Annotated in this window: 159 protein-coding genes, 1 tRNA gene, 5 pseudogenes and 1 riboswitch; of the genes and pseudogenes, 85 read left to right on the top strand and 80 right to left on the bottom strand. The window is 47.7% G+C overall.

Annotated elements, in window-relative coordinates:
• The first annotated feature begins 161 nt into the window (after nt 1–161).
• Entirely contained in the window at nt 162–1694 is a 1533-nt protein-coding gene (locus tag ACOMG9_RS01750) for a PhoPQ-activated pathogenicity-related family protein (protein WP_448215543.1), read from the top strand.
• Here the strand turns inward: ACOMG9_RS01750 and ACOMG9_RS01745 are convergent.
• From ACOMG9_RS01745 to ACOMG9_RS01725, 5 genes are all read right to left on the bottom strand, one after another.
• Entirely contained in the window at nt 1679–2263 is a 585-nt protein-coding gene (locus tag ACOMG9_RS01745) for a disulfide bond formation protein B (RefSeq protein ID WP_448215542.1), read from the bottom strand. The genes ACOMG9_RS01750 and ACOMG9_RS01745 overlap by 16 nt on opposite strands.
• Before the next feature lie 20 nt (nt 2264–2283).
• A complete protein-coding gene (locus ACOMG9_RS01740) occupies nt 2284–2442 on the bottom strand; it encodes a DUF5993 family protein (protein WP_448218600.1) in 159 nt (52 codons plus the stop codon).
• 241 nt (nt 2443–2683) lie between these two features.
• Nucleotides 2684–3694, bottom strand: coding sequence for a tryptophan--tRNA ligase (locus ACOMG9_RS01735; RefSeq protein WP_448215541.1), 1011 nt, complete (start codon nt 3692–3694; stop codon nt 2684–2686).
• Between the two features lie 181 nt (nt 3695–3875).
• Nucleotides 3876–4859 carry a hypothetical protein gene (locus tag ACOMG9_RS01730; protein WP_494529689.1) on the bottom strand — a complete coding sequence of 328 codons (984 nt, stop codon included), beginning with the start codon at nt 4857–4859 and terminating at the stop codon, nt 3876–3878.
• A gap of 468 nt (nt 4860–5327) precedes the next feature.
• Complete coding sequence (locus tag ACOMG9_RS01725) at nt 5328–6701, bottom strand: MATE family efflux transporter (RefSeq protein WP_494529688.1); 1374 nt, start codon at nt 6699–6701, stop codon at nt 5328–5330.
• Between the two features lie 191 nt (nt 6702–6892).
• Between ACOMG9_RS01725 and mutM the strand changes: the two genes are divergently transcribed.
• The 5 genes from mutM to ACOMG9_RS01700 all read left to right on the top strand — a co-directional run bounded on the left by mutM (nt 6893) and on the right by ACOMG9_RS01700 (nt 11297).
• On the top strand, nt 6893–7708 hold the full coding sequence (gene mutM / locus ACOMG9_RS01720; RefSeq protein WP_494529687.1) for a bifunctional DNA-formamidopyrimidine glycosylase/DNA-(apurinic or apyrimidinic site) lyase: 816 nt from the start codon (nt 6893–6895) through the stop codon (nt 7706–7708).
• Nucleotides 7709–7772: 64 nt separating this feature from the next.
• Nucleotides 7773–7875, top strand: a riboswitch (TPP riboswitch).
• A gap of 80 nt (nt 7876–7955) precedes the next feature.
• The gene (thiD, locus tag ACOMG9_RS01715; protein WP_448215538.1) at nt 7956–8774 is read left to right on the top strand and encodes a bifunctional hydroxymethylpyrimidine kinase/phosphomethylpyrimidine kinase; all 819 of its coding nucleotides are present in this window, start codon (nt 7956–7958) and stop codon (nt 8772–8774) included.
• Nucleotides 8775–8784: 10 nt separating this feature from the next.
• Complete coding sequence (locus tag ACOMG9_RS01710; protein ID WP_448215537.1) at nt 8785–9570, top strand: ABC transporter ATP-binding protein; 786 nt, start codon at nt 8785–8787, stop codon at nt 9568–9570.
• Complete coding sequence (locus tag ACOMG9_RS01705) at nt 9567–10319, top strand: ABC transporter permease (protein WP_422136633.1); 753 nt, start codon at nt 9567–9569, stop codon at nt 10317–10319. The genes ACOMG9_RS01710 and ACOMG9_RS01705 overlap by 4 nt, the downstream gene beginning before the upstream one ends.
• A gap of 21 nt (nt 10320–10340) precedes the next feature.
• Nucleotides 10341–11297 (top strand): ABC transporter substrate-binding protein, encoded by a 957-nt coding sequence (locus ACOMG9_RS01700; protein WP_448215536.1) that lies wholly within the window; start codon nt 10341–10343, stop codon nt 11295–11297.
• A 62-nt stretch (nt 11298–11359) separates the two neighbouring features.
• On the opposite strand, the gene ACOMG9_RS01695 is transcribed toward ACOMG9_RS01700, so the two are convergent.
• From ACOMG9_RS01695 to xerC, 4 genes are all read right to left on the bottom strand, one after another.
• Nucleotides 11360–11956, bottom strand: a complete 597-nt coding sequence (locus ACOMG9_RS01695; protein WP_448215535.1) for a PX domain-containing protein — start codon at nt 11954–11956, stop codon at nt 11360–11362.
• Between the two features lie 102 nt (nt 11957–12058).
• Nucleotides 12059–12676: a hypothetical protein gene (locus tag ACOMG9_RS01690; RefSeq protein ID WP_448215534.1), complete on the bottom strand. Its 618-nt coding sequence runs from the start codon at nt 12674–12676 to the stop codon at nt 12059–12061.
• Nucleotides 12677–12831: 155 nt separating this feature from the next.
• The gene (locus tag ACOMG9_RS01685) at nt 12832–13539 is read right to left on the bottom strand and encodes an HAD family hydrolase (protein WP_448215533.1); all 708 of its coding nucleotides are present in this window, start codon (nt 13537–13539) and stop codon (nt 12832–12834) included.
• Nucleotides 13539–14552, bottom strand: coding sequence for a tyrosine recombinase XerC (xerC, locus tag ACOMG9_RS01680; protein WP_448215532.1), 1014 nt, complete (start codon nt 14550–14552; stop codon nt 13539–13541). Before xerC ends, ACOMG9_RS01685 begins: the two co-directional genes overlap by 1 nt.
• A 159-nt stretch (nt 14553–14711) precedes the next feature.
• Between xerC and ACOMG9_RS01675 the strand changes: the two are divergent.
• The 11 genes and pseudogenes from ACOMG9_RS01675 to ACOMG9_RS01625 all read left to right on the top strand — a co-directional run.
• A pseudogene (locus ACOMG9_RS01675) lies at nt 14712–14849 on the top strand (RING finger domain-containing protein); the annotation flags it as partial.
• Between the two features lie 3 nt (nt 14850–14852).
• On the top strand, nt 14853–15278 hold the full coding sequence (locus ACOMG9_RS01670) for a hypothetical protein (RefSeq protein ID WP_448218677.1): 426 nt from the start codon (nt 14853–14855) through the stop codon (nt 15276–15278).
• A 292-nt stretch (nt 15279–15570) separates the two neighbouring features.
• Entirely contained in the window at nt 15571–17502 is a 1932-nt protein-coding gene (locus tag ACOMG9_RS01665) for a CHY zinc finger protein (RefSeq protein ID WP_448215531.1), read from the top strand.
• A gap of 232 nt (nt 17503–17734) precedes the next feature.
• Entirely contained in the window at nt 17735–20599 is a 2865-nt protein-coding gene (locus ACOMG9_RS01660) for a CHY zinc finger protein (RefSeq protein WP_448215530.1), read from the top strand.
• Nucleotides 20600–20929: 330 nt separating this feature from the next.
• Nucleotides 20930–24133 carry a CHY zinc finger protein gene (locus tag ACOMG9_RS01655; RefSeq protein ID WP_448215529.1) on the top strand — a complete coding sequence of 1068 codons (3204 nt, stop codon included), beginning with the start codon at nt 20930–20932 and terminating at the stop codon, nt 24131–24133.
• 271 nt (nt 24134–24404) lie between these two features.
• Nucleotides 24405–27629, top strand: coding sequence for an RING finger domain-containing protein (locus ACOMG9_RS01650; protein ID WP_494529686.1), 3225 nt, complete (start codon nt 24405–24407; stop codon nt 27627–27629).
• Nucleotides 27630–27948: 319 nt separating this feature from the next.
• Nucleotides 27949–31239 (top strand): RING finger domain-containing protein, encoded by a 3291-nt coding sequence (locus ACOMG9_RS01645; RefSeq protein ID WP_448215527.1) that lies wholly within the window; start codon nt 27949–27951, stop codon nt 31237–31239.
• A gap of 264 nt (nt 31240–31503) precedes the next feature.
• Complete coding sequence (locus ACOMG9_RS01640) at nt 31504–34305, top strand: hypothetical protein (protein ID WP_448215526.1); 2802 nt, start codon at nt 31504–31506, stop codon at nt 34303–34305.
• Between the two features lie 371 nt (nt 34306–34676).
• Entirely contained in the window at nt 34677–37532 is a 2856-nt protein-coding gene (locus ACOMG9_RS01635) for a CHY zinc finger protein (RefSeq protein ID WP_494529685.1), read from the top strand.
• A 315-nt stretch (nt 37533–37847) separates the two neighbouring features.
• Nucleotides 37848–41528, top strand: a complete 3681-nt coding sequence (locus ACOMG9_RS01630) for an RING finger domain-containing protein (RefSeq protein ID WP_494529684.1) — start codon at nt 37848–37850, stop codon at nt 41526–41528.
• Nucleotides 41529–41769: 241 nt separating this feature from the next.
• On the top strand, nt 41770–45063 hold the full coding sequence (locus tag ACOMG9_RS01625) for an RING finger domain-containing protein (protein WP_448215523.1): 3294 nt from the start codon (nt 41770–41772) through the stop codon (nt 45061–45063).
• Nucleotides 45064–45151: 88 nt separating this feature from the next.
• On the opposite strand, the gene ACOMG9_RS01620 is transcribed toward ACOMG9_RS01625, so the two are convergent.
• Nucleotides 45152–46255, bottom strand: coding sequence for an RNA-guided endonuclease InsQ/TnpB family protein (locus tag ACOMG9_RS01620; protein ID WP_494529281.1), 1104 nt, complete (start codon nt 46253–46255; stop codon nt 45152–45154).
• Nucleotides 46256–46277: 22 nt separating this feature from the next.
• Entirely contained in the window at nt 46278–46862 is a 585-nt protein-coding gene (locus ACOMG9_RS01615) for an IS607 family transposase (RefSeq protein ID WP_494529683.1), read from the bottom strand.
• Between the two features lie 316 nt (nt 46863–47178).
• Here ACOMG9_RS01615 and ACOMG9_RS01610 point away from each other — a divergent pair, with 316 nt between their 5' ends.
• The 4 genes and pseudogenes from ACOMG9_RS01610 to ACOMG9_RS01595 all read left to right on the top strand — a co-directional run bounded on the left by ACOMG9_RS01610 (nt 47179) and on the right by ACOMG9_RS01595 (nt 54885).
• Nucleotides 47179–49434 (top strand): hypothetical protein, encoded by a 2256-nt coding sequence (locus tag ACOMG9_RS01610; RefSeq protein WP_448215521.1) that lies wholly within the window; start codon nt 47179–47181, stop codon nt 49432–49434.
• 277 nt (nt 49435–49711) lie between these two features.
• Nucleotides 49712–50083, top strand: a pseudogene (locus tag ACOMG9_RS01605) (CHY zinc finger protein); the annotation flags it as partial.
• A complete protein-coding gene (locus ACOMG9_RS01600; RefSeq protein WP_448218598.1) occupies nt 50084–50434 on the top strand; it encodes an RING finger domain-containing protein in 351 nt (116 codons plus the stop codon).
• Nucleotides 50435–50748: 314 nt separating this feature from the next.
• Nucleotides 50749–54885 (top strand): CHY zinc finger protein, encoded by a 4137-nt coding sequence (locus ACOMG9_RS01595; protein ID WP_494529682.1) that lies wholly within the window; start codon nt 50749–50751, stop codon nt 54883–54885.
• A gap of 45 nt (nt 54886–54930) precedes the next feature.
• Here the strand turns inward: ACOMG9_RS01595 and ACOMG9_RS01590 are convergent, their stop codons facing one another.
• The 4 genes from ACOMG9_RS01590 to lptM all read right to left on the bottom strand — a co-directional run bounded on the left by ACOMG9_RS01590 (nt 54931) and on the right by lptM (nt 58026).
• The gene (locus ACOMG9_RS01590) at nt 54931–55674 is read right to left on the bottom strand and encodes a DUF484 family protein (protein WP_422136615.1); all 744 of its coding nucleotides are present in this window, start codon (nt 55672–55674) and stop codon (nt 54931–54933) included.
• Nucleotides 55671–56501 (bottom strand): diaminopimelate epimerase, encoded by an 831-nt coding sequence (dapF, locus tag ACOMG9_RS01585; protein WP_494529681.1) that lies wholly within the window; start codon nt 56499–56501, stop codon nt 55671–55673. Before dapF ends, ACOMG9_RS01590 begins: the two co-directional genes overlap by 4 nt.
• 10 nt (nt 56502–56511) lie before the next feature.
• Nucleotides 56512–57780, bottom strand: a complete 1269-nt coding sequence (gene lysA, locus ACOMG9_RS01580; protein ID WP_448215518.1) for a diaminopimelate decarboxylase — start codon at nt 57778–57780, stop codon at nt 56512–56514.
• Between the two features lie 123 nt (nt 57781–57903).
• Nucleotides 57904–58026 carry an LPS translocon maturation chaperone LptM gene (lptM, locus tag ACOMG9_RS01575; protein ID WP_422136612.1) on the bottom strand — a complete coding sequence of 41 codons (123 nt, stop codon included), beginning with the start codon at nt 58024–58026 and terminating at the stop codon, nt 57904–57906.
• A 168-nt stretch (nt 58027–58194) separates the two neighbouring features.
• On the opposite strand from lptM, the gene cyaY reads away from it, so the two are divergent.
• Complete coding sequence (gene cyaY / locus ACOMG9_RS01570; protein ID WP_448215517.1) at nt 58195–58518, top strand: iron donor protein CyaY; 324 nt, start codon at nt 58195–58197, stop codon at nt 58516–58518.
• A gap of 152 nt (nt 58519–58670) precedes the next feature.
• Here cyaY and ACOMG9_RS01565 read toward each other — a convergent pair whose 3' ends face one another.
• Complete coding sequence (locus ACOMG9_RS01565) at nt 58671–59789, bottom strand: porin (RefSeq protein ID WP_448215516.1); 1119 nt, start codon at nt 59787–59789, stop codon at nt 58671–58673.
• Between the two features lie 585 nt (nt 59790–60374).
• Nucleotides 60375–61061, bottom strand: a complete 687-nt coding sequence (tenA, locus tag ACOMG9_RS01560) for a thiaminase II (RefSeq protein WP_448215515.1) — start codon at nt 61059–61061, stop codon at nt 60375–60377.
• Between the two features lie 248 nt (nt 61062–61309).
• Between tenA and tnpA the strand changes: the two genes are divergently transcribed.
• The 6 genes from tnpA to ACOMG9_RS01530 all read left to right on the top strand — a co-directional run bounded on the left by tnpA (nt 61310) and on the right by ACOMG9_RS01530 (nt 66703).
• The gene (gene tnpA, locus ACOMG9_RS01555) at nt 61310–61636 is read left to right on the top strand and encodes an IS66 family insertion sequence element accessory protein TnpA (protein ID WP_448215653.1); all 327 of its coding nucleotides are present in this window, start codon (nt 61310–61312) and stop codon (nt 61634–61636) included.
• On the top strand, nt 61633–62001 hold the full coding sequence (gene tnpB, locus ACOMG9_RS01550) for an IS66 family insertion sequence element accessory protein TnpB (protein WP_448215654.1): 369 nt from the start codon (nt 61633–61635) through the stop codon (nt 61999–62001). The genes tnpA and tnpB overlap by 4 nt, the downstream gene beginning before the upstream one ends.
• A gap of 36 nt (nt 62002–62037) precedes the next feature.
• Nucleotides 62038–63753 carry an IS66 family transposase gene (gene tnpC, locus ACOMG9_RS01545; protein ID WP_448215655.1) on the top strand — a complete coding sequence of 572 codons (1716 nt, stop codon included), beginning with the start codon at nt 62038–62040 and terminating at the stop codon, nt 63751–63753.
• Nucleotides 63731–64261, top strand: coding sequence for a non-heme ferritin (ftnA, locus tag ACOMG9_RS01540; RefSeq protein WP_494529680.1), 531 nt, complete (start codon nt 63731–63733; stop codon nt 64259–64261). The genes tnpC and ftnA overlap by 23 nt, the downstream gene beginning before the upstream one ends.
• A gap of 358 nt (nt 64262–64619) precedes the next feature.
• Entirely contained in the window at nt 64620–66122 is a 1503-nt protein-coding gene (locus tag ACOMG9_RS01535) for a catalase (RefSeq protein ID WP_448215514.1), read from the top strand.
• Between the two features lie 59 nt (nt 66123–66181).
• Nucleotides 66182–66703 carry an ankyrin repeat domain-containing protein gene (locus tag ACOMG9_RS01530; protein WP_494529679.1) on the top strand — a complete coding sequence of 174 codons (522 nt, stop codon included), beginning with the start codon at nt 66182–66184 and terminating at the stop codon, nt 66701–66703.
• Nucleotides 66704–66839: 136 nt separating this feature from the next.
• Here ACOMG9_RS01530 and ACOMG9_RS01525 read toward each other — a convergent pair whose 3' ends face one another.
• Nucleotides 66840–67592, bottom strand: a complete 753-nt coding sequence (locus ACOMG9_RS01525) for an RING finger domain-containing protein (protein WP_448215509.1) — start codon at nt 67590–67592, stop codon at nt 66840–66842.
• 50 nt (nt 67593–67642) lie between these two features.
• Nucleotides 67643–68296 carry an isoprenoid biosynthesis glyoxalase ElbB gene (gene elbB / locus ACOMG9_RS01520; protein WP_448215508.1) on the bottom strand — a complete coding sequence of 218 codons (654 nt, stop codon included), beginning with the start codon at nt 68294–68296 and terminating at the stop codon, nt 67643–67645.
• Between the two features lie 208 nt (nt 68297–68504).
• On the opposite strand from elbB, the gene ACOMG9_RS01515 reads away from it, so the two are divergent.
• The 7 genes from ACOMG9_RS01515 to pgi all read left to right on the top strand — a co-directional run bounded on the left by ACOMG9_RS01515 (nt 68505) and on the right by pgi (nt 76746).
• On the top strand, nt 68505–69686 hold the full coding sequence (locus ACOMG9_RS01515; protein WP_448215507.1) for a retroviral-like aspartic protease family protein: 1182 nt from the start codon (nt 68505–68507) through the stop codon (nt 69684–69686).
• A 549-nt stretch (nt 69687–70235) separates the two neighbouring features.
• Nucleotides 70236–71717, top strand: a complete 1482-nt coding sequence (pcnB, locus tag ACOMG9_RS01510; protein ID WP_448215506.1) for a polynucleotide adenylyltransferase PcnB — start codon at nt 70236–70238, stop codon at nt 71715–71717.
• Between the two features lie 20 nt (nt 71718–71737).
• Entirely contained in the window at nt 71738–72235 is a 498-nt protein-coding gene (gene folK, locus ACOMG9_RS01505; protein ID WP_422136598.1) for a 2-amino-4-hydroxy-6-hydroxymethyldihydropteridine diphosphokinase, read from the top strand.
• 207 nt (nt 72236–72442) lie between these two features.
• Complete coding sequence (gene panB / locus ACOMG9_RS01500; RefSeq protein WP_448215505.1) at nt 72443–73237, top strand: 3-methyl-2-oxobutanoate hydroxymethyltransferase; 795 nt, start codon at nt 72443–72445, stop codon at nt 73235–73237.
• Nucleotides 73238–73359: 122 nt separating this feature from the next.
• A complete protein-coding gene (gene panC, locus ACOMG9_RS01495; protein ID WP_448215504.1) occupies nt 73360–74220 on the top strand; it encodes a pantoate--beta-alanine ligase in 861 nt (286 codons plus the stop codon).
• A 134-nt stretch (nt 74221–74354) separates the two neighbouring features.
• Nucleotides 74355–74816, top strand: coding sequence for a hypothetical protein (locus tag ACOMG9_RS01490; RefSeq protein WP_448215503.1), 462 nt, complete (start codon nt 74355–74357; stop codon nt 74814–74816).
• A 286-nt stretch (nt 74817–75102) separates the two neighbouring features.
• Entirely contained in the window at nt 75103–76746 is a 1644-nt protein-coding gene (pgi, locus tag ACOMG9_RS01485) for a glucose-6-phosphate isomerase (protein ID WP_448215502.1), read from the top strand.
• Nucleotides 76747–76928: 182 nt separating this feature from the next.
• Here pgi and ACOMG9_RS01480 read toward each other — a convergent pair whose 3' ends face one another.
• On the bottom strand, nt 76929–78614 hold the full coding sequence (locus ACOMG9_RS01480) for a serpin family protein (protein WP_494529678.1): 1686 nt from the start codon (nt 78612–78614) through the stop codon (nt 76929–76931).
• A 305-nt stretch (nt 78615–78919) separates the two neighbouring features.
• Here ACOMG9_RS01480 and ACOMG9_RS01475 point away from each other — a divergent pair, with 305 nt between their 5' ends.
• Entirely contained in the window at nt 78920–80734 is a 1815-nt protein-coding gene (locus ACOMG9_RS01475) for an F-box/WD repeat-containing protein (protein ID WP_448215500.1), read from the top strand.
• Nucleotides 80735–80910: 176 nt separating this feature from the next.
• Here the strand turns inward: ACOMG9_RS01475 and ACOMG9_RS01470 are convergent, their stop codons facing one another.
• The 8 genes from ACOMG9_RS01470 to ACOMG9_RS01435 form a co-directional block, all read right to left on the bottom strand.
• The gene (locus tag ACOMG9_RS01470) at nt 80911–84531 is read right to left on the bottom strand and encodes a coiled-coil domain-containing protein (protein WP_448215499.1); all 3621 of its coding nucleotides are present in this window, start codon (nt 84529–84531) and stop codon (nt 80911–80913) included.
• A 61-nt stretch (nt 84532–84592) separates the two neighbouring features.
• Nucleotides 84593–86341: a coiled-coil domain-containing protein gene (locus ACOMG9_RS01465; protein ID WP_448215498.1), complete on the bottom strand. Its 1749-nt coding sequence runs from the start codon at nt 86339–86341 to the stop codon at nt 84593–84595.
• Nucleotides 86342–86389: 48 nt separating this feature from the next.
• A complete protein-coding gene (locus ACOMG9_RS01460) occupies nt 86390–87667 on the bottom strand; it encodes a coiled-coil domain-containing protein (RefSeq protein ID WP_448215497.1) in 1278 nt (425 codons plus the stop codon).
• A 41-nt stretch (nt 87668–87708) separates the two neighbouring features.
• Nucleotides 87709–89292, bottom strand: a complete 1584-nt coding sequence (locus tag ACOMG9_RS01455) for a coiled-coil domain-containing protein (RefSeq protein ID WP_448215496.1) — start codon at nt 89290–89292, stop codon at nt 87709–87711.
• Nucleotides 89293–89340: 48 nt separating this feature from the next.
• Complete coding sequence (locus tag ACOMG9_RS01450) at nt 89341–90756, bottom strand: coiled-coil domain-containing protein (RefSeq protein WP_448215495.1); 1416 nt, start codon at nt 90754–90756, stop codon at nt 89341–89343.
• 48 nt (nt 90757–90804) lie between these two features.
• The gene (locus ACOMG9_RS01445) at nt 90805–91668 is read right to left on the bottom strand and encodes a hypothetical protein (RefSeq protein ID WP_448215494.1); all 864 of its coding nucleotides are present in this window, start codon (nt 91666–91668) and stop codon (nt 90805–90807) included.
• Between the two features lie 47 nt (nt 91669–91715).
• Nucleotides 91716–92774 carry a coiled-coil domain-containing protein gene (locus ACOMG9_RS01440; RefSeq protein ID WP_448215493.1) on the bottom strand — a complete coding sequence of 353 codons (1059 nt, stop codon included), beginning with the start codon at nt 92772–92774 and terminating at the stop codon, nt 91716–91718.
• A 46-nt stretch (nt 92775–92820) separates the two neighbouring features.
• On the bottom strand, nt 92821–93813 hold the full coding sequence (locus ACOMG9_RS01435) for a hypothetical protein (protein WP_448215492.1): 993 nt from the start codon (nt 93811–93813) through the stop codon (nt 92821–92823).
• A 263-nt stretch (nt 93814–94076) separates the two neighbouring features.
• Between ACOMG9_RS01435 and add the strand changes: the two genes are divergently transcribed.
• Nucleotides 94077–95072: an adenosine deaminase gene (gene add, locus ACOMG9_RS01430; protein WP_448215491.1), complete on the top strand. Its 996-nt coding sequence runs from the start codon at nt 94077–94079 to the stop codon at nt 95070–95072.
• A gap of 30 nt (nt 95073–95102) precedes the next feature.
• Here the strand turns inward: add and ACOMG9_RS01425 are convergent, their stop codons facing one another.
• Nucleotides 95103–96113, bottom strand: a complete 1011-nt coding sequence (locus ACOMG9_RS01425) for a 2-hydroxyacid dehydrogenase (protein WP_448215490.1) — start codon at nt 96111–96113, stop codon at nt 95103–95105.
• A gap of 519 nt (nt 96114–96632) precedes the next feature.
• On the opposite strand from ACOMG9_RS01425, the gene ACOMG9_RS01420 reads away from it, so the two are divergent.
• Nucleotides 96633–97346, top strand: coding sequence for a hypothetical protein (locus ACOMG9_RS01420; RefSeq protein WP_448215489.1), 714 nt, complete (start codon nt 96633–96635; stop codon nt 97344–97346).
• 257 nt (nt 97347–97603) lie between these two features.
• Here the strand turns inward: ACOMG9_RS01420 and ACOMG9_RS01415 are convergent.
• Nucleotides 97604–97795: pseudogene (locus tag ACOMG9_RS01415) on the bottom strand (2-hydroxyacid dehydrogenase); the annotation flags it as partial.
• A gap of 153 nt (nt 97796–97948) precedes the next feature.
• Here ACOMG9_RS01415 and ACOMG9_RS01410 point away from each other — a divergent pair.
• Both ACOMG9_RS01410 and ACOMG9_RS01405 read left to right on the top strand, forming a co-directional pair.
• A complete protein-coding gene (locus tag ACOMG9_RS01410) occupies nt 97949–98326 on the top strand; it encodes a CidA/LrgA family protein (protein ID WP_448215488.1) in 378 nt (125 codons plus the stop codon).
• The gene (locus ACOMG9_RS01405) at nt 98302–99045 is read left to right on the top strand and encodes an LrgB family protein (RefSeq protein WP_448215487.1); all 744 of its coding nucleotides are present in this window, start codon (nt 98302–98304) and stop codon (nt 99043–99045) included. Before ACOMG9_RS01410 ends, ACOMG9_RS01405 begins: the two co-directional genes overlap by 25 nt.
• Before the next feature lie 36 nt (nt 99046–99081).
• Here the strand turns inward: ACOMG9_RS01405 and ACOMG9_RS01400 are convergent, their stop codons facing one another.
• The 6 genes from ACOMG9_RS01400 to ACOMG9_RS01375 form a co-directional block, all read right to left on the bottom strand.
• Nucleotides 99082–101313: a TonB-dependent receptor gene (locus ACOMG9_RS01400; protein ID WP_448215486.1), complete on the bottom strand. Its 2232-nt coding sequence runs from the start codon at nt 101311–101313 to the stop codon at nt 99082–99084.
• Nucleotides 101314–101412: 99 nt separating this feature from the next.
• On the bottom strand, nt 101413–103419 hold the full coding sequence (locus tag ACOMG9_RS01395) for an iron ABC transporter permease (RefSeq protein WP_448215485.1): 2007 nt from the start codon (nt 103417–103419) through the stop codon (nt 101413–101415).
• Nucleotides 103419–104324 (bottom strand): iron-siderophore ABC transporter substrate-binding protein, encoded by a 906-nt coding sequence (locus tag ACOMG9_RS01390; RefSeq protein WP_448215484.1) that lies wholly within the window; start codon nt 104322–104324, stop codon nt 103419–103421. Before ACOMG9_RS01390 ends, ACOMG9_RS01395 begins: the two co-directional genes overlap by 1 nt.
• Nucleotides 104324–105154 (bottom strand): ABC transporter ATP-binding protein, encoded by an 831-nt coding sequence (locus ACOMG9_RS01385; protein ID WP_494529677.1) that lies wholly within the window; start codon nt 105152–105154, stop codon nt 104324–104326. Before ACOMG9_RS01385 ends, ACOMG9_RS01390 begins: the two co-directional genes overlap by 1 nt.
• Before the next feature lie 229 nt (nt 105155–105383).
• Nucleotides 105384–105770 carry a hypothetical protein gene (locus tag ACOMG9_RS01380; protein ID WP_422139699.1) on the bottom strand — a complete coding sequence of 129 codons (387 nt, stop codon included), beginning with the start codon at nt 105768–105770 and terminating at the stop codon, nt 105384–105386.
• A gap of 6 nt (nt 105771–105776) precedes the next feature.
• A complete protein-coding gene (locus tag ACOMG9_RS01375) occupies nt 105777–107024 on the bottom strand; it encodes an MFS transporter (protein WP_448215482.1) in 1248 nt (415 codons plus the stop codon).
• Between the two features lie 153 nt (nt 107025–107177).
• On the opposite strand from ACOMG9_RS01375, the gene ACOMG9_RS01370 reads away from it, so the two are divergent.
• The 4 genes from ACOMG9_RS01370 to ACOMG9_RS01355 all read left to right on the top strand — a co-directional run bounded on the left by ACOMG9_RS01370 (nt 107178) and on the right by ACOMG9_RS01355 (nt 113331).
• The gene (locus tag ACOMG9_RS01370) at nt 107178–109100 is read left to right on the top strand and encodes an IucA/IucC family protein (protein WP_494529676.1); all 1923 of its coding nucleotides are present in this window, start codon (nt 107178–107180) and stop codon (nt 109098–109100) included.
• 117 nt (nt 109101–109217) lie between these two features.
• Nucleotides 109218–110237, top strand: coding sequence for a GNAT family N-acetyltransferase (locus ACOMG9_RS01365; protein ID WP_494529675.1), 1020 nt, complete (start codon nt 109218–109220; stop codon nt 110235–110237).
• Complete coding sequence (locus ACOMG9_RS01360; protein WP_448215479.1) at nt 110234–112042, top strand: IucA/IucC family protein; 1809 nt, start codon at nt 110234–110236, stop codon at nt 112040–112042. The genes ACOMG9_RS01365 and ACOMG9_RS01360 overlap by 4 nt, the downstream gene beginning before the upstream one ends.
• A complete protein-coding gene (locus tag ACOMG9_RS01355; RefSeq protein ID WP_448215478.1) occupies nt 112039–113331 on the top strand; it encodes a lysine N(6)-hydroxylase/L-ornithine N(5)-oxygenase family protein in 1293 nt (430 codons plus the stop codon). Before ACOMG9_RS01360 ends, ACOMG9_RS01355 begins: the two co-directional genes overlap by 4 nt.
• Nucleotides 113332–113495: 164 nt before the next feature.
• On the opposite strand, the gene ACOMG9_RS01350 is transcribed toward ACOMG9_RS01355, so the two are convergent.
• From ACOMG9_RS01350 to ACOMG9_RS01340, 3 genes are all read right to left on the bottom strand, one after another.
• Nucleotides 113496–115235: a hypothetical protein gene (locus ACOMG9_RS01350; RefSeq protein ID WP_494529674.1), complete on the bottom strand. Its 1740-nt coding sequence runs from the start codon at nt 115233–115235 to the stop codon at nt 113496–113498.
• 146 nt (nt 115236–115381) lie between these two features.
• Nucleotides 115382–116260: a hypothetical protein gene (locus ACOMG9_RS01345; RefSeq protein WP_494529673.1), complete on the bottom strand. Its 879-nt coding sequence runs from the start codon at nt 116258–116260 to the stop codon at nt 115382–115384.
• A 292-nt stretch (nt 116261–116552) separates the two neighbouring features.
• A complete protein-coding gene (locus ACOMG9_RS01340; RefSeq protein ID WP_494529672.1) occupies nt 116553–117905 on the bottom strand; it encodes an aspartate/glutamate racemase family protein in 1353 nt (450 codons plus the stop codon).
• 241 nt (nt 117906–118146) lie between these two features.
• Between ACOMG9_RS01340 and ACOMG9_RS01335 the strand changes: the two genes are divergently transcribed.
• The 4 genes from ACOMG9_RS01335 (at nt 118147) to ACOMG9_RS01320 (ending at nt 123151) form a co-directional block, all read left to right on the top strand.
• Nucleotides 118147–118749, top strand: a complete 603-nt coding sequence (locus tag ACOMG9_RS01335; RefSeq protein ID WP_448215474.1) for an outer membrane protein — start codon at nt 118147–118149, stop codon at nt 118747–118749.
• Between the two features lie 420 nt (nt 118750–119169).
• On the top strand, nt 119170–121095 hold the full coding sequence (acs, locus tag ACOMG9_RS01330; RefSeq protein WP_448215473.1) for an acetate--CoA ligase: 1926 nt from the start codon (nt 119170–119172) through the stop codon (nt 121093–121095).
• 155 nt (nt 121096–121250) lie between these two features.
• Nucleotides 121251–122501, top strand: a complete 1251-nt coding sequence (locus tag ACOMG9_RS01325; protein WP_494529671.1) for an AAA family ATPase — start codon at nt 121251–121253, stop codon at nt 122499–122501.
• Between the two features lie 11 nt (nt 122502–122512).
• Nucleotides 122513–123151 (top strand): DUF4276 family protein, encoded by a 639-nt coding sequence (locus ACOMG9_RS01320; RefSeq protein WP_494529670.1) that lies wholly within the window; start codon nt 122513–122515, stop codon nt 123149–123151.
• 7 nt (nt 123152–123158) lie between these two features.
• On the opposite strand, the gene ACOMG9_RS01315 is transcribed toward ACOMG9_RS01320, so the two are convergent.
• The 4 genes from ACOMG9_RS01315 to ACOMG9_RS01300 form a co-directional block, all read right to left on the bottom strand.
• Entirely contained in the window at nt 123159–123608 is a 450-nt protein-coding gene (locus ACOMG9_RS01315; RefSeq protein WP_422136559.1) for a YaiI/YqxD family protein, read from the bottom strand.
• Between the two features lie 74 nt (nt 123609–123682).
• Nucleotides 123683–125059 (bottom strand): sodium-dependent transporter, encoded by a 1377-nt coding sequence (locus ACOMG9_RS01310; RefSeq protein WP_448215470.1) that lies wholly within the window; start codon nt 125057–125059, stop codon nt 123683–123685.
• A 314-nt stretch (nt 125060–125373) separates the two neighbouring features.
• Entirely contained in the window at nt 125374–125685 is a 312-nt protein-coding gene (gene yciH, locus ACOMG9_RS01305; protein WP_448215469.1) for a stress response translation initiation inhibitor YciH, read from the bottom strand.
• A gap of 489 nt (nt 125686–126174) precedes the next feature.
• A complete protein-coding gene (locus tag ACOMG9_RS01300; protein ID WP_448215468.1) occupies nt 126175–126588 on the bottom strand; it encodes a helix-turn-helix domain-containing protein in 414 nt (137 codons plus the stop codon).
• 97 nt (nt 126589–126685) lie between these two features.
• On the opposite strand from ACOMG9_RS01300, the gene ACOMG9_RS01295 reads away from it, so the two are divergent.
• Nucleotides 126686–126919 carry a transposase gene (locus tag ACOMG9_RS01295; protein WP_448215467.1) on the top strand — a complete coding sequence of 78 codons (234 nt, stop codon included), beginning with the start codon at nt 126686–126688 and terminating at the stop codon, nt 126917–126919.
• A 126-nt stretch (nt 126920–127045) separates the two neighbouring features.
• Here ACOMG9_RS01295 and ACOMG9_RS01290 read toward each other — a convergent pair whose 3' ends face one another.
• The gene (locus ACOMG9_RS01290) at nt 127046–128098 is read right to left on the bottom strand and encodes a DUF2333 family protein (RefSeq protein WP_448215466.1); all 1053 of its coding nucleotides are present in this window, start codon (nt 128096–128098) and stop codon (nt 127046–127048) included.
• Between the two features lie 463 nt (nt 128099–128561).
• On the opposite strand from ACOMG9_RS01290, the gene ACOMG9_RS01285 reads away from it, so the two are divergent.
• Together ACOMG9_RS01285 and ACOMG9_RS01280 are read left to right on the top strand one after the other, a co-directional pair.
• A tRNA-Ile gene (locus ACOMG9_RS01285) sits at nt 128562–128638 on the top strand.
• A 59-nt stretch (nt 128639–128697) separates the two neighbouring features.
• Nucleotides 128698–128898: a beta-sandwich lipoprotein gene (locus ACOMG9_RS01280; RefSeq protein ID WP_448215465.1), complete on the top strand. Its 201-nt coding sequence runs from the start codon at nt 128698–128700 to the stop codon at nt 128896–128898.
• Between the two features lie 106 nt (nt 128899–129004).
• Here the strand turns inward: ACOMG9_RS01280 and ACOMG9_RS01275 are convergent, their stop codons facing one another.
• The 3 genes from ACOMG9_RS01275 to ACOMG9_RS01265 all read right to left on the bottom strand — a co-directional run bounded on the left by ACOMG9_RS01275 (nt 129005) and on the right by ACOMG9_RS01265 (nt 129930).
• On the bottom strand, nt 129005–129229 hold the full coding sequence (locus ACOMG9_RS01275) for a hypothetical protein (protein WP_494529669.1): 225 nt from the start codon (nt 129227–129229) through the stop codon (nt 129005–129007).
• Nucleotides 129230–129397: 168 nt separating this feature from the next.
• Nucleotides 129398–129592: a RelB antitoxin-like protein gene (locus ACOMG9_RS01270; RefSeq protein WP_422139671.1), complete on the bottom strand. Its 195-nt coding sequence runs from the start codon at nt 129590–129592 to the stop codon at nt 129398–129400.
• A 47-nt stretch (nt 129593–129639) separates the two neighbouring features.
• Entirely contained in the window at nt 129640–129930 is a 291-nt protein-coding gene (locus ACOMG9_RS01265; RefSeq protein ID WP_494529668.1) for a hypothetical protein, read from the bottom strand.
• 14 nt (nt 129931–129944) lie between these two features.
• Between ACOMG9_RS01265 and ACOMG9_RS01260 the strand changes: the two genes are divergently transcribed.
• The 4 genes from ACOMG9_RS01260 (at nt 129945) to ACOMG9_RS01245 (ending at nt 133896) form a co-directional block, all read left to right on the top strand.
• Complete coding sequence (locus ACOMG9_RS01260) at nt 129945–130520, top strand: IS607 family transposase (protein WP_448215463.1); 576 nt, start codon at nt 129945–129947, stop codon at nt 130518–130520.
• Nucleotides 130432–131646 carry an RNA-guided endonuclease InsQ/TnpB family protein gene (locus ACOMG9_RS01255; protein WP_448218595.1) on the top strand — a complete coding sequence of 405 codons (1215 nt, stop codon included), beginning with the start codon at nt 130432–130434 and terminating at the stop codon, nt 131644–131646. The genes ACOMG9_RS01260 and ACOMG9_RS01255 overlap by 89 nt, the downstream gene beginning before the upstream one ends.
• A 362-nt stretch (nt 131647–132008) precedes the next feature.
• The gene (locus ACOMG9_RS01250; RefSeq protein WP_448215462.1) at nt 132009–133727 is read left to right on the top strand and encodes a hypothetical protein; all 1719 of its coding nucleotides are present in this window, start codon (nt 132009–132011) and stop codon (nt 133725–133727) included.
• On the top strand, nt 133696–133896 hold the full coding sequence (locus ACOMG9_RS01245) for a hypothetical protein (RefSeq protein ID WP_494529667.1): 201 nt from the start codon (nt 133696–133698) through the stop codon (nt 133894–133896). The genes ACOMG9_RS01250 and ACOMG9_RS01245 overlap by 32 nt, the downstream gene beginning before the upstream one ends.
• A 65-nt stretch (nt 133897–133961) precedes the next feature.
• Here ACOMG9_RS01245 and ACOMG9_RS01240 read toward each other — a convergent pair whose 3' ends face one another.
• Together ACOMG9_RS01240 and ACOMG9_RS01235 are read right to left on the bottom strand one after the other, a co-directional pair.
• Complete coding sequence (locus tag ACOMG9_RS01240; RefSeq protein WP_448215460.1) at nt 133962–136241, bottom strand: TonB-dependent hemoglobin/transferrin/lactoferrin family receptor; 2280 nt, start codon at nt 136239–136241, stop codon at nt 133962–133964.
• A 126-nt stretch (nt 136242–136367) separates the two neighbouring features.
• Nucleotides 136368–137411 carry an endonuclease/exonuclease/phosphatase family protein gene (locus tag ACOMG9_RS01235; protein WP_448215459.1) on the bottom strand — a complete coding sequence of 348 codons (1044 nt, stop codon included), beginning with the start codon at nt 137409–137411 and terminating at the stop codon, nt 136368–136370.
• A 313-nt stretch (nt 137412–137724) separates the two neighbouring features.
• On the opposite strand from ACOMG9_RS01235, the gene ACOMG9_RS01230 reads away from it, so the two are divergent.
• Nucleotides 137725–138810, top strand: a complete 1086-nt coding sequence (locus ACOMG9_RS01230) for an OmpA family protein (RefSeq protein WP_448215458.1) — start codon at nt 137725–137727, stop codon at nt 138808–138810.
• A gap of 48 nt (nt 138811–138858) precedes the next feature.
• On the opposite strand, the gene ACOMG9_RS01225 is transcribed toward ACOMG9_RS01230, so the two are convergent.
• Nucleotides 138859–139368, bottom strand: coding sequence for a copper resistance protein NlpE (locus ACOMG9_RS01225; protein WP_448215457.1), 510 nt, complete (start codon nt 139366–139368; stop codon nt 138859–138861).
• A gap of 781 nt (nt 139369–140149) precedes the next feature.
• Between ACOMG9_RS01225 and ACOMG9_RS01220 the strand changes: the two genes are divergently transcribed.
• The 7 genes from ACOMG9_RS01220 (at nt 140150) to ACOMG9_RS01190 (ending at nt 146916) form a co-directional block, all read left to right on the top strand.
• The gene (locus ACOMG9_RS01220) at nt 140150–142201 is read left to right on the top strand and encodes a TonB-dependent hemoglobin/transferrin/lactoferrin family receptor (protein WP_494529666.1); all 2052 of its coding nucleotides are present in this window, start codon (nt 140150–140152) and stop codon (nt 142199–142201) included.
• Nucleotides 142202–142323: 122 nt separating this feature from the next.
• Nucleotides 142324–143013, top strand: coding sequence for an energy transducer TonB (locus ACOMG9_RS01215; RefSeq protein ID WP_448215455.1), 690 nt, complete (start codon nt 142324–142326; stop codon nt 143011–143013).
• Nucleotides 143014–143070: 57 nt separating this feature from the next.
• Nucleotides 143071–143757, top strand: coding sequence for a MotA/TolQ/ExbB proton channel family protein (locus ACOMG9_RS01210; protein WP_422452054.1), 687 nt, complete (start codon nt 143071–143073; stop codon nt 143755–143757).
• Nucleotides 143754–144182 (top strand): ExbD/TolR family protein, encoded by a 429-nt coding sequence (locus tag ACOMG9_RS01205; protein ID WP_422136534.1) that lies wholly within the window; start codon nt 143754–143756, stop codon nt 144180–144182. Before ACOMG9_RS01210 ends, ACOMG9_RS01205 begins: the two co-directional genes overlap by 4 nt.
• The gene (locus ACOMG9_RS01200) at nt 144179–145072 is read left to right on the top strand and encodes a heme/hemin ABC transporter substrate-binding protein (protein ID WP_448215454.1); all 894 of its coding nucleotides are present in this window, start codon (nt 144179–144181) and stop codon (nt 145070–145072) included. The genes ACOMG9_RS01205 and ACOMG9_RS01200 overlap by 4 nt, the downstream gene beginning before the upstream one ends.
• Nucleotides 145073–145093: 21 nt before the next feature.
• Nucleotides 145094–146143: a FecCD family ABC transporter permease gene (locus tag ACOMG9_RS01195; RefSeq protein WP_448215453.1), complete on the top strand. Its 1050-nt coding sequence runs from the start codon at nt 145094–145096 to the stop codon at nt 146141–146143.
• Nucleotides 146143–146916, top strand: coding sequence for a heme ABC transporter ATP-binding protein (locus ACOMG9_RS01190; protein ID WP_448215452.1), 774 nt, complete (start codon nt 146143–146145; stop codon nt 146914–146916). Before ACOMG9_RS01195 ends, ACOMG9_RS01190 begins: the two co-directional genes overlap by 1 nt.
• A gap of 141 nt (nt 146917–147057) precedes the next feature.
• On the opposite strand, the gene ACOMG9_RS01185 is transcribed toward ACOMG9_RS01190, so the two are convergent.
• From ACOMG9_RS01185 to ACOMG9_RS01160, 6 genes are all read right to left on the bottom strand, one after another.
• Nucleotides 147058–152010 (bottom strand): SidE phosphodiesterase domain-containing protein, encoded by a 4953-nt coding sequence (locus tag ACOMG9_RS01185; RefSeq protein ID WP_494529665.1) that lies wholly within the window; start codon nt 152008–152010, stop codon nt 147058–147060.
• Nucleotides 152011–152166: 156 nt separating this feature from the next.
• The gene (locus ACOMG9_RS01180; protein ID WP_448215450.1) at nt 152167–157062 is read right to left on the bottom strand and encodes a SidE phosphodiesterase domain-containing protein; all 4896 of its coding nucleotides are present in this window, start codon (nt 157060–157062) and stop codon (nt 152167–152169) included.
• Nucleotides 157063–157374: 312 nt separating this feature from the next.
• Nucleotides 157375–162309 carry a SidE phosphodiesterase domain-containing protein gene (locus tag ACOMG9_RS01175; RefSeq protein WP_448215449.1) on the bottom strand — a complete coding sequence of 1645 codons (4935 nt, stop codon included), beginning with the start codon at nt 162307–162309 and terminating at the stop codon, nt 157375–157377.
• A 210-nt stretch (nt 162310–162519) separates the two neighbouring features.
• Nucleotides 162520–167412 (bottom strand): SidE phosphodiesterase domain-containing protein, encoded by a 4893-nt coding sequence (locus ACOMG9_RS01170; protein ID WP_448215448.1) that lies wholly within the window; start codon nt 167410–167412, stop codon nt 162520–162522.
• A 185-nt stretch (nt 167413–167597) separates the two neighbouring features.
• Nucleotides 167598–172541, bottom strand: coding sequence for a SidE phosphodiesterase domain-containing protein (locus tag ACOMG9_RS01165; protein WP_448215447.1), 4944 nt, complete (start codon nt 172539–172541; stop codon nt 167598–167600).
• Between the two features lie 211 nt (nt 172542–172752).
• On the bottom strand, nt 172753–177654 hold the full coding sequence (locus ACOMG9_RS01160) for a SidE phosphodiesterase domain-containing protein (protein WP_494529664.1): 4902 nt from the start codon (nt 177652–177654) through the stop codon (nt 172753–172755).
• 374 nt (nt 177655–178028) lie between these two features.
• Between ACOMG9_RS01160 and ACOMG9_RS01155 the strand changes: the two genes are divergently transcribed.
• Complete coding sequence (locus ACOMG9_RS01155) at nt 178029–178691, top strand: hypothetical protein (protein ID WP_448215444.1); 663 nt, start codon at nt 178029–178031, stop codon at nt 178689–178691.
• 40 nt (nt 178692–178731) lie between these two features.
• On the opposite strand, the gene ACOMG9_RS01150 is transcribed toward ACOMG9_RS01155, so the two are convergent.
• From ACOMG9_RS01150 to ACOMG9_RS01120, 7 genes are all read right to left on the bottom strand, one after another.
• Nucleotides 178732–181296, bottom strand: coding sequence for a hypothetical protein (locus tag ACOMG9_RS01150; protein WP_448215443.1), 2565 nt, complete (start codon nt 181294–181296; stop codon nt 178732–178734).
• A 667-nt stretch (nt 181297–181963) separates the two neighbouring features.
• A complete protein-coding gene (locus tag ACOMG9_RS01145; RefSeq protein ID WP_494529663.1) occupies nt 181964–184651 on the bottom strand; it encodes a hypothetical protein in 2688 nt (895 codons plus the stop codon).
• Between the two features lie 215 nt (nt 184652–184866).
• The gene (locus ACOMG9_RS01140; RefSeq protein WP_448215441.1) at nt 184867–185289 is read right to left on the bottom strand and encodes a hypothetical protein; all 423 of its coding nucleotides are present in this window, start codon (nt 185287–185289) and stop codon (nt 184867–184869) included.
• A 286-nt stretch (nt 185290–185575) separates the two neighbouring features.
• Nucleotides 185576–187537: a BCCT family transporter gene (locus tag ACOMG9_RS01135; RefSeq protein WP_448215440.1), complete on the bottom strand. Its 1962-nt coding sequence runs from the start codon at nt 187535–187537 to the stop codon at nt 185576–185578.
• 411 nt (nt 187538–187948) lie between these two features.
• Nucleotides 187949–188389: an RING-H2 finger protein gene (locus tag ACOMG9_RS01130; RefSeq protein WP_494529662.1), complete on the bottom strand. Its 441-nt coding sequence runs from the start codon at nt 188387–188389 to the stop codon at nt 187949–187951.
• Nucleotides 188390–188709: 320 nt separating this feature from the next.
• Complete coding sequence (locus tag ACOMG9_RS01125) at nt 188710–189150, bottom strand: hypothetical protein (RefSeq protein WP_494529661.1); 441 nt, start codon at nt 189148–189150, stop codon at nt 188710–188712.
• 148 nt (nt 189151–189298) lie between these two features.
• The gene (locus ACOMG9_RS01120) at nt 189299–189517 is read right to left on the bottom strand and encodes a hypothetical protein (protein WP_448215437.1); all 219 of its coding nucleotides are present in this window, start codon (nt 189515–189517) and stop codon (nt 189299–189301) included.
• 80 nt (nt 189518–189597) lie between these two features.
• Here ACOMG9_RS01120 and ACOMG9_RS01115 point away from each other — a divergent pair, with 80 nt between their 5' ends.
• On the top strand, nt 189598–190104 hold the full coding sequence (locus ACOMG9_RS01115) for a DUF29 domain-containing protein (RefSeq protein WP_448215436.1): 507 nt from the start codon (nt 189598–189600) through the stop codon (nt 190102–190104).
• A complete protein-coding gene (locus ACOMG9_RS01110) occupies nt 190097–190237 on the top strand; it encodes a hypothetical protein (RefSeq protein WP_494529660.1) in 141 nt (46 codons plus the stop codon). The genes ACOMG9_RS01115 and ACOMG9_RS01110 overlap by 8 nt, the downstream gene beginning before the upstream one ends.
• 20 nt (nt 190238–190257) lie before the next feature.
• Here ACOMG9_RS01110 and ACOMG9_RS01105 read toward each other — a convergent pair whose 3' ends face one another.
• The gene (locus ACOMG9_RS01105; protein ID WP_494529659.1) at nt 190258–191130 is read right to left on the bottom strand and encodes a hypothetical protein; all 873 of its coding nucleotides are present in this window, start codon (nt 191128–191130) and stop codon (nt 190258–190260) included.
• 176 nt (nt 191131–191306) lie between these two features.
• Between ACOMG9_RS01105 and ACOMG9_RS01100 the strand changes: the two genes are divergently transcribed.
• Nucleotides 191307–191495, top strand: coding sequence for a hypothetical protein (locus tag ACOMG9_RS01100; protein WP_448215432.1), 189 nt, complete (start codon nt 191307–191309; stop codon nt 191493–191495).
• 66 nt (nt 191496–191561) lie between these two features.
• On the opposite strand, the gene ACOMG9_RS01095 is transcribed toward ACOMG9_RS01100, so the two are convergent.
• Both ACOMG9_RS01095 and ACOMG9_RS01090 read right to left on the bottom strand, forming a co-directional pair.
• The gene (locus ACOMG9_RS01095; protein ID WP_448215431.1) at nt 191562–191903 is read right to left on the bottom strand and encodes a hypothetical protein; all 342 of its coding nucleotides are present in this window, start codon (nt 191901–191903) and stop codon (nt 191562–191564) included.
• Between the two features lie 401 nt (nt 191904–192304).
• Nucleotides 192305–192811, bottom strand: coding sequence for a hypothetical protein (locus ACOMG9_RS01090; RefSeq protein ID WP_494529658.1), 507 nt, complete (start codon nt 192809–192811; stop codon nt 192305–192307).
• A 449-nt stretch (nt 192812–193260) separates the two neighbouring features.
• On the opposite strand from ACOMG9_RS01090, the gene ACOMG9_RS01085 reads away from it, so the two are divergent.
• The 3 genes and pseudogenes from ACOMG9_RS01085 to ACOMG9_RS01075 all read left to right on the top strand — a co-directional run.
• Nucleotides 193261–193812 carry a hypothetical protein gene (locus ACOMG9_RS01085; RefSeq protein ID WP_448215429.1) on the top strand — a complete coding sequence of 184 codons (552 nt, stop codon included), beginning with the start codon at nt 193261–193263 and terminating at the stop codon, nt 193810–193812.
• 141 nt (nt 193813–193953) lie between these two features.
• Nucleotides 193954–194571 carry a hypothetical protein gene (locus ACOMG9_RS01080; protein WP_448215428.1) on the top strand — a complete coding sequence of 206 codons (618 nt, stop codon included), beginning with the start codon at nt 193954–193956 and terminating at the stop codon, nt 194569–194571.
• 90 nt (nt 194572–194661) lie between these two features.
• Nucleotides 194662–194933, top strand: a pseudogene (locus ACOMG9_RS01075) (transposase); the annotation flags it as partial.
• Between the two features lie 103 nt (nt 194934–195036).
• Here ACOMG9_RS01075 and ACOMG9_RS01070 read toward each other — a convergent pair.
• Entirely contained in the window at nt 195037–195534 is a 498-nt protein-coding gene (locus ACOMG9_RS01070; RefSeq protein ID WP_448215427.1) for a DUF29 domain-containing protein, read from the bottom strand.
• Between the two features lie 53 nt (nt 195535–195587).
• Between ACOMG9_RS01070 and ACOMG9_RS01065 the strand changes: the two genes are divergently transcribed.
• The gene (locus ACOMG9_RS01065; RefSeq protein ID WP_448215426.1) at nt 195588–196148 is read left to right on the top strand and encodes a hypothetical protein; all 561 of its coding nucleotides are present in this window, start codon (nt 195588–195590) and stop codon (nt 196146–196148) included.
• Between the two features lie 47 nt (nt 196149–196195).
• Nucleotides 196196–196609, top strand: coding sequence for a helix-turn-helix domain-containing protein (locus ACOMG9_RS01060; protein ID WP_448215425.1), 414 nt, complete (start codon nt 196196–196198; stop codon nt 196607–196609).
• Nucleotides 196610–196624: 15 nt separating this feature from the next.
• Here the strand turns inward: ACOMG9_RS01060 and ACOMG9_RS01055 are convergent, their stop codons facing one another.
• From ACOMG9_RS01055 to sfsA, 4 genes are all read right to left on the bottom strand, one after another.
• On the bottom strand, nt 196625–197812 hold the full coding sequence (locus tag ACOMG9_RS01055) for an FAD-dependent oxidoreductase (RefSeq protein ID WP_448215424.1): 1188 nt from the start codon (nt 197810–197812) through the stop codon (nt 196625–196627).
• A 26-nt stretch (nt 197813–197838) separates the two neighbouring features.
• Nucleotides 197839–198984 (bottom strand): DegT/DnrJ/EryC1/StrS family aminotransferase, encoded by a 1146-nt coding sequence (locus tag ACOMG9_RS01050; protein WP_448215423.1) that lies wholly within the window; start codon nt 198982–198984, stop codon nt 197839–197841.
• Nucleotides 198981–199919: a Gfo/Idh/MocA family protein gene (locus ACOMG9_RS01045; protein ID WP_448215422.1), complete on the bottom strand. Its 939-nt coding sequence runs from the start codon at nt 199917–199919 to the stop codon at nt 198981–198983. Before ACOMG9_RS01045 ends, ACOMG9_RS01050 begins: the two co-directional genes overlap by 4 nt.
• Before the next feature lie 153 nt (nt 199920–200072).
• Nucleotides 200073–200807, bottom strand: a complete 735-nt coding sequence (gene sfsA, locus ACOMG9_RS01040; RefSeq protein WP_448215421.1) for a DNA/RNA nuclease SfsA — start codon at nt 200805–200807, stop codon at nt 200073–200075.
• A 346-nt stretch (nt 200808–201153) separates the two neighbouring features.
• Between sfsA and dksA the strand changes: the two genes are divergently transcribed.
• From dksA to ACOMG9_RS00995, 9 genes are all read left to right on the top strand, one after another.
• Nucleotides 201154–201597 (top strand): RNA polymerase-binding protein DksA, encoded by a 444-nt coding sequence (gene dksA / locus ACOMG9_RS01035; protein ID WP_422136493.1) that lies wholly within the window; start codon nt 201154–201156, stop codon nt 201595–201597.
• Between the two features lie 134 nt (nt 201598–201731).
• A complete protein-coding gene (gluQRS, locus tag ACOMG9_RS01030) occupies nt 201732–202658 on the top strand; it encodes a tRNA glutamyl-Q(34) synthetase GluQRS (RefSeq protein WP_494529657.1) in 927 nt (308 codons plus the stop codon).
• Nucleotides 202659–202772: 114 nt separating this feature from the next.
• Nucleotides 202773–205868, top strand: a complete 3096-nt coding sequence (locus tag ACOMG9_RS01025) for a phosphatidylinositol-specific phospholipase C domain-containing protein (protein ID WP_494529656.1) — start codon at nt 202773–202775, stop codon at nt 205866–205868.
• Nucleotides 205869–205973: 105 nt separating this feature from the next.
• Entirely contained in the window at nt 205974–206747 is a 774-nt protein-coding gene (locus ACOMG9_RS01020; protein WP_422136491.1) for a hypothetical protein, read from the top strand.
• Nucleotides 206748–206858: 111 nt separating this feature from the next.
• Nucleotides 206859–207035 (top strand): hypothetical protein, encoded by a 177-nt coding sequence (locus ACOMG9_RS01015; RefSeq protein WP_317143910.1) that lies wholly within the window; start codon nt 206859–206861, stop codon nt 207033–207035.
• On the top strand, nt 207025–207510 hold the full coding sequence (locus tag ACOMG9_RS01010) for a hypothetical protein (protein WP_494529655.1): 486 nt from the start codon (nt 207025–207027) through the stop codon (nt 207508–207510). Before ACOMG9_RS01015 ends, ACOMG9_RS01010 begins: the two co-directional genes overlap by 11 nt.
• Before the next feature lie 65 nt (nt 207511–207575).
• Nucleotides 207576–210035 carry an ATP-binding protein gene (locus tag ACOMG9_RS01005; protein WP_494529654.1) on the top strand — a complete coding sequence of 820 codons (2460 nt, stop codon included), beginning with the start codon at nt 207576–207578 and terminating at the stop codon, nt 210033–210035.
• Nucleotides 210032–211414, top strand: coding sequence for a sigma-54-dependent transcriptional regulator (locus tag ACOMG9_RS01000; RefSeq protein WP_448215417.1), 1383 nt, complete (start codon nt 210032–210034; stop codon nt 211412–211414). Before ACOMG9_RS01005 ends, ACOMG9_RS01000 begins: the two co-directional genes overlap by 4 nt.
• A gap of 250 nt (nt 211415–211664) precedes the next feature.
• The gene (locus tag ACOMG9_RS00995; RefSeq protein ID WP_448215416.1) at nt 211665–212249 is read left to right on the top strand and encodes a hypothetical protein; all 585 of its coding nucleotides are present in this window, start codon (nt 211665–211667) and stop codon (nt 212247–212249) included.
• A gap of 8 nt (nt 212250–212257) precedes the next feature.
• Here the strand turns inward: ACOMG9_RS00995 and ACOMG9_RS00990 are convergent, their stop codons facing one another.
• The 3 genes and pseudogenes from ACOMG9_RS00990 to ACOMG9_RS00980 form a co-directional block, all read right to left on the bottom strand.
• A complete protein-coding gene (locus ACOMG9_RS00990; RefSeq protein ID WP_448215415.1) occupies nt 212258–212608 on the bottom strand; it encodes a hypothetical protein in 351 nt (116 codons plus the stop codon).
• An 8-nt stretch (nt 212609–212616) separates the two neighbouring features.
• Nucleotides 212617–214203: a coiled-coil domain-containing protein gene (locus ACOMG9_RS00985; RefSeq protein ID WP_448215414.1), complete on the bottom strand. Its 1587-nt coding sequence runs from the start codon at nt 214201–214203 to the stop codon at nt 212617–212619.
• A gap of 75 nt (nt 214204–214278) precedes the next feature.
• Nucleotides 214279–216446 (bottom strand): annotated as a pseudogene (locus tag ACOMG9_RS00980) (dihydrolipoyl dehydrogenase family protein).
• Nucleotides 216447–216654: 208 nt separating this feature from the next.
• Between ACOMG9_RS00980 and hemB the strand changes: the two are divergent.
• Nucleotides 216655–217653, top strand: coding sequence for a porphobilinogen synthase (gene hemB / locus ACOMG9_RS00975; protein WP_494529653.1), 999 nt, complete (start codon nt 216655–216657; stop codon nt 217651–217653).
• Between the two features lie 79 nt (nt 217654–217732).
• Nucleotides 217733–219949 (top strand): polyphosphate kinase 1, encoded by a 2217-nt coding sequence (gene ppk1, locus ACOMG9_RS00970; protein WP_494529652.1) that lies wholly within the window; start codon nt 217733–217735, stop codon nt 219947–219949.
• Nucleotides 219950–220025: 76 nt separating this feature from the next.
• Here the strand turns inward: ppk1 and ACOMG9_RS00965 are convergent, their stop codons facing one another.
• The gene (locus ACOMG9_RS00965) at nt 220026–220826 is read right to left on the bottom strand and encodes a carbon-nitrogen hydrolase family protein (protein WP_422139636.1); all 801 of its coding nucleotides are present in this window, start codon (nt 220824–220826) and stop codon (nt 220026–220028) included.
• A gap of 365 nt (nt 220827–221191) precedes the next feature.
• Between ACOMG9_RS00965 and ACOMG9_RS00960 the strand changes: the two genes are divergently transcribed.
• Nucleotides 221192–221965 (top strand): NRDE family protein, encoded by a 774-nt coding sequence (locus ACOMG9_RS00960; RefSeq protein ID WP_448215413.1) that lies wholly within the window; start codon nt 221192–221194, stop codon nt 221963–221965.
• Between the two features lie 205 nt (nt 221966–222170).
• On the top strand, nt 222171–222602 hold the full coding sequence (locus ACOMG9_RS00955) for a DUF2541 family protein (RefSeq protein ID WP_422136477.1): 432 nt from the start codon (nt 222171–222173) through the stop codon (nt 222600–222602).
• Between the two features lie 382 nt (nt 222603–222984).
• Here ACOMG9_RS00955 and ACOMG9_RS00950 read toward each other — a convergent pair whose 3' ends face one another.
• From ACOMG9_RS00950 to rppH, 5 genes are all read right to left on the bottom strand, one after another.
• Nucleotides 222985–223998 carry an IS110 family RNA-guided transposase gene (locus tag ACOMG9_RS00950; protein WP_448215063.1) on the bottom strand — a complete coding sequence of 338 codons (1014 nt, stop codon included), beginning with the start codon at nt 223996–223998 and terminating at the stop codon, nt 222985–222987.
• Between the two features lie 655 nt (nt 223999–224653).
• A complete protein-coding gene (locus tag ACOMG9_RS00945; protein WP_448215063.1) occupies nt 224654–225667 on the bottom strand; it encodes an IS110 family RNA-guided transposase in 1014 nt (337 codons plus the stop codon).
• 655 nt (nt 225668–226322) lie between these two features.
• Nucleotides 226323–227336 (bottom strand): IS110 family RNA-guided transposase, encoded by a 1014-nt coding sequence (locus ACOMG9_RS00940; RefSeq protein WP_448215063.1) that lies wholly within the window; start codon nt 227334–227336, stop codon nt 226323–226325.
• A gap of 303 nt (nt 227337–227639) precedes the next feature.
• Nucleotides 227640–229913 carry a phosphoenolpyruvate--protein phosphotransferase gene (gene ptsP, locus ACOMG9_RS00935; protein WP_448215412.1) on the bottom strand — a complete coding sequence of 758 codons (2274 nt, stop codon included), beginning with the start codon at nt 229911–229913 and terminating at the stop codon, nt 227640–227642.
• 220 nt (nt 229914–230133) lie between these two features.
• Nucleotides 230134–230634, bottom strand: a complete 501-nt coding sequence (rppH, locus tag ACOMG9_RS00930; protein ID WP_422136475.1) for an RNA pyrophosphohydrolase — start codon at nt 230632–230634, stop codon at nt 230134–230136.
• Nucleotides 230635–230686 lie beyond the last annotated feature (52 nt).

Here is a 230686-nt window from a genome sequence, read left to right as displayed (position 1 = left end):
TGTTAACAGTTTTCGTCCCCCCATTCCCTTTGTCGCTAATGCTCGGCGACAAAGGGAACGTTTACATTTCTGAAGATATAAACATTATTCAGAAAATGACATGGGATTCGATCGACCCCCCTTGCGGACGACCAGGAAACTTGCAAAACAAGAGTAACAAAATGGCAAAAGAATTCATCTCCAGATCTCGGTTCAGCTTACTGACATTGCTCTGCTTCTGTCTTCTGATTCTGAAGCATCAGGTTCATGCCAGAGATCACCTGAAAGTCTCTCCCGGAAACTGTACCCCTTCTTACCTGGGTAAGCACTTTCATGACGTGCTGCCCTGCTACCTGAAGCAGAAAGATAAGAACTATCAGTGGAGTGTTTCACCAGCAACTGAAGAGCACGTTGAGCTGGATGGAAAAGTGCTGAAGGTCAAAGTGTACCCTGTCAGTATGAAGTCTCTGCGCTGGACTGTTGGCGAGCAGGACAAAGTCTCTGACCCCGTCTGGGAGCACCGGGTCATGGTTTATGTACCGGAAAAGGTCAGCGCCGATACAGCGCTGCTCAATATCAATGGCGGCACCATCCACTGGCCTGAAGGTCAGCCCGATAATAACAAGAGGTTCACCGATGCTCTGCATTTTTCCCATATCGCTGCCAGAACACGGTCAGTCGTCGTTGACCTGAAAGATATTCCAAACCAGTTCCTGCAATTTGGAGACAAAAAACCACTGAAAGAGGATGCTCTGATTGCCTATACCTGGCAAAAATTCCTCGATAACCCGGAGAAAAACTATAACTGGCCACTCCGACTGCCCATGGTCAAAGCTTCCGTCAGAGCCATGGACACGGTTCAGGCACTGATGAAAGAGAAGCATATAAAAATTGACCGTTTTGTATTAGCCGGGGGATCAAAACGAGGCTGGACGGTCTGGCTGACAGCAGCAATGGACACAAGGGTCTCTGCCATTATACCCATGGTCATTGATGTGCTTAACGTGCAAGACAGTATGCGCCACCATTTCAATAGCTACCAGAGCTGGGCTCCGGCTATCAAAGATTATTATTCCCTGATGCACACACTCGGTACCCAACCTCTGACTCAGTTAATGGAAGTGATCGACCCCTATTCCTACCTTCCTCAGCTGGCCATGCCAAAATACATTATCAATGCCACGGGCGATGATTTTTTCTTACCCGATTCCAGCCGTTATTACTTTAATGATCTGAAAGGCGAAAAATGGTTGAGATTTCTTCCTGACCTGCGGCATTACATTCTCAGAATGGATCAAACACTGGTCAGTGAAACCATCGAATCCTTTTATGGAGCCACCATTGAAGATCGTCCCATGCCCAGGATCAACTGGGATGTCTCTAAGCAAAACCTGAAAGTGGAAGCCTCAATGCCCCCCAAAGCCATGAAACTCTGGACTGCAGAAAATCCTGAAACCAGAGATTTCCGAACCAGCCCTGACAACCCCACAGTCACCCAGTTTAAATCCGAAGCACTCAAATTTCATTGCCATAAAAGCTGTCGGGCCGATGTTGCGTTAAAAGCTCCCGAAAAAGGTTGGAAAGCCAGCTTTGTAGAACTGACCTATCCCAATCCACCTTATCGTGACCTGTCATTTACTACCCGGGTGTTTGTCACTCCGGATGTTTACCCTGAGCACAGCGGCAATGCGTCTCATGGTCAGAGCCATCCATAAAACATATAACGCAGCGGATTGTCCGGGCACGGCTCAAGCCCACACTCAAAGAAGACTGAAACGATATTGGCAACAACCAGAAACACCAGAAACGCAAAGACCAAATGGGAAAACCCACGAATTCTTGGGTCTCTCGCTTCTGAAACCTCGTTCCTGTATGCATACAATTCAAATTGTCTGGAGTAGCCTATGACCAGTGCGATGTACACGATTAAAGCAGAGCACAGAATATACAACCAGGTATACATATGCAGCCCCAGGATAGCTTCACCATATCCTTGAGGTGTTGTCACATGCAGTGCAATTTGCCTAAGAGAAATAAAGCTCGTCAAGACGGCTGCCAGCAGCGACAGACTGTAATGACCAGGTCGAATATGATACCTCATATTGAGCAGAAACCCTGAGGCAATGATTAGTATTCCCTGTCGCTGCAATATACAGAGAGGGCAGGGTAACTCCCCCATCACAAATTGAAACCAGAAAGCGACAACCAGAAGAAGGCAGGTGATTGTCAATTCAAAAACACTGGCAAATTTCACAAAATCATTGATCTCACTGCGAGAGTTCATGACCGATCTCCGACAGGTGTCTATAGATAAATTTCCAGGTGCTCGGCAATGTGATGCATAAAAATCAATGCAATCAAAACGAGAGAAATGCTGAACAAAACGATGCCCCATCTTCGATTGAACCAGGCGACAAGCATCGCAAATAATATGAAAATAAAAGACAACAAAGCGTAAGGCATTAACCGTGCTCCCCGGCCCGACGAGACTGTTTCAGAAATGCCGCGCTGCACTGATAAGGCGTTAAAAAGTGACTTCGGGCACCAATCTCGGGCAGGCTTCTGAACATGAAGGCTTCGTAAGAGCATAGCTCTGTCATTTTTTATTGTCAGATAAAAAGCGTCTGTTGAAAGGACGTTTTAAAGAAAGCAGATGTCTGGCTTGGGAAGCAGCCAGCCATTGGCTGGCTGTATACCCGAAAAATCAGGCGAAAGGCCGGATACCCACTTTATTGCGAATATCCTGCAGAAACGGCACTGCTTCAGCACGGGCTTTTTCCGCACCTTTTTTCAGCTCAGCTTCAATAAATGCCGGGTCAGCCATCAACGCGTTATAGCGCTCACGAGGCTCCCTGAGTACATTGTTGATGTATTCAAAGAGTTCATTTTTCAGGTCACCCCAGCCAGCACCGGCTTCGTACTCCTGCCGTTTTTCAGCCACCTCCTGTTCCGTCGCAAAGGCTGAAAAGATCTGAAACAGAGTGCAGGTTTGCGGGTCTTTAGGTTCACCGGGCTCCAGAGAGTTGGTTTTGATCTTGCGGATCAGTTTGAGCAGCTTTTTCTCTGGCACAAACAACGGGATGGTGTTGTCGTAGCTCTTGCTCATCTTGCGACCGTCAAGACCATTGAGAACCGCAGTGTTCTCACCCACCACGGCTTCTGGCAGCACAAACCTGGTTTTGTAGTGGTGGTTCATTCGACCGGCAATATCCCTGGCCATTTCCAGATGCTGAACCTGATCACGACCCACTGGAACACGGTTGGCATTGAACATCAGGATATCCGCCGCCATCAGGATCGGGTAATTGAACAACCCCATCAGTACGCCCTTGTCCGGGTCGGACTCGCCCGCCTCCTGATTGCTCTGGGTAGCAGCTTTATAGGCATGAGCACGATTCATCAGACCTTTGGCGGTCATGCAACCGACAATCCAGTTCAGTTCCATAATTTCCGGAATATCAGACTGACGATAAAAAGTGACACGATCGGTATCCAGACCCAAAGCCAGCCATGTCGCAGCAATTTCCAGCCCTGACTGGTGAATACGCTTGGGGTCGCGCCCCTTGATCAGGGCATGGTAGTCCGCCAGAAAAAGGTAGGACTGAATGTTTTCGTCACGGCTTTCTTCAATCGCAGGACGGATAGCACCCACATAATTGCCCAGATGCGGCGTGCCTGTGGTGGTAATACCGGTTAATACTTTGGTCTTTGTCATGGGGTCACTCATAGGCCTCACGAAGTGGCAATGGGCACTTTACTGGAAACGGGAAGGCGGCATTATAGAAGAGGCAAGGCAGGCATCTCAACCACAGGGGGCACTGCTGTCCGGTTAAACACATTCAAGCTCCATAATCAGGGGCGTCTGAAGCTTGAATATTTTTAACCGGACGAGAAGACTATTCTGATTTCTTGTGACAGCGCTTCCTACTACAAACAGGTTTTTTTGGGCAGCTCAAACCGAAGCAGAGGATATTTTCATAGAAGGTGGAACCTGAAGGGCAAGCATCCCAGGTTGTAAAAATAGAGCAACGAAAAGGATTGCAGCCATCACCATTGCATAAATGGCAAGCAGGAGAAAACTGTTCAACAGTGCATGTACATCTGGGGCAGTCACCCTGGAACGATGGGCTCTCGCATTTGGAGCAAAAATCGTCTTCATCGTTAGCTGCATAGCTAACTTCATTGCCACCCTCATTTTTACTAAGCCAACACCTTGCACAGTTTTGAGGGCTGGGCGCTGCATTGCTACCTTCATTGCTACCTTCATCACTCTCGCTCTGGTCGTTCAAAGCCGGGCGGAAGAAGGGTGAGAAATACAAGGCGCCAACAAATAACCCACATGACTTCTCACCATTATCCGATTCCGTTTCATATCCAAATTCAAATCCTTTGCCGACGGTAGACTGGACGCAGATGTCCAGGTGACCTGCGTTCTGATTTCTGTTTTTGAATACGTAATAGCTCCTGGATATGTATTGATAGCCATTGTCGTTTTTTTCAATATGGGCAAAGGAACTGAGCCAGGTGGCAAGCTGCTCATAGTTTGCATCGAGCCAATCGAAGTTGGCGGTGTACTGTGTGTCCTGGACGACAACACCAAGTAGTCGCGGGTATGCACAGACAAACGAATCAGGTTCAGTTCCGGGGATGACCTTACCAATCAGATCGCCAGCATCTGCTGGCGTGTCGGAAGGCATGCACATCAGGACATCGGGATGAGCAGCCTCAAAGATATGTGTCGTCAATTCGCCAGCATCTTTCATCATGCCAGAGCTGAAATCAGCTTGCATGTTCCTGGGACAGGTATCGGCACGAACATTGAGGGTAATTGTGGACAATAAAAACAGCGTGAAAAAAAGCCTATGCATGAGGGGTTTCATAAATAACTCTTTTTTCATTGTTTAGTAAAACGGATGCAGAGAAAGAGCAAAAAACGTCAAGCGACTTCTTTATAGAATCAAAGTACAAGTGAACAACAAAAGTCACTTTAACCATGCACTGAAAGTCTGGGGAGTAAGAGCCTTGCTCTCGTGTTTTCGATTGGATCAGAATTCGTCAGCTTGATTCTGAGCAGCCAAGACTACGCATGCACCGACTGATAATAGCAAACCCCTGATAAGTCTGCCCAAATAGAGACATTCTCAAGATGTGTCGTACTTATTCTTATTGGTTTTATCTCATCCGGCATCACACTGCCAACCCTGACAGAACAGGTGTGCACTGATTGGTAAAATTGAGACATTGTCCAGATAGCTCTCAAGACACCGGATACTGACAAGAGCCGACATTCGTCGGCCCTTTCTGACACTCAGATTGCACATTTTACAATCAATATTCATGGCAAACGATTACGTCACAATGGCTCTCTTGCTCAGCGATCTGAAACGCAGCAGCAGGAATACAGCAGAAAGCGTGAGTGCCAGCACTAATCCGATCCAGAGACCATGGGGACCCATAGGTTCATCGGCGATAAAATCCGTCAGTCCCAGCGTATAACCCAGTGGCAGAGCAATACCCCAGCAGGCAATCAGAATAATGATCATAGGTACCCGGGTGTCTTTGTAACCCCTTAATGCACCATTGGAAGCGACCTGAATACCATCGGCGTACTGGAACAGTGCAGCAAAGATCAACAGCTGGGCAGCCAAAGTTTTAACCGCAGTATCCCGGGTATAAAGCGATGTCAGAGCATCGGCAAACGCCCACATAACAGCAGCAATCAGGGTGGCTGTCAGCAGGGTCGCTACGATACCCGAATACCCCGAGAACCTTGCTGCCTCAGGGTCACCAGCCCCAAGAGCCTGACCGACCCGTATGGTGATTCCCATGGATAGACTCAACGGCACCATAAAGGCCATGCTGGCGAGATTCAATGCAATCTGGTGACCCGCGACGGTCACTGCGCCCAGTTTGCCGATAACCAGAGCGACCGCCGAAAAGATACTGGCTTCAAAAAAGATGGCCAGACCGATGGGAACGCCGAGTTTCAGGTGAGCAGCTATTCGCCCCATGTCGGGCGATTCAAAACGGTCGAACAGATTCACTTCTGTATGCTTTTGATTGAACCGGGTGTAGCAGAACATCAACAGGCACATCACCCAGAAACAGATAGCTGTTGCATAGCCACAACCTACGCTACCCATTTCCGGAAAGCCGAACTTGCCATAAATCAACACATAATTAAGCGGAATATTGATCAGCAAACCGACAAAGCTGATAAGCATGGCCGGCTTGGTAATGGAGCGCCCTTCGCAATAGCTGACCATGGTTTGATATAAACAGATCCCGGGCACACCCCAGGCCAATGCATCCAGATAAGCATCCGTCCTGGCAGCCATTTCGGCATTGACTTCCAGAACATTGAGCAATGGCATGGCATTCATCATCAACACCATACCGACCACACTTAACACCAGAGACAGCCACATAGCCTGACGAACCGGTGAAGCAATCTGGTCAATTTTTCGGGCACCAAACAGATGGGCGACAGTCGGTGTGGTCGCCATCAGGATACCTCTGATTAACAGATAAATCGGAACCCAGATACTGGAGCCAATAGCCACCGCTGCCAGATCTTCTGCAGAGTATTGACCCGCCATACTGGTATCCACAAAGCCCATACCGGTAGTTGCCAGCTGCGCACCCAGAATCGGGGCAGATAAATAAATAAGCTCTTTAAGTTCCTTGGAATATCGTTGGTATAATGTTGGGCTGGCTGTCATTTTTACTCACTGTTCTGATGTGCTTTTACCAATACTGAATCGGGGTAAAAGTTAAACCATCTTACCAGTCACATAACAACATTTGATATGGCTAATTTGCCGTGACTTTTTGGGGCCCTGCGCGGGATTTTTACCTATTTCCTTTAGCCGGTTACATCGCCTTTTGATGACATATTTGCTACTGTCGGCGGATGCCTGAATTACCTGAAGTTGAAACGACCCGAAGAGGTATTGCACCTCATATTATTGGTCACACCGTATCGGATGTTATTGTTCGCAATCCACAACTGCGCTGGCCGGTTCCGGAACATTTGCAACAGCATTTGTCCGGGCAGGTTATCCGTGCAGTCACCCGACGGGCGAAGTATCTCCTGATCAAAACCGACGCCGGAACCTTATTGGTTCACCTGGGGATGTCCGGAAGCCTGCGCATACTGAAAGAACTGCAGGAAGCCCGAAAGCATGATCATGTCGATCTGGTTTTCAGTCACGGGATAAGGCTGAGATACACCGACCCAAGAAGGTTCGGAGCGGTTCTGTGGATCGACGACGATGTTATGAAACATGACTTGTTAAGCAAACTCGGCCCGGAGCCACTCGGTGATGAATTTACAGCCCAGAGGCTTTATCTCAAATCCAGGGGGAAAAAACAGCCGGTAAAAACGTTCATCATGGACAGCCATGTTGTTGTTGGGGTCGGGAATATTTACGCCAATGAAGCCCTGTTCAAAGCAGGCATCCAGCCTGACAGGCCCTGCGGAAAAATTTCCAAAGCCCGTTACGAGCGACTGACCGAAAGCATCAAAGAGATTCTGGAAAAAGCCGTTAAACAGGGTGGCACAACACTGAGGGATTTTGTCGGAGGCGACGGCAAGCCAGGTTACTTCAAGCAGGAACTGGCTGTCTATGGACGCAAGGGTGAAGCCTGCGTGCACTGTTCAACACCTATAGTAGAGATCCGGCTGGGTAATCGCAGTACCTGTTACTGTAAAAAATGCCAGCGTTAATCTGAACCGGGATTTAACCGACCTTTTGAGGATTAGACATAGTTACAGAAACAAAATAGACTCGCACCGTTGGTTGGGGTGTTCGGAATGAATGTTTTCCGGACTGAGAGAGACCCATTGAACCTGAACCGGATTATACTGGCGTAGGAAACCGACGATTGAACGGGCTCGCTATCCCCGGGAGGATTTCCCCGGCACCGTTCTTCAGATACCTTTTCTACGTCAGTTCGAAGAAGTAAACCGAACGATGACTAATGAAACACCAATTGCCCTTACCATTGCCGGATCGGACAGTGGTGGTGGCGCCGGTATACAGGCAGACCTGAAAGCCTTTTCAGCATTGGGTGCCTACGGCTGCAATGTTATTACCGCTCTGACCGCGCAGAATACTCAGGGCGTGCAGGGTATTTTTGATGTTGAGCCTGCCTTTATCCGCCAACAACTGGATTCAGTCTTTTCCGACCTTTCTATCAAGGCCGTAAAAGTGGGCATGTTGAGCCAGCCAGACGTTATCACAACGGTAGCGGATAGTCTGGCTCACTACCGCCCGGCCTATCTTGTGCTTGACCCTGTGATGGTGGCTACCAGTGGTGACGTTCTGCTGCACCAGAGTGCTATTGAGACTCTCAGGCAATCACTGATTCCCAAAGCCAGTCTGATCACCCCCAATCTGCATGAAGCTGCGGTACTGCTTGACCGCCCGGTGCCCAGAAATCCGGACCAGATGATCGATATGATTGAGCCTCTGCTGGCGCTTGGCTCGCGGGCAGTTCTTCTTAAAGGTGGTCACCTGAGTGCTAGTAATAGTGATGATAAAGCCACTGATTTTTATCACGACGGAAGCTCTTTGCACCGACTGGAATCCGACTGGATACAAACCGGTAACACCCACGGCACAGGCTGCACACTCTCCTCAGCGATCACCGCATTGCTGGCTCGTGGCTACTCCATGAGTGAAGCCATTCCGGAGGCCAAAAAGTACATTGCCCAGGCCATTGCCCATGCCGATCAGCTGAACATCGGTCAGGGTAGCGGACCTGTTCACCACTTTTACAACATCTGGTGATCCGGTCTGAATGTTTGATGTTTTAGTAAAAAATGCTGCTCTGGCTTATGGCGAAAAAGTTATTTTTAATGGTCTTGACCTGACTCTCGCAGGAGGCGAGTGGACCTGTTTGCTCGGTGGCAGCGGGGTTGGCAAGACCAGCCTGTTGCGGTTGATTGCCGGTTTATCCACAGGCCAGCCCTCTACCCCCCAAAAAAATGTCTTAACCACAGCCGGCACTGTGCTCTGCCAGGATGGCTTTTCCCTTGAAGGTCGCATTGCCTGGATGGCCCAGCAGGATCTGCTGCTGCCCTGGTTCTCAGTCATTGACAATATTACGCTGGGTGAACGGCTCAGAGGCTCTCTCTTTAGACGAACAAAAGTCCCTGCCGAAGAAATGGCAAGAGCCAGACATATTCTCGAGCAGGTTGGCCTTGTGGATAAGTCTGACGAATTACCCCAGAACCTTTCCGGTGGACAGCGACAGCGCGTTGCCCTGGCCAGAACCCTGATGGAAAATCGCCCCCTGGTATTAATGGACGAGCCCTTCGGCGCCCTGGACGCCATCACCCGACTGAATCTTCAGGACCTTGCCTGTGAGCTACTGGCTCATCGAACGGTACTGTTGATCACCCATGACCCTCTGGAAGCCCTGAGGCTGGGCCATCGTATTTATCACCTTCAGGGACACCCCGCAAAATTAACCGAAGCCATTATGCCACCCGGTACCCCACCCAGATCATTGGCAAACAGAACCTTGCTGAGCCTGCAGGGTGAACTGCTGGAACGACTGAGACATGAGGAAGAGCATAAATGAAATTCTGGATGCCGCTGCTCAAGCCTTTTCTGGTAGTTCTCGGCCTGTTAGTCATTTGGGAAGCCATTGTCGTACTGTTTTCTATGCCGAACTATATATTACCGGGTCCGCTGGCAGTGCTGAGCAGTATGTACGACAATGCCTCTTTGCTGTGGGAACACACACTCGTCACCCTGACAGAGATGCTGCTGGGTCTGGTTCTGGGGGTTCTGTCGGGCATCCTGCTGGCTATGATTCTGGTTTATTTCGTAACACTTCGACCATGGCTTCTACCACTGCTGCTCATTACCCAGGCGGTTCCGGTCTTTGCACTGGCTCCCATACTGATGCTCTGGTTTGGCTACGGCCTGGCTTCCAAGGTAGTCATGACCATTCTGGTGATTTTCTTCCCGGTAGCCACCTGCTGCTATGACGGCTTGCGCCACACTCATCAGGGCTGGCTGGACATGGCAAAGACCATGGGCGGGAACCGTTTTTCCACACTGCGTCATATCCGCTGGCCGGCAGCCCTTCCTGCCCTCGCCTCCGGCTTGAGGGTTGCGGTTGTCGTGGCTCCCATAGGAGCTGTAGTCGGTGAATGGGTTGGCTCCAGCGCCGGGTTGGGCTACCTCATGTTGCAAGCCAATGCGCGCCTGTGGGTAGACCAGATGTTCGCAGCGCTGACGGTACTGGCTATCTGCTCTGTCGGTCTTTACTTCATGACCGATCTGGCTCTGAAAAAACTTATCCCCTGGCAACCTGCCACCTGACTCTGCTGAGGACTCATAATTTTGCTCGCACAAGAACTATTCAGAAAAGTGTCTGTTCTGCTGTCGCTTCTGTTGGCCAGCTCACTTTCATTTGCCCAACCTGTTAAAGAGCTGAACCTGATGCTGGAGTGGTTCGTCAATCCAGATCATGGGCCTATCGTGATTGCCCGGCAAAACGGCTACTTCAGGGATCAGGGGTTGAAAGTAAATATACAGGAGCCTGCTGATCCTAACCTGCCTCCCAAGCTGGTTGCCGCCGGTGATGTTGACCTCGCCGTCTATTATCAACCCAGCCTGACTCGCGGCGTCGCCAACGGCCTGCCTCTGGCCTGGGCGGGCACCCTGGTTGCGACACCTCTGGATGGACTGATTGTTCTGGAAGATGGGCCGATCCAATCCCTGAAAGACATGAAAGGGAAAACCATTGGCCTGAATATTGGCGGCAATGAGAACGCTTTTCTGGATACGCTGTTCAAACCTTACGGGTTTTCTTCAAAAGACATCAAGATGGTGAATGTTGGCTGGAACCTCTCTTCTTCCCTGATGTCAGGCCGTGTTGATGCAATTATGGGTGCCTACCGGAACTTTGAGCTGAACCAGCTGGCCATCGAAGGTCGACAGGGCAAGATGTTCTATTACGAAGAAAATGGTATCCCTCCCTACGACGAGCTGATTTTTATTGCCAACAGCAAGAAGCATGACAAGCAGGTGATCAGGAAATTCCTGCGAGCCATCGAACTGGGCACCCAGTTTATTGTCAACAATCCGCAAGCCTCCTGGGAAATTTTCAGGGATTACAGTCCCAAAAAGCTGGATAACGAGCTTAACCAACGGGCATGGTTTGATACGGTGTCACGCTTTGCTCTCAGACCCTCGGCCAGAGACACAGGGCGCTATGACCGTTTTGCCCGATTTCTCGAAGCCCATGGCGATCTGAAAAACATTCCAGAAGCTAAAGACTACATGCTGAATCTCTGATGAGCAGAGGGCAAAGCAGCTTCAGGTCAGCTGCCCTGCCTGACAGGCATCAGATAAAACAATCAAAATTCATCGTAATACCGTAATTTCCCTATCTGTTCCGGTGACTGCACCGGAACTTTAACGGCGTTGAATCTGTCGAATGCATTATTTTCTGGATTGAATGCTTCATAGACAAATTCGTTACCATCAACTTTAATAACTTTGGTAATATCCAAACCACCTTTCGGGTTAATAATATTGGCTTTCGATTTAAAGTCATTTAGATCAACGTCTTTATATTTAAAATCGAATTCCAATCTTTCCCAGGTGTCTTTGGGGGAAATGTGTCTAAGATCGAAGATCAACCTTTCCCCCGTGTCTTCAGGGGAAAACCATACACCAGAATAAGCTATTAATTTAAGATTCTGTTCCGGGATTTCTATAACCGTATCATATCTACCGTACAATATATCCTCACTGTAGTATTCACCATACCCTGTAATAATGAACTTTACCGGACCTTTATAGCGCTGAGGTGGGTGGTAAGTAATATATTCGTTAAAAGGTAAATCATCTTTAGAAAGCCAAGTACCTATTATCTCGTTTTCCACTTCTTCAGCGTGTGAATAAGTAAAAGACAGAAATAACATTATATAAGCTGCATATTTAATTTTCATTATCAGGTTTCTCCTATCCAAAAACATACAGACCAACGGAATATGGATTAAGTTCCAGAGATGCCTGAAAAACATTCCATCCACCAGAAACTGCATGCTGAATCACCGATGGGCAGAGGACGAACCGGCCCCGGACAAGTTGCTCTGCCTGTCAGGCCTCAAAAAAGTCAGTCGGATATCATCAAGATACGGTAGTTGCTTTATCTGTTCCAGTGACTGACCCGGAAGTTTAACAGTTTTGAATTTGTCAAATCCCTTGCTATCTGGATTGTATTCTTCGTAGATAAATTCGTTAGCATCAACTTGTACAACTCTGGTAAGAGATAAACCTTGAGCTGGGTCTAAAATTTCTTTTCTGACTCTATGACGATCTAAATCAACGTTTTTGCTCTTAACATCGAGAATCATTTTTTCCTGTGAGTCTCTGGGAAAAAACCATAAACCACTGAAAGCTATTGCTTTACTACTGAGCATTGGCATTTCTACAACCACATCATATCTGCCGTATAATACATCCTCGCTAAAGCATTCACCACATCCTCTAATATTGAACAATGCCGACCCTCCAAACTGACAAGGTGGATGATAAGTTATATATCTATTAAAGGGTAAATTATCTCTGATAAGCCAAGTGCCTATTATCTGCTTTTCCACTTCATCGGCGTGTAAATAAGTAAAAGACAGAAGTAGTATTATGCAAGCTGCATAGTTAAGTTTCATTATCAGGTTCCTGGTATCCAAAAAAAATACAGTTCAGTGAAATATATATTAGGAATCCATAGATACCTGACAAAAAATCCCGAAGGACAGCACTGTCGTGCTGTCCATAAATTTGTGATAGATGGAATTAATTACCTGGTCAGTCAGGCGAAGCCTTAATATTCTGGCTGAAGATCCTTGTCCAAAACCCTGAGCAGACCGGTTAGCGATCGTATCTCGTAATCAGGTCTGCGGTCGCCATTGAACGCCTTGTCAGCAGGATTAAACCAGACGGTTCCAATTCCCAGTGCTCCGGCACCAGCAACATCAGCTTTCAGGCAATCTCCCACATGAAGGGTCTCATCGGGAGTCACCCCGGCACGTTCCATGGCTTTCAGGAACAGAGTCGGCTCTGGTTTCAGACTGTTGTAATCCTCTGCCTTGAGAGCAAAGTCAAAAAACTCACTGACCGATAATTTCTCAACATCGATATTGCCATTGGTGACCGCAGCCAGCGTATAGTCTGCTGACAGATGGGAGAGGACCGGCTGAACTTCGGGAAAACACTTCACATCATGACGCCACTCCATAAACTCCCGCATCAAGTCACCGGCAATTTCTTCCGCTCTTGATTCCGGGCAATCGCAGTCTTGCAGAATCTTCTGCAGAGAAAACCGGCGCAGTTCCGTAATCTGATATTTGAGCTGCGGATGATCCTCCAGGAGTTTGACCCGATACTCAAACACTTGCTTGGGGTTCATTCTATCGTGGGTTGCTGGCCAGTATTCACAGAGTTTTTTCCAGGCTTTCTGTTCTGCCCGAATCAGCACCGGCATGTTTTCCCAAAGCGTGTCATCCAGATCGAAAGTGATCAGCTTTATCATTATTTTTTCCTTTTGGGTTCTTTTATTGCTGAAGGCTCCTGATCTTCGGTAACTCTCTCTTCCCTATCAGACGGTTCATTAACAGAGGTCGTCTTACTGACTCTCTGTGCTCTCGGATGAGCCTTATCATATACGTCGGCAAGATGTTGAAAATCAAGATGGGTATATATCTGGGTAGTGGCAATATCACTGTGCCCCAACAGCTCCTGAACCGCCCTGAGATCGCCACTGGACTCCAGCAGATGACTGGCGAAAGAGTGTCTCAGCAGGTGAGGATGCATACGCCCTGAGAGACCCCTGTCTCTGGATAGCTGACTCACACGGTTTTGCACCTGACGGGCACTGATACGATTACCCTGCTTTGAGAGAAACAGGGCCTGTGCATTTTTTTCCGGAAAAATAACTCTGACGGACAGCCATTTTTTTATAGCTTCACGCGCCTTTCGACCCACCGGCAGCCAGCGTTCTTTTTTGCCCTTGCCCAATACGATCACCTGCCTGTAATCATCCTGGAAACTATTGAGATTCAAGCCAACCAGTTCCGAGAGGCGCAGCCCCGAAGAATAGAACAGTTCCAGGATAGCCAGATCCCTGATCACTAATGGGTCATCATCCTCCTGATCGAGCAGTCTGGCGAGTTGATCGGCATCCATGGTGACAGGTAACTTTCTGCCCACCTTGGGTGCAGTGACTCTCTGGGCAGGGTTATCTGCAACCTTTCCCTGCCGGTTAAGGTAACGATAAAAACTGCGAACGGATGAAAGCAGGCGATGCAGACTCTTCTGCCCAAGGCCCTGGCCATGCAACTCTGCCAGCCATGTCCGGAGCTGGCGTTCTTCAAGCTTTTGCCACTGAGTGATTCCAAGCACTTCGGCCTGCTTCAGTAATTTACCCAAATCTCTCTGATACGCCGAGCAGGTATGAACAGAGCTATTTTTTTCAAACTTCAGATAATCGAGAAAAGCATCAATATCCTGTTGCAGGAAACCCATGACAGAACCTTTGGTAAGCACATCTGTTCATCATTCACCAAGCCCTCTATCCGTGCAATATCGATAACGATGGTTCTTTTGCATTTTTGCGGGAAATATAGCTCGCGACCAGCTTCCCGTTACCCGCAGGGAACCAAAACCAGATACAAGTGTCAAATGTTAAAACAGTGAGGTTTTCATATGAATGCTACCGAAGGTATTAGATGTGCAATATGCCACGATTCAGCAGAATGCAGTCCCTTCAAGCTAACATGCGGACATGCTTTTGGTAAATCGTGCGTACGGGTATGGCTGGAAAGTTCTGAGCACAAGAGCTGCCCGATGTGTAGAAAAGAATTAACTGATGACGAAATAACACAGATAAACGATCTCCCGTTATATGATCGAACTGTTAATGTTTTGAAAAAAGCTACCCCAATCTTTACCAAAACTGCTTCGTTTTATCTCAGGTTTTGCTGCATTTACGTTGCTGTTTCCGCAATTAAGTTAAAGTCTGAAGCTTTCTCAGTTTCATATATTACCAGTATTTTGAATCCTGCCGTGTCTATTCCAACAGGCGTTATCGGGGCTCTCGGGGCTGCTACTGGTGTCCCCAGAGTTTATTCAACTGCTGCCGGGGCTGCATTCGGGGCTAGTGTCATGGCTGTGTCTAATAATTCTTTCGTTAAAACTTTCCCTGAACGGGTTATAGTAGGGGTCATTTCTGGGGCTACAATAGCTTTTACATCATATAACAGTAGGAGGTGAGTTTCACTTTCATCCGCTTCGACCTCGCAGTGACTCGTGATTAAGGCAATGAACCGTACAATTATCCTGATTCGAGCGAGTGAGTGCGTTTAAGGCTCTGCGACTCACGGAAAGTACCCCATCTGGCAATTCTGAAGTTCTTGTCTATTCTCTGTCTGTTCTACCAGTATCAGTCAATAGCGTCCCTTTCTTTTTCCAGAGCAGAAAGTCAGCACAGGTTGTTCCGGCGTTTTCCGTCAGACAAGAAGGGGCGGGTTGGTATTATTAACACCCGTTGTTTAGAAAGATTTGAATGCGTTTTTACCGTTTCTTCCTGGCATTTGTTCTTTTACTACTGGCTCTGGCGGTCCTGCCGTTATGCTATTGTGCAACCATTATTGACCGAAACAATCACGATGGACACAGGGTTCGGATTGAAATCAATGATGGTGCAGATCCGCAGCGGGCGAGTCCTTGGCAAGTCAGTTTGCTGCTTCCGGAAGGCTTCAATAACCGAAAAAGCAGCCTTTGTTTTATGGCACCTGTGGTGCCAGCAGATTCGAACAGTATCCCGCTATTGACCTCGAACGACCCGGGTGACTATTGCTACCAGCTGACAGAGAAGCAAACACCCGTCTTTCAGGATGTCTCAAAACGTGCCTCTGAAAACAAATCCACGACGGAAGACAGACCAGAGTCGGCTTTTATCACCACCAATCAATCGCTGAAACCCCATACTACTTCTCATAGAGAGGGCTTAAAGGCAGGTAATGGTGGTGGAGAACCATCGGGCAAGGTATCAGGTAAAGCTCCAAAGGACGAAAGTAACGACCACCAAAAAGAAAAAAAAGGTGAACCTGGAGATCAGGGGAGCGACTCACCGGGAGAAAGCAATTATGGCAGCGAAGAGGGTGATAACAGAAAAGACGACGATGGAAAAGAAAGTGCAAAAAACACCAGGACTCAAGACCTTCAGCTAATTGCCAACCAACTCGTAGCCCTCATTGAAAGCGACGATCCCGATGCTGTTTTTATGCTAAGGCAAATACTGGATGAGCTGAACATGCCTCAGCGTTTGCAGGTTCTCGAAACAAAAAGCACAAACACCTGTGGTAATACAGTCACGCCTCTTGAGGCAATATTGAAACTGCAGCGTTCTTTCTATGAGAACTCAACGCGCAATCGGTTTATTGAGCAGATGATAGAAGCTACGAGTGATCAAACAAGGACTTTGGATGATTTTAACATTCCAACTGACCGGTCAATGCCCGAATCAGACGACAATAACCTGATGATTTTGTATAAGATTGTTCAGGACATCATCAACAGATTCAATCAATCTGACCAACAGCCATCAATAGGACACTTTGAAAAATCTTGCATTGCTGAGTACTTCGTTCAATTACTCCTGCTTTATTCAAACCCACTTGAATCCATTCGTGAGCTGTTAGGGGAAATATCAGATTCAGTCATCAGACACGATATTATGAATTCTGCACAATCATTAACATTCTCCACTCCTTTTCACGATATCCTTATACAACTTGAACAGCACCCATCGTTCCATGAATTAGAACGCCTCTCAAATGAACTGATAAGGCAGGCGCCTGGTTCGCACTTACATAATGAGGAGGCAACCCCGTCGGGTGCAGAATTAACGACACGGGTTCAAAAAACCCGAGAGCGATTGTGCGAACATTACAACAGGCTCTGCCGTGTGAATTTTAAGTGCTGTGGTTTGTATTTCCCCTGCCACAAATGTCATAACGAGAGCGATAAATGCAAAGTGACAGATTGCAGGGCTGTTGATGCAACATGGCTTCTATGTTCTGTATGTGGATATGAAGGGACGATTACTGAGAACTCTCAGACATGTCCAAACTGTAACGAACAAATGTCGCAATATTTCTGTGCACTATGCAAACACTTTACCGATACGGAAAAAGAACCATCCCACTGCGATAAATGCGGCCTTTGCCGAGTAGAAAAGGATATAACCTATCACTGTGATGTTTGCAATGTCTGTCTGGATATTCGCTTAAAAGGCAATCACAAATGCCGGGAAAACTCAGGCCACGATGACTGCGGCATCTGCCTGGAAGATGCCTTTCGCGGTAGCCAAATATTGCCCTGCTTCCACAAAGTTCATAGGGAGTGCGCCATTGCGATGATGCAAAACGGGATAAGAACCTGCCCTGTTTGCAGATACCCTCTTTACAGTCCGTTGGATGAAAACAATAATTAACCGTCTGACCGGATTTAATAATCACCGTCGTGATCGCTTCATTTTTATAAGCAAGTAACCCATTTAGCAATTCAGAAATTCTTGTCTATTCTCTATTTGTTCTGCGAATAATAAGATCGGTCAATAATGTTGCTCTATTTTTCAATTGCAGAAAGTCAGCACAGATTGTCCTGACTTTTTTATCAGACCAGAAAGTTGGTGTTATTAACACAAGTTATTTGGAAAGGTTTGAATGCATTTTTACCGTTTTTTCATGGCATTTGCACTTTTCCTAATGGTTATGATGACTGTGCAGTTGTGCCATTCCTCCACCATCATTGACCGACACTATCCCGATGGACGCAGGGCTCGGATTGAAATCAATAATGGCACAGATCCTCAGGGTGTGAGTCAGTGGCGAATGAATTTGCTGCTTCCGGAAGATTTCGATGACCAAAACAGCACCCTTTGCTTTAAGGCACCCCTGGTGTCAGCAGATTGGAACAGTATCGCACTATTGGTCAACAACGACTTGAGTAACTATTGCTATCAGCTGGTAATAGCCGCAAAGGAGCAAACATCCGTCTTTCAGGATGTCTCAAAACGTGCCTCTGAAAACAGCCTGCTTGTACGCTTGAAATCCAGGACGGCAGACAAACCGGAGTTGGCTTCTGTCGCCATCCACCAACTCCTGAGCGGCAAATCCCATGCTACCCCACTAACCCTTCTGGTTTACCCCGACAGGATGACTGACCCTGGGCTGGAAGTCGGCCAAACCCGAAATAGCACACTGACAATGACGGGAGACAGACTGGCTGGCAACGCAGATTTTTCCGGTGGCGGCAATGGAGGCTTCTTTTACTCGCCCCCTCCACCATGGGGAGGAGGTGGGAGACCATCAGGATTATTCGACATAGATCTGGTTGTCCTGAAACCCGTCAGCAACTGGCTAATGTCTAAGGGCAAGGACTCCAGCTCTTTTGAGAAACAGCCATACCCGGCGCGTTTGAAAATGACACGCGTTAACGCAGATGGCTCCTCCAGTGAAGCCGTTATACCCATTGGCTGGCTTGACTTCCTGAGCACTGATCAACTGACCGATGTTAATTTCTGGAACACTCTCTTCCAGCGTGCCGCCACTTCTTGCCCGGTGAGTGAGAGTCTTCAATGGCAGCTTGGCTGTTTGAAACTGTTTTTTGAACGCACTGCCCTGAAGGCAAATCATTCAGGAGGCTTGAAGGCAAGTAATGGAGATGGAGAACCATCAGGTAAGGCATCCGATAAAGCACCAAAGAACGAAAATAACGACCATCAAAAAGAAAAAAAAGGTGAACCTGAAGATGAGAAGAGCCATTCAACCAAAGAAGGCAATGATGGCAGTGAAGAGGGTAATAACAGAAAAGACGACAACGGTAAAAAAAGTGCAAAAAACACCAGGACTCAAGACCTTCAGATAATTGCCAACCAACTCATAGCACTCATTGCAAGCGACGATCCCGATGCCGTTTTTAAGCTGAGGCAAATACTGGATGAGCTGGACATGCCTCAGCGTTTGCAGGTGCTGGAAACAAAAGGCACAAACACCGAAGGCAACACTGCCACGCCTCTTGAGGCGATATTGGAACTGCAGCGTTCTTTCTATGAGAACTCAACGCGCAATCGGTTTATTGAGCAACTGATAGAAGCTACCAGCGAGCAAACAAGGACTTTGGATGATTTTAACATTCTGTCTGAACTCCAACCGATCATTTCACCTCACCAGACATTGCCCGAAGCTGTCAACAACAACCTGACGATTTTGTACAAGATTGTTCTGGATATAATCCACAGGGTCAATCAATCTGGCCAGCAGCCGCCCTTAGGACAATTTGAAAAATGTTGCTTTACCGAGTACCTGGTTCATTTGTTACTGTTCTATTCAAACCCAATTCAATCGATTCGTGACCTGTTAGAGAAAATACCAGACTCAGTCATGATCTGTGATATTATGTTTTTTGCAAAATCACTGACATTCTCCATCTCTTTTCGCAACGCTTTTTTACGACTTAAACAGCACCCATCGCGCGATGAATTAGAACGCCTTTCAAATGAGTTGATGTGGCGGGCGCTTACTGCTAACTCGCAACAAGTGCTTTCTATAAAGCCTGTAATCAATCACAGTGGTAATGGCTACTTACAGCAAGGAGCCAGCCCAAAACATCCCGCCCTTGCTGATCAGCAAAATCCCTCTTCCCAAAAGCGATTACAGACAAGACGTGCACATGATAATCATCAGACCAATGGGGCACAGGAACGATCCGATTTGGAAGTGTCGAGGAGAAATCAAAACGTCTTAAGTCCATATCCGATCAATACTTCCCGTCTCGTCGAGCTGAAAAGACACGCTGATGAAAAAAGAGAGAAAAAAAGACAACGGATAAGACAGATAGAAAGACAACAGAAGGCAGCGGCCAGCCCGGCGATGCAGAGCAATGGCAAAAAGTGCTCTGCTTCTTACCAGCAGTCGAGCAACCATAATGAGGAGACAAACCAACCGGACGGGCAGCTAAAGACATCTGTGCAAGAAAATCGAAAGCCTTTGTGCGGTCATTACCATAGGTTATGCCGTGTGAACTTTGGTTGCTGTGCCGGGTATTTCCCCTGCCAAAGGTGCCATAACATGAGTGATTATTGCGAGATTAAAGATCACCGGGCTGATAAAGCAATAAAGCTAAAGTGTTCTATCTGTAACTACGAGGGGGACATTACGGAAGACTCCCAGACGTGCCCGGGATGCGACCAGCTGATGTCGGACTATTTCTGTGCAAAATGCAAACACTTCACCAATTTAGAAAAAAAACCGTTCCACTGTGATAAATGCGGCATTTGCCGAAAATTCAAGGATAAGTGCTTTCACTGTGATGTTTGTAATGTCTGCCTGGATAGAAGGTATCAAGACAATCACAAATGCCGGAAAAACTCAGGCCACGACGAGTGCTGCATCTGCCTGGAAGATGCCTTCTCCGGCTGCGTGATACTGCATTGCTCCCACAAAGTACATCGTGATTGCGGCGATGCAATGATTAAAAGTGGGATAACAACCTGCCCTCTTTGCAGACGCTCTCTGTACAAACCGTAATAAGTACCTAACCAGTTGGTTTCGCATATTCTGGACGGCGGCTTTTTCCACCCTTCTGCGTTCCAACTCTGGTTGCGTAGCTATGGCTACGCGCCCGTCGTTGCGCCTTGAAGGATGAAAAAATCCACTCGCCAGAATATGCGAAACCAACTGGCCAGGTACTTATAGCAATTCTGACACACTTGACTATTCTCTGTTTCTACTACAAATAACGGGATTGACCAATGATGTTCCTTTATTTTTCAGAGCAGAACTGTTTTTGCCCATTCTGTCTATCAGATAAAGAGAACAAGTCGCAATTATTGACACAAGTTCTGTAGTGCAATTTGTATGCATTTTTACCGCCTTTTCACAGCATTTGTTCTTTCACTGCTGGCTATGGCGGTCGTGCCTTTATGCTATTGCTTAACCATCATTGACCGACACAATCCCAATGACAGGGTTCGGATTGAGATCAATGAGGGAACAGATTCTCAGGGTGTGAGTCAGTGGCAATTGAGTTTGCTGCTTCCGAAAGGCTTCAATGACCGAAAAAGCATCCTCTGCTTTAAAGCACCTGTGGTGCCAGCAGATTCGAGCAGTATCGCACTATTGGTCACGACCGACTTGAGTGACTATTGCTATCAGATAGTCATAGTGACAGGGGAGCAAACACGCGTCTTCCATGGTATCTCAAAACGGGCCTCTGAAAGCGGCACACGGGTTCGCTTAAAATCAACGACAGCAAACAGACCAGAGTTGACTTCTGTCACCAGCAATCAACCCGTCAAACCCCATACAGCTCCTCTTACCCTTCTAATCTATTCCGACAACATCACGGAAAGTGTGCTGGAAACAAGACAAACCCGAAATAACACACTGGCAATGAGAGGTGACAAGCTCGCTGGCAACACAGATTTTTCCGCTGGCGGTGATGAAGGCTTCTCCTATTCACCGCCTCCACCATGGGGAGGAGATGGGAGGCCATCGGGATTATTCGACATAGACCTGGTTATCCTGAAACCCGTCATCAACTGGCTGATGTCCATGGGCAAGGATTCCAGCTCATTTGAGGAACAGCCATCCCCGGCGCGTCTGAAAATGACACGCATCAATGCAGATGGTTCTTCCAGTGATGCCGTTATAACCTTGGGTTGGCTTGACTTTCTGGACATTGAACAACTGACCGATGTTAATTTCTGGAACACCCTCTTCCAGCGTGCCGCCACTTCTTGCCCGGACAGCGAAAGCCTTCAGTGGCAGCTTGGCTGTTTGAAGCGATTTCTTGAGTACACTGCCTTGAAGACAGATCATGCTGGTGGCTTAAAGGCAGGTAATGGGGATGGAAAACCATCAGGTAAGGCATCCGATAAAGCATCAAAGGAAGAAAATAACGACCATCAAAAAGAGAAAAAAGGTGAACCTGAAGATCAGCAGAACAATTCACCGGGAGAAAGCAATCATGGCAGTGAAGAGGGTGATAACAGAAAAGACGACAATGGAAAAGAAAGTGCGAGAAACGCCAGGATTCAAGACCTTCAGGTAATTGCGAACCAACTCGTTGCCCTCATTGAAAGCGACGATCCCGATGCCGTTTTTAAGCTGAGACAAATACTGGATAAGCTGGACATGCCTCAGCGTTTGCAGGTTATCGAAACAAAAAGCACAAACACCAGTGGTAATAGTGTCACGCCTCTTGAGGCAATATTGAAACTGCAGCGATCTTTCTATGAAAACTCAACGCGCAACCGGTTTATCGAGCAGCTAATCGAAGCTACGAGCGTTCAAACAAGGACTTTGGATACTGTCAACATTCTGTCTGAACGCCAACCAATGATTCCACCTGACCGGTCAATGCCCGAAGCTGGTGACAATAACCTGATGATTTTGTATAAGATTGTTCAGGACATCATCAACAGGTTCAATCAATCTGTCCAACAGCCATCATTAGGACACTTTGAAAAATCTTGCTTGACTGAGTACTTCGTTCAATTACTCCTGCTCTATTCAAACCCACTTGAATCCATTCGTGAACTGTTGGAGAAAATATCAGATTCAGTGATAAGACGCGATATTATGATTTTTGCACAATCATTTACATTCTCCATCCCTTTTCGAGAAACCCTGATACAACTTGAACAGCACCCATCGTTCCATGAGTTAGAACGCCTCTCAAATGAACTGATGAGACAGGCGCCCGCTTCCCGCATACTGCAAGAGCCCTCACTAGTTAACAGCACCGGGTCTACCGGCAGTTCCCCTGTCTTGCCAGCTTATAGATACTTACAGCAAGGGGCCAGGCCAAAGCTTTCTGACCCTGGTGATCAGCAAAATGCCTCTTCCCAAAAGCGATTTCAGACAGGGTCTTCTTATGGTAATCATCTCACCAACGGAGCACACAACCGATCCGATTTGGAGGCGTCTGGGATAAATCAAAACTTCTCAACTAAACATTCGACCGATGACTCCCTTCTCGTTGGGCTGAAAGGCCGCGCTCAGGAAAAAAAAGAAAAAAAAAGACAACAGACTAAAGAGTTAACTGAACAGGCTCAAGAATTACCATTAGAGAAGCAGTCTTTAACTGCAGAAGTTCAAGCGTTAAGAACAATGATTCAGGAGCTAACTAAGAAGATTCAAGGATTAAAACTAGAGAATCAGGAGTTAGTTGTGATGAGTGAAAACCTGGTTACAAAAAATCAGGAGCTTTATAAGTGTATGGTCAAAGCAACCACTGAAGCACTGCATTTGAAGGAACAAATCAAAAGGTTGCACGTTGATCTCAGAAGACAACAAGAATTAGTAGACCATTTGATCCATCGAGCAGATAATCAGACGGCATCGGCCAATCTGCTCCATCAGATGTTTCAGGCTAATAGTCTGGCGGTACGTAGCAATGGCACAGCGTTTTTTGTTCCTTTCCATCCGAACACCGACAATGAGAAGGCAAACCCGCCGAAAGAGCAGTTAAAGACATCTGCACAAGAAAAACGAAAGCCATTGTGCAGAGATTATCGCAGGCTCTGCTATGTAAAATTTCAGTGCTGTCAATGGTACTTCCCATGCCATAGGTGTCATAACAGAAGTGATCGATGCGAAGTTACCTCTCGAATAGCTCTTCAGGCAATGCGGCTTTTATGCTCTGTGTGTGGATTCAATGGGGAGATTACAGAAAACTCTCAGACATGCCCTAACTGCAATGAGCAAATGTCGCAATATTTCTGTGCAAAGTGCAAACACTTCACCGATAGGGAAAAAAAACCCTACCACTGCGATAAATGCGGCATGTGCCGAGTTGAAGAGGATAAAAACTTTCACTGTGATACTTGCAATGTCTGTCTGAATATAGGGTTACAAAACAATCACAAATGCCAGGAAAACTTAGGACAAAATCTCTGCTGCATCTGCCTGGAAGATACTTTCACCAGCTCCGTCAGGCTGAACTGCTCCCACATAATTCATTACGAGTGCGGCATTGCGATGATTCGTAACGGGATTAGGACCTGCCCTGTTTGCAGACATTCTCTATACGATCCGCCGGTTGAAAACAATAATTAACCATCTCACCGGATTTAATAGTCGCCGCCATCAAATAGCAGCACCGGACTGCTACCACAACCCGGTATCAAGCCCTGCAAGACACTTTCAGGTTGATACTGACGAAGGCTCTGTTGCACAAAAAAGTAACACAAATAGCAATACAGAAATTCTTGTCTACTCTCTGTTTGTCTTAGGGATAATAAAACCGGTCAATAATGTTCCTTTATTTTACCAGAGCAGAAAGTCAGCACAGGATTGTCCTGACGTTTTCTGTCAGACAGGGATTTGAATGCATTCTTACCGTTTATTCATAACATTTGTTCTTTTCCTGATGACTATGTTGGTTGTGACCTTGTGCAATTCCTCAACCATCATTGACCGACATAATCCCGGTGGGCAAAAGGTTTGGATTGAAATCAATGACGGCACAGACCCCCAGGCTGTCAGTGAGTGGCAAGTGAGTTTGCTGCTTCCGGACAATTTCAACAATCGAAACAGCACCCTTTGCTTTAAGACACCTGTCGTGTCAGCAGATCCGAACAATATTGCTATATTGATGACAAACGACCAGAGCAACTATTGCTACCAACTGTTGATACTGACAAAAGAGCAAACACCCGACTTCCAACATCTCTCTCAACATGTCTCTAAAAATGGCACACTTATTCGCTTGAAATCCACGACGGCAGACAGACCAGAATTAACTTCTGTCACCACCGATCAACTCCTTAACGACAATCCCCATACGACCCCATTAACCCTTTTGGTCTATTCCGACAACACGACCGGCAGTGAACTGGAAACCGGCCAAACCCGGAATAACACAGTGACATTGACAGGCGACAAGCTCGCTGGCATCGCTGATTTTCCCGGTGGCGGCAAGGGTGGCTTCTTCTATTCACTCCCACCCCCACCCTGGGGAGGTGGCGGAGGGAGACCATCGGGATTATTTGAAATAGATCTGGTTATGCTGAAACCCGTCATCAACTGGCTGATGTCCATTGGTAAAGATTCTATTTCGTTTCAGGAGCAAGCATTCCCGGCACGTCTGAAAATGACACGGGTTAATGCCGATGGCTCTTCCAGCGAAGCCGCTATACCTGTTGGCTGGCTTGACTTCCTCAATATTGAACAACTGAACGATGTTGATTTCTGGAACACCCTCCTCCAGCAGGCCGCCACTTCCTGCCCCGCCAGCGAAAGCCTCCAATGGCAGCTTGGCTGTTGCAAACGATTTCTTGAGCGTACTGCCTTGAAGACAAATCATGGCGGTGGCCTGATGGCAGCTAATGGGGAGGGACAGCCCTCTGGCAGCGCACCCAATTCGGGGCCAAAGAACGAAAATAACGATCACCAAAAGGAGAAAAAAGAAGAACCTGAAAATCAGGACAACCAGTCACCGGGAGAAGGCCATGATGGCAGCGGAAATGGCAACAACAGAAAAGACGACGATGGCGAAGAGAGTGGAAAAAATACTACCGCTGAAGACCTTCAGGTACTTGCGAACCGGCTCGTTGCCATCATTGAAAGTAAATACCCCGGAGCAGTCTTTAAACTGAGACAAATACTGGATAAGCTGGACATGCCTCAGCGTTTGCAGGTTATCGAAACAAAAAGCACAAACACCAGTGGTAATAGTGTCACGCCTCTTGAGGCAATATTGAAACTGCAGCGATCTTTCTATGAAAACTCAACGCGCAACCGGTTTATCGAGCAGCTAATCGAAGCTACGAGCGTTCAAACAAGAACTTTGGATACTGTCAACATTCTGTCTGAACGCCAACCAATGATTCCACCTGACCGGTCAATGCCCGAAGCTGGTGACAATAACCTGATGATTTTGTATAAGATTGTTCAGGACATCATCAACAGGTTCAATCAATCTGTCCAACAGCCATCATTAGGACACTTTGAAAAATCTTGCTTGACTGAGTACTTCGTTCAATTACTCCTGCTCTATTCAAACCCACTTGAATCCATTCGTGAACTGTTGGAGAAAATATCAGATTCAGTGATAAGACGCGATATTATGATTTTTGCACAATCATTTACATTCTCCATCCCTTTTCGAGAAACCCTGATACAACTTGAACAGCACCCATCGTTCCATGAGTTAGAACGCCTCTCAAATGAACTGATGAGACAGGCGCCCGCTTCCCGCATACTGCAAGAGCCCTCACTAGTTAACAGCACCGGGTCTACCGGCAGTTCCCCTGTCTTGCCAGCTTATAGATACTTACAGCAAGGGGCCAGGCCAAAGCTTTCTGACCCTGGTGATCAGCAAAATGCCTCTTCCCAAAAGCGATTTCAGACAGGGTCTTCTTATGGTAATCATCTCACCAACGGAGCACACAACCGATCCGATTTGGAGGCGTCTGGGATAAATCAAAACTTCTCAACTAAACATTCGACCGATGACTCCCTTCTCGTTAGGCTGAAAGGCCGCGCTCAGGAAAAAAAAGAGAAAAAAAGACAACAGACTAAAGAGTTAACTGAACAGGCTCAAGAATTACCAGTAGAGAAGCAGTCTTTAACTGCAGAAGTTCAAGCGTTAAGAACAATGATTCAGGAGCTAACTAAGAAGATTCAAGGATTAAAACTAGAGAATCAGGAGTTAGTTGTGATGAGTGAAAACCTGGTTACAAAAGATCAGGAGCTTTATAAGTGTATGGTCAAAGCAACCACTGAAGCACTGCATTTGAAGGAACAAATCAAAAAGTTGCACGTTGATCTCAGAAGACAACAAGAATTAGTAGACCATTTGATCCATCGATCAGATTATCAGACGGCATCAGCCAATCAGAGGGTACAAACCAATAATCTTGCGATGAACAGCAATGGCACAGTGTTTTTAGCTCCTTTCCATCCGTTGAACACCGACAATGAGAAAGCAAACCCGCCGAAAGAGCAGTTAAAGACATCTGCACAAGAACAACGAAAGCCATTGTGCAAAGATTACCGCAGGCTCTGCTATGTAAAATTTGAGTGCTGTCAATGGTACTTCCCTTGCCATAAATGTCATAACAAAAGTGATCGATGCGAAGTTACCTCTCGAAAAGCTGCTCACGCAACGCAGCTTTTATGCTCTGTGTGTGGATTCAATGGGGATATTACGGAAGACTCCCAGACATGCCCGGGATGCAACGAACTAATGTCGGAGTATTTCTGTGCACAATGCAAACACTTCACCGATTTAGAAAAAAAACCATACCACTGCGATAAATGCGGAATTTGTCGAACATCTAAGGATAATGCCTTTCACTGTGATGTTTGTAATGTCTGCATGAATACAAGACTTCAAGACAGTCACAAATGCCGGGAAAACTCAAGCCACGATGAGTGCTGCATCTGCCTGGAAGATACCTTCTCCGGCGGCAGGATAATGCCTTGCAGTCACAAGGTACATCGTGAGTGCGGCGCTGCAATGTTTATAAACGGGATAAGAACCTGTCCTATTTGCAGACACCCTTTAGACGCCTGGTTTGATGAAATATTCATTAAACCATCTGACTGAATTTAATAGTCGCTACCAGCGACCGCGTCTGACTTGCATAGGGAGTTAGAACGTTCGATTGGTAAAAATGAGTTTTTAAAAATAGCAGCACTGTACTGCTACCACAGCCCGGTATCAAGCCCTGCACGACACTTTCAGGTTGATAATGCCGAAGACTCTGATACACATAACGAGTCACTCAAATAGCAATTCAGGAATTCTTGTCTACTCTCTGTTTGTCTTACGGATAATAAAACCGGTCAATAATGTTCCTTTATCTTTCCAGAGCAGAAAGTCAGCACAGAATTGTCCTGACGTTTTCTGTCAGACAGGGATTTGAATGCATTCTTACCGTTTATTCATAACATTTGTTCTTTTCCTGATGACTATGTTGGTTGTGACCTTGTGCTATTCCTCAACCATCATTGACCGACATAACCCCGGTGGGCAAAAGGTTCGGATTGAAATCAATGACGACACAGACCCTCAGGCTGTCAGTCAGTGGCAAGTGAGTTTGCTGCTTCCGGACAATTTCAACAATCGAAACAGCACCCTTTGCTTTAAGACACCTGTCGTGTCAGCAAATCCGAACAATATTGCTATATTGATGACAAACGACCAGAGCAACTATTGCTACCAACTGTTGATACTGACAAAAGAGCAAACACCCGACTTCCAACATCTCTCTCAACAGGCCTCTAAAAATGGCACACTTATTCGCTTGAAATCCACGACGGCAGACAGACCAGAATTAACTTCTGTCACCACCAATCAACTCCTTAACGGCAAACCCCATACGACCCCATTAACCCTTTTGGTCTATTCCGACAACACGACCGGCAGTGAACTGGAAACCGGCCAAACCCGGAATAACACAGTGACATTGACAGGCGACAAGCTCGCTGGCATCGCTGATTTTCCCGGTGGCGGCAACGGTGGTTTCTTCTATTCACTCCCACCCCCACCCTGGGGAGGTGGCGGGGGGAGACCATCGGGATTATTTGAAATAGATCTGGTTATCCTGAAACCCGTCATCACCTGGCTGATGTCCATAGGCAAGGATTCTATTTCGTTTGAGGAGCAACCCACCCCGGCACGTCTGAAAATGACACGGGTTAATGCCGATGGCTCTTCCAGCGAAGCCGCTATACCTGTTGGCTTGCTTGACTTCCTCAATATTGAACAACTGAACGATGTTGATTTCTGGAACACCCTCCTCCAGCAGGCCGCCACTTCCTGCCCCGCCAGCGAAAGTCTCCAACGACAGCTTGGCTGTTTCAAACGATTTCTTGAGCGTAGTGCCTTGCAGACAAATCATGGCGGTGGCCTGATGGCAGCTAATGAGGAGGGGCAACCCTCTGGTAGCGCACCCAATTCGGGGCCAAAGGACGAAAATAACGATCACCAAAAAGAGAAAAAAGAAGAACCTGAAAATCAGGACAACCAGTCACCGGGAGAAGGCCATGATGGCAGCGGGAATGGCAATAACAGAAAAGACGACGATGGCGAAGAGAGTGGAAAAAATGCTACCGCTGAAGACCTTCAGGTACTTGCGAACCGGCTTGTTGCCATCATTGAAAGTAAATACCCCGGAGCAGTTTTTAGACTGAGACAAATACTGAATGAGCTGGACATGCCTCAGCGTTTGCGGGTTCTGGAAACAAAAAGTACCAACACCGCAGATACTGTCACTCCTCTTGAAGCGATACTGAAACTGCAACGTTCTTGCAACGAGAATTCATCACGCAACCTGTTTATCGAACAGCTGATAAAGGCCACTTGCAATACAAAAAAGAATTTGAGTAAATTCAACATTCTATCTACACTCCGACCGGCCATTCCACCTGATCAGGCAGTGCTCGCAGCAGGCGACAACAACCTGTTGATTTTGAATAAAATTGTTCTGGACATAATCCACAAAGCCAATCAATCTGACCAACAGCCACCTGTGGGACAATTTGAAAAGTGTTGCTTTGTTGAGTTCTTCGCTCAATTGTTCCTGATTTATTCAAACCCGGTTGAACTGATTCGTAATCTGTTGGGGAAAATATCAGATTTAGCTTTAAGGTATGATGTTATGATTAATCCACAATCATTGACATTTCCCGCCTGTTTTTTATATAACTTCACGCGATTTCACCAACACCCATCCTATCCTGAATTAAAGCGCCTCTTAAATGAGCTGATGAGGCAGGCACAAAACTCCCACTTACAACAAGTGCCTTCTATAGAGCCTTTCATCGGTAACAGCGATACTACCGCTAACGAAACAATTGCCAGCAGTGGAGATACAAGTACCATCCAGCGAGCTGTCTGCAACCAGAGAGCCTCTGGCTTTACCGGCAGCTCCCCTTGCTTACTGGCTGGTAGAAACCCAAAGCTGGAAGCAAGTTCAAATCAGCCTGCCCTTGTTCATCAGCAAAATGACGCTTCCCGGGAGCGATTACAAGCAGGACCTTCATCTGGTGATCTTCAAGCCACCGGGACACAGGAACGATCCGATTTGGCAGTGTTGAGGACAAATCAAAACCACTTAAGTAACCTCCTGATCGATGGACCCCTTCTCGAAGAGCTGGCAAAACACGCTCTGAAAAGACGGGTGAAAAAAAGACAACAGTTAAAACAGCTAGAAAGACAAATGAAAGCAAGGCGACAGATGTTGCCGGTCAGCTCTCCGTTGCCAAGTCATGTTCTCGCCGAGCTGGAAAGACACGCTGAGGCAAAACAAGAGCAAAAAAGACAACAGTTAAAACAGCTGGAAAGACAAATGATAGCAAGGCGACAGATGTTGCCGGTCAGCTCTCCGTTGCCAAGTCATGTTCTCGCCGAGCTGGAAAGACACGCTGAGGCAAAACAAGAGCAAAAAAGACAACAGTTAAAACAGCTGGAAAGACAAATGATAGCAAGGCTACAGATGATGGCGACCAACCCGACGTTGCAAAGCAATGGCGCAGAGCATTCTGCTTCTTTCCAGCAGTCGAGCACCCATAATGAGGAGGCAAACCCGTCGAATGAGCAGTTAAGGACACCTGTGGAAAAAAAACAAAGGCAACTGTGCATTCATAGCCGTAGGTTATGTCGCGTAAACTTTGGGTGCTGTGAAGGTTATTTCCCATGCAACAAATGTCATAACGATAGTAAGAAATGCGACCTTACTGATCGTAAGGTTATTCATGCAATAAGGCTTCAATGTTCTCTATGTAACTATGAGGGGGATATTACGGAAGACTCCCAGACATGCCCGGGATGCAACGAACTAATGTCCGACTATTTCTGTGCACAATGCAAACACTTCACCGATTTAGAAAAAAAACCATACCACTGCGATAAATGCGGAATTTGCCGAACAGAAAAGGAGAAGTCCTTTCACTGTGATGTTTGCAATTTCTGTATGGATAAAAGTGCACAAGGCAATCACCGATGTCGGCCAGATTCAGGCCATGATGAGTGCTGCATCTGCCTGGAAGATGTTTTCCACAATTCCGTGATATTGCCCTGCACTCACAAAGTTCACCAGGATTGCGCTACGGTGATGATTACGAACAAGATAAGAACCTGCCCTGTTTGCAGATACCCTCTATCCGCTCAGTTAATTGACAGGATTTTGACCTTAATCAATAGTCGCCGCTAGCAGACCGGTACCACAACCCGGTATCAGGCTCTGCAGGATACTTTCAGGTTGACGCTGCCGAAAGCGTTGTGGCACAGAGCAATTAACCCACATAGCAATTCAGAAATTCTTGGCTATTCTCTGTTTCTACTTCGGATAACAAGAACAACCAATGGTGTTCCTTATTTTTCCATAGCGGAAAATCAGCACAGACTGTTCTCACAGACTTCATCAGGCAAAGAGGGCCGATTGGAATTGTTGAACCAGTTATATAGCGAGATTTGAATGCTTTTTTTACGCTTATTCATAGCATTTGTTCTTCCTCTACTGGCTATGGCGGTGGTGCCTTTTTGCTATTCCTCAACCATCATTCATCGACATAATCCCGGCGGGCACAAGGTTCGGATTGAAATCAATCACGGCACAGCCCCTCAGGCTGTCAGTCAGTGGCAAGTGAGTTTGCTGCTTCCGGACAGTTTCAACAATCGAAACAGCACCTTTTGCTTTAAGACACCCGTGGTGTCAGCAGATTCCAACAGTATTGCGATATTGTTGACGAACGACCAGAGCAACTATTGCTACCAACTGTTGCTAATGACAAAAGAGCAAATACCCGGCTTCCAACACCTCTCTCAACAGGCCTCTGAAAATGGCACACTTATTCGCTTGAAATCCACGACGGCAGACAGACCAGAATTTACTTCTGTCACCACCAATCAACTCCTTAACGGCAAACCCCATACGACTCCATTAACCCTTTTGGTCTATTCCGACAACACGACCGGCAGTGAACTGGAAACCGGCCAAACCCGGAATAACACAGTGACATTGACAGGCGGCAAGCTCGCTGGCACCGCTGATTTTCCCGGTGGCGGCAACGGTGGCTTCTTCTATTTACTCCCACCCCCACCCTGGGGAGGTGGCGGGGGGAGACCATCGGGTTTATTTGAAATAGATCTGGTTATCCTGAAACCCGTCATCAACTGGCTGATGTCCATTGGTAAAGATTCTATTTCGTTTGAAGAGCAACACTCCCCGGCACGTCTGAAAATGACACGGGTTAATGCCGATGGCTCTTCCAGCGAAGCCGCTATACCTCTTGGCTGGCTTGACTTCCTCAATATTGAACAACTGAACGATGTTGATTTCTGGAACACCCTCCTCCAGCAGGCCGCCACTTCCTGCCCCGCCAGCGAAAGCCTCCAATGGCAGCTTGGCTGTTGCAAACGATTTCTTGAGCGTAGTGCCTTGCAGACAAATCATGGCGGTGGCCTGATGGCAGCTAATGGGGAGGGACAACCCTCTGGTAGCGCACCCAATTCGGGACCAAAGAACGAAAATAACGATCACCAAAAGGAGAAAAAAGAAGAACCTGAAAATCAGGACAACCAGTCACCGGGAGAAGGCCATGATGGCAGCGGGAATGGCAATAACAGAAAAGACGACGATGGCGAAGAGAGTGAAAAAAAAACTACCACTGAAGACCTCCAGGTACTTGCGAACCAGCTTGTAGCCGTCATTGAAAGTCAAGATTCCGGAGCAGTTTTTAAGCTCAAGCAAATACTGGATGAACTGGACATGCCACAGCGTTTGCGGGTTCTGGAAACAAAAAGCATCAACACCGAGGATACTGTCACTCCTCTTGAAGCCGTACTGAAACTGCAGCGTTCTTGCAACGAGAATTCACTGCGCAACCTTTTTATCGAGCAGCTGATAGAGGCCACAAGCAATACAAAACATAATTTGAATAACCTTCACACTCTGTCTCTACTTCGGCCAATCATTCCAACTGAACGGGCAATGCCCGAAGAGGGCGACAACAACCTTTTGATTTTGTATAAGATTGCTCTGGACATAATCCACAAGGTCAATCAATCTGACACAGAGCCACCTATGAGCCAGTTTGAAAGCTGTTGCTTTACTGAGTACTTCGCTCAATTGTTCCTGGCCTATTCAAACCCGGTTGAACTGATTCGTAATCTGTTGGGGAAAATATCAGATTTGTGCTTAAGGCGTGTTGTTCTGATTAATCCACAATCATTGACATTTCCCAACCGCTTTTTAAATACCTTTATACAATTTCACCAACACCCATCGATTTCTGAATTAGAACGCCTCTCAGATGAGCTGATGGGTTACGCAAAAAATTCCCACTTACAACAGGTGCCTTCTGTAGAGCCTGTCATCGATAACAGCGATACTCTCTCTGACGAAACACTTGTCAGCAATAAAGATCCAGGTACCACCCACCAGCAAGCTGATAGCCACCAAAGAGCCTCTGGCTCTTCCGGAAGTTCCCCTTGCATACTGACTGATAGATACCCAGAGGCAGAGTCAGATCAGCCTGCACTTGCCTATCAGCAAAATAACGCTTCCCAAGAGCGATTACAGGCAGGACCTTCATCCGGTGATGATCAAACCACTAGTGCACAAGACCGATCTGCTTCTGACCAGCAGTCAAGTACCCATAATGAGGAGACAAACCCGTCGAACGAGCAATTAAAGACACCTGTGCAAGAGCGAATGCCATTGTGCAATCATTCCCATAGGTTTTGTCGTGTAAACTTTGGGTGTTGCGAAGGGTATTTCCCCTGCCCTAGATGTCATAACAATAGTAAGAAATGCGACCTTACAGATCGTAAGGATTTTCATGCAAAAAGGCTTCAATGTTCTCTATGTAACTATGAGGGGGATATTACGGAAGACTCCCAGACATGCCCGGGATGCAACGAACTAATGTCGGAGTATTTCTGTGCACAATGCAAACACTTCACCGATTTAGAAAAAAAACCATACCACTGCGATAAATGTGGAATTTGCCGAACATTTAAGGATAGGGCCTTTCACTGTGATGTTTGTGATATCTGCCTGAATACAAGGTTTCAAGACAATCACAAATGCCGAGAAAACTCAAGCCACGATGAGTGCTGCATCTGCCTGGAAGATACCTTCCACGGCTGCAAGATAATGCCTTGCTACCACAAAGTACATGGTGAGTGCAGCACTGCAATGCTTAAAAACGGGATAAGAACCTGCCCTATTTGCAGAAACCCTACAGACGCCTGGTTTGTTGGAAACAATCATTAAACCATCTGACTGAATTTAATAGTCGCTACCGGTGACCGCGTCTGACTTACATAGGGAGTTAGAACGTTCGATTGGTATAAAATGAGTTTTTAAAAATAACAGCACCATACTGCTACCACAGCCCGGTATCAAGTCCTGCAAGTCACTTTCAGGTTGATACTGACGAAGGCTCTGTTGCACAAAACAAGTAACACAAATAGCAATTCAGAAATTCTTGTCTACTCTCTGTTTGTCCTACGGATAATAAAACCGGTCAATAATGTTCCTTTATTTTTCCAAAGCAGAAAGTCGGCACAGATTGTCCTGGCGTTTTCTGTCAGACAGGGAAGGCGGGTTGGTATTAATAACACATTTAGTGCAGAAAGATTTGAATGCATTCTTACCGTTTATTCATAACATTTGTTCTTTTCCTGATGACTATGTTGGTTGTGACCTTGTGCTACTCCTCAACCATCATTGACCGACATAATCCCGGCGGGCACAAGGTTCGGATTGAAATCAATCACGGCACAGCCCCTCAGGCTGTCAGTCAGTGGCAAGTGAGTTTGCTGCTTCCGGACAGTTTCAACAATCGAAACAGCACCTTTTGCTTTAAGACACCTGTTGTGTCAGCAGATTTGAACAGTATTGCGATATCAGTGACGAACGACCCGGGCAACTATTGTTATCAACTGACCATACTGACAAAAGAACAAACACCCGACTTCCAACACCTCTCTCAACATGCCTCTGAAAATGGCACACTTATTCGCTTGAAATCCACGACGGCAGACAGACCAGAATTAACTTCTGTCACCACCAATCAACTCCTTAACGGCAAACCCCATACGACTCCATTAACCCTTTTGGTCTATTCCGACAACACGACCGGCAGTGAACTGGAAACCGGCCAAACCCGGAATAACACAGTGACATTGACAGGCGGCAAGCTCGCTGGCACCGCTGATTTTCCCGGTGGCGGCAACGGTGGCTTCTTCTATTTACTCCCACCCCCACCCTGGGGAGGTGGCGGGGGGGGACCATCGGGTTTATTTGAAATAGATCTGGTTATCCTGAAACCCGTCATCAACTGGCTGATGTCCATTGGTAAAGATTCTATTTCGTTTGAAGAGCAACACTCCCCGGCACGTCTGAAAATGACACGGGTTAATGCCGATGGCTCTTCCAGCGAAGCCGCTATACCTCTTGGCTGGCTTGACTTCCTCAATATTGAACAACTGAACGATGTTGATTTCTGGAACACCCTCCTCCAGCAGGCCGCCACTTCCTGCCCCGCCAGCGAAAGCCTCCAATGGCAGCTTGGCTGTTGCAAACGATTTCTTGAGCGTAGTGCCTTGCAGACAAATCATGGCGGTGGCCTGATGGCAGCTAATGGGGAGGGACAACCCTCTGGTAGCGCACCCAATTTGGGGCCAAAGGACGAAAATAACGATCACCAAAAGGAGAAAAAAGAAGAACCTGAAAATCAGGACAACCAGTCACCGGGAGAAGGCCATGATGGCAGCGGGAATGGCAATAACAGAAAAGACGACGATGGCGAAGAGAGTGAAAAAAAAACTACCACTGAAGACCTCCAGGTACTTGCGAACCGGCTTGTAGCCATCATTGAAAGTCAAGATCCCGGAGCAGTTTTTAAGCTCAGGCAAATACTGGATGAACTGGACATGCCACAGCGTTTGCGGGTTCTGGAAACAAAAAGTACCAACACCGCAGATACTGTCACTCCTCTTGAAGCCGTACTGAAACTGCAGCGTTCTTGCAAGGAGAATTCACCGCGCAACCTTTTTATCGAGCAGCTGATAGAGGCCACAAGCAATACAAAACAGTATTTGAATAACCTTCACACTCTGTCTCTGCTTCGACCAATCATTCCACCTGCCCGGGCAATGCCCGAAGAGGGCAACAACAACCTGTTGATGTTGTATAAGATTGCTCTGGACATAATCCACAAGGTCAATCAATCTGACACAGAGCCACCTATGAGCCAGTTTGAAAGATGTTGCTTTACTGAGTACTTCGCTCAATTGTTCCTTATCTATTCAAACCCGGTTGAACTGATTCGTAATCTGTTGGGGAAAATATCAGATTTGCCCACAAGGCATGTTCTTATGATTAATCCACAATCATTGACATTTCCCAACCGCTTTTTAAATACCTTTATACAATTTCACCAACACCCATCGATTTCTGAATTAGAACGCCTCTCAGATGAGCTGATGGGTTATGCAAAAAATCCCCACTTACAACAAGTGCCTTCTATAGAGCCTGTCACCGGTAAAAGCGATACTATCTCTGACGAAACAATTGTCAGCAATAAAGATACAAGTACCATCCACCAGCAAGCTAATAGTAACAAAAGAGCTTCTGGCTCTTCCGGCAGTTCCCATTGCATAGTGACTGGTAGATACTCAGAGCTGGAGGCAGAGCCAAATCAGCCTGCCCTTGCCTATCAGCAAAATAACGTTTCCCAAGAGCGATTACAGGCAGGACCCTCATCTGTTGATCCAAGACCAGGGAGAGAAAAACAACAGAGGGTAGCGGCCAGCCCGGCGATGCAAAGCAATGGCGCAGAGCGTTCTGCTTCTGAGCAGCAGTCGAGTGCCCATAATGAGGAGGCAAACCCGTCAAACGAGCAGTTAAAGACACCTGTGCGAAAAGAACCAATGCCATTGTGCAATCATTACCATAGGTTATGTCGTGTAAACTTTGGGTGCTGTGAAGGGTATTTTCCCTGCTATAGATGTCATAACAAAAGTAAGAAATGCGACCTTACAGATCGTCAGGCTTTTCAAGCAAAAAGGCTTCAATGTTCTCTCTGTAACTATGAGGGGGATATTACGGAAGACTCCCAGGCGTGCCCGGGATGCAACGAACTCATGTCGGAGTATTTCTGTGCACAATGTAAAGAATTCGACAATATGGAACTAAAACCATTCCATTGCCATAAATGCGGAATTTGCCGAATAAACAAGGATGAGTCCTTTCACTGTGATGTTTGTAATATCTGCCTGGATATAAGGTATCAAAGTAATCACGAATGCCGGGAAAACTCAGGCCACGATAAGTGCTGCATCTGCCTGAAAGATTCCTTCGACGGCTGCTTGATAATGTACTGTTCTCACAAAGTACATGATGATTGCTACGCTGCAATGCTCCGTAAAGGGATAAGAACCTGCCCTGTTTGCAGACAACCTCTATACGTTCCGCCGGTTGAAAGAAATAATTAACCATCTGGCTCGATTTAATAGTCGCCGCCAGTGACCGCTTCAGTATTGCAACACGGAAAGAGGACAAGGCTCTGTGGCACAGAGCAATTAATCCATTTAGCAATTTTGAAATTCTTGTCTATTATCTGTTTTTTCTACGAATAATAAGACCTTCCAGTAACGTTTCTTTATTTTTCAGGGCAGAAGGCCAACACAGACCTTTCTGATTGTACTCTGTCAGGAAAACAGGACAGGTCGGGGTTGTTATCATAAGTTAGCGAGATTTGAATGCACCTTTACCGCTTATTCATAGCATTTGTTCTTTTCCTGGTGGCTATGGCAGTTTTGCCTTTATGCTATTCCTCAACCATCATTGACCGACATAATCCGGCAGGGCACAAGGTTCGGATTGAGATCAATGATGGCAAAGATCCTCAGTTTGTGAGTCAGTGGCAAATGAACTTGCTGCTACCGAAGGGTTTCGATGACCAAAACAGTATCCTTTGCTTTAAGGCGCCTGTGGTGCCAGCAGATTCCAACAGTATTGCGATATTGGTGACGAACGACCCGAGCAACTATTGTTATCAACTGATGATACTGACAAAAGAACAAACACCCGACTTCCAACATATCTCTCAACATGCGTCTAAAAATGGTACGCTTGTTCGCTTAAGATCCACGACGGCAGACAGACCGCAATTAGCTTCTGTCACTACTGATCAACTTCACAACGATAAGCCCCATACTGCCCTGTTAACCCTTCTGACCTATACCGACAACATAAACGACAGCGGGCTGAAAACCGGCCAACCCGGGAATAACACACTGACATTAGCGGGCGGCAAGCCCGTTGGCATCGGTGGTGGCGGCAACGGTGGCTTCTTCTTTTTGCCGCCACCCCCACCCTGGGGAGGTGGCGGGGGGAGACCATCGGGATTATTTGAAATAGATCTGGTTATCCTGAGACCCGTCATCAACTGGCTGATGTCCATTGGTAAAGATTCTGTTTCGTTTGAAGAGCCACCCTCCCCCGCGCATCTGAAAATGACACGGGTTAATGCCGATGGCTCTTCCAGCGAAGCTGCTATACCTGTTGGCTGGCTCGACTTCCTCACTGTTGAACAACTGACCGATGTTGATTTCTGGAACACCCTCCTGCAACATGCCGCCACTTCATGCCCCGCCAGCGAAAGTCTTCTTAGGCAGCTTGGCTGTTTCAAACTATTGCTTGAGCGAACGGCCTTGAAGAAAAATCATGCCGGTGGCCTGAAGGCCGCTAATGGAGATGGCCAACCCTCTGGTAGCGCACCAAATTCAAGATCAGAGGACAAAAATAACAGCCATCAAAAGGACAAAAATGAAGCACCTGAAGATCAGAACAACAACTCACCGGGAGAAGGCAATGATGGCAGCGGGGATGGTAATAACAGAAAAGACGACAATGGCGAGGAGAGTGAAAAAAATGCCAGGACTCAAAACCTTCAGGTACTTGCCAACCAGCTTGTAGCCATCATTGAAAGTGACGATCCTGATGCTGTTTTTAAGCTGCGGCAAATACTGGATAAGCTCAACATGCCACAGCGTTTGCAGGTTTTGGAAACGAGAAGCACAAACACCAGTGGTAATGCTGTCAGTCCTCTTGAGGCGATACTGGAACTGCAGCGTTCTTGCTATGAGAATTCATCGCGCAACCGGTTTATCGAGCAGCTGATAGAAGCCACGAGCGATAAAACACGGACTTTGAATGACCCTGACATTCTGGCTTCACTGCAACCGATAGCCCGACCACTGCCCGAAGCTGGCAACAACAACCTGATGATTTTGTACAGGATTGTTCTGGACATAATCCATAGAGTTAATCAATCTGACCAGCAACCACCAATAGGACAATTTGAAAAAAATTGTTTTATTCAGTACTTCGTTCAATTGTTTCTGTTCTATTCAAACCCACTTGAACTTATTGGTAATCTGTTAGGGCAAATATCAGATTCAGCAGTAACCCATGAGATTATAATTGCTGCACAATCATTGACATCTGCCAGTTCATTTTCAAATACCTTTGTACAATTTCACCAACACCCCTCGTTTCATGAATTACAACATTTCTTAAATGAACGGTTAAGAAACCGACAGCAGGGAGCAAGGCCAAAACGGCCCAACCTTTCTCATCAGTCAAATACGCCGCACCAAAAACGATTAAAAACAGAACGATCTTATGGGGATGATGACATGACTATCATTGCTTTTTGCGATGATGCATTGAAAGTGAATAAGGTGCAACATACACAAATTACTCGTAATAAGTGCCCAATATGTTGTGAGCGCTTTTTACGCACAGCAGGATTAGTGAAAACACCCTGTAATCACATTTTTCACGTGCTTTGCTTGAATCTGTGGCTCCAAAAAAGGCTACCTGATCTTGCAATTAAAACTTGTCCTGTATGTCGATCAGAATTAAAAAACTCAAAAGAAAAACTTAACGACCTTAACAAGCTATTGAATAAATACGGCAATTGTCATTCGTTAGACAGTGCAGATAGAGCCGTAAAGGAATGGAATAGAACAACAAGTCATGAAGCCTTATACCATTTTGTCCAACTTTGCAGACTCAACAGTCAGGCGTCAGATGATCCACGGTATGCCAATATCTTGAGAAAAATAATTTATCCCGATATAAAAGCCAACATTCGCCATGACTCTGAGATCACGTCAGCCAGCTTCAGCCCTGATAGCCACCAGGTGGTGACCGCCGGTGAAGATTGTACTGCGAAAATCTATGGCCATAAGGCCGATGGATCGTGGGAAGAAAAGGCCATTATTCGCCACAATGGTAAGGTCAAATCAGCCAGCTTCAGCCGCGATAGCTGTCGTGTAGTTACTGCCAGTGAGGATCACAAGGCGAAAATCCTGGGCCAAAAAGACGATGGATCATGGACAGAAGAGCTCACCGTTCAACATACTGGTACGGTCAACTCAGCCAGCTTCAGCGCTGATAGCCAGCGTATGGTGACTGCCAGTGACGATGGTACCGCAATAATCTTTGGCCAAAAGGACGACAGGTCATGGGAAACAGAAGCCAGCATTAGCCACGATGGTCCGATCCAATCAGCCACCTTCAGCCCCGATGATAGCCATGTGGTGACTTTCGGTAAAGATAACCTGGTGAAAATCACTGGCAGGTCGGCCAATGGAGCATGGCAAGAAAAAGCCATCATTGCCCATGATTACACGGTCAACTCAGCTACCTTCAGCACCGACAGCCGCCGTGTGGTGACCGCCAGTGGCGATGGTACGGCAATAATCTGTGCCCAACAGGACGATGGATCATGGGAAAGAGAATTGACCATTAGCCATATCGACAGCAATGGTCCGATCCAATCAGCCGAGTTCAGCCCCGATGGCCGCCATGTGATGACTGTTGCCGGGGATGACCTGGTTAAAATCTATGGCAGGCAGGACAATGGATTATGGGTAAAGAAAGCCATCATTGCCCATGAAGATCAGATCAACTCAGCCAGCTTCAGCGCCGATGGATGCCATTTGGTGACCGCCAGTTCTGATAATACGGCCAAAATCTATGGCGAAAAGACCGATGTAGCATGGGAAGAAGAAATGACTATCTGCCATAACCATAGACTCTTATCAGCCACTTTCAGCCCCGATAGCCAACATGTGGTGACTGCCAGCAGAGGCGGGACGGCAAAAATTTATAGCCACAATAATAATGGATCATGGGAAGAAAAAACCACAATCCTTCATGAAGGCTGGGTTCGTTCAGCCACCTTCAGCGCCAATAGCCGCTTTGCGGTGACCGCGAGTATCGATAGGAAGGCGAAAATCTATAGCCTGAAAGACGATGCATCATGGCAAAAAGAAATCACTATCTATCACCATGGTCCGGTATTCTTGGCCAACTTCAGCACTGATAGTCGCTTTCTGGTGAACACCAGTTGTATTTCAGATATTGGTCGCTATCAGGAGGCTGCGATGATCACTGAACTCTGGAAGGACGAATGAAAGCAAACCGCCCTTCTCTGACGTCAAGATGTTGCGGAAGACATTGTGGCACAGGACAAGTAGTCCCTATAGCGATTCAGAAATTTTTGGCTATCCTCTGTTTGTACTGCAAATGATGAGATTGGCCAATGCCGTTCCTTTATTTTTCCAGAGCAAAAAGTCAGCACCGATTGTCCCGGCATTTTCTATCAGACAAAGAGGGCGGATTGGATATTATCGACCAGGTTACAGAGAGACTTCAGTGCAGTTTTACCGCACATTTATAGCTTTCATGGCGTTTGTCCTGTCATTACCAGCTATGGTGATTGCACCGTCAGGCTACTCTTACACCCTCATTGACCAGCATAATCCAGATGGGCACGAGGTTCGGATTCTGACCCTTCTGACCTATTCCGACAACCCGGCTGACATCGGACCGAAAACCAGCCAAACCCGCAATAACACACAGACATTGTCAGGTGGCAAGCTCGCTGGCATCGACGATTTTCCCGGTAGCGGGAGTGGCGGCTTCTCCTGCCTCGCCAGCGAAAGCTTCCAATGGCAGCCTGGTTGTTTCAAACCATGGCTTGAGCGAACGGTCTTGAAGACAAATCATAACGGTGGCCTGAAGGCAGGTAACGGCGATGGGCAGCCTTCTGGCAGAGCACCCGATCCAAAGCCAAAGGACGAAAATAACCACCATCAAAAGAAAACAAGAGAAGAACCTCAAGATCAGGAAAACCAGTCACCGGGTGAAGGCCATGATGGCAGTGGGAATGGCAATAACGGAAAAGACGACGATGAATCGGTGACTAAAAATAATGACTCCACTCAAGACCTTCAGGTACTTGCAAATCAGCTTATAGCCATCATTGAAAGCGGCGATCCCAGTGCCGTTTTTAAACTCAGGAAAATATTGGATGAGCTGGACATGCCTCAGCGTTTGCAGGTTCTGGAAACAAAAGGCACAAACAGCAGGGATGAAAGTATCACTCCTCTTGAGACGGTACTGCAACTGCAGCGTTCTCTCGAACAGAATTCATTGCGCAACCCATTTATCGAGCAGCTGATAGAAGCCACAAGCGATAAAAAACAGACTTTGAATGACCTTGACACTCTGCCTGCACTCCAGACAATAATTCCACCGGACCCGGCAATACCCGAAGCTGGTGACAACAACCTGATGATTTTGTACAAGATTGTTCAGGACATAATCCAGAGAGTCAATCAGTCTGACCAGCAGCCACCTGTAGGACACTTTGAAAAACGTTGCTTTGCTGAATACTTCGTCAAGTTATTCCTGACCTACTCTAACCCGCTTGAGCTTATTCATTATCTGTCAGGACAAATATCAGATTTAGCCATAAGGATTGATATTATAACCGTTGCACAATCATTTACATTTCCTGCCTCTTTTGCAGATACCTTTGCACATTTTCATCAACACCCGGCGCTTCATGAATTACAACATTTCGTAAATGAACAGTTAATTCAGCTGCGTACCGACCCTTCACCCCATGAGCCAGTAATGACTTCTACCCCACAAGTTAATAGCTGCCAAAGTGCCTCTGGTACTGGATATTCAAAGCAGGGAGCAAGGCCAAAGCAACCCGCCCTTACTCATCAGGCAAATGGGCTGCGCCAAAAACGATTAAAGAAAAGACGATCACACGGTGGTCATTCAACTCGTCTGGCAAGTACATCATCTTTTGTCGGTGCGGATAGAGCCATGGCTGTGCCTGGCAAGAAAACAATGGATGATTATATAAATATCAATGCCTTTCGCGATAATGCATTTAAAGTGGATAAGGTGAAACATGCACAAATTACTGATAATAAGTGCCCAATATGTTGTAAGCGCTTTTCACGCACAGCAAGATTAGTGAAAACGCCATGTCATCACGTTTTTCATGTGTATTGTTTAAATCTGTGGCTGCAAAAAGGGCTACCTGACCTTTCAGTTAAAACTTGTCCTGTATGTCGATCAGAATTAAATGACTTAAGAGAAAAACTTAACGACTTTATCAGTCTAGTGAAAAAATACGGCAATTGTCATTCGTTAGACAGTGCAAATAGAGCCGTTAAGGAATGGAATATAACAGAAACATGTTATGAAGCCCTATACCATTATGTCCAACTTTGCAGGCACAACATTCAGGGTCCAGATGACTCACGGTTCGTCAATATCTTGAGGACAATAATTCATCCCGTTACAAAAGCCAACATTCCCCATGACCTTGAGATCAACTCAGCCTCCTTCAGCCCTGATAGCCGCCGGATGGTGACCGCCAGTGACGACTGTACCACGAAAATCTACGGCTATAAGGCCGACGGATCATGGGAAGAGGAGGTCACTATCCGCCACAATGGTCCGGTCAAATCAGCCAGCTTTAGCAACGACAATTGTCGTGTAGTAACTGCCAGCACAGATCACAAGACGAAAATCTTTGGCCAGAAGGACGATGCATCATGGGAACAAGAACACTGTGTTCAACATACTGGTAAGGTCAACTCAGCCACCTTCAGCGCTGATAGCCACCATGTAGTGACTGCCAGTGAAGATGGTACGGCAATAATCTTTGGCCAAAAAGACAACAGACAATGGGAACCAGAAGTCACCATTAGACACAATGGTCCGATCCAATCAGCCACCTTCAGCCCCGATAGTAGCCATGTGGTGACTGTCGGTAAAGATAACATGGTAAAAATCACTGGCAGGTTGGCCAATGGATTATGGAAAATAAAAACCATCATTGCCCATGATGACGCTGTCAACTCAGCTACCTTCAGCGCTGATAGCCACCATATAGTGACTGCCAGTGACGATGCTACGGCAATAATCTATGGCCAACAGGACGATGGCTCATGGGAAAAAGAATTGACCATTAGCCATATCGACAGCGATGGCCCGATCCAGTCAGCCGTGTTTAGCCCTGATGACTGCCATGTGATGACTGTTGGCAGGGATGGCATGGTTAAAATCTATGGCAGGCAGGACAATGGACCATGGGTAAAAAAAGCCATCATTGCCCATGAAGATCGGATCAACTCAGCTACCTTCAGCGCCGATGGATGCCATTTGGCGACCGCCAGTGACGATAATACGGCGAAAATCTATGGCAAAAAAACCGATGCATCATGGGAAGAAGAAATAACTATCTGCCACTACCATAAGGTCCTCTCAGCCACCTTCACCCCCAGTAGCAGACGTCTGATAACCACCAGTATCGACAGGGCAAGCAAAGAGTATTGCTTGAATGACAATGGATCATGGAAAGAAGACAGCACTACCCTTTGTAAAGATTGGGTCTGTTTCCCTTCAGCCACCTTCAGCACCGATAACCGCTTTGCGGCGACCTTCACTATCGACAGGAAGACAAAAATCCATACCCTGGAGGGCGATGCATCATCGAAAAAAGAAATCTCTACCTGTCACAGTGGTACGATACTCTCAGCCAAATTCAGCGCCAATAGCCGTTTTCTGGTGACCACCCATTTCGTGTCATATGGTCGCCACCACATTGCAAAAATCACTGAACTATGGAAGGAAGAATAACAGACAAGTATTTTGCCGGTTAAGAGATTGATGCTCTTGATTAAAACCGCAACGAGCGCAACGCTCGCTGTTATGGCTAAGGTTCAAGCTACCTTGTCAAACACTTAAGAAAGACATTTCTGGCACCGTTGATGTCACGATCAACGGTGAAGCCATCACCCTTAATAATTTTGGAAGAACCTAATTTTTCGTCAATGGTCCCGTTCCATGATTGAGTCTTGGATGTATAGGCTTCGTTGCAATCAACTACATGCTTTCCATACTTTTTTGCGTACCACTTAAGCCGCTTTTTGAATTGGTAGTGATTGAGGTCAAGCATCTGGCGGCAGGTGTTACGGCGAATGGTGCGAACCTTCTTATCTTTGCGTGTGACCATACCTCTTGTCTCAAAGGTTGGCAAAAATACAACGTCGTAGTTCGACACCAGCTCGAACGCCAGCCGGTTATGCAGATCAAGAACAATGTCATCCTTTTTGCATTTCAGCCGGTCAATTTCCCTGTTGAAATGAATAATCCGATCTCTTGCCCACTGGGGCATGTCGGGGAACTTAACGCCCTTCTGCGTGTTCAGGATTTTTTGTTTTTGACTGATCAAGCTGTCCACTTGCTTCATCAGTGGGAACAGCTTTGTTTTTGCAACGTTATTACCCGCTATCAATGCCTCTTTTTCGCTGTAGCAAGTGGCAAAGGTGCGAACTCCGGGGTCAACTCCAACGCATCTAACCTTCCCTTGGATTTCGGGATTTAGCTCAATATGTTGTTGAACCTGAATGAACCAGCGACCTTTGTCGTAGGTTACGACACAAGATTTACCAATCGCTTCTGCTGGCACATCTTCTGTCAGGTGAATCTTGCCAAGAGCCTGTACGCAGGGATTTAATCCCTTTGGCAAACGGTCAATAGAGAATGAGTGCCTGCTACCTTTGCGGCTTTTGAAACTGATTTCTGCAAAGCCCTCTTTAGCTCCCTTGAGCTTCTTGTTGTGCTCGCAGACCGCTTTGAATGTGGTCGCTGCCGCCAGTGTTCCATTATCAGAAACAAGCGAGTTATAAGCCCTGCCACTTTCTTTTTGCTCTTGCTTCACTTGAGCTTTAATGGCAGGTCGCATGTTGATGAATTTTCTGCTGGCATCTTTATAGTCATCGTTGCGGAAACGCTCAACAGCAAGGTTGTACGACCTCCGATAGAGCATCAGGGCATCGTGATAGGCTTGCTCATTCTCTGGGTAAAACCTGATCTTTTTTGACGCTACTCTCTTTGCGTCCTTTGCGTCCTTTGCGTCTTTTAGCAGATCGCTTCCCGTAGTGGCTATTGCAGAATGAGGTAATGAAACCGATAAGCTCCTGGGTGTCGAATGGCTCACAGGCGTTATCCGGGTCATCCAAAACCTCGATGTGTCCTCCCGATAATTCAACAAGCCATTTGATGAGTCCAAACCCTGATCGGGCAAGGCGATCTTTTGTGGCAACCACAATATGGGTTGGATTTCCGCACACTGCTGATTCCAGAATGGTTTGCAGTCCTTTTCTCTTAAAGTTGAAAGCACTGGCAATGTCGCTGATAAATTCTGCATCAGGGTGCTCTTTGAGTAAGATACGCATTTGCGTGTCAATGCTGGATTTTTGCTTTCCAGAACTCACTCTTGTATAGCATATCTTCCTCTGCTGGTTAATGAATATGCGGAAGTGACCACCACTGGTTTGCTTCACTTTTTCGTAGTGACCGCTTTCGATCTTGCGCCTCATAATTTGGCTGGTTACGCCTTCAATCTTGGCTAGCTTTGTAGTTGAACCCCACAAGATAAATTCACCTTTTGACGATTTATCTTGTGTCTGGCGTAATTGATTTTGCGATTGTTGCAATTTTATTTGACTGCCGAAGGCTCTGTCGCACAGGACAAGCAATCCATATAGCAATTTAGAAATACTTGGCTATTCTCTGTTTCTACAACAAATAACAGGGTTGGCTAAAGATGTTCCTTTATTTTTTCAGGGTGGAACTGTTCTGACGCATTCTATCAGACAAAGAGTTCGGGTTGGAATTGTCGACACAAGTTGTGAAGCGAGATTTGAGTGGACTTTTTTCCGCATATTCATAGCATTTGTACTTTTCCTAATGGCTATGGCGGTTGTGCCGTTATGCTATTGCTCAACCCTCATTGACCGGCATTATCCCGATGGGCACGGGGTTCGGATTGAAATCGATGACTCTACAGATTCGCAGGGCGTGAGTCTGTGGCAAATGGTTCTGCTCCTTCCAGAAGGCTTCAATGACCGAAACAGCATCCTTTGCTTTAGAGCACCTGTGGTGCCAGCAGATTCCGACGGTATCGCGATATGGGTCAGGAACAACTTGAGTGACTATTGCTATCAGCCAGTAATAGTAAGGGAAGAGCATATACCCGACTTCCATGATGTCTCAGAACGCGCCTCTGAAAATGGCACACTGATTCGCTTAAAATCCACGACGGCAGAGAGACCAGAGCTTATTTCTGTCACCAGGGATCAACCGCTGAACGTCAAACCTCGGGCTATCCCACTGACCCTTCTGGTCTACCCCGACGAGATCACGGACAGCGGGCTGGAAACCGGACAAATCCGAAATAACACACTGTCATCAACAGGAGACAAGCTCGCTGGCAAAGCCAATTTTCCCAGTGGTGGCAACGGAGGCTTCTTCCACTTGCCTCCCCCTCCACACGGGGGAGGAGGGAGACCAACGGGATTATTCGAAATAGATCTTGTTATCCTGAAACCCGTCATCAACTGGCTGATGTCTTTAGGCAAGGATTCTACCTCAACTGAGGAACAGCCATCCCGGGCGCGTCTGAAAATAACGCGCGTTAACGCAGATGGTTCTTCCAGTGAGGCCGTTATACCCGTCGGTTGGCTTGACTTCCTGAATATTGAACAACTGACCGATGTTTATTTCTGGAACACTCTCTTCCAACGTGCCGCCACTGCTTGCCCAGCCAACGAAAGCCTTCAGTGGCAACTTGGCTGCTTGAAACTATTTCTTGAGCAAACAGCCCTGAAAACAGATCATGCCGGTGTCTTAAAGACCGCTGATGGGGATGGAAAAGCATCGGGTGATTTACCAGATAAAACACCAAAGGACGAAAATAACGACCACCCTGAAGAGAAAAAAGGTGAACCTGAAGATCAGGAGAACAATTCACCGGGAGAAGGCAGTTATAGCAGTGGAGATGGTGACAAAAGAAAAGACAACAATGGCAAAAAAAGTGAAAAAAGCACCGGGACTCAGGACCTTCAGCTACTTGCTAACCAGCTTTTAGCCATTATTGAGAGCGACGATCCCGATGCCGTTTTCAAGCTGAGGCAAATACTGGATGAGCTGGACCTGCCCCAGCGTTTGCAGGTTCTGGAGACAAAGGGCACAAATACTGCGGGCAATACTGTCACGCCTCTTGAGGCGATATTGCACCTGCAGCGTTCTTTCGATGAGAACTCAACGCGCAACCAGTTTATCAGGCAACTGATAGAAGCTACGAGTGATCAAACAAGGACTCTGGATGATTTTAACAACCCCTCTGAACTCCAACCAATCGCCCCACCTGACTGGGCACTGCCCGAAGCAGCCGACAGTAACCTGATGATTTTGTATAAAATTGTTCTGGATATCATCCACAGGGTTAATCAATCTGACCAACAGCCACCCATAGGAAACTTTGAAAAATGTTGCTTTACCGAATACTTTGTTCAATTGTTCCTGCTCTGTTCAAACCCACTGGTACCTATTCGTGAACTGTTAGGAAAAATATCAGATTCGGGCATCAGCCGTGATATTATGATTTCTGCACAATCATTTACCTTCTCCATCTCTTTTCGCGATATCTTTATACAACTTAATCAGCACCCATCGCGCCTTGAATTAGTGCGCCTTTCAAATGAGTTGATTAAGCAGGCACATACTTTCGACTTACTGCAAGTGCCCTCACTACAAGCCCCTTTCACAGAGCCTGTAATCAGTCAGAGAGATATTGCCTTTAACGCTACCACTGCAAACAATGGAAATATGCTCACCCATTCCATCCAGCAAGTTAATAGCTACCACAACGCCTCTCGCTCTACCGACAGCCCTCCTGGCTTAGCAACTGACAGGTACTTACAGCAGGGAGCCAGACCAAAGCTGCCTGCCCTTGCAGGTCCGCAAAATGCCTCCTTCCAAAGGAGATCTCAGACAAGACATTCACATGGTCATCATCAATCCAACTGGGCAGACGACCGATCCGATCTGGAAGAGTTGGGAATAGATCAAAACTTCTTAATTAAACATTCGATCGATAACTCTATTCTCGTTGATCTGAAAAGACGCGCTCAGGAAAAAGAAAAAAAAAAGACAACGGATTGAAGAGTTAACTCTAGAGGTTCAAGAATTAAGAAGAGAGAATCAGGCGTTAACTTCAGAAGCTCAGGGACTAAGAAGAGAAAACCAGAATTTAACTTCAGAGTCTCAATGGTTGAGAAGAGGGCATCAGGAATTAACTGAAGAGGTTCAAGGATTAAGAAGAGAGAATCGGAGGTATTGTGATTCGCGGGCCCGTTTGGAAACCAGAGTCCAATACCTCGAGGAACAAATCAGAAACCTGGACCTTAATCTCAGAACACATCAAGAGTCAGTAGACTATGTGAACCAACAAGCACGGTATCAGACGGCAGCGGCAAGCCCGGGCTCGATAGCAAACAACGAAGCAGAGTCTCACGCATGTTACCAGCAATCAAGCCCCCTGAATGAAGAGCCAAACCCATCGAACGCGCAGTTAAATACATCTGCGCAACCAGAACGAAACTCAGTGTGCGGTCATTACCAGAGGTTATGCCTTGTGAACTTTGGATGCTGTGCCGGATTTTTCCCCTGCCAAAGATGTCACAACATTAGTAATGACTGCGACGTTGACGATCGCATGGCTGTTGATGCAATAAGGCTTCGGTGCTCTCTGTGTCACTATGAGGGGGACATTACAGAAGACTCACAGACGTGTCCGGGATGCAATCAGCTAATGTCGGAATATTACTGTGCAAAATGCAAACATTTCACCAGTATGAATATGACACCGTTCCACTGCGATAAATGCGGTATTTGCCGAATAAACGAGGAAGAGAACTTTCACTGCGATGTTTGCAATGTCTGTCTGGACATAAGGTTGCAAGGCAATCACAAATGCCGGGAAAACTCAGGCCACGATGAGTGCTGCATCTGCCTGGAAGATGCCTTCGGCGGCTGCCAGATACTGCCCTGCTCCCACAAAATTCATAGGGAATGCGCCATTGAGTTGGTTAAAAACGGGATAAGAACCTGCCCTGTTTGCAGAAACCCTCTATATACTCCGTTAGTTGAAAATAGCAATTAACCCTCCGACCGGATTAAATAATCACCGCCGGTAATCACTTGATGTTTATAGTGCAGGAAGGAGGGGCTATTGTGCAGTTTCTGGCGGTGCAGAGTTTGCTGCTTCCAAAGGCTTTACGATAAAAGGCATGCAACCCACATAGCAATTCAGAAATTCTTGTCTATTATCTGTTTGTTCCAAGAATAATAAAACCGCTCAATAATGCTCTTTTGTTTTTCCAGAGTAGAAAGTCGGCACAGATTGTCCGGACGTTTTTATATCAGACAAGGAGGGTGGAATTGGTGTTATTAACATAATTATATAGAAAGATTTGAATGCATTTTTACCGTTTATTTATGGCGTTTGTTCTTTTCCCGCTTGCTATGGTGGTTGTGCCGTTATGCTATTCCTCAACCCTCATTGACCGACATCATTTCGACGGGAGCAGGGTTCGGATTGAAATCAATGATGCTGCAGATCCGCAGGGTGTCAGTCAGTGGCAAGTAAACTTGCTGCTTCCGAAAGGTTTTAATGACCGAAAAAGCATTCTCTGCTTTAAGGCACCTGTGACTCCAGAAGATTCGAACAGTATCGCAATATCGCTCACGAACGACTTGAGTGACTATTGCTATCAGCTACTGATAATGGAGGAAGAGCAAACACCCATCTTCCAGGATGTCTCAAAGGGTAACTCTGAAAATGGCACGCTTGTTCGCTTAAAATCCACGTCGGCAGACAGACCAGAGTTGACTTCTGTAACCACCGATCAACCGCTGAAGGACGAGCCCCATACTGCTCCAATGACCCTTCTGGTCCACCCCGACAACATAGCAAACAGTGGACTGGAAACCGGTCAAACCCGAAATAACACACTGTCATCGACAGGAGGCCAGTTCACTGGCACGGGCAATTTTCCCAGTGGTGGCAATGGCGGCTTCTTCTACTTGCCTCCCCCTCCCCCCTGGGGAGGTGGTGGGGGCAGACCATCGGGATTATTCGAAATAGACCTGGTTATCCTCAACCCCATCATCAATTGGCTGATGTCTATTGGTAAGGATTCTATCTCGTTTCAGGAACAACTGTCTCCGGCCCGTCTGAAGATGACACGCGTCAACGCAGATGGCTCTTCCAGTGAGGCCGTTATACCCATTGGTTGGCTTGACTTCCTGGATATAAATCAACTGACCGATGTTAATTTCTGGAACACCCTCTTGCAGCGTGCCGCCAATTCTTGCCCGGCCAGCGAAAGTCTTCAGTGGCAGCTTGGCTGTTTGAAACTATTTCTTGAGCGCACAGCCCTGAAGACAAGTGGCCTGAAAGCGGGCAATGGCGATGGTGAACCTACTGGCAAGGCACCAGACAGAGAATCAAAGGACGAAAATAACTATCAACAAAAAGAACAAAGAGATGAACCTGAAGGTCAGGAGAGCAGATCACCGGGGGAAGGTGATGATAGCAGTGAAGATTGGAATAACAGAAAAGACGACAATGAAGATGAGAATGAAGAAAACACCGGGACTCAGGACCTTCAGGTACTTGCGAACCAACTTGTCGCCATCATTAAGAGCAACGACCCCAACGCCGTTCACAAGCTAAGGCGAATACTGAATGAGCTGGACATGCCTGAGCGTTTGCAGGTTCTGGAAACCAAAAGCACAAACACCAGGGGTAATGCTGTCACTCCTCTTGAGGCGGTACTGGAACTGCAGCGTACTTACCGTGAGAACTCAGTGCGCAACGGGTTTATCAGGCAGCTGATTGAAGCCACGAGCGATGAAACACAGGCTTTGAATGACCTTGGCACCCTGTCTGCAAGTGAACCGATTATTCCACCTGAGCAGGCACTGCCGGAAGCTGCCGATAACAACCTGATGATTTTGTATAAGATTGTTCAGGATATAATTGACAGGGTCAATCAATCTGACCAAGAGCCACCAATAGGACAATTTGAACAGTGTTGCTTTACTGAATACTTTGTTCAATTGTTCCTGTTCTATGAAAAACCGCTTGGGCCTATTCGTGAACTGTTAGGAAAAGTATCAGATATAACCACACGAAGTAATATTTTGTTCCACGCAAGGCCGTTTACATTTCCCAAGCCTTTTATAGATATTACGCAATTTGATCAGCACCCGTCGTTTCAAGAATTATTAAGCTTTTCAGATAAACTCTTGAGGCAGGTGCAATCTTACTCATCATCACAAGCGCCTTCGCCAAAAGAGTCTTCGCTTCAAGCGTCTGTAATCCGTAACAGAGATTATATCTCCGACGACACAACTGACGGAGCCTGCCCCGAACCTGATGAACATCAATCCGAGTGTAACGGTGATAATACCTCCAACGAAATAATTGTCAGCAATGCAAGCCCATTCTCCGATTCAATCCAGCCTGTGGATAGCTTACAGGCAAGTTCATTCACTGATTCAGTCCAACCAGCTGATAGCTTCCAGGCAAGCTCATTGACCGATTCAGTCCAACCAGTTGATAGCTTGCAGGCAAATTCACTCACCGATTCAGTCCAACCAGTTGATAGCTTCCAGGCCAGTGCAAACACTCATTCAATCCAGCCTGTTGATAGCTTACAGGCAAATTCATTTACCGATTCAGTTCGACCAGTTGATAGCTTCCGGGCAAGTGCAAACACGAATTCAATCCGGCCTGTTGATAGCTCTCAGGCAAGTTCATTCACCGATTCAGTTCGACCAGTTGATAGCTTCCGGGCAAGTGCAAACACTAATTTAATCTGGCCTCTCAATAGCTTCCGGGCAAGTGCAAACACGAATTCAATCCGGCCTTTTGATAGCTTCCAAAGTGCCTCTGGCGCCACCGGCAGCACCCCTAACGTACCAACAAACAGATATTTACAGCAGGGAGCAAGGCCAAAGCAGCCTGCACTTACCAATCAGCGAATCGGCCCTTTCGAAAGGCGATTACAGGCAGGACGTTCACACGGTGCTGATCATGCCAGTAGGGCACGTGACCGATCCGATATGGAAGTGACAGGGATAAATCAAGACTTCTTAAGTAAACATACGACCGATGCTTCTCTTCTCGTCGCCCAAACTTATCCCCAACCTTCTTTGCCTGCACAGATGTTGGATAGCAACGGACTGCCTTCAAATCCTTCACCGATTGCTCCGGAAAATGCATTTAATGCATTCGAAAACCCTGCCCTTTATGAACTTGGAAACTTGAATAGCAGTTTAAGAGAGTTAGAACATGCTACAAATCAATACCACTGGCTTACAGAAATGATTGAGCTGCAAAGATGCGATCAGGAGAAAGATAAAGAAAAGATTGCAAAGTTAACTGGACAAAACGAACAGTTAAGAGAATTGAACCAAATGTTAAGAACAGAGAACCAAAGATTAAGAATAGAAAATCAAAATTCAGATATAGAGAATCGTAACTTAAATGTAGAAAATCATGAATTAACGATAAAGAATCAAGAATTAAATGCAGATATTGAGGGGTTGCGAGGCTGCGTAGCTTATTTTGAAGATCAAAACAGAAGCTTGAATAACCAATATTCAATATTGATGCGTGAGCTTCGTCAGCTACGATCAGCAAACCGCATGAATGATCGAACAGATCAACCTATGGCAGAGGTCTGGCCGACGATGCGAATCTCAGCCGATTTTGTTTCTCACGATCACTCGATCACTCACAATGAGCTGGAAAACTCGTCTGACTCCTCCGATTCAGGGCCACCATCTGTAAGCGATATGCCTGATGGAGAAAATCAACAGATGGCCGCAGCCAACACTTGGCAGATCATTGACCCATATTCTGCCCCTTACCAGCAGCCGTGCACCCAAAGCGGGCATGCAAACCCGCCCGATGAGCAGGCAGGCTGTTCAAACGTAGATTTACAACGGCTTCCACTGCAAGAGTCTCACGGAGCAGGGTGCCAGCATTACCGGAGATTCTGCTCTGTGGGTTTTCCTTGCTGTCCGGGGTATTTCCCCTGCCATAGATGTCATAACGAAAACAAGGATCCTTCATGTACAGCTACACATAAGGCTCTCAATGCAGTTCGGCTTAAGTGTTCTCTGTGTGGATATGAGGGAGAAATTAATGAAGATTCCCAGACATGCCCCGGATGTGGAGAGCAAATGTCGGAATATTACTGCGCAATTTGCAAACACTTCACCACAGCACATAATAAACCGCATCACTGCGATAAATGTGGTATTTGCCGAATAAACTCAGATAATTCCTTTCACTGTGATGTTTGCGGTGTCTGCCTTGATAACAGGCTATTGGGCAATCACAAATGTCGGGAAAACTCAGGCCACGATGAGTGCTGCATCTGTCTGGAAGATGCCTTTAGCGGCTGCCAGATATTAGCCTGCTCCCACAAAGTCCATAAGGAATGTGCCATAGCAATGATTAATAACGGGGTAAGAACCTGCCCTGTTTGCAGGCACCCCCTATTTAGTTCTAGTCAGGAACATGAACACAATGATTAACCGTATAGCGGATTTAATAGTCGTTGCTGGTTTACTTACTCTCCTTCAGATAAGACGACTCAAGACGCGGCTGGTCACATCACTGAGATAACCAATGAACAGGCTGCCCATGGAAGCCCGAAAATGATTTTCATCCCGGCTGCCCAGTGCCAAAACACCCACTTTATCCGGGAAATTCAATGGCGCCAGTGCCACTGAACCGATTTCCCCATGGTTGTCCGGAAACAGGAATTCCAGTTCGCGGGACTTCATTCGGCCACAGATGACCTTTTGACCGGAAGATTGTTTATCCCTGAAGCCTGAAAGCAGATCACCCAGAATTTCATCCGCTGTATCAGGATCTTCTTCCCGGATGGTCAGATTGGCTGGTTGGCGGGTAAACAGAATCAGGGAATGAAAATCGATTTCAAAATCCTGCTCCAGACCATCTTTGAGGGTTTCAGTCGCCTGCTCAAGATCCTGACTTTCCAGCATACCAAGCACCAGTTTGCGAGTCTGTTCGAACAGGCGGTCGTTATCCCGGGCAACGTCCACCAGTTTGCCAAGCCTGCGCCGCAACTCAAGATTGTGTTTCCTGAGCAGTTGTAACTGACGTTCAACCAGTGAAATAGCTTCCCCTCTTTCATGGGGAATCTTGAGATCCAACAGCAGTTCATCCTGATTCAAAAAAAAGTCAGGATGGTTCTTCAGATACTGAATCACCTGATCTGCCGTCATAGCAGTGATCTGGTTTTCTCTGCCAGCGTTTTTCTTGTTTGAGGCTTTATCACTGGTGGCCGAGTCTGTCATATCCTTGTTTGTCCTTCGAATACCCTGGTGGCACTCCCTGTCATCATAACCGGGTGACCTTCTCCCCGCCAACGAATCAGAAGACTGCCACCGGTAAGATTAACCCGAACCTCTTCATCCAGAAGTTCTTGTAAACGACCCGCGACAACCGCCGCACAGGCACCGGAACCACAAGCCAGGGTTTCACCCACGCCTCGCTCATAAACCCGGAGGTTGATCTCTGTGGCATCCAGTACCTGCATAAAACCGGCATTACAGCGTTTTGGAAAACGACTATGGCCTTCCAGTTTGGGACCCATTGATTCAACCGGTGCCCGGTTAATATCCTCCACCCGCCATACGGCGTGAGGATTGCCCATGGAAACTGCCCCTATAGTCAGACGCTCTCCGTCCACATCAAGGTCATAGGTGGTTTGCATGGATGGTGCGTTGAACGGAATCTGTTGAGGCTCCAGCACCGGAATACCCATGTCCACCGTAACATCGCCATTGTCTTCAATGGTGAGTTCCATATTGCCACCTGAAGTCTGAACACGAATGGTGTCACGTCCAATCAGTTTCTTGTCCCTGACAAAACGGGCAAAACAACGGGCACCATTGCCACATTGCTCCACTTCACTGCCGTCGGCATTGAAGATCCGATAACGGAAATCCATATCGGGATCGGTGGGCGGCTCAACCATCAGCAACTGATCAAAACCAATTCCAAAATTCCGGTCAGACAGGCTGCGGATTTTTTCCGGCGTAATGCGTATGGACTGGGTGACTCTGTCAACAACCATAAAGTCATTGCCCAGGCCGTGCATTTTTGTGAAGTGCAACAACATAGCGCAATAATTATCCTTCTGGCAGCAGTATTTCGTTGGCCCACTGGTCAGCCAGCTTTTCCCGGCGACGAACCAGATGTACCTGATCACCATCGACCATAATTTCAGCAGGGCGACAACGGGAATTATAATTGGAGCTCATTCCAAAGCCATAGGCACCGGCAGAGTGGACCGCCAGCAAATCGCCTTCAGCCACTTTCAGCTTTCTGTCTTTACCCAGAAAGTCTCCGGTCTCACAAATGGGCCCGACCACATCGCACAATAGCTCCCCTCTCTCGTCGTTGCGCACCACCGGTTCAATACCATGCCAGGCGCTGTAGATTGAAGGACGCAAAAGATCATTCATGGCCGCATCAACCACGGCGAAAGCCTTATGGTCAGACTGTTTGATCAGCTCAACTTCAGTGATCAGCATCCCTGCCTGTGCGGCAATAGATCGCCCGGGCTCAACCACAATTTTCAGGTGCTTGTGGTGCTCGTTGGCAGCCAGGTGCTCTCTCACTTGCCCCAGATATTCTGAGGGTGTCGGTGGCTGTTCGTGTTTTTCGTAAGAAATACCCAGGCCACCACCAATATCCAGATGCTTCAGAATAATACCCATTTCACGAAGCTGATCAACCAGCAGCAATAGACGATCAAGAGCATCAATAAAGGGCTCTTTGGTGGTGAGCTGAGAGCCGATATGACAGTCCACACCCACCACTTCGATATTCGCTAGCTCAGCTGCCCGCTGGTAAACGGCAGGCGCAGCCTTGATATCAATACCGAACTTGTTGTCTTTCAGACCCGTAGAAATATAAGGGTGGGTCCGGGCATCGACATCCGGATTCACCCGGACAGAAACAGCGGCCACTTTGCCCATGATTTCTGCTTCTTGCTGGATTCTTTCCAGCTCCGTTTCTGACTCAATATTGAAGCAGTGAATACCCAGTTCCAGGGCTCTTCTGATTTCATGACGCTGTTTGCCGACACCGGAGAAAACCACTTTAGAGGCTTCACCGCCGGCAGCAATAACCCGCTCCAGTTCACCAACGGAAACGATGTCAAAACCCGCTCCCAGTTTTGCCAGAACATTCAGAACCGCCAGGTTGCTGTTAGCTTTGACGGCGTAACAAATCAGGTGAGGCCACCCTTCCAGCGCCTGTTTGTAGGCTTTAAACCCTTCTTCAAACCCTTTGCGGGAATAGATGTAGGCCGGGGTACCAAACTGTTCAGCAATTTCAGTAACGGGAACCTGTTCAGCATAAAGCTCACCGTCACGGCTGGGAAACCAATCCATCAGACTGTCTTACTCTCTGTCATAAAATTTCTGGGGAGCATTATTCTACTTTTCCGGGCTTGAGGCATCCATGCACTTTAGGCATCTATGCACTTCAGTCGTCTGTCTCTCCCCGGAGACTGATTACTCTGACCCACCATGAGTCAACTGCTGGGTGTCACCATCCTTTGGAAGATACAAATCCCCTTTCTGACCGCACCCGGCAAGCAGAAGAGTGGTGAACATGAGGGCAATAAGGGCTCTCATGAAAGGCTCCTTGTACTTTTTACCATGAGCTGAATTCGCTCAGGGCTGTGTGGATAGTCATTCACCACCAGAACAGCCCTTCTTTGAAAAGGCTGTTTCAGCAATGATCAACCGCTGAGTATAATCTGCATCAAACAGCGGCGATAGCCCTAACTGACGGATACACTGATGAACGAAAGCGAATATCATGACCTCCTGGACGACCTGATGGTCACTATTGAAGACGCCATAGAAGAGGCAGGGCTGGATATTGATTATGAAACCGCCGCAGGCATTCTCACTCTGACCTGTGAAGACAACTCCAAGGTCATTCTGAGCCGCCAGACACCCGTGCTGCAATTATGGCTGGCCGCCAAAGGCGGCGGCTTTCACTTCGATTACGATGAAGGCAAAGAACAGTGGATTGCTGACAGCAACGGCGAAGCGTTTATGCAGGTATTGAATCGCTGTTTGAGTGAGCAGTATGGGGAGGCAGTAGAACTTACCGTTTAAGTGCTGGTGAAGCTTTAGCTTCCCTGGTTCAGGTTTCCTAAAAAACAAGAAGGCGAAACCCGGATAGAGCTTCGCCTTTTTTGACAGAGTCTGGGGAAGCAGATTGCGCCTCCTCAGATACTGCTTACTGCCGGGCTGACTGCTTCTGATGATTAGAAGTAGTAAAGAGCCTGCACAGCGTAGGTGTCGTCAAAATCTTTATTGCCAGCAGCAGCGACTTTCTCACCACGGGTGTATTCGAAAGCGAACTGCATTGGGCCAGTTTCATAGATGGCACCCACCATGTAGTCGGTGAACTGAGCGTCAGTCTTGTCACCAGTGTAGGTGTCGTCAGCAGTCAGCTGGTTGAAACCAGACTGCAGGTAGAAACCATCAACAACCTGAGGCAGGGCCAACTTACCGTACAGTTCAATACCGGTAGATTCTTTGTCCAGAGTGCCTTTGACTACAGCAGTCTTGTTTTCAAACTGACCGTAGGTAGCTGCCAGGTACAGAGCTTCGTTTTCGAACTTGGCGCCAACGGTAGCAGAGGTAGACTTGTCAGAACCGTTGTAACGTGGCAGAGCGCCCAGTTCTTCAACGTACTTAGCCTCATTGTATGTAGCACCCAGAGACAGACCCATTGGCAGGTCATAGCTCAGTACAACACCGTAACTGGAGTCACGAGTACCGTCTACAGTCTCACCATCCTCATCAGTAGTCTTACCACCGGTGCCTTTCAGCTGGTACTGGATACCAACATTCAGACCGCCAAAGCTGTTGCGATACTGGATTACGTCGTCAGCACGTGCAGTACCATCAGTGTCACCATTGTCGTGTGCAGCATCAGCATCACTTACCAGACCTGTACGGCCACTGTAGACACCCATAGCAGCACCACCACCAATGGCGAACTGGTCAGTCCAGCCAGATACGTCAGAGGTTACAGACCATGCTTTACCTGCAGTGAAGGCACCGTAGGTATCGTGGCTCAGGCCAACATTACCCAGACGGTTGAAGAACTGATCGTCCTGGTCGCCGTCAACAGCGTAGAAGCCCCACTCAGCAACAGCAGAACCGGTCCAGCCGCTGGAAAACTTGTGAGCGTATTTGAAGTTGATGCGTGGGCTGGCATCTTTCATCTCAGCGTCAGAACCATTGCTCTTAACGGTCTTAGCGCCGATCTTACCGCCAATTGACAGGCTGTTAACGTCATCGTTATAAACTTCCAGGGCCATTGCCTGACCGGCAACGAGGGAAGCGACTAAAGTGGCAAGCAGTTTCTTCTGCATGATCACTGGACTCCTAACTCAATGTGTTGTGTTGTGTGGATCTTTTCTGCTTTTTATATGTGATCACGAACTATTAGAAATCATTCTATGACCGAGCAGTTATATGCGGATTCTTATAAGTTCTTGGACGTTCATCACATCACTAAAACTCATATACTTATTCAATTTTTGATATTGCTGAGGATTTATACTTATACGGCTAAGGTCACACGCAATTAAAGCCACCATTAAAATAGAGATACCTACCTATTGAACTCCCCGACCTGTCTTTTTACCGTAACTATTTAGCGCAGATGGTTAAGTAAATTTTTTAAAAACCGGGTAAAAGTTGATTAAGGAAACACACTCTTTTTCGCTAAAAAAGAGACTTTACGGCTCACAAGTAAACGGCAAAGATTAAATTATTAATAAAACAGAACATTACTGCCTGTGTCAGGTATTGGATTTCGGAGAGAGTAAGGCAGATCGGCATTCAAACTAAGCAGAGCCATACAGCGGGATAAATGGATTAAAAGAAGCCTTTAGAAGCAGAAGGTTTATTTTTATCAAAGTGAACTGTTTCCAGCTCACCTTGAATAATGTTCCTTAAAAAGTCCGATTCAGCCCCATATCCCAGAAGCCAATTTCCAGACGGGTGGCCTCTCTGAAAGTACGACAAAGAGAGTCCATTCGGCCTTCAGAGAAACGGCTGGCAGCCAGTGTTTCAATCGCTTCAACCTGCCTGACAGCCCCTTGCACAAACTCCTCTCCCCCATAGGTTTGGATCCATTTCCAATAGGGGTTTCCTTCTCTTTTAGTTGCTGGGTCATTCATCAGTCTAAGACCAATCTCTGCATAGCCTACTGCACAGGGGGCGAGGGCAGTTTCCAGATCCAGAATATCACCTGCCATTCCTCGCTCCAGCACATAGCGGGTATAAGCCATATTAGCCCTGGCTTCTGGCTGACTGACCACATCCTGCTCAGTCATTCCCCACTCGGCACAGTACTCCAGATGAAGATTCATCTCTGAGAGAATCCCGGCCACGGAGCCGGAAGCTGCCCTCATATCCTCAAGATTATCAGCCTTGTAGACCGCCAGCGCATAAGCTCTGGCGAAGTGAATCAGAAACAGATAGTCCTGCTGCAAATAATGCTTGAAGCTTTCCAGAGGCAGTGTGCCGTCCGCAATACCCTGAACAAACTCATGGTGACAATAGCGGTGCCAGTCATCAGCACAGGCTGTTTTCATTTTGCAGTAAAGCGTATCGGAATGATCAAAAGGAGAAGTCATGACTCAGTCCAGAAGCGTGTGAAAAAAGGCGAAATCATACCCTGAATGTTTAACTGGAGCACCAAGCCGTTATACTTCAGTTTTTGGCACGAACAGGTTAAAACCATGCTGACTCAAACCATGATCGACAAGCTCAACGATCAGATCAATCTTGAGTTCTACTCCTCCGTAAACGCCAAATAAACCCACGCCCTTCAGAATCAAAACCCCATTTGAAATGATTAGCCTCCCGATATAAGGAGGCCAATATGTCAAAGAAATTACCCGCAGACAGTGAATGGCTAGAGCGTGTTCAGTCGTGGCGGGATTCAGGTTTGACTCAGAGTGCGTGGTGCCAACAGCATGGTATAAGGGTATCCAAATTCGGATACTGGAAGCGTAAACTCGACACAACCCCCAGCGTAAAACCGACCCCGAACAACTCTGGCTTTGTCCAGGTAACACCCCAACCAGAACCTGGTGCGCCTTCTCGGATAACACCACTCTCCATCACCCTACCCAGTGGTGTAACAGTGTCCGGTATTGATGAAAGTAACCTGTCGCTTTGTGAGCAACTGGTGAGGGATATGCTATGAACACCCCGGTTATGCGACCGTCAGAGGTATTACCAAAGGTGTTTCTCTACCGGGAGCCGATTGACTTTCGCAAGTCATTTCGTGGGCTTGCTGTGTTGGTTGAACAAGAGCTGGGGCACAACCCCTTTGACGGCTATTTATATGCGTTTACCAACCGGCAGCGTAATAAAATCAAGTGCCTGTTCTGGGAAGATAATGGTTTTGTGCTTTATTACAAGAGCCTGTCTGAGGACAAATTCCACTGGCCCAAACCGGACGAAGAGCTGGTTACATTAACCGGGAAACAATTAAACTGGCTGCTGGACGGCTACAATCTCAATGCCATGCAACCCCATAAAAAAAGGCATTATGAGAGCTGTTTTTAGTCCTGTTTTTCAGGGTTTTATGGTAAAATAGCGACCATGAAATCGACCGCCGACACTCTGATTTTTCAGCCGAAATCCGCACTGGATTTGCCCTTTCATCAGGCTGAGACTAACCCTGAAATGGTCGCCTTGTTTGAGGCGATCCATTCGCAGGAAAGTGTCATTCTTGAAAAAGAAAATGCCCTTCTTGAAAAAGAAAATGCCCTTCTTGAAAAAGAAAATGCCCTTCTTGAAAAAGACGACATTATTCAAAAGAAGTCAGAGGTCATCGATTCTCAAAAAAAACGCATTGCGCAACTGGAAGAGTACCTGAGGCTCTCCCGATCCCGCCTGTACGGAAGAAGCACTGAAAAAAACAACAGCCAGGTCGACATTTTCAACGAGGTGGAGCTGGAAGGCTGCACCGGAGAGCAAGACGAAGCTGAAGGTCAGCCAGAGCAAGAGCCTCCAAAACCACGCAAAAAGAAAACAGGGCGCAAGTCATTTTCAGAGTCTCTGCCCAGAGTGCAGGAACGCTCTGAACTCAGTGAAGAAGAAAAAGCCGGAGCCATTGATACCTTCTTTGTCAAAGTCCGTGAAGAGCTTGATATCGTTCCGACCAAGGTTCAGGTGAAAGAAATTCTGCAAGAGAAAGCAGTCTTTCCAGAAGTCGATGAGCATGGACAGGAGAAGCGGGTCATTAAAGTTGCAGAGCTGCCAAAACACCCACTGCCCAAATCTTCACTCTCTGTTTGCACACTGGCCTGGATCATTGTCTCCAAGTACTGCGACGCACTGCCTTTGTACAGGCAAGAGAATATCCTCAAGCGATACGGTGGCTCTGTCACCCGGACGACGATGGCCAACTCTTTGATTCGGCTGTCTACAGAACTGCGGCCACTCATCAATTTGATGAGAGATCATCAAAAGACCGGTTCGGTGATCCATGCTGACGAAACCCGAATTCAGGTGATCAAGGAAACCAGCAAGTCCATCAACTCTGACAAATATATGTGGGTCAGCCTTGGTGGGCCACCCGGACAAACATCGGTGGTGTTTGAATACGATCCCTCAAGAGGCAAGGAGGTTCCCCTGCGTCTGTTCGAAGGGTTCAGCGGTTACCTGCAAACTGACGGGTATGCCAGTTACGACGCTGTATGCAAACAAGAAGGCATCACCCAGGCGGGTTGCTTCGACCACGTTCGCAGGAAATTTCTGGATGCCAGGAAGGGCGAAGCCAAACCGGGCAAAAAGGTGAAAAACACCCGCGTTAGCAAGGCGAATGTCGCTTTAGGCAAAATCGGTAAGCTTTACGCCATTGAGAAAGAAATAGGAGATCTTCCTCCATCAGAAAAAGCCATCCTGCGTCAGCAAAAGAGTAAGCCACTACTGGACGACTTTCATGTATGGCTGGAGAAAAACATAACCAGGCTAGACCCGGGCAGCCTGTCGCACCAAGCCATGAGCTATGCATTGAACCAATGGCCAAAACTGGTCGTTTACTGTGACAACGGCCACCTGGATATCAGTAATGCCGCAGCGGAAAACACCATCCGCCCCTTCGCTATTGGCCGCAAGAACTGGATGTTTGCAGACACGCCAAAAGGGGCGCAAGCCAGTGCCCTTTTATACAGCCTGATTGAAAGCGCAAAGGTGAATGGTCTGGAGCCTTTCAATTACCTGAACCATATTTTAAAAGAGCTGCCTTACGCCGATACCGTTGAGAAACTGGAACAGCTTCTCCCCTGGAATGTTAAGACAGGCAAAGAATAAGAAATCTTGGGGGCGGCAGCCAGTACGCTGGTTTATTTGGCGCTTACACTCCTCCAACCTTTACCTGCAAATGGCTTCCTGGTGCGAAGCCCAGGGGCTTGATGGCTGCAACGAGTTTCTGCGTCGGCATGCCCGGGAAGAAATGGAGCATATGCAAAAGCTCTTTGACTATGTTAATGAGACTGGGGCAATGGCTATCATCGGTGCAATCAATGCACCTCCCCACCAGTATGAATCGGTAAGAGATATCTTCCAGCGGACTTACGAGCACGAGTGCGAAGTGACCCGTTGTATCAACGAGCTGGCGCACACTGCATTTACTGAAAAGGACTATAGTACTTTCAACTTTCTGCAGTGGTATGTAGCCGAGCAGCACGAAGAAGAAAAGCTGTTCAAAGGTATTCTGGATAAAATCGATATGATTGGCTTTGAGGGCAAGGGTCTCTACTACATCGACAATGAAGTACTGAAACTGGTAGCCTCCATGCCTCCTGTAACGGCTGCGTAGATAGCGCTTTCACAGAGCAGCTTTATGGTCCCGGAGATTCCTTCATCCATTCCCTTAAGCTTGCTCTGTTTGAAAATATCACAGGAAATTCTCACAGAATTATCACAGGCTTCTCACTAATTTTTAAAATCCTCCCTATTACACTTTTATACACAACAAACTTAAAGCCATTAACTTTCTCTATTGTCCAGATAGAGAGAAGTAACTGTCTCCTTACTCTCCCGCCTGATTCAATAAATCCAGGCTTGGTTATGATCGACTGACTCGGCTAACCATAAAAAAATCACATTTAAAAAATTCCTTTTGAAAGCATCTTCGCTGTTACAAATGCTTGCATGGAGGTTAGGAGATAAAAGCGATGAAACCGCTTGCGTATTGCACATTACTTGCCCTTGCCATATCCACCACCCTTCAGGCCGCTCCTCTGACCCGGGATAACGGAGCAGTAGTGGGTGACAACCAGAATTCATACACCGCCGGGGAGAACGGTGGTGTTCTACTCCAGGATGTTCAACTCATTCAGAAGCTCCAGCGTTTTGCCCGGGAGAGAATTCCTGAGCGTGTTGTTCACGCCCGTGGAACCGGTGTTTATGGTGAATTTAAAGCCAGTCGTGATATTTCCGATTTAACCCGCGCCGCTGTTTTCACAAAAGATGAAGTCACTCCGGTATTTGTTCGTTTTTCTACCGTAATCCATGGCAAAGGATCACCAGAAACTTTGCGTGACCCGCGAGGTTTTGCGACCAAGTTTTATACTCGTGAAGGTAACTGGGATCTGGTAGGCAACAATCTTCCGGTGTTTTTTATCCGCGATGCCATCAAATTCCCGGATATGGTTCATTCACTAAAACCGTCTCCAGTAACGAATCAGCAAGACCCGAATCGATTCTTTGATTTCTTCAGTCATGTTCCTGAATCCACCCACATGCTGACCTGGGTTTATTCCGACTTTGGCACACCGGCCAACCTGCGTCAGATGGACGGCTTTGGTGTGCATGCCTACAAATTCGTTGATGCTGGCGGTGATGTTTCCTACGTGAAATTTCACTGGAAAAGTCGCCAGGGCATCAAGAACCTGACAGCTGAAGAAGCGGCAGAAATACAAAGCAGGGACTTCAGTCATGCGACGCGTGATATGTATGAAGCCATTGCCAGAGGCGACTACCCGAAGTGGGATCTTTTCATAAAAGTACTCAAGCCATCACAACTGGATGACTTTGACTACAACCCACTGGATGCCACAAAGATGTGGCTCGATATCGAAGAGACCAGAGTGGGTACGATGACGCTGAACCGGACACCGGACAACTTCTTCCAGGAAACGGAACAGTCCGCTTTTGCCCCGGCCAATATTGTACCAGGGATTGAACCTTCTGAAGATCGCCTGCTACAGGGTCGGGTGTTTTCCTATGCCGATACTCAAATGTATCGTCTGGGCGCCAACCATCAGCAAATTCCTGTTAACCGTGCCAAAGCAACGGTCAGCAACTGGAATCAGGACGGCGCCTCCAACCATGGCAATCAGACTTCTGACGTTAACTATCAACCCAGTCGTTTAGACCCAAGAAAGGAAGTGGCCAATGGCCGCTATAGCTCTTTACCTGTTGAAGGCGAGTATCTGCAGCGAGCTATCAGGAAACAGTTGCCGTTTGCTCAGGCAGGTGTCCTCTATCGCAGCTTCAACAAACAGGAGCGCAAAAATCTTGTTAGCAATCTGGCTGGAGATCTTGGCAAGGTTGAAAACGAAGATGTGAAATACATCATGCTCAGTCACTTCTATCAGGCTGACAGGGAATTTGGTGAACAACTGGCAAAAGCCGTTGGCGGCAACCTGAAAACCGTCAAGAGCATGTCCAGATAACGCCACTGCAGTGGCGCTCACAAAGTGTGTGCCACTGTCTTCAAAATGAAGGTGGATTTATGCGTTTAGTTATTTTGTTTTCATGGTTTTTAGGATTCGCTGCCACTGTTCAACAGTTACAGGCTGATACTCCTGATTATCCCGTTGAAGTCAGACCATCAGCTTCTGAAAAAGTCGTTAAAGATCAGACTGCACGACAACTTACGGACTTTTTTCTGGCAGCAGCCCGTATCAACGATACAGAAGTGATTAGCACATTTGTGAAAGCTGGCTTTCCGGTAAACGCTAAAAACCAAAAGGGCTACACAGCCCTGATGGTGGCTACCTATAATGGACAACCCGATGCTTTTAAACTGCTTTTATCAGAGGGAGCAGACCCCTGCCTTAAGGACAACAGGGGAAATACCGCATTAATGGCAGCCATCTTCCGTGGAGAGTTGAAGATGGCTTACCGGTTAATGAAAAGTGAGTGCGACCCTCGACAGCAGAACAATGCCGGCCAGACAGCAGAAGAGTTTGCCCGTGTTTTTGGGCAACAGGATATTCTTCAGGCGCTGACATCCACCAAAAACACGGAATGATTTTTTAAGGTTGAGCGGAACTGCAGGACATAGTCTCTCATTAGCTTATCGGACCATTACCAGAACCCGATCAACCAGCTTGTCGATCCCCCGGTCGGCTTGACTGATGCGCCTGACAATAGCGCATCGGAGGGTACTAACGCTCGCATAAAGGGCAGAAAGGTGATTGCTTCGCCCATTCATCAATGCATGCCTGGCAATACCAGTGTTTTGCACAGGACGCAGCTGCAGGGTCTTTCAAGGAATCTAAACAAATAAGACATAATCCTGGAAAAAGCTGTCTTGCCAAGCAGCAGAAAGCTTCTATAGATAATTCGTGCTCTGCTATTTTCGCGATGAGTCTGAAAATGGCTAATAACGAGCTTTCATTACTATTAAAAAATACGCTTAGGTCATAAGCAGTATTAGCCAAAAAACCTGATAATAGGCTTATTGATAAAATAGCAATATATATATAATTATGATTACTAGCGCTTTTAGATATAAGGAAACGTAATAAAGCAACATTTACCATTTCAGATAATCGTAAAGGCAGCCTTAGATGATCGTAATATAATGACAGATAGGTTAATAAATCCAAAAGACCAGTGTAAAAACTCTGTACGTAATCTTCATATGACGCAGAATGGTCGGAACTTACATATTCATCATAATATAACGAGAAAGCAGTTAATAAATTCAACAGACCACTGGAAAAACTCTTGTCGTAATCTTCATAGGAAACATTATGGTTGAAACTTATATGCACTTCATAAGTATCAACTTGATACCCGTAAGAAGCAGCACAAAATATTAGTAAGATAAATATCACTAATTTGCGTAGATGAGGCATATTCATCACCCAAGGGAGGGCAAGCCAACTGACCACTGTCCACTGTCCACTGTCCACTGAACAGCAGCCTTGCCATCCCAGACAAAGGAGGACAAGGCTTCGGGAAATCAGACCATAGACAGAACACGATCAACCAGCTTGTCGATCCCGACAGCGGCTTCACTGATGCTCCTGGCAATCATATAGGCTGGAGTGGTCACCAGTTTGTGACGGTCATCCACCACAATATCATCCACAGCACACTCTACATGCTTAACGCCCGTCTGCTCCAGTGCTGCAGCTGTTTCAACGTCATTGCCAATGGTGGCCAGAACACCTTCACCAAATATACGGCCGGCAATAGCAGGTGAAATGCACATCAACCCAACAGGTTTTTCGGCTTCTGCGAAAGACTTAACCGCAAAGCTGACGCCACTCTGAACCTTGAGTTCGCTGCCACTGAAAGCAAAATCCGATAAATTTTTTGCTGCTCCGAAGCCACCGGGCAGAATCAGGGCATCAAAATCTTCCGCCTTCAACTCTTCAAGCGGCCTGATCTCACCCCGGGCAATCCTGGCCGCTTCTACCAATACGTTGCGGCCTTCTTCCATTTCTTCACCCGTTACATGATTAATAACGTGATGTTGAGGTATATCGGGGGCAAAGCACTGGTAACTGGCTCCGCAGCGATCAAGGCTGAGCAGGGTCAAAACAGCCTCATGGATTTCGCTACCATCAAAAACACCGGACCCGGAAAGAATAACAGCTACTTTTTTACTCATGGATAGTCTCCATTTCATGCCATCACGAAAGAGCGGCAGACTACAGATTCTGAAAATCATCAGCCACAGGCGAAAAAATCTCTTCAATACTATAGAGCAAAGAAGGATGAAATAATTTGCACAATTAACACGCAGATGGATTGGTCGACGATCCCTTTGGAGTCAAGCTAGACTGAAGAAAAAATACTTGAATGGAGTCCCTGTCCTGTTGAAAAAAATTCTGGCTCTAAGACTTCTAACATTATCCATCATGATGTTTGCCACTGGCCTGATTACCGGTTGGTGGTGGCATGAAGTGTTGGCTGTTAAGGGCAAAAAGACTTACTTCGAAAATCAGGACTTCAGGAATTGGCTGCCTCTTGGAGATTTCACTAACACGCTGGAGTGGCCTGACATACCTCAGGAAATCATTGATTTTGAGCGGGCACTGGAAGAACACAGGTACGATGACGCCCTGATCATTTTTCAAAGGCAGGAGCGACAGAATTCGGAACTTAGTCAACGACTGGAAACAGTCCTGCTGCAAAAAATAGATGAATGGTATGAACACAGGGAGTACAGTATTGCTGCACTGGAACGTTTTACCCAACATTATTATCAAAACCCGGTTTTTCTGAAAAAGCTGGCCCAGCTCTACACCGAGGAGCAGGAGCTGGAGAAAGCCATTGAAGTGTTGATCAGCGTCCGCTCATTCATCAGCCTGCCTGATCAGCTGGAAAACACAGCCGACAGTATTCACAAGCTCAGCCGCATGATCTATGAAAACAGGCAGAAAAACCAACAACTCCAGGAAACCCTGCCCCTCTTCCAGAAACTGGCAACCATGGAACCCGAGCGTGCCTTTTACCGGTTTGCAATGGCTCAGGGTTACCTGTCTGCCGAGGATTCCAACAATGCCATTCGCGAACTCGAGTTATTGCAGACCGATGAAGAGTTTGGCCGAATGGCTTTCAAACAACTGTCTGACCTGTTGCCCCCTGTTCAGGAAGAACCCGAGGAAATGCCAGCTTCAGCCATTTCTCTCCTTAGTGAAGGCAACCACTACATCGTAGTAGCGTCAACTCAGGATAAGAGCCAGCCAAGATTGCTGATAGACACTGGAGCCAGCCTGACAACTTTGCCCAATGCTTTATTGAAAGAGCTTAAACGCAAGAAAATGGCCCATCGGGTGAATCATACCCAGTTGAAAACAGCCAGCGGGTTTGTCTTTGCTCCTATTTATCGGGTGAAGGAGCTACACCTCGGTCAATACATTGTCAAAGACCTGGAAGTAGCCGGATTAGAGCTGGACTACGCCTTTGCAGAAGGGTTGCTGGGTATGAATGTACTGGGCCAGTTTCACTTTCAGATCGACCAGGACCGCAACTACCTGATTCTGTCACCTCGTTAACACCGAAGTGTTACCCCCCCACCTGTTACGCATTAATACCTATTCTCTGCGAAAGTAACAAAGTCTCGTAACCTTTTCTTGATTTGCCCCCTTCGAATAATTTAATTATTGTTAAAAATCAACAAGTTAAAAAAACTGGCACAACCTATGCAGAAGACTGACAAAACAATAACAATAAGCACAAATAATAAAAATAATAACCCTGCCCAAATAACAACAATAAGGGCAAAAGTAAGTTGATTATTTTGCAGTATGCCCTCCGGGTTCACCATGGAAAAGGTAGCCAGCAAAATCATCCGTTTACAGTCTCCGGCGATACAATAAAAATAATAATGATTCGCCAACTAAGGGGGGGAGGTTTGCCTTTCCCCCTTTTTTCTTTTCTATCTAACACCTGTCTGATGTCCTGATATGAGCTCCTAAAGACTATAAACCTGTGTCAACATCCCCCACTGGAATGCTATGATGTACGCCAGACCGGAGCAGTACATCTGATCCACCGCGACGATATTACTGACTAACCAACAAAGATTTCATGCAAAACTCATCATGACAGGCATCATTATTACAGTATTAGTGGTGCTGGGCATATCGCTTGCTGCTTACTTCCTGCTTAAGCCATCCACAGAAAAAGACTCTGCACCCCCTGAATCGCAGCTTCCTGAACCCGACTCTGTTTGGGAGCCTGACCAATCCCAGTCTGAAGACCAGACTCGCATTCCTCAAGAAAACCACCCTGTTTCACGGCGTGAAATCAGTGAAAATGCTCTGAAAGTACTTCACCGACTGAACAATAATGGCTATGAAGCCTACCTGGTAGGGGGCTGTATCCGGGACCTTTACCTGGACCTGCACCCCAAGGATTTTGACGTTGCCACCAATGCAACGCCTGAACAGGTCCGCAGACTGTTTCGTAACTCACGGATCATTGGTCGAAGATTCAGGCTGGTGCATATTCTGTTTGGTCGCGAAATGATTGAGGTCGCCACCTTCAGGGCCGGTCATGATGATGCCCGCAATGATAGCCACAGCAAGGACAAGTCCGATCACTCTGATTCCGGACGGATTCTCAGAGACAACGTCTATGGCTCAATGAAAGACGACGCTATTCGTCGAGACTTTACCGTCAATGCACTCTATTACGACGTCCGTGATCACTCTGTCATAGATTACTGCGGTGGTCTTCAAGATCTTGAAGATCAGATCTTGAGGTTGATCGGTGATCCGGTTAAACGATACCACGAAGATCCGGTCCGAATGATACGGGCGCTGCGCTTTATGGCCAAGCTGGATTTCGATATGGACCCTGCAACTGCGGACCCCATCTATGATCTGGGTCATTTGCTGAGTGACATACCATCGGCCAGGCTGTTTGACGAGGTGCTGAAACTACTGCAATCAGGCAAAGGGGTAAGAACTTTCCACCTTCTGCGTGAATACAGTCTGCTTCAGTACCTGTTCCCGGCAACACATCACAGCCTTGAAGCTCAGGATGAATTTGCTGAAGCACTGATTATCAGGGCGCTGGAAAGTACCGATTCACGCATTGCCTGTGGCAAACCCGTCACTCCCGCCTTTTTATTTGCTGCCTTCCTCTGGACGCCGCTGCAAAGACTGGCCGGAGATCTCCGTGAGCAGGGCATTCCTCCCATACCCGCTCTGCAACAGGCAGCCATGGTCGTGCTGGACAATCAGTGTACTCACACTGCGGTTCCAAAACGTTTCACCATGGTAGTACGGGATATATGGGAAATGCAGCACAGACTGGAACGCCGTCAGCCCAGAGCCATTGAGTCCTTGATGGCGCACCCTAAATTCAGGGCCGCCTACGATTTTCTGGTACTCAGGGAAGCCGCCGGTGAAGCACTGGACGGAGCGGGGGAGTGGTGGACCGACATCCAGGACTCTGCTGACCAGGACAGAAACAGCATGATTCGCGACCTTCATTCCCGCCCCGGTGGTAAGGGAGGCCAGAAACGAAGAAGACGCCGCCCACGCAAGCGTCCTCCTGTTACGAACAAACCGCAATAAACCAGCGAAGCTGAAGCATTATGACCAGCGTCTATATAGCCCTGGGCAGCAATCTGGACAATCCCGGTCTGCAATTGCAAAGAGCCGTGGACGACATCGATTCCCTGTCCAAAGTTGAATTATCAGGCTGTTCAAAGCTCTACATCAGTGAACCGGTGGGGCCTGCAGGACAGCCTGACTATTACAACGCTGCCGTTCGGATTGAAACCACATTCGCACCACTGCCGTTACTGGACGCCTTACAGGCCATTGAAAATAACCATGGCAGAATCAGAACCGTGCACTGGGGGCCGAGAACACTCGATCTTGATATTATCCTGTACGGTGATGAAATCATTGATTCCGATCGTCTGACAGTGCCCCACTATCAGATGCATCTGAGAAACTTTGTGCTCTGTCCACTTCTGGATATAGACCCTGACCTGACCCTGCCTGATGGCCGCAAGGCAGCCACACTTCTGGCAGAAGTCGGAACCGCAGGCATTGAAGTCATGGCAACAAAGTATCCCTGGCTTTGACATCCTCCCCGACATGAAAGAGGGTGTCGCGAAAGCACGTAACGAAAGCACTTAGCGAAAGCACGTAACGAAAGTACGGAGGTTTACGCTCATTCGATAAACTTCCGAATCACGCTTCCCCAGAAGCACTGACACACCTGACTGCTTTGCGTATAATCCGCCACAAAGCACTTTCCAGTTAACGCTAAAGGCTCAAGGTCCTGATAGATGGCTAAAGTAACCCTGAAAACCCTGGCCGACATGAAACAATCCGGCGAGAAATTTGCCAGCCTGACGGCCTATGACGCGACGCTCGCCCATCTGGTCAACACTCAGGGGGTTGAAGTCATTCTGGTGGGGGACTCTCTTGGCAATGTCATACAGGGCAATAGCAGCACGGTTCCCGTCACCGTCGATGACATGTGCTACCACACCCGCTGTGTAGCCAGGGCAGCTCATGACTCCATGGTCATGACAGACCTTCCTTTTGCTTCCTACGCCACCGAAGAACAGGCGGTCATCAGTGCCGCCAGAATCATGCAGGCCGGTGCCGAAGTGGTGAAACTGGAGGGTGAAGGCTGGTTGCCTCCTATCGTGACCTGCCTCAGGCAGCAAGGCATTCCTGTCTGTGTCCATATGGGACTCACACCACAATTTGTTAATGTCTTTGGCGGCTACAAGGTTCAGGGTCGGGAAGAGGAAAGAGCCAACAGCATGATCCAGGCTGCCATTGATCTGCAGGCTGCCGGTGCGGCCATGCTGCTTCTGGAATGTGTGCCCAACGACCTGGCACGGGAAATCACCAAAGCCGTTGACATCCCGGTTATCGGCATTGGTGCCGGAGACGCAACCGATGGCCAGATTCTGGTCCTCCATGACATGCTCCATCTAACAGCAGGCCGCAAGCCCAAGTTTGTCAAAAACTACATGCAAGACAGTGCCACCCCACAGGAAGCTGTGGCTCGGTATGTTGCAGAAGTTAAAGATGGCACTTTCCCGGGTCCGGAACACAGCTTCAATTGAGTCTCTCCATTCAGCCAGGTTTCTGAATGATCTGGCTGAATGGTATAAACAGAATCTCTTACAACCGCCAAAAGCCAGAAATACTGGCTTTTTTAAAGTCACTGATCGTCTAGTTATTCGCTATGAAAACACTTCATACCATCGCTGAAATACAGGCTGGGGTAGCAGCTTGCAGAGTCGAAGGCAAAACCGTAGCTTTCGTGCCGACCATGGGTAATCTGCACGGCGGTCACCTCACTTTGGTCAAAAAAGCCCAGGAATTCTGCGATGTTGTCGTTGTCAGCATTTATGTCAACCCACTGCAGTTTGGCCCGAATGAAGACTACGACTCTTACCCTCGCACCATGGAGCAGGACCAGCAGCTTCTGATCGAGCAGGGAGTGGACCTGCTCTACACTGCCCAGACGACAGAAATTTATCCTGAAGGCAGCGAACATCACACCCACGTCAGTGTCGAAGAGCTGGATGGCATGCACTGTGGCAAAAGCCGTCCGGGCTTTTTCACAGGTATAGCCACAGTGGTCAGCAAACTGTTTAATATTGTTCGTCCCGATGTGGCTGTCTTCGGAGAAAAAGACTTCCAGCAGCTGGCCATTATTCGCAAAATGGCCAAAGACATGTGCATACCTGTTGAGATTGTCGGTGCACCTATCGCCCGCGAAGATACCGGACTGGCCATGAGTTCCCGCAACGGTTATCTAACACCGGAAGAGCGTGAAGAAATAGCCCCCACGCTTTATCGCTGTCTGCGGGCCGCACGTGAAGCTATTCTGGCGGGCGAGTGTGATTATGACCTGCTGCGCCGTAACGCTTTTGCAAAAATGGCACAGGCTGGATTCAAGCCGGACTATTTCAACATCAGCAGTACTACCACGCTTCTGCCGGCGGGTCCCGATGACCAGAACCTGGTGATTCTGGCAGCCGCCTACCTCGGCAAGGCCCGATTGATTGACAACATCACGATAACACGTCAGAAAGATTAGCAATGGTTGAATTAACCGGGAGCTAAACAGGGAAGGAGTGTCTTATACTGAACCAGACTCAACAATACGAAGGTAGCTCTATGGAAGACAGGACACGACAGGTTTCACACTGGTTTAGCAGGTGCATGAGTGTTTTGAGTATAGGATTACTGACACTCATCAGCTACAGCTCTCCTGCTTTGACTGCCCAAGAAGCTCCCTATGACATGTGGTTGTTACTAAACCCTGAAGTGCTGGGGAAGGAAGCGAAAGCGGGTGCATTGATAATATGCTCGGGAAATGCTTCCAGCGATTCCGACTGTGGAGAAAAAAATCATTACACTCTGGTTTTTCTTAAAGATAACGGAACCTACGGCTGTACAGACTTCGTGTCTACAGGATCGGCCAAAAAAGAAGCAGGGAAGCCCTGGCAACTGTTTGCCAGGGATGACGACGATGAAGAGAAGGAAACTTTATTGGCTAACGTTGAGCGGTCAGGTGAGCATTTGACATTGATTGATCAAGAGCAGCGCCACTTATTGAAATTTAAAAAAGATACCTACAAAAATATAGAAAAAAAAATTGATGATATATGCAGTCAAAAATATAAGGAGTAGAAACCTCATTAAATCAACAAAGCATTCGTAAGTACTCAGCCATACGGAATCGAATATTTCTGGCTTATTGGGCAGGTGCTCTGCAAGGCGCAACGACGGGAACATAGCAAGCTATGTGACCAGAGTTGCAACGCATCACGACTGCATGGATGCAGGAGCTAGAGCAACGCAGGAGCAGTTGCCGCGAGTGCCTGAACAATAAGTCAGAAAATATGATTTCGTATGGTTGAGTACTTACCATTCATAAACTCTACTTTCTATCACAACACTCCGAGGCTGTACTCACATGAGTCCTATTCAACACTTGCCTGAATCCTCATCGCTGGAAACCCTGCAACAAAAGATGGCAGGCACGCACCTGCGAGAACTGTTTGCAGCTGACAAGGACCGATTTGAACGCTACAGCCTGGAAGCGGCTGGCCTGTTTCTGGATTACTCCAAAAATCTGATAAACGACGATGTAATGTCTTCCCTGATGACGATGGCTGAACAAGCCAGACTGCCAGAGGCCATTAAGGCCACGTTCCGGGGTGACAAAATCAATTACACCGAGAAGCGTGCCGTTCTGCACACAGCCCTGCGTAACTTTGGCACAGATCCGGTCATGGTCGACGGTGAAGATGTCATGCCCAAAATACGCGATACCCACAAGCGCATGAAAGGCATTACCGACTCAGTGCATTCCGGCGAGTGGCAAGGCTTCACCGGCAAAGCCATCAAACACATTGTCAACATTGGTATTGGCGGCTCCTATCTGGGCCTGAAGACAGTCATCAATGCTCTGACGCCTTATCATGTTGAAGGGCTCGAACATCACTATGTAGCCAATATTGATCCGAACGAAATTTCTGAAGTTTTCCGCAGGATTGATCCGGAAACCACCCTGTTTATCGTGGCTTCCAAATCCTTTGGCACACTGGAAACCTTGCAGAATGCCCAGGCTGCACGTGCCTGGATGCTGGAAAAAGGTTGTGCCGAATCCGACATTCGCAAACACTTCGTGGCTATTTCCACCAATCTGAAAGCCATTGACGAGTTTGGTATCGCCCAGGAAAACACCCTGCCACTCTGGGACTGGGTCGGTGGCCGTTACTCGCTCTGGTCCACCATTGGACTGATGATCAGCCTGGTAGTGGGCTTTGACAACTTCCAGAAACTGCTGAAAGGTGCCTGGGAGATGGACAAACACTTTGCCCAGGCGCCTCTGGAAAAGAACATGCCGGTTATCCTGGGTATGCTGGGGGTCTGGTACCAGAACTACTTTGGCTCAGAGTCCCACGCCGTTATTTCCTACGATTACTTCCTGCGTGACTTCCCGGGCCATTTACAACAGATGGATATGGAAAGTAACGGCAAGCAGACCCGCAGAGATGGCAGCACCGTTAATTACCAGACAGGTGCCGTTATCTGGGGTGGCACAGGCACTAATGACCAGCACGCCTATCACCAGTTGCTGCATCAGGGTACACGACTGATTCCTGTAGACTTCATTGCTCCGGCCACCAGCCATAATCCACTGGGCGAACAGCATCCATGGCTATTTGCCAACGCTCTGGCCCAGAGTCAGGCCATGATGCAGGGTAAGAATCTGGATGAGGTTCGTGAAGAGTTAACAAAGGCGGGCATAAGCAGTGCCGATATTGACGCTCTGGCGCCTCATAAGGTGATTCCCGGCAACCGTCCCAACAATATGATTGTGCCTGAGAAAATCACTCCAGAGGTAGTGGGTGCTTTGGTGGCACTCTATGAACAGAAAGTCTTTGTGCAGGGAACCCTCTGGCAGATCAACTCTTTTGATCAATGGGGTGTAGAACTGGGCAAGGTTCTGGGCAACCGGGTTTATGACCGCCTGAAAGAGTCCGGTACAACTTCCGATCAGGACAGTTCCACTAATGGACTGGCAAATCGTTTCAAGCGTTTTAATGCCTGATTGCGGTTGAATAAAACGGCATCTGTTCAAAGAGTTGATAACTCTACGATTTCATCATCACTTGACGAGAAAAAAATCCCATTTTGACGTTTTGGCTGGTTGGTCTCCAGCCAAACTGAAAAACAAAAAAAGAACCGCGATAGCCTCAGTGGATATTGCGGCTCCTCATTCTGTCGTGTGAATCAAGAAGTTATTTTATCGATCATTGCTAACCAACCACCTACTGAAACATCTAAATCAACAGAAAATAAACCTTTGGAAAGCCTAACTGAATTCATATAATCTTTTTCTCCAATTGATTCTGATATGATTTCTTGAAGCTTTTCAGCATCATCCAAAGAAGAAAGCTTTATTTTCAATTTCCTGTCAGTTGCTTCAGCGCTTGTAATATCAAAACGCCCATTTGGATTATAGGTTTTATTTATATAAGTACTCACATCAGCAGTTTCAAAAGACATAAAAGATAGCCTTTTTATTTGAGATAAGTCTTTTTGTAATATCTCTTTTTTATCTGCGGGCTCTACATAAGAACTATCATCTTCGTAATCAGAAATAACACCTCCGTAATCAGACATATCATCTTCGCTTTCAGACATATCAAAAAAGTTGGAACTTGCCACCTTATCAGAGCTCGGTTTTTCAGCGGTGGTGATTATAGGATCACCAACAAACTCCAAAAAACTGCCATCCTTAACGACCAGCTCAATCAACCGTTTACCCTCTTTGTCTACAATGGCCATGTAGCCAGGGCAGTCAAAACTGAAACTGGAAAATCCGGATCCTGCGCTCCTTGTAGAAACTGCTGCAACAGTCGCCATCTTACCGCTGGCGCCTTCTTCATCAACAGATAATACGATCTTCTGAAGCACGTCCAGATCAAGATCTGCCGGTAAGCCCAATCTTGTCAGATCTCCTGCTACTATTTCGGTTCCTAATGCCTCACAAATTTTCTCAAGTAACTTGGTATCACAACTGTCTACTACTTTTATTTTGGGTAGCGTTACCCGATATTTCGCTTCATTATAATTTAATTGTTCAGTCAGCTCATTAATCGTATCTGAATCAAGATGGTCAATCGCTGTGGCACTTTGCTGACGCGGTTTTATTGCGACCAATTTAAGATTTTCTCCATTAAAAGATTGGAATTCCTTGGCGATGGCAGTAAATTTTCTGTTAGAAGCGCATTGAACCGTTTCAGTTTTGGACATCATCTCGACATCAATACAAGTTCCATTTGCGCATAGAAAACTTCCAGCAGCCGTTTCATCTGGAGAAAAACTATCCTCCCAGAGACCCCGGAATTCCATTACATTACCTAATGCTGCTTTAACTTCTCCCGACCCATCAAACAACTTGTCGATTTTTCCTTTGGTTTTACCCTTAACATAAGCTTCTGTGACTTCAGCTACATCCCAAAAATTACTTTCCAGCTTTCGGGTTTGATAACATTCAGAGAGTATTTTTTCTAACTGCTCATGACTGAGGTGGTAGGCTGAAGCAATGAAGTTAGCGCAGGAGATCAACTGATCAGGATGGCTTCCGTAAGGGTTGTCTTTGCTGAACTTACCGAGTTCCTTATGGATTTCAGTTTCCAGCTCTTCAGTTAATGTTCCTTTGGGGATCCCCAAAATTGATTCTTTTTTGGCATTATCATCTATACACGCCAGAAGCATGCCCAAAACCGGAGTCAGGCTGGCAGGAGACACTATCGTGCTTTTCTTTCCCTCACTACTCAGTATCCCAAAGGATACTTTATCAATTAGTTTTTTAGCAATATCAGAAGGCTGTAAACTGACCCCGGTGTGTGTGTCATTCCGATTTAATGGCTGCGAATGCATTGATTTGATTGTGTGACTAACAGGTATCATAGTCGTTACTCCTTTAGCCGATGACAATTAATTAGAGAGAATAAACTCACTGCTTCCGACAAGAGCATGTTTTGCAGATTTCCGTAAATTATCGGTTGCCTTATTACTATTAGTTAAGAATTTTCCCTCAATAAAATCACTAACCGGTTAGTTAGTTACAGCAACAACTTGCAGACAAAAGTTTTGTTAGTTGCACTCAAAAAATTTTTATGAACTTTTATTCCAAAACCCAATCTAATTACCAAAATCAATTTTTAAATGTCGTAACTGGTCGAAAGGAAATCCTGACGTAAGTAAAAAACACTATGAATTCTATAAATAACAAGCTCGAAATTACAGATTTACCCTCACCACCACCCGAGCAAGCTCAATCGGCAACAACCACTACTATCCATGTCGGCAGGTCCGTCACTGTACCTGACAGGCAGATAGATTCTTTGCTGCATTTATTATCCACAACATCATATTCCCTCATCTTCAGATATTTGTCGCTTCGGGATATTCACTGCTTACAACAGGTATGCACCCACTTTCGCGATGCTATTAAAAGCGATAACGCCCTGGCAAAAGCGTGGTTTCGTCGGTTTCCTTTATCACACCAGTATCAACTGAGAAAAACCATCACTACAAAAAGTAATCAACAAGTCCATGATTGGCTTGGGTCGTTTACGAACGATAAGGCCTTATTGACGTCACTAACCAAACTCCAAAAGACGGGGGCTTCTGTACCTGCTCTGCTATTTTTCACCAAGACTGTACTTATGTCTCAATACAAAACATTCAAGTTGGATACAAAAACCATCATTGAAAGAAATCACCAACCCCGTTCAACCACCCTGAGTGATGATGGCCGTCATCTGATGGTGTTCAATTCTCATAGCACGGTGAAAATCTTCGGTCATCAGGATGATGGATCATGGCCAGAAAAAAAACTCATCACTCATGATCGTGCTATCAGTTCAGCCATCTTCAGCCCCGATAGTCAGCATGCAGTGACTGCCAGTCAGGACGACACGGCAACAGTTTTTGGCCTGGGGAGCGATGGATCATGGGAGCTAAAAGCCACCATTAAACATCAACGTAATCTGATGTCGCCCACCTTCAGTCCCGATGGACGTCATTTGGTGACCAACAGTAACGACAGGACGGCGCAGGTCCATACCCGGAAAGACAACGGATCATGGGAACAAAAAGTCATCATTCGCCATCACGATAAGGTCACATCAGCCAGCTTCAGCTTCGATGGCCGCCATTTGGTGACCATCAGTTACGATAGGACGGCGCAGATCCATAGTCTGAGTAACACTGGATCATGGGAACAAAAAGCCATCATTCGCTTTCACAATATAGTCTCATCAGCCACCTTCAGCACCGATGGCCGCCATTTGGTGACCTCCAGTTGGGGTCACGAGATAAAAATCCATAGCCTGAAAGACGATGAATCATGGGAAGAAACAGGTTCCAGTCGCCATAGAAGTCCTCAAGTGAAAGTCAGCTTCAGCGCTGATAGCCGCCATCTGGTAATAACCGCTGGTTATGACAAGCCAAAAATCTATGGCAAGGCAGCTGATGGATCATGGGTACAGATTTCCCACAGGGCTGATGCCGAATCAGCCACTGTCTCCTTTAGCCCCGATGGCCGCCATTGGGTTACCGACAATCGTCGTGGAAAGTCACAAATCTATAGCGAGAATGCCGATGAATCATGGAAGCAACAACCCATCTTTTGCGATATTAGCCGCGTCGTCTCTGTCAGCTTCAGCCCGGATGGCCGCTATGTGGTGGGCGCCGGAAGTACCTCGAGTAACTCAATCTTTGGTACGGTATGCATTTATGGTCGGGAAGCCAATGGATTTTGGATTCGTAAAGCCATAATTTTTCATGAACAGGAGGTCTTTTTGGCCAGTTTCAGCCCTGATGGCCGCCACGTGCTCACTACCAGCAAGGACAAAACCACTAAAATCATTGGTCAGCAGACCCGTGGGACATGGGTTGAAAAAGCTATCATTTCCCATGATAGTCGTCTCGTCAAAGCTACCTTCAGCCGCGATGGCAGCCATGTGTTCACTGTCACTGAAGAGGGTACGGTGAAAATAACCGAACTACGGAAGAAAGATTGATTGTTTGCTGTCACCGTTTTCATGACGGCACTGAGGGACTCAAGCTGAGAACCAATCGAGCCTGTTAGCTACGCCATTGCGTCGGCAATCCGGGTAGTTAGAAAGTTCGATTGGTATTAGAGCTGAAAAAAACGGCATCTGTTCAATAGCTGCCGTTTAACCTTAAAGGCAGTATTTTACTGCTGTGGCAGCAGCAGTGACTGTATCTTCAAAAGCCTGTCTTCAAGTTGTTGCTGATCCGCTTCAGACAGCTTCTCTCTGAATAAACCAACCACATCAAGAAGTGCCGTCTTGAAGGCTTCATTTTGCAGAGTCAGATTCTCATTTTCCTGCATAACAGTAGGCATTTCTTTTTCCAGACGGTATTCCAGATCCTCCAACCGGGTTCTCAAGTACCCCGCCTCTGTCTCCAGTTCAGCATTTCGAAGCACGGTTTTATCGGCAAATTCAAGAGATTCATCCACCTGAGTCTGTTTCTCAAGCTCAATCTGCGCCTTTGCTCTGGTCAGTTTACCGACCTCTTCACGCCACTTTTTCTCTTCTTCTGCCCGATCGCTGGCAATGTGCGCAAATTGCTCACTTTCTGCCTTAACCTCTTTCAGCTGCTTTTTAATATCTGCCACTTCCAGGGCGGCCTCACTGACTCGTTTTTTATAGTCTCTCTTTTGATCCTGAGCCATTTTGAGTTCCTCCCTAAGGTCTGACATCTGCTGCTCCAACTCATTTTTCTTCCTCATAAGCTCCTGATACTGAAAGCGAGAAACACCTCGAGGACCCTGAGCCTGAAGATCGGTCAACCTTGTTTCACCGGTCACAGAAAGAGGTTGAAGTAAAGAATTGGGTTGATGTGTGGCGGTACTGAGACTGACATAGGCTCCCTGATCGTCATACTCGACGCCGGACTCCCGGAAATCAAAACCAGTACCAGTCCTTGGCGCCTGCCCACTGTTTTCCGACAAGACTTTCAACCTGTCAATTTCAGCCATGGCCTCAGCGTGCTCTTGCTGCAACTGTTCCAAATGGCTTTTGGCAGAATTGTAATCCAGCTGAAAGCCTAATTTAGCCGCCTCTTCTTCATGAAGCTTTTGCCTGGACTCGTCCAGATCCTGCCTGAGCCGCTCAAGCTGAGCCTTGCGTGCACTTTCCGTCTGGGAAAACTGAGCTTTTTGATCGGAGAAGGCCTTTTGCTTAAGCTGCAGCTCCTGCTCAATAATATCCGCTTTTGAAGCTTTCTCCCTCAGCGTTGCTACCTCACTTCTCAACTCAAGCCGTTCTTTCCCGAGTTCTATTTTGGCCTTCTTCTGCTCATCCCTGTGTCGGTAGACCTCTCTGGTGAGCCTGTCTACCTGTTGCTCAAGACGAACAGCATCACTCCTGAACTTTTTGCAGTCTGACTTGGCCTGCGCTGCTTCACCGATCGCTCTCTGTTCCGCTTCAGAAACGTTGCTCAGCTGAGCTTTCAAGGCAATGAGCTGTTGCTCCAATTCACTCACACTGCGCTCAGACTGGCTATAGTCCTCCTTGAACCGGGCCTCGGATGTCAGCAATGCATCTTCAGCTTTCTCTTTGAGACGCCTCAGTTCAGAGACCTCAACAGTCAGCGATTCAATCTGCTGGGTTTGAGAGCTCCGGGCTGACTGAGCCTCTCTGGAAGCCAGTTTCAGCTTCGTTTCTGATGCCAGCAGCGACTTTGCCAGATCCTCAAGGCTCTTGGCCTGCCGGGCGAATTCCACTTCCGCTCTACGCTGCTCTTGTAAGATTGTTTGCAATCCGGCTTTCAGGGTAGCTACCTCTCCTTCCAGAGCGGCCCTGGCGGCATTCCACTCCCTTGATTGAGCGATCCAGGTTCTCACTTCATGCTTTTTCTTTTGCAGTGCTTCTCTGGCGCTTGTCTCTTCCGAAGAAGCCTTTTGCAATAGAGACCGGGTCTGTCGCAGGTCAGCCTGAACCTGGGCGAGCGCCTCTTCGTTGGCCTTCAGTTCAACTCCTCTGGCTCTGAGTTGCTCCAGTTCCGTGTTTTGCTGACCCAGCTGAACTTCCAGGGCTGAAACGCGACCGTTAGAGCCTTTAAGCTGAATCTGGGTATCCTTTAACTGTTTTTTCAGCTGCGTTTTTTGAGATTCAAGCTCGGTTAACCGCTCTTTACCCAGTCTGAATTTCTCTTCCAGCCTTTGACTTTTTTCAAAATACCCGGACGCTTTTTCATTCTCCTTTTTCATGGCACCGTTCAGGAACTCAAGCTGAGCCGACAGCTCGTGGTAATGAGCTCTTTCTTTCTCAAGCTGCTTCTTCTTCTCTTTCAACTCCATATTAAGCTGGATATTGGCCTGGCTGGCCTTGATTCGTGCATCAGAGACCTGACTGGCGAAACGTGCTCTGAGATGACGCACCTCAGTGTCAGAAGACAGCTTGTCGGCCTGCAATTTTTCATTGTGCTCTCGTGCTTCGACGAGCTGGGCTTGCAGCCGTTGAATCTGAGATTGCAGCTGGTTCAGGCCTTTTTCGGCTTTCTTTGTCTCATCCATGACTTGCTTCATTTCTGCGTGGTGGCTTTTCAACTGTTCTTCAATAGCCACAGCTCTTGAATGGGCCTGATCTCGCTCACCCCTGATTCTGTGCAAATCTTGCGTCTGATTTTTTGTCAGCGTCTCTAACTGTTCACTTCTGAGTTGCAACGCTGCAACCTTCTCTAAAGGTTCTAATACTGATTTAAGGCTGCCTTGTGCATTATCCAGCTGCCTCTTCAAGCGAATGTTTTCAAGCTCTGTTTCAGACTGTTGCCCTTCCTTCCTGGTCCTTTCCCGTAACTGGGCTGTGACCTGATTTAGCTGGAATTTCAGATCGTTAGCCCTTGTGGATTCTGCATTTTTTTCTTTGTGGAGTTTATCAATGCCGTCCTGGAAAATCTTTAAACGACGGCGAGCCTCTGCCAAATTCGTCCCTAATGTGCCAGCTACTGCTTTAACACGTCCCATTCTGTCTTGCTCGGTCAGCGCCTGAATCATTTGTTTTTCACTAAACTCAGCCTGTCGTGTAAGCTCCTGATTTTTTCTATCCAGGTCATGAGCTTCCTCATCTTTAGTTGTCAGCAACAGGGTCTTCTGACGCAGCTCATCTTCAAGTGAACGAACGTGGGCAATCAAAGCCTGCGCGAAGTTAGCTTTTGAAGGATCTTGATCATAAGCTTGCAAATGCCTCTGATCTCTTTGCTGGATATCAGCAAGGAAGCTGTCTTTTAATGTTTCGAACTCATCGAGAAGTTCATTGGCCATTAGCTGTAACGATTGCTGATCCTTGCGCTGACTTTCTAACACGGTTTCATAGAAGGGAATATCGTTACCTAATGCATCTTCAGTCTGTTTCGCAGCTTGCAAAACTTCACAGTAGTCACTATGGAGCTGACAGATAAGCTGGTAATACTCGTGAATGCGCTCATCCATTTTCTTCAGCTCAGCCTGAGTTTCAGCATCGCTGGCCCGGGCAGGCTGAAGCGAATAGGTTGGCAAAAAACTACTGAGCCAGGATGAAGACAGCTCCACCCCTACCGTCCGGTCCCCCAGAGATTTACCGCCATTCACAAAACGACTATGCTCGGGCCGGGCAGGCAAGGTTGATACAGTCTTTCCTGCCAGCACCATGCTCAAGTTGCCTTTAGAGGCACGACAGCGTCTCCATGCGTACTCCACAGCTTGACCCGGATTCTTGCCGGGTTTCTCTCGTGTTATCCGCCCCCCTTCTCTCACCAAAAATTGAGATTCAATAAATGCTCTTGCGGGATTGTGTATTGGATCGGACATAGAAATACTCCTTTTACTTCATTAAAAAATTCTTGAACCGTTTGACTATCAGCCCGCCTGATCAGGGGCTTTCATCTCCGCTTGTTGGGTTGTTCTGTATAAACCTGCCTGGCAGGGCTCTGAGGGTTTCAATCTCCCTTTCCAAAGCTGCCCTGTCGGTATCCCACTGTCGGGATCGGTTGACCCAGGCAGTGACTTCATCCTCTTTTTGTTGCAAAAGAGACTGGGCCCGTTGCAGGTTATTCTGAAGCTCAGTCAGTGTATTTTTGGGTACCACATCAATACCCTTGGCGGTGAGCTTTTTATGCATATTTTTTAACTTCTTCAGCATATGAGCTTTTTGACTTTCAACTTCAGACAGTTGCTCTTGTGTGGCTTTAAGCACAGTGGCCTTCTGGCGTAAGTCATTCTCAAGCTGCTCAGTCGGTCTTGATTGTTCCAATCGTTCTAAACGGGCTCTGATATCGTCATCCTGATGAGAACCTGCAGTATGCTGAGCTTTTGATATACGCCAATTTAGATGATCAGCCTGTTCCTGGTTTATTCTTATGGTCTCTAGATAGGCACAATTAAGTACGTCTTTTTCTTCCTGAATTCTTCTTATGGTTTCTTGATAGCCACGATTAAGAACAGCATTTTCTTCCCGGATTGTTCTTATGGATTCCTGGTAGTTACGGTTAGCTTCTGCTAAATCCTTTTCCAGCTTCTCAGCCCGTCTGGTTAGCGCACCTTTGTCTTCATGGATTTTTCTTTCGGAGCCAGTATTAGCTTTGGCCAATTGACTCTTCAGTTGCTCATTCTGACTGGATAGATCAGCATTTTCTGCCCTGATTATTAGTACGTAAGATTCAGAGTCTTCTAAGCGCCTTTGAACTTCTCGCAAATCCCTGCTCTGATTGTTATTCAATTCTTCTAGCTGAACTATTCTTTCATTTTGATCTCGAGAAGACTTTACGATGCGATTAGCTGACTCTAAATCCTGCAACAGCTTTAGAATCTGTTGGGGGTCCGAAAATTTTTTCAGCCCGATCTTGGAAAAGGCATCATCCAACTGCTTTTTTTCTTCCCGGATGGTTTTAATTTCTTTCTGAATCGATGTTGAATTACTATTAACATTTCTTATGATATCCTCTAATTTTCTGACTCTTTCATCAGCAATCGCCTTAATTGATTGCTGGTCACAAGCTCGGTTCAAATGCTCTTTGCTAATCTTAGCCTGTTCTTTAAGAAAGCTGATGTCTGCACCCAGTTTATGGACTTCACGATCTTTGGCTTCAAGCATTTTGGTTTGTTTCTGCAATTTATCAGCCATTAACTGTAATTCTTGCTGCTCCTTATACTGGCTTTTAAACGCTTCTTCATAGAAGGGAATATCGTCGCTCAATGCCGTTTCAGTCTGCAAAGCAATTTCCAGCGTTTTAGTGAGCTGGCGATGGAGCTGGCAGATGCGCTGATAATACTGCTGAAGACACTCATCCATTTGATTCAGCTCGGCCAGAATTTCAGTCTTACTGGCCTGGACAGGCTTTCCTGAATCGGTTGACGAACGTTGCCAGAATGAAGAAACTGCCACTGTCCGCGACTTCAGACTTTTAAAACGGCCAAGCACAGGGGGTTCAGGCAAGGCTTCCACGATCGTAGTTTTGCGCAACTTGCTTAATATCTCTGTAAGAGCTTTGCATTGATGCAATGAATAGATCGCAGTATGGCGCGTATGGTTGCTGGGCAACTCAGATGCCAACTCAACATCTGTATTAACCAAAATGTTAGATTCGAGCGGTCGGTTTGCTGTGCCTGCTGGTGTTGCCATTGTATTACCCCCTTTACACTATGCAAAAATTCATAAGCCGTTTGACTGTTAACGAGCCTGATCCGGTGAGGCTTCTGTCTCTGCTATGCCTTTCTGGCGTAACTCATCCTCAAGTTGCTCAATCCGTCTGGATTGCTCTATTAATTTTATCTGGTCATCGATAGCCTTTTTCTGATAATAATCTTTTGCATGCTGAGCAAGTGATAAATGCTTCTCCAGAGCTTTAAGCTGGCTGGATAGCCTGTGTTTTTCTGCATGCCCCTTTTTTACTGCGTTTGCATGTTCACTTGCGTTACGATTAGCACTTTCCAGATTCTCCTTCAGCTTCCGAAGCTGTTTGTCTTTTTGATTCATTTTATTCCTCGTATCGGCCACGAGATCTTCAGCAGCTTTCGAGCGATCCCTGGCGTCTTCTAAAAGTCTCTCCAGATCTTCAATCCGTTCGGATAGTGCAGTTTTTTCTTTAAGGGTTGTGCTTAAGGTATCCTTATCAACATTTGGATCAGGTTGGTCTTTTGCTAAATCCTTATCCTGCTTGTCAGCAGGTTTCCATTTTTCAGATTTTTCTTGCCGGAGTGTATTAAGCTCTTTCTGCATCGATGTTAGACGAAGATTAGCTTCTCTTAAATTGTTCTCTAACAGTCTGACTGATGCATCATTACGAATGATTATGTCTTCCACATTCTGCAACTTGAACAATTTATTTCTGCTGCTTTCAAGCTCTCGTGTAAGATCCTGATTTTTTCTAACCAGTTCATCTACTTCCTCATCTTTGGTGTCAAGGATTTTGTATTGTTCTTGCAACTTACCAAACAGTGACCCTACTTTTTTCTGATCATGATGCTGCCTTTCCATCGCACTGTTGTAGAAGGGAAAAATGATCTTCAATTCCTTTTCAGTCTTTAGAGCAACATCCATAGCCTCAGAGTGCTGACTATGAAGCCTGGAGAGCTGCTGATAATCCTCCTGAGTTCGTCTGTCCATTCTCCCCAGCTCAGTCAGAATTTCAGCCTCTCTGTCTTCTAGCTTTCCTGAATCGGTTGACGAGTCATACCGCAGTGAAGAAGCTACCACTTTCCGTGACATCAGACTTTTATCACCGTAAAGAAGATGGCAATAATCAGGACGGTCAGGCAACTTTTCCGCGGTCATGCCTTCGCGCAACAGGCTTAATGTATCTATAACAGCAGAGAATCGATGCAATGAATCCACTGCAGAACTGTCCGCACATTTGCGAGGCGCTTCAGGTGGCATCTCAACATTTTCATTGACCTTGGGGTCAGATACAAATGAAGGCCCTGCTGCTGATTTAATTGGGTAAGTCATAGTAATACTCCTTTTACACTATTAAAAAATTTATAAACCGTTTAACTATTATCCTGGGAAATTTCCATCTCCTCTGACTGGTTGTTCTGTAATAGCATGCTCAGTTTATCCATCAGATTTTCAATCTCTTTTTCCATAGCCGCCCTGGCGGTGTTCCACTGTCTCGATTGATTGACCCAGGCGATCACCTCATCTTCTTTCTGTTGCAAAAGAGACCGGGTCTGTTCCAGCTCATTCTCAAGCTGAGAGCGCATTCTTTTTTCAGCTCTGAGACTTTGTTCTCTACAGGCCAACTGGCTCATCAAATGATTGTTTTCAAGTTCCAGTTCAAACAGTTCCCCCTGAATGTCGTCACGCTCTGTGGTTTTTGGATCTGACTCATTCTCACGTTGGCTCGCTCCCCTGGATTGTTGAGCTTTTTCTTTCCGCATTTTTTTTAAAAGAGCCAGATGAGCATCTGAACAACGACGAGCTTCTGCTAACTCTGCCTCCAGCCCTTCAACCCGTCTGGACAACACATCGTTTTTTTCTTGCATTGCTTTTTGCATTTTTTCTGATTCAACTTGCTGATTATTTGAGAACATTCTAGTTTCTAATAACTTCTGCTTCGTCCTGTAAAATTCTTCGTATTGTTTACCTTTTTCATCCTGCAGCGTTTTAACTATTCCGAATAGTTCATCTCTATCTTTCTTTATTATTTTTAAAATATGCTGATCGCCACGAGCTTGTGCTAAATCCGCCTTCAACTTCTTAAAATCTTCCATGCTCACATGTTTTCCAGCTTCGAAACTGCGAAGGGCAGCTTGAGCCTCTTTTCTTTCTATTCGAACTTCCTTAAGCTCTTCCCGCATCAGAGCTGAACGCTTACGAGATAGACTCAGCTGCTCCTCTAATTCTTTGAATAATTCCTTAGTTTGAATGGTTCTGACTTGTTCGTCCGCTACCGAAAACGCTGTATTTTTGCTAAGTACAGCCTGCTGCGTAAGCTCCTGGATTTTTTTATCCATTTCATGAAATTGCTCATTTCGGGCTTCAAGTATTTTCGTCTTCTGATCTAGCGCACTCTCAAGAGAACCTAAGTGTGCAGTCAAAGCCTGAGAGAATTTACTGCCCATTACCGGTAATTCTTCCTGACCCTTATGCTGACCTTGTAACACTTCGATATAAAAAGAAATATCGTTTTCTAATAAGTTTTCAACCTGTTGAGCGACATTCAGAGATTCACAGAGCTGACTGTGAAGCTGGCAGAGGCGATGGTAGTACGCCCTTCTTTGCTGATCCATATTTGCCAGTTCAGCCCAGATTTCATAGCCATTGGCTTCGTTAATTTTGTTTAAAACGCTTGGCATCTCCTCAGTACTATCCTCGAGGAATGGATGCGCTGAAACCGTCCGACGATCCAGACATTTAAATTCACTCAAAAGACTGCACGGCAAAGGCTTTTCAGGTAACTCTTCCACAGTGATCCCTTTACGCATCTTGCTTAATGGCTCTGTAAGAGCACTGCATCGATATAATGAATATTCCGCAACGCTGGCGGGATCGTCGCCGGACATCATATCTTTGATCCGAACACTCTGGTCAATTATGTGTGCAGAGGTTGCTACACCTGTTGGATTTGCCATTGTAATACTCCTTTTACAACGTTAAAAAATTCACAACTATTTTGACTATCAACTAGCCTCATCCAATGCAGCTTTAGTATCAGTCGTCTGGTCGTCCATTGAGAGTGCTCTCAGTTTAGCCCTCAGGTTTTTAATCTTTTTATTCGACGCTGCCCTGTCAATATCCCACTGTATGGATTCAGCATCCCTTGAGCTCAGTTCAGCCTCTTTCGCTTTCAAAAGAGACCGGGTTTCTTTCAGCTCACTCTGAAGCTGAGAGAACATCTTTTTACTCTTTATCAATTCAAGCACTCTGGTACTGTTCAATTGAGATGAACGCTTCAGCATTTTCATAAAAAGAGCATTTTGACTTACTGTATTGGAGAGTTGCTTTTGTTTGCCTTCAAGCAGTGCTGTTTGATGATGTAACTCATTCGTTAGTTCCTCAACCCGTCTGGATAGCGCATCTTTTTCATCACTGAGTTTTTTTTTGATAGCCTTATCAGTCTCGAAGCGAAGTTTATTTTGTACTGCAAGCTTCCTCAGTCTTTTAACCTTATTGGATTGTTTCTGATAGTCACTTTTATATCTTGCTACACATTTCCTCAGGTTTTTAATCCGTTCGGATTGTTTCTCAGTTTGTTCTTCAAGTTCTCTAACGATCTGGTTTTCTCTATCCGAACGTCGTGTGTATTCTTTTTTCAATAACGTTAGATAATAATTATTTTCTTTTGATATTTTATATCTTTCTTTCTCGGTTTCGCTATGGATGCTATCCATCTTCAATATACGACTACGGTATTCACTCACAAGCTTCTCTAAATTTTTAATTTTTTCATCAACAAGCGCCTTTGCTTCTTGCTCGTCATGCAGTCGCTTCATTGGCTTTTTGCTCTCTTCAAGCGGTAGTGTGAGCTTCTGGAATTTTCTAGCCGGTTCACGAATCTCCTGATCTATGGCCTCAAACATTTTGGTTTTCTGATGCAGCTCATTAGTCGTTAACTCTAATACTTGCTGATCCTCAGGCTGACTTGATAACGCTTTCGTATAGAAGAGAATATCTTCTTCCACTCCAGTTTCAGTCTGCATAGCAAATTGTATAAATTCCATTAACTGCGAGCGATACTCACAAAGGCACTTGTAATCATTCTGAATACGTTCATTCATTTTCTCCAGTTCAGCCTCGATTTCAGCCTCACTGGCCTCGCTAACTTTTCGCAGAATAGTTGTCGGGCCTTGACAAGATGAAGATACTGCCACCTCTCGTGACTCCAGATCTTTACGACAAAAAGGGCTATTTTCTGGAGGGGCAGAAAAACCCGACATGATCGTGTCTTCTGTCGGTAATTTTCCTAATGCATCTTTACAAACATAACAACGACGCAATGCATATCTCGCAATGCTGTCCGAATGGCCCCTTGGCATCTCAGATCTAATGGGGTCATGTCCAAGCGGACTCATTGTTAAGTCGAGTGAGTTGGCCATTGTAATACTCCTTTTACAACATTCAAAAATTCATAAACCGTTTGCCTGTTAACGAGCCTCGTTCGGTCCAGGTTCCATTCCTGCCGTCTGGTTGCCAGTTGAGAGTGCTCTCGGGGCTGCGTTTGCAACCCGGGCACTCACTTTATCCTCTCTCTCTTGCAAAAGAGCCTGAGTCTCTCGCAGATCATTCTGTAGCTGAGACAGCGCCTCTTTGGGTACCACATCAGCGCCCTTGGACGTTAGCTTTTGATGCATAGCTCTTAGCCTTCTAAGCAATTGAACGTTTGTGGTTTGCATGTCAGACAGTTGTTCTTCTTTGGCTTTAAGCACTGTGTTCTGCTGATCTAACTGCTTCTCTAATTGCTCATTACGTCTGGATAGCACAGCTTTTTCATGCCGGAGTCTGTAAAACTCATTCTCCCTGTCATCCTCTTTGTGACTGAGTAACACTCGGTCATAATAGAAATCAAAGTCTTTAATCAATGCCGATTTAGTATCCTCAACAAGGTCCAAAACTTCAGTGAACTTTTTATGGAGCTTGCAGAAGCGCTGACGATCTCCCTGAATACGTTCATGCATTCTTTCCAGCTCAGCCCGGGTTATCTCCAGCTCAGCTTGGGGTCCAGCCTCACTGTCTTGGGTAAGCTTTCGTGATGCAGTTGACTCCTGCAGGGATGAGGAAACGTCCACCGTCCGTTTTTGCAAACGCTTACCACCCTCCAGAAGCGTGCAATCTTCAGGGGGAGGAGGTAAAGTCAGGCAGGTCATGCTCAGACAAATATTGCCTAATGCTTTTTGATAATCACTGCATCGACGCAATGCAAACATCGCAGTGCCTCTGTGCGTCTTAGGTAACTCCTGAGCGAGGTCAGTTTTTGCTGAAGGATTTCCTGCGTCAAATGGACTTATCATGTAATACTCCTTTTACAACATTAAAAAATTCACAACTGTTTTGACTATCAATGAGCCTCATCCGGTGCAGCTTCTATCTCTGTCGTCTGATTGTCAGTTGAGAGTGCTCTCGGGGTAGCGTTTGCAACCAGGGAACTCACTTTGTACTCTCTCTCTTGCAAGACAGACCGGGTCTCTCGCAGATCATTCTGTAGCTGAGATAGCGGCTCTTTGGGTGCCGCATCAGCGCCCTTGGACTTTGCCCTTTGATGCATATCAGTTAACCTTCTGATCAAATCAACGTTTAGAGCTTCCGCTTTAGACAGTTGCTCCTGTTTGGCTTCAAGCATTGTGTTCTTTTTATGTAACTCATTCTCTAATTGTGCATTCCGTCTGGACAGCTCAGTTGTTTCTTGCGGATCTTCAATAAAGGCACGATCAGGATGAGCTACTTGTCGCCGAGCTTCTAATAATTCTCTCTGCAGCGAGTAAACCTGATCGGTTAGCGCAACGTTTGAAAACCGAAGTTTGTGAAGCGCTGCCTCCGTCCTATTCTCATGGAACATTGGAAACGCTTCCCGATAATAGAACTCAAAATCTTTATCCAATTCGAATTCAGCCTGGGCAAGATGTGACATAGCTTCGTAGTACTTTTTATAGAGCTGGCAGTAGCGCTGATGACCCTCCTGAACACGCTCATCCATTCTTTCCAGTTCAGTCTGGGTTCTTTCCAGTTCAGTCTGGGTTGTTTCCAGCTCAGCCCGGGTTGTTCCCAGCTGATCCCAGATTCTTTGCAGTTTATCCTGGCTTGGTGAGTATTTACCCCGGATTCCAAACTCATCGCATTTGAAACAGTTATCTGAATCGGTTGACTCCTGCCGGGATGACGAAGCTTCCACCTTCCGTTTTTCCAGACGTTTACCACCCTCCAGAAGAGGGCAATGCTCAGGAGGGGTAGGTGAAGGCGGGCGAGTCGAGCCCAGCCAAATATTGCGTAATGTCGCTTTATGTTCACCGCATCGACGCAATGCAAACAGCAAAGTTTCTTCTTTGGGCGTCCCGGTTGAAGTCTGAGCATTCAGTTGAGTGCTTGGTGAAGGACTACCTGTGCCATATGGATTTATCATTTACTACTCCTTTTACAACATTAAAAATTCATAACTGGTTTGACGATTAACGAGCATACGGGGAGGCTTTCGTCTTTGCCGTCTGGTTATTAACCGAGAGTGCTCTCAGGTTAGTTCTCAGGGTTTCAATCTCTCTTTCCATAGCAGCCCTGTCGATATCCCATTGTCTGGATTGGGCATCTTTTTCATACTTGAGTTTTTCTATAATTTGGTGATCAGCTTCAATGCGATGGATATACGATTCTATGGATTCGTCCAGAAACTTCTTAGCTCGGGATAATGCATCTTTTTCTTTCTGCATTTTGCCAAGTTCGCACTGCATATCTTTTATACGACTGTCAGCTAATTTCAGACGTTTCTCTAAATTCATGACTTTTTCATCAACAGGCGACTTTATTTCTTGCTCGGCCTGCGGTCGATTCATTGGCTTGTTGCTATCTACAGGTTGTTGCATGAGGTTCAGGATTTTCATCTCCAGTTCAAGAACCTGAATATCTTTGGCCTCATACATTTTGGGTTTCTCATTCAGCGCAACAGCCTTTGATTGTAATTCTTGCTGTTCCATATGCGGACCTGCTAAAGCATTCTGATAGAAGGAGATATCGTCATCCAATGCCATTTCAATCTCTATAGCAACAGCCAAAATTTTGCTTAACCGCTTACTATGCTCACAAAGGCGCGAGTAATTCTCCGGCGAACATTCAACCATTTCCTCTCGCTCAGCCTGAATTCCAGCCTCAGTAGTCCCGCTAATCTTTTGTGGATTGGTTAACGAGCCCTGACTGGATGAAGCAGCTTCTATCGACCGGGCTTCCAGATGTTTTTCAACCTTCGCAGAAGATTGCCTGAGAGGCGAACCAGGAGCAATTGGCCATTCGGAACCTGAGGTTACCTTTTTTAATTTGTTTTTATATTCACAGCATCGATTCAATGAATACATCGCATTAGTACCCCGGGGCTTCGCGGGCATTTTAGGTGTCGTCTGAACGTTCATGCCAGCCGCTGATGGGGGGGCCACTGCACCTGATGGATTTGCCATAGTAATACTCCTCTGACAACATTTAATTTAATTAGTCATACACCTTTTGACTCTGGCCAGTACGGCTTGTTCCCCTGTTAGATCCTGAATAACTTTGTTGTTAGCCATTCTGACAAAATTTCCTCAGCTAATAGGGAAATCCGCTACTCTCGCCTTAGACTTATGACTGATTCTCTGTAATATTCATTCCCCCGAAACCGCATTATGAAATGGTCCCGGGCTGAAGAGACGCGGACCCCGAGATTGATGAGAGCAGCATTAACATGATTGACAAGTCCATTCCCCTCACCGACATTCATCGTCATCTGGACGGTAATATTCGCCCCCGGACCATTCTGGAGCTGGGCCAGCAGCACAACCTGGAGTTACCCGCCAATAATCTGGAAGAGCTGATTCCCCATGTTCGGGTTATGAGCAATGAGCCTGACCTGGTGAGTTTTCTGGCCAAGCTGGACTGGGGTGTAAAGGTTCTGGCAGATTACGACGCATGTCGTCGAGTCGCCTATGAGAATGTTGAAGACGCCCTGAATGCCCAAATTGATTACACCGAACTGCGCTTCAGCCCTTACTATATGGCCATGACTCACAACCTTGATCCTCAGGGTGTGGTCGAAGCAGTCGTGGACGGTGTTCAGGCCGGCAGCCGTGATTTTGGCGTCAAAACCAACCTCATCGGTATCATGAGTCGTACTTTTGGCCAGGAAGCCTGCCAGCAGGAACTGAATGCCTGTCTGGCCTTCAAGGACAGACTGGTTGCAATTGATCTGGCCGGTGACGAGTTCGGCAAACCGGGTGAGCTGTTTGTCGAGCACTTCAAACAGGTTCGTGATGCTGGCCTGAATGTCACAGTTCATGCGGGCGAAGCAGTGGGCGCCGAAAGCGTATGGCAAGCTATTCGTGATCTGGGTGCCACCCGAATTGGCCATGGTGTCAGAGCCATCGAGGACCCTGCGCTGATGGATTATCTGGCCGAGCACCGCATTGGTATTGAGTCCTGCCTGACGTCAAATATCCAGACCAGCACTTTCCCAAGCATTGAAAAGCACCCGCTCAAGAAATTCCTGGCACACGGCGTGCTGGCCACCATCAATACCGATGATCCGGCGGTGGAAGGCATTGAGCTGCCTTATGAGTATGAAGTCGCGGCGCCTGCTGCTGGTCTCTCCCCTGAGCAGATCCGCCAGGCTCAGGAAAATGGTTTGACCATTTCTTTTTTGAGTGACGCTGAGAAAGAAGCGCTCAAAGCTGCCAAACACTGAGTATATGGGTCGGGCCTCACTGGTCCGACCTCAATGCTGATCTGGCACATCTCTGGCTATTTCGTTGCCAGAGGCTTTTCCCTCGAAAAAAGCTCTGGCATTGCCCAGTGTGGTTTTGGCAATGGCCATCAGCGCCTCTTCGGTAAGAAAAGCCTGGTGGCCGGTAAAAATAACGTTGTGACAGGCTGAAAGGCGTCTGAAAACATCGTCCTGAATCACCTCATCGGACAGATCTTCAAAAAACAGGTCCTGCTCGTTTTCGTAAACATCCAGCGCCAGTCCACCCAGAATCCCTTTTTTCAGAGCGTCCATTGCTGCCACTGAATTCAGCAGTTTACCTCTGCTGGTATTGACCAGTAACACTCCGGGTTGCATTTGGTTAAATGCGTCCTCATTGATCATGTACTCGTTGTCTTTCGTTAAAGGGCAGTGCAGGGTAATCAGCTTGCTTTGTTGCAGCAGTTGATTCAGGGAAACATAATCCCCGCCCAGATCTTCAAAAGCCGGGTTCGGATAAGGATCGTACCCCAGCAGTTTGCAACCAAAGCCTTTCAGAATACGGGCAGCAGCCAGACCGATTTTGCCCGTGCCAATAACCCCCGCTACACGACCATGGAGGTTAAATCCTGTCAGCCCTTCCAGTGAGAAGTTGGCATCCCGGGTTCTCTGATATGCTTTATGGGTTTTGCGATTCAAGGTCATGATCAGGGCAATGGCATGCTCAGCCGTGGCCTCGGGAGAATAAGCCGGAACTCTTGCTACAGTGATACCCAACTCTTTTGCCGCATCCAGGTCAACATTGTTAAATCCGGCACAGCGCATAAGCAGAAGCCTGATACCATACTCCGCCATGACAGTCAGAACCGGCCGACTGAGATCGTCATTAACAAAAGCGCAGACGGCATCACCCGCTCTGGCCAGGTGAGCGGTTTTTTCATCCAGGTGAATATCAAAGTATTCCAGTTCAAAGCCGGTATCGGCATTGCACAGGTCAAAGAATTCACGATCGTATTTTTTGGCATTAAAGATACAGATTTTCATGATCGGTTCAGGTTCCTCTTTTCACTGGCATGAGCATTTGACAGCCATAAACTCTGGGCTGAGCATTTGACAGCCATAAACTCTGGGCAACTGATAAGAATCATAGCGGAGTTTTTTAGTGAAAATAGCCTTTCTATGCCAACGTATGGCAGCTCTTCCGGGCTGTGGTCTGATTTGAATCTCCCGGTTTAGCCGGGCAGGCCGGGTCTCGCTGATCAGGCCTTTAACGCCAGGAATTTTACAATACTAAACAGCAAGTAATACCAATCGTGCTTTCTAACTGCCGTGATGAGCATGGAGATTTGAGCCTTAAGACAAGGCGGCGTGAGGAGTCATAGCCTTAGCTATGGCGACGATCGCCAACGCAGGATTAAGGCTCAAATCTTCAGCGCAATAGGGAGTTAGAAAGTTCGATTGGTATAAACCCTAATGATGCGAACTGTTCTTTTGTGAATGTTTGAATTTTTAATCTTTTCTACTACCTTTGACAGAGGATTTAATTAAATGATAGGGATTTTTATGAAAACTATATTTTTTTGGGCGATGCTGATTATCGCCGTGACGGGTTTTTGTTCAGAAGAAAACGAATCTGTCTGTGTTGATAACCGATTTTTTTTCCAAATCGATAACCCCGATGACTATGAAGTGAATATCAAATTTTTGGACGAAAGTTCAAATTTGCTTTATGAGCATGACTTATTCAATGGATTTCATCCTGATGCTATAACGAAAAAAGTATTGATTGATTTTTCTTCTCGGGCAGTAACGGTGAATTCAATTTCTCGGGTAATAACGGTGAAATCAATCTTGTTAGATGGCAATTCCAAGGTCATAGCCAAAGAAAAGGAAAGTGACACAGATAATAGAATTGAAAAACTTTTACCATCGAACTATCTAATTACCATGACTCGCATCAGCGATCATGATACTAGATTGATCTCCAATCAATGTTATTCATCTAATGATCAGGAAAAGGTTGAGATACTACAAGCTTCTACAAATACTGCTCTAAATCAATTAAACATTTTTGAATTAAATATGAGACTTTTTGGAGTCAGTCAGATAGATGAAAATAAAAAGGAACAATTGTTTGACGAGAAAATTCGTTCTCTTGGCTTAAAAAAAGATGCCTGTGGCAGATATGTTCACATTAACAGTTCATCATTAAATCTAGACGACTGTGCCAGTATTGTTATCCCGATCCTGCCAGAGCCCGAGTTGCGGTTAAGATAAGGTGCTCTGCAGGGGACCGAAGGCGGGAATCCACACTGACTCACCATCAGAACCACACTACCCGTTGCCCACCCTGGCCTTGTCATCCCCGAGAAGGCTGAGACCCACTGTTGGCGCTGGATTCCGCCTTCGCAGGAACGACGACTCCCTTCGCGGGAATGACAACTTCCTACTTAGTTTGATGAACACAACAAGCGGTTTGACAAAATCGAGGATACTCTAGCCATCGTCGTAAATCACCTTAAGAAATAATCACGCTACCTGGGTGCCCACTCTCTTGCCGTATCCAGATCAGCATTGTTAAATCCGACACAGCGCATGGGCAGAAGTCTGATATCATATTCCGTCATTACACTCAGAACCGGCCGACTGATATCGTCATTAACAAGAGCACAGACTGTATCAGCCGTCCTGACCAGGTGTGCTTTTTTCTCATCCAGATGAATATCAAAGTATTCCCGTTCAAAGCTTTAGTCGGCATTGTACTCGCCAAAAAATTTACGATCGTATTTTTTGGCACTAAAGATACAGATTTTCATGATCGTTCAGGTACCTTCTTTACTGGCATGAGCAATGGTTAAGCATCATAGTGGAGTTTTTTAGTGAAAATAGCCTTTCTATGCCGACGTATGGCAGCCTGGCTAAGCAGTGTCATTATTCTGATGGCCTGTCTGTGGACAGGCGAGCTGTTCAGCGTCTGGATCAATCATGCTCTTCCGGGCAGTATTATCGGCATGCTGCTTCTGGCAGCCCTGCTGGGCAGTGGCCTGATTCGACTGTCCTGGGTTGAAGCCGGTGCCAGCTTTCTGGTTCGCTGGATGTCCCTGTTGTTTGTTCCCATTGGAGTCGGTGTTATCAATCAGCTGGACCTGCTGGCCAACAGTCTTGGTGCTCTATTGCTGACCAGTATTTTTGGAACAGTGGTCGTTATGGCCATTGCCGGCTGGTTGTTTCAATGGCTGGAGCATACACGACAATGACGTTGTTCCCGATGTTTTCGACCACTCCAATAAAAGGCCTGCTCTACTGTTCTCTGACAGTGGCTGTCTACCTGATCGCCTGGAAGCTTCAGAATCGTTTTAAGTATTCACTGCTTAACCCGTTACTGATCAGCATTCTGGTACTTGTGGGTATTCTTCTTGTCGGCAATATTCCCTATTCCGACTACCAACAGGGAGGTGACTGGCTAAGCAACCTGCTGGGCATCGCGGTTGTCGCTCTGGGCGTGCCTCTTTATCAACAGATGAGAGATATTCATCGGGAACTGCCCGGTGTGATTCTGGTGGTTTTTATTTCCAGCCTGTTTGCCCTTGTCAGCGCAGTTATACTCGCGGTTCTGGCCGGGGCCGATGGTCAGGTCGCTGTTTCCCTGGCACCCAAATCGGTCACAACACCCATTGCTGTTATGATTGTGGATAGCTTGAATGGTGTCCCTTCTCTTACGGCTATTGCCGTCATCCTGACGGGTTTGATGGGTGCTATTTTTGGCTTGCCATTACTGTCGTTGCTGAAAATCACTGACCCAAAAGCCAGAGGTATTGCTATGGGCACAGCCTGTCACGCATTGGGCACTGCGAGAATGGTTCAAAGTTCATTGAAAGAAGGCGCTTACAGTGCGCTGGCGTTAGTACTTTCTGCCAGTATCAGTGCTCTTCTGGCTCCATGGGTGATACCCCGGGTTCTTGGCTGGTTGTCCTAAATTAGCGGCCAGTTTTTGCCTGGCCGCTTTTCCTGCTTAATACTCTACGCGATAACTCAGAGTGTAGGCACGACCTTCTGCATTATGAGCACTGATGCCATTGTAAGTGTCACCAGCCCACTGGCTGTAGACCGTTTCGTAGTCCTCATTCAACAGGTTGGTAATACCTGCTTTCAGAGTGCCCACGGGCATAGCGAAGGAAGCCAGCAGATCAACAGTGGTATAACCGTCAACCTCATAACTTACGACATTACCACCAGACACTTTCTTGCCTTTGTCGTAATCGGCAAAGGTTGTCGACTGCAGACGTATACTCATATCTTCCTGATCGTAGGTGACATAGGCCACGTACTTTTCAGGAGAGACATCGGCTGCCTGCAGGTCAAGCCATTTGCCCACTTCTTCGTAGTAGCTGCGTCCTTCTGTGAAGGCGTAGCTACCACCGACACTCCAGTAATCATTGACGAAGTATTCCAGGGAGCCTTCAAAGCCGTAAACTTTCTTTTGCTGGTCCAGCAGGTCCACATTGTAATCTTCATTAAAGTCTATGGTTTTATCAGACTCGTTATAAAAGACAGAGGCATTGGCCAGCAGGTCGTCAAAACGTCCGCGCCAGCCCAGTTCATAGCTGTCAGTCTTGATGGCGTCCAGATTGGCTTGTGATATATCGGTAGGATTCAATGGCAGATTGGGAACTATGGCCAGAATGCTGTCTGGTGAAATCACATCCCTTAAAATCCTTGAAGCATCAGGGACTTCAAAGCCCTGAGAGTAGTTAACAAACACTTCATTGCTGCCATTCAGCCGATAGACCAGACCAACGTTAAATAGAGTATTGTCATACTTTCTGACATCACCCTCTAATACAGTTACATCTGCATTAGGAAACAAAATAGGCAAAAACCAGGTTTCTGCTAACGGAGTGTAGTCAGCAATATCCAATTCAGCGCGCTCGTGACGAACACCGGCGTTCATGGTCAGTTGTTCGGTAATATCCCAAGCGGTCTGCAAGTAAAACCCGAGTGTCTTGGCATCAACATCCGGACCGTATTCATAGGAAGATCCTGTCGGTTCAATAACTGTGCCGCCACTGTCAATGTACTTTTGCAGATCGTGCAGTTGTCCTCTCTGTTCGCCTTTGTCAACATCGTAGTCAATACCGTAGGAGATTCTGAACGTATCGGTCAGAGCCCTGTCGAGAAGCAGCTTCAAGCCATAGACTTCTGAGGTAGACGTCGACTGATTAACAAAAGTAGTGCCCGGGGATATCGTGGAACCTAACATATTCGGGTAAGGGAAGAACCTTGCGTCACGCTCACGATAGTAGGTTTGCAACTGAAAATTATTGCCTAAAAAGTCAGCATCACTGTAGACCAGATCAATGGAATTTCTCTTGCTGTAAGGCTGATCTTCCAGCTGCAACCCTTTAACAGGTGGTGGTGCGTCAGCAGCATCTCCAGTGATCAGAGAGGAAATGTCGGGCGCGTAATCAGAATCCATCTGATCATCAAAATATTGCAGTGTCGTCTCCAGGCGCTGCTCCGCGTTGAAGTCATAACCCAGTTTCACCAGAACATCTTTGGTATCGGTATCGCTTCGGCTGACCTGAGAGGGGTCCGGGTTAACCCGGTCACCATCGGCATCAAAAATGCCATCACGACTCTCGTAAGTTCCGCTGAACAGGTAATCAAAATTACCGTTACTGCCACTGATACTCTGATTCAGGGTATAGCTGTTCAGCTCGTCACCAGATACCTTGATGCCGGCTTCAGAAGCAAACTGGATATCGCCTTCGGCTGGCTTACGGGTGATCAGGTTGATAACAGCGCCGGTCGCACCACCACCATAAATTGCGCTGGCACCGGAAATCACTTCAATACGTTCAATGTTTTCAGGACGAATCATACTGAGCTGGCGACTGATCTGACGGTTCTCGGTCTGAGCAATGCCATCAATCAAAACCAGAGCCTTACGACCACGGACGCTTTGGGTTCTGTCGGTCACCGTCTGAGTGCTGGGACCAAAGCCAGGGACCAGCCGTTCAAGAATATCAGCCAGTTTCTGACCGGACACGCTCTGCTGGGCCACTGCTTCACCACTGATGACCTGAACGGTCCCGGAAACATCAGAAATACTGGCTTCAGAGCGGGAAGCGGTAACAACCACTTCTTCCAGCTGAGTCACGGAATCATTGCTTTCTGCAAAAGCACTCTGACTTCCCAACGCCATGGTTATAGCGATGGCAAGAGGCGTTTTATTTGTTTTCATAGGTTAGCTTTCCCTGTGTTTGATTATCATTCTCATTAGATCCCTATTCTTGTTCCAAGCCCGCTTCCCGCAGGTTTCTGATTTTTTCAAACAGGTTATTTAACGACTTTGGACGTATTTACCACTGAGCAGTAAAAGGATGAAATAAATACCACCGGCTCCTGAGACCAGAAGACCTGAAGGAATTTCAAAAGGAGCCATCAAGGATCGTGATAGCCAGTCACTGATGACCAGCAGCAAGGCGCCCGTCATGGCAGTAGCCGGAATCAGATGTCTGTGGCTTGACATGCCGGTGACGCGGCAAATATGGGGCGCCATCAACCCGATAAAAGAAATACCCCCCACTGTCGCAACACTGGTTGCACTCAAAAGGGCGACCAGCAGCATCAGCAGATAGACTGAAGCCTTTACTCTGATGCCCAGCAGGGAAGGCCAGGAGGCGCCCAACTGAAGAATGTCCAGCTTTCGCCACATCAGCATAAACATGGGTATCAGGATTAAGACACCAGAAGACAACAGATAAACCAACTCACTGCTGGCTGCATAGGTACTGCCTGAAAGCCATACAAGCACCTCGCTGGACTGATTACTGCCCAGCACCATCACTACGCTGATCAGCGTTGCCGAAACCGCTGAAAGACAGAGGCCAGCCAGGGCAAAAAGCTGGGGATTAAACCCGGTCATCCGACTGAGGGCCATTAAAAGAAGCAGGGCAAAACCACTGCCAAACATCGACAGCATGAGCAAGTCCAGACGCTCAAGACCAGGCACCATGACAGAGCCCAGGACCACAAACAAAACGCCCGTGGTCGTCAGACCAGAAACATCGGGACTGGCCAGAGGATTTCTCATCAGGGTCTGAAGAACCAGACCAGAGACAGCCAGCGCAGCTCCGGCAAAAGCTGCCGTTAAAACTCTGGGCCAACGCAGGTCGATCCAGGACCGGTCAAGGCCGCTGAACAGACTGAAGTAAAAAGCGACCAGCACTAAGGACAGCAGAACCCAGAGGACTTTTACCGGAGACACGTGAAACAGAGCACGTATTCCTGTCTCACCGGGTGCTCTGGCCAAATTGCTGATCCTTTTACGCTGGCTCAACAGGAAAATCATGAAAGGTGCACCGACAACCGTTGTCATGGCTCCGGCCGGGATACTGTAATGGGCTTCGGACATCAGGAAAGGAATCATTCTGGCCAGCACATCTGCACCCAGTAGCAGCAATGCACCTGTCAGGCTGGCTGCCAGCAGACGCTTCCATGCTGAGCGATAACCAAGACCACGGGCAATGTGCGGGGCAATCAGGCCAATAAAACTGATCATCCCCACCTGACTGACGACAGTGGCAGACAAAAGCAGAGCAATCACCAGCGACAAGCCAACGGTTCGTCTTACATTTATCCCCAGACTCTCGGCCTGATCTCTGCCCAACTCAATCAGGTCCAGACGTCGGGCCAGCAATGTGGCAAAGAGAATCATCAGGGTAAAGATCGGCCAGCTACTGTTGATAGCCTGATAGTCAAACTGGGCAAGATTCCCTGCCCCCCAGGTGTACAGGCCCTCCAGACGATTCTCGAAAAACATCAGAATACCGGCACTGAGAGCACCCAGTGACAGGGTAATGGCCATGCCAATCAGAACAAGGTTAACGGGTGAATCACTGATAGCAGTGGCCAGCCTGAACACCAGTAAAGTGGTAAGCGCAGCACCCGAAAAGGCGACAACAACTGGGTACTGGTCGGTCAGTTCAGGCAACAGAACAGTTCCCAGCACTACGGCGAGCATGGCCCCGGAGTTCACTCCCAGTGTTGCCGGACTGGCAAAGGGATTTCTTGTCGCTCCCTGAATCAACACACCCGCTGCCCCCAGTGCGGCACCGCATAACAATGCCATCAATGTTCTTGGCAGAAGGAGCCAGGTCACTATTTCAGAGGCCATAGCATGATCGGCGGGTTGCTGCAGGAACGGCAATCCATTCAACAAATTAAGATCAATGCCGGCAGGCCCCACTGTCAGGGAAACAGTGACCAGAAGGATGAACAAAAACAATGTCACTGCCGTCTTTTTAACGCCTTCATAAAAACTGTTTACAGACTCCGGAATAAACATCACACCTCCGGAGCCAGGTAACGGGCAAAAGCCTTGGCCATTCGAGCAGCCGACTCAGGGCCACCATATGACCAGAGTGCGGGCAGATAATAGACCCGGCCTTCTTTAACAGCCGGAAGGGCATTCCAAACCGATGATTGCGCCATCGTTGGCAGATTTTCGGGCTGACTGCCAATAATGATCAGACTGGCGTCGCCAATAGTGGTCAGTTTGAGGAGGTCAACATGGGTAAAATCCCGTCCGGGTAATGAAGAGTGCCAGCTGTTTTCCAGACCAATCCTGTTAACAATGGCACCCGCCAGAGACAAATCGCCGTAGACTCGAAGTCCCAGTCCCATACCGACAAACTTACCCACAACGACTTTCTGGCCAGAGAGTCCCGCTGCTTTGATCATATTGCGGGCCTGTTCCAGCTCAGACTCCATTTCCCTGAGTCTCTTTTCTGCCAGAGCTTCGCGCCCCAGAATATGTGCCACTGAACGAAAAATACCCTGCATTCTCAGAAAATAATCCACAGGATCTTTCTGGCTCGGGTACTGGGAATAAAGAACGGTCGGAGCAATGCTCTTAAGCTCTGAAACTATACGACTATGACGCCATTTATAGCCAAGAATAAGATCCGGTTTGAGAGCCGCTATGGCTTCCAGACCCGGCTCAGCTCTCTGCCCGAGTTCGGTAACACTTGTCGGCATAACCGGATCATCGGACTGCCACTCCCGATAACCCTTTATGGAAGTCACCCCTGCAGGTACGACACCGAGGGTGAGCAGCATTTCAGCCTGGGTCCAGTTCAGTGCTGCAATCTTTTCCGGGGTTTCGGCCAGATCGGGTTCAGTGACTGAAGCCATCGCTGCTAACGATGTAAACAGCAGGAAACAACAGCTTTTTTTCAGGACTGCAAACATCAGGCGACTTCCTTGCTCAAAACACGATGGATCACGGGCTCAGCCTGACGCTCACCCAAGGGCAAAAAGAGCGACTCTTTTCTGCCTTCCAATTGCACTTCCCGGGTCTCTACCCCAAATACATCCGAGATAATGCGCTTATCCAGTACCTTTGTAGCTGCACCTGTTCTGATCACCTGCCCCTGATCCATCAGCACTATTTCGTCGCTGTACTGAAGGGCCTGATTCAGGTCGTGAAGTACCCAGATAATAGTGGTCTGCTTTTCATCATTGAGCTGTCTGACAATATTCAGCAGACGCAATTGATGAGCGATATCCAGCCATGAGGTTGGCTCGTCCAGAAGTAAAATGCCGGTTTCCTGGGCCAGCACCATGGCCAGCCAGACTCTCTGCATTTCACCACCGGAGAGATGATCAACCAGTTCACCGGCATAATGATCCATACCGACTCTGAAGAGTGCCGAACTGACGGCCCTGTGATCCTCTTTTTTCAATCGCCCGAATGGACCTGCATAGGGGTATCGGCCACAAGCGACCAGATCCGTTGCCGACATCCCAAGTGGAACCGGTGAGTGTTGTGGCAACAACGTCAGGCTTTTAGCCAGTTCTTTACAGTGGAGTGACTTCAACAACTGCCCACCCAAAAGCACCCGCCCTTCACTGGGCTCAAGCAAACCGGAGAGCAATTTCAGCAGGGTACTCTTACCCGAGCCATTGGGTCCGAGAATAGCGGTTATTTTTCCTGGCGTGATGTCAAGTTGCGTTGGTTGCAGAATGGTTTTTGTTCCCACCCGCAAACATGCCTGGTCAAGCGTTAGGGTCTGCTCCATGGCCTCAGTTTCTTTTTGTTCTGTGGAAGTGTCATCGCTTTACTGTCAGACAACCGAAGCAAGCTCCCATACTCTCTGTTGAGCCGGACTGACCATTCACTCAATAATTATTTTTCAATTTCAGACTGCCTGATATTGTCCTGATGCAGTCGTGCAATGCTGATAGCCATTGGCTCAACCAATGGATAGCGATTACGAATGATAATAGTTATTATTTACATCATCAAGCTTAAACTGTCGTTTGATGGCACCGCTCAATCGCCCAGTCACGAGCCTGATCAAAATCGAGACAGGACACCATGGGAAAAGGCATAGCCTTTTTCATGTTGTCACTGACCACTCTGTCACCCTCCTGTTCGGAAAGCACAACCCGGGCAATACCACGGCAAAACGCCCCCAGTTTTATCCTGTTCTCTTTAAACCAGAGCCCCAGTTCTCTTCTGGCTTCCGGTGAAAACTCACTGTTGGGCTTTGCCTGAATAATGAGACTAAATGGCTGCTCTCTTGCCAGCAGCTCAGAAAGGTCGACTAGCCATTGGCGAGCATCATCGTCGCAGGCCGGGCGATTAAAGCTGACTGTGACAATGGGCCAGCCCACCATTTGAATTGAGTTCATGTAAACCTAACAACTCCGTTTCTTTGGAGATTCAACTAATAAAAAGGAAATCATCAGAAGCAGAACAGCCAGAAAAATGCAGAAAACTTCTGCCATCTGAATGCCCAGTGATCCTCCCAGTCCGGCCAGAAGCGCTCCCATGGTATATCCGAGGGTATGAATCATAGCGAGGGTTCCTGTCAGAACGCCCTGCTGACCTACCTGTTCTGACGCCAGTGTCGTGTAAGCAGGCGTCAGTAATGCAATCGAAGCGGCACTGATGACCAGTCCGAATATCAGACATATCAGTTGAGTGGAGGTGATCAGTAGGAAACTACCGAACAGTAATAAAATGCTGCCGACTTTTAATGACAGAATCAGCCTGCCCTGAGCAAAACGAGATACCAGCAAATGAGCAACCACGGTCGAAAAAGCGGCCACCATCATGAGCATCGAAAGTACTCTTGATGCTGATACTCCGTCGTAAGAAAAACGCTCCTGCAAAATAGGACCTATTAGGTACTGCAACAGGCCAAAGAGCGTTGTTACAGAGCAGGCCACCAGCAAAACAGGCCAGAGTGATTTCAGCATTTGCCTGAACGGGTTCTTTTCTTCGCTACCCTTTTCTTGCCTGACTTCTGAAGGCTTGTCATTGGTTAATATTGAGACCTGTATCAGCAAGGGGATAGCAAAAACTACCAGTGCTATAACAGGGAACAGGCTGCCCTGGGAAATCAGCATTGCCGGAATCACAGGACCTATGAGACGCCCGGCATTTATACTGACTGTAATCCGGCTTAGACCAGGCAGTCTGTTAGAATGATTACTGTCGTCTATAACCCAGGCCTGAACCGCTGGATACAACCCCGATACCAATAGACCATAAATAGTCCTGGCGAAAAACATCAAACCAATGGCCAACTCTCTGCTCAGCAGACCAGAGCCCAGACCGTGAAGCGCGAATGCCAGCAGTAAAAAGCTGGCCGCAAAACCAAAGAGCCCGGACTGAACCACTCTCTTGCGTCCAAAACGGTCACTTATTCTTCCCCACAGGGGCGAAGTGAAAATAAACAGACAGGTTCCCAGTGCCACCATGGCCGTCAGCAGGCCATAACCTAAACCGGTTTCTTCAGCAATGGCTGGCAGACAGATCAATAATGTCGTCTGCCCGGCACCGAGTATAAATACCGACCCAAACCGGCTGAACTCTTTGATGGAGTCTCCGGTCTCATAAACGGGTTTTGCTATAACAGGGCCAAGCTCATTTTGTTGCATGGTTCATGTTTGTTGTTGTGATCTGTTGCAAATGATAACAATTCTCATTTACAATTCAAGCCCTATTGAGCCAGACCTTAAATAAAATCCTCTGGTGTAACAGGAATTAGGGTCTTCCAAATTATGTGCTGAATAATAAGATCATTCTGGAGAATGAAATCAGTGTCCACACCGCTTTTAGAAACCACAACCATCAAAGCTGTATACGATTCATCCTATAAAAGGTTCGGACATGAGCTTACATACGACTGCAATAGTCATGAGCAAGCTGAAAGCCTGAGTGCTGGCTGCTTTTTTAATGCATTGCTCAGGGAATGGAAAGACTGGTCATTAGAGCCTGTTGGTAGCCACAAGAAGTGGTTAAGCGGTCAATCAATAAGTTCAGACTGGCAGCCGCCTGTTGACGCCGAAGCCACTGCTTCAATCCCCTTGAACAAAAGCGACTGTCGGCTTTTGATTTATATTAAATATTTATCCATCAGCGGCAGACATCAGTTCTGCAAACCCATTGCCCTGGTTAACCAAAAAAACAACACCATCACTGATTTATCCTTCACTGAAAGTGTTCAGTTAATCGTTAAAGACAATGCTTTATGGAACAGTGACGCCGGGCAGAGACAACAGTTTTTTAATCGTGTTAAAAGAAGCGTTGAGAATATGGCGTCTGTTCTTGAATTAAGAAAAAACGAACTTGATCAACTATTTTCCGGCTGCACAGATTTTCAATCTTCAGAGCAAGCCCTGCTGGCAGGTCACTCCGTTCACCCTACCCCCAAAAGTCGCGATCAATTTACCGCAGAAGACTCACAGCGCTATATTCCTGAATACGGAAACAGCTTCCAGCTGCACTGGTTTTCTATTGATGCCAACCTGCTGGAAGCAGACAGTGTTCATGAATATTCATTCCATGAACTGACTCGCCAACTGGCTTCTGAAGATCCGGAGTTCTCCGGTCGTTTTCCTGAAGACATTCCCGAACACCACACCCTGTTACCCGCTCACCCCTGGCAGGCTCAGCAATGGTTAAAGAATGCTTATATAAGGCAGTTGCTCAGTGAAGGCCAAATTATTAACTATGGTCTGCATGGTAGCCAATGGCGTGCTACTTCTTCAGTAAGGGCGATCCATGGAATACACGCCTCCTTGATGTTGAAGTATTCACTCAGCGTCAAACTGACTAATTCGATCCGTCACCTGCTGCCCAAAGAAGTGATTCGAGGTAAGGAAATCCATCAGGTGAAATACCAGACTCCTTTGGGTAATGATTTAAAAAGCCTGTATCCGGACTTCGAAATCATTACCGAACCGGCTCATGCCGCCATCAAGGGAGAAGACGGCCAGGTGCTGCCTGAAACCATGATGGTGCTTCGGGAAAATCCTTTCAACCGGGAAACCGTCAACCAGTGCACTGAGTTACTGGCCAGTCTTACCCAGGACAACCCGGTAGGTGAGCCCAGACTGATTGCTCTGATCCGGGAATTAGCTGTAAAGGAAAGGGCCAGGCCTGAAGCTGTCGCACAAAAGTGGTTTGGAAAATATCTTTCCAAAGTTTTAGAGCCCCTGATCGTTGCTCAATCAGACTTTGGTCTGCTAATGGGCGCACATCAACAAAACCTGTTGCTCAGAATGCCAGAGGGTTACCCGGAAACCGTCTATTTCCGCGACTGTCAGGGCACGGGGTACAGCCGCCTGGCCAGAGAACGCTTGCAAGCACACCTGCCTCTGGCTGATGAAGAAAAAGAGCACCACGTCAGTGAACAGCTTGGCAACCGGCTATTTACTTACTATCTGCTGATTAATTCCACCTTTGGTGTTATCAGCGTGTTGGGAGCCAGCAATATTCTTCCGGAGAAAGAGCTTCTGTCCTCCCTCTACCGTTTTCTGGACAACCTGCGCAAGCTGGGCCGCCGGGACACCAGCTGCCTTGATTACATGCTCGATAGCAGAGAGCTCTGGTCAAAAGGTAACTTTTACTGCACCTACTGCAACATTAACGAGAACACATTAAAGAACCCGATGGATGTCTATCACTCCATGAGAAATCCCTTGCAGGCATTCAGTGAGGTTGTCCGGTAATACACCCCATTAATTTTATCGTGAAAAATATTTTGTGATGCCATTTTCATATTTGAGCATGACGCATCTTGTTTTTCTTCGCACAAGGCTACTCAGACTCACTCTTACGGAAGAGCAATGACTAAAATAACAACGATTACCCTACCAGGGGCATCAGACTGCAAGATTTCTCTGCAATTACTGTCATCCAATAGCCTGACGGTGCATGACAACAATCAATCTCTGCTGGTAAAAATCTCGCAACAGGATGGTGCCTTAATAACTGCAGCTAACGAATCCGATCTCCCTGAGAATGTACACAATCACCTTATTGCAGCCAGTCTGGATTACCTGTTTTCCCGCAATCCGGATCTCTTCCAAATTCAGGTTGCAGCTTCGTTGGCTGAAAGGCTTCAAGATAATCAGTTGATACACAGCCATAAAGAAAGCTCAAAGGAAGCTACCTGTTATCGCTCAGGCCTCTATCAGGACCGAACACTCTGGCACTATCAGAGAGATCATCAGACGATACCTGAAATCTGGACTGAAAACGAAAAAGCTGTCACGCATCCACTTCGTCAGGAACAGCCTAAAGGTGTCGTTTATAAGCGTTATGACTATCAAAATGACCTCACTGTCTCCTTCAGAACCCTTGATCCGGACCAGGATCTTGATCTCTTCCATGAATGGATGAATCAGCCTCGTGTCGCAGAGTTCTGGGAGATGGCCCAGAGCCGGGAAGAGCTGACAGCCTATCTTCAGTCAGCATTGAAAGACCGGAGAGCCTGGCCAATGATCGGGTGCATCAACGGTGTGCCTTTCGGGTATTTCGAACTCTACTGGGCTCTGGAAGACCGTATTGCTCCCTACTACGATTGCCAGCCCTGGGATCGTGGCTTTCACCTTCTGGTAGGGAATCTGGAATTTCTGGGCGAGAGATATTCCAACAGCTGGACAAAGTGCATTACTCACTTCCTGTTCCTGGACGAGCCCCGAACGACTCGTCTGGTGGGAGAGCCCAGAGCTGACAACAAGAGATTGCTGAAGCTGTTGAGTCCCGCTGGCTGGTCATTGGTCAAAGAGTTTGACTTCCCTCACAAACGTGCGGCACTGGTCAACTGTTACCGGGAGAGTTTCTTCCAGGAGATCCGGTTATGAATCAGGCTGTTACGGCTTTACCTGTCAATCAGTGCCTTGAGTTCTGGCAGAAAGCTAACCGTCGGTTGTTAGCAAAAACACTCAGTGAGCTGAGCTGGGAAGAAGCCATCATCCCCAAAGCAATTGCTCCTGAAGAAGTGAGTGGCGGACTGTTTATCCTTGAACTGAAAAGCGGCGTGAACTATCGCTTTTATGCCTGGAGAACCATCTGGGATCAATTAATAGTGGATACTGCATCCATTTCCCGTAGCTATCTGGACAGTTGCATCCACTCAGCACTGGAAGTCAGTCAGTTTTTTATAGACGCCAGGGAGGAGCTGGGACTGGACTCAGCAACACTGGCAAACTTCCTCGAAGAACTGGCCAATACGCTGATGGCCGAGGTACAGGTTCAGAAAAACTATCACCAGAAAAGTGCAGCCGAACTGATTGAGCTGGAGGATGACGAACTGCAATGTTATCTGGATGGCCATCCCAAAGTCACCGTCAGCAAAGGACGCCTCGGCTGGGGACAGGAGGATTATCAGGATTACGCCACTGAGTTTCTGCCCGAAATCCAACTTGAGTGGGTGGCATTGAGCCGTGAAAACTGTAGGCTCTCTCTGGCCGTCGACCTTCAGGAAAATGATCTGATCAGCGCTGTTCTTAACAGCAGGGAGCAGGCAGAACTGAACGTCCGTTGTCGTCAACTAAATATTGATTCAAGCCACTTTTTCCTTATGCCGGTGCACCCCTGGCAATGGCGCAACCGTCTGGTCAACCTGTTCGCTTCTGAAATTGCTGCAGGTCACATCGTTCATCTGGGAAGCTATGGAGACCCCATGCTTCCACAACAGTCTCTTCGAACTTTGTCCAATAAGAAGCGACCAGAGCAACTGAACATCAAACTGCCACTCTCCATTTTAAATACCTCCTGCTACCGGGGTATTCCCGGTCGATATATCCAGGCAGGTCCCATGGTTTCGAGCTGGCTCTCTGAAATAGCTGCGTCTGATCCAACCCTGTGCAACCGCAGAACCATTATTCTGGAAGAGCCTGCCGGGGCTTTTTATCCAAACCCTCAGTTCCAACAGATAGCGGATGCTCCCTATCGTTATCATGAAATGCTGGGCTGCATCTGGCGCCAGAGTGTTCACGCTAAAACCGCAGAATCGGAACGGGCTATCCTGATCTCTACCCTGTTCCAGAAAGACGGCTATGGCTACCCATTGATTTGCGAGTATATTCATCGTTCGGGATTAACAACAGAACAGTGGTTATCAAAGCTTTTTGATGTGGTGGTGGTTCCTCTTTATCACCTGCTGTGTAAATACGGTGTTGGTCTGGTGGCTCATGGCCAGAATATTACTCTGGTTCTGGATAATCATCTGCCAGTCAGAGTAGCGCTGAAGGATTTTCAGGGTGACCTGAGACTGATCGATCAGGACTTCCCTGAACTTGACACTCTGAGTGATTACGCCCGTTCAGTCACTGCCCGCCTGCCTGCTGCTCACCTTATTCACGACTTGCAGACCGGTCACTTTGTGACCGTTCTTCGCTTTATCTCTGCCTGTCTGGCTGAAAAAGGCTTTTCCGAGTCCCGTTTCTACCAGTTACTGGGTGAACAACTTAAGTCGTATATAAAGGCACATCCCGAACTGGAAGATCGCTTCAAACTGTTTGATCTGTTCACACCGGAAATGGCCCGGGTTTGTCTGAACCGGGTTCGTTTCAAACTCGGCTATGGCGACACCAGCGAACGTCCTCTGCCAGAACTGGGAACCCCTCTCAAAAACCCTCTGGCAATAACACTCAGGGAAGAATGATGAACTTTACACACTACCAAGATGAAACCGCCCCTCTGGATCTGGCCGGACTGGGATCTGGCCCGTTCAACCTGAGTCTTGCAGCACTGCTGGACAGTCTTCCCGAGCTAAAGGTCCGTTTCTTTGACAAAAGACCCGCCTTCGGTTGGCACCCGGGGCTTATGTTGCCTGGTGCTCATATGCAGACTTCCTGCCTGAAAGATCTGGTAACTGCCGTACAACCCACCAGTCGCTGGTCTTTCTTGTCATTCCTGGTGGAAAAGGGACGGTTTTATTCTTTTTTAGCCACTGAAAAGATGGTGATCAGCCGCAGCGAATTTGTCGAATACATGAACTGGGTCGCAGAAAACCTGGAGTCTTTGCAGTTTGACTCGCAGATCAGGGAAGTCAGCTTTGAAGAGGATAGCTTCGTGCTGCGCTCGGACAAGGAGAAGGTTAAAGCTCGTAATCTATGTCTGGGAACAGGCAAAGTACCCTGCATACCTGATTGCGCTCGAGCTCTGGTGGGGAGGCATTGCTTCCATGCCAGCGAACTGATGATCCGCCAGCCTGATCTTCGCAACAAAAAGGTTGCCGTTATTGGGGGCGGCCAGACGGGTGCAGAAGTCTTCCTTAACTGTCTGCGTGAACAATGGGGTAAAGCTGATGAGATTCAGTGGATTTCCCGCCGGGCCAGCTTTGAGCCTCTGGATGAAAGTCCATTTACCAATGAATATTTTACGCCCGGCTACGTTAGCCGCTTTTTATCCCTGCCTGAGGAAAAAAAAGAAACCATTGTCAAATATCAGAAGCTGGCCAGCGACGGCATTACGCCTGCATACCTGCTGGAAATCTACCGGGAACTTTATGACCGCACCTACTTGTCCCGGAGTCAGGTAAACTGGAAACTGCTGCCTGACCGGACCCTCACGGCCATATCTGAATCTTCGAGTGGCTTTTACGATCTCAAGCTGACCAATTCGCTGTCTTCAGAGGATGAAGTGCTCTCTGCTGATATCGTCATTCTTTGTACAGGTTTTCAGAATATACTGCCCCGCTATCTGGAGCCAATTCAGTCCAGATTGAACCTTGACGAACACCAGCGTTTCAAACTTTCTTCCAGCTTTGCCGTTGATTGGGATGGTCCGGACAACAGACGCATTTATGCCGTCAACGCAGGTCTGCACAGTCATGGTATTGCAGAGCCACAACTGAGTCTGACCGCCTGGCGATCAGCAAGCATCATCAATGATCTGACAAAGCGGGAAGTTTTCTCAATCAGTCAACCAGGCAGTTTGATTGGGTGGTAAATTTGTCTTCAACGACCCTGAAAAAGACGGGTAATTATTTTGTAGATTTAAAATCGCCATGTAACAAATGCATCCATTTCGTTCCGGGGCTTCGCCCCTCCACCCGACGAGCCGTCGGCGCGCGACTGTATTTGTTATCAACAATAACTGCGGCCATCGCTGATTTATTTTTTCTGCTCCGGGCAGCTCCTGTCCAACAGCTCAATATTCAATTTCATCCACAGCAGAGTAGCAGCCAGGTTCACCTTGTTACGGAGAGTTCCATCGACGGTTAACAGGCCCCGAGTTTCATCGATCACCTGCTTCACCTCCTTTTGACGTTCTTCAGGAAATTGCTCCAGCAACCGATTCAGGTTCTGCTGTCCCTGGGTCAGGTGTGCAAACCTCAGAGGAAACTGGCGTAACTGATACAATTGAACCAAATCTGGTTCCAACCCCGATTCCTTCCAGGTTCGGAGCGCCATAACAATAAAGAAGTCGAGGTCCAGCGCATCAAAGGCAGGTTTGTCTGCTGTTTCGATAAAGTCCTTAATCTCACCATTGATTACTAATCGACCCAATTGTTTGGCCGACTCCAGATACATTATCTGCAAAAAAAACGACATTGTAATATCTTTAGTAAGGGATTCTTTGTCCGCATAATAAACGTTTTGATCCAAGACAGGGAATTCCAACAATGTTTCCAAATCGTGCATCATAAATGACTCACAACCAAAGTCAGTAACCTGACGTCGAGGCAGAAAATAAAAACGGGAATCAGTGAAGCCGTGATATTTTATCGCCAGCGTCAACGCTAAACCGACAAAATGCGACATGGGTGAATAAGTTTTTTCTGCCTGGAGGCGCTTAAAAGTACTCAAACTATCAACGAAAAAAAACTGATAATGCCCTTCACTATTTCTCCTGGTAGAAACAACACTGACATGACCTGTTTTATCCTGAAAAACATAATTTTTTGGTTCTTCTACAGTAATGAATGGCAGCTGGGTTATGAACAATGCAAGTAGCTGACGAAGACACTGATGGGAACCAAGATAAACATTCATGAGTTTTATAATGTTCCGCTTGGCAGTACCCACAAGTCTGTCAGCTGGCTCATAGTTGGGCAACCCTTCAGGTAACTCAGACTCAGGGAGCACAACTTCGGTAAATAATCTGATTAAGACTGCTGGCAATGTCTTAAACGCAGGATAGTCTAATGAAATATGTGTCAATTCACCTTTTTCCAGCTTTCCGGGAAAATGAAGCTGAAGCAGCCTCAGAATCCCTTTCCAACGGTATTCCTTGCTCTCCAGGAAACCTTTTTCTTCCAAAAGATTGGGGTTTGCCCGATACAATTCCTGCAATTCTGCATAAAAGTCATCAATATTTTTTTTCTGATCCATTGTTTTCAATGACTTTTCAGCAGCCTTAAGTATTTCTTTCAGTTTTTCAAGATGCCTGACATAACTCTCATCGTTTCCGAAAGCTGATGCTGATGCTGCACCAGAGCTTGAGGAATCTGAATAGCCAGAACTACTCTGCCCTTTATTACTTTGCTTTTTACTTTGTCGCTTATGCTGCGGTGATGGTAATTTAACATCGGTTTTAGACTGTTCCCTGTTTTCGTTGCCAAAACGGTTTAATTCGAATGGATAGGCAGAAAACACCATTCCTTTATCTGGCTGTAATCCTCCCAATTCAGAGACAGTCGAACTGACTATCGAACCTTTTTTTCCCTTCTGAAACAACAAAAGCGGAACAACCTTAGTCTTGGGCAAACGAATAGGGTCGGATAAAAAAGAGGAAAAAATCGCCTCAATGCCAACGCCAGAGATCATTGACGAAACGTAAGAAATTGCAGCCTGACTGCCAGCTGACAAAATAATGCTGCCATAAATAAAGACACAGCACATATTCTTCATTATTGATAACCAAGCTCAAATAGAAGAAAAAGGATTATTCTAGACAAAAAGCTCAGATTTTCCTGACTCTGGGATAACTTCTTTAATTGACTCGTTCCCATGTTTAGTGGGAACGAGCCAATTCCGTATGGCTGAGTACTTATAAGCTAGCGACCAGATGAACGATCTTGGCATTTCAGCCAATGGTCATGTAGTTTGCATGCGGAGGCCCGTTCTGGCGTATATTTGCTTACCAGTATTTGCGAGTTTTCATAATGAGCAGAGGAGTCCCAGCCCCAAACTTTCCAAGTAACCTGGAAACTCACCGGTGCTCCGCTGTATTTCGAGTCAGGGAGTACATAGTAGAAGTCCTGGAAATGGCCTCCATAGTAGGGTCCGTCACCGTGTTTGGTGTGTTGGCCGTCAATGTAAAGGTCAACATCAATTACGCGTGCCTCCTTACCACGATCATTATTCCAGAATATGTGCACTACCTGGTTGGCACAGAATTCCCCTGCCGTTCCACGATGGCATTTTGGTATCGACGGAAGCCCTATGGTTTCAGGATCGCCTGCGTATATGGGTCCATCTTCACCGTAACCGCCCGGATTGTGGGAATCATCTCTGGATTTAAAATATACATCCCGGGTGACGCGTCCCAAGTGACCACTTGATTCTCTGTAGGAGTAGGTAGCCCTGAAGTAATAAGTCTTACCGGGTTTTACCCGATAGTAGAAACCATTTAAGAACGATCCGATGCTGGCCATCTGAGTGTAACCTTCTGACAGGTCATATGCGTTCTCGGCGACATGAACCATAGTATGGACCACAGTAATATCACTATACGCACTGAAATCAGCCATGCCAATTAGCACGATATCGCCAGTGCATATCTGGTCGTGGGGGCAGTTAGCACTATACACAGACAAGGGGACGCCGGCGTGTTCGTTAGCGTGACTGTTAAGCTCCGCACTAGCCACTTGCATCCCTACGAAACACGACAGCACGAGCGATAAAAGGCTTTTAAAAAAGTTTGCGTGATTCATGAGCTTGAACTCCTTAAACCTTAGGAGAGTTAAGCGTCTTAAGGTTAGCTCGGTTTTCAACCCCTCACATGAAAAAACATTCGGTCAGATTTCAACATTGGAGAGCTATCATCTGACTTTGAAATTCTGCCACTACGCGAAACCATCCTTCAAAGCGGCCTCATTGACCGGATGACTCATGCCATGGAACTATCAATCAACTACCGCTATTTTGACCTTCAGGAGCGTTTACAAAACTTAAATTACAGTCTCCTGTGCTTCTGTCTCAATTCACATAATGCACATACTCTATTTATGCCTCAGTTTGTGCCTCAGTTAGCTTATCGGCGAATATTTCGGCGAATACGGCTTCCGTATTCACAAGGTTAACCGGTAACTCTGCTTCAAGTTCTTCCATTTTTTCTTTACCCAGAGCCATTGGTAGCTCTGTGCAACCTAACAGCACGTGCCCCACTACCCTGCCCGCCTTTCTCTCACTGTTGACGTATTGACGGATTATCGAAGACAGTTCCTCCTGCTTATCGCTCCCCCCCGTTCTCTTTGTATGATCTATCAGCTGTTGCAAAACTTTCTGGTCAGTTTGTGACAGGTTAATCGAATCTACCCCCTGCTGCCTGAGAGTCAGAGAATAAAGTTTGTTTTTATAAGCTTGTGTCGTTTCCAGAACCAATGTCGTCGTGTTTTTAGAGGGCACCTGATCTTTTGCAATTCTGCTCGCTATCTGATCCACCAGATGCAAAAGTGGCTTTATGCCCAGTTTTTTTAATGTGGAGCATTTGGCATGTGCCGCATTACTGGCTATTACGTAGCTCCGGTGCCGACGGGCTGCAAATGTTCGAATGTTATCTATGAAGCTGGAACCACTGGCGATCACTTCCCACAAGGTCCGGGGTGGTGGGCAGGAAAACAGGTTCATTACCAGATGATCTTTATCTCCTCCTTTTGTGAAAAAATCATCCAAAGCTCTGGTCACTATTTTGGCATCTGACAGCGGACCCATACCGCCAAGAACCCCCAGCTGGCTATGTTGGCAATTGTTTTTTCGAGCGGATTTACCAACGATATGAAGGTCGATGGTTGGCCTTTGGCTTTCCTTGGGGATGAGCTTTGCGATGGTTTGCTGTAGATCGTTGTAATAGCTTATCTGGTCAGGCTCTATTTCAAGACTGATCCGTTGTTGACAGTATTTTTTTCCTGGCTGAATACTGTGTTCGGCAATCACTCGCCGGGTCCAGTCATGCTCAGTTTCACTCTTTTGCGGCTTAGTGGACAACAGTTGCTGATCAACCTCTTGCAGGATTGCCGCCAGTTTCTCTCCTCGCTCTTTACTGCTTTGAAAAGCCAGCAACTGTGCCTTCTGGTCAACGCTAATGTATCCTTCTCTGGCCAGTTGGTTGATGCTAATGGATTGTTTGAGCTTGGTGCCATCAGGTTGAACGACCGTAATATTTCGATCTTTTATTAATCCAAAGGAAAATACCGTTCTCAATGCCTGAACGATATTTGAAGATTTTGCTTTTTCACCAAGGGATAGATATGGTGGCTTTACCAGAGCGGTTGTTGTGACGCTGCGTCCTTTGGTGTGGCCCCTGCTTGCCTTTGCTGAAGACTTTCTACTAACCTTTTCGACTGGGTTCGAAGGCATGCTTTTTTGAGAACCAATTTTCATGCTGCCTTGTGTCCCGGCTTATTTTCTCCTGTAATTTTCTCGGCTTGAAGGGAATTATCTTTATCAGAAACGATGAGGTACTCAACCATACGAAATCATATTTTCTGACTTATTGTTCAGGCACTCTGACTGCGTTGCAATGTAAAAAAACCACACTGAGATTCAGGTAGCACATACTTATGGCGGTGTTTAGTCAACAACACTGAGGAAGGTAATTATGAGAATAATCATGATAGCTATAGCCCTGACCTTTGCAGGTTCTGCGCTTGCATCTGAAGAGGGTTTCTATATTGGCGCTAAAGCTGGCTATGAATCAATCAACAGTAAGATGGAGTACGGATCACTGAAGATTGATTCTTTTGGTAATCAGGGGAGTATCTATGGTGCTTTTGTCGGTTATAACTTCCCTATTGACCGTGCTATGTATGTGGGACTGGAAGCTGAATATAACCACCACACAACCAAGGCTGAGTATAAGTTGAGTTCCTTTGAAGAAGAGGTCCGGTTTAAAGATGAATATGGTGCAAGCCTGATTATAGGCCACGCTTACACTGAGAGTGTAAACGTCTATGGTCGTTTCGGAATGAGTAAATTAAAGTCAGAAGCTAAAACCTCTCACGGGAATAAAGGGGATGACAAGGTTAGCGGCTGGCATGGTGGCTTCGGTGTCGAATTTAAAAATGAAGCCGGTCTCCCCCTGTCACTCAGGGCTGAATACCGATATAGCCAGTTCGATGATATTGATTATGACTATGGAGCTGAAGTAGAAAACAAACCTGAAGCGCATTCGATGTCTCTCAGTGCCATCTATAGTTTCTGACAGTTTCTGAATAAACAAACAACCGAAAACCAGACAAGCCGACTGTAAGTTAATGTTGCAGCTTGATCATTTTCAGGACTCTGAAAAAGACGATAGGATCCCTGGACGCTGCATTTAACGGAAAGGGCGAAATTCTCTGTCCATAACCTCTCATCGGAAGCGTAGCGACGGGGTCGCCCGGGCCTTTGGAGGTCTGGATGGAGAATTTCCCGAGTTTAGTTAAAAAGTGGCCCAACATGCTCATCTACTTCCTGTAACTTACGCTTTTTACTACTTTTGCGAAACCCTATTCAGGTAGGGGAGGATGTCAGTCGCTTGCCCCTTTCAAGGAGATGGTCAAAAAAGCCAGGATATAATGCCCGCAAACGCACTCACTTCTATACTGGGTTAACTTTATAAAAACGAGGCAGGTGAGAGGCCATGACCCAGGCAACGATCTACCCGGTTTCCGAGGCTTTTCAAGACTCGTGGATGAGCGAAGAAAAATATCAGGCGCTCTATCACTATTCTCTGGAGAATCCGGAAGCGTTCTGGGGTAAAAAGGCTGAACGCTATCTGGACTGGTATCGCCCCTGGGATGCCATTTATGAAGGCGACTTCAACAGCTGTGAAGTGAGCTGGTTTAAAGGTGGACAGCTGAATGCCAGCGTCAACTGTATAGACAGACACCTGGAAAATCGCGCCGACCGGGTAGCCATTATCTGGGAAGGTGATACGCCTGAGCTGCAGCGTAAAATTACCTATCAGGAGATTCATGATGAGGTCTGCAGGCTGGCCAACGGCTTGAAGGCGCGAGGTGTCAACCGGGGGGACAGAGTTTGCATCTATATGCCCATGGTTCCTGAGGCCGTTTATGCCATGCTTGCCTGTGCACGCATTGGCGCTGTCCACTCCGTAGTCTTTGGCGGTTTCTCTTCAAACTCCCTCCGTGACCGTATTCTCGACTGTGGCTGCCGGGCAGTGATCACTGCTGATGAGGGCGTTCGGGGAGGGAAACATATCCCTCTCAAAAAGAATACCGATGAAGCTCTGGAAGAATGTCCTGATGTCACTACTGTAGTGGTTTATGAGAGAACCGGAGCGACGATTGAATGGCAGGAAGGACGCGACATTTCTTATCAGGAGCTGACAACAGGCCAGCCCGTTACCTGTGAACCTGAGATCATGGAATCTGAAGATCCCCTCTTTATTCTTTATACTTCCGGCTCCACCGGAAAACCTAAAGGTGTCCTCCACAGCACAGCGGGTTATCTGCTTCATACTACGGTCACATTTCACTATGTTTTTGATTACCACGAAGGTGACATTTTCTGGTGTGGTGCTGATGTAGGCTGGATTACCGGCCACTCCTATATTGCCTATGGTCCTTTATCCAACGGTGCCACTATGGTCATGTATGAGGGTGTCCCCTTTTGGCCCGATGCTTCAAGAATCTGGGAAATTGTAGATCGCCACCGGGTGAATACACTCTATATAGCGCCCACCGCAATCCGGGCTCTGATGGCCAAGGGGGATGAATACGTTAAACGAACTTCACGAGCCAGTCTTAAAATTCTGGGAACCGTGGGCGAACCCATTAATCCGGAAGCCTGGCACTGGTACTACCAGGTCGTGGGGGAAGAACGCTGCCCCATTATTGATTCCTGGTGGCAAACAGAAACGGGTGGCATGATGATTACACCTTTGCCGGGAGCCACCGCATTAAAACCCGGGTATGCAACACGGCCTTTCCTGGGCATCCGTACTGCCATTCTGGATAATGAGGGTAACGAGGTTGTCGGACCTGGTCAGGGGAGTCTGGTGATCACCGGTTCCTGGCCGGGCCAGATCAGAACCGTCTATGGCAATCATCAGCGAGCAATTGACACTTACTTCAGCCAGTATCCGGGTTATTACTTCACGGGAGACGGAGCCCGCAGGGATGAAAATGGCTATTACCAGATCACAGGCAGAATGGATGATGTAATTAATGTTGCGGGTCACCGACTGGGCACGGCAGAAGTAGAAAGCGCCCTGGTATTGCATAAGGCGATTGCAGAAGCAGCCGTAGTGGGGGTTCCTCACCCAGTGAAGGGTGAAACTGTTTATGCCTTCATGACACCCATGGACGGTATTGAAATCAACGATGACTTGATGGAGGAACTTTCAAATCTGGTAGCCAGTGAAATCGGCTCATTCGCTCGCCCGGAGATACTTCACCCATGCCCTGCCCTGCCCAAGACCCGCTCTGGCAAAATCATGCGACGCATCTTGCGTAAACTGGCCCAGGGCGAGAAAGATAATCTGGGTGACTTGAGTACACTGGCTGATCCGGCGGTGGTCAAGCAGCTGTTGAGTGCCACTTGAAAGCTGTGTTTCAACACTCCCTTTTGATCGAATTAGTTTGTTTCTGAAGGGAGGCTTGAACTAGACATAGTTTTAATTTCATAGAACTATATTTGTATTTCTATTCATGTAGGATTCCAAAAAAAATGTCTCACTACAGTTAGAGTTCATGGACTATGGCACTTATTGAAGGTATTAAAATCCGTAACTTCAGATCATTACGAGATGTGACTCTTGGAAAAACCTGGCAGGATAGACAACGAAAGTCACTTACCCCTCTGACAGTCGTAGTAGGCAAGAATGGCGTTGGAAAAAGCTCTTTGTTCGATGCTTTTGGTTTTCTTGCAGATTGCCTGAAATTCGGCGTTGATGAGGCATGTCATAGAAATGGACGAGGTGGATTTGAACGCCTCAGGTCAGGAGGATCGGATAATAACATCGAGTTTGAAATCTACTATAGAGAATCCTCAAACGAACGCCCTATCACGTATGAATTATCTATTGGTACTGATCGTCATGGAAGACCTATAGTTGCCAGCGAGCGACTCAGACAAAGACGCAGAGGCCAAAAAACAGGCTGGCCATTCTCTTTTCTGGAGCTGAATAATGGGTCTGGTAAGGTTTGGTCTGGAGCGGCTCTTGCCGAGAGTGAAAAGCCTGACGACTATCTAAAAGAAGAAACCAATGAAACCCAACAAATAAACCTTGAAGGAACCCACAGGCTTGGTATAGCCACGCTTGGAAACCTGAAGGATCATCCAAGAATTGCGAAATTCAGAAAATTTATAGAAAGTTGGTATTTATCTTATTTTACACCTGACACTGCCAGGGATATTCCCAGAGCTGGACCTCAAAAACACCTGAATCGTATTGGTGATAATCTTGGTAATTTCGTGCAATACATGCAACGAGAGCATCCCAAAAAGTTCAAAAATGTACTCAATGAAATTGCTGATAAGATACCAGGCATAACGAATATTGATACTGAGCCTTCTCCAGATGGTCGATTACTGCTCCGATTCTGGAGCGAAGGTTTTGACACTCCTTTTTATGCACAACAGGTTTCTGATGGTTCACTAAAGCTTTTTGCTTACATGTTACTGCTGGAAGATCCAGACCCTGCTCCATTTATCTGTATAGAAGAACCAGAAGATGGACTATACCATAAACTTTTAGACACTTTGGTAGATGAGTTCAGGGCGAGTGCAAGTGGCAAAAAAGGTGACTCACAGCTGTTTGTAACAACTCATCAGCCGTATCTTGTTGATTCACTGATGCCTGAAGAAGTCTGGATTCTTGAAAAGCAACATGATGGTTTTTCAACTTTAACTCGAGCTTCCAACTATCCCGAAGTGGTTGCAATGATCGAGGAGGGGATACCCCTTGGCAGCCTCTGGTACAGCGATCATATCGATAGTCGTTTGTAAGGAAGCCAAGCATGCATTTTGAAATTCTGGTTGAAGGTCAAGCTGAGCTAACAGACTTGTCGATTATTATGCCTAAAATTGTCGGAAAGTATGAACAACCAAATACTTGGAGAATTCATAAGCACAGGGGTATTGGAAAACTCCCTGAAAACCCACTCCAGCGTCCAGACCCGAGAAATACAACACTGTTACACCAACTGCCCGCAAAACTACGGGCATATTCCAAAGCACCCAATGAAGATAGAGCTGTAGTTGTTCTTCTGGATCTTGATGACAAAAATCAAGCAGCTATTTCTGAAGAATTGAACAGCTTACTGGCCTGGTGTGAAAATAACTTCACTGCTGACTTTGAATTTGCAGTTGAGGAACTGGAAGCCTGGTACCTCGGTGACCGCCAAGCATTATTGGCTTTTAATTCAAACATACGCAAATCTGTTTTAGAACAGTACGTCCAGGATAGTATTTGTGGCACATGGGAAATGCTTGCAAGGGCCGATGAACCTTCCATCCTGAGCCAGAAGAAAAGAGGACCACACTCTCTGGATAAAAAGAAAGAATGGTCCAAAAAGATCCCACCGCATATGGATATTGATAAAAATCAATCTCCCAGCTTCCAGAATTTTGTCAAATGCCTTCGAGCAAATTTATGATGAACGCTCAGCGCTGAACCTTTGCCAGCCACTTATCCAGCTGGTTGGCAAACTGCTGGCGATCACTCTGGCTCAGTGCCGGAGGCCCGCCGGATTCAATACCACTGGCGCGAAGTGTATCCATGAAGTCACGCATGTTCAGCCTTGCCCGAATATTGTCTTCTGTGAACAGTTCACCGCGAGGACTCAACGCAGCAGCACCTTTTTCAATCACTTCGGCGGCCAGAGGAATATCGCTGGTGATAACCAGGTCTCCGGACTCGGCTCTTTTAACAATCTCATTGTCTGCCACATCAAAGCCGGAGGCGACCTGCAGGGATTTTATAAAGCGTGACCCCGGAACCCTGAGTGGCTGGTTGGCCACCAGAGTCAGTGGGGTTTCGGTTCGGTCGGCGGCTCTGAATAGTATTTCCTTGATCACCACCGGGCAGGCATCGGCATCAACCCAAATTTTCATTCTGTGAGAAAGCTCTTAACCCGGAAATCAGGAACCTGTACTTAATACCATTTCGGTCTGAATTCCGGTTATCATCAAAAAGTAAAAAAGATCAGGACCATCACCATGAACGGGCAGAAAAACCGGATGTACCAGGGCCAGATCTTCCAGAAAAGACTGTGCTCAATATCCGGATATCCTTTCTGCAGTTCTTTCAGTTTTTGATCTCTGGACCATATCCAGGCCGCATAGATACAGACGACCAGGCTTAACAGAGGCATAGCATAGCGGGTTGTCAGGTTGACCACAAAGTCAAAGAGCACATCAAACCAGATCATCACGCAGACACTAACCCCGAAAGTAATCAGCGAGATCAGCCAGGAGCTGGCAGTCCTGCGGACATGAAGTCGTCTCTGAAAAACCGCTACCGGTACTTCCAGAATCGAAACTGCTGAGGTCAAAGCGGTAATGGTTAATAAAAGAAAGAAGGCCAGGGAAAGCAAAATACCCGGTGAACCAAACTGAAGAAAGAGCTGTGGCAAAACATCAAACACCAGCTTGTCGGCGCTTTTCAGAGCACCCTCTGCGGTGTAGATATCAATTCCGTGATTCAGCGCAACAAACATACCCGGAATAATCAGCAAACCGGCCATCACTGCGACCAGCGTATCAGTGACGGCAACACTGGCAGCCATCACCGGAATATTACAATCGCGGGTCAGGTAGGCACCATAAACCACCATGATGCCTACCCCCAGAGACATGGAGAAAAATGACTGACCCAGGGCACTGATCAGAAGATCCTTATTCAGCAATTTGGAAAAATCAGGCAGCACAAAATACCGAAGACCTTTCAGGGCTCCTTCCTGTGTCATGGTAAAGCCGATCAGTAGCAGAATCAGCAGCACCAGCATTGGCATCAGACGGCTACACCATTTCTCAATGCCATCAGCAACACCGCCGGAGACAATGGCCGCTACTATGACCATGAATGCACCGGCCGCTATCATGGTGGGCAAAGGATTAAATGAAGTCAGTGAAGTGGCCAGACTGTCCAGACCCAGAGCCACCGCTATGGGAGCCAGACCAAAACAGATGATCCAGCCGGAAATGATGGCGTAAAAGGTATAGATCAGCAGGACTGTGACTGTTGAAACCCAGCCAGTCAGCTTACCCAGAAGCTTGAAAAAAGATCTGTTGCTGACACTTGCGAGGGTACTAACCGGGTCTGAGCGACCATAACGGCCAATTACCAGTTCAGCTACCAGCATCGGCCAGGCAAGGAGGAAAGAGAAACAAAGGTAGATTAGAACGAAGGCAGCACCACCATTGTCGGCAGTCTGGGCAGGGAATCCCCAAATATTGCCTATACCTACAGCGGAGCCCACAGCCGCAAGATAGAAACCCAGTCTGGATGTAAACTGTGGAGCATTCTCCGGAGTCTGTTCGTACGCAGTGTTTTCATGGTCCATTCAAGTGTACCTTTTTATGCCATGAAAAATAATGTCCTTCACTCATGGCTATTTGTACCGAGAAAATCTCATCCATCCGGGATGAAAAATTTTCCTTACAAAAACTTCCTTATTCGTTGTATCTCCCCGGAGCACTGCATGAACTTAGTACACATGTACAACATAAAGCCCGAAGACCGAGTCTATATCTCAAAGAAAACATTTATCCAGTGTATACAAAACAAACAGATTGAGAGAATTATTTTTTAATTCTCCAAAAAAAGGCGCTTTCAGGAAAAAAAAGAGCGTTTTTTTCCGTGAAGTTTTTGTCGAAGTTAACCGCCAGATCGCTTGGCATCGTAGCCAGCTTTCTTGAGCACATCGACCATGACATCCACATGATCTCCCTGCAGCTCGATATTGCCGTCTTTTACAGAACCACCACCGCCACAGCGCTTTTTCAATGTTTTGGCGTAAGCCTTGAGGTCATTACCCGCAAGAGGCAAGCCACTGATCACAGTGACCACTTTACCGCCACGACCTTTCTTTTCAGGGCGGACACGGACGTTGCCATCACCCACTTCTTCCTTGGGTTTTTCTTCCTTGATGCGACCCTTATCGGTCGAATAAACCAGTTTGCTGCTCATTCTTCACCTCAATCTCTTTTCAGCCAGCCTTTTTCCGTGACTTGCTCAATCTCACCAGAAAGAGCAAAAAGCCCATCACTTTCAGAGGCTGTCGCAAAAATATAGCTGCCATGCTTTTCGGCTCTGTCGGTCCCAGCGCAAAAAACCATAGGCTATCTCAAGTTGCAGAGCCCGGTTTTCAGGATGATAAAATTCCCACGCGGAATGAAGGAAAGAGCGGTTGCAGTTTTGCGACACCCTCGAAAGGACAGCGAGGGTGTCAGATGAATCGTTTTGGTTGAAGTCCTGCCTCACTGTAGCCATCAAAGTAACCCGTAAACTGATTAACCAGGCCAAAGATATGCAGGTCCTCTTCAGGCTTGTCGGGTGAAGACTTTGTCAGTATCGACGTAAAGCCTAGATTAGTCGATAACACCGATTTCTCGCTTTGTGTGTTCAGCGCCTTTGCACCCGTCAAATAGGCTACACAGCCTTCACCAAGAATATTACTCAACAATGAAAAACAATTCTCGATCCACTCCAGTTTGGCGGGTGCCTCATATACCATGCCGACTTCATGAAGCATGGCTTTTCAAACTGGACTTCCTTGATTTTCCCGGCTTTGAGTTTTGCCAGATCGTCAAAGTGACGTTTCCATGCCGCACCAAGATCATTCACTTTTTGCTGCAAGGCAACGGCATTTCCCTGAGTAAGAAAGCTCGTTTCTTCATCTTTTTTCCATACTGGAAGCCACTTGTGCATGGTATAAGATGACGGAATTTTTTCGCCAGACTTCCACTTTTCATTGCAGATGCTCAATGCTTTATTCCAGACAAAGCGAGCTGTGCCACAAAGCTGCATGAGTCTTACATGCTGCTCTGGTGTTGCCTCCAGTCTGAATTTATATGCCTTGAGAATCTTCATTGATGCAATCAGTGCATTAATCTTTAATGCTTAAATTAGAGGGCATAAAATGGAATATCAAGCATTAGTATGCAAGAAATAAAGAAAGGCCGACACAGTGCTTATACTTTGCACTGCCACATTGTTTTATTCACCCAACACGCCAGCCATTGCGAAACTAATAAACAGTCTGAAAGCTGTTTCATCCAGACGATTAAGGCAGGAGTTTTGTGATATTGCAGGTGCGTACCGAAAGCCGGTTTTGTGGTCAAGATCGTACTTTGCTGGGGGCTGCGGCGGAGGCCCTCTGGAGGTAATTAAACAATACATAGAGAACCAGAATCAGCCCTAAGGGGCTGAATGAAATTCACCTCCCGCCTAGCTCGGCGGGAGCACTCTTTCAAGCGTAGGTAGCATTTTTAGCCGCTTTGCGGCTTCAGGAAAAGTTAAAAAACAGAACTAACAATTCACAGTGCATCTACCCCTGCTCAAGCAGTCGGCGCAAATCGATAATGCCGGCATTGGCGCGAGAGATATAATTGGCCATGACCAGTGAATGGTTGGCCAATATGCCAAATCCGCTACCGTTAAGAATGAATGGACTCCAGACTGTTTCCTGAGTAGCTTCCAGTTCCCGAATAATTTGCTTCAGGCTGATCGTAGCGTTCTTTTTTTCCAGTACATCGGCAAAGTCGACCTCTATCGCCTTCATTAGATGAATCAGTGCCCAGGAAGAACCACGGGCTTCGTAGAAAACATCATCGATTTTGGTCCAGGGCGTTTTCACTTCCACCAGCGTCTCTGCTTCTGTGGACTGGGAAGCTTCCGCATCCCCTGCCAGATCAGTATTAATACGCGGTTTGCCGACACTGGCACTGAGTCTTTGAGAAAGACTGCCCAGACGGGTTTCAACATCGGTCAGCCAGCGGGTCAGGTTATCGGCACGGGCGTAGAACTGGGCGGGATCCTGCTTATCGGGCAGTCGACGCATATAATTGCCCAGCTTATCGATACCACGCTGGTATTCTTTTTCACTGGAAGGAAGAATCCAACTCCTGGAATCAAAGTTAAACTGAGGCTCGGCAATGGCAAGATCGCGATCTTCCTGAGACTGGGACTGCGAACGACTCATATCTTTACGAAGAGAGCGCGCCATATCACGCACCTGAACCAACACACCCAGCTCCCAGCTTGGCATATTATCCATAAACACACCGGGAGGACCGATATCATTTCGGATATAGCCACCGGATTTGCTCAGCAGCGTGTCAGCAATACGATAAAGCGTAGCCGTAGTCGTGTAACCCACCACAACTTCCTGGTCATTGGCCTGTGCCATCTGCTCAGTATTGGCTTTTACTGAAAAACTATCCGGTTCAATACTCCAGTAAATACCTAAAGCAGTCAGGCCAATTATCAGGACACCAACAGCAACAGCAATCATTTTGGCCCCAGGTATACCACCACTCAGGGTGCTCGTGAGACCCTCAGTTACTGAAGACAGACGCTCTTTTATCTTTTCCAGAGCCATAGATTCCTCATTGCTCCAATCTGAATCCTGTTCATTATCCTCTATTCAGGGCGGGTATTAAAGACGCAGTCATTGCACTATGTGAATGACCGCTTGGCAAAACGCCGTGAGCCCTCGCCCAATACGAGGCTATCGCAAAATTGCTGCGCTTTGCTGATAGGGCGGGAAAATGCCCCTGCCACAATCCTTCATGACCTGCCGGACTTCCATCCAACAGAGGCACGGCTTTTATTTCGACAAGACACAGCAGGCGCTGACAAAAAAGCAGGTGCCAACGATGCTTCTTTTACACTTCAAGACCTGTTAAAGAACCTTTTTTGATCGATAAAAGCTTTATTAAAATCAGAGGGTTGGCGAGAGCGCCCTGATATGCTTATAATTCACCTCCACTAAGAACCAAGCCCTGAAGTCTTGTGCGTTATACGCTACCAACAGGAAAGATTACGGGGTTGGTGTCAAAATGGGGCCTTTAGCTCAGTTGGTTAGAGCATCCGACTCATAATCGGCAGGTCCTGGGTTCGAGTCCCGGAAGGCCCACCAGATACAGCAAAGCCCGTAGCGTCAGTGAACACTACGGGCTTTTTTGTGTCTCGTTTATTGTGCCTAGTAAGACGGGTCCCAATGAATTTAAAAAGCACTTCTTGGGGTTGTCCGATAATGTCACATACTTTGCTGAACAGATGGACGGTGTTGGTGTGAGTGTTTATCACAACCGAATCATCTGGAAGCCACAAAGTATCATGCCGAATATTGATATTAACGGTTCTACTGATGACCTGATGGAGAGTATGACAAAGTAGACATATAACCCGAAGAGCTGACGGGCAGCGTAGCTGTCTCCGTCAAGCGAGTTGCCAGGCGGCGTGGCTATTTCCGAAGGTGGTTTGCGATGATGGCGAGAGTTTCTTATATTTTGTCAAAATGTTTGCAGTTCTCAGACTGGTAAGCCTCGATCTTGTGGTCTTGCTGATCAAAACGTTTTTCTACCTGAGCGAACATGAGCCGGTTCTTTCGATGATTTTCCAGCACAATCTTCTGTGTTTCCCCGGTAATCTGGACGAAGCGGTGTACAGCGTTATCCAGTGATTCAAAATGGGATTCAAGTCTCTCTACACGATGTTCCAGTGACACACTGCGTACCCTTATCATTTGCTGTAGAAGCAGTCAGAATAGCAGGCATTGTGAGAGGGCCGCCAAGGTATTGCACAGTGAAAAGTGTGAACTGGTTTATCAATCTCTGGATGTCCTTTTCATTTGCTTACTCCACCTTAACCAACAACGCCTCCCGCTCTTCCCGACTCATAGCTTGCCGTCTGCCTTCAGTGACTTGATAAGCTCATCATGGGATACGGTTTCCTCGCACCGGTGCTCTGCCACTGTCGCAAGATCTTCAAGGTCTTCTAACAGCTCCTGATATTGATCCACAGGCAAAACGACTGATACCCGGTTTCCCTCGTCATCGGTTATGTATTGCGGCTTTTGTTGTGCTGGCATGGTTTTATTTCCGATTTAGACCTACCTTTTTTACGTATTTCCTATTTTTAAGTACTGCTGTTGGCCTGTCGGTAAGCCTCAACAATACCGCTATTCCTTTTCTCAAATAGCAAAACTCCATCATCGCGACTCCATACCTGTTCACTAAGCCGGTATTTAATGCTCTTCACTTGAGTTGGGGCTAGTTTTGCCATTAAAACCATCTTTGGATGTTGCGCCCTCTTTGCACCTTCTATTACCCCCCTTTCTGTCGGACTTGAGCGGAAAACAATAGTACAGTCAAATAAAATTGCAACAATCGCAAAATCAATTACGCCAGACACAAGATAAATCGTCAAAAGGTGAATTTATCTTGTGGGGTTCAACTACAAAGCTAGCCATGATTGAAGGCGTAACCAGCCAAACTATGAGGCGCAAGATCGAAAGCGGTCACTACGAAAAAGTGAAGCAAACCAGTGGTGGTCACTTCCGCATATTCATTAACCGGCAGAGGAAGATATGCTATACAAGAGTGAGTTCTGGAAAGCAAAAATCCAGCATCGACACGCAAAAGCGTATCTTACTCAAAGAGCACCCTGATGCAGAATTTATCAGCGACATTGCCAGTGCTTTCAACTTTAAGCGAAAAGGACTGCAAACCATTCTGGAATCAGCGGTGCGCGGAAATCCAACCCATATTGTGGTTGCCACAAAAGATCGCCTTGCCCGATCAGGGTTTGGACTCATCAAATGGCTTGTTGAATTATCGGGAGGACACATCGAGGTTTTGGATGACCCGGATAACGCCAGTGAGTCATTCGACACCCAAGAGCTTATCGGTTTCATTACCTCATTCTGCAATAACCACTACGGGAAGCAATCTGCTAAAAGACGCAAAGGACGCAAAGAGAGTAGCGTCAAAAAAGATCAGGTTTTACCCAGAGAATAAGCAAGCCTATCACGATGCCCTGATACTCTATCGCAGGTCGTACAACCTTGCTGTTGAGCGTTTCCGTAACGATGACTATAAAGATGCCAGCGGAAAATTCATCAACATGCGACCCGCCATTAAAGCTCAAGTGGAGCAGGAGCAAAAAGAAAGTGGCAGGGCTTATAACTCGCTTGTTTCTGATAATGGAACACTGGCGGCAGCGGTTACATTCAAAGCGATCTGCAAGCACAACAAGAAGCTCAAGGGAACTAAAGAGGGCTTTGCAGAAATCAGTTTCAAAAGCCGCAAAGGTAGCAGGCACTCATTCTCTATTGATCGTTTCCCAAAGGGATTAAATCCCTGCATACAGGCTCTTGGCAAGATTCACCTGACAGAAGATGTGCCAGCAGAAGCGATTGGCAAGTCTTGTGTCATAACCTACGACAAAGGTCGCTGGTTCATTCAGGTTCAACAACATATTGAGCTAAATCCCGAAATCCAAGGGAAGGTTAGATGCGTTGGAGTTGACCCCGGAGTTCGCACCTTTGCCACTTGCTACAGCGAAAAAGAGGCGTTGATAGCGGGTAATAACGTTGCAAAAACAAAGCTGTTCCCACTGATGAAGCAAGTGGACAGCTTGATCAGTCAAAAGCAAAAAATCCTGAACACGCAGAAGGGCGTTGAGTTCCCCGATATGCCCCAGTGGGCAAGAGATCGGATTATTCATTTCAACAGGGAAATTGACCGGCTGAAATGCAAAAAGGATGACATTGTTCTTGATCTGCATAACCGGCTGGCGTTCGAGTTGGTGTCGAACTACGACGTTGTATTTTTGCCAACCTTTGAGACAAGAGGTATGGTCACACGCAAAGATAAGAAGGTTCGCACCATTCGCCGTAACACCTGCCGCCAGATGCTTGACCTCAATCACTACCAATTCAAAATTCGGCTTAAGTGGTACGCAAAAAAGTATGGAAAGCATGTAGTTTATTGCAACGAAGCCTATACATCCAAGACTCGATCATGGAACGGGACCATTGACGAAAAATTAGGTTCTTCCAAGGTTATTAAGGGTGAGGGCTTCACCGTTGATCGTGATATCAACGGTGCCAGAAATGTCTTTCTTAAGTGTTTGACAAGGTAGCTTGAACCTTAGCCATAACAGCGAGTGTTGCGCTCGTTGCGGTTTTAATCAAGAGCTTGGAAGCTTATGGAAATAATAAGTCCAGTAAACAAGAGGTTATAAGCAAGATAAGGGATCATTTGGAATGATACGAAAGCACAAATTGAAAGACACATACTCGGCAGGTCCCGGGCTCAAGTCCCGGAAGGCCGGCTTCCGGAAAGAACAAGCAGCAACAGTGCGGGAAGGTCTGCGCAAGCGCCCAGCCCTTTCACGTGGAAGACGCAAAAGCACACTTATTATCTTGATCTATCCTTCCTCCCTGTAAACCAGAAGGCAGGGATAGAATTATTAAACACTTACTCTTTTCAGCACTGCTCTTAATGTCATTGTCTGTCATCAGCCAATCTAAACCGTTGACAAGACATTTTGTTGTCGAGCTCGAGCAGAGTGCAGATTTTCCAAACCGGGACTTTTCTATAAAGCTTGATCGCCGCATGTTGTCGGGCAACCCTACAGACAATATCGACTCAGACGGCTATGCAGAACCCGGCTCGTCACCTGATGACAAACGACACAAACCATACAGCTACAGGGTGAAAACGATCCTCATTGAGTCAATTTCGTGGCAGTGGCTTTGTGCTACGAATCTGCTGGTTGCTTGTGAACTATTTCTGACCATCCAAAACTCCCCTCTGGACTCACTCCCTTGTTCATGGCCGCCTCTGGCAACAGCTATCGCTGTCGGTTGGCTTTTAAAAAGCTATTTCAACCCCGACTCACCAGTGTTTAATTCGATTGAACAAAAAGAAGCGTATCAAAATCATCTGTTCGTAATCACCACTATGATGCCTGGCTCTGAACATGCCCCACAACAAGGCCAGCCATCAACATCATCCGACCAGCAAATCCCACAGGCTACCACTTACATTACAGGCTATTTCACCAGGCTCCTGAATTCTGACTCTGGCAATAACAACGAAGGCCCTGAACAATACCTGCATACTTTGGGTTTAAATTGTTATCTCTACCCCTGTAATGGTGTTTGTCGATTCCGACAATCTTCCAATTCATCCGAGAGTGGAGCGTTGGTTTGTGAAGAAAGTTCAACAAACAACACAGAAGAAACACCCGGACAAATTTCATGCCCCCATTTGGCCAATACACAGTGTGATAGTTGCAACTCTTCCGATGGTGCTGCCCTGAACTCAGTAGTTTCAGGGGAAGCCGATGCAACCAGCCTTGCCAGGAAAGTAACTTGCAACGTGTTAGTGTTAGGGGAGGATGGCCATCTTCGTCAATGCGGATCGGTCTGTAAAAATGTCAGAGCCCTGTCGTCTCACAAAAGCAGCATCCACACCGGGCAAAAAACCTGTGACTTGACCGTGCCCGGGGAGAGTGGCCAGCTGTGGCCATGTGGGAAAACCTTTAAGAATGCTCAAATCCTTTCGGCTCACAAAAGAGAGGCTCACACTGGACAACAAACATGTGACCTGACCGTGCTCGGGAAAGATAAACAGCTGCGACCATGCGGAAAGATTTTAAAAAATAAACGATCATTGTCGTCTCATAAAACCAGCTTCCACACCGGGCAAAAAACCTGTTCCTTGACCGTGCCCGGGGGGGATGGTCAGCTGCGGCCATGCGGGAAGGTCTTTAAGAATTTTCAAGCCCTGTCGGATCACAAAAGAAGAGCTCACTCCGTGCAACAAACCTGTAACTTGACCACGCTCGGACAGGATGGCCAACTGCGACCATGCAGGAGAGTCCTTAAGAACGCTCGAGCAATGCTGGATCACAAAAGCAAAATCCACAGTGGGCAAAAAACCTGTGAAGTGATCGTGGTTGGAGAAGATGGACAGCAACGACCATGCGGAAGAGTTTGCAGGCATATCATAGCCCTGGCGAATCACAAAATGAGAGACCACTCCGGGCAAAAAACCTGTAGCGAAACCGTGGTCCAAGAAGATGGCCAGCAGCGAGCTTGTGGGAAGGTCTGCAAAAACGCGCAAGACCTGTCGAATCACAAAAGAATACATCGAAAACGCAAGCCTGTTGATGTGAACCAGGGTGATCTTTCATTCCCACGCCACATTGAATAAAGATGATCGTAGTAACGATGAAAAGGGTATGAATATCATTGATACCTGGCGTTTGGAGAATGGTCGTATTATTGAACACCGGGATTCCATTCAAGCGTTGGACGGTTTTATGCGCTTCTATTCAATGATGAGTGGCGGCAACATTCGCAACGATAATGGTGTGTTTTAAAGGAAGTTTTCAGGTTGAGGCAAGGAATGGGTTCCCAAGGGAACCAGAGTTGTGACACAGCCTGGTCATATCTCCCACTTCATACTGACAGAAAAGTTCCTGCCGGTCTGGGTATAACGGTTAAGGCCCTTATAAGTGTCAGAAAGACCGCGTACATCATCCCACTTCCAGTATTTCTTGTCAGTAATGTTGAAAATACCGGCAGTGAGAATCACGTCTTTAATGGGCTTACAATAAGTGGTCATATCTACAAGACCATAGCCAGGTGTTGCAAACTGTTCGCCCCCTGCTTCACTCTCGTCTGAAGCAATATCGCTATTAGAGATATCGTCTTTATCTTTCGCGGCGACCAGAGTCCACATCATTTCCCCGCCCCAGTTGTCATCGGGTGAATCATAGGCCAGTCCAATAACAGCGGTGAGCGGAGCAATACTGTTTAAAGGATCGTCTTTAAATAATTCTCCCTTATCATTGGAGAAAGTACCCTGACCTTTACTCCAGGCAACCGCTGTCTTAAAACTTGTTCCAATGGGCGCCCCTATGGCTTCATCCAGCCAGAGCTGGCCCTTGAACTCAAGACCCTTGATGGTTGTGTCATCCAGATTCTGATACTGGTACTGAACATCTCTCCCAACTGTTCCAAGGGGAACCATTTCAATAAAGTCGTCATACCGATTATAAAATGCAGTGATTTCTGCACTTCCAAGTCGCCCGTTCGCTCTCAATCCTACTTCAATAGAGTCACTTTTCTCGGGCTCCAGATCGGGATTAGGCATGACATGAATATTCATTGAACCGACAGGTACGATTTCTTCAAAGTACATCGCAAATAAATCAGGTGTGCCAAAGCCCTGGCTGTATTGTACAAACCCTGAAAATACGTCTGTGAACTTGTAAACAGCGCCCAGTTTTCCAGACCAACTGTCGTATGATTTGTCTTTATATGCTTTTTTATAATATTGATCCGTTTCAGTTTCTGGTGAAAAACTGTCATAACGAATGCCTGGTGTCACGGTCAGACGATCGTCCAGCAGGGTTATTTCATCCTGAAGATAGATACCCGAAGATTCAACGGTCGCCAGCGGCGCATAACGACTAATGTCATTCTCTTCACCAGCTGGATTTTTGACGTATGTGGTCTTGTTCAGGTTATTCTGCTCTTTTCTTCCCAGCTCCAGTCCATAGCTGATAAGGTGATCGGAGGATTTGAAGTCAAGCCATTTGGTCATCTTCAGATCCAGCTGCCAGCTGGTTTCCCTGTAGATGTAATCCTTGTTTCTCGCCTGGGTTTTCCATTTCGAAGGGTCCGGGACCTCGACCAGCATTTCATCGTAGGTAATCTGATTAGTCTCGGTTTCCTGCCAGTTCAGGGTCCACTTAAGCGTATCGAAAACCGGTATGAACGCTTCCCACTCATGAAACACGCCAAGGCGTTGACGTTTTGTTGAGTCCTCTGCTTCAAATTTGCTGTAAGGAGAAGGGTTTCCAGTGGGCTGTACACCGACCATTGACAATAAATCAGTGTCAGAGTGAAGCTCCCGCCACTCAACTGTCAGCCCCATACGATGATCGTCGTTCAATTGGTACTGTAACTTGCCCAGTACGTTATTGACACCAATATCCTTGGGGTCGGCTTCTTCCCTGGCCTCACCCTTCACATCGGCACCACCATGGGTCCGGGTTTCTTTGGCATCGCGACGGGTATAAATCAGCAGGCTTTCCAGATCATCACTGCGATTAGCAAACGTTGCTGTTTCAGTAAAGGCACTGTCAGCAGAGGAGTATCCCCCCTTCAGTGATGCGTAGGCGTCATTACCTTCGGGATGAAGAAAGTCTGCCGGGTCTTTGGTGACAAAAGCAACAACACCGCCGATAGCATCGCTACCATGTACGGTCGATGCCGGACCTTTTAAGACTTCAACGACCTTGATGGTTTCGAGGTCAATAAAATTTCGCTGGGAACGCAAAAACATTTTGGTGGAATCAAAGGCTTTGGCCTGATCCACTCCGTCTACAGTAATCTTGACCCGGTTGGCATCCATCCCACGAATATTGAAGCTGCCTGCACCGGTTCTGCCATCATTTGTGACCCTGACCCCCGGCTCGTAACGAACCAGGTCATCAATGTCATTGACCATTCTCTTTTCAATGTCATCCGCCGTGGTGACATCTACGCTGCTGGCCACCGAATCGAGATTCTGTTCAGTCAGTGTCGCTGATACAGTCACCTGGTCCAGCAGAGTGGGTTGTATAGACGGCAAAGCTTCTTCAGCCTTGACTGTGACATTTGCTACTGCCATGACGGCCAGGGCCAGATGTGTTTTTTGAATCGCAGGTAGGCTCATTGTTTAACAGCAATTCCTGAAGTTCGGGCGTCAATGCGATTGTTACAGCGTCTCCCGAGTCAGTGACCGAGTATGACGAACAGGACTGATAATTGAGAGATCAGTCAGGTTAATCCTGAAAATAAATCAGTTCTTCTGCAATCTGAACTCCGCCACTAAAGGCACATGATCCGAGAGCATTTCAGCTTTTTGGACCACTCTGGCCTTCACCAGATCCAGCTTTGCTGAGTAAAAGAGATAATCCAGCGTCCGATCCAGACCCAGATCCTGACGGGTTCGACTAGTGAACCACCGTTGCCTTTCCTCTCCAGAAGCCTGTTGAGGCGTTGGAACAACCGGAAACCTGTCGGTCAGTACGGATAACTCGGAGTCTTTCTGATACCAGAACTGCTCGGAGTCATCGAGGTGCTCATACTGTCCCTGCGGAATCAAATTGAAATCCCCTCCGGTAATCCACAGGGAGTCGGCCCCCATCCGGTCCAGCCGCTCAGCCAATTGCTTTACCTGCCTTTGCATAATATCCAGCCCTTGGGCAAAAGCATCCAGATGCGTGTTAATCACCGTCAGTGACCCGGCTCCCAGGTTGATTTCGGTCTCCAGCAGGGCCCGTTGAGTGGTCGCAGGATAAAGAGACTGATCAGGTATGGCAGGAAGGTCATGCCTGACGACACTGTCAATAGCAAACCGGGATAAGGTCAGCAGGTTCACTCCACCCGGCTCTTTCCGGACATTCGGTGAGGCCCGTTCGTTCAAATAACTATAAGCGGTGAAGGCACTGCAATGAAACCTTGCAGGCAGGGCGTCTTTCAACCACTGGATCTGGCTCATCCTGACTCTGGGGTCTACGTCGACTTCCTGAAGCAGAAGGATATCAGGGTTCTCTTCTTCAATCAGGTCTGCTACCTGATGAAAAACAGACAATTGCTTGTCAAGAGCCAGAGCTTCGAGTTGCTGCGGGGGCTTCCATAGTTCATAGATGCCTCCGGCCATAAACTGCACATTCCAGGTCATCACTTTAATGGATTGACCGGCTTCAAGCTTTTCCGGTGTTCCGGTGCATTGAACAGAGGGTTTGGCAAAAGCAGAACCGGCTGCCAGCCCCAGCTTGAGTAACACAGTGATCAACAATAACCACGAATGAAAAGAAGAGGTCTTCGAATCTGAAGGCATAGTTCCACCCTGACTGGATAAACGTCAGATCGGCCAGAGTCTGCTCTCAACCAGCCTCTCATTGCCGACCATGGATACCCAGTATAGACCGCAGTTTTCTGCGGCTCTTACAATTTCTTTTTGACTATCGCGTTTATACAGAACTTCAGTACAGGTTGAACGACCTGCTTTTGGATAAAGGCATTACAATATTACAAAGTCTATGTCGTCTAATATGGATAGAAATCTCATTTAACGCCACAAAGACATTTAACAGATGCACATTAAATAGGTACACTTCGCCTACATCCCAACGACACCAAGGAATGTAGCCGTGTATAAAAAACGACAGTTACTGGCTTTTGTAATTTCCACCGGATTGGCCGCTTCGGTTTATGCTGACGAAGGACGCTGGTATATCAACCCTGCGATTGGTCTTCAGAATTTTGATTCTGATCGCAATCTGGACGATGCCACCACACTGACTCTGGGGGGTGAATATCGCTTTAACGACCAATGGGCCACAGAACTGAGATTTCTCGACAGCAATGCTGACAGCAGAATTGGGGATACCGATGTCAACCAGTATTACCTGGATGCTATCTACTACTTCAAACCCATGACAGCCAGGTGGCAACCTTTTGCCATTCTGGGTGTGGGCCACGGGGAATTTGAAGGCAAGCTCAATGACTCTCAGGAAACACAGGCCAATGCCGGCGTTGGTGTTCGCTATGCCATTAACGAAAACTGGTCACTGCGCGGGGATGTTCGTGGCATCCACGGAGCCGACGACAGCACCTGGGACAGTCTGGTCAATGTCGGAATCAGTTATGCCTTCGGTGGAAGTTCAGCTCCTGCCCCGGCGCCTGTTGAAACAGATAGCGACCAGGACGGTGTACCTGACAGTCGTGACAATTGCCCAAATACACCAGCCGGTGCGACGGTTGATGCCAGTGGCTGTGCACTGGACAGCGATAAAGACGGTGTTCCGGACTATATGGATCAGTGCCCGAATACTCCCGAAGGTCGCAAAGTCGACGACAATGGCTGCAAAATCGCACTGATAAAAGACATCAGCATGAAGCTCAGCGTCAATTTTGCTACCAACTCTGCCGTGGTAACCGGCGAGATTGATAACGTCGACGAAGTGGTTCAGTTCCTGAAAGCCTACCCTGAAGTACCTGTGGAGATCGGAGGTTACACCGACAACAGAGGTGCTGAGGAATACAACAGAAACTTGTCACAGCGTCGTGCAGATGCAGTTCGCAACATTCTCATCAATGATTATGGTATTGCAGGCGACAGCATCAGAGCCGTTGGTTACGGCGAAGATCTGCCTGTTGCCAGCAATGAAACAGCTGAAGGACGTGCCGCCAACCGCCGGGTTGAAGCCACTCTGAAGCATAAGATCGAGCAGTAGTTCTGGCGAGGAGAGTTCATTCGAACTCTCCTTTGCCAAGTGTCACCATCAGGGCATCTTTTTCAGATTGTAGCGTGAAGCTAAATCACCCGTTGCCTTCTCGCCGTTCACATCCAGTTTCATTAGCATGTTTTCACCAACGAAGTATTGGTTTGGACCTGACTCGTCAACCAAGGTGACAACATTGCCCGATTTGTTCCAGGTGAATTTACCTCCAGATTTGATTGGGTCGCCTTCTTTGCCTTCATACAACTCAACCAGTGAGTAGGTGCCGTCTTCATTGAGTGTCAGCGTTGTGTCGATGCTTGCACAATCTGCACAGGGAAGTTTACCTTCGTAAATGCCACTCCAATTCAGAGCGTTTTGCGCGTTTTGACCAGAATCGACAAAAGTATCGGTGTTGGTCAGCTGCTCTTCTTCGATTGGAGCTACATCAATTGCGTTTTTCTGATGTGCTGCCTGAGGACCGTCAACCGCACTTGTCTCCGGCGGTTTCTCATCCTGACAGCCTACTGTGATGATCACCACACCAGTTAGCGCCAGTAGTGTCTTTTTCATTTCACACCTCTTTGACAAGGCAAGGAGTGTCACTAAAGCCTATTCGCCAAGCGAAAATCATGTTGGAACAGGCCTCATTTGACTTTAGAACCCATTAGAAAAGGACGCTAGTGGAATAAAATTCACTAGCCAGTCCAGTAGTACCTGCTCACGGAAAAAATATGTATCAAACCCCCAGAAAACATCACCCGTGTTCGTTGAAAATCTAATCCCGTGGATAAAAATTCCAGTGGGCCGATCCAGCCAATCAAACCTGTTACAAAAATTTATTTGCTGCTGATGATGTATTGGATAATTGCCCCAGACCAGATAGGAAGGACTGAAATATGTTGCTCGTACAACAACTCCAAACACTGGCGGAACGAGAGTTACAAACATACCGAGACCTTTGCGAGATTTGCACAGTGCATAAGCTACCACTTTAGATGCAAGACAGAATAAGGCAACCGAAAACCAGCAGCCTGTCGGACTTAAGCGTCCACCTGGACGGGGTCGCCCAGACGGGGTCGCCCAGACGGACGCTTAAGTCCGACAGACTCCCGGCAGGAAGCAAAGCAGAATGAAAATTACAAACCTGTAAAAAAAAACCTACAGAGCAACCAAAAATATCACAATCGCAAAAACCAATTTCTTTATATAAATGATAATGATTTGCGTTTAGGTTGTGTTTTGCATATTATCCTGCAACATCATCACAAGCGCTTCGGGGTATTCAGAACACTGCGCTTGTGTGATTGATCCCTATAAAGAATCCTCCAATAGCAGTACACGTAGGCCAACAATGACGTTTACCAAAAGTAGACTGGCAATTGCTGTCATGGCAGTGTCTTCCGGTTTTGTTTACGCAGACAGCACACCTCAGACCAATGCAACCCTTCTCAATCAGGTGACAGTCACTGCCACCCGATCTGAAAAAGACATCACCGATGTAGCCCAGACGATTGAAGTCGTAGACCAGTATCAGATCCAGCAGGAACAACCTGAGTCTGTGGCTCAAGCCGTCCAGTCTCTGCCAAACGTATCCGTCAGTGGTGGCCCGCGCACTAGCTCCCAGAACATTAATATTCGCGGTCTGGAAGGCACTCGTGTTCTTCAGATCACCGATGGTGCCCGCCAAAACTTCTCCAACGGCCACCGTGGTAGTTATTTCACAGACCCGGAACTGCTGAAATCTATTGAGGTGGTTAAGGGTCCATCCAGTAACCTGTGGGGTTCAGGTGCTATCGGCGGTGTCGTTGTGCAAAACACCAAAACCGCAGAAGAAATGCTGGAACCCGGTGAAACTTTGGGTGGCTATGTATCCCAGGGCTTCCACAGTAACAATAATGAATCCCGCACCAGTGGCTCGCTTTATGGTGTGAATGACAACTTCGACTGGTTGCTCAATGGCTACTATAACGACGGTGGTAACTATGAAACAGGGACCAGCGGCGAAGGGAATGGAGACGAGGTTGAGAACTCCGGCTCCCGCGAACAGGGTGGTATGGCCAAACTGGGCTGGCAGCTGAATGACGACAGTCGTCTTGAGTTTAAAGCTCAGCAGGCTCAAACCAATGCCAAAGTTCCCAGCAATCCCGCAACGGCTGTGGATACGGACTCCCCATTGATTATTCAAGAGTCCACCAACACCAACCTGTCTGCTGCTTATCTTTTTAATCCTGACAACGTTTTGGTGGACAGCAAGTTCCAGCTGTTTTACACCGATACTGAATTTGATGAGTATCGTATTGAAGACGAGCAGACTGATAATACCCGATACAAGACATTGGGTGCAGCGTTTACCAACGTATCAAAGCTGACTCATTTAGATTTAACCTATGGTCTTGATGCCTACAAAAACACCATTGAAACAGTTCGTGATGACTTCGGAAATGAAGGTAATCGCCCGGAAAATCTCGATGGCGAGTCCACCACTGCAGGTGCTTTTGTTCAGGCAGATGTTCCTTTGGCAGAGGCATGGACTTTGCAAACCGGGGTTCGATATGACCGCTTTGAGGCCAAGGACAACCGTTCTGACTCCGACATTGAAGAGAAGAAACAGTCTGACAACGCAGTCTCCCCTTCTGTTGCCCTGATCTGGGACACCACTGATTGGCTGACTCTGACTGCCAGTTACAATGAAGCCTTCCGCGCACCGAATATGGAAGAAATGTTCTCTACAGGAACTCACTTTGCAACGCCAGTTGGCACCAACAGGTTCGTACCCAACCCGAACCTCAAACCTGAAGAAGCGAAGAATAAGGAAATTTCAGCCCGGATGAATTTTGCTGGCCTTCTGAGTGATGATGAACTGACCATTACAGCCAACGTCTTCCAGAACGATGTAGATAACTTCATTACCCAGTTCGTTTACGATCCAAACATCTTTGGTGTTCCAACCAAAACAACCTGGAAGAATGTTGATGAAGCTCAATTGAAGGGCTTTGAGTTGGTCGGCCAGTATCGTTACCAGGCTATCCAGCTCGGCCTGTCCTACGGCCAGACCCGTGGCGAAGATAAAAAGACGGGTGAATATCTGGATAACATACCGGCCGACAAAGTGGTTGCAGATGCTGCCTACCTGATGCTGCAGGGTGACCTGAAAATTGGTTCACGGTACACCTATGTCAGTGCTCAGGAAGATATTCGTTCCGATTACGACGGCCAGTCCTCATACGACAGCTACGATCTGGTCGACCTTTACGCTAGCTATGAGCCAACTACCGGCGCTCTGAAAGGCATCAAGACCGATCTGACAGTCAACAACCTGATGAACGAGTACTACATTTCTGCCTGGGAAACACTCTACGAGCCGGGTCGCAATATCAAGCTGAACGTGCGCTATATGTTCTGACTTTTAACCCTGTGACGGTTACTGCAGCGCACTCAGTAAATGCGAATTATTGTCATTTGATTTATTGAATACGTCCTAAAGTTGCAGTAATCTTCACTCGCCAATGCACAAGTAAACCGATTATGTCTCGAACGCTGCTACTCACATTGATCATTTCCATTTCCGTACATATGGCAGCGGCTATCTACCATGGTCAGCAGGAAGTTCAGCAGACTAAAGTGGCTCAGGGCAGCATCAGGGCTCCCATCAGAATGACCTTTTCTTCAGTGCAGCAGGCTGCTCCCCAGGAGCCTGTCAGGGATACCTCCAAACCTGTCGAGAAAAAACCAACGCCCATCAAGAAACCAGAGCCAAAGAAAAACGTCGTCAAGATAGCGGAACCAGAGCCACAACCTGAAAAGCCCGAAGTTAAAAAAGAACCTGAGCCTGAAAAGGTGGTCGAGAAAAAACCGAAACCGCCCAAAAAAGAAGCAGAGACTCAGGTAGTCAAAACCGCCACAGAAAAGAGTGAAGCAGAAGGTCTCAGCAACGAGCCTGTTTTCGTCTCCAGACCTGCTATTCGCAAGTCCGTCCCTCCCAAATACCCGCGCACTGCGCAACGAAGAAACCAGCAGGGCGTCGTTATGCTGGAAGTCCTGATAGATATTGAAGGCCATGCAATGAGCATAAAAGTGCTGGAGTCGTCCGGTTTCAGGCTACTCGACCGGTCGGCTATTGCAGCGGTTGAAGACTGGGAGTTCGAACCCCAGAAGCGTAACAACCGGCTGGTGGCTTCCCGGGTCCATATTCCCGTGGCATTCCAACTGAATTAACAGCCTCTGGCTCACCCAAAATAGAAGATTTTGAAGATAAAAAACAGGTATTAATTGATGTTACTGGAACAGATCTCCTCCCTGGGACTCATGGGCTGGCCCCTGGTCATTATCTCCTGCATCAGTCTGGCTCTTATCCTGGAAAGACTGATCACTTTTACGCTGCTGCCCAGCCTCAATAAAAAAAGCATGAATACCCTGCTCAATGAAGTTCGCGGCTGCTCCCACTGCAATAACAGCCAGAACAAACTCTGCAAAAACCTTGTTGCCGGAAAAGGTGTTCGCAAGGGTATCGCTATTCTGTTGAGCCACAATGACTGCGAAAAAGAGATGCGTGAAGAAGTAGCAGGCCTCTGGCTCCTGAAACAAAAAAACACCCTTCATGCCTGGCTGAAACCACTGATGCTGATTGGTATTCTGGCACCTATGTTGGGACTACTGGGCACCGTTCTTGGCCTTATTGGTATGTTCCAGGGAATTTCTGAAGTACAGGGCCCGGTAACACCGGATATTCTGGCTGGCGGCCTCTGGGAAGCGATGTTCACCACCGCCTTTGGTCTGATGGTGGCCATTCCATCCCTGGCAGCCGCTCACGGTTTTGGCATCTGGGCCAATCACTATGTGTCCAAACTGGAGTTTGCCCTGAACCATGCCAACCTGCTGCTGGAAGGCCTGAAAATGAACGACGATGGCATTGCCCTTAATCAGGAAACCGGCACCTGTCCTGAGGCCGTTCCAGCATGATTCGTATTTCCGATAGTGACGAAACAAACGCCTCTTTTTCCGCAGCGGATCTGACACCGCTGCTGGATGTTGTCTTTATTGTCATGGTTTTCCTTCTGTTCACAGCCAATGTGCAAACCCTGAGTCTGCCTGTGAATCTGCCCGAAGCCAGCCGTGAAGAAGCTGCCCTGACTGAGGAGCCTGAAACACTGACCGTAAGTATTCTGGCAAATGGTCAGCCCTGGGCACTGGCAGAGAATAAATACGACAGTTTTAAAGTGTTTAGTCAGGCGCTGCTGGCCCGCGTCAAGCAAGCGCCTGACACCACGGTCCTGATCGCGGGTGATCAGGAAGCACCTCTGGGAAACCTGGTTGAGCTAATGATGTTTTTAAGTGAGCACGAAATTACTGCCGCACAAGTCCTTATGGAGGAGAAAAGTCCATGAACACAGTGCCCGGAAAGAAGCTTCTGGTCTCTCTGGCAATGGCTTTCCTGCTGCCAGTGTCTCTCTTCACAACGGCAGCAGTGACCAACACCCAGAACAACCGTTCAGCAGAGGAGAAACGTATTGTTTCTGCCGGCAGTGGTATTACTGAAATCATTTACGCACTGGGTGCTGGTGACCAGCTGGTAGCAGTGGATCTCACCAGTAACTACCCTCCTCAGGTTAACAAACTGCCCAAACTCGGCTATCACAAGCAGCTCTCTGCCGAAGGTATTCTGGCACTGAAGCCTGACATGCTCATTGGCACAGACGACATGGGTCCAAAAACCACCATCACTCAACTGGAAATGGCGGGTCTGGAAGTTGAATCCTACGCCACCGACAACTCTGCCGAAAGCATTCACAAGCGAATACATTCGTTGGCGAAATTGCTGGATAAAGAGAAAGAAGGCGACGCTCTCTGGCAATCCATTGAGAACGACCTGAAAGCCTCACAGCAGCTGGCCAAAGGCAAAGATAAACCCAGAGTCCTGTTCCTGCTGGCCATGGAAGGCAGAACCCCCTCCGTTTCCGGTGCCGGTACCGAAGCCAATGCCCTGATCAAGCTGGCCGGTGGTTTTAATCCTGCAGAAGCTCAGTTCAACAGCTATAAACCTCTGTCCAATGAATCGCTGTTGACCCTCGCTCCTGATGTGATTATCTATTCGGATCGTGGTCGTGGCCTCACCATGGAACAGTTGTTCGACAGCCAGCCTGTTTTGAAACAGACGCCTGCGGGTAAAAATGCCCGTGTTATTCCCGTAGACGGTCGATTACTACTGGGAGGTCTGGGTCCCAGAACCGGAGAAACAGCTTTGAGTCTGGCCAAGGCCTTTTATCCGGAATCCTGATCACCGTCACTGAGAACAACAATGAACCCTAGTCGTAAATCGGCACTGTTGCTGATAATGCTGGCCTTGGCCCTGCCAACTGTCATGGTGCTGTCCGTGGGCACCGGTCCGGTGGCCATTGCCCCTCTGGATATTATCTGCATTTTCCTGGATAGACTGGGCATCACTGACAGTCAGGTATCCGACCAGACACGTCTGATCGTAGAATCCATCCGCCTGCCAAGAACACTGATGGGTATCATGATTGGCGGCTCTCTGTCCATTGCCGGTGCTGCCATGCAGGGCTTGTTCAGAAACCCGCTGGCTGATCCCAGTATCATCGGTGTATCCAGCGGCGCGGCCCTTGGAGCGGGTATCGGTATTGTTTTAGGATCGGCGTTTTTCGCAGGATTCTCCAGCCCACTGCTTATGGATTACAGCGTTTCACTGCTGGCTTTTGGCGGCGGCGTTCTTACGACCTGGATCGTTTATAAAATGGGTACCACCAGCAACGGCACCTCTGTTGCTACCATGCTGCTGGCCGGTGTGGCGATCTCTGCACTGGCAGGCGCAGGTATGGGAATCCTGAATTACATTGCTGACGATGCTACTCTCAGAAGCCTGACCTTCTGGCAAATGGGCAGCATAGGTGGTGCCAACTGGAACTTGGTCCTGCTCTGTTTCACCCTTTTAGGTCCAGTTATTTTCTTGCTGTGTCGTTACGGACTGGTTCTCAATGCTATGTTGCTAGGCGAATCCGAAGCCCGACATCTGGGCATTGATGTTCAGAAAACCAAGCTTAAATTGATCCTGGTGACGGCCATGGCGGTCGGTGTCTCTGTATCGGTCGCCGGTATCATTGGCTTTGTCGGACTGGTAGTCCCCCATCTGATTCGTTTGCTGGCAGGACCTGATCACAAAACACTGTTACCTGCCTCAGCCATGCTGGGGGGTATCCTGTTGCTGGCAGCCGATATGATCGCCAGAACCGCTGTCGCCCCCGCTGAACTGCCCATTGGTATTGTCACCGCCCTGATGGGTGCTCCATTCTTCATGTCCCTGCTATGGCAGCAACGCAAAAGGATCGCCTGATGAGTTGTCTCAAGGTTGAAAATGCCACAGTGCAGATTGCTGAAAAGAGACTGCTTGATGCTGTCAGTCTTTCAGTCGCTCCCGGTGAAATAGTCACAGTTCTGGGCCCTAACGGGGCTGGTAAAAGCACCCTGATGAAAGTCATCAGTGGAGAGCAAAAGCCTTCTTCAGGAAAGGTACTGTTAAATGACAGAACTGATTGGGGACTGCAACAACAAGCTCTTATGCTGGGCGTGTTACCTCAGTCTTCCTCACTGAGCTTTCCTTTCACGGTTGCAGAAGTGGTTATTCTGGGACGCATTCCCTGTGCTACAGACCGGACAGAAAATCTGGCCATCGTTGAGGCGGCACTGACAGAAGTCGATGGTCTGCATCTGAGAGATCGTCGGTACACCACCCTTTCCGGTGGTGAACGACAGAGGGTTCATATGGCCAGAGTGTTGGCCCAGATCTGGGACGAACCGGATTTTGGCAAACGCTACCTGTTGCTGGACGAACCCACTTCAGCACTGGATCCGGCTCATCAGCAACTGACTCTGAAAATGGCCCGCAAGCAGGCTGAGAAAGGTGTAGGTGTAATGGTTATTCTGCACGATCTTAATCTGGCAGCCCGTTACTCAGACCGTCTGGTGATTCTAAAAGAAGGGGCTATAGCAGCCCAGGGAACACCCCATGAAGTGTTGACCGCCGAAACATTACAGGCTGTGTTTGATGTGGATGTTACGATTTCGGAGCATCCAGCTCATGGCTGTCCTTTGGTTATCAATAATTAATCTCTGTTGAGACCATTTCACAATTTCTCATCCCCCTCGAACGCCAGGATGAGAAATTGGTTCCTTTAATTTTATACCTACGCAACTAAAAATAAACGTACAGATTCAAAAAACAGGCGCACCATAACAGCCAATTCGAACTCAATAATATCTGTTGTCTTCACCCCAATTTCCAAAATATTCCGATAGCAACTGGTCCCACTCATCCTGATTTTTTGTATGTTTACTCATGTTAGCGAGATTGATTTCCAGCCAGTATTGCTCGTCATGGCCTTCAGGCAACGAATTAAAAAATTCAATGGTTGTTAAGGGGCTAACGGCAATGTTTTGATGAAGCAGACAGTGTTTGGCTATTCTTAATTGACTCTCTTCTGAGCATTCTTTCCAAAATTGATGAAAATATTCCCGATACACTTTGAGGTAATAATTACAAAAATGAGCTTTGTAAGCTTCCATTTCAGCCAGAGGCAGGCCATCTGTTTGCAGGGATGAGATTGAGTTGTTTTGTATACTTTCGCTACTGTCCTCAGGAATGTCCTTCAGGCAATCATCATGCTCATCCGTACTTTTGGCATTGACGCCAAAGTCTATGTATTTGTCATTGGATTCAGGGAACAGAACAAGGTTCATAACATTTAACATCAACGACAAAACTGATTCCCGGGAAAAGTCATTGTCTTTGAGGCTATTGAGGGGGCATAATTCTTCAAGTGGATTTCCAGTCGTACTATTATAATCTCCTTCTTTCAGGAAGGTGGTTCTGAACTCAAAATACACATCTTTGAGATCTTTGATTTGACTATGATAGAACTCCCGATTATTCCGGACAAAATTTATTGCATTGGCCGTACTTTTAAATTCAATGGCGAAAAGTCCATAAATGATTTTATGAAGTTGCTGTGGATAAGTTTTGATAATTTCATCAATATGTTCGGACAGAATATCCCGGCTTAAATCATCCAGCGATGTTGAGAAATAGCATAAATAATCACTCTTCCCCATCACCTCCAGCCAATTTTCCAGATTGAACTCATTGTTCTCATTAACACAGGACTGATACAGGATTCGGGAAATCTGGGATGTACTTTCAAGTACCTCGCCATCCTTACCACCTGGAGTGAAAAACCGAACATTGTCTAATACCGATGATGAAAACCGCTCACCTTCAAAAGAACATTGTGAGAAAAAGCAACTGTCAACAATGGCACTGTTTAACCGCTCTGTATTGAATTTACATTGCTGAAATGTAATGGATGGCAGTATTGTACCCCTCATTGAACAGCCGCTGAAATCAATGCTTTTTATAGTACTCAAATCCTTCAGCTCAAAACCATCCAGGGAATCCAGCTTGCCCTCCAACAGTTGTGGGTTTTGCTCAAACAGCAACTGTATGCGCTCTTCGCCACAAGAGCTGACGATACCTTTGATGCCCGGGTGATGCTTACTGTCTTCAGAGGTTAACTCACGGTAGAGGACTGACCAGGATTCCCGAAAAAGCTGTTCCAGCGGACGCCCGTCGGGCCAGTGGCTGAAGCGTTTTTTTAGTGTACCCAACAATTGCCGCTGTCCTTCGAGAGAACTCATCTCTAGTTTGCTCCACTCGTCAAGCAAAGACACAGGATTGGAAAAACAGGTCTCTTGTGCCAGAGTGTGCTTAATCACACTCTGGTAGTCACTGGTTGACTGAGTAATGATTTTCTCATTACGGGCGAGGGCCTCCAAACCAGGGAATCCACCTGAATATGGGATTGGTTCTTTATAAATTTTTGCATCCATACGGCCGAGTGTTTCAGAAGTCAGGCGCAAAGACATGGCCCCACCAGGTCTGTACCTGGAATTATCTGCCAGCTGCTCCATGACCCGGGTAAATGTGTATTCGGTGTTGCTTTTGATCCTGTGAGCTATATGCCCCGCACTGAAATGATGCGGTTTCATCCCGATCTGATGACGTCGTTCAAAGGAGCTCAGGACAGCTTCATTTTCCAGACTGATCAAAACCTGTCCATTGTCCCGTTCCCCACGCGACCAAAAGCCTAACGTATGCCCGAGGCAGAACTGTCTGGCGGGGTTTGCCGAAATGCCGTGGGGCAGACCCGGACGGTAATGCACAAGACGTCCTGCACGAATACGACAATGGATTTCCCAATTGAGCCATTCTTCGTCACTGAAGTTCAGCAATTCTTTAAGAAAGGCTTTTTTGCCGGTGTTTACCGGAGTATCGATATCCGCTGCCACAACAAGGTTCATATCACCCAGGCAACCGTGATAGTCGGCCAGGGCGTCCAGCCATTGCTCTTCCAGGTCGTTGATATCTGGTCGCTCCCCACCAATACCCAACTCTGCCAGTTCCCTGAACAATGCTTCAACCACCGCTTTACTGTGTCCGGGAAAGGTGAGGGTCAGTTGATTTTCAAAGCTCAGGGCTTCAGGCAGGCTCGGGGGAGAAAACAGAATACTGCCGCCTTCACAGACGGCCGATTCGAGTTCTACTGCCCGAACCGGTGAGGCGCTGAGGTGGGCGGCATCCAGTTGTTCCGTAGTCAAATAACTAACGCTCTGGCCTGTCAGTTTGGCAAAACCGTGGCTGAATTCAGCCAGTTGTACTTTTACTTCAACGTCTGTGCCGGTTCTTGAGCTGACCCTTGCAGGTAAGGCAGAGACAGGCAGGGGCGTTTTGATGGCTGGCAGTTTTGCAATAAACGGCACGTCGGCGTTTAATGATGCCCGGCACTTGTTAGCAATGTCCTGCAGAATCGTCACTGTGTTATCAATGGTATTGTGATCCTTTGCCTGCCATCGTGATTTATCTTTGGCTAACTGCACGGCCATGCCTTCACAATCATTGACCAGGCTGGTCAGGTCACTGCGCCAGTCGCGGTAACGCTCTTTCAGGGCATGCTTGGGATCATTCAGGGCAAAGTTGGCATATTTAACCCGGCTCGCCAGACGGTGCAATCCCCGATCCAGGGCCAGATTATCAGCCAGTTTATTGCCCGCTTCCCGGGACAACTTCAGGGTCATCCGGGTAATGGGTTGGCCATCGGCATCCAGTAACTGGCTGATACCGATCTGCCCGCCGCGAATATCCCGGCCTTTAACCGGCAGCCAACCGCCTCGGATACCCGCCGCCTCTACAGCCCTGTATTCCGCCATGGATACCCTCTCACCTGCCTCCAGGCTTTTGGGAAAGCGGGTGGTCAGCCAGGCAATGCGATCATGGATAGTCTGTCGTAGCCAGCTGCGGTCACCGGGCAGAAAACCGCTGTGTTCGATGAGCTGGTCCAGGGCCTGCCAGTCAACCTGCCGCAAGATATCTTTCAGGGTATGGCCCAGTAAGTCATCCTCTAATTGCTCAAGAATATCGACGCAAGGGTTGTCGATTGGCAACGAGTTCATGGGGGGTGCCTGAGGGTTCCGCAGTTTATTCAGCAGCAAGGGCATGGAGGAAAAGTCATCCGTTTTCGAGGCGGGCTCTGGTTTTTCAGGACACGGGTAGCGAGTTGCCATCCCGGCATAATCCCAGTGGAACATGACCGGCTCCCCTTCCGGGGTTAGTTCAATGCCCTCCCAGGCACTGTTCACCATGCTTTCGTTACCGACAATCACATTAATCAGCAATAATCTGGCCCACTGCTCTGAAGAAAGAGAGCGCAGCGTCGCCTCGCCGCCTTTGAGCTTGCCCTGCCATTGTTCGGGAACGGGACTGACCACATAAAAATGACCCTGCTCCTCATGAACAAAACTCTGAGGGACTGTGATGCCCAGCAGCCCGGCAAGGTTAGCCATTAGCAGCTGGTTGCGGGCGCTTAGCTCACAGCTCGCCGGTTTGACGGAATATACTTGTTGGCTAACGGGGTCGTTGTAAAGCGCCGCTGGCCAGGTGCTATGACATTCTTCCATGGCAGCACTTTTCATGGCACCAGCTTGCGGAGTCAGTTTTGCCAGAGAGAAGGACGATGCCGGTGGTTCTGTCAGCTGTCCGGTATAGGGCGTAATCAACCCCCGAACAACACCGGACTGTTCACCTATGCTAAACAGCTGATAACTAAAGGGCGAAGGATGGTGCTCCCACTGCTTCTTAGTGTTTTCACAGCGGGTGGCGGCACCGATGCTGAAGAAATGTTTGTGGTTTGCTTCACTGTCCTGCAACTTGATCGGACACCAGAGGTCACCCTGCCTGGCAATCACCCGGCAGACCTCTTCGGCCAGCAGGCGCCAGTCTTGCCTCTTGAGATCATCCTGACAGTCAGCAAAACACTCCAGCCGATCCATGTAAAAGCATCTTCTGACCCGCATGACTTCCAGCGTATCTGCATCGTGGAGCAGACTGCGCAGGGTTTGTATCGCCTCGGGCAGATGCTCGCAGCCCTTCGGATTATCCTTGTGGCAAATGGCTTCACCACACTGCCAGGCCAGGGACTGATCCACGCCGATGTTGCGCAGATGTTCCCTCAGATTGTCAGCACTGGCCCGCTCCCACTCCAACGTATCGAAACCATCGCCTTCACGGCCAGTACCGTGAAACAGGCAGGTTTTGATCAGCAAGGGTATCATTTGGTCGGGAAATTCCCACGCCAGGCGATCGCCGTGCAGTTTACGCTGTTGCAACAGGGCTACTGCCCAGATCGCCGCCCGGCAACTGTGCTGGAGACCGTGAACCTTGCGGGCAATGGTCCCGGCAGGAGGTGAGATGTGTGATGGACGATAAGGCTGAAGCAAGGCTGTTTTTGCTACCTGAGTGGATTCAATCAACGATGGATCAATGACCGGCCAATGGGCTGTTTCGGTTTCGCCTGTTTTCGGACACTTTTCTACCGGTTCACTGATCAGCGTTGCCAGCGATGTACTACTGATTTTCGAGGTAATATCAGCAACGGTTACATTACGTTTATGCCCGGCCTGACAATCAATTTTGATTGCCTGATTCCACTTTTCAGAAGCAGCACCGGGGAGCATGACCTCTTCAAGTTCACTCACTTTCCTGGTGGCAAAGGCGACGCCTGTGTTAACACTATTGTCAGATGAAGGGATACAACCGGCAAAAGATAGCTGTTCTGTTGTTCCACCTACTGTTTTCCTGGGGAGCGAATCCATTTTTTTAGCCCTCACTGCTGTCCTTGTAATAAGTACCTAACCAGTTGGTTTCCTCCATTGTCAGGGCTAAAAATCCAGACGATGCGTAATATGCTCGCAGGCAGGCTGAAAAAGGTGTGGGTGTCCTGGTCATTCTGGTCATTCTGTTATTCGAACTCAATAATATCTGTTGTCTTCACCCCACTTTCCAAAATATTCCGGCATCAAGCGGTTCCACTCATCCTCATTTTTTGTATGTTTACCCATGTTAGCAAGATAGATTTCCAGCCAATATTGCTCGTCCTGGTCTTTAGACAACAAATCCATAAATTCCTTGGTTGTTATAGGGCTAACGGCAATATTTTGATGACGCAAACAGTGTTTTGCAATTGTTAATTGAATCTCTTCTGAGCATTCTTTCCAGAGTCGATGAAAATATTCCCGGCACTCACTAAGGTGTAATTTACAAAAATGAGCTTTGAACTCTTGCATTTTAACCAGAGGCAAGCCGTCTGTTTTCAGGGATAAAATGGAGTTGTTTTCTGTACTTTCGCTATTGACCTCAGGAATATCCTTCAAGCAATCGTCATGCTCATCCGCGCTGTTGGTATTACCGCTAAAGTCTATGTATTTATCATTGTATTCAGGGAACAGAACAAGATTAATAACATTTAATATCAATGCCAAAACCGCTTGCCGGGAAGCATCATTGTGTTTCAGGCGATCCTTGGCAAATAATCTTTCCAATGGACTTAATCGCATGTTGACACAACGTACTTCTTTCAGGAAGGTCGCTCTTAAATCAAAATACCAATCTTTGAGATCTTTGATTTTGCAATCACAGAATTCCGGATTATTTTCGATAAAACTTACTGCATTGGCAGTATTTTCAAATTCAAAGAAAAAAAGTACATCAGTAATTTGACAAAGTTTTTTTGGATAAGTGCTTTTAATTTCATTAATATTTTGGGACAGAACATCACTGATTAAATTCTCCAGCGGTGTTGAGTCGTAGTGTAGAAAATCACTTTTTATCATCACATCCAGCCATTGTCCCAGATTGAACTCATTATTCTGATTAATACACGACTGATATATGATTCGGGAAAGTTGGCGTGTTCTTTCAAGTACCAGGCCATCATTACCCGCTGGAGCGTAAAAACGAACCTTTTCTAATTGCAATGATGAAAACCGCTTACCTTCAAAAGAACATTCGCTGAAAAAGCTATAGTCAACAATGGCACTGTTTAACAGCTCTGTATTAAATTTACATTCGCTAAAATGAGTGGATTGCAGTCTTGTTCCCTCCATTGAACAGCCGCTGAAATCAATCCTTTCTATGCGACCCTCACTATTTAACTTAAGGCCATCCAGGGAATCCAGCTTGCCCTCCAACAGTTGTGGGTTTTGCTCAAACAGCAACTGTATTTGCTCTTCGCCACAACACTTGACGAGTCCTTTGATGCCTTCGTGATACTCGCTGCCTTCAGAGATTAACTCGTGGTAATAGATTGACCAGGATTCCCGGAAAAGCTGTTCCAGCGGACGTCCGTCGGGCCAATGGCTAAAGCGTTTCTTTAGTGTACCCAACAATTGCCGCTGTCCTTCGAGAGAACTCATCTCAAGCTTGTATAACTCGTCAAGCAGGGACACGGGATTGGAAAAACGAGTCTCTTGTAAACTACTGTGCTCAATCACACTTCGGTAGTCATAGGTCGATCGCGTAATGATTTTCTCATTACGTGTGAAGGCTTCCAAACCAGAAAATTCCTTCCCATAATGCTTTTCATTCCTATAAATTTCTGCATCCATACGACCGAGTGTTTCAGAAGTCAGGCGCAAAGACATGGCCCCACCAGGTCTGTATCTGGAATTATCCTCCAGCCCCTCCATGACTCGGAAAAATATGTATTTTGTGTCGCAATTCATCCTTGTTACCGTATGCATCGCACCGATATCATGGGGTTCCATACCGATCTGACTACGTCTTTCAAAAGAGTTCAGGGCAGCTTCATTTTCCAGGCTGAGCAAAAACTGTTCACTGTTCCGCTCCTCCTTTGCATGAAAGTTTAAATTGTGCCCAAGGCAGAAGTTCCTGGCGGGGTTTACCGAAATGCCATGGGGAAATCCCGGACGGAATTGCACCCAACGTCCTGCGCGAATACGAGAGTGGGTGTCCCATTTCAGTTCACTGAGATTCAGCAACCGTTTAAGAAACGCTTTTTTGCTGGTGTTTACCGGGGTATTGATATCCGCTGCCACAGCACGGTTCATATTACCAAGGCAGCCGTGGTAGTCGGCCAGGGCGTCCAGCCATATCGCCTCCAGATCGTTGGTATCCGGCCGCTCCCCGTCAATGCCCAGCTCTGCCAGCTCCCTGAACAATGCTTCAACCACGGTTTTACTGTGTCCCTCAAAGGTGAGGGTCAGTTGATTTTCATAACTCAGGGCATCAGGCAGGTTCGGAGGTGAAAACAGGATACTGCCACCTTCACAGACGGTCGATTCAAGTAATACAGCCCGAACCGGTGGGGTGGTCAACCGGGCTTCCTTCAGTTGTTCCGGACTCAAATAACTGACGCTCTGGCCTGTCAGTTTGGCAAAACCATGGCTGAATTCAGCCAGTTCTACTGTCGCTTCAACCTCTTCGCCAATTCTTGAACTGACTCGTGCAGGAAAGACAGGGACGGGCAGTGGTGTTTTGATGGCTGGCAGTTCTGCAATATAGGGTACGTCGTCGCTTAACGATGCCCGGCACTTGCTAACAATGTCCCACAAAACCTTCACGGTCATATCAATGGTATCGTGATCCTTTGCGTGCCATCGTGTTTTATCTTTAGCTAACTGTCTGGCCATTCTCTCACAATCATTGGCCAGGCTGGCCAGGTCACTGCGCCAATCGCGGTAACTGCCATTCAGGGCAAAGTTGGTATATTGAACCCGGCGCGCCAGACGGTGCAACCCCCGATCCAGGGCCAGATTATCAGCCAGTTTATTGCCCGCTTCCCGGGACAACTTCAGGGTCATCCGGGTAATGGGTTGGCCATTGGCATCCAGTAACTGGCTGATACCGATCTGCCCGCCGCTGATATCCCGGCCTTTGACCGGCAGCCAACCACCACGGATACCCGCCGCCTCTATCGCCTTGTATTCCGCCATGGATACCCGCTCACCTGCCTCCAGACTGTTGGGAAAGCGAGTGGTCAGCCAGGCAATGCGATCATGAATAGTCTGTCGTAACCAGCTGCGGTCACCGGGCAGAAAACCGCTGTGTTCGATGAGCCGGTCCAGGGCCTGCCAGTCAACCTGGCGCAAGATATCTTTCAGGGTATGGCCCAGCAAGTCATCCTCTAATTGCACGAGAATATCGACGCAGGGGTTATAGATCGGCAACGAGTTCATGGAGGGCGCCTGAGGGTCCCGCAGTTTTTGCAGCAGCACGGGCATGGAGGAAAAGTCATCCGTTTTGGGGGCGGGCTCTGGTTTTTCAGGACACGGGTAGCGAGTTGCCATCCCGGCATAATCCCAGTGAAACATGACCGGCTCCCCTTCCGGGGTCAGTTCAATGCCCTCCCAGGCACTGTTTACCATACTTTCGTTACCGACAATTACATTAATCAGCAATAATCTGGCCCACTGCTCTGGAGACAAAGAGCGCAGCGTCGCCTCGCCGCCTTTGAGCTTGCCCTGCCATTGTTTGGGGACAGGACTGACCACATAAAAACGATCCTGCTCCTCATGAACAAAACTTTGAGGTACTGTGATGCCCAGCAGCCCGGCAAGGTTAGCCATTAGCAGCTGGTTGCGGGCGCTTAGCTCACAGCTCGCCGCTTTGACGGAATATACTTGTTGGCTGATGGGGTCGGTGTAAAGCCCCGCTGACAAGGTGCAGCTTTGGCATTCTTCCATGGCAGCAGCTTGCGGGGTCAGTTTTGCCAGGGAGAAAGACGATGCCGGTGGTTCTGTCAGCTGTCCGGTATAGGGCGTAATCAACTCCCGGACAACACCGGACTGCTCACCTATGCTAAATAGCTGATAACTGAAGGGCGAAGGGTGGTGCTCCCAATGCTTCTTAGTGTTTTGACACAGGCTGCCGGTACCGATACTGAAGAAATATTCGCAGTTTGCGTCACTGTCCTGCAACTTGATCGGAGACCAGAGGTCACCCTGCCTGGTAATCACCTGGCAGACCTCTTCGGCCAGCAGGCGCCAGTCTTGCCTCTGCCGATCATCCTGACAGGCAGCGAAACACTCCAGCCGATCCATGTAAAAGCATCCTCTGACCCGCATAACATCCAGCGTATCTGCGTCATGGAGCAGGCTGCGCAGGGTCTGTATCGCCTCGGGCAGACGCTCGCAGCCCTTCGGATTATCCTTGTGGCAAATGGCCTCACCACACTGCCAGGCCAGGGACTGATCCACGCCGAAGTTGCGCAAGTGTTCCCTCAGGTTGTCAGCACTGGCCCGCTCCCACTCCGGCGTGTCGTTCCCATCGCCTTCACGACCCGTGTCGTGAAACAGACAGGTTTTGATCAGCAGGGGTATCATTTGGTCGGGAAATTCCCGCGCCAGGCGATCGCCGTGCAGTTTACGCTGTTGCAACAGGGCTACTGCCCAGATCGCCGCCCGGCAACTGTGCTGGAGACCATGTACCTCACGGGCAATGGTCCCGGCAGGAGGTGAGATGTGTGATGGGCGATAAGGCTGAAGCAAGGCTGTTTTCGCTACCTGAGTAGATTCAATCAACGATGGATCAATGACCGGCCAATGGGCTGTTTCGGTTGCAGCTATTTTTGGACGCTTTTTTAACGGTTCAATGGTCAGCGCTGCCAGTGATGTGCCACTGATTTTCGAGGTAATCTCAGCAACGGTTACATTACGTTTATGCCCGGCCTGACAATCAATTTTGATTGCCTGATTCCACTTTTCAGAAGCAACATCCGGGCGCATTAGCTTTTCACTTATACTTACTTTTTTGGCAAAAGCGACGCCTGTCTTAGCACTATTGCCAGAGGAACGGATACAACCAGCAAAAGCTGGCTGTTCTGTTGTTTTAATAGGAAGCGGATCCATTTTTTAGTCCTCGCATCTGCCCTTGTTACACCAATCTGATTAAGACGAACCTGATCGAATGTGATTTTCGACTTTTTATCCAACAATTAGTTCCCTCCATTGTCAGGGCTAAAAATCCAGACGATGCGTAATATGCTCGCAGGCAGGCTGAGAAAGGTGTGGGTGTCCTGGTCATCTGGTCATTCTGGAAGGACTGAATGAGTTTGAAACACCGCATTGCAGGCTGGCTGCTGCCCGAGATGACAATCAGATAACTTCGGCTCCAAGCCTGCCGAATGGCAAGAGGTGTTGAGGGGGGCAGGCAATTCGAACTTAATAAAATTCGGGGGTGGTGGCCCATTCCCCAAATTCGTCCACAAGCAGCGAAGCCCACTCTTTATGAATTTTTATATGTTTTTCCATGTTAGCTCTATAGAGCTTCAGCCAATTTTCCACATCCTGACCTTTACACAACAATGTTATAAATTCCCGGGTTGTTGAAGGGCTAACGGCAACATTTTGATGACGCAAACAGTGTTTGGCTATTGTTAATTGACTCTTTTCTGAGCATTCTTCCCAGAATTGATGAATATAGTCTCGGTACTCTTTAAGGTAACTGTCACATAGCCAAGCCTTGTAATGTCGCATTTCAACCAGAGGCAGGGCATCTTTTTTCAGGGATGAGATTGAGTTGTTTTGTGTAGTTTCGCTACTTACCTCAGGAATGGCCTTCAAGCAATAGTCATGCTCATCCGCGCTGTTGGCATTGACGACAAAGTCTATATATTGATCATTGGATTCCGGGAATAGAACGAGGTTAATAACATTTAACATCAACGCCAAAACCGCTTCCCGGGAAAAGTCGTTGGGTTTGACGCTGTAGAGTTTGAATAATTCTTCAAATGGATCACCTTGCGTCTCATTATAATCTCCTTTTTCCAGGAATAGGGTTCTGAACTCAAAATACAAATCTTTGAGATCTTTGATTTTGCGATCATAAAATTCCCGATTACTCCTGACAAAATTTATTGCATTGGCAGTGTTTTTAAATTCGATGGAAAAAAGCCCGTAAAGAATACGACAAAGTTGCTGTGGATACTTTGTGTTAATTTCATCAACATTTTGGGACAGAATATCACGACTCAAATCATCCAGCAGTGCTGAGTCCCCGCGTAGACAATAGCTTTTGCCCATCAGTTCCAGCCATTGTTGCAGATTGAACTCATTGTGCTCATTAACACACGACTGATACAGGATTCGGGAAAGCTGGTGTGTGCTTTCATATACCAAGCCATCCTGATCATTTTCAACGTGAAAACGGGAATTGTCTAATATCGATGATGAAAACCGCTTGCCTTCAAAAGAACATTTGGCGAAAAAGCCGTTCTCAATGGTGGCATTATTTAACAGCTCTGTCTTGAATTTACACTCCTCAAATGAAACGGATTGCAACACTGTGCCATTCATTGAACAGCCTCTGAAATCAATCCCTTTTATATTAAACCCACCCTTCAGCTTAAGACCATCCAGGGAATCCAGCTTGCCCTTCAACAGTTGTGGGTTTTGCTCAATCAGCGACTGAATGCCCTTTTCACCACAAACCTTGACGAGACTTTTGATGCTTTTGTCAAACTGGCTGCCTTCACAGGTTATCTCATGGTAAAGGACTGACCAGGATTGCCGAAAAAGCTGTTCCAGCGGGCGCCCATCAGGCCAGTGGCTAAAGCGTCTCTTCAAAATAGACAACAATTGCCGCTGACTTTCGCTAGAGCTGATATCAAGCAGGTTCAACTCGTCAAACAAGGACAGAGGGTTGGAAAAACGAGTCTCCTGTGGATTAGCCGAATTATTGTGCTGAATCAAACTCTGGTAGTCACAGGTTGACTGCTTAATGATTTTCTCATTACGAGCAAAGGCGTCCAAACCAAGGGCCTTATTAAACTGACATTGATTATCATAAATTTCTGCATCCATACGGCCGAGTGTTTCAGAAGTCAATTTCATACACATGATCCCATTTTCATAAACCCGCCCTGAATAATCCGCCAGCTCCGCGTCCTCGATGATTCGGGTAAATGCATATCCGGTGTCGCATTTCATCCTGCGCAACGAAGCCCTGGGATTGATATGCCAGGTAGGTTCCATCCCGATCTGAGTACGTCGTTCAAAGGAGCTCAGGGTAGCGTCATTACTCAGGCTATCGATCATAAATCGTTCTTCGCTCCCTTCCCGATCTGCACAAAATTGTATATCGTGCGCGGGGCAGAACTTTCTGTCGGGGGTTGCCGAAATGCCTTGGGGCGAGCCCGGACGTAGTTGCACCCAACGTCCTGCGCGAATACGAGAATGGATTTCCCAGTCAAGCAATTCTTCGTCAATGAAGTTCAGCACTTCTTTAAGAAAGGCTTTTTTGCCGATGTTTACCGGCGTATTTAGATCGGCTGCCACGGCAAGGTTCATATCACCAAGGCAGCCATGGCAGTCAGCCAGGGCGTCCAGCCATTGCTCCTCCAGGTCGGTGGTATCCGGCCGCTCCTCATCAATGCCCAGCCCTGCCAGTTCCCTGAACATTGCTTCAACCACTGCTTTGCTGTGTCCCCTAAAGGTGAGGGTCAGCTGATTTTCAAAGCTCATGGCCTCAGGCAGGTTCGGAGCAGAAAACAAAATACTGCCGCCTTCACAGACGACCGATTCGAGCTCAACGGCTCGTACCGGTGAGGCACTCAGGCGAGTAACCTTCAGTTGTTCCGGACTCAAATAACTGACCTTCTGGCCTGTCAATTTGGCAAAACCATGGCTGAATTCAGCCAGTTCTACTTTTGCTTCAACTTCTTCGCCGATTCTTGAACTGACTCGTGCAGGAAAGACAGGGGCGGGCAATGGCATTTTAATGACTGGCAGTTTTGCAATGGACGGCAGATCGGCGGCTAACGACGCCCGGCACTTGCTAGCAATGTCCTGCAGAATCGTCACGGTATTAGCAATGCTATCCTGATCCTTTTCGTGCCATCGTGTTTTATCTCCGATTAACTGCTCCGCCATGCCGTCACAGTCTTTGGCCAGGCTGGTCAGGTCACTGCGCCAGTCGCGGTAACGTCTGTTCAGGGCAGAGTTGGTATATTTAACCCGGCTGGCCAGACGGTGCAATCCCCGTTCCAGGGCCAGGTTGTCAGCCAGTTTATTGCCCGCTTCCCGGGACAACTTGAGGGTCATTCGGGTGATGGGTTGGCCATTGGCATCCAGTAACTGGCTGATACCGATCTGCCCGCCCCGTATATCCCGGCCTTTGACTGGCAGCCAACCGCCACGGATACCCGCCGCCTCGATCGCCTTGTATTCCGCCATGGATACCCGCTCACCCGCTTCCAGGCTGTTGGGAAAGCGGGTGGTCAGCCAGGCAATACGATCATGAATAGTCTGCCGTAACCAGCTGCGGTCACCGGGCAGAAAGCCGCTGTGTTCGATCTGCCGGTCCAGGGCCTGCCAGTCAATCTGCCGCAAGATATCCTTCAAGGTATGGCCCAGTAAGTCATCCTCTAATTCTGAAAGAATATCGACGCAGGGGTTATAAATCGGCAACGAGTTCATGGGGGGCGCCTGAGGGTTCCTCAGTTTTTGCAGCAACAAGGGCATGGAGGAAAAATCATCCGTTTTCGAGGCGGGCTCTGGTTTTTCAGGACATGGGTAGCGGGTCGCCATCCCGGCATAATCCCAGTGGAACATGACCGGCTCCCCTTCCGGGGTCAGTTCGATGCCCTCCCAGGCACTGTTGACCATATTTTCGTTACCGACAATCACATTGACCAGCAATAATCTGGCCCACTGCTCTGGAGACAGAGAGCGCAGAGTTGCCTCCCCGCCTTTGAGCTTGCCCTGCCATTGTTCGGGAACAGGACTGACTACATAAAAATGACCCTCTTCCTGATGGACAAAGCTTTGCGGAACTGTGATGCCCAGCAGCCCGGCGAGGTTGGCCATAAGTAGCTGGTTGCGGGCGCTTAGCTCACAGCTCGCCAGTTTGATGGAATAAACCTGTTGGCTAACGGGATCGCTGTAAAGCCCTGCTGGCCAGGTGCTGCTCTGGCATTCTTCCATGGCCACACTTTGCTGGGTCAGTTTTGCCAGAGAGAAGGACGATTCCTGTGGTTCTGTCAGCTGTCCGGTATAAGGCGTAATCAACTCCCGGACAACACCGGACTGCTCACCTATGCTAAACAACTGGTAACTAAAGGGTGAAGGGTGGTGCTCCCATTGCTTTTTGGTGTTTTCACACAAACTGGGGTCACCGATGCTGAAGAAATGTTCGAGGTTTGTATTGCTGTCCTGCAACTTGATCGGGTACCAGAGGTCACCCTGCCTGGCGATCACCTGGCAGACCTCTTCGGCCAGCAGGCGCCAGTCTTGCCTCTGCTGATCATCCTTACAAGTAGCAAAACACTCCAGCCGATCCATGTAAAAGCTTTCTCTGACCCGCATAACATCCAGCGTATCCGCGTCATGGAGCAGACTGCGCAGGGTCTGTATCGCCTCGGGCAGATGCTCGCAGCCCTTGGGGTTATCCTTGTGGCAAATGGCCTCACCACACTGCCAGGCCAGGGACTGATCCACGCCGAAGTTACGCAGGTGTTCCCTCAGGTTGTCAGCACTGGCTCGCTCCCAATCCGGCGTATCGTTCCCATCGCCTTCACGACCCGTATCGTGAAAAAGGCAGGTTTTGATCAGCAGCGGTATCATCTGGTCAGGAAATTCCCGCGCCAGACGATCGCCGTGCAGTTTACGCTGTTGCAACAGGGCTACTGCCCAGATTGCCGTCCGGCAACTGTGCTGGAGACCATGAACCTGGCGGGCAATAGCCTGTGCAGGAGGCGCGATGCTGCAAGGACGATAAGGCTGAAGCAAGGCCGTTTTCGCTACCTGAGTGGATTCAATCAACGATGGATCAATGACCGGCCAATGGGCTGTTTCGGTTGCAGCTATTTTCGGACGCTTTTTTACCAGTTCAATGGTCAGCGTTTCCAGCCCTGTCTCAATGATTTTTGGGGCAATATCAGTGAAGGCTACTTTCTGCTCGTTATTTCGCATGTAATGAATATTGGCTGCCTCATCCCGCTTTGCAGAAGCAACATCCGTGGGCATTAACTCTCTACTTATACTCACTTTTCTGGCAAAAGCGGTGCCTGTCTTATCAATATTTTCAGATAAACTTGAGCCGACAAAAGGCGCCTCTTCTCTTGTTCCACCTACTGTTTTACTGAGGAGCGAATCCATTTTTTTAGCCCTCACTACTGTCCTTGTAATGTTGACCTTCTTGAGTCAAACCGAATCCATTGAAACTTAGACAGTTTATCCAGTCAGTTAGTTCCATCCATTCTGTGAAGACTGGACCAAACTGTGAGATTGGCTCCATACCTGCCGAATCACAACATCACCTTGTCTATTGTTAAAAGTGCCTCACTGAGGAGGGCAGGCAACTCGAACTTAATAAAATTCGGTGGATCTGGCCCATTCGCCAAATTCGTCAACAAGCAACGGAATCAACTCACTCTGAATTTCTATATGTTTTCCGATGTTAGCGAAATGGATGTTGCGCCAATTTTCCTCGCCGTGTTCTTTAGATAACAAATTAAAAAATGCTTCGGTTGTTTTGGGGCTAACGGCAACATTTTGATGACGCAAGCAGTGTTTGGCTATTGTTAATTGACTCTCCTCTGAGCACTCTTCCCAGAATTGATGAATATAGTTCCGGTACTCTTGAAGGCGAAACCTGCAAAGACGAACTTTGTAACGTTCCATTTCAACCAGAGGCAGGTCATCTGTGTTACTTTGTGTACTTGTGCTACTTACTTCTGGAATGGCCTTCAGGCAATAGCCATGCACATCCGCGCTATTGGCATTGACGCCAAAGTCTATGTACTGATCATTGGATTCAGGAAACAGAACAAGGTTAATAACATTTAACATCAACGCCAAAACCGCTTCACGGGAATAATCACTGCGTTTGACGCGATAGAGTTTAAATAATTTATCAAATGGAGTCCCTGATTCATGCAGATATTTTCCTTCTTTCAGGAAGTTGGTTCTGAACTCAAAATACAAGTCTTTGAGATCTTTGATTTTGAGATCATAGAATTTCGGATTATTACTGGCAAAATTTATTGCATTGGCAGTACTTTTAAATTCAATGGAAAAAAGTCCATGAATAATTTTACAAAGTTGCTTTGGATAAGTGTTTTTAATTTCTTCAATGTGTTGGGACAGAATATCCCGGCTTAGATCATCCAGCGGTGTTGAGCCGAAGCGTAGAAAATCACTTTTTCCCATCACCTCCAGCCATTGTTCCAGATTAAACTCATTGTTCTCATTAATGCACGACTGATACAGGATTTGGGAAAGATGACGTGTACTTTCATAGATCACGCCATCCTCATAACCTTCAGAGTGAAAATGGGCATTGTCTAATAGCGATGATGTAAACCGCTGACCTTCAAAAAAACATCCCTTGAAAGAACCTTTTTCAACAGTAGCACTGCTTAACAACTCTATATTGAATTTACACCCCTCAAATGAAACGGATTGCAACACTGTGCCGTTCATTGAACAGCCCCTGAAATCAATCCTTTTTATACTAGCCCTACCATTCAGCTTAAGACCATCCAGGGAATCCAGCTTGCCCTCCAACAATTGTGGGTTTTGCTCAAACAGCAACTGTATGCCCTCTTCACCACAAACCTTGACGAGACTTTTGATGCCTTTGTCAAACTGGCTGCCTTTACAGGTTATCTCAAGGTAAAGGATTGACCAGGATTGCGGAAAAAGCTGTTCCAGTGGGCGCCCGTCGGGCCAGTGGCTAAAGCGTTTCTTTAGCCTGCGCAACAATGCCTGACCTTCGGGAGAACCCATCTCAAGCAGTTTCAACTCGTCAGACAAGGACACAGGATTGGAAAAACGGGTCTCTTGTAAATCACTGTGCTGAATCACACTTTGGTAGTCACCTGCTGACTGCGTAATGATTTTATCATTACGGGCGAAGGCGTCCGAACCAAAGAATCCCAACGCAATTTGGCTTTGGTTGTTATAAATCTGTGCATCCAGACGGCCAAATGTTGCAGAATCCAGGCGCATACACATAAACCCACCTCTATTTTGCCTGGAATTAGCCGCCAGCTCCTCATCCATGACTCGGGCAAATGCATATTCGGCATCGCATTTCATCCTGAGTGCCGAAACATTCCCGGTTGGATCTATCCCGATCTGAGTACGTCGTTCAAAGGAATTCAGGGTCGCTTCATTTTCCAGACTCTCGACCACAAACTTTCCACTGCTGCTTTGCTGCAATGCAGAATAGTTTAGATCGTGCGCGGGGCAGAACTTCCTGGCGGGGTTTGCCTCGATACCATGGGGCAACCCCGGGCGATAATGCACCAGACGTCCTGCGCGAATACGACAATGGATTTCCCAAACCAGTTCTTCGTCACTGAGGTTCAGAAGCTCTTTAAGAAATTTCTTTTTGCGGGTGTTTACCGGAGTATTGATCTTCGCTGCCACGTCAAGGTTCATATCACCAAGGCAGCCGTGGTAGTCGGCCAGTGCGTCCAGCCATTGCTCTTCCAGGTCAGGGATATCTGGTCGCTCCCCACCAATGCCCAGCTCTGCCAGTTCCCTGAACAATGCTTCAACCACCGCTTTAGTGTGTCCCGGAAAAGTGAGGATCAATTGATTTTCAAAGCTCAGGGCTTCAGGCAGGTTCGGAGGAAAAAACAGAATACTGCCGCCTTCACAGACGGCCGATTCGAGTTCAACTGACCGAACCGGTGGGGCGATCAGGTTGGCATGATCCATTTGTTTCTGACTCAAATAACTGACGCTCTGGCCTGTCAGTTTGGCAAAACCGCGGCTGAATTCAGCCAGCTGTACTTTCGCTACATCGTTTTTGCCGGTTCTTGAACTGATTCGTGCAGGCAAGGACGTGAAAGGCAGTGGAGTGTCGATGGTTGGCAGTCTTGCAATGGAGGGCATGTCGGCAGCTAACGATGCCCGGCACTTTTTAACAATGTCCCGCAAAATCATCACGGTATTATCAATGGCATAGTGATCCTTTTCGTACCATCGTGTTTTATCTTTGGTTAACTGCTCGGCCATTCCCTCACAGTCGTTGGCCAGGCTGGCCAGGTCACTGCGCCAGTCACGGTAATCGTGGTTCGGGAGGTTTTTGGAATTATTCAAGGCAAAGTTGGCATATTCAACCCGGATGGCCAGACGGTGCAATCCCCTTTCCAGAGCCAGGTTATCTGCCAGTTTATTGCCCGCTTCCCGGGACAACTTGAGGAACATCCGGGTGATGGGTTGGTCATTGGCATCCAGTAACTGGCTAATACCGATCTGCCCGCCCCGGACATCACGGCCTTTAACCGGCAGCCAACCGCCACGGATACCCGCCGCCTCTATCGCCTTGTATTCCGCCATGGATACCCGCTCACCCGTCTCAAGGCTGTTGGGAAAGCGAGTGGTCAGCCAGGCAATACGATCGTGAATAGTCCGCCGTAACCAGCTGCGGTCACCGGGCAGAAAACCGCTGTGTTCGATCAGCCGGTCCAGGGCCTGCCAGTCAACCTGGCGCAAGATATCTTTCAGGGTATGGCCCAGCAAGTCATCATCCAATTGCGCGAGAATATCGACGCAGGGGTTGTGGATCGGGAACGAGTTCATGGGGGGAGCCTTGGGGTCCCGCAGTTTATTCAGCAGCACCGGCATGGAGGAAAAGTCATCCGTTTTGGAGGCAGGTTCTGGCTTCTCGGGACAGGGGTAGCGAGTCGCGAGCCCGGCAAAGTCCCAGTGGAACATCACCGGCTCCCCTTCCGGGGTCAGTTCAATGCCCTCCCAGGCACTGTTAACCATATTTTCATTACCAACAATCACATTAATCAGCAATAATCTGGCCCACTGCTCTGGAGACAAAGAGCGCAGGGTCTCCTCCCCACCTTTGAGCTTACCCTGCCATTCCCCGGGGACACGACTGACCACATAAAAATGACCCTCTTCCTGATGGACAAAGCTCTGAGGTACTGTGATGCCCAGCAGTCCGGCGAGGTTGGCCATCAGTAACTGGTTGCGGGCACTTAGCTCACAGCTCGTCGGTTTGATGGAGTAAACCTGTTGGTTAATGGGATCGTTGTACAGCCCCGTTGGCCAGCTACCCGAGCAGTCTTTCATGGCAGTAGTTTGGGGGTTCAGTTGTGCCAGTGAGAAAGACGATGCCGATGGTTCTGCCAGCTGTCCGGTATAAGGCGTAATCAGCCCCCGGACAACATTGGACTGCTTAGCTATGCTAAAGAGCTGATAACTGAAGGGCGAAGGATGGTGCTCCCACTGCTTTTTGGTGCTCTCGCACTGGCTGTCGGCACCGATGAAGAAGAAATGTTCGCGGTTTGCAGGACTGTCATGCAAGGTTATCGGATAAAAGAGGTCACCCTGCCCGGCAATCACCTTACAGACCTCTTTGGCCAGCGAGCGCCACTCTTCCCTCTGGTGATCATCCTGGCAGGTAGCAAAACACTCCAGCCGGTCCATGTAAAAGCATCCTCTGACCCGCATAACATCGAGCGTATCCGCATCATGGAGCAGGCTGCGCAGGGTCTGTATTGCTTCTGGCAGATGTTTGCAGCCCTTCGGGTTATCCTTGTGGCAAATCGCTTCACCACATTGCCAGGCCAGGGACTGTTCCATGCCACAGTTGCGCAGGTGTTCCCTCAGGTTGTCAGCACTGGCCCGCTCCCACTCCAGCGTATCGCGCCCATCGCCTTCACGACCAGTGTCGTGAAACAGGCAGGCTTTAATCAGCAGGGGGACCATGTGGTCGGGAAATGCCCGCGCCAGGCGATCGCCGTGCAATTTACGCTGTTGCAACAGGGCTACTGCCCAGATTGCCGTCCGGCAACTGTGCTGGACACCATGAACGGGGCGGGCAATAGCCTGTGCATGAGGCACGATAATGTTAGGACAATAATGCTGAAGCAAGGCCGTTTTCGCTACCTGAGTGGATTCGATCAACGATGGATCAATGACCGGCAAATGGGCTGTTTCAGTTGCAGCTATTTTCGGACGTTTTACCGGTTCAATGGTCAGCGTTTCCAGCCCTGTCTCTATTGTTTTCGGGAGAATATCAGTAGCGGCCCGTTTGTGCCCGATCTTGTGCGAGAAATCATTATTGTCCGCGTCAACCCACTTTGCAGAAGCCACATCTGTGGGCATTAACTCTTCACTTATACTCACTTTTCTGGCAAAAGCGCTGCCTGTCTTATCAATATTTTCAGATAACCTTGAGTCTTCAAAAGGCGCCCGTACTTTTCCTGCGTTGATAGGGAGCAAATCCATTTTTTTAGCCCTCACTACTGTCCTTGTAATTCTGAACTTTTGGAGTCAAACCGAATCCATTACAGTTTTGACAGTTTATCCAGTCAGTTAGTTCCATCCATTCTGTGAAGACTGGGGAAAACTATAAGATTGGCTCCATACCTGCCGAATGGCAGGAGGTGTTGAGGTGGGCAGGCCATTCGAACTTAATAAAATTTGGTGGTTTTGGCCCATTTCCCAATTTTATCCACAAGCAACATACGCCACTTATGCTCAATTCCTATATGCTTACTCATGTTAGCGAGATAGATGTCGCGCCAATTTTTCTCGCAGTGTTCTTTAGACAACAACTTAAAAAATGCCCTGGTTGTTAAGGGGCTAACGACAACATTTTGATGAAGCAAACAGTGTTTGGCTATTGTTACTTGACTCTTTTCAGAGCATTCTTCCCAGAATTGATGAATATATTCCCGATACTCTGTAAGGCTATACATACAAAGATGGGCTTTGTAACGTTTCATTCTAACCAGAGACTCATCATCTGTTTCCGGGCATGAGATTGAGTAGCTTTGTGTACTTTGTGTACTTCCGCCACTTACCTCTGGAATAGCCTTCAAGCAATGGTCATCCGCGCTGTTGCCATCGATGCCAAAGTCTATGTATTTATCATTGGCTTCAGGAAATAGAACAAGGTTAATAACATTTAACATCAACGCCAAAACCGCTTCCCGGGAATAATCATCGCGTTTAACATTATGGAGGCGAAATAAGTTTGCAAATGGACTACCTTGACTACAATATTCTCCTTCTTTCAGGAAGATGGTTCTGAACTCAAAATACAAGTCTTTAAGATCTTTGATTTTGCGATCATAGAATTTCGGGTTATTTTCAACAAAACTTATTGCATTGGCAGTATTTTCAAAACTAATGGAAAAAACTCCATAAATAATATCAGAAAGTTGCTGTGGATAACTTTTTTTAATTTCTTCAATATGTTGGGATAGAATATCCCGACTCAAATCGTCCAATGGTGTTGGACCGCAGCGCAGACAATGACTTTTCCCCATCACTTCCAGCCATTGTTTCAGATTGAACTTATTGTCATCATTAACACACGATTGATACAGGATTTGGGAAAGCCGGTGTGTACTTTCACATACCCGGCCATCCTTATTACTTTCAACGTCAAAACGGGCATTGTCTAATATCGATGATAAAAACCGCTTACCTTCAAAAGAACAGTTGGTGAAAGTACCATCTTCAATAATGGCACTGTTTAACAGCTCTGTATTGAATTTACACTCGTCAAATGAAACGGATTTCAACACCGTGCCGTTCATTGAACAGCGGCTGAAATCAATCCCGGTTAATTCACGCTTGATCCATCCCTTATGCAGGCTCCCTTTCGGCTCTATACCATCCAGGGAATCCAATCTTCCCTCCAACAGTTTTGGGTTTTGCTCAAGCAGCGACTGAATACCCTTTTCACCAAAGACCTTGATGAGATTTTTAATGTTTTCGTCAACCGAACTGTCTTCGGAGATTAACTCATGGTAGTGGGCTGACCAGGATTTCCGAATAAGCTTTTCCAGCGGACGCCCATCAGGCCAGTGGCTAAAGCGTTTCTTCAAAATAGACAACAATTGCCGTCTACTTTCGCTAGAGCTGATATCAAGCAGATTCAACTCGTCAAACAAGGACAGAGGGTTGGAAAAACGAGTCTCCTGTGGATTAGCTGGATTATTGAGCTGAATCAAACTCTGGTAGTCACAGTTTGACTGCTTGATGATTTTCTCATTACGAGCAAAGGCGTCCAAACCAAGAGCCTTATTAAACTGGCATTGATTATCATAAACTTCTGCATCCATACGGCCGAGTGTTTCAGAAGTCAATTTCATACACATGATCCCATCTTCATGAATCCGCTCTGAATAATCCGCCAGCTCGCCGTCCTCGATGATTCGGGTAAATGCATAACCGGTGTCGCATTTCATCCTGGCCAACGAAGCGCTGGGATGGATATGCCAAGTGGGTTCTATCCCGATCTGAGTACGTCGTTCAAAGGAACTCAGGGTAGCGTCATTTTTCAGGCTATCGGTCACAAATCGTTCTTCTTTTCCTTCCCGATCTGCACAAAATTTTGTATCGTGCGCGGGGCAGAACTTTCTGGCGGGGGTCGCCGAAATGCCATGGAGAAACCCCGGACGCAATTGCACCCAACGTCCCGCGCGAATACGAGAATGGATTTCCCAATCAAGCAGTTCTTCGTCACTGAAGTTCAGCAATTCTTTAAGAAACGCTTTTTTGCCGATGTTTACCGGCGCATTGAGATCGGCTGCCACGGCAAGGTTCATATCACCAAGGCAGCCATGGTAGTCAGCCAGGGCGTCCAGCCATTGCTCCTCCAGGTCGGTGGTATCCGGTCGCTCCGCACCAAGGCCCAGCCCTGCCAGTTCCCTGAACAATGCTTCAACCACCGATTTACTGTGTCCCCCAAAGGTGAGGGTCAGTTGATTTTCAAAGCTCAGGGCTTCTGGCAGGTTCGGAGCAGAAAACAGAATACTGCCGCCTTCACAGACGACCGATTCGAGCTCAACGGCTCGTACCGGTGAGGCACTCAGGCGAGTAACCTTCATTTGTTCCGGACTCAAATAACTGACCTTCTGGCCTGTCAATTTGGCAAAACCGTGGCTGAATTCAGCCAGCTCTACTTTTGCTTCAACTTCTTCGCCGATTCTTGAACTGACTCGTGCCGGTAAGGCCGGGAAAGGCAGAGGCGTTTCGATGGTTGGCAGTTTTGCAATGGACGGCAGGTCGGCGGCTAACGACGCCCGACACTTGTTTGCAATGTCCTGCAGAATCGTCACGGTATTATCAATAGTATCCTGATCCTTTTCGTGCCATCGTGTTTTATCTCCGGTTAACTGCTCCGCCATGCCGTCACAGTCTTTGGCCAGGCTGGTCAGATCACTGCGCCAGTCGCGGTAAAATCTGTTCAGGGCAGAGTTGGTATATTCAACCCGGCTGGCCAGACGGTGTAATCCCCGTTCCAGGGCCAGGTTATCAGCCAGTTTATTGCCCGCTTCCCGGGACAACTTGAGGGTCATCCGGGTGATGGGTTGGCCATTGGCATCCAGTAACTGGCTGATACCGATCTGCCCGCCCCGGACATCCCGGCCTTTGACTGGCAACCAACCGCCACGGATACCCGCCGCCTCTATCGCCTTGTATTCCGCCATGGATACCCGCTCACCCGCTTCCAGGCTGTTGGGAAAGCGGGTGGTCAGCCAGGCAATACGATCATGAATAGTCTGCCGTAACCAGCTGCGGTCACCGGGCAGAAAACCACTGTTTTCGATCTGCCGGTCCAGGGCCTGCCAGTCAACCTGCCGCAAGATATCTTTCAGGGTATGGCCCAGTAAGTCATCCTCTAATTGTGCAAGAATATCGACGCAGGGGTTGTCGATTGGCAACGAGTTCATGGGGGGTGCCTGAGGGTTCCGCAGTTTATTCAGCAGCAAGGGCATGGAGGAAAAGTCATCTGTTTTCGAGGCTGGCTCTGGTTTTTCAGGACACGGGTAGCGTGTCGCCATCCCGGCATAATCCCAGTGGAACATGACCGGCTCCCCTTCCGGGGTCAGTTCAATGCCTTCCCAGGCACTGTTGACCATATTTTCGTTACCGACAATCACATTGACCAGCAATAATCTGGCCCACTGCTCTGGAGACAGAGAGCGCAGAGTTGCCTCCCCGCCTTTGAGCTTGCCCTGCCATTGTTCGGGAACAGGACTGACTACATAAAAATGACCCTCTTCCTGATGGACAAAGCTTTGCGGAACTGTGATGCCCAGCAGCCCGGCAAGGTTAGCCATCAGCAGCTGGTTGCGGGCACTTAGCTCACAGCTCGCCGGTTTGATGGAATAAACCTGTTGGCTAACGGGATCGCTGTAAAGCCCTGCTGGCCAGGTGCTGCTCTGGCATTCTTCCATGGCCACACTTTGCTGGGTCAGTTTTGCCAGAGAGAAGGACGATTCCTGTGGTTCTGTCAGCTGTCCGGTATAAGGCGTAATCAACTCCCGGACAACACCGGACTGCTCACCTACGCTAAACAACTGGTAACTAAAGGGTGAAGGGTGGTGCTCCCATTGCTTTTTGGTGTTTTCACACAAGCTGGGGTCACCGATGCTGAAGAAATGTTCGAGGTCTGTATTGCTGTCCTGCAACTTGATCGGGTACCAGAGGTCACCCTGTTTGGCAATCACCCGGCAGACCTCTTCGGCCAGCAGGCGCCATTCTTGCCTCTGCTGATCATCCTGGCAGTCAGCAAAACACTCCAGCCGATCCATGTAAAAACTTTCTCTGACCCGCATAACATCCAGCGTATCTGCATCGTGGAGCAGACTGCGCAGGGTCTGTATCGCCTCGGGCAGATGCTCGCAGCCCTTCGGATTATCCTTGTGGCAAATGGCCTCACCACACTGCCAGGCCAGGGACTGATCCACGCCGAAGTTGCGCAGGTGTTCCCTCAGGTTGTCAGCACTGGCCCGCTCCCACTCCAACGTATCGAACCCATCGCCTTCACGGCCCGTGTCGTGAAACAGGCAGGTTTTGATTAGCAGGGGTATCATTTGGTCGGGAAATTCCCGCGCCAGGCGATCGCCGTGCAGTTTACGCTGTTGCAACAGGGCTACTGCCCAGATTGCCGTCCGGCAACTGTGCTGGACACCATGAACCTCGCGGGCAATTGCCTGTGCAGGAGGCGCGATGCTGTCAGGAGAATAAGGCTGAAGCAAGGCCGTTTTCGCTACCTGAGTAGATTCAATCAACGATTGATCAATGACCGGCCAATGGGCTGTTTCGGTTGCAGCTATTTTCGGACGTTTTACCGGTTCAATGGTCAGCGTTTCCAGCCCTGTCTCTATTATTTTCGGGAGAATATCGGTAGCGGCCCGTTTGTGCCCGGTCTTGTGCGAGAAATCATTATTGTCCGCGTCAACCCACTTTGCAGAAGCCACATCTGTGGGCATTAACTCTTCACTTATACTCACTTTTCTGGCAAAAGCGCTGCCTGTCTTATCAATATTTTCAGATAACCTTGAGTCGTTAAAAGGCGCCTGTACTTTTCCTGCGTTGATAGGGAGCAAATCCATTTTTTTAGCCCTCACTACTGTCCTTGTAATTCTGAACATTTGGAGTCAAACCGAATCCATTATTGATTTAGACAGTTTATCCAGTCAGTTAGTTCCATCCATTCTGTGAAGACTGGGCAAAACTGTGAGATTGGCTCCACACCTGCCGAATCGCAACATCACCTTGCCTATTGTTAAAAATGCCACATTGAGGAAGGCAGGCAATTCAAGCTCAATAAGTACCTAACCAGTTGGTTTGGTCCTGCTCTCCAAAATTTTCCAAAAGCAAGCGATTCAATTCATCCTCATTTTTTTTATGTTTATCCATGTTAGCGCGATAGATTTCCTGCCAATATTGCTCGTCGTGGTCTTGAGACAACAAATCTCTAAATTGCTTGGTTGTTTTGGGGCTAACGACAACATTTTGATGAAGCAAACAGTGTTTGGCTATTTTTAATTGACTCTTTTCTGAGCATTCTTTCCAGAACCGATGAATACGGTTCCGGTATTCTTTAAGCTGAGATTTACAGAGAAGAGCTTTATAACGTTGCATTTCAACCAGAGGCAGGCCATCTGTGTTGCTTTGTGTACCTTCGCTACCTACCTCAGGAATGGCCTTCAAGCAACCGTCATGCTCATCCGCACTGTTGGCATTGACGTCAAAGTCTATGTATTTATCATTGGATTCAGGAAACAGAACAAGGTTAATAACATTTAACATAAGCGCCAAAAGCGCTTCCCGGGAATAACTTTTGTTTGGTCCATAATCGGACCTAAAAAATCTTCCAAATGGATCACCTGATAACCCTATTTTAGAATTTCCTTCTTTCAGGAAGATGCTTCTGAAATCAAAATAAAAATCTTTGAGATCTTTGATTTTGTGATCATAGAATCCAGGATTATTCCAGACAAAATTTATCGCATTGGCAGTATTTTGAAAATTAATGAAACAAAGTTCATAAATAATTTCACAAAGTTGCTTTGGATAGATTCTGGAAATTTCATCCATATGTTGGGACAGAATATCCTGGGTTAAATCATCCAGTGGTGCAGAACAGGATTGTAGAAAACTACTTTTAAGCATCACCTTCAGCCATTGTTCCAGATTAAACTTATTGTGCTGATTAACACACGACTGATATAAGATCCGGGAAAGCTGGCGTGTTCTTTCACACGCCAGGTCATCCTTCCCAGATTCAGGGTTAAAACGGACATTGTCTAATATCGATGATGAAAACCGCTTACCCTCAAAAGAGCATTCGGTGAAAAAGCAACCTTTAACAATGGCTCTGTTTAACAGCTCTGTATTGAATTTACATTCACAAAAAAGAAAGGATTGCAACACTGTGCCATTCATTGAACAGCCGCTGCAATCAAACCCTTCAAGAGCACACATCCACCCATTCAGATTAAAGCCATCCAGGGAATCCAGCCTGCCCTTCAACAGTTGTGGGTTTTGCTCAAACAACAACTGTATGCGCTCTTCGCCGCAAGCCTTGACGAGACTTTTGATGCCTTCGTCAAACTGGCTGCCTTTACGGGTTATCTCATGATAAAAGGCTGACCAGGATTGCGGAAAAATCTGTTCCAGTCGGCGCCCGTCGGCCCAGTGGCTAAAGCGTTTCTTTAGTGTACCCAGCAATTGCCGGTGTCTTTCAGGAGAACTAATCTCAAGTTTGTGCAACTCGTCAAGCAAGGAGAGAGGATTGGCAAAACGGGTTTCCTGTGTCTCATCGTCCTGAATCACACGTCTGTAGTCATCGGTTGACTGAGCGATAATCTTCTCGTTACGGGCGAAGGCCTCCAAACCAGAGAAATCCGCCAGGTATTGGCTTTGATCGGCATAAATTTGTGCATCCATACGGCCGAGTGTTGCAGAAGTCAGGAGCAAACACGTAACCCCACCACAACGGTACCCGGAATTATCCACCAGCACCGCCATGACTCGGGAAAATGTGTATTCGGTGTTGCATTTCATCCTGCGTGCCGAAGCCACGGCACTTTCATGCCCAAGCGGTTCCATCCCAATCTGGGTACGTCGTTCAAAGGAGCTCAGGGTGGCATCATTCTCCAGGCTACCGGCCACAACCTCTTCACTGTTCCTTTGCCGCTGCGCATGAAAGTTTGTATCGTGTACGGAGCAGAACTTCCCGGCAGGGTTTGTCTCAATGCCATGGGGCAACCCTGGGCGGTAGAACACCAGACGCCCTGCACGAATACGACAGTGGATTTCCCAATTGAGCAATTCTTCATCACTGAAGTTCAGTAATTCTTTAAGAAAGGCTTTTTTGCGGGTTTTTACCGGGGTATTGATATCCACTGCCACATCAAGGTTCATATCACCAAGGCAGCCGTGGTAATCGGCCAGGGCGTCCAGCCATTTTTCTTCCAAGTCGTTGATATCCGGCCGCTCTCCACCAATACCCAGCTCTGCCAGTTCCCTGAACATTGCTTCAACCACTGCTTTGCTGTGTCCCCTAAAGGTGAGGGTCAGCTGATTTTCAAAGCTCATGGCCTCAGGCAGGTTCGGAGCAGAAAACAGAATACTGCCGCCTTCACAGACGACCGATTCGAGCTCAACGGCTCGTACCGGTGAGGCACTCAGGTGGGTAACCTTCAGTTGTTCCGGACTCAAATAACTGACCTTCTGGCCTGTCAATTTGGCAAAACCGTGGCTGAATTCAGCCAGCTCTACTTTTGCTTCAACCTCTTCGCCAATTCTTGAACTGACTCGTGCCGGTAAGGCCGGGACGGGCAGAGGCGTTTCGAGGATTGGCAGTTTTGCAATGGACGGCCGATCGGCAGCTAACGACGCCCGGCATTTGTTAGCAATGTCCTGCAGAATCGTCACGGTATTAGCAATGCTATCCTGATCCTTTTCGTGCCATCGTGTTTTATCTCCGGTTAACTGCTCCGCCATGCCGTCACAGTCATTGGCCAGGCTGGTCAGGTCACTGCGCCAGTCTCGGTAACGTCTGTTCAGGGCAGAGTTGGTATATCCAACCCGGCTGGCCAGACGGTGTAATCCCCGTTCCAGGGCCAGGTTGTCAGCCAGTTTATTGCCCGCTTCCCGGGACAACTTGAGGGTCATCCGGGTGATGGGTTGGCCATTGGCATCCAGTAACTGGCTGATACCGATCTGCCCGCCCCGGACATCCCGGCCTTTGACTGGCAGCCAACCGCCACGGATACCCGCCGCCTCTATCGCCTTGTATTCCGCCATGGATACCCGCTCACCCGCTTCCAGGCTGTTGGGAAAGCGGGTGGTCAGCCAGGCAATACGATCATGAATAGTCTGCCGTAACCAGCTGCGGTCACCGGGCAGAAAGCCGCTGTGTTCGATCTGCCGGTCCAGGGCCTGCCAGTCAACCTGCCGCAAGATATCCTTCAAGGCATGGCCCAGTAAGTCATCCTCTAATTGTGCAAGAATATCGACGCAAGGGTTGTAGATTGGCAAAGAGTTCATGGGAGGTGCCTGGGGGTTTCTCAGTTTTTGCAACAGCAAGGGCATGGAAGAAAAGTCATCCGGTTTAGGTTCAGGCTCTGGTTTCTCCGGGCAAGGGTAGCGGGTCGCCATCCCGGCATAATCCCAGTGGAACATGACCGGCTCCCCTTCCGGGGTCAGTTCGATGCCCTCCCAGGCACTGTTGACCATATTTTCGTTACCGACAATCACATTGACCAGCAATAATCTGGCCCACTGCTCTGGAGACAGAGAGCGCAGCGTTGCCTCCCCGCCTTTGAGCTTGCCCTGCCATTGTTCGGGAACAGGACTGACTACATAAAAATGACCCTCTTCCTGATGGACAAAGCTTTGCGGAACTGTGATGCCCAGCAGCCCGGCGAGGTTGGCCATAAGTAGCTGGTTGCGGGCGCTTAGCTCACAGCTCGCCAGTTTGATGGAATAAACCTGTTGGCTAACGGGATCGCTGTAAAGCCCTGCTGGCCAGGTGCTGCTCTGGCATTCTTCCATGGCCACACTTTGCTGGGTCAGTTTTGCCAGAGAGAAGGACGATTCCTGTGGTTCTGCCAGCTGCCCCGTATAAGGCGTAATCAACTCCCGGACAACACCGGACTGCTCACCTATGCTAAACAACTGGTAACTAAAGGGTGAAGGGTGGTGCTCCCATTGCTTTTTGGTGTTTTCACACAAGCTGGGGTCACCGATGCTGAAGAAATGTTCGAGGTCTGTATTGCTGTCCTGCAACTTGATCGGGTACCAGAGGTCGCCCTGCCTGGCAATCACCTGACAGACCTCTTCGGCCAGCAGGCGCCATTCTTGCCTCTGCTGATCATCCTTACAAGTAGCAAAACACTCCAGCCGATCCATGTAAAAACTTTCTCTGACCCGCATAACATCCAGCGTATCTGCATCGTGGAGCAGACTGCGCAGGGTCTGTATCGCCTCGGGCAGATGCTCGCAGCCCTTAGGGTTATCCTTGTGGCAAATGGCTTCACCACACTGCCAGGCCAGGGACTGATCCACGCCGAAGTTGCGCAGGTGTTCCCTCAGGTTGTCAGCACTGGCCCGCTCCCATTCGTCCGTATCTTCTTCGTCGCCTTCACGACCCGTGTCGTGAAACAGGCAGGTTTTGATCAGCAGAGGTATCATTTGGTCGGGAAATTCCCACGCCAGGCGATCGCCGTGCAGTTTACGCTGTTGCAACAGGGCTACTGCCCAGATTGCCGTCCGGCAACTGTGCTGGACACCATGAACCTCGCGGGCAATTGCCTGTGCGTGAGGCGCGATACTGTTAGGACAATAAGGTTGAAGCAAGGCCGTTTTCGCTACCTGAGTAGATTCAATCAACGATGGATCAATGACCGGCCAATGGGCTGTTTCGGTTGCAGCTATTTTCGGACGTTTTACCGGTTCAATGGTCAGCGTTTCCAGCCCTGTCTCTATTATTTTCGGGAGAATATCAGTAGCGGCCCGTTTGTGCCCGGTCTTGTGCGAGAAATCATTATTGTCCGCGTCAACCCACTTTGCAGAAGCCACATCTGTGGGCATTAACTCTTCACTTATACTCACTTTTCTGGCAAAAGCGCTGCCTGTCTTATCAATATTTTCAGATAACCTTGAGTCGTTAAAAGGCGCCCGTACTTTTCCTGCGTTGATAGGGAGCAAATCCATTTTTTTAGCCCTCACTACTGTCCTTGTAATTCTGAACTTTTGGAGTCAAACCGAATCCATTATTGATTTAGACAGTTTATCCAATAATTAGTTTCAGCCATTATCAGGGCTAATTTACTGACTTTTTATATCCTCGGGCACAATAAAGCCCAGATAGAGATTAAAGAATTTTTTTCAAAATTTATCGGTTTAGTTTAGCCGCGACCTGTGTTGCAGATTTGCCATGACACATCTCATTATTTGAAAATTGTTAAGATTACATTTACGAAAAATAATGCATCAATAGAAAATTTTCAGGAGAATCTGGCCTTAGGTTGAAAACTGGCAAATCATGCATATCCTTAAAGGCAATCAACTTTAAGGAGTATTCAGAAATGTTAAAAACACTGACTCAAATGTTATGTGCATGGACCATATTATCGTGCAATGCTTTGTATGCTAATGAGGAGCTGAATAAATTATATTACCGATTTTCAACTCAAAAAATGCCCGAATTGTTTGACTCTATCCAAAGTTCATTGAATGAGTCACCCGAAATCTCTCAAAGAGCAAAAGTTAAAGACTTGGCACTGGTTACCAAAAAAGCCTATAAAACCTGGTATAAAAGTCTGGAAACACTTACTCCGGTTGAAGCAGGGACTGCAGCAAATCTAATAAGGAATAATTTATCAACAGTATACTTTGAGCAAAAAGTTGATGAGTTTCTATCCTCTAAAAGCCATATGATTAGTTGGGAAATCCCTGTTTATCATCAGATAATTAACATAATGATCGGCGTATGGGGCGGAGTGTTTTTCGAAAATGAGAACCTGGCCAAAATAAGAAAAGAAATTTATCATTTATTCACTTGTGATGATCATGATTGCTCTGAAATTGCTGAAAAATTTTCTTCCCAATATGATGAAGATGTAACTCTTGCAATACAAAGGTATTTTGAGTGCAAAAAAACAAAAGGTTCAGCTTATGGTCCCCATCTGGCTGAATTATGCGAATTGATTAATAACGATAACTTTTATAAGTCGACATACTTTGCATAAGTACTGTAAGCAACCATTTTTGGACAGGCATCCGTTATGGCTACCTTACATCATATTGTACATTGGTAATCGTAACTTCCTGTCTCTCCTTCGATACCATGAATGCGTCAAAATAATCAAAAGGTGCCCTTCCTTCCAGAAGTTTCACTTCTTCACCTGTTTCACCTTTTTTAGGATCCGCGCGGTGATAAAGCGGTAGCTCCATCTCGTCGGCAATGTCCCGTGCGGCATCAATGAATAATAAATCACTCTTATCGGGGTAGGCCTTCTCAAGAAATAACGCAGGGCGATCATCCCGATCAAACACCAGGCGAATAACGCTTCTGCTGAGGATATCTCCTTTGGCGCTCTTTCTGACAATCATGGCATTGCGTCCATCCATCACGTAGCTCATTAGTCCTCTGCTGTAATCCTGAGCGCCGTCCGGTGTCAGGCAAGTGCGAACTTCAAGCCCACTGATAAAAAGATCCCAGGGGTCTTCCGTCAGCCTCAGGGTTTCTCCCGGGGACAGCAGCTTGTTTCGGGTTTCCACACTGAAGTCACTGAAGTTCGCGCCCCAACCTGCTTTAAATTGTGGGTATTTCCGGTAAACGGCCTGCAAGTGTGGATTGTTCAGCGGTGACTGCCTGCTCACAGTAAAAGTATTGCTAGCACTGGCCTCTATAAACTGATGGATAAGATCTGTAACTTCTCTATTTCCATATTCTTCCATTGCTGCCATGTAAAAAGGCAGGAGATGATAATGTCGTTGTTTCCATAGCCATTGTGAGACCTCCTTACTTTTTCCCACTAAAGCGTCAGCCCCTTTTTCGGCGATCAACAATGGCAATCCTTCTTTCTGACAGCTTAAGCCCATGCTGTCCAGAAATTGATTAAACCTGTCTCCCATGTTGAATATCATGTAGAGCAAACCCAGTTTTTCATACGTCAGGCTTTGGGTGAGTTTTTTCAGGGTCTGTATTACCATTGCCTTATTCATATCATTGCTGGCCAATACCCGTTCCAGAGTAACCAGCCACTGATGGAAAACCTTGCCATCTTTCATCTGTCGCCTGCTCCTGCTGGCGCTGGGAGCCTGCAAAGATTCACAGAGTTCCTCAATGTCATCTTCTGAGAGGATATCGGGCACAAATGCCAGCCATTGCAGCGGGGCCATGCGCAAATGATCGCCACCTTTGATTCCGGGCTCACCCAGTATTTGCTGTATTTTCGGGGTACTCTGAACCAGACGCGCCAACCCACCGATGAGATAGGGAATATTTTTTTTATTGCCATGTTTCATAATGGCCCTGACAAAATGATCCAATACTGAAGCAGCCATTATTTCTTTGGATGATTTGCAGGCGGCAATGATCATTAAAAGTCGATGCACTTTCGCTTTGATATCGGGTTTGCCTTCAGGCAATGATAGAGCAGCCAATCTGCTTTCCAGATCGTCAACTGCACGGAGCAATACCTGTGAATAGTCCGGGGTCGTTTTATCAATATTTGTTCTGAGTACCCTCAGATAACTGGCCAGCGGTTTGCCTTCAAGTAGAACAAACCCATTGATATCACTGAGTTGTTTGAGTTCTTCAAACTGTAAGGCAACAGGAGCAGGTGCTTTCAAGATATTTGCCACAGTATCAATATAGTGGTGATAATCAATGGAATCAGGTTGTTTCGACAAATAGGCCAGCTCTTTAGCAATATGCCAGATGCTATTTGAATCAGCGGTATACAAAACCGATCTAATGTACGACGTTAACTCAGTAATATCAGCCTCTTTTGAAAAACCGGAGCAGGCTGCATACAGATACAACAATCTTCTTGTGTAGAATTTGAAATCATCATCAACAAAAATGCTTGGTAAATAGCCATCCGCATCAACTCTTGGAAGAAATTCTTTTTCAATATTGTCAACTTCACTCAGCAACTGTCTGGAAAGTTCGTTATTTTCCGATTCAAGGATTTGCCTTATCTGCAGAAGTCCGTCCTTGACCAGTTTGTCATCCTCTACAGGGTTTAGTGCTGTCAGCTTTTCATTGATTTCATTGTCCTCCCTTGCCAGAGAAGGCTTATCAGGAAGACCTTGAAACAGGTTCTTTGCCTCTTCTAATCGGATGGACAAAGGAATTCTCTCAAGGTACCGGGCGACCATTTCCACTGGCAATTCAAACTTTTCTTCAGCAGCCAACATAATCCGGAGTTTTTCAGCCGCGCTTAAAAATTTTTTTTCGAATAACTTTTTTACTGTCTTCGAAGCATCCAATCTCATGCACTTATTAATAACAGCCCGTTGCACCTCTTTGGTTGGAGACTTTTCTATTGCCCCATCATGAAATTTTTCCACCAGATTGCTGGCAGCTCTTTTTATAGCTTCTACTTTTGAACCGGGTAATTGATTGACAAGATCAGGGTGAAGATTAACCAGCCGTTCAAACAGCTGTTTACTGCCATCGGTATTGAGGGTTTGTTCAGACAGTAAGGTAATGCCATCATGCAGCTGTACCTGCCAGCCAAGATACTGAACGGAGTCACCTTCTGCTGAAAAGCCAATGGATGACTCCATGATTAATGCATGCAGCTGCTGTAGTGTCAGACCATTTAAACGATAAAAATTCATTTTACCTCAGCGGTAAGGTAGGCATAAGTACTCAGCCATACGGAATCGAATATTTCTGGCTTATTAGGCAGCTGCTCTGCAAGGCGCAACAACGGGAACATAGCAAGCTATGTGACCAGAGTTGCAACGCATCACGACTGCATGGATGCAGGAGCTAGAGCAACGCAGGAGCAGTTGCCGCGAGTGCCTGAACAATAAGTCAGAAAATATGATTTCGTATGGTTGAGTACTTATTCACTGGACAAGCATCTGGCTACCTTACATCACGTTTTACATTGGTAAACGTCACTGCCTGTCTCTCCTTTGATCGAGTCAAAGTGAGAGCGCTTTATTTTCTCCCTCCAGAACACTCCCCCCCTTTTTCGGCGATCAACAATGGTAATCCTTCCTTCTGACAGCTGAAGCCCATGCTGTGCAAAAAATAATTTTTCGTAAGTCAGACTTTGGAAGCATTGCCCAATCGAGCCGGGCAGGCGGAGATATAAGACGATTGAGTCGAGACTCATAATAATTCAGACATTTTAGCTAATAATTAGTTCCATCCATTATCAGGCTGTGCTCAGTTTAAGTATTGGCGCACTCCCCGAAGCCAGAAAAATCAGGAGATTATGAAAATACCTCGCTGTGAAACAGGAGAACCTGAGGAGCCTGCAAGCATCCGTTATGACTACCTTACATCACGTTGTACGTCGGTAATCGTAAGTTTCTGTCTCTCCTTTAATAAAGGAAAAGCGTCAAAATAATCGAGAGGTGCTCTCCCTTCCAGAAGTTTTATCATACCTTTTGTACCTCTTTTAGCATCCAGGTAGTGGTAAAGGGGCAGGCCCATCTCGTCAGCAATGTCCCGTGCGGCATCAATGAACAATAAATTACGCTTATCGGGATAGCCTTTTTCAAGCAATAACACAGGGCAATCATCCTGATCCAGCACCATGCGAATCACACTTCTGCTGAGGATATTTCCTTTTTGGTTCTTTATGACAATCATGGCATTGCGTCCATCCATCACATAACTCATCAGTCCAATTTTAAAACTCCGGGCGTCAGGTGATAGACAGCTTTTAACTTCAAGCCCACTGATAAAAAGATCCCAGGGGTCCTCTGTCAGCTTCAGGGTTTCCCCCTGGGACAAGAGCTTGTTTCGGGTTTCCTCGCTGAAACCACTGAAGTTCGCTCCCCAACCTGCTTCCAATCGGGGATATTTCTTGTAAATGGCTTGCAGGTGTGGATTGTGCAGCGGTGACTGCCTGCTCTGAACAAAAGTGTTGTTAACACTGGTCTCTATAAACTGATGGGTAAGGTCTACAACTTCTGCATTCCCCTGTTCTATCATTGATGCCATGTAAAAAGGCAGGAGATGGTGATGTCGTTGTTTCATTAGCCATTTTGAGAACTTTTTATTCACTCCCACCAAAGCGTCAGCCCCTTTTTCAGCGATCATCAATGGTAATCCTTCCTTCTGACAGCTCAAGCCCATTCTGTCCAGAAATGCAGTAAACCTGTATCCCATGTTGAATAACATATAAAGCCAGCCCAGTTTTTCATAAGTCAGACTTTGGGTAAGCTTTTTCAGGATCGGCATTACCATGGCCTTATTCATAACCTCGCTGGCCAACATCTGCTCAAGGGTAGACAGCCATTGGTGGAAAATCTTGCCATCTTTCATCCGTCGCCTGCTCTTGCTGGCGCTGGGAGCTTGCAAAGATTGACAGAGTTCCTCGATGTCATCTTCTGAGAGTCTATCGGGTACAAATGCCAGCCATTGCAGCGGCGCCATTCGCAAATGCGGTCCGCCACTGATTCCGGGGGCACCCAGTATTTTCTGTATTTTCGGGGTACTCTGAACCAGACGGGCCAGCCCAGCGATTAGATAAGGTATATTTTTTTTATTGCCATGTTTCATGATGGCCGTGACAAAATGAACCAATACTGAAGTATCCATTATTTCTTTGGATGATTTGCAGGCGGCAATAATCATTAAAAGTCGATGCACTTTCGCTTTGATATCAGACTTGCCTTCAGGTAGTGATATACCGGCGCATTCTTTTTCCAGAACGTCAACTGCATCGAGCAATACCCGCGAATATTCCGGGGCTATCTTATCAATGTTTGCTCTGAGTACGGTTAGATACTTGTCCAGCGGTTTGCTTTCAAGTAAAGCGAACCCTTTGATATCACTGAGCTGTTTGAGATTTTTAAACTGTAAGGCGACAGGTGCCGGTGTTTTCAAACAATGGGCCAGGGTACTAATATAGTGGCAATAATCGATGGAGCCGGGTTGTTTCGACAAATAGGCCAGCTCTTTAGCAATATGCCAGATGTTATCTGGTATACGGTTATTTGGCTCGATGATGTAAAGAACGGATCTAATGTACGACGTTAACTCAGCAATATCAGCCTGCTGTGAAAAACCGGAACAGGATGCATAGAGATACAACAATCTTCTTGTATAGACCTTGAAATTTCTATAATCCTCAGCGTCTGATAAACGGCCGTTCCATCCAACTTTTGGGATAAATTTTTTTTCAATATTGTCAACTTCACACAACAGCTGTCTGGAAAGTTCGTTGTTTTCCGATTTAAGGGGTTGTCTGACCTCCAAAAGCCTGTCCCTGAGCATTTTATCAGTTCTTAATGCTGTCAACTGCTCATTAATGACATTGTCCACCTCTGGCAGAGAAGGCGTATCAGGTAGGCGCTGAAACAGGTTCTTTGCCTTCTCAAAACCGATGGATAACGGAATCCTCGCAAGTATCCAGTAGCCCTCAGGAAGTGGACATTTATTCTGTTGTTTCTGCTCTTCTTCAGCTGCTAACAAAATCAGGAGCTTTTGAGCCCCATTTAAAGATGTTGTTGTGTTTAGCCTTATCAGCGTATTATCTACATCAAGTTTCAGGCACTCAAGGAAAACGGCACATTGCACTTCATTGGTTGGTGACTTTTCTATTGCCTCAAGTTGAAATTGACTCACCAGATTCCTGGCGGCCATCTGTATAGCTTCAGCTCTTGAATCAAAGGGTTGTGTCTCAAGATTAACCTGCCGTTCAGATAGCGGTATACTTCCAGCAGTAATGAATAATCCCTCTGACATTAACTGCTCATTTTTCATAGGTAAAAGTTCAGTTTCTGGCATTATTTTACGAAGTTTACCGGGCAGTAAAGGGTCGTCTGTTGCATTTGCCGGTCTTTTTTGAGCAGTTTTCTCAGTCTGTGCGGTGGTGCCATCCTGTCGCTTTACCTGCCTGCCGAGGAACTGGGTGGAGCCATCTTCTGCTTCTGTTGAAAAGCCATTGGGTTGCACCACCTTCAATTCATGCAGCTGTTGAGTCAAACCTTTTAACTGATAAAAATCCATTTTGCCTAACTCCATTGCGGGCGTATGTTGGAACCATTACAGGACAACCAAATACCATAAGTTCTGGAAAATCAGCATTCAGATCTTTAATACAAAGAAAAACCCTGAAGCTGATTTTCTCATTCCTGTCCTTGCAGTACCAATCTGACTGAATAAAGACGAATCACATTAACATTTGACTGTTAATCCAATAATTAGTTCCATCCATTGCTCTGTTAAGTGTTGTCCATGATGTTTTTTACGCAGTCGAGTATTAGTTCCAGTTTTACGTCGTGTTCCTCCAGCTTGGTTACTATTTTTTTATGGTCACTGACCAGTATTTCCTGACTGCATTCCAGTTTGTCCATTCTGGAGTCCAGTTTTTTCTGCCCGTCTTCCAGCCTGTCTACTTTGGTTTCCAACTTGTCTACTTTGGTTTCCAGCTTGTCTACTTTGGTTTCCAGCTTGTCCATTCTGGAGTCCAGTTTTTTCTGCCCGTCTTTCAGTGCGGCAGTGTCGCTGCCGACGATTGACAGATTTTTTTCTATTCTGTCCAGTCGGCTCTCTGTAACGTGCCATTCTATTTGCGCTCCTGCTTTGGCGGTTTCATCGGATACACCGGCTTCCAGCAAAGCGGTATACAAAGGTTGGTGAAGCATTATTTTTACCGTAGGTTATTGTTTGGGTGGGCTGAGTATAGTCGGGTTTGACTATCGCGGCGGTACGATACGAGGTAAAACGATAATAACCGGTACAACAACCAAGAAGAGATGCAAAAGGCTAAGTGCTAGAGGGTGTCGCTCGTTCCCACGCTGGGACCCACAGGGCCTAAGAGCATGGGAACCAGAGTTTTGCGACAACCTCTAAAGAGGCTGTCGCAAAACCCGATAAACCTTAAGCCCGAAAGCCTGCAAAACGACAACTTTCCAGCAGAGCGCCGTTGATTCAGCGAACCATATGCAGGAAGTGCATATGTTTCTCGTACTGATCAATAATATCGCCAATGACCTGTTCCCGGGTCCAGCCCATAATGTCGTAATCCTGACCACCCTCCCTCAGGAAGACTTCTGCCCGGTAATACTTGCTCTCTTCTTCGTCATCAATGACAAAACTGGGTTGAACATAGGAACGAGGGCTGACCCTGTAGAGAAAGTCCTGTTCCTCACCATGAAAAACATTGAGAGAGGCAATACTTTTGTTGCGATCAAAATCAATTCCGGTTTCCACTCCCTGCTCTTCCAGCTCTCTGGACAGGGACTTCATTGCCGGTAACACGACACTTCTCATGAAGACCCTGACACTTTTGCGCGCCGGGAAGTGGGTAATATTCTGCAATCGACTCTGCCATGGAATTGAAACATTGGCATGGCTCGGAGCCAGGGTGGTTTGGGTCAGACTTTCTTTCTTGGCAGCATCCAGTGCCAGCGCTTTTAACAACCCATAACCGGAAACCAGCAACACCACAGAGAATGGCAAAGCCGTTGCAATAGTGGCTGTCTGAAGCGCCTTGAGACCTCCTGCAAGCATCAGTACCAGGGCAACCAGACCAATCAGGGTAGACCAGAATACCCGCTGCCAGACCGGCGTTTTCCCTTCACCCTTAGAAGCCAGCATATCAATCACCATGGCACTGGAATCGGAAGAGGTTACAAAGAACACCACGACCATGATAATGGCGATTCCTGACAGGAACTCAGTGGCCGGGAAATACTCCAGAAACTTGAAGAGCGCCAGTGAAACATCGACCTGAACAATGTCAGCGAGATCTTCCGCACCATGATTCATAATCAGATCAATGGAAGTGTTTCCGAATACGGTCATCCAGATAAAGGTCAGACAGGCCGGTACAAACAGCACACCACAGATAAACTCGCGAATGGTTCTGCCTCTGGAGATACGGGCAATAAACATGCCGACAAAAGGCGACCAGGACAACCACCATGCCCAGTAAAACAGAGTCCAGCCACCCATCCAGTCGGTCGGTTCATAGGCATAGAGATTAAATGTTTTGTCGACGATATCGGACAGATAACTGCCAATATTCTGCACCAGTATCTGCAACAGCAGGATAGTAGGCCCGAGAATAATGACCATGGCCATCAGCAACAGTGCCAGCAGCAGATTGATCTCGGATAAACGACGAATTCCCTTATCAAGCCCTGAAGCAACAGAGAGCGTGGCCAGAGCGGTAATCACTACGATCAAAACCACCTGAACATGGGTGCTTACATCAACATCAAACAGGTAATTCAGGCCCGAGTTGACCTGAAGCACGCCGTAACCCAAAGCTGTAGCCACACCAAAGGTCGTACCCAGAATGGCAAAGATATCAATAATATGACCAATAACACCGTGAATACGATCACCCACAATCGGGAAAAGCGCTGAACGGAGGGTTAACGGCAGATTATGACGATAGCCAAAGAACGCCAGAATCAGAGCCACAATGGCGTAGATGGCCCAGGCATGAAACCCCCAGTGAAAAAAGGTAATTCTCATGGACTCCCGGGCGGACTCGATGGATGCAGGATCGCCCACAGGGGGAGTGAGAAAGTGCATAACGGGTTCCGCCACGCCAAAGAACATCAGGCCAATCCCCATACCGGCTGAAAACAGCATGGCAAACCAGGAGCCGAAGCTGAAGTCCGGCTCGGAATGGTCAGGGCCTAACTTAATATCGCCATAACGGGAGAGGCCGACAATAGCGACGCCGATAAGGATAATGGCGACTGCCGTCACATAAAACCAGCTGGCGTTGGTCATTATGGCCGTTTGCAAGAAGGTGGAATAAAGCTCGGCCTGCTTCGGAAACAGAGCCGTAGAGACTACTATCAGAAGAATGATACTGGCTGCACCGACAAAGACGGGCAAGTTAAGACTGTGACGTGATTCTGAAAGATCAGACATAAAGACGAGTGGCTCCCAAAGTCAGGTTGATTGACTGAAGCTCTTCAGGTGAAGTTGTTTAAGTGAAGGCGCCGAGACTACCTCGGCATTAAACAATTTCAGGCGAGAGGGCAGAGGATACTACAGGTCAGATATTTAGTGGTCAAATCATGTTTGTTTTTCTGATCGGTTTATGACGGTCAGTCGAATCAAACATCTGAACGGACCAAAAGATCACTGAGCTTGAATCCTGTTATTGGGACGATGTTCTTGTTTTTTTACAACAAATCATCCGGCCACAGACGTGCATTCTAATGGGAATCCCTCGCTGGCTTCTTTGAATCGGTTGTGACGAAACTGACCAACTCACTGGGCAGAACGCTTGCTCTGGCAGCAGGTAATGATGTTAAAGTGCCTGCAAAGGCAACTGAATCAGAGCATTATATTACTTAAATCTGAACTCGTTGGCTGCTGCCTGTCTGTCTCACCCCGCATAGCCATATAGCTCGATGCTAAGGCTTCAGCCTGCCGGTCCAAACTCTGCCTGTCTGTAGAGGAGTTTCCATTCTCACGGGTCGAAGCAGAACGTCTCGATAACATGGCCAAGGCTAGGGCTCGGGATTGATCACTGGGTCTTAAGGCTCGCAATAGTTCTACTTCCCTGGACACTAAAAAGGTTCTGCAAGATGGACAGGTTGAATTTTTCGATAGCCAGGGTTCCAGGCAGTCTTTGTGAAACATATGTTTGCATTGTTTGAGAACCATGACTTCCCTTCCGGCAAAAGTATCGAGACAAACAGGGCAATTGTTGCTCGGCTTTTGATAAAGTGCTGACTGGCTATCTGGGCTGCTGGGCGGTTTGATTCCGTTCATATCTCTTACTCTTCTCTCTGTTTTTCAAATAACTTACGTTATTGGACCAATGTCTATCCATTGAGTTCCCTGTGCTTATGTTTTTGGTACGCCCGGCATGGATAGAAGTGTCAGGCGAGACCCTGAGCCAAGTCGTCTGATGTCGTATAGATGTTTGATGCCGTCAGAATATCACTGGCTGAATCAACCCGGGTCTGGCTTTGCCAGTCTCGAAAATAGCCTCCTTAAAGAACTTGTGGTTCAGGGGAGACTATTTTTCTACCCTGTACGATAATTTCGACAGGGCTCTATCGAGTCGCATCGTCAGAGCCTGAACAGCGTTAGTAATAGTAATCCTCTGTATCGGCCATATTCATAGCCTGTCTCTGAAGCCGTTGTCTATCAATATGTCTCTGAAGCTGTCGATCCTCTGACTGTCTCTGAAGCTGTTCTCTCTGAAGCTGCTGTATCTCATACTGTCTCCGAATCCCTTCTAAAGCGAGCCTTTGTTCATCGTGAGGCATGTTTGCCATCGTCATTCCCCTCACACTCGTCTCGTCGGCATTTGGCTTTTTGTCTGACAAAACCGGCATCACAGTTTCAGCTTCACTTAAAATTGCTTTTCGGGCTGACAGGCTTGTATCTTTTTCCGAAGATCTACCAGCGCTTGGGATAGACGTTACTGCAACCGTTTTGGTATCGAACTCCTTTGTGCCACTCTGCGGCGGTTGAAATAGCGTACCTGTCACAGTGCTGCCTGTTGGGCTTGCTCCGTAATTCATAATATATCCTCCTTGATAATTTAAAAGTTTGATTAGGCAACGGACATTAAAGTTCTCGTCCTCCTATGTATTTGGACAGGCAACGGACTTAAAAGTTCCTGTTTTGCGTTGTCGATGAGACCAAAGAATTCCGGAACAATTACGGCAATTACAGGACAGCCAAAGAATCACCTCCTTTTATCACACAATTACAGGACAGCCAAAGAATCATGTCCTCTTTCCGAATCCTGCGGTCATGCAAATCTTTCTGCATCCCCATCATTTGTTTGCGATACTGACGGTTCTCTTTGGCATCAATGGCCGAATTGACCAGCCCAAAACCACGGGCAGAGCCCCCGGCAAAGGCATCTGTGCTTTGGTAATTCATTTTGATTCCCTTTTGTTATTTGCCTACAGTGGTAGGGCAACGGAGGTATTTTTTTAAAGGTATCCAGTTAAGGTAAAAAGATGAATAGCTTATATCACACTGATTATCATCAATGGCTGACTCAGCAAGTCACTCTGCTGAGAAATCATAACTTTGAACAATTAGACCTTGAGAATCTGTTGGAGGATTTGGAGTTGGGTATTAAGCAAGATGTTCGACAGTTAGAGAACTATCTGATTAATCTCATACTTCATTTACTTAAAATGGATTATCAAACATCCGTTCTGAGGGATTCGGTAGCCTCTGAAAGAGTCATTAAAGGTTGGATGGATACTATCGATAACGCCAGGGATGCGATTAGTCGATTAATCATAAAAAATCATAGCCTGAAACAACGGGTGGCAGATGTTTTAAGTGAGTCTTATCCTGCCGGGAAAAAAGGAGCCATTCGGGAAATGAATCGTCACATGCCGCCAAAATGCCCAAAACTGGATAACAGCAGCTTTCCCGACACCTGCCCTTGGTCTTTTGACCAAATGATATCTGAAGACTGGTATCCACTGAACGGAGTAAGCCTTTATGAGTAGTTTATACAAAACCGATTACACCCAATGGTTGACCCAACAGCGTGAACTGCTGGCCAATCGACAATTCGACAATTACTCACAATTACAGGACAGCCAACACAATTACAGAACAGCCAAAGAATCACCGCTCTGACCCGAGTGCAGGGTAAACGGTTACAATACCTTTATCTTTATGGAGCACAGTTGCAAGACAAAAATCAGTTCACGGACACTCTGAACCTGCTCAGACTCCATGGAGTTGAGTGATTGAAGACAGAAGTGAAGCTGATGATAAGCGTCCACCCAGTCACGAAACGACACCCGCTCTTCTCCACCGTCATGCAGAGGTTGACTGACACTCTCTAACCCTGATTCGATGGTCTGTTTCAGTGTCGCGAACCGACTGACCAATTGTGGTAATTCTGCCAGCAATGAATTGACCACGTCTGAACCGTTGTTTCCAGCCGACAACAAGAATAATTTGTACCCATAAAACATTGCATCAGCCCCATGAAGCAGCCGATTCACGTTGTTAATGGTCTCTGCCAGTAATTTTAATCCTTCCGGTGTCATGCCCAGTTTTTCCGGGTCTGCAAGACAATCCAGTCCGCCACCGGAGTCAAAAACTGCTTGCAGTCGGGCGTTTTGATCCCTGAGCCACTGAAAACCGCTGTCGACCTGATCGAATGTGCCTTCAGGGGGGAGAAAATCCTCCCGTGATGGGACGGCTCTGGCTAACGATAAATAAGAAAAGGCAGCGGGCAGGCTTCTGTCACTGTCCGTTGTTCTTGCGAAACAGGCTTCGCTGAGGCTCTCGCCAGAGGCAATGGCCTCTTCAGTGCATGCCGAAGAGTACACTCCAGTTTCAGCCTCGCTTAAAATTGCTTTTCGGGCCGCAAGACTTGTACCTGCTTGCGAAAGTTGACCAACACGTGGAATAGAAGGCACTGCAACCATTTTGGTATCGGAGTCCTGTGCGCCACCCTGCGGCGGTTGAAATACCGTAGCAGCTGCAGTGCTGGTTGTTTGGCTTTCTCCATAAGTCATAATCTATCCTCCATGAAAATTAATAATTTAGAACCGGCAACGGACATAAAAGTTCATATTTCACGTTGTCGATGAGACTGGAGAATCCCGAGGCCCGTCAAGAACCAATTTTAAAGCAGTGTCAGAGGAAACCCGGAGGCAGGCTACCTGGTAAGAGCACAGGTGAGTGCACTGAGATGTCTGATGCAATCCAATATCTCTGGCTGAATCAATCCGGGGTTGGCTTTGCCAGTCTCGAATATGGCCTCCTTAGAGAACTTGTGGTTCAGGGGAGGCCATTTTTTACCCTGCACGATGGTTTCGCCAGAGTTCTTTCGAGTCGCATCGCCAGAGGCGGGTTTACCAGGGTTTGGTTCTTTGAGTAGCCTTAGTAGCGAGCCCAACCATTCTTGTAAGCTCCTTGTCTATGTCTGCCTGTTGGTAAACTCGGGCTATAGCCCGATCGGCCTATTGCTTTGCGTAGAGCGCGAATGAGCATTAGTCACGACATCATTTTCCACATGACTACCTGGATCAATAAGACTTTGCACCAGAGTTGCATCATCCTGACTGACTTCCATTGTTAAGCATATCTCCTGCAGCATAGTGTCAGCCTCGAAGAGAGAGGCTGCCCGGTCTGCTTTGAGGCTTTTGCCCGTTTCCGAATGATCTGCACGTTGAATAGAGGTTACAACAGTGTCCGTTTTGGTCTTGGACTCTGGTGCGCTATTCTGCGACGGTTGAAATACCGTACTAGCTGCAGGACTGGTTGTTGTGGTTACTCCGTAAGTCATGATGCATCCTCCATGAATAGTTAAGAATGGGCAATGGACATTAAAATTCTTGTCCACCTAAAATACTTAGACAGGGACAGGCAAAGGGGTATAAAAGTTCATATTTCGCGTTGTCGATGAGACCGAGGAATTTCGGTGCGAGTTTTTTAAGAACCAATCTTAAAGCAGTGTAAGGCGAAACCAGGAGGCAGGTTGCCTGGTGAAAGCGCAGGTGAGTGCATTGAGATGTCAGTCAGAATATTACTCGCTGAATCAATCCGGATTTGCTTTGCCAGTCTCGATAACGGCCTCCTTCAAAGAACTTGTGGTTCAGAGGAGGCCATATCTGCACCCTGTACGATGGTTTCGTCAGAGTTCTTTTGAGTCGCACCGTCAGAGACGGTGGTTTACCACTAAAATGCCTATTTGTCTTTCAGACGCTCAAGCTTCGACTTAACCTCTCTATCAAGCTCCTTCGCTGCATTCCAAACAGCTTGTGCAATAGCCTCGTCATCCTTAGAGATTTCGGAATCGCTGTAAGTGTATATGCCATGAACGTTTAGCATAAGCTCATGAAATGGCCCAACCAATTTTTGATTTTCAGTCATCGCTTCATTGACCATCCGCTGGTAGCATTGCGCCACGGCAGTGTTTCCATCCTTATCGACTTTGGTTTTATTGCTTTGAAGATTCAGCAAAAAAGCTTCAGCCTTTCGGTCTGACAGGCTTGTGACTGTTTTCGAATGTTCTGCACGTGGAATTAACGATACAGTGTCAACATCATGCACGAATCCAGCATTGCTAAAGACTGCATGAGGAACAGACTGTACAGTGCCCGTTTTGGCCTTGGACTCTGGTGCGCTATTCTGCGACGATTGAGATACTGCACTAGTTGCAGGGCTGGTTGTTGTGGTTACTCCATAAGTCATAATATTTCCTCCATGGGAATTAAAAGTTAAGAAAAGGCAACGGACATTAAAGTTCACGTTAACCTTAATCCTTGGACAGGCAACGGACATTAAAGTTCACGTTAACCTTAATCCTTGGACAGGCAACGGACATTAAAGTTCACGTTAACCTAAATCCTTGGACAGGCAACAGACATTAAAGTTCAAGTTTGCCCTTTAAGACCTCGAAGTTTTTCCAGCGCAGCCAATTCATTACTTCACCATTAATGGGTTTTACCCATCTTGCGAAGGCTTCTTAATAACATCCTCATTTGCCGTTCCAAGAGCCTTTAGCCTGAATTGTGGCAATTCTGGAGGAACTTGTGCGGCATAATTCGGTCTAAATGTTTAATGCCAACGGTTACAGCCAGCATTAGTGCAATGGAAAATCCTGAGGTGTAAAAAACTTATTTTCTAAGGAGAGAAGTAATATGAATGTATCAGATTCTAAGTTCCCACCGGTGATAATACAGCCGCAACTGACGGTTCAGAAAGCACCGGATAATAACAGTAAGTGTCCGGATGACGTTGCTTCAAATTATGTTGTAGGGGTTGGCGGCGGTTCCTTTATCGGTGCCATTGTCGGTACTGTGTGTGGTGCTGCTTTCTACTACTGCAACCCCGTAGTTGCCCAAGGTAGCACTGCTTTTCTTACATCTACTGTCTGCTGTTTGTCTACTTGCACTGTTGTTGGAGCCGCTTGTGGTACTTATGCTGCCTACAAATGCCCCTGCCGCACCGGGCTTAAGGAACGAGCAATCACAGGATCTACGATGACGAACACCCTCACCGGTGAGCAGCAACAGTGTCAGGGGCTACCATCGGCATTGACTTCATTGGCCGCAGGCAATAGTTCTGGCAGTACCGGTCCTGTTCGGTCCCAGCCAACTGCTGCTGGCTGTCCCCGGATAGGAGCTGCTGTTCGTTATCAGCCAAATGCGGGTGCTCCTTCCTTATCTGTTGACTTAAAGATCTATCCGTAGAAGCGCTACTCCCGGCGCAACTCCGGAGGAACTTTTGCAGCATGATTCGGTCTTAGAATTTAATCCACCGGGTACAGTCAGCATTAATGCAATGGAAAATCCCGGGGTGTAAATAATTTATTTTCTGAGGAGAAATGAAATATGAATGGAGCAAATTCTGCGTTACCACCGGTGACAAGACAGCCACAACCGTCGGCTGACAGAGCATCGGATTCTACTTTTAAGTGTCCGGATGGCGTTGTTTCAAAATGGGTTTTACCGGTTGGCGGCGCTACCGTGATGAGTGGTGCTGTCTCAGCTCTGGGTTTTTATTGTGTAGCCGGTTTCAAGCCCGTTGGTGCCTACCTCGGCGGTCCTGTTGGCGCTATTGTTGGCGCTGGTATTAGCAGCCTTTGTGTTGCTGGCAATAACTTCAGGGGCACTGATATTCGGGAGCGAGAGATCACCAACTCTATCAGGATGGACACCTTTTCCAATGCGCTGCAACCGTCTCAGGAGCGACTATTGACAGTGTCTTCATCAGACACAGGAAATAGTTATGGCTCTTGCAACCCTGTTCAGTCTCAGCCAGGGAGGGCGGCTGTTCAGTCCGATTCTGATGATAGTTCTTCGTCCAGTTCATCAGACGACGACCTGTTTGACAGCGCAGTGCCTTACGTTTTCAGAGCCAGGGATGGGGCAGACATTGCCTCCGGATTACTCACGAATATGGCGCTCGATGCCGTCAGGCTGGCTGCTGTGCGTTCATCTCTCTGGTAATCGTTCAGGTGACGAAGTTGAAAGTTGGGTTTACCGTTTAGAGAAATTTCCGGGCTCGGAACGGTTGCCAATTCTTTGGCTGGTTTATCTGTAGATAAGGAGCTGAAAGCTGTGTGTCTGCAGATCGAGGCCAGATACCAGATCAAATTCCTGGAGATAGGAACGGATAAGGATCATGTGCACTTCTTTATTCAGTCTGTTCCGACGTACTCGGTGACAAAGCTCGTAACTATAATCAAAAGCCTCACGGCTAGCAGCCTGTCGGAAAGCATGGTGATGAGCAGATGATAGCGAATTATGTGAAGAATCAGGGAAATGAGTACGACAAACTTCACTCAGATCATCAGCTTGCAATGTTTTGAGTTTGCATCAAGGATACTCCGCCCCCTGGCGGGGTTGTCCATTGCCCTACCACTGTAGGCAAATAACAGAAGGGAAGCAAAATGAAGCTTATTGATGAGTTCTTCAAAAATTCACACCGTTCAGTGGATACCAGTCTTCAGTCATTATTTGCTTATAGCTCCAGGGACATTCGTCAGGAAAGCTATTGTTGTCCAGTTTTTGGTTAGCGTTCACATAAAGATTCATCGCCTTAATCGCTTCTTTCTTGGCATCTGTATACGCTTCTTTTAATACGCGTTCAACTTGTGCTTTTAAGCAAGGATTCTTTCCAATAAGTTTATTAATCCTATTTCTTGACCTATCTATCATTTCCATCCAGCCTTTAAGCACCCTGTCGACAGCTGTGCTGTCTTTTAATAGACTGGTCTGATAGTCAAATTTAAGTAAGTGGCTTACAAGCGTAGTTAAACGATTCTCCAACTCGCGAAGGTCTTGCTTAAGGCTCAACTCTAAATCCTCAATCAGGTTTTCTAAATCCAACTGATTAAAGTTTTGAGTTTTCAACAGGGTTACTTGCTGACTCAGCCATTGATGATAATCAGTGTTATATAAGCTATTCATAAAAATACCTCCATTGACCTACCACTGTATGCAAATAACAGAAGGGAAGCAAAATGAATTACCAAAGCACAGATGTCTTTGCCGGGGGGGGGGGTGCCCGTGGTTTTGGGCTGGTCAATTCGGCCATTGATGCCAAAGAGAACCGTCAATATCGCAAACAAATGATGGGGATGCAGAAAGATTTACATGATCGAAAGATCCGGAAAGAGGAGATGCAGGATAGAGCCTATGTGTTTCAAGCTTTACAGTTTTTGAGCACAAGCGACAATCCGGCAGTACGGCAAATGGCTCAGGATTTTATTGACCAAGCCGGAAACGGCACTTTTGGTGACTTGCTCGGCGAGGGCAAACGGTTCGCCGGGTTCCAGATGGTGCCTGCACAGGAAGGGCAGGAACCCAGAGTTGCCATCAAACTTGATGCAGACGGTTACCAGCAACCTGCTTATTTATCACAAAAACGTACCAGTGATCCGAAAGACCCTTATGTCACTTTTTCGGGACCGGAACTGGTGGTTTTTATGTTTGAGCATCCGAGAGCCGGTGAGTTCAAGAATCTGGCCAAGGCGGTTATTTGCTGTCGCCGAACGACTGCATGGATGCAGGAGCTAGTGTAGTGCGACCTAATTAACAGTACATAAAAACTCCTAACGGTCTACTACGGATGTTATTCCAACCACTGCCTGTTTTTACTATGCGAGTTGCTACAGAGATAACACTTGATGCTTCTGAAGAAATACGACTCAGAAAGATTACTTCATCAAATTCTTGCCCTGTTCGCTTGGCCCGCCGTGCCCAGATTGTTCTTCTCTCTGCAGAAGGAAAAAGCAATCTTGAGATTGCGCAAATACTGAATATCGGTCGTCAACAGGTCAGCCGCTGGCGTGACCGATATGCTCAGGAAGGCTTCTCCGGGATTGAACAGGATCGAGCTCGCAGTGGCCGTAAAAACCAGATTGATGCTGCTGAGATTGTGAGCCTGAGCACAAACACCCTTCCGGAAAATGCCACTCACTGGAGCACCCGAACTATGGCTGCTTTTCGCCGACTACGACGGGTTCATCTGTCCGTTCTTTGATACCTGCTCAGCGTCTCAATGAGGATTAATTGGATAGCCAAAAAACTGCTTGTTTTCCCTTAGTATTTTTGTAAATAAGGCTTCATTCAGAGCCTTATCCGAGCCGTCATTGTGGTCGACAAAAGTGGCTCCCAGTAACCCTCCCCCTCTGGGCATAAAATAGATGTCCGCTTTATCCGCAGGGCTGGTTCGTTTCGGTGCTCCCGGCGGCTGGTAGCGAGTGTAAATAATGTAGTCGAGCTTTTTCAGGGGTTGATGAGCCAGATCCAGCAACAATCCCATGTTTGGGTAGACCCTGTCATCGTGATTCAGTTTGCCGGCCCCGAGCCCGGAACAGTTAAAAACAACATCGGTTTTAATATCATCCAGACTGTCCACTGTCTTATGGATCACGGGAATCTTTCTGGTTCTGAGTTCACGATCAAAGGCTGCCATAATGACAGCAGTATCCATAAAGTAAGTCCGGAATTTTTGCATCGGGTAACTCACACCGGTCGAAAACTCAACCACGCCTTTCTCTGGTTTGGGTAACAATCCTGCCTCGGCAAAGGGCTCAATACCGGTATAAGTTTCCAGGGGACCTTCCTCGTCTTCTTTGCCCAGACCACTGTAAACATCAATAATATGAACCCCTTCATTGATGATGGGATGGGTTCCGCTGTCTACCCTTTGATAACCCTTGAGCGTCTCAATGGCCAGCTGTTCAGCCTCTTTTTTCTCTGTTTCATTTTCTGTTGCCAGAGACACCATGGCCAGATAGCCGGTTGAGTTCAGAGAAGCAATACGGTTGTCTTGCTCGGCGACAATACGAATGCTCCGGTAGCCTGCATGATGGAGTGATAAAGCCAAGGCTTTTCCCATACAGCCCGCGCCAATGACCGTAATGGGGACCTGGTCGTTGAATTTATGCTCTCTGGCCTTCTTCTCAAACAGGGCCATAGCCTTGTCGACACTCCCCCAGAGAAGCGTCCAGCCACTGCCTCCATGACCGTATAAATGGACTCTTACCTGTTCACCCAGACTCTCGGCACTAATCTCTGGCAACCCTTTTCGCATAGGGCGAAGACAGACAACCTTGCGATCAATATTGCCGATCATCACCACTCGCCCCTGAGCATCAAAGTGGGCATCGTCCAGCTGAACCGCCTCAAGCTGATCATAAAACGGGGCTGAATGGACCACTTGAGAGGCAAAAAGGGCCATTACCAATACCACGCAGTGCAAGTTATTCAGGGTGCGACTCCCTCAAACCAGAAGGCAAATTCTGCACTGTTTTCCGACAAGAAAACAGAAACCGACTCAGCGACCCGATTCACCTGTGTCTCCGTCATCCCCGGAAAAACAGGCAGGGAAAGACAACGCCGGGACACCTGCTCGGCAACAAAAAGATCCTGTGTCATTGGCAAACCCTCAAACACCGGCTGCTGATGCAGTGGCATCGGATAATACAGGGCTGATGCAACGCCCTGACCGGCCAAATGCTCCCTCAGTTGATCTCGCTGATCGGTCAATACCGTAAACTGGTGGTAAACATGCTCCTGTCCTGTCGGCAACAGAACATCCATCCCCTGCAGACAGGAGCGGTAGTCTTCTGCTATTTTTTTTCGCTCTTCGTTATAACGTGCAATATGCTTTAGCTTGACCCTGAGCAGCGCCGCCTGCATTTCATCCAATCGACTGTTGAAACCCATGCGTTCATGTCGGTATTGGGCGCTACTGCCGTGGTTTCTCAATAGCTTAAGCTGCTCCGCCACAGACTCCGTCTTTGCGGTGATTAGACCGCCATCACCAAAACCACCGAGGTTCTTGCTGGGGAAAAAACTGAAACAACCAAGGTCACCCCAGGTTCCCATCATTCTGCCGTTGACTGAAGCACCAAAAGACTGAGCGCAATCCTCAATCAGCAGCAGAGATCGCTCCTCACAGAGCCTCTGAATTTCCTGAATACGGGCAGGCAAACCAAACAGATGAACCACCAGCACTGCACGAGTATGGTCAGTAATCGCCGCCTGTATTCGAAGTGGATCAATATTAAACGTCTCTGGTTCTATATCCGCAAACACAGGTGTTGCTCCCACCCGAACGATGGCCTCAGCGGTGGCAAAAAAAGTAAAGGGCGTCGTGATGACTTCGTCACCAGGCCCCAGACCCGCTGCTGAGAGTGCAAGCACCAGGGCATCGGTGCCATTAGCGCAGCTGACTGTATGATTAGCCTGGAGAAAGGTTCCGACTTCCTGCTCAAAAGCCATCACCTCCTCTCCCATCAGAAAACGACCTGAGTCGAGTACCCGTGTGGCCGCCGACCTGAGTTCCTGCTGAACAGGCTTGTGCCAGGCGAGTGTATCCACCATCGGGATCAGTGGTTCCGAGCTCACTGGATGCCTCCTTCAATGATGTCGGAAATCCGGGTAGCTAACTCCAGGGCACGCTGGCCATCTTCACCGCTGACCCTGGGTGCTTTTGAGTGACGAACACAGTTGAGGAAATCTTCTATTTCCCTGCGCAGGGAGTCGCTGTCTTTATAATTCAGTGCATCACACTCAATATTTGGAATGCCGGGAAACATCTCACCTTTGCCTTTGTAAAAGTGCGACAGATTCAGAGACTGAAAGTCGATACAAATGCACGACTTTTCCTGAAAGATGTGCATTTTTCGCTTGGCTTTCTGACTGATCCGGCTTGCGGTCACATTGGCTACGCAGCCACCGCTGAATGTCAGCCGTGCCTGGGCAATATCCACCGAGTCAGACAGAACAGCGGTACCGTTGGCAGCGACATCCACCAGTGGTTGGTTGACCATGCTGAGAATAATATCCAGGTCATGGATCATAAGATCCATAACCACATTGATATCCATGGAACGTGGCTTGAATCCGGCCAGCCGGTGGGACTCAATAAAGCGGGGTCTGTTCAACAGCGGGCCTACCCCGGAAAGTGCTTCGTTAAAGCGCTCCAGGCAACCTACCTGCAGAACCAGCTTCTGGTTTCTGGCTATCTGAACCAGCTCATGGGCCTCATTCAGGCTGGAGGTTATGGGCTTTTCGACCAGTACATGCACACCAGCCCTGAGAAAATCCCTGGAAATCTTATGATGAAGCAACGTAGGCACCGCAATACTGACAGCATCCACCTTATCTAACAGTTGTTGGTAATCAGCGAAGAACTCTGTAGCACAGTCCCTGGCAACAAGACGACCACTGTCTTCATCAATGTCTGCCACCCCGACCAGCTGAGACCCAGGTAACATGGCGTACTTATGGGCGTGAAACTTTCCCAGATATCCCGTCCCGACTACTGCGGTTCTGAGCATTAAAAGGTTCCATAACGTAATGATGTCACGCCCTTAAAAATAGACGTAATTTCGCAGGCTACACGAACCATCATGCAAAAAGAGGAATGAAATATAGCCACTGGATCTGGAAATCAGGGCAGGCGACTTATCAATGGTTGTTGAATCAGCCGATTATTGAATATCAAAAACGGGCAATGTCCGGGTCAGAGTAATTTCCTGCGTCGATATATCAGCGCCCAGAGCCATAATTTCAACCCCTGCTGCTGCAGCTTCTTTAATGGCCCGACCGTATTCCGGATCAATATCATGAGCCGGAGCGACACGTTCAATTCCCGTGTGTTGAACACAAAACAGCAGCACCGCCCTGTAGCCTGACTCAACCACGGCCATCAACTCCCTGAGATGCTTTGTCCCTCGTGTGGTGACAGCATCAGGAAACAAGCCCAGACCATCACCCACTGCCAGAGTGACACTTTTCACTTCAACATAACAATCTGGCAAACCTTCCTGCTGCAGCAAAAAGTCGATACGGCTTTTTTCTTCACCGTAAGGTACCTCTCTGCGAACCTTATCGTATTCTGTCAGCCCGGAAATCTGTTTCAGGTTCAGCGCTTCTGCCACCAGCTTGTTGGCTCTGCCAGTATTCAATCCGGCCAGGGTGCTTTTCTCCTCTGACCCGAACATAACGGGGATCTCGGCCAACTCCCAGGTGCAGGGATACTTGCGCTTGGGATTGCCGGAATCGAGATACCAGACCTGTTTACCCGGATAGAGACAATTTTTCATGGAACCGGTATTCGGACAGTGAAGGGTAATGATACTGCCATCCTCCAGCTCAACATCTGCCATGAACCGTTTATAGCGACGAAGCAGGCGGGCTGACTGAAGATTTTTTTCAAATTTCATATCAATATTTTATTAAATCGGACGTTAATATTCTAAATCTGAATTCTATGATACTCAGTTGACGGTTTCCTCCGACAGTATTTTGTGATTACTATGTAATATGTGGATGATCACTTGTCGACAGCGGCAGAAGCATTTTTTTATGGCGCATTGCCATAGGTTTTGGTAGTTTCATCGCTTCTGTGAGGAAGGCAAGAGGCATAGGGGCCAGATTTAGCAGCTGATTCTGGCAACCCGTAGTGTTGACCTCAGCTTTCAAGGAAGCCGGTCTTATCCGGCGTTCGGATGGAAAGCTTGGCAAGAAGTATGTCGAGCTACTTAATGAGAAGGTGATGAGGCTGTAATCATGTCAGCACAGAAAAAAGCCGATCAAGGTAATTTGCTTCGCTCTTTCACTCCGTATGTGGAGAAAGAAGGCGAAGAATACATGAATGAAAAGCAGGTCGAACATTTCACCAACATCCTAAGGCAATGGAAGCAGGAGTTGATGGAAGAAGTGGATCGCACCGTAAACCATATGCAGGATGAAGCAGCTAACTTCCCTGACCCGGCTGACCGTGCCAGTCAGGAAGAAGAGTTCAGCCTGGAGCTACGCACCCGGGATCGCGAGCGCAAACTGATCAGAAAAATCGATAAAACTCTGACTCGTATTGAGGAAGAAGATTACGGTTTCTGCGACTCTTGCGGTGTCGAGATTGGTGTGCGCCGTCTGGAAGCTCGACCTACAGCCACTCTTTGCATCGACTGCAAAACCCTGGCTGAAATCAAGGAGAAGCAGCTGGGTCAATAATACCCGGTCATTGCTGACTTCACACAAAGCCGCGAATCATATCGCGGCTTTGCTGTTTTTGCGTTTATCAAACTGTATTGCCGAAGCATCGACAATACTCCCTTTCATCTGCTTATGGTCTGATGAGCCTGAACATGCCGACAGCAAAAAAACCTGCTCTCAGTCAAGAAAAGACAAACTACATTGGCCGCTTCGCACCTTCTCCTTCCGGTCCATTACACTTTGGCTCACTGGTCGCCGCGCTGGCCAGTTTTCTTGATGCCCGCTCGCAAAAGGGAATCTGGCGGGTCCGCATGGAAGATATTGATCCTCCCAGAGAACAACCTGGCGCAGCCCATCAGATTCTGAAGTCGCTGGAAGTCTATGGCTTGCTCTGGGATGACCAGGTGCTCTACCAAAGCGAGCGTTACGAGGCGTACCAGGACATCATCAGTGACCTGAAGGTCAGAGGTTTCGTATACCCCTGCACCTGTACACGCAAAGATCTTCATGGAACAGGAGGCGTCTATCCGGGTATCTGTCGAGACAAAACAGTCAACACAAAATCCCCACACTCCCTGAGGGTCAGATGCCCTGACACAATCATTGCGTTTCAGGATCAGATCCAGGGATCGATCGAATATGCGCTGCCAGATCTGGGTGACTTTATCATTCAACGCAAGGATGGTCTCTTTGCCTATCAACTGGCCGTCTGTGCAGACGACGCTTACCAGGGAATCACACACATCGTCAGGGGTCATGATCTTCTCAATGCCACGCCCTGGCAGATCCATCTGTTGTCTCTGCTTAACACTGCTGCGCCTGTTTATGCTCACGTTCCTGTTATCACCCTTGCAAACGGCGACAAGCTCAGCAAGCAGAACCATGCTCCCGGGATTCCTCTTGATCGACCTGAACAACAGTTAATTAAAGCGCTGAGGGCATTGGGACAGAATCCGGATGCCGAACTGGATGGCAGCAGTGTTTCCGAGATTCTGCAATGGGGTATAGAGCACTGGCAGATAGAAAAGGTCGCAAAACAGCCTTCTGTTGCCCTGCTCGCTCTTTCCCATACGACGTAAATCTACAAGCATTCAACCACCCTCGATACTTCGGACTCAGTATGTGGCAAATAGCATAAATACACTTCTGTGACAGCCGAAATATAGATTCATCAGAGGCAGGGGAGGTTTACCGTGAAGATTGGGCCAGGAAAAGGAATCCAGCGTCTGCCAGCTGAGCTTGAACGGGAAAAAACAGCCCCGGCAGTCTATAAAAACGGGAAAAAAATAGCACAACATGAAGCTGGTACACCTTACCAGACAAGAGACGGTGCAGGTCAACTTTCAGGCAGCAAACTCTCAGAACGGAGTATTTCCTCATTAAGTGACGAAGGCTACGAAACCGACTCCAGCTCAATATCACCGGATGATGAGTTCTTTGACACGGCATCCATCACATCAGAAAACTCTTTTGACAGTGCTCTGTCTGACGATGAGACTTTTGTTCACAATTACTGCGATAACGCAGAAGCTTTCATCAATGAATCATTTATTGATGACGAGAGCCCTGATGGCGAGCCGCTGTTCTGGACAGATGCCATGGTTCGGGAACTAAAAGCAATCGCCATTCGCGAGAATCGGCCAGTGACACTGGAAGATTACTATCCATTAAATCAGGCAAAACACCTTTCTCTTGGGCAAGGGAAGAATGCAGGCAGTGTCGATAAATTATTTTCTCAAACTTCTCTGCTTGAGCTGCCCATCTATCACTCAGAAGATATTAAGGACCGATTGGCTGAAATCTCTGGCCATTGTCTCCGGGGCACCCGCGCAGCAAAACCATTCAAAGAGCCAGCAGCGAATCAGAAACTCGAAAAAGCATTACTGGCAGGCGCGACAGCAGGTGCTATAGCGTCAGGTGCCGGTGTTGCTACTGCCAGCGCACTGCAAGCCCCCCATGATCCCGGCAAGTTTGATCACATTTCACCTAAAGATGTACCGATCAATGAAATAACAATATTCGCTTCACACAATACCGAGGCGCTTGCCGGCCAGGGTACGTTGCCATTGCTGGCCACCAATCAAAATATGCATCTGAAGGATATGCTGGACAAAACCCCAATTCGGGGGTTTGACCTCGACCTACATGAACACAATGGTGACATCGTCATCAACCATGGTGGTTTATTCGATGCTACGGTCAGCAGTGACAATATCCCTAAACTGGATAACGTACTCAAAACCATGGATAACTGGCTCGATCAGCCAGGTAATCAGGATGAGGTGCTGTTCCTGAATTTTGAAAACCGTGACAACCTGCCTTCGGGTGCGCTGGCAGATGCCTTTGGCCATGATGCCGTTCTCGACTCTCGTGAATACTGGAATATGTGGTCCGGGCTGGGGCGTGCTCCAACAATTGAAGAGATTCGTGGTGCAGGTTTCAAGGTCGTCGATTTTGACTATAACCGATACTTCAAAGCGGGCAGTGGCGAAACCGGATTCAGGGATATGCGCTTTGAGGCTACCTGGGAAGACCGGACACTGATGGAAAACGCTATTGATATGGATGCTCAGGCAGGTGATTTTAAAACGAGTGAAATCGCACCTCATATTACCACTGACCGCATTGATGAAATCATGGACTCCCCGGATGGAAAATGGGTCAGTCTGGATCAGGTGTCACCTGATGATTCCCGTTTTTTCAAACCGGAAGACCGTGACGAACTGGCATTAAAACCGGACCTGAAATTAATGGGCCTCTTTTATGAGAGTAATGAGGATTTTCAGTCCGCTTTGTTGGGGTTTGGTACCACCACCGCAGGGGCAACGGCTTCCCTTGCGCTCGCAGGTGGGGCTTATCAGGGATTCCTGAATGAAAAGAAGATTCGAAACCAGGATAAGCTGACGCCAGAACACCTCAAGGCCATGGAGCTGACGGCCATTCTGCAAAAGCGAAAAAACAGCAAGAAACATGCGGGTAAACCGTTAGGGAAAAAAGTAACCCTGGAAGAGGTTAAAAATCTCTACAAGCAAAATCAGCTGAAAGCCATAACCAAGGACACCATCATGGCCGGAGCCAGTGCTACCGTCAGCCTGACCGGATCGGCACTGGCCCTGGGAATGCTGTTCCCGCCCTTGATGCCTGCATTTGGTGGGGTGTCTGTCGGTGTTGCTGGCACGGGCACGATTGCTACCATAATGGCGACCGTTGGTAACCGAAAGCGGCTGGGCAAGGCTATTGACGAAGCCTTTAAGAATCCGGGAGTTCTTAAGGCGCTGCAAGAGCGGGTCGATGCTATGAACCTTGAAATTGAACAATGCGCCAACAGCAGTGGTCATGTCGATGAGCTTTTGTCCAGTATGGTTTCTGACCGTGAGAAAGGTGAACGCTTGCTGAAAGCCAGCACCGTGATGCTCAGTACCAGTCTTGTTGCACGAGCCAGTGGCATGAGCAAGTACGGAATGCCAGCCCTGGGCACGGCAACAATGGGGGTTGGAGCCACCATTACCGGGGTGCTTGTAGCACTATCAGCGGCCTTGAACTTCCGCCATCGTCACAGCAAATTAAAGAGCCTTCCCCAGACTACCTCAGAAGTCCTGCGCCCGGACTACGGCAGAAAACAGAAGAGAAAACTGGGCTTGTTTGGCGATACGGCCTTTCAACGATTCCTTAAAAAAAACCGGACGAAAGTGATCAAAGACCTGGGCCTGAAGCCGGGCTGCACCAACAAAGAGATTTCATTTGCATTTTCACTGCCGGGCAACGAAACAAAACTGGAATTCTATTTACGTGGCTTTGCTGAAAAAGAATGGTTGAAAGACCTCACAGCATTCGCCAAAAAACAAAAAACCAGACAAAACATCGCAGAGGTTCGAAAAGATCCCAAGGCACTAAGAGCACTACTGAAACAGTACGCCATCAAACGGGTTGGGGACTTTGCCCATAACGACACCTTTGCGGAAGGGCGGTCTGGCACTCTCAAATTGGCACTGATCGGAGCATTCAGCGGTATTTTTTTCCTCCCTATGCTCGGAGTGGCTGCTGGTGTTCTTGGCATAGGGCTGGGTGTTTCGAAAGCCACAGCCGTTCATGAGCGAAAACTCTTTACCAAAAAGCTAACGGATCTTATAGATAATGAACCGGGAGAGGACGGGGAAAAAATAGCGGCCCATAATAGCCTGAATGGCATGATTGACAGCTGGACAAACATGCTGGCGAACAGGTCAAAAGCAAAGCCTCTGCCAGCGAAAACGCCTGCAACATCACCTGGGATTCCAAAGCAGCAATAAACTTTTTGTTGATTCAAAGTCTGTTTTGATATTTCCAATCGTTCACGACGAATGTTATATATAGGGCATTAACCTTGTCGAGAAAGATGTGTCTAAGGAGTGGATATGTCCGTCATCAACACCGTTATTAAAAAAATTGTACGTCGTTGGCTGCCTGCTGCCACATTGCTTGTTATCCCCCATTCTCTGGCGTTTACCTCTCAGGAAATCGAGCCCGTCCCGGGAGCTACATTCGATGTTACCGACTCTGAGTTCTGTCAAAAAGCTCGTTTTGAACGCGAAAAGGCTGTTGGCAAAGAGCCGGATCTTTCGAAAATTGAGGTGGTCACCGCACAGGATGCTGCACTCTGCTTTACCCCGGATGAAAACCTGTTTTTCGTTGCTAACCAGGAAGCACAGAACATCCTTGGTCCTCACGCTCCCTGGTATTTGCAGATCAGCCGTGAGTTTCGTGAACGGGTGAAAGAAGCCTGCAAGATTATGGGCTACCAGAACGACGATGTCAGCCGGGCTTACGATCACTGCCTGGAGGACCGCTATGAAGAGCTGATGGGCCCTTACGAAGATAAGTATCGCAGGGAAGCAGGAAACTACCTCAGCAAAAGAAGACAGGTGGCAGAGAGTCTGGTGGTTCGTTGCGATGCCGCGTTGAGTATCAAACGCTCTCGCCTGCCAAGAGACCTCAAATTCCCTCTGGCTTATTACGATAAGCACATCAACGCCCTGCCCAGCTGGTTTCTGGAAGAAAAACTGGACGACACCGACTGGATCAGGAAAATGGCTGACCTGAAAGCCAACGAACTAATGAGCGACGTACTGGGCGACGACTGCCCGGGCAATATGGTTTACTGGGTGACCTACGATCCACCGGGTGTTTGATGTGGACAATACAAACCTCTGCACCTCCCGAGATAAATTCACCCTCTTTTGCGGTTTATCTCAACACTGGTTAACATGGACAGTCCGATTTAAAGCTCGTACTGAAGTTTCATGTACATCTATCGTCTGGTTTTGCTTCTGGTTATCAGTATCTACCTTTTCTCTCCCGCCATCATGGGATGGTGGATTACGACTGGCGATAGCTGGTACCAACCCTGGATTCTCTGGTTTTTCGTGATTCTGGCAGGCTTCCTGCTCCAGCCGAGAGGGAAGTCTGATGAGTTTTGAGCTCGAAGAACTCCTGCTGGTCAGTGTCGCCTATTTGCTGGCCTTATTCTTTTGTGCCTGGGCGACCGAGAAAGGTCTGATTCCCGAAAAAATCACCCGCCACCCTGCTGTCTATGTTCTGTCTCTGGGAGTCTACGCCTCCAGCTGGGCCTATTTCGGCAGCCTGGGCTTCGCGAATGAGCACGGTTATGTTTTTCTAGCCTTCTATCTGGGTGTGAGTGGTGCTTTCCTGCTGTCTCCGGTTTTGCTCCATCCGATTCTTAAGATTACCCGAACCTACCAGCTCAGCTCACTGGCAGACCTTTTTGCGTTCCGGTTCCGTAGCCCTGTCGCCGGAACCCTGGCCACTGTATTGATGCTGACCGCAACCATGCCTCTGCTATCACTGCAAATTCAGGCGGTATCCGACAGTATTCACCTGATCAGCAAGGAGTACTCTCCGAACGACTGGCCATCGTTTTCTGTGTCATGGTAGCCCTGTTTGCGGCTCTGTTCGGGACTCGTAATCCCTCAACCCGTGACAGACATCAGGGTCTGGTCATGGCAATAGCGGTTGAGTCAGTGGTCAAACTGGTGGTTATGGCAACCCTGGGCCTGGTAATTTTGTTTGAAGTTTTTCATGGTCTTGATGGCGTGGAAGTCTGGCTTGCTGTCCATCAGGATTCACTGATAGAAATGCAAACGCCGCTTGAGGACGGTCCCTGGCGCAGCATGCTGCTGATGTTTTTTGCTTCAGCGATTGTCATGCCACATATGTTCCATATGACTTTTGCCGAGAATCGTAGCCAGCGTTCTCTTCATATTGCCAGTTGGGCACTTCCCCTTTTTCTGCTGATACTGAGTCTGCCCACACTGCTGATTCTCTGGGCCGGTATCAAGCTGGACAGCCCGGTAGCGGCTGACTACTTCACGCTGTTCATTGGTCAGGCTCTGGATATGCCATGGCTAACCATTGTCGCCTACATAGGAGGGCTGGCAGCTGCCAGTGGCTTGACGATTGTCACAATACTGGCCCTGTCTTCAATGATCATGAACCATATAGTGTTACCCTATCACCCGCCTCGCCTTCAGATTGAGGTGAACATCTATCGCTGGCTGATCTGGTTCAAGCGATGCATTATTGTGGCACTGATTGTCAGTTCCTACGGCTTCTATCGCATGCTCGAAGCCGAGCGCGCACTCTATAATCTGGGGGTTATTGCCTACGTAGGCGCCCTGCAACTTCTGCCGGGAGCGCTCTGCGTACTCTATTGGCCCAAAGCCAATCATAAAGGATTTATTGTCGGCCTGATCGGCGGTACCACCTTCTGGTTCTTCACTATGATGTTGCCCCAGATGGTCGATTTCAGCCTCTTCAGTTCGACCATGAATGAAGTTTCGACCTATCTTTACCAACAGTGGCATCTGTTGGGTATGACTGCCTTGTCGGTCAATGCAGTACTTATCTATCTGGTCTCGAAGTTTACCCGTATGTCCCCCGAAGAGCGTTCAGCCGCCAGTGCCTGCCTGGTGGAAAGCAATAGCCGAAACGAGCAGAAAGTACCTGAAGCCAAGTCCGCCCATGATTTCCATGAAATGCTGAGCAAACCTCTGGGGGAACTGGTAGCCCAAAAGGAAGTATCCAGAGCACTCAGCGATCTCAACATGAGCGAAGACGAAAATCGCCCCCATGCGCTTCGTCGGCTAAGGGAGCGGATCGAGAAAAACCTTTCGGGCCTGATGGGACCGACTGTGGCCCACGATATCGTTGACACTTTCTTGCCCTGGGATGAAAACAAGGGTTACGTTACCCGGGACATTCATTTCATGGAATCCCGACTGGAGGCCTATCACAGCCGATTGAGCGGACTGGCCGGAGAGCTTGACGATCTGAGGCGATATCATCGGGACACCCTGAATAATCTTCCCATGGCTCTGTGTTCCGTGGATGCGGCAGGAGAGATTATGCTCTGGAATCAGGCTATGAGTCATATGACCGATATTCCCGCCTCGGATGTCCTGGGCAGCCCCCTGAACCGGATTCCAGAGCCCTGGAATAAGATTCTCAGCAACTTTGCCCGGATAGACAGTCACCACCTTCCTAAACATGGTGTAGAAATTAATGGGCAGTTGCGTTATTTCAATCTTCATAAGGCTAACCTTGAAGCACCATTATCCGGTGTCAGTGGCAACAAAGTGATGCTGCTGGAAGATCATACTGAAAACCAGATGCTGGAAGATCAACTGTTTCATAGTGAACGACTGGCTTCCATTGGACAGCTGGCGGCTGGTGTCGCCCACGAGATTGGCAACCCGGTCACGGCTATTGATTGTCTGGCCCAGGAGCTGAAAGCCCTTTCAGAAGAAGACGATACCCGGCAAGTGGCGGGTCAGGTACTGGAACAAACCAAAAGAGTTTCCAGAATTGTGCAAATGCTCATGAGCTACTCCCATAACGGTAAGAATCGATCAGAAACGAGCACTCATGAACCCGTCGATCTTTTTACCAGCGTTCAGGAGTCTATCAGCCTGTTGCAACTTGGACGAAAGAGCAGCAATATCAGCTTTCTTAACTTATGTGATCCAGATCACAGGGTGACGGGTGACCCACAGAAACTGCAACAGGTTTTCATCAACCTGCTGAATAATGCTGTGGATGCTTCCGATGAGAAAAGCACAATCACTATACGAACATCGGCCTCTGTCCATACCATCAAAATCGAAGTCGAAGACCAGGGTCATGGCATTCCTGCCAGCATTCAGGAGCGTCTGTTTGAACCCTTCTTCACCACCAAAGAGACGGGTAAAGGTACCGGCCTCGGTCTGGCACTGACCTGGAATATTATTGAAGAGCACTTTGGTACCATCAGGGTCATCAGCCCAACCGATAAAAATCTGGATAAAGGTACATGTTTTGAAATTTCCCTGCCGCGTCATGAGCCGCAGAGCATCAGGCAGCAGCATGGTTATATGACTTATCGGCCCCATGATTCATGGGAGCAGGAGGGGGAAACCGTATGAACCCGGGTAATATTCTCATTGTTGAGGACGAAGAGATTATTCGTGCCTCCCTGAGAAGACTGTTGGAAAGAAACGACTACAACGTCAGTGAAGCAGGTTCTGTCCACGAAGCTGAGTTGTCCTATACATTAAAAGACTTTGACCTGATCATCAGCGATTTGCGCCTGCCTGACTCACCCGGTACCGAGATGATCAACCTTGCTGAGGACGTACCGGTCCTGATTATGACCAGCTATGCCAGCCTGAACTCAGCCGTGAGCACCATGAAAATGGGCGCTGTTGACTATATTGCCAAACCCTTTGATCACTCTGAAATGCTGGAACGTGTTGCCGCTATTATGGCGAGCAAACCGGCATTAGCTGACAAATCAACTGAAGACGTGCTTAATGACACACACACAGGATACAGCGGTATTCTGGGGCATTGTGACGCCATGAAGCTGCTCTTCAAACGCATCCGGAAAGTGGCCCCGACCGATGCCACTGTCCTGATTCAGGGTGAGTCAGGTACAGGTAAAGAACTGGTTGCCAGAGCCCTCCATGAGAACAGCCGCCGTGCCAATGGCCCAATGATCTCGGTTAATTGTGCCGCCATTCCGGAGACCCTCATTGAATCAGAACTTTTTGGTCACGAGAAAGGTTCCTTTACCGGAGCCACTGCTGCCCGGACGGGCCTGATTGAAGCAGCCAATACCGGCACCCTTTTCCTTGATGAAATCGGTGAACTTCCCCTGGAGGCCCAGGCTCGATTGCTTCGGGTTCTGCAGGAAGGAGAAATCAGAAGAGTGGGCTCCGTGCAATCCCAGAAAGTCGATGTACGACTGATTGCTGCTACCCACAGAAATCTGCGCCAGCTCTCTGCAAGTGGTGACTTCCGTGAAGATCTCTATTATCGATTGAAAGTGGTAGAACTGAGAATTCCGGCTCTGCGTGAGCGAGGCAACGATGTCCTGATGCTTGCAGAGAAGCTGCTGGAAAAAGTCTGCAGCAAGATGGAGCTGGAAGTGTATTCCTACTCTCCTGAAGCCATGGCAGCTATCTGTCAACATCAGTGGCCGGGGAATGTGCGAGAGCTGGAACATGCCATCGAGAGGGCTGTCATTCTCTGTGACGATGACATCATTACGCCCGAGACTCTGGATCTGGATGTTCACGTCAAATCGACTTTCTTCAGGACTGACACCGGCAATGCTGGCAGTAACAATGTGGTTGAGACTCAGGATGGTTTGTCACTGGAAGATTACTTCCAGCGCTTCGTGCTTGAACACCAGAATCAAATGACCGAAACCGAACTGGCTCAGAAACTCGGCATTAGTCGTAAAACACTTTGGGAAAGGCGACAACGACTGGGTATTCCCAGGAAAAAAGCCTCAGCCTGAAACTGTCTGAAGATTAATCAATCTAATCAGGTCATCTTTCTGATTGCTCATCAAGACCCCCAGTTCGATGGGGGCTTCTTAAGCAAATTAAGGATAAATTATTTTTAAAACTAAATAACGGCTCTTTCATAATGGATCGAGCTATCAAATCAATGGGAAGATACCTGAACACTGCCTATAATTTTTCTGTTGCCTTCGCAACACCTCAGCATCTCTATTTTCATTTTCATTTTCATTGAGAATATCTATTATGAATCTGCTACAACCAGACGGCTTATGTCGCAGAGCTTCTCTTGTTGCATTATCAGGCCTGTTCATCGGCTTCACTCCTCTCAGCCATGCGGAGTTCGCAGACGATGCAACGAAACAGGTCGAAGCTGTTTATAATGAGGGCATCGGCTTGAATGGAAACGTTGATCTCGGCAAATGCGTAATGCGAGTTAATCCCGACAGTCAGGCAGAAACCAAAAATCCAGCACAAGCCATTTTTAATCATCCGGGCAGTATCAGGGATGTGGGTATCAGCCTCAATAGATCTCACCTTGTAAAAGCAACATTTGATGACATGCAAGATCCTACCTATCTGGTACGCTCTGAAGACCTCATAATCGCGTCAGACACCGGCAACAAGCCGGGTTGGGTAATCAGAGAGTTCAGGTTTACCAAGGGAAAGGCTATGGAAGCAAGAGTGCAGCTCAATGATAGCATAGCGTGGACCTGGGACTGCAGTGACGCCGCTGTTAACATAACTAATGTACGGTTTCAGGACGACCTTCAACATGCTCACCCCGCACACCCCGATCAACCCGACAAAAAGCCACCTGCAGAGCTGTAATGGTATCTTCATGAGCCGGACTTGAGCTGGGCAATTTTCAGCTCGTTTCTGGCCACCTTGAGATGGCTGATAGCGTCCAGCCCCATTTTCTTTAATCTTGACTCCTGGGCAGTCTGTTCACGATAGGCTGCCTCGGCGTCATCCAGCTCGGATTTGAGCACATCCATTTTCTTCGCCAGCTCTTCATCGGCTTCATGACTGGCTTCCAGCAAAGCCATCTGGCCATTAAGCCGGGTCAGTTTTTCGGAGCACTCTCCAACCCGGTGCTGGGTCTCTTCAAGATTTTTCAAAATAGAAGTTTCAAAGGCTTCTGCATCACTGACTCGCTGCTGGAGCTGCTGAAGATGTTCAGATTCCATGAATGCTGTTATTTCCTCGCTGCTTCTTTATCAATTCTTTCCAGGTCTTTTTTCATTGACACAGGATATTGCTGCTGGATTTCATCCATACTATCGCCAAACATAATATGTTCAATAAACTCCCTATTAAAGAGCTTGAATTTTTCGGGATCTTTCATGGCTCCCAACAGGCAAGCGCTGAGATTGGACCTGAGCCTGACTTTTTCACCAAAAACCAGTCCTGAAGCCAAAATATCGGCCAACACCTGTCGATAATCACTGGGGTTGCGCAGGTTATCCATGGACTTCTCCAATGCCTGGATACTCATTGCTTTGTGAGGCGTTATACCTTTGAGAAAAGCTCTCATCTGGGTTCCGGAAGGCTTCAAAGGAGGTTGTTCTGACGACTTGAAACTGACCTTGTCGGACAGTATTCTGGTAACCGTTTGCTTCTGCTCTCCAATTATTGGCTCTGCAACTTTTGATGCTTCATCCTTCTTTAGTGGCTGTTCTTGACTTTGCGTTTTCTCTGGCGGTCCGGTTTTCTTCCTGGAAGCTTGTTTTTCTGCTTTCTTCTGTTGCCTGAGACCTCTATCGATTGCTCTTTGCTCTTGCTTCTTTGCTTTTTCGGATTCTCGCGCTGACTTCACTTTTTCTTTTAACGAGGCCACTTCGAGCTGCAACTGTTTTGCTTCAGCCCTGGCGTCCGAAATGTGTTGCTTGATCAAGGTTTTTACGGCCTCTGTATCAATGCCATGCCTGACCTGCTTTTCATCGGCTTTGGCCAGTAACTTCTCACCATGGGCCGCCAGAGCGTTCGCTTTCTTCTGAGCCCTCTGCAAAGACTTGAGCTGTTCTCCCAATCTTTTGCTGGACTGATCTTTGGCTGCTATCACCTTACTGCGAATTTTAAGTACCGACTTACCCAGAGACAATGACTCTTTTTGCAACCTTTCAAGTGCCTGATGCGCTTTCTTTTCAGCCTTTGCGGCCTTCTTTTGCTTTGCTTTCAGATCCTTCTGAGCCCGCTCCAGATCCTTCACTTCCTGCTTTCGTGTACTCAGCAACTGGTCAGAGTCCCGGGCTGCACGAAATGCCTCGCTTTCAGCTCTGGTCATTCTCTTACCGCCCAGTCCCAATTCCAGCAAGTTCTCCTCCATTACTCCCTGTTTGGCGAGACTGTGAGCCTCGGACTTAAGCTTCCTGGCTTCTTTCAATGAAGCATTGGCGTCTTTCAGAGCCGCTGTCAGGGCATCTTTGCTGCTTCTGTCGACTTTGGGTCTTGCTTTCGAGCCTTCCCAAGAAATTTTTTCCCGAACATTACTGACTTTGGATAAAAGTTGCTCTTCGCGGGAAGGTCCTGAAGGCAATTTCTTCTTCACATCATCGGGCGAAGCCGCCTGAATATCGAATTCTGACAGGCTTTTGCCAGACAGTCCGGAAGGCTCAAGGCTGCCATTATTCAGACTGACGCTCAGATCAACCCTGATGATAGAGTCGCGATTGAGACGAGCAGGATTTTCAGCTTCTTGCCGGATGAGAAGCGCAGAATCTGTTCCTGAGGTTTTGGGGAGGGTTGGGGATATCCCTGCCTGTGAAATGCTGGATTGAGACATCGGGTTCCTGACCATTTTGTAAACAGGCCTCGGAGAAGAGACCCTTTATTTTTAATCTAGCAGCCAGGATCTGAGTCAGCGTCTCATCCAGTCATGATACTTCTTGACCCACTTCAACAAACCTTCCGGCGCATGGGCCCGTTTCCACTCACCTGCAGCAAATTTGTTGGATTCGCTGAGCGTAGGGTAAATGTGAATAGTGCCAAGAATCTTGTTCATTCCCAGACCGTGTTTCATGGCGGTGATGTATTCGGTGATCAGTTCACCGGCATGGTAACCCACGATAGTGCACCCCAGAATCTTGTCACTGCCCGGTCTGGTCAGAACCTTGATAAACCCTCTGGCTTCCTCATCGGCAATAGCCCTGTCCAGATCATCAATACCGTAGCGGGTGATTTCGTAGGGAACTCCCTGTTCTTTGGCTTCCGTTTCATTAAGGCCTACTCTGGCCACTTCCGGATCAGTAAACGTACACCAGGGCATGACCGAGTAATCCACTTTGAACTTCCTGAAGCGTCCGAAGAGTGCGTTCACAGAGGCATACCAGGCCTGGTGCGCTGCTGCATGTGTGAATTGATAAGGTCCCGCCACATCACCGCAGGCGTAGATATTCGGGAATCGTGTCTGCAAATATTCGTTCACAGCAATGGTTCCACGCTCTGTGGTTTCTATCCCGAGCGCTTCCAGCCCCAGGCTGCCGGTGTTGGCTTTGCGACCTGTGGCAAACAGGACAGCATCGAAATCAATGTCAACGGTTTGGCCTTCATGCTCAGCTACCAGCCATTGTTTATCACCTTCTTTGTGAAAGGATCGGGTTTCGTGCTTCAGCTTAAGATCAACCCCGTCTTTGCGAAACTGGGACATCACCTCCAAAGAAACATCCGGATCTTCCCGGTGCAGCAGGCGGGGACCATGATCGAGCAGAGTCACATTGACACCCAGTCGGGTAAAAGCCTGAGTCAATTCACAACCGATCGGTCCGCCGCCGACGACCAGCAGCTTTTGTGGTTTTTCACGAATATCCCAGAGAGTATCTGATGTGTAATGGGTAATCTGATCAACACCGGGCAAAGGCGGCACAAAGGGTCTGCCGCCACTGGCGATAATAATATTTCGGCTGGAAATCCGCTGACCGTCCACCTCAATTTCCCAGGGACTGACCAGCCTGGCTTCACCCGTAACGCAGTTTACGCCCAGACCGGTATAACGTTCGACCGAATCATGGGGCTCAACCTGCTTAATGACCGATTGCACTCGTTCCATTACAGCGGTGAAATTGACATCAGCCTGCACATTCTCCAGGCCAAATTCGTCGGCTCGCTTCATGTAATGGGCCATCTTGGCAGATCGAATCAAAGCCTTGCTGGGAACACAGCCGGTATTAAGACAATCGCCACCCATTCTATGCTTTTCAATCAAAGTGACTCTGGCTTTCACGGCCGCTGCAATGTAGCTGCTTACCAGTCCGGCAGAACCCGCTCCTATCACAGTCAGGTTATTATCGAACCTGCGGGGTTTTCTGAAGCCCTTGTAAACACCGGAATGACCCAACATGCTTACTCCTCCTTATTTTCTTCACTGATTGAAGGCTTTTTGATCAGGCTGATAGCTTTACGTGCCAGCCATGGGAAAATCCCCAATAATACAAAGGAACCAATAAGCCCCGGTGTTAAAATACCACTGACGGATAATTCCTGAACCTGTCCCAGCTGAGCACCGGCATTCACATACACAGCCGTTCCCGGCAGCATGCCAAGCTGACTGACCCAGTAAAACGTTCTGGCTTTCATGGGCGTCAGCCCCATAACCAGGTTAATCACAAAGAAAGGAACTGCAGGAATCAATCTCAAGGTCAGAAGATAAAACAGACCGTCTTTCTCAATACCCTTGTTAATGGTTGCCAGATATTGGCCAAACTTACCCTGGACCCATTCCCGCAACAGCGTTCTGGAAATGAGGAAAGCCAGGGTGGCCCCTATCGTGCTGGCAAAAGAGATCACTATCAGGCCCGTCGTAAACCCGAAAATAGCACCACCAACCAGAGTAAGAATAACAGCGCCCGGAAGCGAAAGCGCCGTTACAGCCACATAAATGGCAAAGAATACGGCAATGGTAAGTGCAGGATTATCGCTGTAAAGCGACTGAAAATAATCACGAGTCAGATATTGTTGTGCATCCAGTGCAAAAAATGCAGTAATGGCTGCCATAACAGCCACCAGTAGAATGATTTTACTTTTATTCATACAAGGAATCTTCCTGCGGAACGGTTGCAACATCCTGTCGGGAAAGCGCATAACGCATCTTTTTCGTATAATGCCTGTCAGACTATACGTTAGCTACACCCATAAGGTTTCACACGTCATGAACCGGACATTTCGCTCTATCCCCTCATAACGAACAGGGTTGACGAGCGAAACAAATACTTTTAACCACCCTCTTCAGAGTGTAATTATGATCCAGCGACCCTTCCCGGCAAGCCGTCCCAGACGCATGCGTTTTGACGATTTTTCCCGCCGTCTGATGAGAGAAAACCGCCTCACTGCGGATGATCTGATCTACCCGGTATTCATTCTTGAAGGCTCTCGTCACCGGGAAGCTATTCCTTCAATGCCGGGCATAGAACGAATGACGGTCGATGAGCTGATTCGTGAAGGTGAAGAGCTTCTGGAGCTGGGTATTCCGGCCATTGCCCTGTTTCCAGTCACACCGGCTGAGAAAAAGTCTGATGATGCCGCCGAAGCCTGGAATCCGGAAGGCCTGGTTCAGCGGGCCGTTCGTGAGTTAAAACAAAAACTGCCGGAGCTGGGCATTATTACTGATGTGGCCCTGGACCCATTCACCAGTCATGGACTGGACGGTCTGATTGATGAATCAGGTTATGTCGTAAACGACCCGACCGTTGATGTCCTGGTTAAACAAGCTCTGTCTCATGCCGAAGCAGGAGCTGATATTGTCGCACCCTCCGACATGATGGATGGCCGAATTTCTGCCATTCGCACCCGACTCGAAGAGACCGGTCACCTGAACACCCGGATTCTCGCCTACTCTGCCAAATACGCATCCAGCTACTACGGCCCATTTCGCGATGCTGTGGGCTCTGCGGGCAATCTGGGCAAAAGCAACAAGCATAACTTCCAGATGGATGTAGCCAATATTGATGAAGCTCTGCATGAGATCGCAGCTGACCTCAATGAAGGAGCCGACATGATTATGGTTAAACCCGGTATGCCTTATCTGGATGTTGTCAGAAGAGCCAAGGATGAATTCAAGGCACCCACCTTTGTTTACCAGGTCAGTGGCGAGTACGCCATGCATCAGGCGGCCATTGCCAACGGCTGGCTGGACCGAAATGCCATCATGATGGAGTCTCTGCTCTGTTTCAAACGAGCCGGAGCCGATGCCATTCTGACCTACTATGCCAGAGAAGCGGCTTGCCTGATCAGGCAATAACGCCTTAGCACTCAACTCAGTCATCAAAACGTCGTACAATTACGTTATAACAAGAGCCCATTGTCAGTCCGGCTTATACATGAATTCGTATACTGCCACTACCGATGCTGTAAGAGGTCCCATGGATAATTCAAAAGACCGGGAACTCCCTGAACCCGGAGTCAGCACAAAAGAGAGCCAGGAGCCTGTTGCTCCAACGCCTCGTATTACAGACCTTAGCAACCCGGACTACTACATCAACAGGGAGCTGAGCCATTTACAGTTCAACCGCCGTGTGCTTGAGCAGGCGATGAACGACGACCACCCCCTGATTGAACGTCTGCGGTTTCTGTTGATTTATAGCTCAAACATGGATGAGTTTTTTGAAATCCGAGTTGCCGGCCTGATGCAGCAAGTAGAGTTTGCCCGTGAACAAGTGGGTTTGGATGGCCTGGGTCCTCAGGCGGTGCTGAAAGAGATCAGCCATCAGGCCAAGCAAAATGTTCAGCTTCAATACGAAATCCTGAACGACAAACTGCTGCCTCGTCTGGCCAGGCAAGGCATTCGATTTATTCGGCGTCATCAGCTGAACGACAAACAGAAAGCCTGGATCAAGCGCTTCTTCTATAACGAAGTCATGCCCATCATCAGTCCCATTGGACTGGATCCGGCTCACCCCTTCCCGAGACTGGCCAACAAACTGCTCTGCTTTATTGTGGCAATGGAAGGCAAAGACGCATTTGGCCGTGAAACGGGTATGGCTGTTATTCCTGCGCCAAGATCGTTACCTCGGGTCGTTGAACTGCCCGATGACGTCTGTGACAAGGGCGGTAGAAATTATGTCTTTCTGTCATCTATCATCCACTTGCATATGCAGGACCTGTTCCCGGGTATGACCATCAAAGGGTGTTACCAGTTCCGATTGACCCGAAACAGTGATCTGGACCTTGAAGACGAAGTAGAAGATCTGGCCAAGGCCCTGCAGGGTGAGTTGCTCTCCCGCCGCTACGGAGAGGCAGTGCGCCTTGAAGTGGTCGATAACTGCCCAGAGCCACTGGTTGACTTCCTGCTGAAAGAATTTGGCCTGACGGAGGATGAGCTCTACCGGGTCAATGGTCCGGTGAACCTGATCCGAATGATGTCGGTATGCAACGAGGCATCACCCGAGTTTGAGCACATGACCTTCCCCAGCTTTACACCCAGTTACCCCAAGGCGTTGCAAGCCCGAAGCTCACGGTCTGTTAATATGCTGGATGCCATTCGCAAGTCCGATATTCTGCTGCATCATCCCTTCGAGTCCTTCACTCCGGTTGTAGATATGCTGCGCCAGGCGGCTACTGATCCTAATGTTCTGGCAATACGTCAGACGTTATATCGTACCGGAGCTCGCTCCGAGATGGTCGATGCTCTTGTGGAAGCGGCCAGGAAAGGTAAAGAAGTCACGGTTATCGTGGAAATCCGGGCACGTTTTGACGAAGAAGAAAATCTGGCACTGGCAAGAAGACTTCAGGAAGCCGGAGCGGTTGTCGTGTATGGAGTGGTTGCCTACAAAACCCACGCCAAACTGATTCTGATTGTTCGTCGGGAAGGAAAAAAGATTCAGCGTTACGCACACCTGGGTACCGGAAACTATCACGCGGGTAACGCACGACTCTATACCGACTATAGCTTGCTGACCTGCGACAAGGATATCACCAACGATGTTCGCAAAATCTTTCAACAGCTGACGGGGATGGGTAAAGCGGTGCGCGTGCGTAAGCTTTTCCATGCGCCCTTCACACTCAAGAAAAGCCTGATCGAACTGATCAATCAGGAAGCCGTTAATGCCAGAGAAGGTAAACCGGCTCGTGTGATCATCAAGGTAAACTCACTGACTGAAAGCCATTTGATAAAGGCTCTTTTCCGGGCTTCACAGGCCGGTGTCGAGATTCACCTGATCATTCGGGGTATTTGCTGCCTGAGGCCCGGTATTGCCGGATTGTCAGAAAATATTCAGGTGCGCTCTATTGTCGGCCGTTTTCTTGAACACACCCGGGTTTTCTACTTTGAGAACGATGGGAAATTCAGAGTCTACTGCTCCAGTGCTGATGGTATGGTTCGTAATCTGGATATGCGCGTTGAGACCTGCTTTCCCATTGAAGAGCCGAAGCTGGCTGCACGAGTGAAGAAAGAGCTGGAACTGTATCTGTCAGATAATACCCTTAGCTGGCAACTACAAAGTGATGGTCAGTATCTGCAGAACAAGCCATCACGGGGCCATCGTCGCAGGAATGCCCAGAGAAGGTTGCTGGAAACACTTGCAAACTACACTCACTGATTTGCAGAGAGGGATTCAGGACAAAGTTGATTTTTTGCCTGAATCCATCGACCGCACAATTACAGGAACAGTTCTTTCACAGTACGCGATGTTCAAAACAAGGCATTTGCTTTCTGATCTCCTGCAGTGCTTTTATGTTCAGCTCGGTGGTCAGTACACAGGGAGTGTTATCGGCCTCTGCAAGCACTTCACCCCAGGGCGAAACAATCATGCTGTGTCCCCAGGTTTCTCTCTTGTTGGGATGAGTCCCGCCCTGGTTAGCCGCCAGAACATAGCAATGGTTCTCGATAGCGCGGGCTCTTAATAACGGCTCCCAGTGGGCCTGACCAGTCACCCTGGTAAATGCGGAAGGTACAGTAATGATTTCTGACTCCCTGACTCTCAGTTCTCGATAGAGCTCTGGAAAACGAACGTCATAGCAGATGGTCAGGCCTGTTCTGGCAAATTCCATATCCACTACATTCAGATCATTCCCCGGCGAATAGTCATCGGATTCCCTGTAACGGCGAGTGCCGTCCGATATATCGGCATTAAAGAGATGGATCTTGTCGTAGCGGGTGACTTCATTACCCTTGGGGTCATAAACAAAGCAGGACGCCCTGCTGTTCTCTCCTTCATTGACGACACAGGGTATAGACCCCCCTACCAGCCAGGCCCCGAATTGTCGGGCAATGCGGGACATCCAGTTTCTGACCACGCTGGTATTGTTGCCCAGAGCGGGAATATCCCCCCCCAACTGAGCAAAACATTCAGGCAGCACAATTATGTCAGCTGAAGACTCCATGCTTGAAAAAAGATCTTCTGCCTGCTTAAGATTGGCTTGAACATCAGGTCCGGAACACATCTGGACCACAGCAGCGGTTACCGCTTTACTCATAGGCTTTCCCCTCTGCCATAGGTTAACCTCTCCAGTTTAATAGATCTGATAATACCAATCGAACTTTCTAACTCGCTATTGCGCTGAAGATTTGAGCCTTAATCCTGCGTTGGCGACCGTCGCCATAGCCAAGGCGCAAATCTCCATGCTCATCACGGGAGTTAAAGAGCACAATTGGTATTAGACCCGTCTCTCAAGAAGCCGATTTACACCAGCATTCAGATCAGATTGAGCAAAGTTTACTTTAGATAATGTTGTTACTTGTTAACCGAATCTCGTTTATTGTTATCGTCAGACAACATCCCGACTCGCAGCGGTTTGTTGAATTTCAGCAATGTTTATAAAAAAAGAGATGATCTCAATCTATGTGTCTGATTACCCTGCACTGGCAACCAGAGGCTCAGTACCCGCTGATTCTGGCCGCCAACCGCGATGAGTTCTATGAGCGGCCGGCAAGAACCATTCACTTCTGGGAAGACAATCCGGAGATTTTTGGTGGCCGGGATTTAGAAGCCGGAGGCAGCTGGCTGGCCCTGAGTCGCAAAGGCAGAATGGCCGCAGTCACCAACTATCGGGAATCGCCTGTTTACCCGGGAACCTTGTCCCGTGGTCACCTGGTAAGTGATTTTTTAAATAGTGATCTGTCACCCAAAGAATTCCTGAACCAGATTCATCTTAAAGCGGATCATTACTCCGGCTTTAACCTGTTGGCCGGTGATTCCAGCGGTCTTTACTACTACTCCAATCGTATGGGTCGTGTTGTTTCACTGAAGCCTGGCTTCCATGCACTTAGCAATCACCTCTTGAACAGCCCCTGGCCCAAGCTGGAGAAAGTCAGGCAGGGACTGGCGCTGCATGTCAAGCATCACCAGAAACCCGAACCTGAAGGCTTGATTTTTATGATGCACGACAGTTCAAAAGCGCCCGATGACCAACTTCCCGATACCGGTGTAAGCCAGGAGCAGGAAAAGTTTCTATCCAGCTGCTTTATGGCCAGTGAACATTATGGAACCCGAAACACCAGTGTCCTGATTCTCGACAAACAGGGTTCTCTCAGCTGGACCGAGCAAATCTATCTGCCCTACGGAGAAACTGGAAAAAAACTCCGGTTCTCAATGTCATTTCCAGTGTCATGGTAGCCAGCCACCTGATTGGTCGACCTAAAAAAAGACCACAAAGCAGCCAAAAGCAGCTAACTTTCATAGCATGTAGTTTGTCTCTATTCCTATTAGAAGGTCTGAAACATCGCTTTCAGCATCTTCCGAAAAGTGCACGTTTTCGCAGTCAATACGAAGTCACTGAACCCCGCACTAGAAATACGGGGTATCCTGTTGAGGTAAAACGATGAGATCACAAGCTCTGATCCGACTTTATCAGTCCCTGCTGGCCGCGCTGGTGCTGTTGTTCTCCATGACCCTGCAAGCCGCTGGAGGTTGGCAGCAAATTGGCGAAAAGCATATAATCCCTTCTCAAGACACGGCAACCATCAAAATATCTTCTGCAGACGAAGATACTTCCTACAAAACCATCAAATTTCATATCACTCAGGGCAGCTTGAAGATTCGTTCTGCCAAGGTGCACATGAGTGACGGACAAGTGATTGACCTGAGTGTCCAGAAGTTAGTGCTGCCAGGACTGGAAACACGCGGATTCCCGATTCCTGACCATGGCCGCTCTATTAAAAAAATTGTACTTTATATTCAGGCTCCCCTCGATCACTCATCCAATGTGGTGGTCTATGGAATCAAAGCTGACACTTCCGAGAAGAAATCCTAGCTCTGATACAAAGTTTCTGTCGTGTTATCCTTTTCAAAGCTCAGGATCTACTGTCAGCGACTCAGACCATGGAAGGTCTGCACTACTAGGAGCCTTATATGGTCCGCCCCGTTTTGCAAGAGCCTGTTTTGTTAATTAGCAAACAAAGATAACTGCAATCATATATACGGCCTATTCATGAGGTCTAACCCTCTGGCCCTGATGGGTATCCGCGCAACCTGGCCTTATCAGTCCGACGGCCTCAAGGGTCAAGGCTCCTATCAGGTTTCAGGTTGCCGGTTTTTACCTGTTTGCCATCAACTGTACATGCTCATCGCAATCTGCGGGGGGGTCCCCTTTGATTAAGCTTATGCTTTACTTTGCCGCTGCCGCCTTTACTTCATTATGCAGCCTTGTAAACTTCATTTCGGGTCATGATGACCCAGACAATCCGAGCCATTTTATTAGCCAGACCAACGGCGGCAACGTTGTGATTGCTGCGCTCATTAAGTTGGCTAACCCATTTTTTACAGCGGTCATCCTTATTTTTGAGGCAGTGGAGTACCGAACGTGCGCCGTGTATCAATAATGTGCGCAGGTATTTATCACCCCGTTTACTGATGCCCAGCAGGACTGACTTACCGCCTGTGGAATGCTGTCTTGGAACTAATCCCATCCATGCGGCAAGGTGTCGACCAGATTTAAAATACGTCGCATCACCAATGGCTGCCTTCAATGCTGTGGCAGTGATGGCTCCGATACCCGGCATAGTCATCATTCGACGACATTCGTCGTCGTTTTTTGCTAGCTCCTGAATTTTCTGGTCATACTGTTGAATACGCTTGTCAAGACTGGCCAACTCTTCTGATAAACCATGTAGCAGCTCACGAGTCAGCGAATGGAGTCCATTTTCAGCATCTTCCAGAATTCGTGGAAGCTGTGCACGAACTTTACCAATACCCTGGGCAACTACAATACCTTCTTCCAATAGTGACCCCCGGATCTGGTTAACCAGGGCAGTTCTCTGATCAACCGCTTGTTGACGATAGCGGTGCAGAAGTTGCCAGGCCTGCTGCTCTGATGTTTTAACAGGTACAAAACGCATGCTGGGCCGTGAAGCTGCTTCTGCAATCGCTTCAGCATCGTTGTAGTCATTTTTGTTGGTCTTGACATAAGGCTTGACAAATTGAGGTGAAATCAGCTTGACAGTATGCTCATAGTTCTTGAATAACCGAGCCAAATAGTGAGCACCACCACAAGCTTCCATAGCGATAATGCATGGCTCCAGATTTGCCACGTACTCTAGAAGGTTCTTCCTGGACGACTTCTTTCTGATGACTTTGCTACCCTGCTCATCAACACCAAACAGGTGAAAGTTGTTCTTGCCAATATCGATACCAAGTACTGAAATAGTCATGGGTGGTTCGCTCCGGTTAATCCTGTTTAAATGGTTAACTCCATTTTGGCTCATTTGAAGCCGTTTAGGAGGGGCGGACCATCCCATTAGACCGAGAATAGACTGCCCTACGCGGCAACTGCTCCTGCGTTGCTCTAGCTCCTGCATCCATGCAGTCGTGCGGCGGCAGCAAATTGGTCTGAAAATCCGCTTTTGTTCGTCAAATAGCTCGCTATTCTCCTTACAAAACCGAATTTTCATCCTCAATTTTCTGCCGTCCTCGCTACGGGGTCGCCTAGACGGGCGCTATTCTCGGTCAGGCTCCTAGCTGGAGAAGCGCTTGCTTTTGATACCCATGACTTTACCAAGTCCCTCACGACAAAGAGCCTTATATGGTCCGCCCCGTTTTGCAAGAGCCTGTTTTGTTAATTAGCAAACAAAGATAACTGCAATCATATATACGGCCTATTCATGAGGTCTAACCCTCTGGCCCTGATGGGTATCCGCGCAACCTGGCCTTATCAGTCCGACGGCCTCAAGGGTCAAGGCTCCTATCAGGTTTCAGGTTGCCGGTTTTTACCTGTTTGCCATCAACTGTACATGCTCATCGCAATCTGCGGGGGGGTCCCCTTTGATTAAGCTTATGCTTTACTTTGCCGCTGCCGCCTTTACTTCATTATGCAGCCTTGTAAACTTCATTTCGGGTCATGATGACCCAGACAATCCGAGCCATTTTATTAGCCAGACCAACGGCGGCAACGTTGTGATTGCTGCGCTCATTAAGTTGGCTAACCCATTTTTTACAGCGGTCATCCTTATTTTTGAGGCAGTGGAGTACCGAACGTGCGCCGTGTATCAATAATGTGCGCAGGTATTTATCACCCCGTTTACTGATGCCCAGCAGGACTGACTTACCGCCTGTGGAATGCTGTCTTGGAACTAATCCCATCCATGCGGCAAGGTGTCGACCAGATTTAAAATACGTCGCATCACCAATGGCTGCCTTCAATGCTGTGGCAGTGATGGCTCCGATACCCGGCATAGTCATCATTCGACGACATTCGTCGTCGTTTTTTGCTAGCTCCTGAATTTTCTGGTCATACTGTTGAATACGCTTGTCAAGACTGGCCAACTCTTCTGATAAACCATGTAGCAGCTCACGAGTCAGCGAATGGAGTCCATTTTCAGCATCTTCCAGAATTCGTGGAAGCTGTGCACGAACTTTACCAATACCCTGGGCAACTACAATACCTTCTTCCAATAGTGACCCCCGGATCTGGTTAACCAGGGCAGTTCTCTGATCAACCGCTTGTTGACGATAGCGGTGCAGAAGTTGCCAGGCCTGCTGCTCTGATGTTTTAACAGGTACAAAACGCATGCTGGGCCGTGAAGCTGCTTCTGCAATCGCTTCAGCATCGTTGTAGTCATTTTTGTTGGTCTTGACATAAGGCTTGACAAATTGAGGTGAAATCAGCTTGACAGTATGCTCATAGTTCTTGAATAACCGAGCCAAATAGTGAGCACCACCACAAGCTTCCATAGCGATAATGCATGGCTCCAGATTTGCCACGTACTCTAGAAGGTTCTTCCTGGACGACTTCTTTCTGATGACTTTGCTACCCTGCTCATCAACACCAAACAGGTGAAAGTTGTTCTTGCCAATATCGATACCAAGTACTGAAATAGTCATGGGTGGTTCGCTCCGGTTAATCCTGTTTAAATGGTTAACTCCATTTTGGCTCATTTGAAGCCGTTTAGGAGGGGCGGACCATCCCATTAGACCGAGAATAGACTGCCCTACGCGGCAACTGCTCCTGCGTTGCTCTAGCTCCTGCATCCATGCAGTCGTGCGGCGGCAGCAAATTGGTCTGAAAATCCGCTTTTGTTCGTCAAATAGCTCGCTATTCTCCTTACAAAACCGAATTTTCATCCTCAATTTTCTGCCGTCCTCGCTACGGGGTCGCCTAGACGGGCGCTATTCTCGGTCAGGCTCCTAGCTGGAGAAGCGCTTGCTTTTGATACCCATGACTTTACCAAGTCCCTCACGACAAAGAGCCTTATATGGTCCGCCCCGTTTTGCAAGAGCCTGTTTTGTTAATTAGCAAACAAAGATAACTGCAATCATATATACGGCCTATTCATGAGGTCTAACCCTCTGGCCCTGATGGGTATCCGCGCAACCTGGCCTTATCAGTCCGACGGCCTCAAGGGTCAAGGCTCCTATCAGGTTTCAGGTTGCCGGTTTTTACCTGTTTGCCATCAACTGTACATGCTCATCGCAATCTGCGGGGGGGTCCCCTTTGATTAAGCTTATGCTTTACTTTGCCGCTGCCGCCTTTACTTCATTATGCAGCCTTGTAAACTTCATTTCGGGTCATGATGACCCAGACAATCCGAGCCATTTTATTAGCCAGACCAACGGCGGCAACGTTGTGATTGCTGCGCTCATTAAGTTGGCTAACCCATTTTTTACAGCGGTCATCCTTATTTTTGAGGCAGTGGAGTACCGAACGTGCGCCGTGTATCAATAATGTGCGCAGGTATTTATCACCCCGTTTACTGATGCCCAGCAGGACTGACTTACCGCCTGTGGAATGCTGTCTTGGAACTAATCCCATCCATGCGGCAAGGTGTCGACCAGATTTAAAATACGTCGCATCACCAATGGCTGCCTTCAATGCTGTGGCAGTGATGGCTCCGATACCCGGCATAGTCATCATTCGACGACATTCGTCGTCGTTTTTTGCTAGCTCCTGAATTTTCTGGTCATACTGTTGAATACGCTTGTCAAGACTGGCCAACTCTTCTGATAAACCATGTAGCAGCTCACGAGTCAGCGAATGGAGTCCATTTTCAGCATCTTCCAGAATTCGTGGAAGCTGTGCACGAACTTTACCAATACCCTGGGCAACTACAATACCTTCTTCCAATAGTGACCCCCGGATCTGGTTAACCAGGGCAGTTCTCTGATCAACCGCTTGTTGACGATAGCGGTGCAGAAGTTGCCAGGCCTGCTGCTCTGATGTTTTAACAGGTACAAAACGCATGCTGGGCCGTGAAGCTGCTTCTGCAATCGCTTCAGCATCGTTGTAGTCATTTTTGTTGGTCTTGACATAAGGCTTGACAAATTGAGGTGAAATCAGCTTGACAGTATGCTCATAGTTCTTGAATAACCGAGCCAAATAGTGAGCACCACCACAAGCTTCCATAGCGATAATGCATGGCTCCAGATTTGCCACGTACTCTAGAAGGTTCTTCCTGGACGACTTCTTTCTGATGACTTTGCTACCCTGCTCATCAACACCAAACAGGTGAAAGTTGTTCTTGCCAATATCGATACCAAGTACTGAAATAGTCATGGGTGGTTCGCTCCGGTTAATCCTGTTTAAATGGTTAACTCCATTTTGGCTCATTTGAAGCCGTTTAGGAGGGGCGGACCATCCCATTAGACCGAGAATAGACTGCCCTACGCGGCAACTGCTCCTGCGTTGCTCTAGCTCCTGCATCCATGCAGTCGTGCGGCGGCAGCAAATTGGTCTGAAAATCCGCTTTTGTTCGTCAAATAGCTCGCTATTCTCCTTACAAAACCGAATTTTCATCCTCAATTTTCTGCCGTCCTCGCTACGGGGTCGCCTAGACGGGCGCTATTCTCGGTCAGGCTCCTAGCTGGAGAAGCGCTTGCTTTTGATACCCATGACTTTACCAAGTCCCTCACGACAAAGAGCCAACTCCAGCGAACTCCTGATCAAATGAGAATTGTCCAGCATCATCACGTCATCAAGAATCTCTCTGGCTCTTTCCAGAGTGATTTTCCTGAGCGCCCATTTCACCTTGAGCAAGTTGGTGGCACTCATGGAAAGCATGTCAAACCCCATGGCCATAAGAAGAACAGAAGCGACTGGATCACCGGCCATTTCACCACAAATACCGACGGTTCGGCCTTCTTTATGACAATCTTCGACCACTTTTCGAAGCGCCTGCAAAACAGCCGGATGGAAAGAGTGATATAAGTCAGCCACCCTGGGATTATTTCGATCCACTGCCAGAAGATATTGCGTGAGATCATTAGAACCGATCGACATGAAGTCTACACTCTGCGCCAGTTCACGGACCTGATAGACCGCAGCAGGAACCTCAATCATAACTCCGACGGGAGGCATCACAACCGATAAACCTTCAGCTGACACTTCGCCATGCGCTCTGTGGATAAGATGCAGTGCATCTTCTACTTCATAAACACTGGTCACCATTGGCAACATGATTCGAAGATTATCCAGTCCAACACTGGCTTTAAGCATCGCCCGGATTTGAACCAGAAATATTTCCGGATGATCCAGGGTTACACGGATACCTCGCCACCCCAGGAAGGGGTTGTCTTCCTGAATGGGAAAGTAAGACAGAGCCTTGTCCCCGCCCACATCCAGCGTACGCATGGTGACTGGTCTGGGGGCAAAGGCTTCAAGCTGCTGACGATAAATTTTTTCCTGCTCTGCTTCACTGGGGAATCGTTCCTTGAGCATAAAAGGAACTTCGGTACGATAAAGACCCACACCTTCTGCTCCACGATCCAGTGAACGAACCGTGTCAGTCATAAGACCGGTATTAACCCACAGTGGTAAACGGTGATTGTCCGGGGTAACACAGGGCAGGTCACTGATTGCTTCAAGCCCTTCGCTGAATTCTTTTTCTTCTTCGACAACGGCCTGATAGTGTTCCAGCAGTTCTCTGGAAGGCGAGGCATAAACCAGCCCAAGGTTGCCATCGACAATCAGTTGCTTGCTGGACATCTTGTGATAGGGCAGATCGACTGCCCCCATTACAGTGGGAATGCCCAGAGCCCTGGCCAGAATAGCCGCGTGGGAATTGCTCGAACCCCGTATAGAGACAAGACCCGCGAGCTTCTCCTGGGGAACATCTGCCAGCATACTGGCCGTCAGTTCTTCACTAATCAGTATGGTTTGATCGGGGTAGGTTATGCATTCATGATCGTGTTGCTGGATACTGGCAAGAACCCGACGACCCAAGTCTTTTACATCAACCGCACGCTCACGCATGTATGGATCGTCCATCATTTCAAAAGTACGTACGTGCTCGTCTATTACCTGCCTGAGCGCTCCCGGTGCCCAGTTACCCTGCTTCACCCGGTTCCTGATTTCCAACCCCAGAGCATTGTCGTCCAGCATCCGAAGATAGACATCAAATAATGCTTGCTCTTCTGCCGGCAGATGGCCAGAAAGTTTTTCGGCTGTGGCCTTCATTTCCGAACGAACCGACTCCAGAGCCAGATCCAGAGAGTCCAGTTCTCTTTTGATGTCGTGACAGGTACGATCAGGAACGGCCCCCAAATCCGCCACCGGAGAAGCGACAACGGCTTCACCAATGGAAACACCGCTCGCGCCAGGCGTCCCCTGAAAGCGAGCTGTCTTGCGGGTATTGACCGTAACATGCAGGGAACCTGTGGCCTCAGCATGGGCAATGACACCTGCAAGCTGGGCAGACATGGTGACCAGAAAAGCCTCTTCATGCTCGTCAAACCGGCGTTGTTCTTTTTGTTGAACCACCAGCACACCCAGAATCATCCGATGATGAATGATGGGAACCCCAAGAAAAGCATGAAACTTTTCTTCACCGGTTTCTTTAATGTAACGATATTTAGGATGAGAGGAAGCTGCTTTCAGATTAATGGGCTCTTCTCTGAGACCGACCTGACCGATAAGACCTTCAGACTGGAATAAACGAGCGACACCGACAGCCTTTTTATTGAGGCCCTCTGTCGCCATAAGCGTATAGGTAGCCTGTTCAGCATCGTAGAGATAGACTGAGCAGACTTCGGTATTCATCGCATCCCGAACCCGCCGCACGATAATATTTAGCGCAGCCTGCAAATCCGAGGCGGCACTGACTTCCTGTACAATCGTACGCAGGGTGTTCAGCATGGTGACTTAGTCCAGTCTGCTTATCTGTCTCCTGTGTCTGCTATCTAAAAATAACAGACGCCCGTCTCTGTTGTTTACCATGAAATGGTTTCTGTGTGATGACTGTCAGAAACAGGCTTTCATCACGCAAGTGCAAGGATAGCACCTCAGTGAATATTATCTGTGCCTTTCAGGCTGATGTCAGCATTGGCAACAGTCTCAGTGTCAAAAGTCATGACAATTACACATTGTTAGCTTGATTAGCTTGCAGGCGTCCTATTCGGGGAACCAGCTCGCGCAAAGCACGGCGATAGACCTCCCTTTTAAATGAAACGACCTGCCCCAGGGGATACCAGTAGCTGACCCATCGCCAGCCATCAAACTCCGGTGATCCCGTATGATCCACACTAACCCGGTCATCACTGCTTAGCAGCTCCAGCAAAAACCATTTCTGTTTCTGCCCAATGCAAAGCGGATGCTGATCCCTTCGAACCAGTCTTCTGGGCAGGCGATAACGCAGCCAGCCACGAGTGCACGCCAGAACGTTTACGTCGTCCGGCTGAAGCCCAATTTCTTCATACAGCTCGCGATACATGGCATCTTCGGGGGTTTCATCATCGTTTATGCCCCCCTGGGGAAACTGCCATGCTTCCTGTCTGATTCGCCTGGCCCACAGGACCTGTCCGTGATGATTAGCGAGGATTATGCCCACATTGGGCCTGAATCCATCTGTGTCAATCACGTAAGCGACTACCTTAAACTATCTATTGCTTTGCATTGTTTCATAAACCGCT

It is taken from the genome of Endozoicomonas sp. PH6C (assembly GCF_059322965.1).
The sequence above is the reverse complement of the archived record's forward strand: the minus strand, read 5'-3'. Positions and strand labels throughout refer to the sequence as shown.

What these genes read in the sequence shown, in the direction of transcription:
- ptsP (WP_448215412.1), bottom strand. Translation starts at nt 229,913, where the DNA reads ATGCTGAACACCCTGCGTACGATTGTACAGGAAGTCAGTGCCGCCTCG.
- panC (WP_448215504.1), top strand. Translation starts at nt 73,360, where the DNA reads ATGAAAACACTTCATACCATCGCTGAAATACAGGCTGGGGTAGCAGCT.
- ACOMG9_RS01115 (WP_448215436.1), top strand. Translation starts at nt 189,598, where the DNA reads ATGAATAGCTTATATCACACTGATTATCATCAATGGCTGACTCAGCAA.
- ACOMG9_RS01735 (WP_448215541.1), bottom strand. Translation starts at nt 3,694, where the DNA reads ATGACAAAGACCAAAGTATTAACCGGTATTACCACCACAGGCACGCCG.
- ACOMG9_RS01120 (WP_448215437.1), bottom strand. Translation starts at nt 189,517, where the DNA reads ATGAATTACCAAAGCACAGATGCCTTTGCCGGGGGCTCTGCCCGTGGT.
- ACOMG9_RS01370 (WP_494529676.1), top strand. Translation starts at nt 107,178, where the DNA reads ATGAAATCAGTGTCCACACCGCTTTTAGAAACCACAACCATCAAAGCT.
- ACOMG9_RS01685 (WP_448215533.1), bottom strand. Translation starts at nt 13,539, where the DNA reads ATGATAAAGCTGATCACTTTCGATCTGGATGACACGCTTTGGGAAAAC.
- ACOMG9_RS00955 (WP_422136477.1), top strand. Translation starts at nt 222,171, where the DNA reads ATGAGATCACAAGCTCTGATCCGACTTTATCAGTCCCTGCTGGCCGCG.
- ACOMG9_RS01390 (WP_448215484.1), bottom strand. Translation starts at nt 104,324, where the DNA reads ATGTTTGCAGTCCTGAAAAAAAGCTGTTGTTTCCTGCTGTTTACATCG.
- ACOMG9_RS01395 (WP_448215485.1), bottom strand. Translation starts at nt 103,419, where the DNA reads ATGTTTATTCCGGAGTCTGTAAACAGTTTTTATGAAGGCGTTAAAAAG.
- ACOMG9_RS01655 (WP_448215529.1), top strand. Translation starts at nt 20,930, where the DNA reads ATGCATTTTTACCGCCTTTTCACAGCATTTGTTCTTTCACTGCTGGCT.
- ACOMG9_RS01055 (WP_448215424.1), bottom strand. Translation starts at nt 197,812, where the DNA reads ATGGCCCTTTTTGCCTCTCAAGTGGTCCATTCAGCCCCGTTTTATGAT.
- dksA (WP_422136493.1), top strand. Translation starts at nt 201,154, where the DNA reads ATGTCAGCACAGAAAAAAGCCGATCAAGGTAATTTGCTTCGCTCTTTC.
- ACOMG9_RS01710 (WP_448215537.1), top strand. Translation starts at nt 8,785, where the DNA reads ATGTTTGATGTTTTAGTAAAAAATGCTGCTCTGGCTTATGGCGAAAAA.
- ACOMG9_RS01045 (WP_448215422.1), bottom strand. Translation starts at nt 199,919, where the DNA reads ATGCTCAGAACCGCAGTAGTCGGGACGGGATATCTGGGAAAGTTTCAC.
- ACOMG9_RS01100 (WP_448215432.1), top strand. Translation starts at nt 191,307, where the DNA reads ATGTCTGATGCAATCCAATATCTCTGGCTGAATCAATCCGGGGTTGGC.
- ACOMG9_RS01630 (WP_494529684.1), top strand. Translation starts at nt 37,848, where the DNA reads ATGGCAGTTTTGCCTTTATGCTATTCCTCAACCATCATTGACCGACAT.
- ACOMG9_RS01000 (WP_448215417.1), top strand. Translation starts at nt 210,032, where the DNA reads ATGAACCCGGGTAATATTCTCATTGTTGAGGACGAAGAGATTATTCGT.
- ACOMG9_RS01015 (WP_317143910.1), top strand. Translation starts at nt 206,859, where the DNA reads ATGTACATCTATCGTCTGGTTTTGCTTCTGGTTATCAGTATCTACCTT.
- ACOMG9_RS01445 (WP_448215494.1), bottom strand. Translation starts at nt 91,668, where the DNA reads ATGATAAGTCCATTTGACGCAGGAAATCCTTCAGCAAAAACTGACCTC.
- ACOMG9_RS01590 (WP_422136615.1), bottom strand. Translation starts at nt 55,674, where the DNA reads ATGACAGACTCGGCCACCAGTGATAAAGCCTCAAACAAGAAAAACGCT.
- tnpB (WP_448215654.1), top strand. Translation starts at nt 61,633, where the DNA reads ATGAACACCCCGGTTATGCGACCGTCAGAGGTATTACCAAAGGTGTTT.
- ACOMG9_RS01105 (WP_494529659.1), bottom strand. Translation starts at nt 191,130, where the DNA reads ATGACTTATGGAGAAAGCCAAACAACCAGCACTGCAGCTGCTACGGTA.
- lysA (WP_448215518.1), bottom strand. Translation starts at nt 57,780, where the DNA reads ATGGATTGGTTTCCCAGCCGTGACGGTGAGCTTTATGCTGAACAGGTT.
- gluQRS (WP_494529657.1), top strand. Translation starts at nt 201,732, where the DNA reads ATGCCGACAGCAAAAAAACCTGCTCTCAGTCAAGAAAAGACAAACTAC.
- folK (WP_422136598.1), top strand. Translation starts at nt 71,738, where the DNA reads ATGACCAGCGTCTATATAGCCCTGGGCAGCAATCTGGACAATCCCGGT.
- ACOMG9_RS00995 (WP_448215416.1), top strand. Translation starts at nt 211,665, where the DNA reads ATGAATCTGCTACAACCAGACGGCTTATGTCGCAGAGCTTCTCTTGTT.
- ACOMG9_RS01530 (WP_494529679.1), top strand. Translation starts at nt 66,182, where the DNA reads ATGCGTTTAGTTATTTTGTTTTCATGGTTTTTAGGATTCGCTGCCACT.
- ACOMG9_RS01600 (WP_448218598.1), top strand. Translation starts at nt 50,084, where the DNA reads ATGTCGGAATATTACTGTGCAAAATGCAAACATTTCACCAGTATGAAT.
- ACOMG9_RS01225 (WP_448215457.1), bottom strand. Translation starts at nt 139,368, where the DNA reads ATGAAAAAGACACTACTGGCGCTAACTGGTGTGGTGATCATCACAGTA.
- ACOMG9_RS00945 (WP_448215063.1), bottom strand. Translation starts at nt 225,667, where the DNA reads ATGACTATTTCAGTACTTGGTATCGATATTGGCAAGAACAACTTTCAC.
- ACOMG9_RS01730 (WP_494529689.1), bottom strand. Translation starts at nt 4,859, where the DNA reads ATGAAACCCCTCATGCATAGGCTTTTTTTCACGCTGTTTTTATTGTCC.
- panB (WP_448215505.1), top strand. Translation starts at nt 72,443, where the DNA reads ATGGCTAAAGTAACCCTGAAAACCCTGGCCGACATGAAACAATCCGGC.
- ACOMG9_RS01340 (WP_494529672.1), bottom strand. Translation starts at nt 117,905, where the DNA reads ATGCCTTCGAACCCAGTCGAAAAGGTTAGTAGAAAGTCTTCAGCAAAG.
- ACOMG9_RS01140 (WP_448215441.1), bottom strand. Translation starts at nt 185,289, where the DNA reads ATGCTTCACCAACCTTTGTATACCGCTTTGCTGGAAGCCGGTGTATCC.
- ACOMG9_RS00940 (WP_448215063.1), bottom strand. Translation starts at nt 227,336, where the DNA reads ATGACTATTTCAGTACTTGGTATCGATATTGGCAAGAACAACTTTCAC.
- ACOMG9_RS01125 (WP_494529661.1), bottom strand. Translation starts at nt 189,150, where the DNA reads ATGAATTACGGAGCAAGCCCAACAGGCAGCACTGTGACAGGTACGCTA.
- ACOMG9_RS01205 (WP_422136534.1), top strand. Translation starts at nt 143,754, where the DNA reads ATGATTCGTATTTCCGATAGTGACGAAACAAACGCCTCTTTTTCCGCA.
- ACOMG9_RS01365 (WP_494529675.1), top strand. Translation starts at nt 109,218, where the DNA reads ATGACTAAAATAACAACGATTACCCTACCAGGGGCATCAGACTGCAAG.
- ACOMG9_RS01185 (WP_494529665.1), bottom strand. Translation starts at nt 152,010, where the DNA reads ATGGATTCGCTCCCCAGGAAAACAGTAGGTGGAACAACAGAACAGCTA.
- ACOMG9_RS01165 (WP_448215447.1), bottom strand. Translation starts at nt 172,541, where the DNA reads ATGGATTTGCTCCCTATCAACGCAGGAAAAGTACAGGCGCCTTTTAAC.
- ACOMG9_RS01290 (WP_448215466.1), bottom strand. Translation starts at nt 128,098, where the DNA reads ATGGCTCTGGAAAAGATAAAAGAGCGTCTGTCTTCAGTAACTGAGGGT.
- ACOMG9_RS01460 (WP_448215497.1), bottom strand. Translation starts at nt 87,667, where the DNA reads ATGACTTACCCAATTAAATCAGCAGCAGGGCCTTCATTTGTATCTGAC.
- ACOMG9_RS01375 (WP_448215482.1), bottom strand. Translation starts at nt 107,024, where the DNA reads ATGCAACAAAATGAGCTTGGCCCTGTTATAGCAAAACCCGTTTATGAG.
- ACOMG9_RS01010 (WP_494529655.1), top strand. Translation starts at nt 207,025, where the DNA reads ATGAGTTTTGAGCTCGAAGAACTCCTGCTGGTCAGTGTCGCCTATTTG.
- ACOMG9_RS01110 (WP_494529660.1), top strand. Translation starts at nt 190,097, where the DNA reads ATGAGTAGTTTATACAAAACCGATTACACCCAATGGTTGACCCAACAG.
- ACOMG9_RS01345 (WP_494529673.1), bottom strand. Translation starts at nt 116,260, where the DNA reads ATGAATCACGCAAACTTTTTTAAAAGCCTTTTATCGCTCGTGCTGTCG.
- lptM (WP_422136612.1), bottom strand. Translation starts at nt 58,026, where the DNA reads ATGAGAGCCCTTATTGCCCTCATGTTCACCACTCTTCTGCTTGCCGGG.
- elbB (WP_448215508.1), bottom strand. Translation starts at nt 68,296, where the DNA reads ATGAGTAAAAAAGTAGCTGTTATTCTTTCCGGGTCCGGTGTTTTTGAT.
- ACOMG9_RS01130 (WP_494529662.1), bottom strand. Translation starts at nt 188,389, where the DNA reads ATGAACGGAATCAAACCGCCCAGCAGCCCAGATAGCCAGTCAGCACTT.
- ACOMG9_RS01595 (WP_494529682.1), top strand. Translation starts at nt 50,749, where the DNA reads ATGCATTTTTACCGTTTATTTATGGCGTTTGTTCTTTTCCCGCTTGCT.
- ACOMG9_RS01220 (WP_494529666.1), top strand. Translation starts at nt 140,150, where the DNA reads ATGACGTTTACCAAAAGTAGACTGGCAATTGCTGTCATGGCAGTGTCT.
- thiD (WP_448215538.1), top strand. Translation starts at nt 7,956, where the DNA reads ATGACTAATGAAACACCAATTGCCCTTACCATTGCCGGATCGGACAGT.
- mutM (WP_494529687.1), top strand. Translation starts at nt 6,893, where the DNA reads ATGCCTGAATTACCTGAAGTTGAAACGACCCGAAGAGGTATTGCACCT.
- ACOMG9_RS01170 (WP_448215448.1), bottom strand. Translation starts at nt 167,412, where the DNA reads ATGGATTTGCTCCCTATCAACGCAGGAAAAGTACGGGCGCCTTTTGAA.
- ACOMG9_RS01250 (WP_448215462.1), top strand. Translation starts at nt 132,009, where the DNA reads ATGTCATTGTCTGTCATCAGCCAATCTAAACCGTTGACAAGACATTTT.
- acs (WP_448215473.1), top strand. Translation starts at nt 119,170, where the DNA reads ATGACCCAGGCAACGATCTACCCGGTTTCCGAGGCTTTTCAAGACTCG.
- ACOMG9_RS01325 (WP_494529671.1), top strand. Translation starts at nt 121,251, where the DNA reads ATGGCACTTATTGAAGGTATTAAAATCCGTAACTTCAGATCATTACGA.
- add (WP_448215491.1), top strand. Translation starts at nt 94,077, where the DNA reads ATGATTGACAAGTCCATTCCCCTCACCGACATTCATCGTCATCTGGAC.
- cyaY (WP_448215517.1), top strand. Translation starts at nt 58,195, where the DNA reads ATGAACGAAAGCGAATATCATGACCTCCTGGACGACCTGATGGTCACT.
- ACOMG9_RS01090 (WP_494529658.1), bottom strand. Translation starts at nt 192,811, where the DNA reads ATGACTTATGGAGTAACCACAACAACCAGCCCTGCAACTAGTGCAGTA.
- ACOMG9_RS01320 (WP_494529670.1), top strand. Translation starts at nt 122,513, where the DNA reads ATGCATTTTGAAATTCTGGTTGAAGGTCAAGCTGAGCTAACAGACTTG.
- pgi (WP_448215502.1), top strand. Translation starts at nt 75,103, where the DNA reads ATGAGTCCTATTCAACACTTGCCTGAATCCTCATCGCTGGAAACCCTG.
- tnpC (WP_448215655.1), top strand. Translation starts at nt 62,038, where the DNA reads ATGAAATCGACCGCCGACACTCTGATTTTTCAGCCGAAATCCGCACTG.
- ACOMG9_RS01270 (WP_422139671.1), bottom strand. Translation starts at nt 129,592, where the DNA reads ATGCCAGCACAACAAAAGCCGCAATACATAACCGATGACGAGGGAAAC.
- ACOMG9_RS01070 (WP_448215427.1), bottom strand. Translation starts at nt 195,534, where the DNA reads ATGAATAGCTTATATAACACTGATTATCATCAATGGCTGAGTCAGCAA.
- ACOMG9_RS01350 (WP_494529674.1), bottom strand. Translation starts at nt 115,235, where the DNA reads ATGAAGAATATGTGCTGTGTCTTTATTTATGGCAGCATTATTTTGTCA.
- ACOMG9_RS01450 (WP_448215495.1), bottom strand. Translation starts at nt 90,756, where the DNA reads ATGGCCAACTCACTCGACTTAACAATGAGTCCGCTTGGACATGACCCC.
- ACOMG9_RS00990 (WP_448215415.1), bottom strand. Translation starts at nt 212,608, where the DNA reads ATGGAATCTGAACATCTTCAGCAGCTCCAGCAGCGAGTCAGTGATGCA.
- ACOMG9_RS01210 (WP_422452054.1), top strand. Translation starts at nt 143,071, where the DNA reads ATGTTACTGGAACAGATCTCCTCCCTGGGACTCATGGGCTGGCCCCTG.
- hemB (WP_494529653.1), top strand. Translation starts at nt 216,655, where the DNA reads ATGATCCAGCGACCCTTCCCGGCAAGCCGTCCCAGACGCATGCGTTTT.
- ACOMG9_RS01190 (WP_448215452.1), top strand. Translation starts at nt 146,143, where the DNA reads ATGAGTTGTCTCAAGGTTGAAAATGCCACAGTGCAGATTGCTGAAAAG.
- ACOMG9_RS01435 (WP_448215492.1), bottom strand. Translation starts at nt 93,813, where the DNA reads ATGGCAAATCCATCAGGTGCAGTGGCCCCCCCATCAGCGGCTGGCATG.
- ACOMG9_RS01175 (WP_448215449.1), bottom strand. Translation starts at nt 162,309, where the DNA reads ATGGATTCGCTCCTCAGTAAAACAGTAGGTGGAACAAGAGAAGAGGCG.
- tnpA (WP_448215653.1), top strand. Translation starts at nt 61,310, where the DNA reads ATGTCAAAGAAATTACCCGCAGACAGTGAATGGCTAGAGCGTGTTCAG.
- ACOMG9_RS01335 (WP_448215474.1), top strand. Translation starts at nt 118,147, where the DNA reads ATGAGAATAATCATGATAGCTATAGCCCTGACCTTTGCAGGTTCTGCG.
- ACOMG9_RS01315 (WP_422136559.1), bottom strand. Translation starts at nt 123,608, where the DNA reads ATGAAAATTTGGGTTGATGCCGATGCCTGCCCGGTGGTGATCAAGGAA.
- ACOMG9_RS01670 (WP_448218677.1), top strand. Translation starts at nt 14,853, where the DNA reads ATGTGTAGAAAAGAATTAACTGATGACGAAATAACACAGATAAACGAT.
- ACOMG9_RS01420 (WP_448215489.1), top strand. Translation starts at nt 96,633, where the DNA reads ATGAAAACTATATTTTTTTGGGCGATGCTGATTATCGCCGTGACGGGT.
- ACOMG9_RS01300 (WP_448215468.1), bottom strand. Translation starts at nt 126,588, where the DNA reads ATGAAGATTCTCAAGGCATATAAATTCAGACTGGAGGCAACACCAGAG.
- ACOMG9_RS00965 (WP_422139636.1), bottom strand. Translation starts at nt 220,826, where the DNA reads ATGAGTAAAGCGGTAACCGCTGCTGTGGTCCAGATGTGTTCCGGACCT.
- ACOMG9_RS01150 (WP_448215443.1), bottom strand. Translation starts at nt 181,296, where the DNA reads ATGAATTTTTATCGTTTAAATGGTCTGACACTACAGCAGCTGCATGCA.
- ACOMG9_RS01360 (WP_448215479.1), top strand. Translation starts at nt 110,234, where the DNA reads ATGAATCAGGCTGTTACGGCTTTACCTGTCAATCAGTGCCTTGAGTTC.
- ACOMG9_RS01465 (WP_448215498.1), bottom strand. Translation starts at nt 86,341, where the DNA reads ATGGCAACACCAGCAGGCACAGCAAACCGACCGCTCGAATCTAACATT.
- ACOMG9_RS01135 (WP_448215440.1), bottom strand. Translation starts at nt 187,537, where the DNA reads ATGTCTGATCTTTCAGAATCACGTCACAGTCTTAACTTGCCCGTCTTT.
- ACOMG9_RS01405 (WP_448215487.1), top strand. Translation starts at nt 98,302, where the DNA reads ATGGCTGGAGCATACACGACAATGACGTTGTTCCCGATGTTTTCGACC.
- ACOMG9_RS01475 (WP_448215500.1), top strand. Translation starts at nt 78,920, where the DNA reads ATGAATTCTATAAATAACAAGCTCGAAATTACAGATTTACCCTCACCA.
- ACOMG9_RS01080 (WP_448215428.1), top strand. Translation starts at nt 193,954, where the DNA reads ATGAATGGAGCAAATTCTGCGTTACCACCGGTGACAAGACAGCCACAA.
- pcnB (WP_448215506.1), top strand. Translation starts at nt 70,236, where the DNA reads ATGACAGGCATCATTATTACAGTATTAGTGGTGCTGGGCATATCGCTT.
- ppk1 (WP_494529652.1), top strand. Translation starts at nt 217,733, where the DNA reads ATGAATTCGTATACTGCCACTACCGATGCTGTAAGAGGTCCCATGGAT.
- ACOMG9_RS01565 (WP_448215516.1), bottom strand. Translation starts at nt 59,789, where the DNA reads ATGCAGAAGAAACTGCTTGCCACTTTAGTCGCTTCCCTCGTTGCCGGT.
- ACOMG9_RS01385 (WP_494529677.1), bottom strand. Translation starts at nt 105,154, where the DNA reads ATGGAGCAGACCCTAACGCTTGACCAGGCATGTTTGCGGGTGGGAACA.
- ACOMG9_RS01215 (WP_448215455.1), top strand. Translation starts at nt 142,324, where the DNA reads ATGTCTCGAACGCTGCTACTCACATTGATCATTTCCATTTCCGTACAT.
- ACOMG9_RS01695 (WP_448215535.1), bottom strand. Translation starts at nt 11,956, where the DNA reads ATGAAAATTAAATATGCAGCTTATATAATGTTATTTCTGTCTTTTACT.
- ACOMG9_RS00985 (WP_448215414.1), bottom strand. Translation starts at nt 214,203, where the DNA reads ATGTCTCAATCCAGCATTTCACAGGCAGGGATATCCCCAACCCTCCCC.
- ftnA (WP_494529680.1), top strand. Translation starts at nt 63,731, where the DNA reads ATGTTAAGACAGGCAAAGAATAAGAAATCTTGGGGGCGGCAGCCAGTA.
- ACOMG9_RS01020 (WP_422136491.1), top strand. Translation starts at nt 205,974, where the DNA reads ATGTCCGTCATCAACACCGTTATTAAAAAAATTGTACGTCGTTGGCTG.
- yciH (WP_448215469.1), bottom strand. Translation starts at nt 125,685, where the DNA reads ATGAGCAGCAAACTGGTTTATTCGACCGATAAGGGTCGCATCAAGGAA.
- ACOMG9_RS01355 (WP_448215478.1), top strand. Translation starts at nt 112,039, where the DNA reads ATGATGAACTTTACACACTACCAAGATGAAACCGCCCCTCTGGATCTG.
- ACOMG9_RS01380 (WP_422139699.1), bottom strand. Translation starts at nt 105,770, where the DNA reads ATGAACTCAATTCAAATGGTGGGCTGGCCCATTGTCACAGTCAGCTTT.
- ACOMG9_RS01200 (WP_448215454.1), top strand. Translation starts at nt 144,179, where the DNA reads ATGAACACAGTGCCCGGAAAGAAGCTTCTGGTCTCTCTGGCAATGGCT.
- ACOMG9_RS00960 (WP_448215413.1), top strand. Translation starts at nt 221,192, where the DNA reads ATGTGTCTGATTACCCTGCACTGGCAACCAGAGGCTCAGTACCCGCTG.
- ACOMG9_RS01240 (WP_448215460.1), bottom strand. Translation starts at nt 136,241, where the DNA reads ATGAGCCTACCTGCGATTCAAAAAACACATCTGGCCCTGGCCGTCATG.
- ACOMG9_RS01535 (WP_448215514.1), top strand. Translation starts at nt 64,620, where the DNA reads ATGAAACCGCTTGCGTATTGCACATTACTTGCCCTTGCCATATCCACC.
- ACOMG9_RS01310 (WP_448215470.1), bottom strand. Translation starts at nt 125,059, where the DNA reads ATGGACCATGAAAACACTGCGTACGAACAGACTCCGGAGAATGCTCCA.
- ACOMG9_RS00950 (WP_448215063.1), bottom strand. Translation starts at nt 223,998, where the DNA reads ATGACTATTTCAGTACTTGGTATCGATATTGGCAAGAACAACTTTCAC.
- ACOMG9_RS01235 (WP_448215459.1), bottom strand. Translation starts at nt 137,411, where the DNA reads ATGCCTTCAGATTCGAAGACCTCTTCTTTTCATTCGTGGTTATTGTTG.
- ACOMG9_RS01660 (WP_448215530.1), top strand. Translation starts at nt 17,735, where the DNA reads ATGCATTTTTACCGTTTTTTCATGGCATTTGCACTTTTCCTAATGGTT.
- ACOMG9_RS01440 (WP_448215493.1), bottom strand. Translation starts at nt 92,774, where the DNA reads ATGATAAATCCATATGGCACAGGTAGTCCTTCACCAAGCACTCAACTG.
- ACOMG9_RS01610 (WP_448215521.1), top strand. Translation starts at nt 47,179, where the DNA reads ATGGCTATGGCGGTTGTGCCGTTATGCTATTGCTCAACCCTCATTGAC.
- ACOMG9_RS01635 (WP_494529685.1), top strand. Translation starts at nt 34,677, where the DNA reads ATGCATTCTTACCGTTTATTCATAACATTTGTTCTTTTCCTGATGACT.
- ACOMG9_RS01160 (WP_494529664.1), bottom strand. Translation starts at nt 177,654, where the DNA reads ATGGATTTGCTCCCTATCAACGCAGGAAAAGTACGGGCGCCTTTTAAC.
- ACOMG9_RS01480 (WP_494529678.1), bottom strand. Translation starts at nt 78,614, where the DNA reads ATGATACCTGTTAGTCACACAATCAAATCAATGCATTCGCAGCCATTA.
- sfsA (WP_448215421.1), bottom strand. Translation starts at nt 200,807, where the DNA reads ATGAAATTTGAAAAAAATCTTCAGTCAGCCCGCCTGCTTCGTCGCTAT.
- ACOMG9_RS01060 (WP_448215425.1), top strand. Translation starts at nt 196,196, where the DNA reads ATGTTATTCCAACCACTGCCTGTTTTTACTATGCGAGTTGCTACAGAG.
- ACOMG9_RS01650 (WP_494529686.1), top strand. Translation starts at nt 24,405, where the DNA reads ATGCATTCTTACCGTTTATTCATAACATTTGTTCTTTTCCTGATGACT.
- ACOMG9_RS01665 (WP_448215531.1), top strand. Translation starts at nt 15,571, where the DNA reads ATGCGTTTTTACCGTTTCTTCCTGGCATTTGTTCTTTTACTACTGGCT.
- ACOMG9_RS01470 (WP_448215499.1), bottom strand. Translation starts at nt 84,531, where the DNA reads ATGTCCGATCCAATACACAATCCCGCAAGAGCATTTATTGAATCTCAA.
- ACOMG9_RS01005 (WP_494529654.1), top strand. Translation starts at nt 207,576, where the DNA reads ATGGCAATAGCGGTTGAGTCAGTGGTCAAACTGGTGGTTATGGCAACC.
- ACOMG9_RS01640 (WP_448215526.1), top strand. Translation starts at nt 31,504, where the DNA reads ATGCTTTTTTTACGCTTATTCATAGCATTTGTTCTTCCTCTACTGGCT.
- ACOMG9_RS01145 (WP_494529663.1), bottom strand. Translation starts at nt 184,651, where the DNA reads ATGGATTTTTATCAGTTAAAAGGTTTGACTCAACAGCTGCATGAATTG.
- dapF (WP_494529681.1), bottom strand. Translation starts at nt 56,501, where the DNA reads ATGTTGTTGCACTTCACAAAAATGCACGGCCTGGGCAATGACTTTATG.
- ACOMG9_RS01085 (WP_448215429.1), top strand. Translation starts at nt 193,261, where the DNA reads ATGAATGTATCAGATTCTAAGTTCCCACCGGTGATAATACAGCCGCAA.
- ACOMG9_RS01750 (WP_448215543.1), top strand. Translation starts at nt 162, where the DNA reads ATGGCAAAAGAATTCATCTCCAGATCTCGGTTCAGCTTACTGACATTG.
- ACOMG9_RS01065 (WP_448215426.1), top strand. Translation starts at nt 195,588, where the DNA reads ATGAATTACCAAAGCACAGATGTCTTTGCCGGGGGGGGGGGTGCCCGT.
- ACOMG9_RS01645 (WP_448215527.1), top strand. Translation starts at nt 27,949, where the DNA reads ATGCATTCTTACCGTTTATTCATAACATTTGTTCTTTTCCTGATGACT.
- ACOMG9_RS01195 (WP_448215453.1), top strand. Translation starts at nt 145,094, where the DNA reads ATGAACCCTAGTCGTAAATCGGCACTGTTGCTGATAATGCTGGCCTTG.
- ACOMG9_RS01740 (WP_448218600.1), bottom strand. Translation starts at nt 2,442, where the DNA reads ATGCCTTACGCTTTGTTGTCTTTTATTTTCATATTATTTGCGATGCTT.
- ACOMG9_RS01620 (WP_494529281.1), bottom strand. Translation starts at nt 46,255, where the DNA reads ATGCTCTATCGGAGGTCGTACAACCTTGCTGTTGAGCGTTTCCGCAAC.
- ACOMG9_RS01155 (WP_448215444.1), top strand. Translation starts at nt 178,029, where the DNA reads ATGTTAAAAACACTGACTCAAATGTTATGTGCATGGACCATATTATCG.
- ACOMG9_RS01095 (WP_448215431.1), bottom strand. Translation starts at nt 191,903, where the DNA reads ATGACTTACGGAGTAACCACAACAACCAGTCCTGCAGCTAGTACGGTA.
- ACOMG9_RS01745 (WP_448215542.1), bottom strand. Translation starts at nt 2,263, where the DNA reads ATGAACTCTCGCAGTGAGATCAATGATTTTGTGAAATTTGCCAGTGTT.
- ACOMG9_RS01705 (WP_422136633.1), top strand. Translation starts at nt 9,567, where the DNA reads ATGAAATTCTGGATGCCGCTGCTCAAGCCTTTTCTGGTAGTTCTCGGC.
- ACOMG9_RS01400 (WP_448215486.1), bottom strand. Translation starts at nt 101,313, where the DNA reads ATGAAAACAAATAAAACGCCTCTTGCCATCGCTATAACCATGGCGTTG.
- ACOMG9_RS01455 (WP_448215496.1), bottom strand. Translation starts at nt 89,292, where the DNA reads ATGGCAAATCCAACAGGTGTAGCAACCTCTGCACACATAATTGACCAG.
- ACOMG9_RS01425 (WP_448215490.1), bottom strand. Translation starts at nt 96,113, where the DNA reads ATGAAAATCTGTATCTTTAATGCCAAAAAATACGATCGTGAATTCTTT.
- ACOMG9_RS01180 (WP_448215450.1), bottom strand. Translation starts at nt 157,062, where the DNA reads ATGGATCCGCTTCCTATTAAAACAACAGAACAGCCAGCTTTTGCTGGT.
- ACOMG9_RS01725 (WP_494529688.1), bottom strand. Translation starts at nt 6,701, where the DNA reads ATGACAGCCAGCCCAACATTATACCAACGATATTCCAAGGAACTTAAA.
- tenA (WP_448215515.1), bottom strand. Translation starts at nt 61,061, where the DNA reads ATGACTTCTCCTTTTGATCATTCCGATACGCTTTACTGCAAAATGAAA.
- ACOMG9_RS01690 (WP_448215534.1), bottom strand. Translation starts at nt 12,676, where the DNA reads ATGAAACTTAACTATGCAGCTTGCATAATACTACTTCTGTCTTTTACT.